This window comes from Burkholderia sp. 9779_493 (assembly GCF_015712215.1).
GTDB lineage: Bacteria > Pseudomonadota > Gammaproteobacteria > Burkholderiales > Burkholderiaceae > Burkholderia > Burkholderia cenocepacia.
Genome location: NZ_JACCQA010000008.1, coordinates 1 through 226116, shown reverse-complemented (window position 1 = coordinate 226116; position 226116 = coordinate 1). Strand labels below are relative to the sequence as shown.

General features: G+C 67.5%; 212 protein-coding genes, 2 tRNA genes, 2 pseudogenes and 3 riboswitches (1 of these 219 only partly in view). Of the genes and pseudogenes, 109 read left to right on the top strand and 107 right to left on the bottom strand.

Translation table 11 applies throughout. The features are described from left to right. From metF to flhD, 24 genes are all read right to left on the bottom strand, one after another. Nucleotides 1-468, bottom strand: partial view of a methylenetetrahydrofolate reductase [NAD(P)H] gene (gene metF, locus H0X95_RS11040; protein ID WP_058901980.1) — the 5' portion only. It extends 363 nt beyond the left edge of the window; 468 of the gene's 831 nt are visible here — the first part of the coding sequence; the start codon lies at nt 466-468; its stop codon lies beyond the left edge, outside the window. A gap of 30 nt (nt 469-498) precedes the next feature. After that, entirely contained in the window at nt 499-852 is a 354-nt protein-coding gene (locus tag H0X95_RS11035; protein WP_006477367.1) for a phage holin family protein, read from the bottom strand. 102 nt (nt 853-954) lie between these two features. After that, on the bottom strand, nt 955-2373 hold the full coding sequence (gene ahcY / locus H0X95_RS11030; protein ID WP_006484031.1) for an adenosylhomocysteinase: 1419 nt from the start codon (nt 2371-2373) through the stop codon (nt 955-957). A 32-nt stretch (nt 2374-2405) separates the two neighbouring features. Then, nucleotides 2406-2523: riboswitch (S-adenosyl-L-homocysteine riboswitch) on the bottom strand. Between the two features lie 101 nt (nt 2524-2624). Further along, nucleotides 2625-3359 carry an RNA polymerase sigma factor FliA gene (locus H0X95_RS11025; RefSeq protein WP_006484033.1) on the bottom strand — a complete coding sequence of 245 codons (735 nt, stop codon included), beginning with the start codon at nt 3357-3359 and terminating at the stop codon, nt 2625-2627. A 22-nt stretch (nt 3360-3381) separates the two neighbouring features. Further along, on the bottom strand, nt 3382-4200 hold the full coding sequence (locus tag H0X95_RS11020; protein ID WP_006491878.1) for a nucleotide-binding protein: 819 nt from the start codon (nt 4198-4200) through the stop codon (nt 3382-3384). Next, nucleotides 4193-5980, bottom strand: coding sequence for a flagellar biosynthesis protein FlhF (flhF, locus tag H0X95_RS11015; protein ID WP_059721083.1), 1788 nt, complete (start codon nt 5978-5980; stop codon nt 4193-4195). Before flhF ends, H0X95_RS11020 begins: the two co-directional genes overlap by 8 nt. Continuing rightward, on the bottom strand, nt 5977-8079 hold the full coding sequence (gene flhA, locus H0X95_RS11010) for a flagellar biosynthesis protein FlhA (protein WP_006485892.1): 2103 nt from the start codon (nt 8077-8079) through the stop codon (nt 5977-5979). The genes flhF and flhA overlap by 4 nt, the downstream gene beginning before the upstream one ends. Next, nucleotides 8076-9275, bottom strand: coding sequence for a flagellar biosynthesis protein FlhB (gene flhB, locus H0X95_RS11005; RefSeq protein ID WP_059721084.1), 1200 nt, complete (start codon nt 9273-9275; stop codon nt 8076-8078). The genes flhA and flhB overlap by 4 nt, the downstream gene beginning before the upstream one ends. Nucleotides 9276-9704: 429 nt before the next feature. Next, nucleotides 9705-10202, bottom strand: coding sequence for a VOC family protein (locus H0X95_RS11000; RefSeq protein WP_006485888.1), 498 nt, complete (start codon nt 10200-10202; stop codon nt 9705-9707). Nucleotides 10203-10366: 164 nt separating this feature from the next. After that, nucleotides 10367-11605, bottom strand: a complete 1239-nt coding sequence (locus H0X95_RS10995) for a DUF3443 family protein (RefSeq protein ID WP_006497451.1) — start codon at nt 11603-11605, stop codon at nt 10367-10369. Nucleotides 11606-11621: 16 nt separating this feature from the next. Next, the gene (locus tag H0X95_RS10990) at nt 11622-12125 is read right to left on the bottom strand and encodes a DUF2844 domain-containing protein (RefSeq protein WP_012492269.1); all 504 of its coding nucleotides are present in this window, start codon (nt 12123-12125) and stop codon (nt 11622-11624) included. Nucleotides 12126-12384: 259 nt separating this feature from the next. Beyond that, the gene (gene cheZ, locus H0X95_RS10985) at nt 12385-13116 is read right to left on the bottom strand and encodes a protein phosphatase CheZ (protein WP_006497453.1); all 732 of its coding nucleotides are present in this window, start codon (nt 13114-13116) and stop codon (nt 12385-12387) included. Between the two features lie 2 nt (nt 13117-13118). Continuing rightward, nucleotides 13119-13514: a chemotaxis response regulator CheY gene (gene cheY / locus H0X95_RS10980; protein ID WP_006485893.1), complete on the bottom strand. Its 396-nt coding sequence runs from the start codon at nt 13512-13514 to the stop codon at nt 13119-13121. Nucleotides 13515-13581: 67 nt separating this feature from the next. Continuing rightward, complete coding sequence (locus H0X95_RS10975; protein ID WP_012492268.1) at nt 13582-14673, bottom strand: protein-glutamate methylesterase/protein-glutamine glutaminase; 1092 nt, start codon at nt 14671-14673, stop codon at nt 13582-13584. After that, the gene (gene cheD, locus H0X95_RS10970; protein WP_059721086.1) at nt 14670-15428 is read right to left on the bottom strand and encodes a chemoreceptor glutamine deamidase CheD; all 759 of its coding nucleotides are present in this window, start codon (nt 15426-15428) and stop codon (nt 14670-14672) included. Before cheD ends, H0X95_RS10975 begins: the two co-directional genes overlap by 4 nt. Continuing rightward, nucleotides 15425-16417 carry a CheR family methyltransferase gene (locus tag H0X95_RS10965; protein ID WP_059721087.1) on the bottom strand — a complete coding sequence of 331 codons (993 nt, stop codon included), beginning with the start codon at nt 16415-16417 and terminating at the stop codon, nt 15425-15427. The genes cheD and H0X95_RS10965 overlap by 4 nt, the downstream gene beginning before the upstream one ends. A 3-nt stretch (nt 16418-16420) precedes the next feature. After that, nucleotides 16421-18379, bottom strand: coding sequence for a methyl-accepting chemotaxis protein (locus tag H0X95_RS10960; protein WP_059721088.1), 1959 nt, complete (start codon nt 18377-18379; stop codon nt 16421-16423). Nucleotides 18380-18416: 37 nt separating this feature from the next. Next, nucleotides 18417-18932 carry a chemotaxis protein CheW gene (gene cheW, locus H0X95_RS10955; RefSeq protein ID WP_006486165.1) on the bottom strand — a complete coding sequence of 172 codons (516 nt, stop codon included), beginning with the start codon at nt 18930-18932 and terminating at the stop codon, nt 18417-18419. A 47-nt stretch (nt 18933-18979) separates the two neighbouring features. Further along, nucleotides 18980-21241 carry a chemotaxis protein CheA gene (gene cheA / locus H0X95_RS10950; protein WP_059721089.1) on the bottom strand — a complete coding sequence of 754 codons (2262 nt, stop codon included), beginning with the start codon at nt 21239-21241 and terminating at the stop codon, nt 18980-18982. A gap of 33 nt (nt 21242-21274) precedes the next feature. Continuing rightward, nucleotides 21275-21652 (bottom strand): response regulator, encoded by a 378-nt coding sequence (locus tag H0X95_RS10945; protein WP_006482646.1) that lies wholly within the window; start codon nt 21650-21652, stop codon nt 21275-21277. A 24-nt stretch (nt 21653-21676) separates the two neighbouring features. Next, nucleotides 21677-22696 (bottom strand): flagellar motor protein MotB, encoded by a 1020-nt coding sequence (gene motB / locus H0X95_RS10940; RefSeq protein ID WP_006482647.1) that lies wholly within the window; start codon nt 22694-22696, stop codon nt 21677-21679. Between the two features lie 13 nt (nt 22697-22709). Next, a complete protein-coding gene (gene motA, locus H0X95_RS10935; protein WP_006482649.1) occupies nt 22710-23570 on the bottom strand; it encodes a flagellar motor stator protein MotA in 861 nt (286 codons plus the stop codon). A 180-nt stretch (nt 23571-23750) separates the two neighbouring features. After that, nucleotides 23751-24305: a flagellar transcriptional regulator FlhC gene (flhC, locus tag H0X95_RS10930; protein WP_006493184.1), complete on the bottom strand. Its 555-nt coding sequence runs from the start codon at nt 24303-24305 to the stop codon at nt 23751-23753. 92 nt (nt 24306-24397) lie between these two features. Then, complete coding sequence (gene flhD, locus H0X95_RS10925) at nt 24398-24718, bottom strand: flagellar transcriptional regulator FlhD (RefSeq protein ID WP_011350590.1); 321 nt, start codon at nt 24716-24718, stop codon at nt 24398-24400. 663 nt (nt 24719-25381) lie between these two features. Here flhD and H0X95_RS10920 point away from each other — a divergent pair. Further along, nucleotides 25382-26446 carry a glycosyltransferase family 4 protein gene (locus tag H0X95_RS10920; RefSeq protein ID WP_006489318.1) on the top strand — a complete coding sequence of 355 codons (1065 nt, stop codon included), beginning with the start codon at nt 25382-25384 and terminating at the stop codon, nt 26444-26446. A 103-nt stretch (nt 26447-26549) separates the two neighbouring features. Here H0X95_RS10920 and H0X95_RS10915 read toward each other — a convergent pair whose 3' ends face one another. Beyond that, the gene (locus H0X95_RS10915) at nt 26550-26846 is read right to left on the bottom strand and encodes an H-NS histone family protein (RefSeq protein WP_006489320.1); all 297 of its coding nucleotides are present in this window, start codon (nt 26844-26846) and stop codon (nt 26550-26552) included. A 299-nt stretch (nt 26847-27145) separates the two neighbouring features. On the opposite strand from H0X95_RS10915, the gene aqpZ reads away from it, so the two are divergent. After that, nucleotides 27146-27889, top strand: coding sequence for an aquaporin Z (gene aqpZ, locus H0X95_RS10910; protein WP_006489324.1), 744 nt, complete (start codon nt 27146-27148; stop codon nt 27887-27889). Between the two features lie 130 nt (nt 27890-28019). On the opposite strand, the gene H0X95_RS10905 is transcribed toward aqpZ, so the two are convergent. Together H0X95_RS10905 and H0X95_RS10900 are read right to left on the bottom strand one after the other, a co-directional pair. Next, nucleotides 28020-28844, bottom strand: a complete 825-nt coding sequence (locus tag H0X95_RS10905) for a Cof-type HAD-IIB family hydrolase (protein ID WP_059721090.1) — start codon at nt 28842-28844, stop codon at nt 28020-28022. Nucleotides 28845-29005: 161 nt separating this feature from the next. Further along, nucleotides 29006-29887: a BadF/BadG/BcrA/BcrD ATPase family protein gene (locus H0X95_RS10900; RefSeq protein ID WP_034201115.1), complete on the bottom strand. Its 882-nt coding sequence runs from the start codon at nt 29885-29887 to the stop codon at nt 29006-29008. A 141-nt stretch (nt 29888-30028) separates the two neighbouring features. On the opposite strand from H0X95_RS10900, the gene H0X95_RS10895 reads away from it, so the two are divergent. After that, nucleotides 30029-30631, top strand: coding sequence for a DNA-3-methyladenine glycosylase I (locus H0X95_RS10895; protein ID WP_034201116.1), 603 nt, complete (start codon nt 30029-30031; stop codon nt 30629-30631). A gap of 105 nt (nt 30632-30736) precedes the next feature. Here H0X95_RS10895 and H0X95_RS10890 read toward each other — a convergent pair whose 3' ends face one another. Then, the gene (locus H0X95_RS10890; RefSeq protein ID WP_059721091.1) at nt 30737-31972 is read right to left on the bottom strand and encodes a PepSY-associated TM helix domain-containing protein; all 1236 of its coding nucleotides are present in this window, start codon (nt 31970-31972) and stop codon (nt 30737-30739) included. Between the two features lie 228 nt (nt 31973-32200). Between H0X95_RS10890 and H0X95_RS10885 the strand changes: the two genes are divergently transcribed. Further along, on the top strand, nt 32201-34324 hold the full coding sequence (locus H0X95_RS10885; protein WP_059721092.1) for a TonB-dependent siderophore receptor: 2124 nt from the start codon (nt 32201-32203) through the stop codon (nt 34322-34324). A 166-nt stretch (nt 34325-34490) separates the two neighbouring features. Here the strand turns inward: H0X95_RS10885 and rpsU are convergent, their stop codons facing one another. Continuing rightward, on the bottom strand, nt 34491-34703 hold the full coding sequence (gene rpsU, locus H0X95_RS10880; RefSeq protein WP_006401410.1) for a 30S ribosomal protein S21: 213 nt from the start codon (nt 34701-34703) through the stop codon (nt 34491-34493). Nucleotides 34704-35233: 530 nt separating this feature from the next. Between rpsU and H0X95_RS10875 the strand changes: the two genes are divergently transcribed. From H0X95_RS10875 to H0X95_RS10840, 8 genes are all read left to right on the top strand, one after another. Then, nucleotides 35234-36388: a flagellin gene (locus H0X95_RS10875; protein ID WP_196446045.1), complete on the top strand. Its 1155-nt coding sequence runs from the start codon at nt 35234-35236 to the stop codon at nt 36386-36388. Between the two features lie 132 nt (nt 36389-36520). Continuing rightward, nucleotides 36521-38029 (top strand): flagellar filament capping protein FliD, encoded by a 1509-nt coding sequence (gene fliD / locus H0X95_RS10870; protein WP_006484094.1) that lies wholly within the window; start codon nt 36521-36523, stop codon nt 38027-38029. A gap of 25 nt (nt 38030-38054) precedes the next feature. Next, on the top strand, nt 38055-38354 hold the full coding sequence (locus H0X95_RS10865; RefSeq protein WP_059721094.1) for a flagellar protein FliT: 300 nt from the start codon (nt 38055-38057) through the stop codon (nt 38352-38354). A gap of 257 nt (nt 38355-38611) precedes the next feature. Continuing rightward, nucleotides 38612-40954 (top strand): tetratricopeptide repeat protein, encoded by a 2343-nt coding sequence (locus H0X95_RS10860; protein ID WP_059721095.1) that lies wholly within the window; start codon nt 38612-38614, stop codon nt 40952-40954. A gap of 24 nt (nt 40955-40978) precedes the next feature. After that, nucleotides 40979-42127 (top strand): DegT/DnrJ/EryC1/StrS family aminotransferase, encoded by a 1149-nt coding sequence (locus H0X95_RS10855; protein ID WP_059721096.1) that lies wholly within the window; start codon nt 40979-40981, stop codon nt 42125-42127. Further along, nucleotides 42124-42588: a GNAT family N-acetyltransferase gene (locus H0X95_RS10850; protein ID WP_059721097.1), complete on the top strand. Its 465-nt coding sequence runs from the start codon at nt 42124-42126 to the stop codon at nt 42586-42588. The genes H0X95_RS10855 and H0X95_RS10850 overlap by 4 nt, the downstream gene beginning before the upstream one ends. A 97-nt stretch (nt 42589-42685) precedes the next feature. Further along, nucleotides 42686-43507: a methyltransferase domain-containing protein gene (locus H0X95_RS10845; protein WP_059721098.1), complete on the top strand. Its 822-nt coding sequence runs from the start codon at nt 42686-42688 to the stop codon at nt 43505-43507. A 491-nt stretch (nt 43508-43998) separates the two neighbouring features. Further along, nucleotides 43999-44406 (top strand): hypothetical protein, encoded by a 408-nt coding sequence (locus tag H0X95_RS10840; RefSeq protein ID WP_059721099.1) that lies wholly within the window; start codon nt 43999-44001, stop codon nt 44404-44406. Between the two features lie 107 nt (nt 44407-44513). On the opposite strand, the gene H0X95_RS10835 is transcribed toward H0X95_RS10840, so the two are convergent. From H0X95_RS10835 to H0X95_RS10825, 3 genes are all read right to left on the bottom strand, one after another. Beyond that, the gene (locus H0X95_RS10835) at nt 44514-45266 is read right to left on the bottom strand and encodes a WbqC family protein (protein ID WP_059721100.1); all 753 of its coding nucleotides are present in this window, start codon (nt 45264-45266) and stop codon (nt 44514-44516) included. Between the two features lie 66 nt (nt 45267-45332). Further along, nucleotides 45333-47252, bottom strand: coding sequence for a tetratricopeptide repeat protein (locus H0X95_RS10830; RefSeq protein WP_059721101.1), 1920 nt, complete (start codon nt 47250-47252; stop codon nt 45333-45335). A 239-nt stretch (nt 47253-47491) separates the two neighbouring features. Further along, nucleotides 47492-49111, bottom strand: coding sequence for a TIGR04222 domain-containing membrane protein (locus H0X95_RS10825; RefSeq protein WP_059721102.1), 1620 nt, complete (start codon nt 49109-49111; stop codon nt 47492-47494). Nucleotides 49112-49673: 562 nt separating this feature from the next. Here H0X95_RS10825 and H0X95_RS10820 point away from each other — a divergent pair. From H0X95_RS10820 to H0X95_RS10730, 20 genes are all read left to right on the top strand, one after another. Next, complete coding sequence (locus H0X95_RS10820) at nt 49674-49880, top strand: tail protein X (protein WP_006484103.1); 207 nt, start codon at nt 49674-49676, stop codon at nt 49878-49880. Between the two features lie 16 nt (nt 49881-49896). Beyond that, nucleotides 49897-50241, top strand: a complete 345-nt coding sequence (locus tag H0X95_RS10815; RefSeq protein ID WP_006484093.1) for a putative holin — start codon at nt 49897-49899, stop codon at nt 50239-50241. A 1-nt stretch (nt 50242) separates the two neighbouring features. Further along, entirely contained in the window at nt 50243-50509 is a 267-nt protein-coding gene (locus H0X95_RS10810; RefSeq protein ID WP_006484102.1) for a phage holin family protein, read from the top strand. Nucleotides 50510-50511: 2 nt separating this feature from the next. Then, nucleotides 50512-51363: an N-acetylmuramidase domain-containing protein gene (locus H0X95_RS10805; protein ID WP_059721149.1), complete on the top strand. Its 852-nt coding sequence runs from the start codon at nt 50512-50514 to the stop codon at nt 51361-51363. Then, complete coding sequence (gene lysB, locus H0X95_RS10800; protein ID WP_059721103.1) at nt 51360-51800, top strand: Rz-like lysis system protein LysB; 441 nt, start codon at nt 51360-51362, stop codon at nt 51798-51800. The genes H0X95_RS10805 and lysB overlap by 4 nt, the downstream gene beginning before the upstream one ends. After that, nucleotides 51688-51924 (top strand): Rz1-like lysis system protein LysC, encoded by a 237-nt coding sequence (gene lysC / locus H0X95_RS35940; RefSeq protein ID WP_226245313.1) that lies wholly within the window; start codon nt 51688-51690, stop codon nt 51922-51924. The genes lysB and lysC overlap by 113 nt, the downstream gene beginning before the upstream one ends. Next, complete coding sequence (locus H0X95_RS10795; RefSeq protein ID WP_006484113.1) at nt 51917-52366, top strand: phage tail protein; 450 nt, start codon at nt 51917-51919, stop codon at nt 52364-52366. Before lysC ends, H0X95_RS10795 begins: the two co-directional genes overlap by 8 nt. A gap of 508 nt (nt 52367-52874) precedes the next feature. Then, nucleotides 52875-53561: a phage baseplate assembly protein V gene (locus tag H0X95_RS10790; RefSeq protein WP_059721104.1), complete on the top strand. Its 687-nt coding sequence runs from the start codon at nt 52875-52877 to the stop codon at nt 53559-53561. Beyond that, complete coding sequence (locus H0X95_RS10785; RefSeq protein ID WP_059721105.1) at nt 53558-53920, top strand: GPW/gp25 family protein; 363 nt, start codon at nt 53558-53560, stop codon at nt 53918-53920. The genes H0X95_RS10790 and H0X95_RS10785 overlap by 4 nt, the downstream gene beginning before the upstream one ends. After that, complete coding sequence (locus H0X95_RS10780) at nt 53917-54831, top strand: baseplate J/gp47 family protein (protein ID WP_006484106.1); 915 nt, start codon at nt 53917-53919, stop codon at nt 54829-54831. Before H0X95_RS10785 ends, H0X95_RS10780 begins: the two co-directional genes overlap by 4 nt. Further along, nucleotides 54824-55366 (top strand): phage tail protein I, encoded by a 543-nt coding sequence (locus tag H0X95_RS10775; RefSeq protein ID WP_006484097.1) that lies wholly within the window; start codon nt 54824-54826, stop codon nt 55364-55366. The genes H0X95_RS10780 and H0X95_RS10775 overlap by 8 nt, the downstream gene beginning before the upstream one ends. Before the next feature lie 6 nt (nt 55367-55372). Next, the gene (locus H0X95_RS10770; protein ID WP_059721106.1) at nt 55373-57943 is read left to right on the top strand and encodes a phage tail protein; all 2571 of its coding nucleotides are present in this window, start codon (nt 55373-55375) and stop codon (nt 57941-57943) included. Between the two features lie 16 nt (nt 57944-57959). Next, nucleotides 57960-58685: a tail fiber assembly protein gene (locus tag H0X95_RS10765; RefSeq protein WP_059721107.1), complete on the top strand. Its 726-nt coding sequence runs from the start codon at nt 57960-57962 to the stop codon at nt 58683-58685. Nucleotides 58686-58739: 54 nt separating this feature from the next. Then, entirely contained in the window at nt 58740-59912 is a 1173-nt protein-coding gene (locus tag H0X95_RS10760; protein WP_006484096.1) for a phage tail sheath protein, read from the top strand. A gap of 28 nt (nt 59913-59940) precedes the next feature. Beyond that, nucleotides 59941-60450 carry a phage major tail tube protein gene (locus tag H0X95_RS10755; RefSeq protein WP_006484101.1) on the top strand — a complete coding sequence of 170 codons (510 nt, stop codon included), beginning with the start codon at nt 59941-59943 and terminating at the stop codon, nt 60448-60450. A gap of 75 nt (nt 60451-60525) precedes the next feature. Beyond that, nucleotides 60526-60897, top strand: a complete 372-nt coding sequence (locus H0X95_RS10750) for a phage tail assembly protein (protein WP_006484110.1) — start codon at nt 60526-60528, stop codon at nt 60895-60897. 8 nt (nt 60898-60905) lie between these two features. Then, nucleotides 60906-61019 carry a GpE family phage tail protein gene (locus tag H0X95_RS10745; RefSeq protein WP_006484104.1) on the top strand — a complete coding sequence of 38 codons (114 nt, stop codon included), beginning with the start codon at nt 60906-60908 and terminating at the stop codon, nt 61017-61019. A gap of 15 nt (nt 61020-61034) precedes the next feature. After that, entirely contained in the window at nt 61035-63605 is a 2571-nt protein-coding gene (locus tag H0X95_RS10740) for a hypothetical protein (RefSeq protein WP_059721108.1), read from the top strand. Nucleotides 63606-63627: 22 nt separating this feature from the next. Next, a complete protein-coding gene (locus H0X95_RS10735) occupies nt 63628-64059 on the top strand; it encodes a phage tail protein (protein ID WP_034201134.1) in 432 nt (143 codons plus the stop codon). Next, nucleotides 64056-65126, top strand: a complete 1071-nt coding sequence (locus H0X95_RS10730; protein WP_006485451.1) for a phage late control D family protein — start codon at nt 64056-64058, stop codon at nt 65124-65126. The genes H0X95_RS10735 and H0X95_RS10730 overlap by 4 nt, the downstream gene beginning before the upstream one ends. 187 nt (nt 65127-65313) lie before the next feature. Here H0X95_RS10730 and H0X95_RS10725 read toward each other — a convergent pair whose 3' ends face one another. Together H0X95_RS10725 and H0X95_RS10720 are read right to left on the bottom strand one after the other, a co-directional pair. Beyond that, nucleotides 65314-65610, bottom strand: a complete 297-nt coding sequence (locus H0X95_RS10725) for a hypothetical protein (RefSeq protein ID WP_006485449.1) — start codon at nt 65608-65610, stop codon at nt 65314-65316. 317 nt (nt 65611-65927) lie between these two features. Beyond that, entirely contained in the window at nt 65928-66347 is a 420-nt protein-coding gene (locus H0X95_RS10720) for a hypothetical protein (RefSeq protein WP_059721150.1), read from the bottom strand. Between the two features lie 162 nt (nt 66348-66509). Here H0X95_RS10720 and H0X95_RS10715 point away from each other — a divergent pair, with 162 nt between their 5' ends. The 5 genes from H0X95_RS10715 to H0X95_RS10695 all read left to right on the top strand — a co-directional run bounded on the left by H0X95_RS10715 (nt 66510) and on the right by H0X95_RS10695 (nt 70706). Then, on the top strand, nt 66510-66725 hold the full coding sequence (locus H0X95_RS10715) for a hypothetical protein (protein WP_006485450.1): 216 nt from the start codon (nt 66510-66512) through the stop codon (nt 66723-66725). A 181-nt stretch (nt 66726-66906) separates the two neighbouring features. Next, nucleotides 66907-67155, top strand: a complete 249-nt coding sequence (locus H0X95_RS10710; RefSeq protein ID WP_059721110.1) for an ogr/Delta-like zinc finger family protein — start codon at nt 66907-66909, stop codon at nt 67153-67155. 127 nt (nt 67156-67282) lie between these two features. Beyond that, nucleotides 67283-67540, top strand: a complete 258-nt coding sequence (locus H0X95_RS10705; RefSeq protein WP_006496271.1) for a hypothetical protein — start codon at nt 67283-67285, stop codon at nt 67538-67540. A 5-nt stretch (nt 67541-67545) separates the two neighbouring features. Further along, on the top strand, nt 67546-70338 hold the full coding sequence (locus H0X95_RS10700; RefSeq protein ID WP_034201137.1) for a toprim domain-containing protein: 2793 nt from the start codon (nt 67546-67548) through the stop codon (nt 70336-70338). Continuing rightward, nucleotides 70335-70706: a hypothetical protein gene (locus H0X95_RS10695; protein ID WP_006496273.1), complete on the top strand. Its 372-nt coding sequence runs from the start codon at nt 70335-70337 to the stop codon at nt 70704-70706. Before H0X95_RS10700 ends, H0X95_RS10695 begins: the two co-directional genes overlap by 4 nt. A gap of 51 nt (nt 70707-70757) precedes the next feature. Here H0X95_RS10695 and H0X95_RS10690 read toward each other — a convergent pair whose 3' ends face one another. Then, nucleotides 70758-71030, bottom strand: coding sequence for a hypothetical protein (locus tag H0X95_RS10690; RefSeq protein ID WP_059721111.1), 273 nt, complete (start codon nt 71028-71030; stop codon nt 70758-70760). Between the two features lie 2 nt (nt 71031-71032). Between H0X95_RS10690 and H0X95_RS10685 the strand changes: the two genes are divergently transcribed. Continuing rightward, on the top strand, nt 71033-72109 hold the full coding sequence (locus tag H0X95_RS10685; RefSeq protein WP_059721112.1) for a tyrosine-type recombinase/integrase: 1077 nt from the start codon (nt 71033-71035) through the stop codon (nt 72107-72109). Between the two features lie 54 nt (nt 72110-72163). On the opposite strand, the gene H0X95_RS10680 is transcribed toward H0X95_RS10685, so the two are convergent. Continuing rightward, nucleotides 72164-72239, bottom strand: a tRNA-Arg gene (locus tag H0X95_RS10680). A 251-nt stretch (nt 72240-72490) separates the two neighbouring features. Here H0X95_RS10680 and H0X95_RS10675 point away from each other — a divergent pair. Then, nucleotides 72491-73378, top strand: a complete 888-nt coding sequence (locus H0X95_RS10675) for a c-type cytochrome (RefSeq protein WP_006496275.1) — start codon at nt 72491-72493, stop codon at nt 73376-73378. A gap of 106 nt (nt 73379-73484) precedes the next feature. Here the strand turns inward: H0X95_RS10675 and H0X95_RS10670 are convergent, their stop codons facing one another. Then, on the bottom strand, nt 73485-75572 hold the full coding sequence (locus H0X95_RS10670) for a UvrD-helicase domain-containing protein (protein ID WP_059721113.1): 2088 nt from the start codon (nt 75570-75572) through the stop codon (nt 73485-73487). Nucleotides 75573-75882: 310 nt separating this feature from the next. Here H0X95_RS10670 and H0X95_RS10665 point away from each other — a divergent pair, with 310 nt between their 5' ends. From H0X95_RS10665 to H0X95_RS10630, 8 genes are all read left to right on the top strand, one after another. Next, on the top strand, nt 75883-76590 hold the full coding sequence (locus H0X95_RS10665) for an SGNH/GDSL hydrolase family protein (protein ID WP_059721114.1): 708 nt from the start codon (nt 75883-75885) through the stop codon (nt 76588-76590). 294 nt (nt 76591-76884) lie between these two features. Further along, nucleotides 76885-77937 (top strand): oxidoreductase, encoded by a 1053-nt coding sequence (locus H0X95_RS10660; protein ID WP_006485682.1) that lies wholly within the window; start codon nt 76885-76887, stop codon nt 77935-77937. Nucleotides 77938-78140: 203 nt separating this feature from the next. Then, nucleotides 78141-78503, top strand: coding sequence for a hypothetical protein (locus H0X95_RS10655; protein ID WP_006485676.1), 363 nt, complete (start codon nt 78141-78143; stop codon nt 78501-78503). 110 nt (nt 78504-78613) lie between these two features. Further along, nucleotides 78614-78716, top strand: a riboswitch (glycine riboswitch). A gap of 34 nt (nt 78717-78750) precedes the next feature. Continuing rightward, nucleotides 78751-78884, top strand: a riboswitch (glycine riboswitch). Nucleotides 78885-78967: 83 nt separating this feature from the next. Continuing rightward, complete coding sequence (gene gcvT / locus H0X95_RS10650) at nt 78968-80086, top strand: glycine cleavage system aminomethyltransferase GcvT (protein ID WP_059721115.1); 1119 nt, start codon at nt 78968-78970, stop codon at nt 80084-80086. Between the two features lie 126 nt (nt 80087-80212). Next, nucleotides 80213-80593: a glycine cleavage system protein GcvH gene (gcvH, locus tag H0X95_RS10645; RefSeq protein WP_006485673.1), complete on the top strand. Its 381-nt coding sequence runs from the start codon at nt 80213-80215 to the stop codon at nt 80591-80593. Between the two features lie 58 nt (nt 80594-80651). Next, on the top strand, nt 80652-83579 hold the full coding sequence (gene gcvP, locus H0X95_RS10640; RefSeq protein ID WP_006485677.1) for an aminomethyl-transferring glycine dehydrogenase: 2928 nt from the start codon (nt 80652-80654) through the stop codon (nt 83577-83579). A 151-nt stretch (nt 83580-83730) separates the two neighbouring features. After that, nucleotides 83731-84873, top strand: a complete 1143-nt coding sequence (locus H0X95_RS10635) for an alginate lyase family protein (protein WP_006496280.1) — start codon at nt 83731-83733, stop codon at nt 84871-84873. A 30-nt stretch (nt 84874-84903) separates the two neighbouring features. Further along, the gene (locus H0X95_RS10630; RefSeq protein WP_006485681.1) at nt 84904-86292 is read left to right on the top strand and encodes an L-serine ammonia-lyase; all 1389 of its coding nucleotides are present in this window, start codon (nt 84904-84906) and stop codon (nt 86290-86292) included. A gap of 68 nt (nt 86293-86360) precedes the next feature. Here the strand turns inward: H0X95_RS10630 and H0X95_RS36275 are convergent. The 3 genes and pseudogenes from H0X95_RS36275 to H0X95_RS10620 all read right to left on the bottom strand — a co-directional run. After that, nucleotides 86361-86435 (bottom strand): annotated as a pseudogene (locus H0X95_RS36275) (VapC toxin family PIN domain ribonuclease); the annotation flags it as partial. A 15-nt stretch (nt 86436-86450) separates the two neighbouring features. After that, nucleotides 86451-86735: a type II toxin-antitoxin system RelE/ParE family toxin gene (locus H0X95_RS10625; protein WP_006485672.1), complete on the bottom strand. Its 285-nt coding sequence runs from the start codon at nt 86733-86735 to the stop codon at nt 86451-86453. After that, nucleotides 86732-87193 (bottom strand): antitoxin PaaA2 family protein, encoded by a 462-nt coding sequence (locus H0X95_RS10620; RefSeq protein ID WP_006485674.1) that lies wholly within the window; start codon nt 87191-87193, stop codon nt 86732-86734. The genes H0X95_RS10625 and H0X95_RS10620 overlap by 4 nt, the downstream gene beginning before the upstream one ends. A 279-nt stretch (nt 87194-87472) precedes the next feature. Between H0X95_RS10620 and H0X95_RS10615 the strand changes: the two genes are divergently transcribed. Both H0X95_RS10615 and H0X95_RS10610 read left to right on the top strand, forming a co-directional pair. Beyond that, nucleotides 87473-89176, top strand: coding sequence for a thiamine pyrophosphate-binding protein (locus tag H0X95_RS10615; RefSeq protein WP_059721116.1), 1704 nt, complete (start codon nt 87473-87475; stop codon nt 89174-89176). Then, a complete protein-coding gene (locus tag H0X95_RS10610) occupies nt 89173-90270 on the top strand; it encodes a glycosyltransferase family 9 protein (RefSeq protein WP_196446044.1) in 1098 nt (365 codons plus the stop codon). Before H0X95_RS10615 ends, H0X95_RS10610 begins: the two co-directional genes overlap by 4 nt. 94 nt (nt 90271-90364) lie before the next feature. Here the strand turns inward: H0X95_RS10610 and H0X95_RS10605 are convergent, their stop codons facing one another. From H0X95_RS10605 to exaC, 3 genes are all read right to left on the bottom strand, one after another. Beyond that, on the bottom strand, nt 90365-91381 hold the full coding sequence (locus tag H0X95_RS10605) for a helix-turn-helix domain-containing protein (protein ID WP_196446043.1): 1017 nt from the start codon (nt 91379-91381) through the stop codon (nt 90365-90367). A 205-nt stretch (nt 91382-91586) separates the two neighbouring features. Then, nucleotides 91587-92135 carry a hypothetical protein gene (locus tag H0X95_RS10600; protein ID WP_006489872.1) on the bottom strand — a complete coding sequence of 183 codons (549 nt, stop codon included), beginning with the start codon at nt 92133-92135 and terminating at the stop codon, nt 91587-91589. A 175-nt stretch (nt 92136-92310) separates the two neighbouring features. Beyond that, entirely contained in the window at nt 92311-93837 is a 1527-nt protein-coding gene (gene exaC, locus H0X95_RS10595) for an acetaldehyde dehydrogenase ExaC (protein WP_006489874.1), read from the bottom strand. 321 nt (nt 93838-94158) lie between these two features. Between exaC and H0X95_RS10590 the strand changes: the two genes are divergently transcribed. Then, nucleotides 94159-94587 carry a pyridoxamine 5'-phosphate oxidase family protein gene (locus H0X95_RS10590; RefSeq protein ID WP_059721151.1) on the top strand — a complete coding sequence of 143 codons (429 nt, stop codon included), beginning with the start codon at nt 94159-94161 and terminating at the stop codon, nt 94585-94587. 118 nt (nt 94588-94705) lie between these two features. Here H0X95_RS10590 and H0X95_RS10585 read toward each other — a convergent pair whose 3' ends face one another. Then, nucleotides 94706-96328 carry an MFS transporter gene (locus H0X95_RS10585; RefSeq protein ID WP_196446042.1) on the bottom strand — a complete coding sequence of 541 codons (1623 nt, stop codon included), beginning with the start codon at nt 96326-96328 and terminating at the stop codon, nt 94706-94708. A gap of 155 nt (nt 96329-96483) precedes the next feature. Here H0X95_RS10585 and H0X95_RS10580 point away from each other — a divergent pair, with 155 nt between their 5' ends. Next, nucleotides 96484-97368 (top strand): LysR family transcriptional regulator, encoded by an 885-nt coding sequence (locus H0X95_RS10580; RefSeq protein ID WP_012492249.1) that lies wholly within the window; start codon nt 96484-96486, stop codon nt 97366-97368. On the opposite strand, the gene eutC is transcribed toward H0X95_RS10580, so the two are convergent. The 4 genes from eutC to H0X95_RS10560 form a co-directional block, all read right to left on the bottom strand. After that, a complete protein-coding gene (gene eutC / locus H0X95_RS10575; RefSeq protein WP_059721119.1) occupies nt 97361-98158 on the bottom strand; it encodes an ethanolamine ammonia-lyase subunit EutC in 798 nt (265 codons plus the stop codon). The genes H0X95_RS10580 and eutC overlap by 8 nt on opposite strands. After that, nucleotides 98155-99552: an ethanolamine ammonia-lyase subunit EutB gene (locus H0X95_RS10570; RefSeq protein ID WP_006489528.1), complete on the bottom strand. Its 1398-nt coding sequence runs from the start codon at nt 99550-99552 to the stop codon at nt 98155-98157. The genes eutC and H0X95_RS10570 overlap by 4 nt, the downstream gene beginning before the upstream one ends. Before the next feature lie 139 nt (nt 99553-99691). Continuing rightward, a complete protein-coding gene (eat, locus tag H0X95_RS10565; protein WP_059721120.1) occupies nt 99692-101104 on the bottom strand; it encodes an ethanolamine permease in 1413 nt (470 codons plus the stop codon). 189 nt (nt 101105-101293) lie between these two features. Then, nucleotides 101294-102757, bottom strand: a complete 1464-nt coding sequence (locus tag H0X95_RS10560; protein ID WP_034201881.1) for a mechanosensitive ion channel — start codon at nt 102755-102757, stop codon at nt 101294-101296. A gap of 276 nt (nt 102758-103033) precedes the next feature. On the opposite strand from H0X95_RS10560, the gene H0X95_RS10555 reads away from it, so the two are divergent. Continuing rightward, a complete protein-coding gene (locus H0X95_RS10555) occupies nt 103034-103915 on the top strand; it encodes an AraC family transcriptional regulator (protein ID WP_059721152.1) in 882 nt (293 codons plus the stop codon). Nucleotides 103916-104073: 158 nt separating this feature from the next. Here the strand turns inward: H0X95_RS10555 and H0X95_RS10550 are convergent, their stop codons facing one another. Both H0X95_RS10550 and H0X95_RS10545 read right to left on the bottom strand, forming a co-directional pair. Further along, on the bottom strand, nt 104074-104451 hold the full coding sequence (locus tag H0X95_RS10550) for a zinc ribbon domain-containing protein (protein WP_034201152.1): 378 nt from the start codon (nt 104449-104451) through the stop codon (nt 104074-104076). A 10-nt stretch (nt 104452-104461) separates the two neighbouring features. Further along, nucleotides 104462-106798 carry a heavy metal translocating P-type ATPase gene (locus tag H0X95_RS10545; protein WP_330165497.1) on the bottom strand — a complete coding sequence of 779 codons (2337 nt, stop codon included), beginning with the start codon at nt 106796-106798 and terminating at the stop codon, nt 104462-104464. On the opposite strand from H0X95_RS10545, the gene H0X95_RS36270 reads away from it, so the two are divergent. The 3 genes from H0X95_RS36270 (at nt 106799) to H0X95_RS10535 (ending at nt 108177) form a co-directional block, all read left to right on the top strand. Next, on the top strand, nt 106799-107053 hold the full coding sequence (locus H0X95_RS36270; RefSeq protein WP_230204569.1) for a hypothetical protein: 255 nt from the start codon (nt 106799-106801) through the stop codon (nt 107051-107053). A gap of 51 nt (nt 107054-107104) precedes the next feature. Continuing rightward, entirely contained in the window at nt 107105-107536 is a 432-nt protein-coding gene (cadR, locus tag H0X95_RS10540; RefSeq protein ID WP_006490878.1) for a Cd(II)/Pb(II)-responsive transcriptional regulator, read from the top strand. A 68-nt stretch (nt 107537-107604) separates the two neighbouring features. Then, nucleotides 107605-108177, top strand: a complete 573-nt coding sequence (locus H0X95_RS10535) for a PadR family transcriptional regulator (RefSeq protein WP_006490876.1) — start codon at nt 107605-107607, stop codon at nt 108175-108177. Between the two features lie 45 nt (nt 108178-108222). Here H0X95_RS10535 and H0X95_RS10530 read toward each other — a convergent pair whose 3' ends face one another. The 4 genes from H0X95_RS10530 to H0X95_RS10515 form a co-directional block, all read right to left on the bottom strand. Then, nucleotides 108223-109653, bottom strand: a complete 1431-nt coding sequence (locus H0X95_RS10530; protein ID WP_196446040.1) for an FAD-binding oxidoreductase — start codon at nt 109651-109653, stop codon at nt 108223-108225. Nucleotides 109654-109668: 15 nt separating this feature from the next. Continuing rightward, on the bottom strand, nt 109669-110457 hold the full coding sequence (locus H0X95_RS10525) for an ABC transporter substrate-binding protein (protein WP_006488477.1): 789 nt from the start codon (nt 110455-110457) through the stop codon (nt 109669-109671). Nucleotides 110458-110505: 48 nt separating this feature from the next. Next, nucleotides 110506-111660, bottom strand: a complete 1155-nt coding sequence (locus H0X95_RS10520; RefSeq protein WP_006488473.1) for a pyridoxal phosphate-dependent aminotransferase — start codon at nt 111658-111660, stop codon at nt 110506-110508. A 211-nt stretch (nt 111661-111871) separates the two neighbouring features. After that, nucleotides 111872-112540 (bottom strand): TetR/AcrR family transcriptional regulator, encoded by a 669-nt coding sequence (locus H0X95_RS10515; RefSeq protein WP_006488476.1) that lies wholly within the window; start codon nt 112538-112540, stop codon nt 111872-111874. Between the two features lie 120 nt (nt 112541-112660). On the opposite strand from H0X95_RS10515, the gene H0X95_RS10510 reads away from it, so the two are divergent. From H0X95_RS10510 to H0X95_RS10485, 6 genes are all read left to right on the top strand, one after another. Then, complete coding sequence (locus H0X95_RS10510) at nt 112661-114313, top strand: acyl-CoA dehydrogenase family protein (protein ID WP_059721123.1); 1653 nt, start codon at nt 112661-112663, stop codon at nt 114311-114313. Between the two features lie 51 nt (nt 114314-114364). Further along, a complete protein-coding gene (locus H0X95_RS10505) occupies nt 114365-115873 on the top strand; it encodes a class I adenylate-forming enzyme family protein (RefSeq protein WP_059721124.1) in 1509 nt (502 codons plus the stop codon). Between the two features lie 256 nt (nt 115874-116129). Beyond that, the gene (locus tag H0X95_RS10500) at nt 116130-116789 is read left to right on the top strand and encodes a PAAR domain-containing protein (protein ID WP_034201158.1); all 660 of its coding nucleotides are present in this window, start codon (nt 116130-116132) and stop codon (nt 116787-116789) included. Between the two features lie 10 nt (nt 116790-116799). Beyond that, on the top strand, nt 116800-117333 hold the full coding sequence (locus tag H0X95_RS10495; protein ID WP_080403497.1) for a hypothetical protein: 534 nt from the start codon (nt 116800-116802) through the stop codon (nt 117331-117333). Nucleotides 117334-117461: 128 nt separating this feature from the next. Continuing rightward, on the top strand, nt 117462-118007 hold the full coding sequence (locus tag H0X95_RS10490) for a M35 family metallo-endopeptidase (protein WP_230878183.1): 546 nt from the start codon (nt 117462-117464) through the stop codon (nt 118005-118007). Next, entirely contained in the window at nt 117967-118410 is a 444-nt protein-coding gene (locus tag H0X95_RS10485; protein ID WP_230204571.1) for a hypothetical protein, read from the top strand. The genes H0X95_RS10490 and H0X95_RS10485 overlap by 41 nt, the downstream gene beginning before the upstream one ends. A 208-nt stretch (nt 118411-118618) precedes the next feature. Here the strand turns inward: H0X95_RS10485 and H0X95_RS10480 are convergent, their stop codons facing one another. The 4 genes from H0X95_RS10480 to hemE form a co-directional block, all read right to left on the bottom strand. Next, nucleotides 118619-119758: a branched-chain amino acid ABC transporter substrate-binding protein gene (locus H0X95_RS10480; RefSeq protein WP_006482201.1), complete on the bottom strand. Its 1140-nt coding sequence runs from the start codon at nt 119756-119758 to the stop codon at nt 118619-118621. A gap of 84 nt (nt 119759-119842) precedes the next feature. Next, nucleotides 119843-123775 (bottom strand): trifunctional transcriptional regulator/proline dehydrogenase/L-glutamate gamma-semialdehyde dehydrogenase, encoded by a 3933-nt coding sequence (putA, locus tag H0X95_RS10475; RefSeq protein WP_059721126.1) that lies wholly within the window; start codon nt 123773-123775, stop codon nt 119843-119845. Between the two features lie 380 nt (nt 123776-124155). Continuing rightward, nucleotides 124156-126417, bottom strand: coding sequence for a primosomal protein N' (locus H0X95_RS10470; protein ID WP_006496309.1), 2262 nt, complete (start codon nt 126415-126417; stop codon nt 124156-124158). Nucleotides 126418-126868: 451 nt separating this feature from the next. Next, entirely contained in the window at nt 126869-127963 is a 1095-nt protein-coding gene (gene hemE, locus H0X95_RS10465; protein ID WP_006482732.1) for a uroporphyrinogen decarboxylase, read from the bottom strand. A gap of 149 nt (nt 127964-128112) precedes the next feature. On the opposite strand from hemE, the gene H0X95_RS10460 reads away from it, so the two are divergent. Together H0X95_RS10460 and H0X95_RS10455 are read left to right on the top strand one after the other, a co-directional pair. Next, on the top strand, nt 128113-128925 hold the full coding sequence (locus tag H0X95_RS10460; protein WP_006482715.1) for a transporter substrate-binding domain-containing protein: 813 nt from the start codon (nt 128113-128115) through the stop codon (nt 128923-128925). A gap of 248 nt (nt 128926-129173) precedes the next feature. Beyond that, complete coding sequence (locus H0X95_RS10455) at nt 129174-129362, top strand: hypothetical protein (RefSeq protein WP_154317707.1); 189 nt, start codon at nt 129174-129176, stop codon at nt 129360-129362. 297 nt (nt 129363-129659) lie between these two features. On the opposite strand, the gene H0X95_RS10450 is transcribed toward H0X95_RS10455, so the two are convergent. The 25 genes from H0X95_RS10450 to H0X95_RS10330 form a co-directional block, all read right to left on the bottom strand. After that, on the bottom strand, nt 129660-131387 hold the full coding sequence (locus H0X95_RS10450) for an AMP-binding protein (RefSeq protein ID WP_006491418.1): 1728 nt from the start codon (nt 131385-131387) through the stop codon (nt 129660-129662). A gap of 282 nt (nt 131388-131669) precedes the next feature. Continuing rightward, nucleotides 131670-132095, bottom strand: a complete 426-nt coding sequence (locus H0X95_RS10445) for a F0F1 ATP synthase subunit epsilon (protein ID WP_006477288.1) — start codon at nt 132093-132095, stop codon at nt 131670-131672. A gap of 121 nt (nt 132096-132216) precedes the next feature. Then, nucleotides 132217-133611 (bottom strand): F0F1 ATP synthase subunit beta, encoded by a 1395-nt coding sequence (atpD, locus tag H0X95_RS10440; protein WP_006482710.1) that lies wholly within the window; start codon nt 133609-133611, stop codon nt 132217-132219. A 66-nt stretch (nt 133612-133677) separates the two neighbouring features. Then, complete coding sequence (gene atpG / locus H0X95_RS10435; RefSeq protein ID WP_006482709.1) at nt 133678-134553, bottom strand: F0F1 ATP synthase subunit gamma; 876 nt, start codon at nt 134551-134553, stop codon at nt 133678-133680. Nucleotides 134554-134671: 118 nt separating this feature from the next. Further along, nucleotides 134672-136213 (bottom strand): F0F1 ATP synthase subunit alpha, encoded by a 1542-nt coding sequence (gene atpA / locus H0X95_RS10430; protein WP_006482717.1) that lies wholly within the window; start codon nt 136211-136213, stop codon nt 134672-134674. Between the two features lie 44 nt (nt 136214-136257). After that, nucleotides 136258-136797: a F0F1 ATP synthase subunit delta gene (locus H0X95_RS10425; protein ID WP_006482713.1), complete on the bottom strand. Its 540-nt coding sequence runs from the start codon at nt 136795-136797 to the stop codon at nt 136258-136260. 2 nt (nt 136798-136799) lie between these two features. After that, nucleotides 136800-137270 carry a F0F1 ATP synthase subunit B gene (locus H0X95_RS10420; RefSeq protein WP_006477283.1) on the bottom strand — a complete coding sequence of 157 codons (471 nt, stop codon included), beginning with the start codon at nt 137268-137270 and terminating at the stop codon, nt 136800-136802. Nucleotides 137271-137399: 129 nt separating this feature from the next. After that, entirely contained in the window at nt 137400-137669 is a 270-nt protein-coding gene (gene atpE / locus H0X95_RS10415; RefSeq protein ID WP_006482730.1) for a F0F1 ATP synthase subunit C, read from the bottom strand. A 75-nt stretch (nt 137670-137744) separates the two neighbouring features. After that, nucleotides 137745-138596 (bottom strand): F0F1 ATP synthase subunit A, encoded by an 852-nt coding sequence (gene atpB, locus H0X95_RS10410; RefSeq protein ID WP_012492242.1) that lies wholly within the window; start codon nt 138594-138596, stop codon nt 137745-137747. Between the two features lie 109 nt (nt 138597-138705). Beyond that, entirely contained in the window at nt 138706-139230 is a 525-nt protein-coding gene (locus tag H0X95_RS10405) for an ATP synthase subunit I (protein ID WP_058902026.1), read from the bottom strand. Nucleotides 139231-139798: 568 nt separating this feature from the next. Beyond that, the gene (locus H0X95_RS10400) at nt 139799-140929 is read right to left on the bottom strand and encodes an SLC13 family permease (protein ID WP_034201163.1); all 1131 of its coding nucleotides are present in this window, start codon (nt 140927-140929) and stop codon (nt 139799-139801) included. Nucleotides 140930-140939: 10 nt separating this feature from the next. Next, on the bottom strand, nt 140940-141833 hold the full coding sequence (locus H0X95_RS10395) for a ParB/RepB/Spo0J family partition protein (RefSeq protein WP_006482728.1): 894 nt from the start codon (nt 141831-141833) through the stop codon (nt 140940-140942). 31 nt (nt 141834-141864) lie between these two features. Then, nucleotides 141865-142644, bottom strand: a complete 780-nt coding sequence (locus H0X95_RS10390; protein WP_006482737.1) for a ParA family protein — start codon at nt 142642-142644, stop codon at nt 141865-141867. Nucleotides 142645-142695: 51 nt separating this feature from the next. Then, the gene (rsmG, locus tag H0X95_RS10385; RefSeq protein ID WP_048988771.1) at nt 142696-143382 is read right to left on the bottom strand and encodes a 16S rRNA (guanine(527)-N(7))-methyltransferase RsmG; all 687 of its coding nucleotides are present in this window, start codon (nt 143380-143382) and stop codon (nt 142696-142698) included. Next, nucleotides 143379-145349 (bottom strand): tRNA uridine-5-carboxymethylaminomethyl(34) synthesis enzyme MnmG, encoded by a 1971-nt coding sequence (mnmG, locus tag H0X95_RS10380; protein ID WP_006482726.1) that lies wholly within the window; start codon nt 145347-145349, stop codon nt 143379-143381. Before mnmG ends, rsmG begins: the two co-directional genes overlap by 4 nt. A gap of 538 nt (nt 145350-145887) precedes the next feature. After that, entirely contained in the window at nt 145888-146643 is a 756-nt protein-coding gene (locus tag H0X95_RS10375) for an ABC transporter ATP-binding protein (RefSeq protein WP_059721127.1), read from the bottom strand. Beyond that, nucleotides 146643-148427 (bottom strand): branched-chain amino acid ABC transporter ATP-binding protein/permease, encoded by a 1785-nt coding sequence (locus H0X95_RS10370; protein WP_006491417.1) that lies wholly within the window; start codon nt 148425-148427, stop codon nt 146643-146645. The genes H0X95_RS10375 and H0X95_RS10370 overlap by 1 nt, the downstream gene beginning before the upstream one ends. Before the next feature lie 4 nt (nt 148428-148431). Continuing rightward, on the bottom strand, nt 148432-149487 hold the full coding sequence (locus H0X95_RS10365; protein WP_006496318.1) for a branched-chain amino acid ABC transporter permease: 1056 nt from the start codon (nt 149485-149487) through the stop codon (nt 148432-148434). A gap of 206 nt (nt 149488-149693) precedes the next feature. Continuing rightward, a complete protein-coding gene (locus H0X95_RS10360; RefSeq protein WP_006482734.1) occupies nt 149694-150851 on the bottom strand; it encodes an ABC transporter substrate-binding protein in 1158 nt (385 codons plus the stop codon). Nucleotides 150852-151932: 1081 nt separating this feature from the next. Next, the gene (locus H0X95_RS10355; protein WP_006482714.1) at nt 151933-152910 is read right to left on the bottom strand and encodes a branched-chain amino acid ABC transporter permease; all 978 of its coding nucleotides are present in this window, start codon (nt 152908-152910) and stop codon (nt 151933-151935) included. Beyond that, nucleotides 152910-153794: a branched-chain amino acid ABC transporter permease gene (locus H0X95_RS10350; RefSeq protein WP_058902033.1), complete on the bottom strand. Its 885-nt coding sequence runs from the start codon at nt 153792-153794 to the stop codon at nt 152910-152912. Before H0X95_RS10350 ends, H0X95_RS10355 begins: the two co-directional genes overlap by 1 nt. Before the next feature lie 132 nt (nt 153795-153926). Beyond that, entirely contained in the window at nt 153927-155126 is a 1200-nt protein-coding gene (locus tag H0X95_RS10345; protein WP_006482735.1) for an ABC transporter substrate-binding protein, read from the bottom strand. A 77-nt stretch (nt 155127-155203) separates the two neighbouring features. After that, a complete protein-coding gene (locus H0X95_RS10340) occupies nt 155204-155959 on the bottom strand; it encodes an ABC transporter ATP-binding protein (RefSeq protein WP_059721128.1) in 756 nt (251 codons plus the stop codon). Next, nucleotides 155956-156735: an ABC transporter ATP-binding protein gene (locus H0X95_RS10335; protein ID WP_006477266.1), complete on the bottom strand. Its 780-nt coding sequence runs from the start codon at nt 156733-156735 to the stop codon at nt 155956-155958. The genes H0X95_RS10340 and H0X95_RS10335 overlap by 4 nt, the downstream gene beginning before the upstream one ends. 438 nt (nt 156736-157173) lie before the next feature. After that, nucleotides 157174-158859 carry a GMC family oxidoreductase gene (locus H0X95_RS10330; protein ID WP_059721129.1) on the bottom strand — a complete coding sequence of 562 codons (1686 nt, stop codon included), beginning with the start codon at nt 158857-158859 and terminating at the stop codon, nt 157174-157176. 188 nt (nt 158860-159047) lie between these two features. Between H0X95_RS10330 and H0X95_RS10325 the strand changes: the two genes are divergently transcribed. Then, the gene (locus tag H0X95_RS10325) at nt 159048-159947 is read left to right on the top strand and encodes a LysR family transcriptional regulator (RefSeq protein WP_012492239.1); all 900 of its coding nucleotides are present in this window, start codon (nt 159048-159050) and stop codon (nt 159945-159947) included. A gap of 204 nt (nt 159948-160151) precedes the next feature. After that, the gene (locus H0X95_RS10320) at nt 160152-160685 is read left to right on the top strand and encodes a class IV adenylate cyclase (RefSeq protein WP_006482724.1); all 534 of its coding nucleotides are present in this window, start codon (nt 160152-160154) and stop codon (nt 160683-160685) included. A 38-nt stretch (nt 160686-160723) separates the two neighbouring features. Here the strand turns inward: H0X95_RS10320 and H0X95_RS10315 are convergent. Next, nucleotides 160724-161209: pseudogene (locus H0X95_RS10315) on the bottom strand (Lrp/AsnC family transcriptional regulator); the annotation flags it as partial. Nucleotides 161210-161348: 139 nt separating this feature from the next. Between H0X95_RS10315 and phhA the strand changes: the two are divergent. Beyond that, on the top strand, nt 161349-162242 hold the full coding sequence (phhA, locus tag H0X95_RS10310) for a phenylalanine 4-monooxygenase (protein WP_230878182.1): 894 nt from the start codon (nt 161349-161351) through the stop codon (nt 162240-162242). Between the two features lie 91 nt (nt 162243-162333). Beyond that, nucleotides 162334-162711, top strand: coding sequence for a 4a-hydroxytetrahydrobiopterin dehydratase (locus H0X95_RS10305; RefSeq protein WP_256097641.1), 378 nt, complete (start codon nt 162334-162336; stop codon nt 162709-162711). Nucleotides 162712-162803: 92 nt separating this feature from the next. Here the strand turns inward: H0X95_RS10305 and H0X95_RS10300 are convergent, their stop codons facing one another. After that, nucleotides 162804-163034 carry a DUF3717 domain-containing protein gene (locus H0X95_RS10300; protein WP_006401493.1) on the bottom strand — a complete coding sequence of 77 codons (231 nt, stop codon included), beginning with the start codon at nt 163032-163034 and terminating at the stop codon, nt 162804-162806. A gap of 122 nt (nt 163035-163156) precedes the next feature. Between H0X95_RS10300 and H0X95_RS10295 the strand changes: the two genes are divergently transcribed. Together H0X95_RS10295 and H0X95_RS10290 are read left to right on the top strand one after the other, a co-directional pair. Then, nucleotides 163157-163849, top strand: a complete 693-nt coding sequence (locus tag H0X95_RS10295; protein WP_006401494.1) for a response regulator — start codon at nt 163157-163159, stop codon at nt 163847-163849. 120 nt (nt 163850-163969) lie between these two features. Then, the gene (locus H0X95_RS10290; protein WP_012492237.1) at nt 163970-165454 is read left to right on the top strand and encodes a sensor histidine kinase; all 1485 of its coding nucleotides are present in this window, start codon (nt 163970-163972) and stop codon (nt 165452-165454) included. Nucleotides 165455-165607: 153 nt separating this feature from the next. Here H0X95_RS10290 and H0X95_RS10285 read toward each other — a convergent pair whose 3' ends face one another. The 7 genes from H0X95_RS10285 to mnmC form a co-directional block, all read right to left on the bottom strand. Continuing rightward, nucleotides 165608-166138 (bottom strand): SET domain-containing protein, encoded by a 531-nt coding sequence (locus H0X95_RS10285; RefSeq protein WP_006491632.1) that lies wholly within the window; start codon nt 166136-166138, stop codon nt 165608-165610. 177 nt (nt 166139-166315) lie between these two features. Beyond that, nucleotides 166316-167428, bottom strand: a complete 1113-nt coding sequence (locus H0X95_RS10280; RefSeq protein ID WP_006496328.1) for an NADH:flavin oxidoreductase/NADH oxidase — start codon at nt 167426-167428, stop codon at nt 166316-166318. Between the two features lie 206 nt (nt 167429-167634). After that, nucleotides 167635-168345 carry a glutamine amidotransferase gene (locus tag H0X95_RS10275; RefSeq protein ID WP_059721156.1) on the bottom strand — a complete coding sequence of 237 codons (711 nt, stop codon included), beginning with the start codon at nt 168343-168345 and terminating at the stop codon, nt 167635-167637. Nucleotides 168346-168373: 28 nt separating this feature from the next. Continuing rightward, entirely contained in the window at nt 168374-169012 is a 639-nt protein-coding gene (locus H0X95_RS10270) for a MarR family winged helix-turn-helix transcriptional regulator (RefSeq protein WP_006489994.1), read from the bottom strand. A 507-nt stretch (nt 169013-169519) separates the two neighbouring features. Beyond that, complete coding sequence (locus tag H0X95_RS10265; protein WP_059721130.1) at nt 169520-170635, bottom strand: YbdK family carboxylate-amine ligase; 1116 nt, start codon at nt 170633-170635, stop codon at nt 169520-169522. A gap of 14 nt (nt 170636-170649) precedes the next feature. Beyond that, nucleotides 170650-171864, bottom strand: coding sequence for a cation:proton antiporter (locus tag H0X95_RS10260; RefSeq protein ID WP_006490002.1), 1215 nt, complete (start codon nt 171862-171864; stop codon nt 170650-170652). 672 nt (nt 171865-172536) lie between these two features. Beyond that, nucleotides 172537-174468, bottom strand: a complete 1932-nt coding sequence (mnmC, locus tag H0X95_RS10255) for a bifunctional tRNA (5-methylaminomethyl-2-thiouridine)(34)-methyltransferase MnmD/FAD-dependent 5-carboxymethylaminomethyl-2-thiouridine(34) oxidoreductase MnmC (RefSeq protein ID WP_059721131.1) — start codon at nt 174466-174468, stop codon at nt 172537-172539. Nucleotides 174469-174856: 388 nt separating this feature from the next. Between mnmC and H0X95_RS10250 the strand changes: the two genes are divergently transcribed. Further along, nucleotides 174857-175135: an HU family DNA-binding protein gene (locus H0X95_RS10250; protein WP_006401505.1), complete on the top strand. Its 279-nt coding sequence runs from the start codon at nt 174857-174859 to the stop codon at nt 175133-175135. 129 nt (nt 175136-175264) lie between these two features. On the opposite strand, the gene H0X95_RS10245 is transcribed toward H0X95_RS10250, so the two are convergent. After that, entirely contained in the window at nt 175265-176575 is a 1311-nt protein-coding gene (locus H0X95_RS10245) for a GTP-binding protein (RefSeq protein ID WP_196446038.1), read from the bottom strand. Nucleotides 176576-176728: 153 nt separating this feature from the next. After that, nucleotides 176729-177205: a lytic transglycosylase domain-containing protein gene (locus tag H0X95_RS10240; protein WP_048988784.1), complete on the bottom strand. Its 477-nt coding sequence runs from the start codon at nt 177203-177205 to the stop codon at nt 176729-176731. Between the two features lie 368 nt (nt 177206-177573). Here H0X95_RS10240 and gspD point away from each other — a divergent pair, with 368 nt between their 5' ends. The 3 genes from gspD to gspF are packed head-to-tail and all read left to right on the top strand — an operon-like array spanning nt 177574 to nt 182625. Further along, nucleotides 177574-179907: a type II secretion system secretin GspD gene (gene gspD, locus H0X95_RS10235; RefSeq protein WP_012492992.1), complete on the top strand. Its 2334-nt coding sequence runs from the start codon at nt 177574-177576 to the stop codon at nt 179905-179907. Further along, on the top strand, nt 179904-181403 hold the full coding sequence (gspE, locus tag H0X95_RS10230; RefSeq protein WP_006490004.1) for a type II secretion system ATPase GspE: 1500 nt from the start codon (nt 179904-179906) through the stop codon (nt 181401-181403). The genes gspD and gspE overlap by 4 nt, the downstream gene beginning before the upstream one ends. A 4-nt stretch (nt 181404-181407) precedes the next feature. Beyond that, a complete protein-coding gene (gspF, locus tag H0X95_RS10225; protein ID WP_006477248.1) occupies nt 181408-182625 on the top strand; it encodes a type II secretion system inner membrane protein GspF in 1218 nt (405 codons plus the stop codon). A 37-nt stretch (nt 182626-182662) separates the two neighbouring features. Here the strand turns inward: gspF and H0X95_RS10220 are convergent, their stop codons facing one another. Further along, the gene (locus H0X95_RS10220) at nt 182663-183073 is read right to left on the bottom strand and encodes a type II secretion system protein N (RefSeq protein WP_059721132.1); all 411 of its coding nucleotides are present in this window, start codon (nt 183071-183073) and stop codon (nt 182663-182665) included. Nucleotides 183074-183248: 175 nt separating this feature from the next. On the opposite strand from H0X95_RS10220, the gene gspG reads away from it, so the two are divergent. From gspG to H0X95_RS10180, 8 genes are read left to right on the top strand one after another with little or no spacing between them, the layout of a single operon-like run. Next, on the top strand, nt 183249-183701 hold the full coding sequence (gspG, locus tag H0X95_RS10215) for a type II secretion system major pseudopilin GspG (RefSeq protein WP_012492990.1): 453 nt from the start codon (nt 183249-183251) through the stop codon (nt 183699-183701). Nucleotides 183702-183743: 42 nt separating this feature from the next. Further along, on the top strand, nt 183744-184313 hold the full coding sequence (locus H0X95_RS10210) for a GspH/FimT family pseudopilin (RefSeq protein WP_006491630.1): 570 nt from the start codon (nt 183744-183746) through the stop codon (nt 184311-184313). 2 nt (nt 184314-184315) lie between these two features. Then, on the top strand, nt 184316-184717 hold the full coding sequence (gene gspI / locus H0X95_RS10205) for a type II secretion system minor pseudopilin GspI (protein WP_012492988.1): 402 nt from the start codon (nt 184316-184318) through the stop codon (nt 184715-184717). Further along, complete coding sequence (locus H0X95_RS10200; protein WP_111442696.1) at nt 184695-185396, top strand: PulJ/GspJ family protein; 702 nt, start codon at nt 184695-184697, stop codon at nt 185394-185396. Before gspI ends, H0X95_RS10200 begins: the two co-directional genes overlap by 23 nt. Before the next feature lie 2 nt (nt 185397-185398). Then, complete coding sequence (gene gspK / locus H0X95_RS10195) at nt 185399-186505, top strand: type II secretion system minor pseudopilin GspK (protein ID WP_059721158.1); 1107 nt, start codon at nt 185399-185401, stop codon at nt 186503-186505. Between the two features lie 26 nt (nt 186506-186531). After that, nucleotides 186532-187905, top strand: coding sequence for a type II secretion system protein GspL (gspL, locus tag H0X95_RS10190; protein WP_059721133.1), 1374 nt, complete (start codon nt 186532-186534; stop codon nt 187903-187905). Further along, nucleotides 187902-188408, top strand: a complete 507-nt coding sequence (gene gspM / locus H0X95_RS10185; protein ID WP_006491282.1) for a type II secretion system protein GspM — start codon at nt 187902-187904, stop codon at nt 188406-188408. The genes gspL and gspM overlap by 4 nt, the downstream gene beginning before the upstream one ends. Nucleotides 188409-188444: 36 nt before the next feature. After that, nucleotides 188445-189233: a type II secretion system protein N gene (locus tag H0X95_RS10180; protein ID WP_006491283.1), complete on the top strand. Its 789-nt coding sequence runs from the start codon at nt 188445-188447 to the stop codon at nt 189231-189233. A 25-nt stretch (nt 189234-189258) separates the two neighbouring features. Here the strand turns inward: H0X95_RS10180 and H0X95_RS10175 are convergent, their stop codons facing one another. Next, nucleotides 189259-190824, bottom strand: a complete 1566-nt coding sequence (locus H0X95_RS10175; RefSeq protein ID WP_059721134.1) for an efflux transporter outer membrane subunit — start codon at nt 190822-190824, stop codon at nt 189259-189261. 283 nt (nt 190825-191107) lie between these two features. After that, nucleotides 191108-191392, bottom strand: a complete 285-nt coding sequence (locus H0X95_RS10170; protein ID WP_012492985.1) for a hypothetical protein — start codon at nt 191390-191392, stop codon at nt 191108-191110. Nucleotides 191393-191566: 174 nt separating this feature from the next. On the opposite strand from H0X95_RS10170, the gene H0X95_RS10165 reads away from it, so the two are divergent. The 3 genes from H0X95_RS10165 to H0X95_RS10155 all read left to right on the top strand — a co-directional run bounded on the left by H0X95_RS10165 (nt 191567) and on the right by H0X95_RS10155 (nt 194143). Beyond that, nucleotides 191567-192055 carry a MarR family winged helix-turn-helix transcriptional regulator gene (locus H0X95_RS10165; protein WP_059721135.1) on the top strand — a complete coding sequence of 163 codons (489 nt, stop codon included), beginning with the start codon at nt 191567-191569 and terminating at the stop codon, nt 192053-192055. A gap of 177 nt (nt 192056-192232) precedes the next feature. After that, a complete protein-coding gene (locus H0X95_RS10160) occupies nt 192233-193795 on the top strand; it encodes a DHA2 family efflux MFS transporter permease subunit (protein ID WP_006491289.1) in 1563 nt (520 codons plus the stop codon). Between the two features lie 96 nt (nt 193796-193891). Beyond that, nucleotides 193892-194143, top strand: a complete 252-nt coding sequence (locus H0X95_RS10155) for a type II toxin-antitoxin system Phd/YefM family antitoxin (protein WP_006495400.1) — start codon at nt 193892-193894, stop codon at nt 194141-194143. A gap of 30 nt (nt 194144-194173) precedes the next feature. Here the strand turns inward: H0X95_RS10155 and H0X95_RS10150 are convergent, their stop codons facing one another. Continuing rightward, nucleotides 194174-195100 carry a LysR family transcriptional regulator gene (locus H0X95_RS10150; RefSeq protein ID WP_006491270.1) on the bottom strand — a complete coding sequence of 309 codons (927 nt, stop codon included), beginning with the start codon at nt 195098-195100 and terminating at the stop codon, nt 194174-194176. A 141-nt stretch (nt 195101-195241) separates the two neighbouring features. On the opposite strand from H0X95_RS10150, the gene H0X95_RS10145 reads away from it, so the two are divergent. The 17 genes from H0X95_RS10145 (at nt 195242) to H0X95_RS10065 (ending at nt 213127) form a co-directional block, all read left to right on the top strand. Further along, nucleotides 195242-195715 carry a CidA/LrgA family protein gene (locus H0X95_RS10145; RefSeq protein ID WP_006491291.1) on the top strand — a complete coding sequence of 158 codons (474 nt, stop codon included), beginning with the start codon at nt 195242-195244 and terminating at the stop codon, nt 195713-195715. Between the two features lie 13 nt (nt 195716-195728). Further along, nucleotides 195729-196451 carry an LrgB family protein gene (locus H0X95_RS10140; RefSeq protein ID WP_006491274.1) on the top strand — a complete coding sequence of 241 codons (723 nt, stop codon included), beginning with the start codon at nt 195729-195731 and terminating at the stop codon, nt 196449-196451. A gap of 240 nt (nt 196452-196691) precedes the next feature. After that, nucleotides 196692-197192 (top strand): flagellar basal body-associated protein FliL, encoded by a 501-nt coding sequence (fliL, locus tag H0X95_RS10135; RefSeq protein WP_006491281.1) that lies wholly within the window; start codon nt 196692-196694, stop codon nt 197190-197192. 22 nt (nt 197193-197214) lie between these two features. Then, nucleotides 197215-198213: a flagellar motor switch protein FliM gene (gene fliM / locus H0X95_RS10130; RefSeq protein WP_006477232.1), complete on the top strand. Its 999-nt coding sequence runs from the start codon at nt 197215-197217 to the stop codon at nt 198211-198213. Then, nucleotides 198206-198694 carry a flagellar motor switch protein FliN gene (gene fliN / locus H0X95_RS10125; RefSeq protein WP_006491286.1) on the top strand — a complete coding sequence of 163 codons (489 nt, stop codon included), beginning with the start codon at nt 198206-198208 and terminating at the stop codon, nt 198692-198694. The genes fliM and fliN overlap by 8 nt, the downstream gene beginning before the upstream one ends. Next, complete coding sequence (gene fliO, locus H0X95_RS10120) at nt 198691-199266, top strand: flagellar biosynthetic protein FliO (RefSeq protein ID WP_059721136.1); 576 nt, start codon at nt 198691-198693, stop codon at nt 199264-199266. Before fliN ends, fliO begins: the two co-directional genes overlap by 4 nt. A 36-nt stretch (nt 199267-199302) precedes the next feature. Next, nucleotides 199303-200064, top strand: a complete 762-nt coding sequence (gene fliP, locus H0X95_RS10115; RefSeq protein ID WP_006491273.1) for a flagellar type III secretion system pore protein FliP — start codon at nt 199303-199305, stop codon at nt 200062-200064. A 19-nt stretch (nt 200065-200083) separates the two neighbouring features. Then, entirely contained in the window at nt 200084-200356 is a 273-nt protein-coding gene (gene fliQ, locus H0X95_RS10110) for a flagellar biosynthesis protein FliQ (RefSeq protein WP_006491272.1), read from the top strand. Between the two features lie 30 nt (nt 200357-200386). Next, nucleotides 200387-201169 (top strand): flagellar biosynthetic protein FliR, encoded by a 783-nt coding sequence (fliR, locus tag H0X95_RS10105; protein ID WP_006491278.1) that lies wholly within the window; start codon nt 200387-200389, stop codon nt 201167-201169. 184 nt (nt 201170-201353) lie between these two features. Then, entirely contained in the window at nt 201354-202358 is a 1005-nt protein-coding gene (locus H0X95_RS10100; RefSeq protein ID WP_006491288.1) for an ABC transporter substrate-binding protein, read from the top strand. Between the two features lie 110 nt (nt 202359-202468). Further along, nucleotides 202469-203266 (top strand): ABC transporter ATP-binding protein, encoded by a 798-nt coding sequence (locus H0X95_RS10095; protein ID WP_006491292.1) that lies wholly within the window; start codon nt 202469-202471, stop codon nt 203264-203266. Nucleotides 203267-203324: 58 nt separating this feature from the next. Further along, nucleotides 203325-204173: an ABC transporter permease gene (locus H0X95_RS10090; RefSeq protein ID WP_006491277.1), complete on the top strand. Its 849-nt coding sequence runs from the start codon at nt 203325-203327 to the stop codon at nt 204171-204173. Nucleotides 204174-204260: 87 nt separating this feature from the next. Next, nucleotides 204261-205628, top strand: coding sequence for a sensor histidine kinase (locus H0X95_RS10085; RefSeq protein WP_059721137.1), 1368 nt, complete (start codon nt 204261-204263; stop codon nt 205626-205628). A gap of 13 nt (nt 205629-205641) precedes the next feature. Beyond that, nucleotides 205642-206319 carry a response regulator gene (locus tag H0X95_RS10080; RefSeq protein WP_006491276.1) on the top strand — a complete coding sequence of 226 codons (678 nt, stop codon included), beginning with the start codon at nt 205642-205644 and terminating at the stop codon, nt 206317-206319. A gap of 282 nt (nt 206320-206601) precedes the next feature. Further along, a complete protein-coding gene (locus H0X95_RS10075; RefSeq protein WP_043204954.1) occupies nt 206602-207729 on the top strand; it encodes a porin in 1128 nt (375 codons plus the stop codon). Between the two features lie 347 nt (nt 207730-208076). Then, nucleotides 208077-210095 (top strand): site-specific DNA-methyltransferase, encoded by a 2019-nt coding sequence (locus H0X95_RS10070; RefSeq protein WP_034178472.1) that lies wholly within the window; start codon nt 208077-208079, stop codon nt 210093-210095. Beyond that, on the top strand, nt 210095-213127 hold the full coding sequence (locus tag H0X95_RS10065) for a type III restriction-modification system endonuclease (protein WP_059721138.1): 3033 nt from the start codon (nt 210095-210097) through the stop codon (nt 213125-213127). The genes H0X95_RS10070 and H0X95_RS10065 overlap by 1 nt, the downstream gene beginning before the upstream one ends. A gap of 267 nt (nt 213128-213394) precedes the next feature. Here H0X95_RS10065 and H0X95_RS10060 read toward each other — a convergent pair whose 3' ends face one another. From H0X95_RS10060 to egtB, 5 genes are all read right to left on the bottom strand, one after another. Beyond that, a complete protein-coding gene (locus H0X95_RS10060; protein ID WP_059721139.1) occupies nt 213395-213775 on the bottom strand; it encodes a hypothetical protein in 381 nt (126 codons plus the stop codon). 187 nt (nt 213776-213962) lie between these two features. Further along, nucleotides 213963-214217, bottom strand: a complete 255-nt coding sequence (locus tag H0X95_RS10055; protein WP_006487314.1) for a glycine zipper 2TM domain protein — start codon at nt 214215-214217, stop codon at nt 213963-213965. A gap of 53 nt (nt 214218-214270) precedes the next feature. Further along, nucleotides 214271-214573: a hypothetical protein gene (locus H0X95_RS10050; protein WP_006477218.1), complete on the bottom strand. Its 303-nt coding sequence runs from the start codon at nt 214571-214573 to the stop codon at nt 214271-214273. Between the two features lie 296 nt (nt 214574-214869). Beyond that, complete coding sequence (gene egtD, locus H0X95_RS10045; protein ID WP_059721141.1) at nt 214870-215883, bottom strand: L-histidine N(alpha)-methyltransferase; 1014 nt, start codon at nt 215881-215883, stop codon at nt 214870-214872. Further along, nucleotides 215867-217093 (bottom strand): ergothioneine biosynthesis protein EgtB, encoded by a 1227-nt coding sequence (egtB, locus tag H0X95_RS10040; RefSeq protein ID WP_196446037.1) that lies wholly within the window; start codon nt 217091-217093, stop codon nt 215867-215869. The genes egtD and egtB overlap by 17 nt, the downstream gene beginning before the upstream one ends. 581 nt (nt 217094-217674) lie before the next feature. Here egtB and H0X95_RS10035 point away from each other — a divergent pair. Beyond that, a complete protein-coding gene (locus tag H0X95_RS10035) occupies nt 217675-218151 on the top strand; it encodes a carboxymuconolactone decarboxylase family protein (protein ID WP_034201185.1) in 477 nt (158 codons plus the stop codon). Beyond that, entirely contained in the window at nt 218151-219032 is an 882-nt protein-coding gene (locus tag H0X95_RS10030; RefSeq protein ID WP_196446036.1) for a sigma-70 family RNA polymerase sigma factor, read from the top strand. The genes H0X95_RS10035 and H0X95_RS10030 overlap by 1 nt, the downstream gene beginning before the upstream one ends. Nucleotides 219033-219135: 103 nt before the next feature. Here the strand turns inward: H0X95_RS10030 and H0X95_RS10025 are convergent, their stop codons facing one another. Together H0X95_RS10025 and H0X95_RS10020 are read right to left on the bottom strand one after the other, a co-directional pair. Next, a complete protein-coding gene (locus H0X95_RS10025; protein WP_006495416.1) occupies nt 219136-219651 on the bottom strand; it encodes a DUF2628 domain-containing protein in 516 nt (171 codons plus the stop codon). Nucleotides 219652-219959: 308 nt separating this feature from the next. Beyond that, nucleotides 219960-220036, bottom strand: a tRNA-Val gene (locus H0X95_RS10020). Between the two features lie 480 nt (nt 220037-220516). Here H0X95_RS10020 and H0X95_RS10015 point away from each other — a divergent pair. From H0X95_RS10015 to H0X95_RS10000, 4 genes are all read left to right on the top strand, one after another. After that, nucleotides 220517-220885, top strand: a complete 369-nt coding sequence (locus tag H0X95_RS10015) for a hypothetical protein (RefSeq protein WP_230204572.1) — start codon at nt 220517-220519, stop codon at nt 220883-220885. A gap of 31 nt (nt 220886-220916) precedes the next feature. Then, on the top strand, nt 220917-221246 hold the full coding sequence (locus H0X95_RS10010; protein WP_059721143.1) for a hypothetical protein: 330 nt from the start codon (nt 220917-220919) through the stop codon (nt 221244-221246). Nucleotides 221247-221282: 36 nt separating this feature from the next. Then, nucleotides 221283-221510, top strand: a complete 228-nt coding sequence (locus H0X95_RS10005; RefSeq protein ID WP_230204573.1) for an Imm74 family immunity protein — start codon at nt 221283-221285, stop codon at nt 221508-221510. Nucleotides 221511-221705: 195 nt separating this feature from the next. Beyond that, the gene (locus tag H0X95_RS10000; protein WP_059721144.1) at nt 221706-222023 is read left to right on the top strand and encodes a hypothetical protein; all 318 of its coding nucleotides are present in this window, start codon (nt 221706-221708) and stop codon (nt 222021-222023) included. A gap of 586 nt (nt 222024-222609) precedes the next feature. Here the strand turns inward: H0X95_RS10000 and H0X95_RS09995 are convergent. Both H0X95_RS09995 and H0X95_RS09990 read right to left on the bottom strand, forming a co-directional pair. Then, a complete protein-coding gene (locus H0X95_RS09995; protein WP_059721145.1) occupies nt 222610-223368 on the bottom strand; it encodes an anti-sigma factor family protein in 759 nt (252 codons plus the stop codon). Continuing rightward, nucleotides 223365-223886, bottom strand: coding sequence for a sigma-70 family RNA polymerase sigma factor (locus tag H0X95_RS09990; protein WP_006487309.1), 522 nt, complete (start codon nt 223884-223886; stop codon nt 223365-223367). The genes H0X95_RS09995 and H0X95_RS09990 overlap by 4 nt, the downstream gene beginning before the upstream one ends. A gap of 158 nt (nt 223887-224044) precedes the next feature. Between H0X95_RS09990 and H0X95_RS09985 the strand changes: the two genes are divergently transcribed. Together H0X95_RS09985 and H0X95_RS09980 are read left to right on the top strand one after the other, a co-directional pair. Next, entirely contained in the window at nt 224045-225133 is a 1089-nt protein-coding gene (locus tag H0X95_RS09985) for a catalase family peroxidase (protein ID WP_059721146.1), read from the top strand. Beyond that, the gene (locus H0X95_RS09980; RefSeq protein WP_196446035.1) at nt 225130-225663 is read left to right on the top strand and encodes a cytochrome b; all 534 of its coding nucleotides are present in this window, start codon (nt 225130-225132) and stop codon (nt 225661-225663) included. Before H0X95_RS09985 ends, H0X95_RS09980 begins: the two co-directional genes overlap by 4 nt. Nucleotides 225664-226116: the final 453 nt, after the last annotated feature.

Here is a 226116-nt window from a genome sequence, read left to right as displayed (position 1 = left end):
CTTGCGCGCGAAATTCTCGAGATCGGCCTTCGGCGAGCGCGATTGCGGGTGGTACTCCGGGTAGCCGGCGACCTCGATGTGGAACCAGTCGCCATGCTCGGCGCGGATGAAGCTGACGAGCTCGGACGCATAGCGCAGTTCGCCAACCTCGCCCATCCCCGACGGCAGGTCGCCGCGCAGCGCGACGATGTGCCGGATGCCGTGCGAGCGGTACTGGTCGAGGATCGCGCGCAGGCTGTCGCGCGACGAGCCGATGCACGACAGGTGCGGCGCGGCTTCGAGGCCGTCCTTCTGCATGTCGAGCACGGTATCGAGCGTGCCCTGCTGCGTCGATCCACCGGCGCCGAACGTCACGGAGACGAATTTCGGCTTCAGCGGCAGCAGCTGCGCGCGCGTGGCGCGCAGCTTCTCGACGCCGTCCGCCGTCTTCGGCGGGAAGAATTCAAACGAGAGTTCGATCGGTTTCATGATTCGATGGGGTTGGGCCTGCGCCCGCCCTCAGCCGATGTCGCGCTGGCCGAAGATCAGGGCGGACAGCAGCCACGACACGATGCTGTACAGGATCGAACCGAAGAACGCGGACCAGAACCCCGACACCTCGAAGCCCTTCAGCAGCGACGACGCGAACCAGAAGCACAGCGCGTTCACGACGAGGATGAACACCCCGAGCGTGACGATCGTGACGGGCAGCGTCAGCAGGATCAGCACCGGCCGGATCACCGTGTTGATCAGCCCGAGCACCACCGCGATGATCAGCGCGGTGCCGAAGCTCTTGATGTGGATCGACGGCACGAGGTACGTGATGATCAGCAGCGCCAGCGCGTTGATGACCCAGGTGAGGATGACGCTCATGGAGTGCTCCGGTTCGGTTGTCGATCGGTACGATCGGTGAGCGCCGCCGCGCCGTGCGCCCGCGACGGGCGCGCACGGCACGGCGGCGGCCGCGCATCAGTATCAGTAGCGGTAGTGGTTCGGCTTGAACGGGCCGTCCTTCTGCACGCCGATGTACGCAGCCTGCTCGTCCGACAGCACCGACAGGTTCGCGCCGATGCGCGCGAGGTGCAGGCGCGCGACCTTTTCATCGAGATGCTTCGGCAGCACGTACACCTTGTTCTCGTACTGTTCGCCGCGCGTGAACAGCTCGATCTGCGCGAGCGTCTGGTTCGCGAACGAGTTCGACATCACGAACGACGGGTGGCCGGTCGCGCAGCCGAGGTTCACGAGGCGGCCTTCGGCCAGCAGGATCACGCGCTTGCCGTCCGGGAAGATGATGTGGTCGACCTGCGGCTTGATGTTTTCCCACTGGTACTGGCGCGTCGACGCGACATCGATTTCCGAGTCGAAGTGACCGATGTTGCAGACGATCGCGTTGTGGCGCATCGCCTTCATGTGATCGTGGTTGATCACGTGATAGTTGCCGGTCGCCGTCACGAAGATGTCGGCCTTGTCCGCCGCGTATTCCATCGTCACGACGCGGTAGCCTTCCATCGCCGCCTGCAGCGCGCAGATCGGATCGATTTCGGTGACCCACACGGTCGCGCCGAGGCCGCGCAGCGACTGCGCGCAGCCCTTGCCCACGTCGCCGTAGCCCGCGACGACCGCGACCTTGCCCGCGATCATCACGTCGGTCGCGCGCTTGATGCCGTCGACGAGCGACTCGCGGCAGCCGTACAGGTTGTCGAACTTCGACTTCGTGACCGAATCGTTCACGTTGAACGCCGGGAACGGCAGGCGGCCGTCCTTTTCCATCTGGTACAGGCGGTGCACGCCGGTCGTGGTTTCTTCGGTCACGCCCTTGATGTGCGCGAGGCGCTTCGAGTACCAGGTCGCGTCGACGTCGAGGTGCTTCGCGATCGACTTGTACAGCGCGACTTCTTCCTCGTTGGTCGGCTTCGCGATCACCGAACGGTCCTTCTCGGCCTTCGAGCCGAGGATCAGCAGCAGCGTTGCATCGCCGCCGTCGTCGAGGATCATGTTCGCGAATTCGCCGTTCGGCCATTCGAAGATGCGGTGCGAGAACTCCCAGTATTCGTCGAGCGATTCGCCCTTGAACGCGAACACCGGCGTGCCGGCTTCGACGATCGCGGCCGCCGCGTGATCCTGGGTCGAGAAGATGTTGCACGATGCCCAGCGCACGTCCGCGCCGAGCGCCTTCAGCGTCTCGATCAGCACGCCCGTCTGGATCGTCATGTGCAGCGAACCGGCAATGCGCGCGCCCTTCAGCGGCTGCTGCGCCTTGTATTCGTCGCGGATCTGCACGAGGCCCGGCATTTCGGTCTCGGCGATGTTGAGTTCCTTGCGGCCCCAGCCGGCCAGCGCCATGTCGGCGACGACGTAATCGGTGGATGCCTTGGAATCGATAATGGCGTTCATCACGCCCTCCTTTCTAAAAAGTTTCTAGATTGGTGACGTGAGCGCCGTTCAGGAAGCGGGGCCGGCGCGAAAAAATCGCCGCACGGCTGCTTGGTGAAGCTCTCCGAGCCTGGCGGACGCTGAGGGTCCGTCGCAACGCTCCTCGGAAAACGGAGGGGATTGTAGCAAATCGGCGCGCGGAATGCGCAAGGACCCGCACACGAGCGCGGCACGGGCGCGCGGCGCCGGCGCGCGCGGCCGTCGACAAGGGGTCAGGACTCGGCGCCGACCCACGCCTGTTCGCGCAGCCGCGCGCGCAGGCGCGCGACGGCCTGGCTGTGCAGCTGGCACACGCGCGATTCGCTCACTTCGAGCACCGCGCCGATCTCGCGCAGATTCAGACCCCGTTCGTAGTACAGCGACATCAGCAGCTTCTCGCGCTCCGGCAGCCGCTCGATCGCTTCGACGAGCGCCTCGCGCAGGTGCTCGTCGAGCAGCGCCGACAACGGATCGGCGTGATCGACGCGATAACGGTCGAGGAACGGCTCGTCGTCGGCCGCGCGGTCGAAATCCTCGTAGTAGATGAGCTGGCTGCCGTGCAGGTCCTGCAGCATCCCCTGGTATTCGTCGAGCGGCATGTTCAGGTGCTGCGCGATCTCGGTCTCGCTCGCCGAGCGGCCGAGGTGCTGCTCGACCTGGTGCACCGCGTGCTCGACCTCGCGCGACGTCTTGCGCAGGCTGCGCGGCAGCCAGTCGTTGCTGCGCAGCTCGTCGAGCATCGCGCCGCGGATGCGCTGCGTCGCATAGGTCTCGAACTGCGCGCCCTGGTCTTCCTTGTAGCGGCCGGCCGCGTCCATCAGGCCGATCATGCCGGCCTGGATCAGGTCGTCGAGATCGACGCTCGCCGGCATCTTCGCGACGAGTTGCAGCCCGAGGCGGCGCACGAGCGGCGCATATTGCGCGAGCACGTCGGCCTGGGACATCTTTCCTTGAGCGTTGTACATCATGGCTCTCTCCTTCGGGTGGCGCTCACGCGGCGTGTGCCGCGCCCGCCTCGTACGACGGCTTGCCGCCGGCGTGGACCGCCCGGCCCGCACCCGAACGCGGGCGCATCGGCCAGTACAACAGGTCGGCGGCAATCTGCCGGTAGTCGCGCGCGGCGGGCGACGACGGGAACGCGTCGACCACCGCATGCATCAGGTCGCGGGCGTGCTCGACGAGCGGATCGGCGCTCACGCAGCCCGCATCGGCGATCGACACGGTCAGGTAGCGGCTCGCGACGCCCGCGAGGTTGTCGAAGGCCGTCTTCGCGTCCGCGTGGCTGCCGACCTGATTGGTCAGCACGCGGAACTGCGCGAACGCGTGCGCGAAATGCAGCCGCTTCATGCACGCGTATGCCTCGGTGATCGCCTGCGCGGCGACCCGCGTGACGACCAGCACGTCGTGCGCTTCGCGCGCGAGCGCCGAGAACGAGCCGTCGGCGCCGAGCTGCGCGTCGACGAGCACGATGTCGGCCGGGCCGTCGATGAAGTCGCTCAGTTGCGCGTCGCTGTAGCCGGCGCGCGCGAGCCGCGCGGCGCCGCACAGGCCGAAGCCGGCCGCCACCCGCGTGCGTTCGCCGTCGCGCAGCCACGCGCCCGCGAGCGTCGCGCTGGCCGAGTGCACGTCGGCGCGCTCGTCGACGACGAGCACGTCCTTGCCGAGCGACGCGAGCGCCGCCGCGAGGTTCACCACGGTGGACGTGCAGCCGACGCCCGCCGGCCCGCCCGTCACCGCGACGATGCGCGACGCGCGCCCGGCCAGCAGGCGCCGCAGCCCTTCGGCCTGATCGATGATCCGTTTATCCAAATCGCACCTCGTGCAGCTCGGCGGTGGAACGTGCGGTCAGTGCGGAAAGCAGCGTCGGCATGTCCTCGTCTTGCGGCACGAAGGGCGAGCCGTCGCGCGGCACACAGAACGCGCTCTTCAGCAGGAATTTGGTCGACGCGACGTACAGGTTCTCCGGCACCTTCTGGCCGGTCGACACGTAGTGGACCGGCAGCTTGTAGCGGATCACCGTGTCGAGCACGCCGCCGAGGTGGGTCGCCTCGTCGAGCTTGGTGAGGATGCAGCCGGCCAGGTCGGGATGCTCGCCCGCGCTGCGGTACGCCTGCACGACTTCGTTCAGCGTGTCGCCGTGGCTCGTCGCGTTGAGCAGCAGCAGGCGCTGCACCGGTGCGTTCGCGCCGTGCAGCATCGCGATCTGGTCGGACACCGCGCGGTCGCGCTGGCTCATGCCGATCGTGTCGATCAGCACGATGTGCTTGTTGCGCAGCTCGGACAGCGCGAGCGCGAGGTCGCCCGCATCCTTCACCGCGTGCACCGGCACGCCGAGGATCTTGCCGAAGATGCGCAGTTGCTCGTGGCCGCCGATCCGGTAGCTGTCGGTGGTCAGCAGCGCGACCTTGCTCGCGCCGAAGCGCATCACGCAGCGCGCGGCCAGCTTCGCGGTGGTGGTCGTCTTGCCGACGCCCGTCGGCCCCATCAGCGCGAACACGCCGCCGCGCTCCATCAGCGCGTCCTCGCTGTCGAGCACCGGCAGGTTCGACGCAAGCACCGACTGCGCCCATTCCGCGGCCTGCCCGAAGGTCTGCGCACCGTCGCCGGACGGCAGGTTGTCGACCAGCATCCGCACCAGCTGCGCGGAGAAGCCGGCCGCGAACAGGTGCTTCGTCAGCGCGCCGTGAACGGCGCTGCGGCGCTGGCGGTCGTGCCACATCAGGCTGTCGAACTGCTCTTGCATCATCCCGCGCAGCTCGCCCAGCTCCTGCATCACCGTGTCGTTGACGATCCGCTCGAGGCGCGACTTCACCGCATCGGCCACCGCGGCGGCGGTGTCGGCGGACAGGCGCGTGCGTTCCGACGCCCTGCCGGCGTACGCGGCGCCCGTGTCGGATGCGCGCTTCGCGGCGGCCGTCGCGCCGGCGGCCGGCGACCCGGCGGCGGGCGATCCCGCGGCCGGCATCCGGCGTTCGGCGTCGCGGACGATGTCGCGCGCCCAGTCCGGCGGCGTCGCGCTGGCCGCGGGCGCGCTCGGCTGCGGCTCGACCGGCGCCTGCGCCCGGGCGATCAGCGCGTCGCGCTGCTGCGTGAGGCGCTTCGCGTGCTCGACCAGCCACGGTGCGGGTTCGGAAGGGGCGGCCGGCGATCCGGGCGCAGGCGTACCGGCGGCCGGCGCGGCGTTCGACGGCGCTGCCGCGGCGGGCGCGTCCGCATCGCTCGACGGAGGATGCGCATCCGCGTCGTGCGCGTCGGCGCTCGCGCCGAACACCGACGAGAACACGTCCGGCAGCCCGCCTTCGCCGGCCGCGTACGGATTGACGACCGGGCGCGGTGCGATGCCCGGGCGCGACACGATGCCCGGCACGGCGGCGGCCGGCACGGATTCCGGCACGCGCGACGTGGCGACGCGCGGACGCGCGGCCGGCGGCGCCACCGCGGCGAGATCCGAATCGGCGAGTGCAACGATTTCGACGCTGCCGTCATCGAGCGTGCGGTTCGACAGCACGACCGCGTCGGCGCCGAGCGCCTCGCGCACGAGACGAAGTGCGTCGCGGCTCGTTGCGCCGGTGAATTTGCGAATGTTCAAGCGGAACCCCCGATGACGTTAACGACTTTGATCGTGCGTGTGTCCGGCACTTCGGCATACGACAGCACTTTCAATTGCGGCAGGCTGCGGCGCAGGAAGCGCGCGAGCATCGCGCGCAGCGCGTGCTGCACCAGCAGCACCGGCGGCAGCCCGAGATTCTGTTGACGCAGCATCGCTTGCTGCGTGCCGGTCAGAAGGTTGTGCGCGAGGCCGGGTTCGAGGCCCGGGTTCGCGCCGGTGGCGAGCGCCTGCGACAGCACGCGCTCCAGGTTCGCGTCGAGGCCCATCACCTGCATTTCGCCGTTGCCCGGATACCACTGCTGCGTGATCGCGCGGCCGAGCGACAGGCGCACCGCGGCGGTGATCTCGAACGCGTCGCCGCGGCCCGCATGCTCGGACACGGCCTCGAGGATCGTGCGCATGTCGCGGATCGGCACGCCTTCCTCGAGCAGGTTCTGCAGCACCTTCTGCAGCGTGGTGAGCGAGATCGTCTTCGGCACGAGGTCCTCGACGAGCGACGGTGCATCCTTGCCGGTGCGTTCGACGAGCGCCTGCACTTCCTGGCGGCCGAGCAGCTCGGCCGCGTGCTGGACGACGAGATGGTTCAGGTGCGTCGCGACGACCGTGCTCGCGTCGACCACCGTGTAGCCGTACACCTGCGCCTGCTCGCGCAGCGCGACGTCGATCCACACGGCCGGCAGCCCGAACGCGGGGTCCTGCGTGACGGCGCCCGGCAGCGCGGCCGTCACCTGGCCCGGGTTGATCGCGAGCCACTGGCCCGGGAACACTTCGCCCGCGCCGATCTCGACGCCCTTCAGCGCGATCCGGTACGCGTTCGGCCGCAGCTCGAGGTTGTCGCGGATATGGATCACCGGCGGCAGGAAGCCGATTTCCTGCGCGAATTTCTTGCGGATGCTCTTGATGCGCTTGAGCAGCTCGCCGTCGCTGTTCTTGTCGACGAGCGGAATCAGCCGGTAGCCGACTTCGAGGCCGAGCGGGTCGATCAGCTGCACGTCGTCCCAGGTCGCTTCGTGGCTGTCGGCCGGCAGCACGGCGGGCGGTGCGATGTCGGTCACGTCGCCGGCCGCCTTGCGGGCCGCCGCGCGCCGGGTCTGCGTGCGCGCCAGCCAGATCGCGCCGCCGCCGAGCGCGAGGAACGCGAAGTGCGGCATCCCCGGGATCAGCCCCATCAGCACGATGATCGCGCCGGTGATCGTCAGCACGCGCGGGTTCGTGAACAGCTGGCCGGTGATCTGCGTGCCGATGTCCTCGTCGGTCGCGACGCGCGACACGATCACGCCGGCCGCGGTCGAGATCACGAGCGACGGGATCTGCGCGACGAGGCCGTCGCCGATCGTCAGCAGCGTGTAGTTGGTGCCGGCCGCGGCGAAGCTCATGTCGTGCTGGACCATCCCGACGATCAGCCCGCCGATCACGTTGATCGCCATGATAATCAGGCCGGCGATCGCGTCGCCGCGCACGAACTTCGACGCGCCGTCCATCGACCCGTAGAACTCGGCTTCCTGCGACACGGCGAGGCGGCGCTTGCGGGCCTGTTCCTCGTTGATGAGGCCGGCATTCAGGTCGGCGTCGATCGCCATCTGCTTGCCGGGCATCGCGTCGAGCGTGAAGCGCGCGGACACTTCGGCGATCCGCCCCGCCCCCTTCGTGATCACCATGAAGTTGATGATCATCAGGATCACGAACACGACGATGCCGACCGCGAAGTTGCCGCCCACGAGGAAGTGGCCGAACGCCTCGATCACCTGCCCGGCCGCGTCGGGCCCGGTGTGGCCTTCGAGCAGCACGACGCGGGTCGACGCGACGTTCAGCGACAGGCGCAGGAGCGTCGAGAACAGCAGCACGCTCGGGAACGCCGCGAAGTCGAGCGGCTTCATCGTGTACATGCTGACGAGCAGCACCATCACCGACAGCGCGATGTTGAACGTGAACAGCAGATCCAGCAGCATCGGCGGCAGCGGCAGGATCATCATCCCCAGGATCATGCAGATGAGGATCGGGCCCGCGAGCGCACGCAGGTTCGTGCCTGCCAGCAGGTTCGGGCGCTTCGCGAACAGGCCGGTGGTCGGGGTGCTCATGCCGCGGTCCCTCGTTTGCCGAGCGTGTCCTCGGCTTCTTCACGTTCATCGTCGGCGGCGACCGACGTGCCCTTGTCGAGTTCGGCCGGCACGTCGAGATCGACCGGCACCGCCGGGAACGCGCCGCCTTCCGAGCGGAAACGCTTGAGTTGGTACACCCATGCGAGCACTTCGGCGACCGCCGAGTACAGCGAACCGGGGATCTCGCGCTCGAGTTCGACGTTGTGATACAGCGCCCGCGCGAGCGGCGGCGCTTCGAGCAGCGGCACGTTGTGTTCGGCCGCGAGTTCGCGGATGCGCGCCGCGACGAGGTTCACGCCCTTCGCGACGACCTTCGGCGCGCGCATCTCGCCATCCGTGTATTGCAGCGCGACCGCGAAGTGCGTCGGGTTCGTGACGACCACGTCGGCCTTCGGCACGGCCGCCATCATCCGGCGGCGGGCGATCGCGCGCTGCTGCTGGCGAATGCGCCCCTTCACGTGCGGATCGCCTTCGTTCTCGCGATGCTCGCGCTTCACTTCTTCCTTCGTCATGCGCAACTTCTTGTTGTACTGCCAGAGTTGGTAAGGCACGTCGAGCCCGGCGACCACCAGCATCCCGGCGACCGTCGTGCCGCAGCACACGGCGACCAGATGCAGCGCATCGGGCAGCGCCGCGCCGAGCGGCTGGGTCGCGAGGCCGAGCAGTTCGTTCTTGCTGCGCCAGATCGCGATGCCGCCGATCCCGCCGACCACCAGCGTCTTCGCGATCGACATCCCGAGCTGGATCGGCCCCTGGATCGAGAAGATCCGGCCGAGGCCCGAAATCGGGTTCAGCCGGTCGAACTTCAGCTCGAACGTCTTTTGCGAAATCAGCCAGCCGCCGAGCGCCATCGGCGCGAGCAGCGCGGCGACGCCGGTGAGCGCGAGAAGCGGCAGCAGCGCGGCGAAGCCCTCGAGGCTCGCGCTGCCGGCCGCCGACAGCATCCGGTGGGTGTCGAACGCGGTCGCACGATCGAACGTGAACGCGCCGCGCAGCATCGCCTGCAGATGCGCGCCCGACGGGCCCGCGAGCAGCCATGCGCCGTAGAACCCCGCCGCGAGCAGTGCGAACGAAGCCAGTTCGCGCGAACGCGCGACCTGCCCCTCCTCGCGCGCCTTCTCGCGGCGCCTGGGAGTGGCGGCTTCGGTCTTGTCGAGATCGCTCTCGTCTGCCACGGGGCCTCCAGTCGGCTACGGCGGAATGCCGTTTTCCAGTGACACCGATTATTCATGGAGGCGTCAAACGCCGATCGGTCGAGCAAAGCCGGGAAAGGGGGGTATTTCGGGGAATCGGACGAGCCGCCGCGAACGCGGCCGGAGCGGGGGCGGAACGATGCGCGGCGCGGCGGAAAAACCGGCCGGCCGGCGCATGGGGGCGGCGGCGCTCGCAGGCGGGACGGCACCGGCTGAGTGCGAGGGGACGGTGAAACGACGGGCGGGAAAATGGGAAGAGGCGGGGAAAGCGGGCCCCGACGCAACGGCCCCCGGACGGGCCGATCGCCACGTCATGCTCGTCGCGAATACGTCGAGTCTTCGCTTCGTCGCAATCCTTGCGCCCGGCCCTTTCCGGGGCCAGCGCAAGCCCGTTATTGGCGTGAACAGGCCCTAGCCAGCCGCCGCCCGCTGCAGCGCGTCGAGATCGAGCTTCTTCATCGTCATCACCTGCGCCATCACGCGCTCGGCGCGGGCCGGGTCGCCCGTCATCAGCTCGGCCATCTGCACCGGCACGACCTGCCACGACACGCCGAAGCGGTCGCGCAGCCAGCCGCATTGCTGCGCGCGCTCGTCGCCGCCTTCGGACAGGCGCGCCCAGTAACGGTCGATCTCGTCCTGGTCGCGGCAGTTGACGACGAACGACACGGCCGGCGTCATCTGGAACACGGGGCCGCCGTTCAGCGCGACGAACGCCTGCCCGTCGAGCTCGAACGCCACGGTCATCACCGCGCCCTCGGCGTTGCCGGACGCGTGCGCGCCAGCCTTGCCGTAGCGCGCGACGTGCACGATGCGCGCGTTGTCGAACACCGATACGTAAAAAGCGGCCGCCGCCTCGGCGTCGCGGTCGAACCACAGGAACGGCGTGATGCGCTGGATACGCTGGGTCATGGCGCTGTCTCCTCGATGTCGTGCCGGCACCGGTGCCGGTCTTACATCGTAGCCGCTGCGCCGGCGCCTGGCGGCGCGCCGGCTCGTAGCGCGCGCACCGCACGCCGGATAAAAAAAGGGGGCGATCGCTCGCCCCCTTCGTTCCTGCGTCCGGCCGTGCCGCGTCAGAACGCGACGAACGGCTGCGCGCCGCCGCTCGCGGTCTTGTCCATCCCGAAGTAGATCGTCTTGCCGTAGAAGTGCGGCATGCCGATGTCGAGCCAGCTGGACGAGCCGAACGGGCCCGCGATGTCGTTGAACGCGAACGTCGACGGGTTCGAGAACAGCGAATCCGCGTTCGCGACCGGCATCGACACGGTACCCGACGCGCCGTTCTGGCCCCTCAGCGTGGCCGAGTACGAGGTCGTGGTCGCGGGGCAGTAGAACTCCGTGTTCCTCGAACAGACCGTCTGCGCCGAATCGTTGAAGAAATACGCGTTCGAGCCCGTATCGAAGAACGCGGTCACGTTGCGCCCCTGGAACGTCGCGCTGACGTCGCCGGTCGTGGTCGACGTCATCACCGTCTTGCCGCTCAGGTTCGGCAGGCCGAACGTCAGCGTGCCGGTTGCGCTCCCCTGCCCGCTGGACGAGATGTCGGGCATCTGCACGCTCACGCCGTCGCTGTTCGCGAACCGATGCACGGGGTTGGCCACCTGCTGCGCGAGCGGCACGAGCGCGACCGTGCAGCTTGCGTTGTCGCCGTTCGGGCACGCGTAGTAGTTGTTGCTCGTCGACGTCGACGTCGCGCAGGTCGTGCCGCAGTCGTACGGCGCCGGCCCGATGCCGAGGATCCCGTTCGCGCCGAGCGCGCCGGTCGAGTTGGCCGACGCGCCGCCGTTCGTGCACGAGCTCGGCACGTTGGTCGTGCCGAGGTCGCCGATGATCTGCACGGGCAGCGAGCTTGCCTGCTCGGTGCCGATCGACAGGTCGACGGTGCGCACCGAGCCCCACGTGTAGCTCGACACGAACTTGCCGCATTCGGCGACCGGCGCGCCGCCGCTCGTCACCTGCGGCAGGCTGTCGTGCACGCCCGCCACCGCGCTGCCGACGAGCCGCAGCCCGTAGGACGCGGTATCGACGAGCACGTTGTTGACGATCTGGCAGTTCGACGTGCCCGGCACGCAGACCTTCAAGCTGATGGTCGGGATGTTGATCACGTTCGCGGCGCCGGCGCCGACCGTGATGACGGCCGTGTTGCCGCTGTTGCCGTCGGACCCGCCCGAGCCGTTGCCGCCCGTATTGCCGCCGTTGCCCGCACTGCCGCCGCCGCCATCGCCGCCGCCGCATGCCGTCACGAGTACGGCCGTCGCGGCCAGGAGGCCCAGCACGCCGAGCCAGCGCTTGAATGTACGAGGAATGCTCAAGGTCGCTCTCCCGCTGTCACTGGATATCGGTGCCGGCCACGCCGGCAGGCAGCGCCGACGGCAGCCATGCCTGGCCGGAGAAGGCGCCCATGTGGCCGCCCGTCCGGATCACGAGGCCGCTCGTCTCGACGGCCACCGGCGCGCGCCAGCCGCGCGCCTGGTGCGCCGCCTGGACTCCGGCGGTGTACTGCGGGAAATAGCTGCCGAGCAGCGACGCGAGATCCGGCATCGTCGGCCCGCGCCATGCGAGGCCGAACACGCTGCCGGCGGCCGACGTGTATTCGTGGATGACGGTGCCCGATCCGAGCGTGATCTCGCGGACGGTATAGGCGGCCGTGCTCGTCTGCACGCCGTCCGCCGAGCGCATCGCGCGCTGCAGCGCCCGCACGGTGGCGGCCTGATCGTCCGCCGGCGGCGACATCGGTGCGCCGCCCAGTTCCGCATGTGCGTGGACGGCCCACAGCACACTCATTGCAGCCGTCGCGTGCGCGACGGTCCAGCCCAAGCGTTTCAGCTTCACGTTCCCCCCCAAGGGACTGGCTTCGTTGCCGACGGCGCCGCCGTCGGCCCCCGCCGCCTGCCAACTTATGAATCTTACGAATGACGCTACGTTGCTGCTGACGCGTAGTATGCCTGCGGAGTGTGGCCACGTGTCAATTCGACGCAGGATCACGCCGCGCGGCGCAACGGCGGCGGGAACGGGAAAACGCGGCGGGAACGGGGAATGCGCGCATCGGCCGCCCCCGCGGAAGGGGGCGCGCCGATGCGTGGCGACCAGGTCAGAAGCCGAGGCTGGCGAGCAGGTCGTCGACCTGCCCCTGGTCCTGGACGACGTCGGATTTGCCTTCCGGCGCGATCTGCGGGCCGTTCAGCAGCGATTCGGGGCTGCCGGTCGCGCTCATCTGCTCGGCCGCGAACGCGGCGGCGGTGGCCGCGAACTGCTCGCGCCGCTCCGGCGCGATGTTCTCGACGAGCACCGTGAGGAGCTGCTGCTCGATCAGGTAGACCATGTCCATGATCTTCTTGATCACCTGGCCGGTCAGATCCTGGAAATCCTGCGCGAGCATGATCTCGAGCAGCTGCGCGCGAGTCGCCGACGTCGACTCGGGCAGCGTGCGCAGGAACGTGCGCGTATCGTCCATCAGCTCGCGCACTTCCGCGTGCTCGATCGGCGCCGCGTACCACTGCGCCCAGCGCGCGTCGAGCGCCTCGGCCTCGTTCTGGATGCGCTCCTGCATCGGCTTCGCGATCTCGATCGCATTCAGCACGCGCACCGCGGCCTGCTCGGTCATCGTCGCGACGTAGCGCAGCCGGTCGCGCGCATCCGGCACGGCTTCCGCCGCGCGCTCGACGTGCTTGTCGAGCCCGAGCTCGCGCATCGAATCGCGCAGCGTGCGCGTGACGTGGCCGATGCGCGCGAGGATCCGGTCGCTCGCGTAATCGGCGCCTTCGGCATGGCCGTCGGCGTTGATCGCCGCGCCGGCGAGCGCCGCATGGATCGGCTCGTTCACGTTCAGCTCCCGGCCTTGGCCATCTTGTCGATGATCTTGTTCAGCTTCTCGTCGAGCGTCGCGGCCGTGAACGGTTTCACGACGTAGCCGCTCGCGCCGGCCTGCGCGGCCGCGATGATGTTCTCCTTCTTCGACTCGGCCGTGACCATCAGCACCGGCAGGTGCGTGAGCGTCGCGTCGGCGCGGATTTCCTTCAGCATCGCGAGGCCGTCGAGGTTCGGCATGTTCCAGTCCGAGATCACGAAGTCATAGCCGCCGCCGCGCAGCCGCGCGAGGCCGGCCAGGCCGTCCTCGGCCTCGTCGACGTTCGAATAGCCCAGTTCCTTGAGCAGGTTGCGGACGATCCGGCGCATCGTCGGGAAATCGTCCACCACCAGGATTTTCATGCTCTTGTCCATCGTCGTTCCTTTCCAGATTCGTTTCCGTCGGGACGCGTATCGTGGCACGCGCCCCGTGACATTCCATTCACACGCGCTGCACGCGGTCGCCCATCGTCGCCAGGCGCGCCATCACGCGGCGGCTCATGTCGGCGAGCGGCGCAATCTCGTCCGCGCCGCCGAGCGCGATCGCCTCGCGCGGCATCCCGAACACGATGCAGCTCGCTTCGTCCTGCGCGAACGTGTGGGCGCCCGCGCGTTTCATTTCCAGCAGGCCGGCCGCGCCGTCGCGGCCCATCCCGGTGAGGATCACGCCGATCGCGTTCTTGCCCGCATGCGTCGCCGCCGAGCGGAACAGCACGTCGACCGACGGGCGGTGCCGGTTCACCGGCGGCTCGTCCGACAGTTGCGCAATATAGTTCGCGCCGCTTCGCGCGAGCAACAGGTGTGCGTGGCCCGGCGCGATGTACGCATGGCCCGGCAGCACGCGTTCGCCGTGCTCGGCTTCCTTCACCGCGATCCGGCACAGGCCGTTCAATCGCTGCGCGAACGATTTCGTGAAGCCCGGCGGCATGTGCTGCGCGATCAGCACGGCCGGCGCATCCGGCGGCAGCGGCGTCAACACTTCGCGGATCGCCTCGGTGCCGCCCGTCGACGCGCCGATGATGATCAGCTTCTCGGTACTGACGAGCGGGTTGTTGATCATCGGCGCGGCCGCGGCGCTGTCCGCCGTGCGGGCGGCGGCCTGCGGCTGCGGCGCCTGGCGCACGCGCGCGCGCGACGCCGCGCGGATCTTGTCGGCGAGCTTTTCCGCGTAGTCGAGCATCCCGTCGCGAATCCCGACGCGCGGCTTCGTGACGAAATCCACCGCGCCGAGTTCGAGCGCGCGCAGCGTGATTTCCGAGCCGCGCTCGGTCAGCGACGACACCATCACGACCGGCATCGGCCGCAGGCGCATCAGCTTCTCGAGGAAGTCGAGCCCGTCCATGCGCGGCATTTCGACGTCGAGCGTGAGCACGTCGGGGTTGTGCTGCTTGATGAGCTCGCGCGCGACGAGCGGATCGGGCGCGGTCGCGACCACCGTCATGTCGGGCTGGCTGTTGATGATCTCGGTCATCAGGCTGCGGATCAGCGCCGAATCGTCGACGCACAATACTTTGATCTTCTGCACTGCGGTCATGCCTCCTGCTTTCTTGATAGGTTCGCCGCGTACGGGCTCCCTTGCGGGCCAGCCGTCCGCGCACCGCCGCTGCCGGCCGGCGCGGTGCCACGCGCGCCGAACAGCTCGATGCGCGGGCGCGCCGGTTGCGGCGCGGCAGGCCGCTTCGCGGCGAACAGCTCGACGTGCGCACGCGTGCGTGCGGTGCGGAGGCGATCGGCCTCGCGCGCGAGCGCGGCTTCGCGCTCGGTAACGCCCGGCACCTGCAGCCGCAGCTTCTTCACCATCGCGCGCCCGCTGTGCGGCATGAACGCGACCTTGCGCGGATGCACGCCCTGCAGGTCTTCCGCGGTGATGCGGATGCGCTCGAGCGCGAGATAGCGGCGCACGAAATCCGCGTTGCGATCGCCGATGTTGATCGTCGTCATCCCGGCCAGCACGGCCGCGCCGCCGAACACCTTCGCCTCGAAGCGCTCGCGGCGCCCGCCGGCCTTGATCAGCTCGTTGATCAGCACTTCCATCGCATATGCGCCGTAGCGCATCGATTCCGACGCGGCGGCGCCCGGATCGGCGCCGTCGTCCGGCAGCATGAAGTGGTTCATCCCGCCGATGCCCGCATACGGGTCGTGCAGGCACGCGGCGACACACGAGCCGAGCACGGTCATCAGCACCATGTCCTCGGACGTCGTGTAGAACTCGTTCGGCAACAGCTTCACGCCGGGGCGCTCGAAGTGGTTGTCGAAGTAGCGATTGGTCGCGATCGGCAGTGCGCTCATCCGCGCTCTCCATAGGCGGGCGCGCCGCCCGCGGCCCGCGCACGCACGGGCGACGACATCGCGGCCGCCGCGCTCGCCTGCGCGCCGCGCGACCGTGCGCCCTGAGCGGCGTCGCGCGTCAGTTCGTACACCGTCTGCCCGCGCAGCCGGAACGCCTGCGTCACGTACGTGAAATTCTCCGAATGGCCGGCGAACAGCAGGCCGCCCGGCTTCACGAGCGGCTCGAAGCGCGACAGCACCTGCCCCTGCGTCGGCTTGTCGAAATAGATCATCACGTTGCGGCAGAAGATCGCGTCGAACGGCTTGCCGATCCCGTAGTCGGCATCGGTCAGGTTCAGTTGCTCGAAGCGGATCATCGCGCGCAGCTCGGGGCGCACCTTCACGCGGCCGGCCTGTGCGCCCGTGCCCTTCAGGAAGAAGCGCTTGAGCCGCTCCGGCGACAGGTGCTTGACCTGGTCGTACGTATAGATGCCGGCTTCGGCCTTCGCGAGCACCTGCGTGTCGAGATCGGTCGCGAGGATCGACGCGCTGCGCGCCGCCGTTTCGCCGAGCGCCTCGATCAGCGTGATCGCGATCGAGTACGGCTCCTCGCCGGTGGACGCCGCCGAGCACCAGACCGACACCGGCGACGGCCGCCCCTTCACGAATTCCGACAGGATCGGGAAATGGTGCGACTCGCGGAAAAACGCGGTCAGGTTGGTCGTCAGCGCGTTGGTGAACGCTTCCCACTCGAGCGGATCGTCTTCCTGCTCGAGCAGGTCGAGGTAGTCGCGGAACGTGTCGAGGCCGCGCGCCCGCAGCCGTCGCGCGAGACGGCTGTAGGCCATGTCGCGCTTGTGCTCGGACAGCGAGATGCCCGCGCGTTGGTGGATCAGCGCGCGGATGCGTGCGAAATCCGCGCCGGTGAACGCGAAGTCGCGCCCCGGCTCGCCCGCGCGAGGCGAGGCATCCGGTGCATCGGGTCGAAACGGCGCGCGCGCGTGCTGCATGGCTTAGAAGGTCTCCCAGTCGTCGTCGGACGTGCCGGCGGCCGCCAGCGCCGGCTTCTCGCCGTTCAGCGCCGGGCGCACGAGCGCGGGTTTCGCGGCCGGCTTGTCCGTCGCTGCGGCCGTCTTCGCCAGACGCGGGCCGTAGCCGCCTGCGGCGGCGCCGCCGCGGGAAGCCGGTGCGTCCTTCTGCGTACGCGCAGTGGCGTCGGCCGCCCGCTTCGGTTCGTGGTCGGCGCTCGCGGCGGCCGCGCGCGACGCCGGCGCGGCACGCCGTGCCGCCGGCTGGGCCGCGGCCTGCGGCGCCGGCAGCGCGGCGACCGGCGCGTCGTGGCGCGCGTCCGACGGCAGCGCCGCCGGTTCATGGGCCGCCGGCCGCGCGACGCTGCGCGCCGGCGCGAGCACGATGCCGCCCGCGACGCGCCAGCCCGACACGATCGCCTTCATCTGGCGCGTCTGCTCCTCGAGCGACGCGGCCGCGGCGGCCGCCTGCTCGACGAGCGCCGCGTTCTGCTGCGTGACCGCATCCATCTGGCCGACCGCGCGGTTGACCTGCTCGATGCCGGTCGACTGCTCGTCGGACGCGGCGCTGATCTCGCCCATGATGTCGGTCACGCGGCGCACGGCCTGCACGATTTCTTCCATCGTCGCGCCGGCGCGCGCGACGAGCGCCGACCCGCTGTCGACCTTCTCGGCCGAATCGCCGATCAGCTGCTTGATTTCCTTCGCGGCGCTCGCGCTGCGCTGCGCGAGCGAGCGCACCTCGCCCGCGACCACCGCGAAGCCGCGGCCCTGCTCACCGGCCCGCGCCGCTTCGACGGCCGCGTTCAGCGCGAGGATGTTGGTCTGGAACGCGATGCCCTCGATCGTGCCGATGATGTCGACGACCTTGCCCGAGCTGGCCGCGATGTCCTGCATCGTCGATACGACCTGGCCGACCACGTCGCCGCCCTGCGTCGCGATGTCCGACGCGTTCACCGCGAGCTGGCTCGCCTGCCGCGCGTTTTCCGCGTTCTGCCGCACGGTGCCGGTCAGCTGCTCCATGCTCGACGCGGTTTCCTGCAGCGACGCGGCCTGCTCCTCGGTGCGCTGCGACAGGTCGATGTTGCCGGTCGCGATCTCGCGCGCGCCGACGTCGATCGATTCGGTGCCGCGATGCACGGCCTGCACCATCGTCGTGACGGCGTCCTGCATCCGCTTGATGCCGCCGAACAGGCGGCCGATCTCGTTGGTGCTGAACACGTTCACCGGCTGCGTGAGGTCGCCGCCGGCGATGCGCTCGAAGTGCGCGATCGCATCTTCCAGCGGCTTGACGATCAGCCCGCGCAGCGCGAAGCGGATCGCGATCACGACGACGAACGCGATCGCGATGCCGGCCGCGATCAGCGCGATCATCATCGAGATCTGCGACTGCGTCGCGGCCTGGCGTTCTTCCGCGCGCTTTTGCAGCGCGGCGATCACGGCTGCCGCCGTCTGGTCGAACGCGACGAACATCGGGCTGATCTTCGCGTCGGCGATCGCGTGGTACGCGGCCATGTCGCCCGCGCGTGCCGCGGCGAATTCCGGTTCGACGCCTTCCTTCATGATCGTCGTGTAACGCGCGGTGAGCTCGTCGACGAGCGCCTGCTCGACGCCGAGCTTCGGCGTCGACTGGAACGTCTGCCAGTTCTGGTTCGACTTCGCATACAGCTCCTGCGCGCGATCGAGCACCTTCGCCGCGTCGGCCGCATTGCCGGCTTCGGTCAGCGTACGAAAGCGATCGAGCGCGACGCGCGAGCGCAGCAGGTACGCGGCCGTGTCGTCCAGCGTGTGGATCGCCGGCAGGTCGACGTGCGCGATCTCGTCGAGCGAACGGCTCGCGTGATTCAGCGCGTAGAGGCCGAGCCCGCCGACCGCGGCGGCCAGGCACACGAGGATGAGTCCGACCGCCGTGAGCGTCGTGCGGATCGACCAGTTATGCAACATTGCAGATTCTCCCGAAATTGCTGCGCGCGCGGCGCGCTTACCCGCCGAGCGTCTCGATCAGCGCCATTTCACGGCTCGACATCAGCTTCTCGATGTCCATCAGGATCAGCATCCGGCCGTCGACCGTGCCGAGGCCCGTCAGGTACTCGGTCGTCAGCGTCGCGCCGAATTCCGGCGCCGGCATGATCTGGTCGGTCTGCAGCGTCAGCACGTCCGACACGCCGTCGACCACCATCCCGACCACGCGGTTCGACACGTTCAGGATGATCACGACGGTCTGGTGGTCGTACTCGACCCGGCCGAGGTGGAACTTGATCCGCATGTCGACGATCGGCACGATGATCCCGCGCAGGTTGATCACGCCCTTGATGAACTCCGGCGCGTTCGCGATGCGCGTGACGCTGTCGTAGCCGCGGATTTCCTGCACTTTCAGGATGTCGATCCCGTATTCCTCGTCGCCGAGCGTGAACACGAGGAATTCCTGGCCCGTCGCGTCGCCCTGTTCCGCGTCGCGGCGGCTGGTTGCCGCGTTCGCCGCGGCCGGATTGATCATTTGGACTTCAGCAGACACGTTTGCCCCCAATCGGTTGATGGCGAGAGTCAGAAGACGGCGAGCTCGGCGCCGGCACGGGCGCCGTGCGTCGCACGGGTTTCGCGGTTCAGCGCCGCGACGTCGACGATCAGCGCGACGCTGCCGTCGCCCAGGATGGTCGCCGCCGAGATGCCATGGACCTTGCGGTAGTTGGTTTCGAGGTTCTTCACGACCACCTGCTGCTGGCCGACCAGCTCGTCGATCAGCATCGCGAAGCGGCGCCCCTCGGTTTCCATGATCGTGACGATCCCCTGCGTCGGGTCGGTGCGCGCGTCCTCGACTGAGAACACCTCGTGCAGCGCGACCAGCGGCAGGTATTCACCGCGCACGCGCACCACGCGCTCGCCGTTGCCGACCGTGTAGATGTCGTCGTTCGACGGCTGCAGCGACTCCATCACGAAGTTCAGCGGCAGGATGAAGATCTCGCTGCCCACCTTCACCGACATCCCGTCGAGGATCGCCAGCGTGAGCGGCAGCACGATCCGCGTGGTCGTGCCGCGGCCGGCCAGCGACGTGATCTCGACGTGGCCGCCCATCGACTGGATGTTGCGCTTCACGACGTCCATGCCGACGCCGCGGCCCGACACGTCGGTCACCGTCTCGGCGGTCGAGAAGCCCGGCGCGAAGATCAGTTGCCAGACTTCGTCGTCGCTGATGTTCTCGGCGATCTGCATGCCCTGCTTCGCGGCCTTCGCGAGGATCCGCTCGCGGTTCAGGCCCGCGCCGTCGTCGCTCACCTCGATCACGATGTTGCCGCCGTGATGCGCGGCCGACAGCACGAGCTGGCCGACCGCGTCCTTGCCGGCGGCGACGCGCTTGTCGACGGTTTCGATGCCGTGGTCGAGGCTGTTGCGCACCAGGTGCGTGAGCGGATCGATGATCCGTTCGATCAGGCTCTTGTCGAGCTCGGTCGCCTGGCCGAACGTGACCAGTTCGACCTGCTTGCCCAGCTTGCCGGCGAGATCACGCACGAGCCGCGGGAAGCGGCTGAACACGTAGTCCATCGGCATCATGCGGATCGACATCACCGCTTCCTGCAGGTCGCGCGCGTTGCGCTCGAGCTGCGCCATCCCGTTGAACAGGCGGTCGTGCAGCGCCGGATCGAACGCGCTCGCCGTCTCGGCCAGCATCGCCTGCGTGATCACCAGTTCGCCGACGAGGTTGATCAGTTGGTCGACCTTCTCGACGCCGACGCGGATCGAGCTGCCTTCGGCGCCCGCCGCGGCCGCGGCGGCCGGGCGGGCGCGCTTGTCGTCGTGATGCGCGGCGGCCGGCGCCGCGTGCTCGGCGGGCTGCGGTTGCGCGTGCTGTTGCGACGGCGGCTGCGGCTGCGCGGCGGCTGCGGCCGCCGGCTCGGCCGGCGCCGAAGCAGCCGGCTGCGCGGCGGCGGCCTGCGGCGCGAACACCTCGACGCGCGCGGGCGGCGGGGCGGCGGCCGGTTCGGCGGCCACCGCGGCGGCCGCGTCCTGCGCGGCGGCCGGTGCCGCCTGCGCGGCCGGCGCCGTGCCGTGCGCGACGCGGATCTGGCTTTCGTCGATCACGAAGCAGCACACGGCGACGATGTCGTCCGACGGGACGTCCGATTCGACCCACAGCGACAGGTCCGCGCCCGCTTCCTCGCGACCGACGATCCGGCCGAGGTTGCCGAGTTCTTCGGTGAGCAGCGCCTGGTCCTTCGCATCGACGCCGACCAGCGTGATCTTCAGGTGCGGGCCGCCGGCGCCGGCGTCGGCTGCCGGATGCGCGGCCGCGACGGCCTGTTCGACCACGTGATCGGGCGCACGGTCGCCGGCAGCGGCGGGTTCGGCAGCCGGCGCGACGGCCGCGGCGGCGACCGGCGCAACCGGCGCGGCCTCGGCGGCGGCAGGCGCACCCGCGCCGCTTTCGGCCTTCAGCCGTTCGAGCTTCGCGCAGATCGCCGCGGCGGCGGCCGCGTCCGGTTCGGCGCTCGCGCGGTAGTCGACGAGCTGGTCGGACAGCACGTCCTTGGTTTCCAGGAACGCGTCGACCATGTCCTTGGTCAGCGTCAGCTCATGGTTGCGCGCGCGGTCGAGCAGCGATTCGAGGATGTGCGTCGTATCGGTCAGCGCGGAAAAGCCGAACGTCGCCGCGCCGCCCTTGATCGAGTGCGCGGCGCGGAAGATCGCCGCCAGATCCTCGGGATCGGGCGCATCGACGTCGAGGTTCAGCAGCAGCTGCTCCATCTGCGCGAGCAGCTCGTCGGCTTCGTCGAAAAAGGTCTGGTAGAACTGAGTGATGTCGAGAGTCATGCCCGGTCACCGGTTGAATTCGTCGCGTTCATGTCAGGAGGCAGCCGGTTCGGACAGCGTCGCGACCAGCTCGACCAGCACGCCCGGATCGATCGGCTTTTCGATCCAGCCGGTCGCGCCGGCGTCGCGTGCGGCGTCCTTGAAGGCATCGCTGCCCTCGGTCGTCAGGACGAGGATCGGCGTGTCCGCGTACGCGGTCAGCTTGCGCAGCGCCGCGATCACCTCGAGCCCGTTCTTGCGCGGCATGTTCTGGTCGGTCAGCACCAGGTCGTACGGCGCCGTCGCGGCCATGTCGAAGCCGGCTTCGCCGTCCGGCGCCACCGTCACGTCGTAGCCGGCCTGCGCAAGCGTGGCCTGCAGCAGCGCACGCATGGTCGCGGAGTCGTCGATGGCGAGAATGGTTCGGATCATGTCTGTCTCGGAATCTTGGAAACGTCAGGGTTTCGGCGCCACGGCGACGGCGCTCGCCACGACCGGACGCACCGCCGGCGTCGGGCCGCCGAGCTGCTGCGCGAGCAGCTTCGAACCGGCCGCGTCGGCGGACAACGTCGTCGTCGTCGCATCGTCGCGCATCAGCGCTTCTTCGGATTTGCGATTCAGCACGATCACGCTGATCCGGCGGTTTTCCGGATCGAGCGGATCGGCCTTGTTCAGGTTCTGCGTCGACGCGAGGCCCAGCACGCGCAGCACTTTCGCCTCGTCCATGCCGCCGGAGATCAGCTCGCGGCGCGACGCGTTCGCGCGGTCGGCCGACAGCTCCCAGTTGCTGTAGCCGCCCTCGCCGCCCGCGTACGGCACGGCGTCGGTGTGGCCCTGGACGATGATCCGGTTCGGCACGTCGTTCAGCGTCTTGCCGATCTCGCGCAGGATGTCGCGCATGTACGGCTCGACGCGATCGCTCGACATCGCGAACATCGGCCGCTTCTGCGTATCGACGATCTCGATGCGCAGCCCCATCAGCGTCGAATCGATGCGGATCTGCTGCTTGAACTGGCGCAGCGTCGGATTGGCCTCGATCGCGGCCATCAGCTTGATCTGCAGGTCGTGCAGGCGCGTCTGCTCGAGCCGGTCCTGCGCGCCCTGGGCCTGCGACCGGGAATTTTCGTCGCCCGCCTTCGCGAGGCGCTCGGCGAGCGAGGTCGTGCCGTCGGTGCGGCGCAGCGTGCCGGCGTCGACGCTCGACAGGTCGCGGCCGCCGCCGTTGATGATGCTCGAATCCTGCGAGCTGCGATCGCCGCTGCCGAGAATCGCGGCCTTCAGCGGCATGTTGAAGTATTCGGCGATCCCCTTCAGTTGCACCGGCGTGACCGAACTCAGCAGCCACATCAGCAGGAAGAACGCCATCATCGCGGTCATGAAGTCCGCGTACGCGAGCTTCCATGCGCCGCCGTGGTGGCCCTTCTTCGCCGGGGCCACCCGCTTGACGACGATCGCGCGATCCTTGCTCTTGCTCATCGGTCGCTCCGCGTCACTTCGCCTTCACGCGGCGCACGTGCTCTTCGAGCTCGGAGAACGACGGGCGCTCGGTCGAGAACAGCACCTTGCGGCCGAACTCGACCGCGATCGCCGGCGCATAGCCGTTCAGCGTCGCGAGGATCGTCACCTTGATGCACTGGAACATCTTGGTCGACTCGGCGACGCGTTGCTCCGCGAGGCTCGCGAGCGGCCCGATCAGCCCGTACGACAGCAGGATGCCGAGGAACGTGCCGACCAGCGCCTGCGCGATCATCGCGCCGAGCACCGCCGGCGGCTTGTCGGCCGAGGCCATCGTGTGCACGACGCCCATCACGGCCGCGACGATCCCGAACGCCGGCATCGCGTCGCCGACGCGCATCAGCGCGTGCGCCGGGCCTTCGCCTTCCGCGTGGTGCGTCTCGATCTCCTCGTCCATCAGGCTTTCGATCTCGAACGCGTTCATGTTGCCGCCCACCATCAGGCGCAGGTAGTCGGTCAGGAATTCGACGATGTGGTGATCGGCGAGGATCTTCGGGTATTGCGTGAAGATCGGGCTCTTTTGCGGATCGTCGATGTCGGCCTCGAGCGTCAGCGTGCCTTCCTTGCGTGCCTTCGCGAGCAGCACGTAAAGAAGCGCCATCAGCTCCATATAGACATCCTTCGTGTATTTCGAGCCCTTGAAGAGCGTCGGCAGCACGCGCAGCGTGGCCTTGATGGTCTTGCCGCCGTTGCCGAGGATGAACGCGCCGACGCCGGCGCCCGCGATCATCAGGATCTCGACGGGCTGGATCAAGGCGCCCAGATGCCCGCCTGCCAGCGCATAACCGCCGAAGACGGACAACAGCGTCACGAGTGTTCCCACGATAATCAGCACTGCCTGTCCCTCACGAAAGACCGGCGGGGAGACCGCCGTTAAACAGGTTTACGGCAGTCGGCAGGAAAACTTTCGCGGCCGCCCGGCGGCGGCCCGACGGTGTTTACCAGCAATGCGCAGACGATTCGTGCGGCCCCGGAGGCGCCGCTCACGCCCCGTCCGGCCCTGCCCGGCGGGCGCTCAGGCCACGGCGGCAGCCAGTTCGGCGCGCGCGGCGGCGGCCTTGCGGGTCTTGCCGGCGCGCGACGGCGGCTGGCACAGGCCGCACACGAAACCTTGATGCGGATCATGCGCATGCGCGACGAAATGGCCGCCGCAGCGCGTGCACGGGGTCATCTGCAGCATCCCCGAATCGAAGAAGCGCACCAGCGTCCATGCCCGCGTGAGGCTCAGCGCAGCCTCGTCGCCGGACAGGTTCACGTGCTCCAGATAGAGCCGGTACGCCTTCACGATCGACTGGATCGGCTCGCAGCGGCCGTGGTCCTGCATGAACCGGTAGATGTTGTAGAACAGCGACGAGTGGATGTTCGGCTGCCACGTCATGAACCAGTCGGTCGAGAACGGCAGCATCCCCTTCGGCGGCGACACGCCCTTCAGTTCCTTGTACAGCTTGATCAGACGGTCCCGCGACAGGCTCGTCTCCGCCTCCAGCAGCTGCAGCCGGGCGCCCAGTTCGATCAGTTCGATGGCGAGGGTGATTTCCTTCACCTCGATCACGACGCTTTTGCTTGCCATGGTGATAACCGTCCGCTTGACGTGATTCGAATGAATGGCCAATACGCCGCCGGCCGGCGCGACACGCCGGGACAGACGCAAGGCGGGATGGATCAGCGGACGCCTTCGACCTGCTGCCCGGCCATCAGGATGGCCGAGTGGGCGTGCGCGACGACGTCGCTGCGGCCCTTGTCGGCGAGCGACGACAGCAGCGCGTGATCATCGAAGCGGAAGCGGCACAGCATCTGGTTGGACGCGGCCAGCTTCACGGTCTGCGCGAGCGTGAGGTTGGCGAGCACGTCGGCGAGTTCCTGGGAAATGCCCATGCGGAACATACCCATCGCCTTGTCTTCCCGCAGCAGTCGTTGCGCGAGGAGGAGGTACGACAGGTTGACCTCTTTGATCTCACTGAGCATTTCGCTGGTAGCGCTCATGATTCCCCCGTTAAAGAGCTTTGCTTTGGCCATTCATGTTATGAAAACGTTTGCTCGGTCAGTGCGCACTGGACGCTCAGCCGGCTCGTTTATAGTCTTACAGGGCGAATTTTGGCCAAACGGCATTTATGCCGGTATCAGCGAAGTGGCGTATGCCGTGCAGGATTTGTCTGTAAACCGTGTAGGAATTTTTCCGACAAGGCGGATTGAAAGGGGATTCGAAAAAACGGGTTGCAACGCGGATTCGGTTGCGAGACGCCCGACGGCCGTCGCACCAGGCGTGGAAGGCTTGCCGGCAAGGCTGCCGGCAATCGGATCGGTAAAAATTATAGTGCTTTTTCACGATAGCGCAACAATAGTTGTGGCCATCTCGATTCACGATTCCGCGCCCTTTTTCTCGGGGTTTTTGCGTATTTCATCGTGTAACAAGCCTTAAGTGTTTGAAAAAACACTCGAACCCCTCAGGGCGATATCGATAATGGACTCCAATGGGCGGCGGCGCGAGCCGTGCCGGCCCGCCCCGCAGCTTGCCGTCCGGCGCTCCGCGCATCCGCCCAGGGCCCGGCCACGTACCGCCAACCGCGTGTGTCGGCAAGTTCCGCAACCTTGTACGGGATCCGCATCGGCGCCGTCGCGCCCATGGATCGACACAGGAGAACACCCATGCGAATTGCCCAGATCGCGCCGCTTTACGAAGCCGTCCCGCCGAAACTCTACGGCGGCACCGAGCGTGTCGTGTCCTACCTCACCGAGGCGCTCGTCGAACTCGGCCATGACGTGACGCTGTTCGCCAGCGGCGACTCCGTCACGTCGGCCCGTCTCGAGGCGGCCTGGCCGCGCGCACTGCGGCTCGACCCGTCGGTCCGCGATTCGATGGCGCCCCATATGCGGCTCCTCGAACAGGTCGCGCGGGTCGCGCACGAATTCGACGTGCTGCACTTCCACCTCGACTACCTGCCGTTCCCGCTGATGTCGCGCCTCGACACGCCGTACGTGACGACGCTGCACGGCCGCCTCGACCTGCCGGAACTGCAGCCCGTGTTCGACGCGTTCCCCGATTCGCCGGTCGTGTCGATCTCGAACAACCAGCGCAAGCCGCTGCCGCAGGCCGCGTGGGCCGGCACCGTGTACCACGGCCTGCCCGACACGCTGCTCACGCCGCAGCCGGACGTGAAGCCCGAATACCTCGCGTTCCTCGGCCGGATCTGTCCCGAAAAGCGTGTCGACACCGCGATCCGGATCGCCGCGCAAAGCGGGCTGCCGCTGAAGATCGCCGCGAAGGTCGACAAGGCCGACGCCGACTACTTCAAGGAAGTGATCGAGCCGCTGCTCGACCAGGCGCATGTCGAATTCATCGGCGAGATCAACGAAGCGCAAAAACCCGCGTTCCTGTCCGGCGCGAAGGCGCTGCTGTTCCCGATCGACTGGCCGGAGCCGTTCGGCCTGGTGATGATCGAGGCGATGGCCTGCGGCACGCCGGTCGTCGCGTTCAACCGCGGCTCGGTGCCGGAAGTGATCGAGGACGGCGTGACCGGCTTCATCGTCGAAGACGTGCAGGGCGCGGTCGGCGCGCTGCACCGGATCGACAGCCTGTCGCGCCCCGCGATCCGCGAACGTTTCGACACGCGTTTCAGCTCGAAGGCAATGGCGCGGCGTTACGTCGAAACTTACGAATCGCTTTGCGCGGCAACCAAGCAACCGGCATTGCGCCGGGTCGCGGGCGCCTGACACGGAAATCCGCGCCGAAATAGACCGTAAAATCCGCGCCGAAATCGGCGCGCAAAACAAAAGAGCCGCATCGTCGATGCGGCTCTTTCTATTGGGCTTTCGGTCACTCGATCAGGAAACGATCGCGGTTTTTGCCGACGATCCAATTCGGCGGCTTGCCACGCCCGCTCCAGGTTGCACCCGACTTCGGATCGCGGTATTTAGGCGGCAACGGCGCCTTCTTCGGCGGACGCCCGCGCCGTGCCCGTTCCGCGAAGCCCAGGTCCTGGGCCGTCAGGCCATATTCGGCAATCATTCGCTGGACATCGGCGATCACCGCTGCCACTTCCTGGCGGCGCACGTCGTCCGCCTGGGCCTGCAGATCGGCGATCTGCGCCTTGAGTTTCGCGTATTGAGACATTTTTCGACTCCCCTTTTCGATGATGCGGCCCCGGCGAATCCGGCCGGGACACCAACATCCGTTACGTCGTCTGCACTGCCGCCCTGCCCTTCGAAATTAATGCTGCCATCTTTAACCGAATCGTCTATATCGAGAATGCGGACTTATTCTAATAAAAGGCATTCGTCAGCCATTCAAATTTAACAATCGTTTACCCTCCCGGACCCGATTCATTTCCTATAATCCAGACCAATTCCGGACGACGAAATAAATCCGTTGCGTCGGCCGGGGTCTTCAACCCACTTGGACGAGGTCCTTACATGAATCTTTCTCAGCGTCTCGCTGCAGAGGTATTCGGCACGTTCTGGCTGGTGCTCGGCGGGTGCGGAAGCGCCGTGCTGGCCGCCGCCTTTCCGGGCCTCGGCATCGGCTTTGCCGGCGTCGCACTCGCCTTCGGCCTGACCGTGCTGACGATGGCATTCGCAATCGGCCACATCTCGGGTTGCCACCTGAATCCGGCGGTGAGCGTCGGCCTGACGGTTGCCGGCCGCTTCCCGGCACGCGACCTCGCGCCGTACATCGTCGCGCAGGTCGTCGGCGCCACGCTCGGCGCATTCGTGCTGTACCTGATCGCAACCGGCAAGCCGGGTTTCGACGTTGTCGGCAGCGGCTTTGCGACGAACGGCTTCGGCGATCGCTCGCCCGGCCACTACTCGCTCGCCGCGTCGTTCATCTGCGAAGTCGTGATGACGGGCTTCTTCCTGTTCGTGATCCTCGGTGCGACCGACAAGCGCGGGGTGCCCGCCGGCTTCGCGCCGATCGCGATCGGGCTGTGCCTGACGCTGATCCACCTGATCTCGATTCCGGTCACCAACACGTCGGTGAACCCGGCGCGCTCGACCGGCCCGGCGCTGTTCGTGGGCGGCGACGCGATCGGCCAGCTCTGGCTGTTCTGGGTCGCGCCGCTGATCGGCGCGGTACTCGCGGGGATCATCTACCCGCTGGTCGCCGGGCGTGACGACGCCGTCGACCTGCTGCCGGCATCCGCTCGCACAAGCGAATAAAACACTACGGGGTCAAGCGAGCAGAGCAGCGAGCCTCACGCTGTCGAAGAACATCGAGGCAGGCAATTTCGACGGGCGCCCCTGGCGCCCGTTTTTCATTTCCGCGCGGAACACGCGCCCGGGCGGGCGCTCAGGACGCGACGACGTCGTCTTCGAGCGAGAACAGCGTGCGCAGGTGGCGGGCGACGCCCGCGTCGAAGTTGTTGCCGATCCGGGGGATGTGCGGCAGCCGCGCGACCAGGTCGGGGTTCGCGTTGTTCATCATGAATGCATGGCCGGCGGTTTCGAGCAGGTCGATGTCGTTCATGTTGTCGCCGAACGCGATGCAATGACCGGTGTCGACGCCGAGCCGCGCGAGCACCGTGCGCAGCGCGCGGCCCTTCGACACGTTCGCGGTCATCACTTCGAGGCAGTCGGGCAGCGAGTACGTGACGTACAGCGTATCGCCGAACTGCACGCGCATCTGCTCGGCGACGACCGCCAGATCGGCCGGCTCGCCGATATACAGCACCTTCGCGATATCGGCGCCGTCGTGCGCGGCCATGTCGATCACCTCGTACCGGAAGCCCGAATCCTGGTGGAATTCGAGCAGGTGTGGCGCTTCGCGGTCGATCAGCCAGCCGTCGTTGGTAAACAGGTTGACGATCACGCGGCCGTGCGCGCCGACGACGTCCGGCTGCACGAGGCTGCGCACGATCGCTGCGTCGATGTCCTGCCCGTGGATCTTCGTGTCGTCCGGCGCATGCACGCGTGCGCCGTTCGACGTGATCAGGTACGGCCGGATGCCGAGCACGTCGCGAATGCCGGCGACGTCCGCATAGTGGCGCCCCGTGGCGATCACGAACTGCACGCCGTCGCGGTCGAGCCGGCGAACGGTGTCGATCGTGTACGGGTCGAGCTGGTGGTCGCTGTTCAGCAGCGTACCGTCGAGATCGGTGGCGATGACTTTGTACATGGGACGGGAGAGTGGCGCTCGGGGCACGGAGGAAGCGTCATTTTAACGTCGGGCCCGGCAGCGCGCCGGGCGGTTGCCGGGTGGTTGCCTCGCGGTTACCGGCCGGGCGCCGCCTGCGGCGCTGCTGCGATGCGGCATTCGCCGCGCGCGCTCCACTCGGCTTAGGCTCCCTCCGCCGCCCGCAACGCCTGGAGCGCGAGCCGCAGCGCACCATGCGCCGAATCGTCGAGCGGCGCGCGCAGCCGTGCGGCATGCCGCGCCGGCACGGCCGGCGCGAGCGCGTCCGCCAGCCCGCCGCACAGCGCGACCGGCAGCGCGTGCTGCGGATCGAGCGCGTCGATCATCTTGCCGATCTCGTCGCCAGCCTGCGCGATCAGCGCGCGCGCAACCGGATGCGTGCGGTGCGCGAACACGATCGGCGCGAGACGCGCGTAGATCGTCTGGTTCGCGTCGCACGACCACTGGACGAGCGCATCGCGATCGCGCGCGCCGGTTTCCGCGAGCAGCGCCGTGGCGAACGCGTCGCGCGGCACGCGGCCGTCGAGCGCCTGTTGCGCATACGCGAGCGCGCGCACGCCGAGCCATGCGCCGCTCGCCTCGTCGCCGGACGGAAAGCCGAAGCCGCCCGCGATCCGGCACGCGCCGGCCGCGTCGAGCGCCGCCGCGATGCTGCCGGTGCCGAGCGCGACGATGAGCCCCGGCGCGCCGCCGTGCGCGCCGACGACGGTCGTATACGCGTCGCTTTCGATCGCCAGCGCGCCGAGCGGCGCCTGCGCGCGGAATGCGGCGAGCCACGCTGCGTTGTTGACGCCGGCCAGCCCGCAGCCGAGCGCGCACTGCGACCAGTCGAACGCGAGACCGGCCTGCGTGAACGCGTCCGCGCACGCCGCGCCGATCGACGCCCATGCCCGCTCGATGCCGAGACCGAGCCCCGACGGGCCGCCGCGCCCCTGCGCCAGCTCGCGCCCGTCCCGGTCGGCCAGTACCGCGCGCGTGCCCGTGCCGCCGCCGTCGATGCCGATCGCAAAAAGTAATGCCGCCATGCTTCATCCCGCTGATTCGAACAGGCGCCAAGCTTAACCGGATCGGCGCCGCGCGCCCATCTGCCGTTCGGCCGGCTATCCCGCCAAAAGGGCTTCCGCTATGCTGGCGCGATCGAATCGACACTGAAAACGAGGCAGACGATGTCGCAGCGGTGCAACTGGGTGAAGACGGAAGCGGACGCTCACTATCACGATACCGAGTGGGGCGTGCCCTCGCACGACGATCGCCACCTGTTCGAAATGCTGATTCTGGAAGGCGCGCAGGCCGGGCTGTCGTGGTCGACGATCCTGAACAAGCGCGCGGGCTATCGCGAAGCGTTCGCCGATTTCGACGTCGATGCCGTCGCGCGCTTCACGCCCACGCGCATCGAGAAATTGCTGGAGAACCCGGGCATCGTGCGCAACCGTGCGAAGGTCGAATCGGCGGTGACCAACGCGCGCGCCGTGCAGCGCATCCGCGAAGAGCACGGGTCGCTCGCCGCGTTCCTGTGGTCGTTCGTCGGCGACACGCCGGTCCAGAACGCGTGGCAGTCGTACCGCGACGCGCCCGCCTCGACCGAGCAGTCCGACGCGCTCAGCAAGGCGCTGAAGGCGTACGGCTGCAAGTTCGTCGGCTCGACGATCTGCTATGCGCTGATGCAGGCAACCGGCATGGTCAACGATCACGAAGCCGGCTGCCCGTGCCACGCGCGATGCGCGGCGCTCGGCGGCAAGCAGCCGGCCCGCCGGCGCAAGGCGGGCTGACGGCGCGGGCGCACACCCGGCGCGGGTGCCGCGCCGCTGCCCGGCGGCGGTCGCGCCGTCCGCTTGCCGCCTGCTGCTTGCTGCTTGCTGCTTGCCCCGCGGTCCTTATCGCGCGGCGCGCGACGATGCCGGCACGGCCGGTCGCGCGCTCCGCGCAGCCCGCCCGCGTGCGCTGCGCTTCTTCACCCAGATGCACACACCCGTCACGCTCAGCATCGCGATCACGATGCCGAGCACGCTCACGGCGACACGTCCGGCGACACCGGCGATTCGCCCCGAGTGCAGCGGAAACTGCGCCTGCATGAACAGGTCGCCGGCCGAACCGCGGCCCGGCACCTGAGCCGCGACGGGCTTGCCGGTCACCGCATTCCAGTACAGCCACGCATTGCCGAGCCCGACGTCGCCATGGTCGTTGCCCGGCGTGAAGAATCCGACCGCATACGCGTTCATCCCCGGCGCGAACAGCAGCGCGCCCGGCGGCGCGGCGATCCCTGCGTCGCGGCCGGCCGAGCGCGCGATCTCGACGATCCGCTCGCGCGGCAGGATCTGGCTGCCCGGCGGGGCCGGCGGGAAATGCTCCGGATTCGTATACGGCGTTTCGGCAAGCGGCGACACCAGCGAGACCAGCGGGCGCACGACCGGAACGGCGAGGTTCATCGAGATCGATGTGATCGCAACGACGAGCAACAGCCCCCACACCCACACGCCGCCCGAGCGGTGCAGGTCGAACACGAGCGGGTAGCCGCCGCGCCGCACGCGGAACGCGAACGACTTGCGCCAGCTTTTCAGGTTCGGAAACGCCAGCACCAGCGCGATCAGGCTGTCGATCGCCCACACGATGCCGACGACGCCCATCACCCAGAACCCGAAGTTGACCCCGCCGTACACGGGCAGGAACAGCGAGTAATGCAGCCGGTAGATGAACGGCATCAGGTCGAGCCGCGCGAGCGACGGCGCGCCCCATTCGCGGCGGCCCTGCACCTCGCCGGTCGCGGGATCGACGGCGATCTGGCTGAAACCGAGTGCGTACGGCTGGCCGGTCGCCGGATCGGTACGCGGCATCACGCCCGCCTGCAGCGTGTGTCCCGGTTCGATCGCGAGCGGCAGATAAGTCACCTGCACGCGCGGATCGGCGGCCTCGATGCGCGCCGCGAGTTCGAGCGGCGCCAGCGGCGCCGCGCCGCTGCGCGCGGTGTAGAAATCCGGGTTCAGCACCGCGTCGAGCTCATGGTCCCACGCAATCAATGCGCCGGTGAGCCCCGCGACGAACAGGAACAGCGCGATGGCGAGCCCGAACCAGCGGTGCAGGCGCACGAGAAACGGTCGCAGGAACGCATTCATCGCGTGCGCAGCGAAAGGAAGGCGGGCCGGCACGAGCGGCGGCCCCGATTCGACGGGATGCAGTTCATTTGATGTCGAGCACCGCGCAACGGTCTCCCGGTCGGGCCGGCGAGGCCGGATGCCCTTGTACGCGGCATGGAATTGTTGCGCGGTTGGCGGGTTTTGATACGATGCGCGACATTTTAACGCAATGCGAATGATTCTTACTCGCATTTTTACTCGCTCGCCATGACCGTCTGCCTCGCCCGCCCGCCTGTCCGTCCACGCCGCGTGGCCGCCGCCCTCGCCTGCCTTGCCGCGTCGCTCGCGCATGCGGACGATTCGCCCGGCGACGCCGCGGTACTGCCCGCCCTCAACATCACGGCCGCGCATGATTCGCCGCAACACTTGACCGACACGATCTCGACGGGTGCGCTCGGCACCCGCCGCCAGCTCAACACGCCGTTCTCGACGACCATCGTCACGTCGGAAGAGCTCGAGGCCCGCCAGCCGTACAAGCTCGGCGACGTGTTCGCGAACGACGCGTCGGTGTCGGACAACAGCGGCGCCTACAGCGCCTGGGCCAGCTACATGACGGTGCGCGGCATGCAGCTCGACTGGCAGAACGGCTACAAGATCGACGGACTGCCGTTCGTCACGTACGGCATCACGATGCCGTACGAGCAGCTCGATCGCGTCGAACTGCTGAAGGGGCTCGGCGGCTTCCTGTATGGCTTCGTGACGCCGGGCGGCGTCGTCAATTACGTGACGAAGCAGCCGGGCGCCGAACCGGTGCGCAGCGTCGACATCGGCTACCGGAGCACCAACGTGTGGACCGAGCATGTCGATCTCGGCCAGCGCTTCGGTCCCGACCACATGTTCGGCGCGCGGCTGAATGCGACGCACGAGGAAGGCAAGACGTACAACGACGGCAACATCCGCCGCGACAGCGTGTCGCTCGCGCTGCAGGCGAACCTGACGCGCGACCTGTCCGTGTCGTTCGGCGCGCTGTACCAGGACCGCCGCACGACCGGCCAGACGCCGTCGATCTTCACCGGCAGCTATCCGGGCGGCGCGCTGCCCGCGACGATCAGCGGCGGATCGACGAACCTGGGCGGCAAGGACCAGTACCTGAACACGAACCTGCAGCTCTATACGGCCGGGCTGCAATACCAGCTCGCGCCCGACTGGCAGCTCGACGTCGCGTACAGCTACAGCAAGGCGACGCGCCGGCGTAACGAAAGCACGCTCTACCTGCAGGACGCGGCCGGCAACTACACCGACAGCCGCTACGTCGGCATGGAGGATCACCGCTTCAGCCAGTGGCGCGCGATGGTCGAGGGGAAGGTGCGCACGGGCCCGTTCAGCCACCAGATCGTGCTCGGCGCGTCGTGGCAGAAGCAGGCGAACGACTATTCGGCGAACAGCGTGTTCGTGCCGCTCGGCGCCGGCAACCTCTATGCGCCGAATCCGTACCGCTACGAGAGTCCGCACGGCTTCATCCAGTACCGCACGAGCGAGATCGTGCAGAAATCGCTGTTCGCGAGCGACACCGTGCAGTTGACCGAGCGCTGGTCGGTGCTGGCCGGCGTGCGCTACATGAACTACGCGCAGCGCGCGTTCCAGGCGAGTGGCGCCGAGGACCCCGGCTATCGCCAGAACGGCGTGGTGACGCCGACCTTCGCGGTGATGTTCAAGCTCGCGCCGACGACCACCGCGTACGCGAGCTACGCCGAGTCGCTCGAGCCCGGCAGCCGCGTGAACGATGTCTACGCGAACGCGGGCCAGGTGCTCAAGCCGCTGCGCAGCAAGCAGTACGAGCTGGGGATCAAGAGCGAGCGCGCGCGCTGGAGCGCGACGGCCGCGCTGTTCCGCATCGAGCGCAGCGCCGAATACGCGAACGCCGCGAACGTCTACGTGCAGGATGGCGAATCGATCATTCAGGGGATCGAGGTCGGCGCGCGCGCGAAATTCGGCGCGCACTGGAACGCGGGCGTCGACGCGATGCTGCTCGACGCGTGGTACGCGAACGGGATCGGCAACCACGGCAACCGCGTGGCCGGCGCGCCGCGCTTCGTGCTCGCCGGCGACCTCGGCTATGCGGTGCCGGGCGTGCCGGGGCTGACGCTCGGCGTCGACGCGAAATTCACCGGCGCGACGCCGCTGCGCGCGGCCGGCGGCCTCGACGCACCGGGCTTTCTCGTCGTCAACGCGGGCGCGCGTTACCTGACGCGAGTCGGACGGCACGACGTGACGCTGCGCGCATCGATCGACAACGTGTTGAACCGCCGTTACTGGGAATACCAGTACGCGGACTACGTGAAGCCGGGCGACCCGCGCACGGTGAGCCTGAGCGCGAAGATCGATTTCTGAACGCCGCGGCCGGCGGCCGCAACCCGCTGGCCGCTGGGTCTCGCCAGCTGGCGGGAACACCCGTGCCGCAATGGCCTCGGGATTTTCCCGGCCCGCCAAAGCAAAACGGCGGAGCGGCCTCTTTCGAGGCACACTCCGCCGTTTCGCGGCGAACCGTCAGACGCGCTTAGTGAAGCTTCTTCGGCAGCATCTGGCTGCGCAGGCGCTTGTGCAGGCGCTTGACGGCTGCTGCCTTCTTGCGCTTGCGGACTGCGGTCGGCTTTTCGTAAGACTGGCGCTCACGCAGTTCAGCGATCAGGCCATTTTTTTCGATAGCGCGACGAAAGCGGCGAATCGCCACTTCGAACGGCTCGTTTTCTTTCAGAAGAATCGTCGTCATGTCGTTCCTAAATTGCTTAAACGGTCAAAAACGTAGCGGCCAAGCGCCACGCACCGGCCATCCGAGCGTCCCCACAACAGGCGAAACGAGCGGAAATACGGCCTCGGAGGCCGGAAAAGAGAGGCGGAAAGCACCGCGAGTACGCTTCACAACCGCGTGCAGCGCCGCGTTTGACTGCCAGCAGACATGCCGAAACCGGCAAAGGCGTGACAGAAAATCTCAATTCAGCCCGCCATCATAGCAGGGAATCACAGACAAAACCACCCTTTTGTCGGTCGTGTGTGCACAGCGTCACGACTGAGTGCCGGAGCCTCATCGGGCCGGTTTCTGCCCCCGTTTAATCCGGCGCCGTGCCGGGCCGGTCCGAAATGACAAAGAAGGATAAAAAATCGGGCCGAATCTCCACGTGCCCCTCAAGTTTTGTTTTGGTGCGCCGAAATCCTGCTCTGAGGCGGCCAGCAATGAACGAGTGCTTCCGCCGACGCCAAAACGGCTTTCCAGGGCTTTCGGCTTATACAGGAGATTTTTCCATGCTCGGAATTAACAGCAACATCAACTCGCTGGTTGCACAGCAGAACCTCAACGGCTCGCAAAACGCCCTGTCCCAGGCCATCACGCGCCTGTCGTCGGGCAAGCGCATCAACAGCGCAGCGGACGACGCAGCAGGCCTCGCGATCTCGACCCGGATGCAGACCCAGATCAACGGTCTGAACCAGGGCGTGTCGAACGCCAACGACGGCGTGTCGATGATCCAGACGGCATCGAGCGCACTGTCGTCGCTGACGAACAGCCTGCAGCGTATCCGCCAGCTGGCCGTCCAGGCGTCGACGGGCACGATGTCCACGACCGACCAGGCCGCACTGCAACAGGAAGTTTCGCAGCAGATCCAGGAAGTGAACCGTATCGCGTCGCAAACGACGTACAACGGCACGAACATTCTCGACGGCTCGGCAGGCATCGTGTCGTTCCAGGTCGGCGCGAACGTCGGCCAGACGATTTCGCTGGACCTGAGCCAAAGCATGTCGGCCGCGAAGATCGGCGGCGGCCTGGTGCAGAAGGGCCAGACGGTCGGTACGGTGACGGGTCTGTCGCTCGACAACAACGGCGCGTACACCGGTTCGGGCGCAACGATCACCGCGATCAACGTGCTGTCCAACGGTAAGGGTGGCTACACGTTCACCGACCAGAACGGCGGCGCCATCTCGCAAACCGTTGCCCAGTCCGTGTTCGGCGCAAACGCAACCACCGGCACCGGCACGGCAGTCGGCAACCTGACGCTGCAGTCGGGCGCAACCGGCGCAGGTACGTCCGCGGCACAACAGACCGCAATCACCAACGCAATCGCTCAGATCAACGCCGTCAACAAGCCGGCTACCGTGTCGAACCTCGACATCAGCACGGTCAGCGGGGCGAACGTCGCGATGGTGTCGATCGACAACGCGCTGCAGACGGTGAACAACGTGCAGGCGGCACTCGGCGCGGCACAAAACCGCTTCACGGCAATCGCCACGGCGCAGCAGGCAGAATCGACCGACCTGTCGTCGGCACAGTCGCAGATCACCGACGCGAACTTCGCGCAGGAAACCGCGAACATGTCGAAGAACCAGGTGCTGCAGCAAGCAGGCATCTCGGTGCTCGCACAGGCGAACTCGCTGCCGCAGCAGGTCCTGAAGCTCCTGCAGTAATCGCGTAGCAACCGACGGCCGGGCCCCGCGTAACGCGCGGCCCGGCCGCAGTCACTTGGCGCGCGGGGCGTTGCTCCGCCGCCAGGTCTTCATCCAGAACTTCCCGGATCACCCGCCGCACGGAGCAACACGATGTCGACGATCAATCCCGCCGTCACCGCCGCCAACAACTCGGCCAACAGCGCGCTGCAGCAAGCCGCCCAATCGATCATCAGCGGTTCGACCGGCAACTCGTCGATGGACGTCAACTCGCTCGTGACGGCACTCGTCAATGCGAAAACCGCCGGCCAGGCCGCCGCGCTCAACGCGCAGCAAAGCAGCGACAACACCCAGATTTCCGCGTACGGCGCGCTGTCGGCCGCGCTGAGCGCACTGCAGGCCAGCCTCACCACGCTGTCGAACGGCTCGCTGCAGAACACCTTCACCGCGACCGCGAGCGGCACCGGCCTCACCGCGACCGCGGGTGCCGGCGCAGTAGCCGGCAGCTATTCGGTCGGCGTCACGCAGATCGCGACGTCGCAGTCGCTGTCGTCGGCCGCGTTCGGCGCGTCGACCGCGCTCGGCACCGGCACGATGACGCTGTCGCTCGGCAGCCAGTCGTTCACCGTCGACGTGAACGGCACCAACAACACGCTGTCCGGCATCGCCGCCGCGATCAATACCGCGACCGGCAACCCGGGCATCGTCGCATCGGTCGTCAACGGCAGCGACGGCGCGCACCTCGTGCTCAGCTCGACGCCGACCGGCGCGGCGAACACGATCGGCGTCGCGCTCAGCAACGTCGCCGGCGACAACGGCCTGTCCAGCCTCGGCGTCACGTCGACGCCCAGCACGACGGGCGGCCAGTCGACGATCACGTCCGCGAACGGCAGCGCCGCGTGGAAGCAGAGCACCGCCGCGCAGGACGCCGCGTTCACGATCAACGGAATCGCCGGCACCAGCGCGAGCAACACCGTGACGAGCGCGATCACCGGCGTCACGCTGAACCTGACCAGCGCCGCCGTCGGCGCCACGCAGCCGCAAACGTTGACGGTCGCGACCGACACGAAATCCCAGGCCGCCGCGATCAACAACTTCGCGACGCTCTACAACACGCTGGTCACGACGATGGGCTCGCTGTCGAGCTTCACGTCGGGAGCGTCGTCGCAAGGCCCGCTGCTCGGCGACTCGACGCTGAACACGATCAAGAACGCACTCGCATCGATCGTCGCGAGCGGCGTGAACAGCAACGGCTCGACGGTCAACCTCGCGTCGATCGGCGTCACGCTGCAGGCCGACGGCACGCTGAAGGTCGACAGCACGGCGCTCAACGGCGCACTGCAGAACAACCCGACGGGCGTCGCGTCCCTGTTCAACTCGAAGAACGGGATCGGCGAGCAGTTGACGACGAACATCACGAACTACACGAAGACGAACGGACTGATCGCCGCGCGCACGACCGCGCTCAGCAACGATCTGAAAAACGTCGCGCAGCAGCAGACGACGCTGTCCAACTACGCAGCCCAGCTGACGAGCCAGTACCAGGCGCAGTTCACCGCGCTCAACACGCTGATGGCGACGATGAACAGCAACTCGCAATACCTGACCCAGTTGTTCGGCGGCGCGAACAGCGCCGGCGCGATGTCGAACAACAAGGGCTGATCGCTGGCCGGACCGGAGAGCACCGATGGAACAGACCGAACTGATTGCGCAGATCGATGCGCTCACCGACGGGATCGAACATGCGGCCGCGATGGCTGACTGGGCCGAGGCCGTACGCCTCGTCGATGCGCGCTGGTCGCTCGTCGCACTGCTCTCGACCGACCAGCCGCCCGTCGGCATCGCGGCGATCCGCCGCATGCAGGCCAGCAACGACCGGATCTTCGCCGATGCGCAACGCGCGCAGCAGGAGCTGACCGACGAATACCAGGCGGCAATGAGCCGCGTGCAGGCCGTCGGCCAGTACCAGAGCATCGCGAACCGCTGATCCGCATCCGGCCGCGCGCCGCAATGCGCGCCGCCAACCCGACAACAAGAACTACACGCTGATGTGAGGGCGTGCTCGTTCGCCTCCCCGCCCGCCTTGTGCGGGCGTTTTTTTTGGGGTGTCGCCAGCCGCACCGCCCCTCCGTCGGCCGACCGGTCAATCGACCAAACTGACCGGGCTTTTCCCGTCACCTCGCGGCATCGGCGCGACGGCCCGCTACCCATAATGGTATCGACCGACTTTCCGCAGATTTCATCATGTTCTCGACCGAACTGCCCGCCACCGCCGCGCTCACGCCCGAACAGCAGCTTGCGCAGGACATCGCGCTCGTCATGGAGAACGCGCTCGAGCGCCAGCGCAGCGGTGCGTTCGACGACGCCCGGGCGCTGTACGAGGCCATCCTCGACGCGGTGCCCGCGCATGGCGATGCGCATTACAACCTCGCGGTGCTGATGGTCGATACGGGCCAGGCGACTGATGCGGTGCCGCATTTCGAAGCCGCCATCGGCGCGAACCCGGACAACGGCTACTACTGGGTCAGCTACATTCATGCGCTGCATCGCACCGGGCAAACGGCCGCCGCGTGGATCGCGGTCGAAATCGCGCAGCAGCGCGGCGTGCACGGCCCGGCGCTCGACGGGCTGATCGCGCAACTGGCGTCGCCCGAGGTCGTGCTCGCGACTGCCGCGGTTGCCCCGAGCGGCATCGACGCGGCGATCGTCCTGGAAACCGCGACCGGCCACGCAGGGAGGAGCGACTCCGGCAAGCCGGTCCGGCGTCCCAATCAGACGCTGCTGCAAAAGCACGCGGCGCTGTTCGACAAGAACAAGCACGCGGAAGCCACCGCGCTTGCGCGGCAACTGGTCGCCGACTACCCGCAAGACGGCGCATGCTGGCGCGCGCTGTCCGCATCGCTTCACCGGGAAGGCCGCTTCGCGGAGATGATCGAGGCCGGCTTTCGCACGATCGAATTGCTGCCGGACGAATTACTCGTGCGCATGCTGCTCGCCGATACGCTGCGGGTGATGAACCGTCTCGAGGAAGCCGACGAGCAGTGCACGCGCCTGATCCAGCTTCAGCCCGATCATCCGGAGGCCTTCCGGATTCGCGGTCTCGTGCTGTTCGCGCTGCGCCGCATGGATGAAGCGATCGCGGCCTGCCGACGTGCGGTCGAGCTTGCGCCCGGCGCCGCTGCACCGTGCGGCACGCTCGGCTTCGTGCTGCTCGAGCAGGGCGCCACGCAGGAAGCGATGGGCTGGCTGAAGCGCTCGATCGAAATCAACCCCACCGACAGCGTCACCCACAGCAGCATGCTGTTCTGTATCACGCACATCAGCGACTTCGATCCGCAGGCGCTCATTACAGAACACCGCAAGTTCGGCGAGCGCTACGGCAATCACAAGCGCAAGCGCGCGGCCGTGTTCTCGAACTCGCGGGACCCGGCGCGCAAGCTGCAGGTCGGCTTCGTGTCGGGCGACCTGTTCAGCCACGCGGTCGCGTCCTACGCGGTGCCCGTGATCGAGCATCTCGCCGCCGATCCCGGCATTGCGATGCACTTCTATCACAATCACTTCGAGGAAGATCACGTATCCGAGCGTTTCAAGGCCCACGCCACGACGTGGCGCACCGTCGCCGGCATGAGCGACACGGCCTTCCTCGAGCGTGTGCGCAACGATCGCATCGACATCGTGATCGACCTGTCGGGGCACACCGGTCGTAACCGGCTGGTCGCGCTGGCGCAGCGTGCGGCGCCCGTGCAGGCGTCGTGGATCGGCTATCCGGCCACGACGGGGCTTGCCGCGATGGACTACTTCATTGCGGATCGCTTTGTCGCGCCGCACGGCGAATTCGACGATCAGTTCGTCGAGCAGATCGTGCGGCTGCCGGCCATCTCGTCGTTCATGCCGCCGCCCAACTGCCCACCCGTCAACGTCTTGCCCGCGCTACGGAATGGCTATACGACGTACGGCAGCTTCAACCGCCTGAACAAACTCAGCCCCCACGTCATCGGCGTCTGGGCGCGCGTGCTGCATGCGGATCCGACCGCGCGCATGGCGCTCGGCGCAATCGGCAACGAAGGGGACCAGCGGGTGCTGACCGAATGGTTTGCCGCGGCCGGTATCGACGCCGGCCGTCTGTCGTTCCACCGGCGTTCGAACATTCCTGTCTACCTGCAACAGCATCATGGCGTCGACCTCTGTCTGGACACGTTTCCTTACACAGGTTCAACCACGACGCTAAATGCCCTATGGATGGGCGTGCCAACACTGACCATCGCTGGCGTGACGCTGGCCGGCCGGGGCAGCGCGAACTGGTTGATGCACGTAGGGCTCGACACATACATAGCGAAAAACGAGGACGAGTTCGTCGCCAAAGCGCTCGCTCTCGGCAAAGACACTGCGTCGCTTCAGGCGCTTCGCACCGGCCTGCGCGCGCGCTGTGCCGAGTCGGCCGCATTCCGCCCGGAAATCGTCGCGGCCGGACTGTCGTCGGCGCTGCGCACGATGTGGGCACGCTGGTGCGCGGGCGAGTCCGCGATCGCATTCGACACGCCGCTTTTCGACGATACGGCGATCGCACGGGCCACGACCGAGGCCTGACCTCCACGCAACAGAGGGACCACCATGACTGCCAGCCTGCCTGCGTCGTCCGTCGTACAACTGCCTCGCGACAGCATCTACGTCACGCAGCCGTACTTGCCGCCACTCGACGAATTCATACCGTACCTCCAGCAGATCTGGGACAGCCGGGTCCTCACCAACGGCGGCCCGTTTCACCAGCAATTCGAGCGCGCACTATGCGACTACCTCGACGTGCCTCACCTGTCGCTTTTCGCGAACGGTACGCTCGCACTCGTCACCGCGCTGCAGGCGCTTCGAATCACCGGCGAAGTGATCACGACGCCATACTCGTTCGTCGCGACGGCGCACTCGCTGCTGTGGAACGGCATCAAGCCCGTATTCGTCGACGTGGACCCCGATTCGCTGAATCTGGACCCTGCGAAGATCGAAGCCGCCATCACGCCGCAGACAAGCGCGATCATGCCGGTGCACTGCTATGGCCGACCGTGCGACGTCGAGGCGATCCAAAAAATCGCGGACAACTACAACCTGCGTGTCATTTATGACGCAGCACACGCGTTCGGCGTACACACGCCGACGGGCAGTCTGTTGCGGCACGGCGACCTGTCAATACTGAGTTTTCACGCGACCAAGGTATTCAATACCTTTGAAGGCGGCGCGATCATCTGTCCCGATGCGAAAACGAAGCAACGCATCGATCACCTGAAGAATTTCGGGTTCGTCGACGAAGTCACGGTCGTTGCGCCCGGCATCAACGGCAAGATGAGCGAGATCAACGCGGCGTTCGGATTGCTGCAGCTTCAGCATGTCGATGCGGCAATCGCGCGCCGTGCCCATATCGATGCCCTGTATCGCGAGCAGCTGAGCGGGTTGCGTGGACTGCGATGCCTCGAGCACGGCGACGGCGTACGACACAACTACTCGTACTTTCCGATTCTCGTCGACGACGAATATCCGGTCAGCCGCGACGCGCTCTACAGCAAGTTACGCGCACACGAAATTTATGTGCGCCGTTACTTCTACCCGCTCATCTCGGAATTTCCGATGTATCGCGGGCTGCCGTCGGCGCACAAGTCGCTGCTGCCAGCCGCCGCACACGCGTCCGAGCGCGTGCTGTGCCTTCCGATCTATCCAGCACTGCGCGACGAAGACGTCGAACGAATCGTGAAGATCATCAAGGGGCGCGCGTGACGTCGCCGGCAACCAGTGACCTGTCGCGGTCGTCCTCATGCCCCCCCAGCGCCATCGCATTCAGCGCGATTCGCGACCTGATCGAGCAGGAACAGGTGCGAAACGCGGACTTCATCCGTACCACGCTACCCGCTTATCTCGACAAGCTGGAGGCGCGCGCCGAGTTCGTCGCCGAAGCAGTGGACGGCATCTGCCACGGTTTCGTCGCTTTCTACTGTAACGACTACGCGACGCGAATACTGTACGTAACGCTGATCCTGGTAGCGCCGACGCATCGGCGGACCGGTCTTGGCGAACGCCTGCTCACCAGAACCTTCGAGCTGGCCCATGCACGAGGTTTCCTGCGATGCCGCCTCGAGGTGCATCCGGACAATCCCGGCGCCCGCGACTTTTACGCGCGGATGGGCTTCAAACCGATCGATGCGCGATCGGACGCCATCGTGCTCGAACGCACGTTGTGACATCGCTCAAACCCGTCGAAGCCCGGTGTCACTGAACACGGCCCCGCGACCACGCGGCCGCCTATCGCATCACTCAGCAGAAAGAGAGCGCGACAAAATGAAGTGCATGATTTGCGACGCCGACGGCGACTACTATTTCTCGAAGACCTATACCGAGCGACCTTTTTCCGACTTCATGAGTTCGATCGGCAAGGTCGACTATTACAAATGTCGGCAGTGCGGCTTCGTCTGGTCCGGCACACATCAATCGCTACCGGTGGAGAAATGGAGTGAACTGAATCGGCAGTTTCATCACTACATCGAAAATCCCGCCAACGAAACGAAGGGCAACCAGCCGCCGTACGCCGAACAGGCCATGATGCTGGCCCTGCTCGGAAAGAATGGTGTGATTCGCCTGGACAACATGGTCGACTATGCTGCCGGGTACGGTACGTTGAGTCATGTCCTCGCGAAGTACTACGATCTTGAACTGCCGATCTTCGATCTCTACGTGAAAAACGACGGCTCGGGGAGATATATCGATCCATCCAACCTTGGTCGCTACAAGACCGTGATCAATTCGGCGATGTTCGAGCACGTCCTGCGCCGCAGCGATCTCGATTTCGTGCATGACATGGTCGATCACGACGGTGCATTGGTCATCCACACGGTTGTCTGTGAACGCGTGCCGAACGACCCGGAATGGTTCTACTTGCGCCCCCCCGTCCATACCGCCTTTCATACCAATCGAAGCATGACCATCCTGATGGAGCAATGGGGCTATCGGGCATCGCTCTACTGTCCGCAGGCGAAGTGCTGGGTGCTGCTTCCCGACAAGTGTGCACATATCGGCGAAACGGTCGCATCCATCAATCGCGAACTCCAGACCACGTGGTTCCACTACAAGGAAGGATTCGTCGACTACTGGAAGGGATTCTAGATCCGCCTGCATGTGACGAAATGCATCGATGCCCCGTCCTTCACGTGAGCTGACAGGACGGCCCGCGCATACCGGCCAGCAATGCGTGGCCGCGAGTCGAATGCCGTTTCCGAAGCAGGTAACGCAGTCGACGTCGAATGGGGACCGACGCTCTCCGGTTTATCCGCGCAATGACGGGCAAAACCTAAATTCCGGGACAGACCTGCCGTTATAGCAAAAGTAAGCATGGCGCCATGCAACGAATGCCATTCCGAAAGGAATCGACGTTTGTGCATTTCGCCGACACTTACGCCACGGGCCTGAATCGCTGCCGGAGCGAGGCAACTGTATCGCGCGTCAATCAAGCATCGGGTGCGACGCATACCACCGGATTCCCCTTCTCCTATCGCGCGCCACGAAGTGCAATCCAGGCAAGAGAAACCGGTTTTCCGGTGCACGCTTGGTAACGCCAGGCACATACCAACTAATTGAATATTGAGAGAACTCGACTGATGCGTACCAAACTGATCGCCGCCGCGCTCGCGGCCATGGCTTCTTTGACATGCAGCGCAGCCACCAGTGTCGTGATCGATGCAAAAGCCAACTGCCTTTCCAGCTCCTTCGGGACCGTCTCCGGCGGCACGTCGGCGAAATTCAGGCTCGCAAAGGGCCAATACGCCGTCTCTCTTGTGTCGAACACAATGAGTTGCAGTGGCGGCTCACTGGAAAATGGCTGCAACATTGATACCGTGGTGATGCAAGGCGGCTACGGAAGTATCCGATGGGGCACCGCAGTCACGGCCAAACCGACCGTCATCCTGATGACCGGCGATCTCAACGATGTTTTCGCCTACGTCAGCGACGACTACTGCGGCGACAACGTCGGACAGGCGACGCTCCTGATTCAGCCGGTAAACTAAGCGCAATTTGCACGGTGCACGGAGTGCGCGTGCGTATCGCCCTACCTGCACAAGCAAGGCCAGCAGCTCGAACGGCCGCGTCCCCGACAGGACACGGCCGTGACCGGTCACTCCGATACCCGCTGCACTGCATCGGGCATCGCGACTCCATCCGCAGAGACTGCCCGAATCAAATCGTATTCCGTCAGCATGTCCCTCACTTCCATAACGGAGTTGAACATCAGCAGGTCCACGATCGACAGCCAGGGAACGAACGGCGCCCCGAATTGAACGTATTCGATCGGCTTCGACCGGAGAAACCGCAGATCGATGCCGCGCGCCGCAAAGTCCTCGTGCGAGTACAAATCAACACCGCCGATCGCATTGACATACGTCGTCGCCCCCAGCGACTCGCAGATCGCGAGTACGCGACTCTGCCCCTTCAATGACGGATCAACGTCGATCGACGACGACACATCGATACGCGTGTCGATGCCGAGCCGATCCACGACGACATCAATCGATCGCTTGATGAACCGGAACAGGTTCGGCTCATCTGCGTCGATCACGGCGCTCACGAGGTTGAATCCCTGCTCAAAGAACGGCGCACGAACATAGGCTCCCTTCAACTGGGCGGCAAGTTTCACGGGATCGTAATCGGACGACACCTCTCGATCACGAACATCGAGCGAATCGGCATCTCGTTTCAGCGGAATACTGAACAGCGCATCACTGCCGTTGAGCAGGAAGCGGTTCCGGTTGAACCAACCCTTCTTCGTGTACTTGATGTTGTCGTATACGACAAACCGGTCAACCGCTTCGATCAGTTGAAAGTAGCCGATATACGGCAGGAAATACGGTTGCATGATCGCGACTTTCATCGCCTCACCCCTGACGGACAAGCAGCACAAAAAATGGATGGCGAGCGGCGCGGCATGCCAGACAGGCTACGCATCGACGCATTCTCTGAAATGCGCCGCGCACGCCAGCCGCATACGCTCGATCACTCTGATCCAGGCTTCGCCGCGCCCGCGCCGGAACAACCGCACCGTGCCCGGATACCACGGCGAATCCTCACGGTCGTGCATCCATCGCCAGTCCACGTCCTGATTCGGAAGCAGCACCCAGCAGGGCTTGCCGAGCGATGCGGCCAGATGCGCGGTCGACGTGTCGACGCACACCACGAGATCGAGTTGTGCGACGATCGCGGCCGTATCGGCGAAATCGTCGAGTTCCGAGCCCAGGTGCAGCAACGGCAGCCCGCCCGGCGGCTGGCGCGCTTCGTCCTCGCCCTGCCCTTTCTGCAGACTCACGAAATTCACGCCCGGCACGCTCCACAGCGGCGTCAGCAATGCCAGTGACGGCAGCGAACGGTGCGCGTCGTTGTGATGCTTCGGATTGCCTTTCCACACGAGTCCGACGCGCGGGCCGGGCGGCAGCGCATCGAGGCGCGCGCCCCAGTGCGCGACGCGCGCCGGATCGGGTACGAACCGCACCGGTGGCGGGATCGTGTCGAGCGTCGTGCCCGCGTGCATTGGCGCGCTCAACAGACTCGTCCAGTAATCGAATTGCGCGGCCTGCGCGGTAGCCGCCTCGTGATCGAGCACCGCGTCGACGCCATCGACCGTCTCCATCAGCCGATGCAACGCCGGCTGGCACGCAAACACCACCCGCGCCGCCTGCCGCGCGCGAAATTCCGCGAAATAACGGCTGAACTGCAGCATGTCGCCGAGGCCGTCCTCCTGCCACACGAGCAGCGTCTTGCCGGCCAGCGGCTCGCCTTGCCACTGCGCGCACCGCAGTACCTCGCGGGTCCGGCGGTGCACGAACGTCGACTGCTCGTAGCGCGATTCGTAGCGGCGCCAGCCTTCCTCGAACCGACCGACGCCGAGCAGCAGCGTCGCCAGCCCGAAGCGCGCGTCGTCATAATCGGCACGCAGTTCGAGCGCGCGACGGTATGCGCGTTCGGCTTCGTCGAGTTGGCCCGCATGCGCCAAGGTCGTGCCGAGGTTGTAGTGCACCTCGGCCATCTGCGGCGCGAGTGCCAGCGCGTCGGTAAACGCGACGGCCGCTTCGTCGTGGCGGCCCTGCGCACGCAGGACGCAGCCGAGATTATTGTGCGCCTGCGGCAGGTCGGGCCGGCAGCGGATCGCGTCGCGATAGGCCGCTTCCGCTTCGGGCAGGCGATCGAGGTTCTGCAGCGCGACGCCGAGGTTGTAATGCGCTTCCGGATGATCGGGACACAATGCGATGGTCTGCCGGCTGGCCGCCTCCGCTTCCGGCAACCGCCGCATGTCGACGAGGATCGCGCCGAGATTCGCGTGCGCGAGTACGTGGTCGGCGCGAACCGCGATCGCGAGCCGGTACGCGAGTTCCGCCTCCGCCGGCCGGGCAAGGACGCGAAGCAGGTTGCCGAAATCGGTCAGCACGTCGGGCGACCGCGGCTCGATCGACAGGGCCTGCCCGAACGCCTGCTCGGCTTCGTCGAGCCGGCCGAGCGCTTCGAGCACCTTGCCGAGCCGGTGATGGTGCGACGCGCGCAACGGCGCGACGCAGGCAAGCTGCCGGCGCAGGATCACTTCGGCGTCGGGCAAGCGGCCCTGCGACATCAGCAGCGCGTGAAGGCCGTCGTAGGGGGGCTCGAACGCCGGCATCGCATCGATCGCGCGCCGCCACGAGGCTTCTGCGTCCGCCAGATGGTTCAGGCCGAGCGCGCAGACGGCCGCGACGTGCAGCGCCGCGACGTCCACCGCTGGCGCGTCGAGCTGCGGCGCGACAAGCGACAGTGCGTCGGCAAACTGTCCGTTCTGGCACAAGGTCGCGGCGTGTCGAACGCACGCGGAAACGTCGGAAGCTGGCGTCGTCATGGAGGGCTGGGCAAAGCGGCGGACAGTCATCGCGTCCGGCCGCCACGGCGGCAGCCCGGCATGCGCGACGCGTGTCGCGCCCGGGCGACCGTTTCGGCACGGAGAGCGTCGATTGACAGGTTACCGAAGCATGCACGCACGCGATGCGACGATCTGAGCCCATTCCATGCGGTTGTTCGGGCGATGGCCCCGTCACCCCGTGCGTGGCGGGGCCTCGCTGAACGACACCGGCCGTCCGCTCAGCTCGACGAACACCCGCCGCAACTGCTCGAACTGCACGAGCTGGAACTGCACGAACTCGACGAACTGCAGCTCGACGACGCGCCGCCGCCGTCGGACGAGTCGAACGAAGTGCCACCGCCCGCTTTCGCCGCGGCGACCGACGGCATCCGCGACGCGGCCAGCACCGGGCCTGCATACGCCGACCATACGGTACCGGCCAGCGCGCCTGCGCCAAACAGCGCTGCGGTCCACAGCAACGGATCCGGATCGTCACCTTGGGCGTCGCGTGTCCCGGACGCTCCCTGCGCGCTGCGTACGTGCCGCGCGTCGCGCGCAGCCCGCGGATCGTGCGCGTTCCTGCGCTCGAGCAACGCGGCGCGCCCGGCCGCCGTTGGGCCGCCGCGCCGGAAGCCGGTCAGCCTTCCAGCGACGATCCGGTACGCGATCGCGAACACCGCCATGCAGATGCACAGCAGCAGCACGGGCCGCCCGCGGCTCAAACCGACCGCAAGCTTCGCGGCGCCCGTGCCGAACACGAGCAGCGCGATCGCGCGCGCGGCCGTCCGGGACGCGCGCAACTCGCCGGGCGCCCAGAACCAGCCCTGCGCACGCATCCCGTCGACGACCTCCTGCGCATACCTCGCGAGCCGCTCGCGAAACACGCCGTAGCGCACGGTGCCGGACGGTTGCTCGTTGAGCCACGCGCAGTAGTCGTCGTACCGACCCGCGCGTTCCAGATCCGCGATCTTCACGTAGCTGCCTTGCAGGTGAACGCTCCACAGATCGACCGCGCCCGCATGCGCGAGCGACATCGTCACGACCTGCGCGACCCGTGCTTCGCCGCCGGTGAGATAGGCGACTTCGTCGGCGCTCAGCCCGGACGAAGCCTTGCGCGTGCGCCGGCCCCAGCGCCGGATGCGAAATTCGATGGCATGCAACGCGACGATCAACAACAACGCGACAACGCAGGCCGGAACGTAAAACGCGAGAAACTGCGGCCCGGTGTAGTCGAGCACGTCGAGATCCTGCGCCGATGCGCAGGTCGCGGCGACACTGGCGGCGGCCGCCGGCCACACGAGTTTCGGCAGACGGTCGCGCCACGCACGGCGCGGCGCCACGGCGACCATGCGCTCGGGCTGCTGCGTCTCGACCTCCGCCTCGCCCTCGACTGCCCGGTCGACGGGACGCGGCCAGATCGATGCCGGCGGCTCGCAGCCGAACAGCCGGCGATAGCTGTCGAGCGTGTCGCGATAGCGCTGCGCGTACACGGCGGCCTCGTCCGGCGCGCCGGTGCCGGGCATGTGGTGCAGCCGCGCGCGCAGCACGCCGGCGCAGAACACGTCCCAGTATTCGAGCGTGTATTGCAGATGGAAATGCCACGCGGCATCGACCGCGACCGACGGCGTGACCGGATGCCCGGCCACCTGCGCGAGAAACGCGAAGCGCTTGTATTCGTCGATCACGGCCAGCGCGTGGTCGTGCGACCAGCCTTCGGCGTCGGCGAGGCGCCGGCTGTACGGCAGCGGCGCGTCGGGATCGTCGGGGGAATACGCGTGCAGACGCGCGAGCAGCGCCTGCTGCGCATCGGTCAGCGGGCAGGCAGCGACTGCGGTCGAGGTAGACGGAATGGCAGCCATCGGGAGTCGGCGCGATGCGCGGACGGCCGCCGCGATCGACGCTTGGAGTGGTCGTTGTGGGCGATTCTCGCACACCGGCAAATGCGTCGGCACGCCCACGCAAAATCGCCGTGCGGCAATCGCGAGCGCATCCGGGATCGAACCAGCAACCCCTGCCTTCGGAGTTTTATCTGCGCGTGCCGAACCCTTGCCCCGCAAGGATCCGCCGGCATCTCCCGCGGCAAAACCAAGGTTGCACAAGATCACCCAAGCCCGCCCCGGTTCACCCAGGCTGCAATCTGGCTGCACGGCACGCACGGCCCCCACCCGTGACCCTCGGCACCCGTCCATGAAGCGTAAGGCGCGCCGCACGCCACGACACGCGCCGCGCTGCGTGTCCGCCCGGACCACGCACGCATCTCGTTGAACCCCGCCCCGCGAAGCTCGACCATGAGAGCCATCTTCACTGCCTCACGGCCCGAGACCTCGCCATGGCAAGCAGCACGACTTCGATACGCGTTCGCGGCACGCCGGCCGGCGCCGCCGCCGACCACCGGCCCCTTCGACATCGGCAGGCCCGGCCATGATCGCGCGCACCTTGCAGGGCGACACGGTGGACACGCTGTGCTGGCGCCACTACGGCCGGACCGACGGCACCGTCGAGACCGTGCTCGAAGCCAACACCGGACTCGCCAGCCTCGGCGTCGTGTTGCCCGCCGGCACGCCCGTCTACCTGCCGCCGTTCGATACCGTGACGAGCGCACGCCCGTTGCTGCAACTGTTTGACTGACCCTGGAATCGCCGTCATGGCCGAACCGAACCTCACTACCGCCGCGATGCTGTCCACCGCGATCGGCGTCGCCGGGCTCGCGCCCGGCATCGATGGCAACGCGCTGATCGGCGCATTCACCGGCGCGGCGCTCGTGGTCGTCACGTCGAAGGAGATCGGCGTGGCGCGGCGTGCGGCCTATCTGCTGATCTCGCTCGTGATGGGCTATCTCGCCGCGCCGGAAATCGTCGGCGCGACGCCGATCCACTCGACCGGCGTCGCCGCGTTCTTCGCGGCCGCGCTCGTGATCGCCGTCACGCTGCAGCTGATCGAGCGGATCAAGACGCTCGATCTCCTGGCGCTGTTCCGCAAAGGAGGGTGACGTGGCGTTCCCGTTCGCGCTGATCGCGCTCGCCGCCCACCTCGCCGTGCTCGTGCGCGTGCTCACCTATCGACGCAACGGCGCACGGCACCGGCGCCACGCATCATGGTTCGCGTGGATGCTCGTCGCCGTCACCGGCGGTGCGTCGATCGAGTGGCTGCTGCATACCGGCGCCGTCGGCTTCTTCGACGCGGCCACCGCGGTCTTCCTGGCGATGTTCGTCTGCGGCACGCGCGGCAACGTCGCGCGCCTCCTGAGGAGCGAATGACGATGAAAACCCGCCGCCTCGGCGATCACGGCGACGACGTGGGCCTGCTGCAACGCAGACTGATCCGCGCCGGCTATGCGGTGCAGATCACGCACCTCTATGACGCGGCGACCGAAGCCGCCGTCATCGCGCTGCAACGCAAGACCGGCCTCGTCGACGACGGTATCGCCGGCCCGAAGACCTATGCCGCGCTGGCCACCGGCCTGCGCGATCCGAAACACCTGGGGCTCGCCGATCTCGAGCGCGCCGCGCGCACGCTCGACGTGCCGCTCGCGTGCATTCGCGCGGTCAACGAAGTCGAGTCGCGCGGCGCCGGCTTCCTGCCCGACGGCCGGCCCGTCATCCTGTTCGAACGCCACGTATTCTGGAAGCGGCTCCAGGCGCGCGGGATCGATCCCGCGCCATTCGCGGCGCGGCAGCCGGACATCGTGTCGCGCACGCGCGGCGGCTATCGCGGCAGCGCCGCGGAATACGTGCGTCTCGCCACGGCCGAGTCGATCGATGCCGGCGCCGCGTGGGAATCCGCGAGCTGGGGCGCGTTCCAGGTGATGGGCTATCACTGGGAACGCCTCGGCTACGCGGGCATCGACGCATTCGTCGCGTGCATGGAAGACGGCGAAGCGCAGCACCTCGACGCGTTCGTGCGCTATATCGCGGCGGACGACACACTGCGCCGCGCACTCCGCGCACGCCAGTGGGCCGCATTCGCCCGCGCGTACAACGGGCCCGACTATGCGGCGAACCTGTACGACGTGAAGCTCGCACGCGCTTTCGACCGCTATGCGTCGCAAGCGGCTGCGGCGACACAGGCCGCATCCGGATCGCCCGACGCTACCGTCGCGTCCCGCGCATGAACGGACTCGCCGCGAAAATCATCGCGTGGATCGTCGCGCTCGCCACGTGCGCCGCCGTCGCGCTGTACGTGCATGGGCTGCGCGCCGAGCGCGCGACCGCGCAACGGCAACGCGTCGAGGCGCAACAGGCGCTCGCCGCGCGCGACGGCGTCATCGTGCGCCTGCGGCAGGACGCCGCCGAACGCGCGCAACAGCAGGCGCGGCTCGACCACGCGCAAACCGCCATCGCGTCGAAGCTCGACGCCATTCGATTTGAAAACCGGAGATTGACCGATGAAAACGCCGCGCTTCGCGCCTGGGCTGATACTCGCCTGCCTGACGACGTTGTCCGCCTGCAAGCCAGTCCCGCTCTCACCGGCGCCGGCGATTATGTCGAACACGTGCCAGACGGTGAAACCGTGCACGCTGCCGAGGCTCGCGCCGCGGACCAACGGTGAGCTCGACGGTGCGCTCACGCTCGTCAAGGCCGCGTGGGCGACGTGCGCGGCGACCGTCGACATGATCGCAGCGTGCCAGGCCGGCGCGGCCGCCCCCGACCACGGAGCCCATTCGCATGATTAAGCCGGACAGCCTGCGGCGCGCGCTTGCCGCCGCCATCCCGTCGATCGACGACGAACCCGGCGCGTTGACCGTGCTCGTCGAGCAAGGCTCGATCGCGACGACCGGCACGCTGACGCCATCGTTCGAATACCGGTACACGGCCCACGTCCTCGCGACCCACTTCTCCGGCGACACCGATCCGGTGTTCGTCGCCCTGATCGAATGGGTGCGCGCGAACCAGCCAGACCTCGTGACGAACCCCGCCGCACGCGCGAGCGGCATCACCTTCGAGGTCGGCATCCGCGACCAGGCCGCGGTCGACCTGTCGATCCGGCTGGCGCTGACGGAAAGCGTCGTCGTGACGACCGGCCCCGACGGCCGGCCGGTGATCACGCACGTCGACGACACACGGGTCGACCCGGCCGATACGCTGACCTGGGTCGCGCTGCCGCAGATCCGCTGAGCCGGGCGGGCATCGGCCCGCCTTCGCTCACGCCGCGGCATCGCGCCCGGCAACGGCTGCTCGTCGCAGCCACCCCTCTCGCCTCGGCCCGCCACCGCGAAGCCCCCCGCCGATCGCCCTCGCCGGGCATCCGGTCCCGTCTTCCCGTCGACTCGGCCATCGCCGACGACAGGCATCCTGACGACAGCCTCGCTGCATAACCTGCATCGACGGCCCGCACGACGTCTCTGCGGCACGCCCGTCCAGCCATTCACGCGGCATCCGTTCGCCCGTCGCCGCGGCGCAATTCACCGAGCGCCCGTCCCATCGCCCCGTCCCGACATCGATCGGCATCCACGCATTCAGACCGCGTGACGACGTCGCGCAGACGCACGACTCCATCCTCATGCGAACCGGTGCTGCGATTGTCGACGCACGACTCGATGCCGGCATCCGGCGCGCACTGTCCCCGCCGCGACGACACAGGCGATCGCTCGCGCCGCGCGCCCCCCGCCGGCACCATGGCTGCATGGACGCAAATGAAATTCAACGGCAGGCACGCAACGCAGTGCGCAAGGGCACGATCCTCGCGGTCGACCATGCGGCTGCGTTGTGCCGCGTCTCGGTCGGCGACGCCGATTCCGATGGCAGCGGACTGCAGACCAACTGGATTCCGTGGGTGGCCGGCACCGCCGGCGCGACCCGCGACTGGCTGCCGCCGACGCCCGGCGAACAGGTCGTGCTGCTCTGCCCGATGGGCGACCCGGCGCAGGGTGTCGCGCTGCGCGGCGTCTATTCGAACGCCGCGCCGGCACCGGCCTCGAGCCCGGATACCCATGCACGGGTCTATCCGGACGGCGCCCGCATCACGTACGACCATGCCGCGCATGCGCTCACGGTCGAGCTGCCGGCCGGCGCGACCGTGCGCGTCGTCGCGCCCGGGTCGGTCGTCGTGCAGACCCGGAACGCCACCGTGCAGGCCGAGCGCATCACGCTCGATGCACCGCAGACCACCTGCACCGGCGCGATGACCGTCAAGGGGCCGTTCGCGTTCGAAGCCGGCATGACCGGCACGGGCGGGGCCGGCGGCGGCGCCACGATGCAGATCGACGGCGCGGCCACCTTTACCCGCGAAGTGACCTCCCGGGGCATCAGCCTCCCGCATCACACGCATCGCGAACAAGGCGATGGACAACTCGTGAGCGAACCGCAATGAAAGGCATGAACGCGAACACCGGCCGCTCGATTTCGGGCCTGGACCATTTCTACCAGTCGATCGGCAAAATCGTGACGACGCCGCTCGCGTCGTGCGTGAAGCGCCGTACCTTCGGCTCCGAGCTGCCCGACCTGATCGACGCGCCGGGCAACGGCACGGTGCGCACGCGGCTGTATGCCGCCGTCGCCACGGCGCTGATGCGCTGGGAACCGCGCCTGACGCTGACCCGCGTCGTGCTCGCCGCGGACGACGCGGACGCGGCCGCCGGCTCGCTCTATCTCGACATCGAAGGCTGGACCGGCGAGAACGGCACGGCCGTGTCGACCCGCGTGCCGGTTGCGAACGGGAGCCCGGCATGAGCGTGACGCCGATCGACCTCTCCCAGCTGCCGTCGCCCGACATCGTCGAAACGCTCGACTACGAGACGCTGCTGGCCGCACGCAAGGCACGGCTCGTGTCGCTCTACCCGGCCGCCGAACAAGCCGAGATCGCCGCGACGCTCGCGCTCGAGTCGGAGCCGCTCGTGAAGCTGCTGCAGGAAAACGCGTACCGCGAGATCGTGCTGCGCCAGCGTGTGAACGACGCCGCGCGTGCGGTGATGCTCGCGTACGCGGTCGGCACCGACCTCGATCACCTCGCGGCGCTGTTCGGCATCCGCCGCCTGACGATCTCGCCTGCCGATCCGGCGCACGACCTCGCGGCCGTGATGGAAAGCGATGCCGACCTGCGCGCCCGCACCCAGCTCGCCCCGCAGAGTTTCTCGGTCGCCGGCCCCGAGGGTGCGTACGTCTCGCATGCACGCAATGCCGATGGCCGCGTGCTCGACGCGTCGGCGGTCAGCCCGGCCCCGTGCGAGGTGCTCGTCACGGTACTCGCCCGCGATGGCGACGGCACGGCGGCGCCGGCGTTGATCGATGCGGTGGCCGCCGCGCTGCAGGCCGACGACGTACGGCCGCTCACCGACAAGGTCACCGTACGCGGCGCGGAGATCCTGCGCTACCAGGTGCGCGCGCGGCTGGTGTTCTTCGCCGGCCCGGATCGCGCGGTGGCGCTCGCGCAGGCCAACCGGGCGATGAAGCAGTACACCGATTCCATGCACCGCCTCGGGATGGAAGTCACGCTCGACGGCATCTACGCGGCCGCCCGCGCGGCCGGCGTGCAGAAGGTGATCCTCGAAAGCCCGCTTGCCGGCCTGCCGGCGACGAAGCAGCAGGCGCCGTATTGCACCGGGATCGAGCTGATCGACGGCGGGGTGTACAGCAATGAATGACATCCTGCCGCCGAACGCGACGCGGCTCGAGCGCAGGCTCGCCGCGACGAACGCCCGTATCGACGACGTGCCGACGCCGCTCGCGACGCTGACGAACCCGGACACCATCCGGTCCGATCTGCTGCCGTGGCTCGCCTGGCACCTCGGGGTCGATGCGTGGAAGGACTACTGGCCGGAATACGTGAAGCGCGCCCGCGTCGGGCAGGCGATTCCGATCGCCCGCCGCAAGGGCACCGCGGCGTCGGTGCGCGAGGTCGTCGCGGCGTTCGGCGGAAACATCGTCCTGCGTGAATGGTTCGAGCAACAGCCGCCGGGCGCGCCCGGCACGTTCGACCTCGTGATGACGGTCAGCGGCCAGGAGGGCGAACCGCCGACCGCCGAATACGTGGCCGACATCCTCGCGGAGATCGATCGCACCAAACCCGTCCGCGCGCACTACACGTTCACGCAGGGCTTCGAGATGCGGGGCCGACAACCGATCGGCGCCGCCGCGCGCGTGGCGGCCTATCGCCGCGTCAACTTCACCGACTACTGATCGCACATGGCAACCCAGATCATCATCACCGACGCCGGCCGCGCGGCGCTCGTCGCCGCCGGCAACGGCGGCACGAACGCCCACCAGGTCGTGGAAATCGGCCTGGCGAACGCCCCGTTCGTCGCCGACAAGGGGCTCACCAAGCTGCCGAACGAGCTGAAGCGGATCAAGTCCTTCGGCGGCGCCAACGTCGCGCCGGACACGATCCACACGACGCTGAAGGACGACTCGACAGACCAGTATTCGCTGTACGGATTCGGCCTCTATCTCGACAACGGCGTGCTGCTGGCCGCGTACGGCCAGGCGACGCCGATCATGGAGAAATCGCCGGCCGCGTTGCTGCTGCTGTCGTCCGACATGCAGTTCGCGACGATCGACGCGACGCAGCTCGTGTTCGGCGACGCGTCGTTCCTGAATCCGCCGGCGACCACCGAGCGGCAGGGTGTGGTCGAGCTGGCGACGCAGGGGGAAGTCGACGCGGGCAGCGATGACACGCGCGCCATCACGCCGAAGACGGCCGCGTCGCGATACGCGGCGTTGACCGGCGCGAAGTTCACGGGGCCGGTCGTCACCGAATTCGATGCGGGTCCGGACACCGCACACGTGTCGATTCGCCCTCCGTCGGGCAAGAACGGCCGCGAAGGTCGCGTGCGTCTGCACGGCACGTTCAGCGGCGGCAACCCGGATACGGGATCGCGCCTGGTCGCAACGATCCGCTCCGGTTTCGACAACGGCGCCTGGGGCCGTGAATACGTCGATCTGTGGCTGAATCGCACGGCCAACGACGTCCAGTCCGATTCGTACCAGGCGCGCGCGCTGCGCATCGGTTACGGCGGCCGCGTGCTGGTGGGCGACGTCAAGAACGACGACGGGAATTCGCGGTTGCAGGTCGACGGCAACGCTCGCACATACGGCACGAGCATCTCGGGAGGCCCAGGCAGCGTCAAGGCCTGGGTTGCTGCCGACGAGACCAATGGCTATTTCCGCACGGCGGGCAACGCCAGCATCGGTTCCGAAAATGTCGACGGCTCCTGCGACATCCTCGCGGGTGGCGCAGCGCGCGTTCGCGTGCTGCCGTCTGGTCGCATGTTGATCGGGACGTCCGTTGACGACGGCCGCAACACAATCCAGGCCGCAGGAAGCGCCACGTTCAAGGGCGCGGTGACCTCGCGCGAAATGGACGCTAGCGGTGCGCATTTCCGCATGATCTTCGGCGACTACGGCGCCCTCTTGCGCAACGACGGCACAAACGTCTACTTCCTGTCGACCAAGAAAGGGGATCTGGAAGGCCAGTGGAATGATTTCCGCCCGTTCGCATGGTCGCTTGCCGACGGGACGGTCCGGATCAACGGCAACGGGGCAACGACCTACATCGGCGGCGAACTTTCCGTCGGAATGAATAATGCCGAAGCACACATCAGGCTCGGTTCCGCTGACGGATATATCTACGGCAACACCGAATCGGTCGGCTGGTGGGGAGGTAATACTGGCTCATTCCAGTATTTCAGGGGTGACCGCACTTTCCGGGTAGACGGCAAATCGGTATGGCACGCCGGCAACCTCCCCAATCCGATCCAGTCGACCGGCTTCGCGATGTCGTCCGGTGCTCAGATTCTCGCATCGGAAGGCACGCCATCAGCGCCCGGGATTTCGTTCATCAACGACGGCAAACCGGACACGGGCCTGTACCACGTCAACGACGGCTCATTCGGCGTGACGTGCAATTCGGTCCCGCAGATTTCGTTCACGCCTGGCGGGACCCTCTTCCAGACACCTGTGCAAGGCCCGACGCCCGCAGCGGGCGATCGTTCGAAGGCGCTCGCAACGACCGAATGGGTGTTGGCGGCCCTCTCGACGGCGGCTGTCGGACAGATCGTATTCGAGCCGCGCACGCTGGCACGCGCCGGCTTCCTGAAAGCGAACGGCACCCTCGTCAATCGCGCGGACTATCCGGCTCTGTGGGCCTATGCGCAGGCTAGCGGCACGCTGGTCTCGGACGATGAATGGAGCAAGGCGCGCTGGGGCTGCTTCTCCACCGGTGACGGTTCGACGACGTTCCGCCTCCCGGAACTGCGCGGCGAGTTCATCCGGTGCTGGGACGACGGCCGCAGTATCGACAAAGACCGCGCGATCGGCTCAGGGCAAGACAGTGCGAACCGATGGCACGGCCACGGCGCGAGCGCGAGCGAGGTCGGGGACCACGCGCACTCGGCATGGACCGATGCGCAGGGCTGGCACGGTCACGGTGTCAGCGATCCCGGACATAGCCACGGCGTGAACGACCCAGGGCACTCGCACGGTACAGACGTACCCCACGGCGGTGGCGGGGGAAATCAACGAGCAGTAGTCGGCCCCTTCGGTGTTGACGGCTTCTACAACACATACGGCGCCGGTACCGGAATTTGGCTGAGCGCCTCCGGAACCGGAATTGGCATCAACGGCGACGGCAACCACGGCCACAACGTCGGCATCGGGGGCGCCGGCCGCCACAGCCATGCCATCACTGTCAACGGTGACGGCAGCAACGAAGCACGGCCGCGCAACGTCGCGCTGCTCGCCATGATCCGCGCCTACTAACCCTGGATAACGAAACATGCTGATCCACCACTACAGTCAATCGACCGGCGAATACCTGAGCAGCGGCCAGCCCGACGCCGACCCGCGCAACCCCGAACGCTGGCTCGTGCCGGCATGGGCGACGCTCGACGCGCCGCCGCCGCGCACGCCGACGACCTGGCCGTTCTACCGCGACGACGCGTGGACCCTGTTGCCGGACTTCCGCGGCCGCCTTTGCTATCGCACCGATACCGGCGAAGCGGTCGAAATCGCCACCGCCGGCAAGACGCCCGACGAACTTGGTCTCACGACCGAACCGCGGCCGTCGCCGCGCCACGCGTGGATCGATGGCGCATGGGCCGTCCCGGCCGAGTTGCTCGAGCGCGAGAAACGCGACGCCGCGATGGCCGAGTTCGAACAGCGCCTGGAAACCGCGCGCAAGGCGAACGCCGGCAAGGCCGATGCGTACGCCGCGGGCTTGCTCGACGACGAAGGCGTCTACTACTTCAAGGCCTGGTCGGCCTACCAGATGGCGCTCGTCAAGGTCATCCAGGCGGACACGTTCCCGGATGCGATCGCGTGGCCCGCCACGCCGGCGCCCTACGTGCCGCCGCCGCCGACACCCGTGCCGCCTGCGCCGTCCGAGCCGTCCGAGCCGTCCGAGCCAATCGAGCCAATCGAGCCGCCCGCTCCGACCGAGCCATCGTCGCCGCCGGCCGACCCGGCCACACCTGCAGTTCCGGTCGCGGATAGCGCGGCCTGATCCGCCCGGGAATCCTCCCGTTTCTCTCACTTGACCACATAGGAGTCGCACACCATGCCGCAGGATTATCACCACGGCGTACGCGTCATCGAAATCAACGAAGGCAGCCGTCCGATCCGCACGGTGTCGACGGCCGTCGTCGGCATCGTCTGCACGGCATCCGACGCCGACGCCACCGCCTTCCCGCTCGACACGCCGGTCCTTCTGACCAACGTCGTTGCCGCGCTCGGCAAGGCCGGCACCAAGGGCACGCTGCGCCGCACGCTGGACGCGATCGGCCGGCAAACCAAGCCCGTCACGATCGTCGTGCGCGTCGCCGAAGGCAAGGACGCCGGCGAAACGGCGACCAACGTGATCGGCAGCGTCACCGCCGACGGCAAGTACACCGGCATGAAGGCGCTGCTCGGCGCGCAGGCACGCTTCGGCGTGAAGCCGCGCATCCTCGCGACGCCGGGCCTCGACACGCAACCGGTCGCCGCCGCGCTCGCATCGATCGCGCAATCGCTGCGCGCGTTCGCGTACGTGTCGGCCAACGGCTGCAAGACGAAGGAAGAAGCCGTCGCCTATCGCAAGCAGTTCAGCCAGCGCGAGCTGATGGTGGTCTGGCCGGACTTCCTCGCGTGGGACGACACGACCAACACGACCGTCGTCGTGCCGGCCACCGCGTATGCCGCCGGCCTGCGCGCGAAGATCGACAACGACACGGGCTGGCACAAGACGCTGTCGAACGTCGGCGTGAACGGCGTCACCGGCATCAGCGCCGACGTGTCGTGGGACCTGCAGGATCCGGCGACGGACGCGGGCTTCCTGAACGAACAGGACGTGACCACGCTCGTGAACCGCAACGGTTTCCGCTTCTGGGGTTCGCGCACGTGCTCGGACGATCCGCTGTTCGCGTTCGAGAACTACACGCGCACCGCGCAGGTCATCGCCGATTCGATCGCCGAAGCGCAGATGGCCATCATCGACGGCCCGCTCAACCCGTCGCTGCCGCGCGACATCATCGAGACGATCAACGCCAAGTTCCGCGAGTGGATCTCGCAGGGCTACCTGATCGGCGGCTCGGCCTGGTACGACCCGGAGCCGAACACGACCGACGTGCTGAAGTCCGGCAAGGCGTATCTCGACTACGAATACACGCCGGTTCCGCCGCTCGAAAACCTGATGCTGCGCCAGCGCATCACCGACCGTTATCTCGCCGATTTCGCCGCGCGCGTGAGCGCGTAACGACCGGCCTCACCAGGAGTCAAACACGATGGGTATGCCTCGCAAACTCAAGGGATTCAACCTGTTCCAGAACGGCGAGAACTTCGTCGGCCAGGTCGTCGAAGTCACGCTGCCGAAGCTCACGCGCAAGATGGAGGACTACCAGGGCGGCGGCATGAGCGGCCCGATCAAGGTCGACTTCGGGCAGGAGGGGATCCAGCTCGAATGGACCTGCGGCGGCTTCATGCGCTCCGTGCTCGGCCAGTACGCGATCACGAAGCACGACGGCGTGCTGCTGCGCTTCGCCGGCGGCTATCAAGCCGAGGATTCGACCAACGTGGACGCGATCGAGATCGTCATCCGCGGCCGTCACAGCGAAATCGACCCGGGCACCGCGAAGTCGAAGGAAGACACCGCGTTCAAGGTCACGACGGTGGCCAGCTACTACAAGCTGTCCGTGAACGGCCAGGACGTGATCGAAATCGACTTCGTCAACATGATCGAGAAGGTCAACGGCAACGACCTGTTCGCGGCGCTGCGCAACGCGATCGGCCTGTAACCGGCCATCCGGCCGGTGACGCCGGCCGGGGCCGCCTTCCCCTTCCTTCCGACTGATCACACGCACAGGACCACCATGAATCCGATCCAATCCGACGCCGCCGCGCCCGACCTGCAGGCCGATGCGGCCGCCATCGCGACACCCGCGCAGGACGATCCGGCGACGCATACGCTCGACACGCCGCTCGTGCGCGGCACCCAGACGATCACGTCGATCACGCTGCGCAAGCCCAAGTCGGGCGAGTTGCGCGGCGTATCGCTGTCCGACCTCGTCAGCCTCGACGTGGTCGCGCTGTCGAAAGTGCTGCCGCGCATCAGCTCGCCGATGCTGACCGAAGCCGACGTCGCCAGCATCGATCCAGCCGACCTCGTACAACTGGGGGGCATCTTCGCCGGTTTTTTGATGCCGAAGGCCGTGAAATCCCGACTGGCCTCCCAGACCGCGTAGAAGACCCGATGGCGGACATCGCGACGGTGTTCGGCTGGACACCGCCCGTGATGGACGCCTTCAGCCTGGCCGAGCTGATGGACTGGCGCGAACGCGCGCGAGTGCGTGCCGGCGCCCAATGAGCGAAACGATCGACGATGGACAACACCCTGAAACTGCGCGTCATGGTCGACATGATCGACAACATGACGAAGCCCCTGCAAATGATGCTGACCGGCAACAAGGGGCTGGCCGACTCGCTGCGCGCGACCCGCCGCGAGCTGGATGACATGGCGAAGACGCAGAAGCGCATCGGCGAGTTTCGCGACTTGCGCAGCGGTGTGGCGAAAACCGCGACCGAACTCAAATCAGCGAAGCTGCGTGCCGGGGAGCTGCGCGTCGCGCTGCGTGCGTCCGGCCCGCCGTCACGCCAGATGGTCGAGGACCTCGCCAAGCTCGAACGCACGGCCACGGATTTGACGGCCGCGCAAAGCCGGCAGGTCGCGCGCATCCGCGAACTGCGCACGCAGCTCGTCGGCGCGGGCATCGACACGCGCCGCCTCGACCTGCACGAATTCGCGCTGGCCACGAACAGCGCGCGACGCCAGGCGAAGATGACGGCCGACGTGCGCGCGTTCGACGACGCGCGCCGCAAGCGCGCCGAGGCCCGGCGCGCGAAGATCGACGCACTGAGCGGCGTCGGCAAGCAATGGGCGGAGCGCGGCAAGACGATCGCGGGCGCCGGCAAGAGCATGTTCGGCATGCTGTCCGAGCCGCTCGACGTCGCGAAGCAGGCCGAAAGCGAAACGCTGCGCCTGCGGGCGCAAGGCGCGTCGGCCGACGCCGTGACATTCGCGCGCGCGCAGCAGGTCGGCGGCCAGTCGGTCGTCGACAACCTGGCGCTGATGCGCGAATCGCTGGCGGCACTCGGCGGCGACGAGCAACGCGCGCGCGTCGTGATGCCGATGCTCGCGAACATGAAATCGGCGAACGAGGCGCTGTTCGGCAAGGACGACGCGAAGGCGAACGTCGACAAGTTCATGGCCATGCTGAAGGTGATCGACCTGCGCGGCGGCACGAAGAACGAAGCCGCGTTCGGCGCCGAAGCGAACATCGTGCAGAAGATGCAGACGGCGACCGGCGGCAAGGTCAGCGGCGACGAGTGGAACAGTTTCGCCGAATCGGGGGGCAGCGCGGCCAGGAAGTTGCGCACGGATGCGTTCTACTACCAGATGCAGCCGCTCATCGAGAAGCTCGGCGGCAAGGCGGCCGGCGAAGGCCTCGCCGCGCTGTCCGGCAGCCTCTTCGGCGGCAAGGTGACGGCGCCCGCCGCACGGCAGTTGACGGCGCTCGGCCTGGTCGATCCGAAGCGGGTCCTGCATGCGAGGAACGGCGCGATCCGCGGGCTCGGGCCGGGGGCGCTGGCGAGCAGCGACATGCTGCAGGCCTCGCCGCTCGAATGGCTCGAAAAGGTGCTGCTGCCGAAGCTCGCCGCGAAGGGCATCACCCAGCCCGACGAGGTGAAGGCCGCGCTGGCGAAACTGTTCCCCGACAAGGCCGCGGGCACGCTGCTCACGACGATGTACGAGCAACGCGAGCAGATCCACGACACCGAGAGGCAGAGCGCCGCCGCCGATGGCGTCACCGGGATGCGCGCGAAGGCCGCGGATTCGACCGCGGGGCGCGAGCTCGCCGTGCTCGCGCAGTTGCGCGACCTGAAGCTCGAGATCGGCGAGAAGATCACGCCGGTCTACAACGCGGCGCTGGACGTCACGGCCAGGATGCTCGAGAAGATCGTCCGGTTCGTGCGCGAACACGGCACGGCCACCCGGATCCTCGTCACGACCTTCGCGGCGCTGGGCGGCGCACTCGCCGTCGCCGGCACACTGGCGAGCGTCTTCGGCGGCCTGCTCGGTTCGGTCAACGTGCTGCGCTTCGCGACGTCGATGGTCGGTGCGTTCAGGCTCGTCGGGCAGGCGCTGCTGATGCTCGGCCGGCTGGCGATGGCGAATCCGCTGCTGGCCGTGATCGGGCTGATCGCGATGGCGGCCGTCTACGTCTGGCAGAACTGGGACACGCTCGGGCCGAAGTTCATCGCGCTGTGGGAAACGATCAAGGGCGCGTTCGGCGCGGCCAGCGACTGGATCACCGCGAAATGGGACGCCACCGTCGAGTGGGTGAAGACCTCGCTCGGCGGCATCGGCGACTGGTTCGGCGACATCGGCACGCGTTTCCAGGAAATCGGCGCGAGCATCGTGTCCGGCCTGGTCGACGGGATCACGAATCGCCTCGGCGCGCTGAAGGATACGGCCGGCAACCTGGGCAGCTCGACGCTCGGCTGGCTCAAGGAAAAGCTCGGCATGCAGGCGTCGCCCACGCCCGACAACGGGCCAGGCGGCGCCACCACCGGCACCCCGACCCGCATGACGCGCACCGCCGCCGCGCTCACGTCGGCCGCCGCGCTGGTCGGCCCGCCCGCGTTCGCGGCGAGCCCGGCGATCGCCGCCGCCGCGCCGCTCGAACGCTACAACCTGTCGCTCGACTATCGCCCGCCGCTCACGGCGCCGGCCGCCGTGGCAAGCGCCGCGCCCGCGGCCGGCCCCGTCACCATCAACATCGCGCCGCCGCCCGGTGCCGATGCGGCCGAAATCGCCCGCATGGTGCGCGCCGAGCTCGAACGCGCGGAACGCGCGAAGGCGTCGCGCACCGCGTCGCGCCTGTCCGATTGATTCCGCTGGAGGAAACCCGCCCATGATGATGTCGCTCGATCAGTTCGTTTTCAGCCTGGCGACCACGCCGTACCAGGAGCTCCAGCGTCAGCGCAACTGGAAGCATCGCACCAGCTCGCGCATCGGCGTGCGCGACGCGAGCCAGTTCACCGGCGCCGGCGACGACACGATCACCCTCACCGGCATCGTCGCGCCCGAGAACGGCATCGGCGAGATCGCGTCGATCGAGGCGCTCGCCCGCATGGGCGATGCCGGCGACGCGTACGTGCTCGTCGACGGCAACGGCAACGTGTACGGCGCGTACGTCATCGACAGCCTCAACGAAACGGCCACGTATCACACGAAGGAAGGCATCGCGCGCAAGATCGCGTTCACGCTGACGCTGAAGCGCGTCGACGACGGCGTGCTCGCCGAAGTGCAGCAGGACGACGACAGCGGAGCGGCAGAGCAATGAGCACGCAGGAACGCACGCCGGCCGACGCACCGGCCCGCGCGGGCCGCGTGCAGCCGCAGGCCGACTACCGCATCACGCTCGACGGCCGCGACCTGTCGCGCCTGATCGCGCCCAACCTCATCAGCCTGTCGCTGTCGGAATCGCGTGCGGACGAGGCCGACATGCTCGACCTGGTGCTCGACGACGCGCAAGGCACCTTCGCGATTCCGAAGCGCGGCGCGAGCATCAAGCTGTCGATCGGCTGGGTCGGCGAGCCGCTGGTCGACAAGGGGACGTTCACGGTCGACGAAGTCGAGCACAGCGGCGCACCGGACGTCATCACGATCCGCGCCCGCTCCGCATCGATGACGAACGACATGCACGAGCGCCGGGAGAAAAGCTGGCACCGGCAGACGATCGGCGCGATCGTGCGCACCATCGCCGCGCGCTACGGGCTCACGGCCGCCGTCGACGCGACGCTCGCCGCGACGCGGATCGACCACGTCGACCAGACGCAAGAGTCCGACATGTCGTTCCTGACACGCCTCGCGAAGCGTTACGACGCAGTGATGACCGTGAAGGACAAGCACCTGCTGTTCACGCCGATCGGCAGCGGCAAGACGGTCAGCGGCAAGCCGCTCGACGTGCTCGCCATCACGCGCGCGAGCGGCGACCAGCATCGCTATCACGTCGCGCAGCGCGACAGCTACACGTCGGTGCGCGCGCACTATCACTCGAACGGCAGCGCGCGCCGGCTCCCGGTTGTCGTCGGCGACGCCAAAGGCAAGAACGTCAAGGTGCTGCCCGAGGACTACGCGACCGAGGCCGAGGCGCGCGCGGCCGCGCAAGCCGAATATGCGCGCACGCAGCGCGGCGAGTCGACGCTGAGCTACACGCTCGCGCTCGGTCGGCCCGAGCTGTTTCCCGAGATGCCTGTCACCGTGACCGGGTTCAAGCCCGACATCGACGACACGCCGTGGCTCGTGAAGAAAGCGACGCATACGATCGGCGACGGCGGCTTCACGACCGCGCTCGAGCTCGAGGTGCGCGACGCGCCGAAGAAGACGCGTCGCACCGGCCAGCGCTGACCGGCAGGCTGCGTCGGCGACCGATGCGCAACCACGCCGCGACGCGCGATCGCAGGGCGTCGATCGCGGTGGCGAAGGCAGGATGTCGTGGGAGGGGAGTGAGGCCACGCGCGAGGGGGCGCGGCCCGGATTCGTTGCAGGGGCCGGAGCGAATGCCGGCCTGCGGGAGATCAGTGTGAGGGGCGGTTCAGCTCGATTGCTGACGCCCGCCGAGCGTCATGCGCAGGTCGCGCGCGTCGCCACATTGCTGCAACGTGGCGCGCGCATCGCGCAGATTGGCCATCGCCTGCAGCGCGGCCTCGAGCACCTGCCCGACCGACAGCATTGCGTTGTCGATCGCTGCGTGCGCATCGGCCCGCTCGTCGTCGGTCAGGTCCGAACGATATCGCGGCGGGCCCATCGTCGCTCCACGCGCGTCCGCGCGATGGTCGGCGTGCGCCGACGCGCCGATCGTCCCGTTGTCGTGCTTCCTGTTGGTGTCCATTTTTCCGGTCTCCGCAAACTCAGTCATCAACCGGGGGGCCGCCTGACACGACGGGGCGCCTCGGAACGCCCCGCCGCCAGCTCACCGGCTTTCAGAATGCTAAACCAATACTGTATGGATATACAGTGTTTCATCCGATTTTATCCGATGCCCTTGTGCGATGCGCCGAGCGCACCCGGGCAACATCGGAAAACGGGAACTGCGCTGCCCCGCCGTCGCACACGCAACGGTTCGAACCGGGCAGAGGGACGGCCGCGCGGGGTGTGTCGCATGCATGCGCGCCGGGTGATGGGGCGGGGCGCCACCCCGCGGATGCGTTACTTCTTCGGCTGCTTCGCCGCGCGTTCGGCCTTCAACCGTTCGATCTCGGCCATCGCGCGATCGACGTTCTCCGCCGTGCGCTGATCGAGCGCCGCGCGACGTTTCTCCGGCACACGCTTCGCGCGCCGCGGCGTCGCGGTCTGCACCATCGCGCCGGTGCTGATGCAGCTCGCGAGGAAGGCATGCAGCGACGCCCTGCCGGTGTCGTTGAGCTGCCGGTACATCGCGAGCACCTCGGCTTCGTCCGCGTCGCGGGCGCCGGCCTCCGGCGCCGCTTCGCCCGCGGCGAACCGCTCGCCGGTCAGCACGTAGCCGATATCGACGCCGATCTCGCGAACGGCCAGCAGATAAGCCGCGTCGGGAGCGCGCTCGTCCGACTCGTACGCCGACTGCGAGCGTCTCGCGACGCCGCCCACGGTCGCAAACTCGTCCTGGCTGAGCCCGATCCGCAAGCGCTCGTCCCGCAAGCGACTCCCGATTTGTGTCATAAATTACCCATTAACAATTGACGCGCCGTTTTTTGCTCATTAGACTAGCCTCACCGTAACGCAAGACTATCTCCGCAAAGTATACCGACCATGACTACTCCCAAAGGCCCACGCCGTTCGCCGCGCGGCACGATGTCGGACAAGCCCGTTTACGTGGGGCTCACGCCTGTCGAGCGCGGCGAGCTCGAGCAGCTTGCCGCGCAACGCAACCGCTCGATCTCGAGCATGGCGCGCGAACTGATCCGCCTCGGCGCCAGCCACCTGCGCGCGATCGCCGCGCCGCGCTCGCGCAGCGCGCGCCCGTGAGCCGGAGCGTCTTCATGTCCGCCGCTTTCGAACGCATCCGACCGTCCGGGCCCGCAGCATCGATTGTGAGCCGTGCGCGCGCCCGCAACCATTCGCCGATCGGCCAGGGCTGCACGCTGGCCACCGGCGCGACCCGCGACTGGCCCGGCCATCCGCAGTCTTTCGTCCGGAGTGAGCCCTCATGCGAATCCTGAACCGCTGCCCGCACTGCCGCACCCGCGCCACCGCGCGCAGCAGCCGTGAAATGTCGCTGACCTTCCGCGAGATCACGTTCCAGTGCTCGAATCCCGAGTGCGGCCACACGTACGTCGTCAACATGGAATTCGCGCGCACGCTGTCGCCGTCCGCGATCCCGAACCTGTCGTTGCAGCTGCCGCTCTCGCCGCACGTGCGCGAACGCCTCGCCCCGCAGCTCGAGCTGCCCGTCTGACGCCCTAACCCGTCACCCTCTCCCGTTTCCCTCGCATCGTGCCCGAGCGGCGCGAGGGATCGTTTTTGCCATTGAAAGGATTCCTCATGATCTCGAACCGAGCGAGCCATGGCCCGGAGGTGCTCACATGAACCGCTACGCCGAACCCGCACCGCACGACGTCGCGCTGCGCGCCGCCATCGCGGCCGCCGCCGACACGCTGCGCGGCGACCCCGCATCCGGCAGCGCCGCACGCCAGCCCGCGCTCGGCCCCTTCGTGTCGGCGCTCGCCGATCGCCTTGCGCTCGGCTTCCCGCAATCCGCCGCCGCGCTGCACGCGCTCGTCGCGCCGCCGGCCTGCGCCGGCGGTCCCGCACGGCACGCCCAACCTGAACCACAGCAATAACGAAGATGGCTTCGATCGACGAACTGAAACGACACATCGACCTGCACGATCTTGCGAGCCGTCTCGGCCTGAAGCGCGGCCGTGGCGGCGACCGTGCGCTCTATCACTCGCCGCAGCACGCGGACCGCAGCCCGTCATTGTCGATCTATGCGAACCACCCGAAGTACGGCACCGGCTGGCGCGACCACAGCGCCGATGCCGGGGGATCCTGCATCGATCTCGTGATCCATGCGCGCGGCGGCACCGTCGCCGACGCCGTCCGCTATCTCCACGACGCATACGGTCTCCCGTCCGAGCGGCCGGCGCCGCTCGAGCGCCGCGAGAAGTCGACCGTCGAATACATCGCCGATCGCTGCGTGGCCGAGCGCGAGCGCGTGCGCGACTACCTCGGCGGCCGCGGTATCGCCGCCGCCGCGATCGACGCGGCGCTCGCCGCGCGCACGCTCGGCTTCAATACGTGGACGAGCCCGAAGGTCGCCGCCGGCGAAGTCGGCCACGGCGGCCCCGCGGCCGCATTCGTCGTGCGCGCGCCGGGCGATGCGCGCGTCGTCGCGGTCGACATGCGCTACGTCGATCCCGCGCTCAACGGCGGGGTCAAGACGCAGACCCAGGGCGACAAGGCCGGTTATGCGTGGACCGCCGACGCACGCCGGCTCGAGCGCGCGAAACGCGTGGTGATCGTCGAGAGCGCGATCAACGCGCTGTCGATCGACACCTGCGCGCTGCCCGGCACGGCCGCGCTCGCGCTGCGCGGCCTCGCGAACGTCGAGCGCATCGACTTCGCGTTCCTGCGCGGCAAGCAGGTCACGATCTGCCTGGACAACGACGAACCGTTCGCCGACGGCCATCCGCGCGCCGGTCAGCGGCCAGGCCCGGAGGCCGCGTGGGCGCTCTACGAACGGCTGACGGCGCTCGACATCAGCGCCGTGCTGGTCGACCAGTCGGACTGGTTCGCGGATCTGGCGGACGGCGACACCGCGCGCAAGCCGATCAACGACGTGAACGACTACCTGCAGCTGCGCGGCCCGGCCGATCTGGCGCGTGCGCTCGACCAGCTCGAGCCGTGGCTGGTCGCCGGCCTGCCGGGCGACGCATCGCGGCGCGGCCGGCCGCGCCTGTTCCTGCCGCCGCACGACTTCGCGCAGTACTGGCGGTTTCGCGTGCGGCCGGATTTCACCAGCTACATCACCCGGATGGACCGCAACGAGGAATCGGGCGTCGACACGCCGGTGATGACCGACCTGTGCGGCTTTCGCATCGCCGGCATCAGCCGCGTGGCCGTCGCGAGCGCGACCTCGACGATGACGGGCGACGCCGACCAGGCGCCCACCGTCTACTTCGCGGTATCGGTGCAGGCGCCGCGGCACGGCGCACAACTGATCCGCCGCGTGATGCTCGACGATCAGCTGCACAACGTCGATCAGTGGGGCAAGTTCGGTCCGATCTGGGCGCCCGCGCCGTTCAAGCGGATGGTCAACATCCTCGAGCGCGGCGCCGACCTGGGCGCGCGCCGCGCGGCGAACTTCGTCGGGCTCGCCTGGCGCGACGGCCGGCTGATCGTCAACGAAGGCCCCGACTGCTATTTCACCGAAGCGGACAAGCAGTGTCCGTATCACAACCTGACGTTCCCGGGCGGCCCGGTGAGCGACGCGCGCCGCGTGATCGCGGCCTACCAGACGACGTTCCGGCAGAACGCCGCGACGATCCCGCTCGTCTGGGCGCTCGGCGGCCACCTGAAGGCGCTGCTCGGCTTCTGGCCGCACCTGACGATCCAGGCGAACAAGGGCGCGGGCAAGTCGACGCTGATCAAGCGGCTCGAGCGCTCGCTCGCGTTCACGATGTTCTCCGGGCAGTCGCTGCAGACCGAATTCCGGCTGCTGACCAGCATCAGTCACACGAGCCATCCGGTCGGCTGGGAAGAACTGTCGGCACGCCGGCAGGACGTGATCGACAAGGCGGTCGGGCTGCTGCAGGAGAACTATCAATACACGGTGACGCGGCGCGGCACCGACATGACCGAATACCTGCTGTGCGCGCCCGTGATGCTCGCCGGCGAGGACGTGCCGGTGCGCAGCCTGCTCGGCAAGCTGGTGCGCACGACGCTGACCGGCAAGCGCGGGCCGCTGCTGCCCGACGACCTGCCGCGCTTCCCGGTCCGGCAATGGCTCGAATTCCTGACCGGGCTCGACCGGCGCACGGCGCTGGATCAGTACGCGACGCTGCGCGACCAGGCGCTCGCCGGCTGCCGCGCAAGCGGCGAGGACGACGGCGCGCGGCGCATGGCCGCCAATTACGCGGCGCTCGGGCTGGCGTGGCGCTACCTGTGCGAATTCGCCGGAATGGATCCGGGCGAAGGCGAGTTCCCGCGCGATCTGCTCGCCGAGATGAACGGCCACGTCGCCGAAACGAGCGCCGACCGCGAACCGTGGGTCTGGATCATGGAAACGGTGCTGTCGGAAATCGACGGCGGCAACTACAAGCATCCGTACACGTTCGACACCGTCGACGGCGAGTTCTGCCTGCTGCTGCGCACCGGGCACGTGATGGATCACCTCGCCCACACGAGCGCGCTGCGCGACAAGTGGAACGGCCTGCCCGTGAAGTCCGACCGCGTGTTCAAGGCCCAGTTGAAGCATGCCGGCGTCGTGGTCGGCGAGAAGGAGGTCGAGCGCCGCATCTACATGCGCCGCGTGCCGTACCTGACGCCGGTGTCGCTCGAGCGCCTGGCCACCTTCGGCCTGCACGTATCGGTGCGCGAGGACCTGGCGACCGACGCGCTGCACGGAGGCCGCGCATGAGCCGCGATCGGGCCAACCGGCTGGAGCGTTCCGGACGTCGCGGGGAGCGGGCGGGCGACACGCGGGAGTCGTGGATTTCGCCGGTCGAGATGCGCAAGTCCTTGATTGTTGAGGAAAGTGCCGCCGCGCGTTGCACGAGGATCGCCACGAGTCGGGCCGCTTTTGCCACGGGTCCGGCTTGCCCGCAGGCCGCCATGCGCCTCTCTTCTTCTCTCTTCAAAGCATTGAAAGAAAAGAAGAAAGCGTACCGGGAAGCCGCAGCAGCCGGCCGCCGTCGCGCACCACGAGTCAGGCGCGCGCCGCCATCGGTCGCGCGCGGTAGCGCGACTTCACGCCATGGGTTCCACGCGGCCGCCACGTCTGAATGATGGCAACCCATGGCAAACAAAACTCTTGAATATCAACGTGTTATGCGCCCTTCACACGCGATCCACCATGCCATCAGTTGCGCTGCGTGCCCGCCCGGCGCGCGGCCTGCCGACGACGCGCCCCCCGCGACCGTCGACCTGTCCGGCGCAGCGGCCCTGCTCGGCGCGCACCCCGAAACGGTGCGCCTGAAGGCCCGCGCCGGCATGCTGCCCGGCCGCAAGGTCGGCAAGCGCTGGATCTTTTCCATCATGGCCCTGCAGCGCTACCTCGCCGGGGACTGGCTCCCGCAAGCCGCGCAGGCCGATCAGCACGAGGAAACCCACCCATGTCGCTCTACAAACGAAAAACCAGCCCGAACTGGCAATACAAGCTGTACCCCCCTGGCGGCGGAACGCCGGTACAGGGAAGCACTGGCACCCGCGACAAAGCGCAGGCCCAGGAATTCCACGACCGGCTGAAGGTCGACCTGTGGAACCAGGCGCGGCTCGGCACCCAGCCGCGCCATTCGTGGAACGACGCGGTCGTCCGCTATGTCGGCGAACGAGCGGGTCTCGCGAGTCTGGAGACTTCGAAGATCCATCTGCGCTGGCTCGACCGGCACCTGTCCGGCGTCGCGCTCGCCGACATCGACCGGAGCCGCATCGATGCGATCGCGCTCGCCAAGCGTCGGGAACCGCGCACGGTGCGCACGCGGCACGGCGTCGTCGCGACCAACCGGCCCGTCAGCGACGCCACGGTGCGCCGCGTGATCGGCGTGCTGAAGGCCGTGTTGAACGCGGCCGTCGAATGGGAATGGCTGGCTCGCGCGCCGGTCACGAAGCGCGCGAAGGTCGTCTCGAAACGCATCCGCTGGCTGACGCCGGCCGAGGCGGAGCGGCTGCTCGCCGAGCTGCCCGCGCACCTCGCGGACATGGCGCGCTTCAGTCTCGAAACCGGCTTGCGGCGCGCCAACGTGACCGGGCTGCAGTGGTCGCAGGTCGACCTCGCGCGGCGCGTCGCGTGGATTCACCCCGACCAGGCCAAGGCCAGGAAGGCGATCACGGTGCCGCTGTCGGATACCGCGATCGCCGTGCTGCAGCGCCAGCGCGCGAACCCGCGGGCGCCGGCATGCGCGGACAGCGTGTTCGTCTATCGCGGCAAGCCGGTCTACCAGACGGCCACGGCCGCCTGGGCCAAGGCGCTGCGGCGCGCCGGCCTGCACGATTTCCGCTGGCACGACCTGCGCCACACCTGGGCGAGCTGGCACGTGCAACGCGGCACGCCGCTGCAGGTGCTGAAGGAGCTGGGCGGCTGGGAGACGATGGAAATGGTGCAGCGGTACGCGCATCTGTCGGCCGCGCATCTGGCGCAATGGGTCGCGCCGCTGACGGCCGAGCCCGCGCCGATTCCGGCTGCAATTTAGCTGCAACGGTACTGCACGACGATGGGAGGAAACCGCTGAGAGCCTGATCAGGCTTGGCGCGCCCGGCTGGGATCGAACCAGCAACCCCTGCCTTCGGAGGGCAGTACTCTATCCATTGAGCTACGGGCGCGTGTGACAGTGAAGCGACCCCATATACAGGCCGCCCACGATTGGCAAGACGGCAAGGATACCCGGTTTCCCATGACGCGTCCACCTTGCCTGCCGAATCGCCGCCGGGCCGTGCTGCGTGCGGGTAAACACGCGCCATCGCGCCGCTCGCCGTGATGTAAACGTTCCGTCTATAATCGTCCGTGCTTCATTGGACTGCCATTTTGCCGTTGCACCGCGCTCACAATTCCTATTCATGGAGACGAGGCAAGCATGAGCGAAGCACCCCACGAATCTCCCGTCAAAACCCCCGGGCAGTTGATTGCCGTCATCATCGCGTCGTTCGCGATTCCGATCATCCTGATCGTCCTGTTCGCCAATTATGCGAACCATGCGTTCCGTTCCGGCGCCGGCACGGACGCGCTATCCGACGAGCAGGTCGCCGCACGGATCGCCCCGATCGCGAAGGTCGACGTGAAGGACGCCAACGCGCCCCGCACGTACAAGACCGGCGAGGAAGTCTACAAGGCCGTCTGCGTGACCTGCCACGGCACCGGCGCCGCCGGCGCGCCGAAGTTCGGCAACAAGGACGACTGGGCGCCGCGCATCTCGCAAGGCTTCGACACGCTGCTGAAGACGGCCCTCGCGGGCAAGGGCGCGATGCCGGCGCGCGGCGGCACGAGCCCCGACGACGTCAGCGACTATGAAATCGCCCGCGCGATCGTCTACATGGCGAACAACGACGGCGCGAACTTCCCCGAACCGGCTGCGCCGGCCGCCAACGCGGCGCAGCCCGCGAGCGGCGCGCCCGCGTCGGGCGCCGATGCGTCGAACGCGCAGGCCGCGGCCGCCATGGCCGCGATCGCCGCGATCCCGAAGGCCGGCGAAAAGCCCGCGGCCGCCCCGGCCGGCGCCGATGCGGCAACGGCCGGCAAGGCGCTGTACGCGTCGACCTGCCAGGCCTGCCACGCGGCCGGCGTGCTCGGCGCGCCGAAGTTCGGCAGCAAGGAAGACTGGGCGCCGCGCCTGAAGGACTCGATGGATACGGTCTACAACTACGCGCTGCACGGCAAGGGCGCGATGCCGCCGAAGGGCGGGTCGAACGCGTCGGATGCCGACGTGAAGGCGGCCGTCGACTACATGGTCAACGCGGCGAAGTAACGACGTCGCCCGGCCATCCGTCAAAAACCCCCGCGACGCACGCGCATCGCGGGGGTTTCTTTTTTGGGTTGCCGGTTCGCCGCGCCATCGTGTGCGCGGCGCCGCGTCACTTCTGCAGCAATGCCTTCAGGCTCGCGAGCCGGTCCTTCGGCGACATCGGCGCCTCTTCCGGCGTCGGCGGCGGCGCTTCGTCGAGCCCCATCTCCGGGATGAAGCGCGACGGTTCGCACACGACCGTCTCGCGCGCCCGCTTGCGCTTCTTGCACCAGTTCAGGTGCAGGCTGCGCTGCGCACGGGTGATCGCGACGTACATCAGCCGGCGCTCCTCCTCGATCCGCTCGTTGTCGATCGGGCCGTCGTCCTCGCTGCCGCCGCGGTGCGGCATGATGCCTTCCTCGACGCCGACCAGGAACACGTGCGGATACTCGAGCCCCTTCGACGCATGGACGGTCGACAGCCGCACGGCGTCCGGGTCCTCGTCCTTGCCCTCGAGCATCGACATCAGCGCGACGGTCTGGATCAGGCCGAGCAGGTTCTTGCCCGTGTCGGCGAGCCCGTCCGCGTTGTGGAAACCGTCGGCCTCGCCGTCGACGGCCCCCGTCTCGGGCTTCGTGCCCTTGCGCTTCAGCCATTCGAGGAATTCGAGCACGTTCTGCCACTTCGACTGCGCCTGCCGCTCGTCGAACGCGTCGTACAGGTACGCCTCGTAGTGGATCGCCTCCATCATGTCGTCGAGCACGACGGTCGCGGGCTCCTTGTCCGCGCGCTCGGTCAGGCGCTGGATGAAGTCGCAGAACATCCGCAGCGGTTCGACCTGGCGCGCCGACAGCCGCGCCTCGATCCCGCCCATGTACACGGCCTCGAACAGCGACACCTTCGCCTGCCCCGCGAACGAGCCGAGCGCTTCCAGCGTCGTGTTGCCGATGCCGCGGCGCGGCGTGGTGACCGCGCGGATGAACGCGGGATCGTCGTCGGCGTTCGCGATCAGCCGCAGGTACGCGCACAGATCCTTGATCTCGGCCTTGTCGAAGAACGACTGGCCGCCCGACAGCACGTACGGAATCCGCTCGCGCCGCAGCACCTGCTCGAAGATGCGCGCCTGGAAGTTGCCGCGGTACAGGATCGCGTAGTCGCGGAACTGCGCGCGCCGCTCGAACTTGTGCGCGGACAGCCGGAACACGACCGACTCGGCCTCGTGTTCCTCGTCGTTGCACGCCGTGACGGTGATCGAATCGCCCATCCCGTGCTCGGACCACAGCTTCTTCTCGAACAGCTTCGGGTTGTTCGCGATCACGTTGTTCGCGGCGGTCAGGATCCGCACCGTCGACCGGTAGTTCTGCTCGAGCTTGATCACGTGCAGCTTCGGAAAATCCTTGCCGAGCTGCGCGAGGTTCTCGAGCGTCGCGCCGCGCCAGCCGTAGATCGCCTGGTCGTCGTCGCCGACCGCCGTGAATGCGGCGCGCGGGCCCGCGAGCTGCTTCAGCAGCTCGTACTGGCACGCGTTGGTGTCCTGGTATTCGTCGATCAGCAGGTAGCGCAGCTTGTTCTGCCAGCGGTCGCGCACCTGCTCGTTCTTCGCGAACAGCTCGGCCGGCAGGCGGATCAGGTCGTCGAAGTCGACCGCCTGGTACGCGTGCAGCGTCGCCACGTAGTTGCGGTAGACCAGCGCGGCCTGGTGTTCGTCCTCGTTCGCCGCGATCGCCATCGCCTCGTCGGGCATGATCAGGCCGTTCTTCCACAGCGAAATGATGCTCTGGATCTTGCGGATCAGCCCCTTGTCGGTCGTGCCGAGCTGCTCCTGGATCATCCCGAAGCAGTCGTCCGAATCCATGATCGAGAACTGCGGCTTCAGGCCGACGTGCTCGGCTTCCTGGCGCAGGATCTGCACACCCAGCGAGTGGAACGTGCAGACGGTGAGCTGGTTGACGGGCACCTTGCGGCCTTCCTTGCCCGGCGTGGTCAGCGTCTTGCCTTCCAGCAGCTTCGATACACGCTCGCGCATTTCGGCGGCCGCCTTGTTCGTGAACGTGACGGCGGCGATGTGGCGCGGCTCGAAACCTTTCGCTTCGATCAGGTGCGCGATCTTCTGCGTGATCACGCGAGTCTTGCCGCTGCCCGCGCCGGCGAGCACGAGACACGGACCGTCGAGGTAGCGCACCGCTTCGTTCTGAGCGGGATTGAGGCCTGCTGACATGATGGCGGATGGTGTTGCGGGTTGACGGCGGAACGCCGGGAGGATGCCGTGCGCGGCAGGCTGGCGAAGCAGGCGGACACGCAGGCAGGACGCGCATGTTAACACGTCGGCGGCGGGTATTTCGGGCGCGCCGCCGGACGGGGCGCGCAGGCTTGCCGGGCGGGCGCCCGCCGTCCGTTCGGCGTTGTCGTGGCCGTCCGTTCGGCCAATCGGGCCCGGTCCGCGCCGTGATCGGACACAATACGCACTCCGCTGGCGCCACCCGCGCCGGCCCGCTTCAATGCGTTTCAACCACCGCCGGATCGACCTCATGGGATACCCGTTCGCCACCGCCGCCCTCGGCCCGCTGCTGTTCGCGCAAGGGCGCTACGTGCGCCGCGTCACGCCGCGGCTGCCCGAAGCGGCCGGGCCGCGCGACGGCTCAGTCGGCGACGGCCCGCCGCTGCGCGTGCTGGTGGTCGGCGATTCGGCCGCCGCGGGGGTCGGCGTCGCGACGCAGCACGACGCGCTCGCCGGGCAACTGGCGAGCGCGCTGGCGGCCACGCACCGAGTGCGCTGGAAACTGCTCGCGCGCACCGGCCTGACCACGCGCGAGCTCGTCGACTGGCTCGCCGCCGAGCCGACCGAGCCGTTCGACGTGGCCGTGACGTCGCTCGGCGTCAACGACGTGACGGGCGGCGTGCCGCCCGCACGCTGGCTCGCGCAGCAGACCGAGCTGGTGCGGCTGCTCGCCGCGCGTTTCCGGGTCCGGCACGCGATCCTGTCGGCGGTGCCGCCGATGGAGCGCTTCCCGGCGCTGCCGCAGCCGCTCGCGTGGTATCTGGGGCAGCGCGCGAAACGGCTCAACACGGCGCTCGCCGACTGGGCGGGCGCGCAGCCGCACTGCACGTTCCTGCGGGTCGACTTGCCGCTCGAACGGCACCTGATGGCCGCCGACGGCTTCCACCCCGGCGCAGCCGCGTGCGCGGTGTGGGCCGCGCAGGTTGCGGTTGCGGTGCGGCAGCGGATGGACGGATGATGCGGCACATGCCGAGGCCGGCTGGCCGCCCCGGCTCACCGGGCGGTGCGCCGGGTGCCGGGTGCCGGGTGCCGGGCGCCAAGAGCCAAGAGCCGGGTGCCGCGAGTTCGACAGTCGCACCGCGCGCCCCCGCTCCTGCGCAAAATGCCGGCATTCCTTGCGCAAGCGTCGCATCGCTCCGTGCATTTCGCCCGACGCGTCTGTGCAAGCGGCAGCGCCATGCCAAAATAGCCGGTCGTCTTCGCGCCGCTCCGGCGCGCCATCCTTTAGTTTCCTTCGCAGCCAGGAATTGCCATGTCGTCATTGCTCAGGATTGGTTTGATGGGTTTCGGTTTCGCCGGCGCGACGTTCCACGCGCCCGTGATCGCCACGAGCGGCCGCACTGAAGTCGCCGCGATCGCGACGGGCCAGGGGGAGCGCGCGCAGGCCGCGTATCCGGGCGCGCGCATCGTCCCCGACCTCGACACGCTGCTCGGCCTCGACGATATCGAATGCGTGGTGATCGCCACGCCGAACGACACCCATTTCGCGCTCGCGCGCCAGGTGCTCGAAGCCGGCCGCCACGTAGTGGTCGACAAGCCCGTCACGCTCACCGCCGACGAGGCGCTCGCGCTCGCGCGGCTCGCGAACGCGCGCAGCCGGCTGTTCGCGCCGTTCCACAACCGCCGCTGGGACGGCGATTTCCTCACCGTGCGCCGCATCGTCGAATCGGGCGAGCTCGGCCGCCTCACGTACTTCGCGTCGCACTTCGACCGCTTCCGGCCGACGCCGCGCACGCGCTGGCGCGAGGAGCCGGCCCGCGGCGGCGGCCTGCTGCTCGACCTCGGCCCGCACCTGATCGACCAGGCGCTCGCGCTGTTCGGCACGCCGGAAACGGTGAGCGCCACCGTCAAGACGCGCCGCGACCACGGTACGGCGCCCGATTTCGTGCACCTGCTGCTCGGCTATCCGGACAAGGACGTCGCGCTGCATGCGAGCGCGCTGTCGGCGATCGAACCCGCGCGCTTCACGCTGCACGGCACGCGCGGCAGCTACCAGAAGTTCGGGCTCGACACGCAGGAAGACCAGCTCAAGGCCGGCCTCACCGCGGACGACGTCGAATTCGGCGGCGGCAACCCGCCCGGCCTGCTGCGCGTGCTCGACGGCGACGTCGAGGTCGAGCGGCCGGTGCCGACGCTCGACGGCCAGTACGCGGAGTTCTACCGCGCGCTCGCCGCGTCGATCCGCGACGGCGCGCCGTTCCCCGTCACCGCGCAGGACGCGGTCGACGTGATGACGATCATCGAGCTCGCCGCGCAGAGCGAACACGACGGCCGCCGGGTGCCGTTCGTGCGCCGCCCGGTCTGACGCCGCCGGCCGGGTCGGTGCCGACCCGGCCGCCCTCCCGCGCCACACGCCCGCGGCAGCGCTGCCTCTTCCTCCCTGCGCCGCCCCGCCCGCTCGGCGCCGAACATTCCGTTACAAATGGTGCGGGAACGAAAGTCAGCGGTCGTTCGGTCTGACGCGTTTCTCAAAAAGTCGATCCGACACCCATCCGTCAGGAGAATGTGATGCAACGGTTGATTCGCGCAGCGGCATGCTGCGTCCTGGTTTCCTCGCTCGCGGCGTGTATCGTGCAGCCGCAGCGGCCGGCCCGGCAGGCGCCCCCGCCGCGACCGAATCCGCAGGTCGTGGCGAACGACCGCATGCAGGAGGTCCAGGGACGGATCGACAACCTGCATCGCCGGATCGACGCGCGCGTGAACGGCGGCTACTACCCGCCGCCCTATGGCGCGCAGCTGCACCATCGCCTCGACGTGATCCGCCAGGAAGCGAACGACATGTCGGCCCAGCACAACGGCGGCCTGTCCGGCGACGAGCAGCGCGTGCTGAACCAGGAACTCGACACGGCCGCGCGCGCGATCGGCGAGTAACGCGCCGGCACCTGCCGGCGCGGATGAAGCGGCGGCGCCGGCCGCCGCTTGTCGCGAAGCGACATTCTTTTGCTCAAATTGACAATGCCCACCTGCTCGCGTACAGTCGCCCGCACGCGTCGGGAGAGCGTGTGACCGGGTTGTTCCGACACCGGTTGCGCCGCCGAAGGGGCACACCCGCAAACTCTCAGGCAAAAGGACCGACCGCGTCGGGAAACCGCATCCGCGCACCGCGCGAGCAATACGTTTCCCGCACTCTGGAGAGCGGCAGTAGCCCGCAGCGCATTGGCTGCGCGGGCAGGCTGCCCACCGAAGGGGCGCGCGTTCGCCGGGCTTGGCCCGCAGCGCAATCTCTCAGGTATCGAGGACAGAGGGGCATGTACCGGATCGCGTGAGGCCATCGGCCGCGGCGGTCGGCACATGGCCGTTCTGATCCGCGCGCAAGCGCCTTGCCTGAGGCCTCGATGACTGCACTGAATCACACCCCGCTCAACGCCGCGCACCGCGCGCTCAATGCCCGCATGGTCGACTTCGGCGGCTGGGACATGCCCGTCAACTACGGCTCGCAGATCGAAGAACACGCTGCCGTGCGCACCGACGCCGGCATGTTCGACGTGTCGCACATGTGCGTCGTCGATTTCACCGGCAGCCGCGTGCGCGCGTTCTTCGAGCATGCGATCGCGAACAACGTCGGCAAGCTCAAGACGCCCGGCAAGGCACTCTACTCGTGCCTGCTCAACCCGCAGGGCGGCGTCATCGACGATCTGATCGTCTACTACTTCACCGAAGAATTCTTCCGCGTGGTCGTCAACGCCGGCACCGCCGAGAAAGACATCGCGTGGTTCAACCAGCTGAACGAGCAAGGCGGCTACGGCCTGACGATCGCGCCGCGCCGCGATTTCGCGATTGTCGCCGTCCAGGGTCCGAACGCCCGCGAAAAGGTCTGGGCGACGGTGCCTTCCGCCCGCGCCGCCACCAGCGAGCTCAAGCCGTTCAATGCCGCGCAGGTCGCCGGCACGCCGTTCGGCGATCTCACCATCGCCCGCACCGGCTATACCGGCGAAGACGGCTTCGAAGTGATCGTCCCGGCCGCGCACGTCGAAGTGCTGTGGAATGCGCTGCAGCAACACGGCGTGCGTCCGTGCGGGCTCGGCGCGCGCGACACGCTGCGCCTCGAGGCCGGCATGAACCTGTACGGCCAGGACATGGACGACACCGTCTCTCCGCTCGACGCGGGCCTCGCATGGACCGTCGACCTCGCCGCGCCGCGCGACTTCGTCGGCCGCGCCGCACTCGAAGCCAACGGCACGCGCGCCGCGTTCGTCGGCCTGATCCTGCAGAAGGAAAACGGCAAGGCGGGCGGCGTGCTGCGCGCGCACCAGAAGGTCGTCACGCCGCACGGCGAAGGCGAGATCACGAGCGGCACGTTCTCGCCGTCGATGCAGGAATCGATCGCGTTCGCGCGGGTGCCGGCGGCCGTCCAGATCGGCGACACCGTCCAGGTGCAAATTCGAGACAAGAATCTTCCCGCGCGCGTGGTAAAACTGCCGTTCGTGCGCAACGGCAAGGTCCTCGCTGCGTAACGACCGAGAAGCGGCCGCGGGGCCGCCTCCCGGCAAGCCGGGAGATGGCGCCCGGCGCAACCCTATCCGGCGTGCCATGGCGGCGCGCCAGCAGAACGAACACACCCTTTTATCCAGGAGCATCCGATGAGCAACGTCCCGGCCGAGCTGAAATACACCGACGAACACGAGTGGATCCGCACCGAGGCGGACGGCACGCTGACGGTCGGCATCACCGATCACGCGCAGAGCACGCTCGGCGACATCGTCTTCCTCGAGCTGCCCGAAGTCGGCAAGTCGGTGAACGCGGGCGACGCCGTCGGCGTCGTCGAATCGGTGAAGGCGGCCTCCGACATCTACTCGCCGGTGTCCGGCGAGATCGTCGCCATCAACGAAGCAGCCACCGATGCGCCGGAAGAAGTGAACGGCGATGCGTACGGCGTGTGGCTCTTCAAGATCAAGCTCGCGGCCGGCGCGTCGACCGACAAGCTGATCGACGCCGACGCCTACAGCAAGCTGATCGACTAATTCCCCTACCCGAACCGCGCGGCGCCGGCCTCGGCGCGCGCGGGACCAGAGTCACGCCATGAAGCTCGAACACCCGGACCGCCTGATGAACCGCACGCCCCTCTCGCTCGCCGCGCTCGAAACGCACGACGCGTTCGCCGAACGCCACATCGGCCCCGACGCCGCCAGCCAGCAGGCCATGCTCGACACGCTCGGCTTCGCGTCGCGCGCCGCCCTGATCGACGCCGTGATCCCGGCCTCGATCCGCCGCGCCGAAACGCTGCCGCTCGGCCCGTTCGCGCAGCCGAAGAGCGAGGCCGAAGCCCTCGCCGCGCTGCGTGCGCTCGCGGACAAGAACCAGGTGTTCCGCTCCTATATCGGCCAGGGTTATCACGACACGCACACGCCGGCCGTGATCCTGCGCAACGTGCTCGAAAACCCGGCGTGGTACACGGCCTACACGCCGTACCAGCCCGAAATTTCCCAGGGTCGCCTCGAGGCGCTCCTGAACTTCCAGCAGATGGTGGCCGACCTCACCGGCCTCGCGATCTCGAACGCGTCGCTGCTGGATGAAGCGACGGCCGCGGCCGAAGCGATGACGCTGCTGCAGCGTACCGGCAAGCCGAAGTCGAACGTGTTCTACGTGGCCGACGACGTGCTGCCGCAAACGCTCGAAGTGATCCGCACGCGCGCGCTGCCGATCGGCATCGAAGTCAAGACGGGCCCGGCGGCCGACGCCGCGCAGGCGAACGCGTTCGGCGTGCTGCTGCAATACCCGGGCGTGAACGGCGACGTGCGCGACTACCGCGCGCTCACCGAAGCGATCCACGCGGCCGGCGGCCACGTGGTCGTCGCGGCCGACCTGCTCGCGCTCACCGTGCTGACGCCGCCCGGCGAATGGGGCGCGGACGTCGCGGTCGGCAACACGCAGCGCTTCGGCGTGCCGATGGGCTTCGGCGGCCCGCACGCCGCTTACATGGCCGTGCGCGACGAATTCAAGCGCCAGATGCCGGGCCGCCTCGTCGGCGTGACGGTCGACGCGCAGGGCAAGCCCGCGCTGCGCCTCGCGCTGCAGACGCGCGAACAGCACATCCGCCGCGAAAAGGCGACGTCGAACGTGTGTACCGCACAGGCGCTGCTCGCGATCATGGCCAGCATGTACGCGGTCTACCACGGCCCGCACGGCCTGAAGACGATTGCGCTGCGCGTGAACCGCATCGCGGCGCTGTTCGCCGCCGGCGTGAAACAGCTCGGCTTCGCGACCGTCAACGACACGTTCTTCGACACGCTGACGATCGACACCGGCGCGCGCACCGCGCAGGTCCACGAATTCGCGAAGGCGAAGCGCATCAACCTGCGCCGCGTGAGCGCCACGCAAGTCGGCGTATCGGTCGACGAAACGACGACGCGCGACGACCTCGCCGACCTGCTCGACGTGTTCGCGCAGGCCGCGGGCGGCACCGCGCCGGCCGTCGATGCGCTGGACGCGGGCCTCGCCGGCGTCGCCGCGCTGCCGGCCGGCCTCGAGCGCACGAGCGCGTACCTGACGCACCACGTGTTCAACCGCCACCATTCCGAAACCGAAATGCTGCGCTACCTGCGCAGCCTGTCGGACAAGGATCTCGCGCTCGACCGCTCGATGATCCCGCTCGGCTCGTGCACGATGAAGCTGAACGCGACGTCGGAAATGCTGCCCGTCACGTGGCCCGAGTTCGGCCGGATCCACCCGTTCGCCCCGGCCGAGCAGACCGTCGGCTACCGCGAGATGATCGACCAGCTCGAGCAGATGCTCGTCGCGGCCACCGGCTACGCGGCCGTGTCGCTGCAGCCGAACGCGGGCTCGCAGGGCGAGTACGCGGGTCTCTTGATCATCCACGCGTACCACGCATCGCGCGGCGAAGGCCATCGCGACGTGTGCCTGATCCCGGCATCCGCGCACGGCACGAACCCGGCGTCCGCGCACATGGCCGGCATGAAGGTCGTGGTCGTCGCCTGCGACGCGCAGGGCAACGTCGACATCGCCGACCTGAAGGCGAAGGCCGAGCAGCACTCGAAGGACCTCGCGGCGATCATGATCACGTACCCGTCGACGCACGGCGTGTTCGAGCAGAACGTCCGCGAGATCTGCGAGATCGTCCATGCGCACGGCGGCCAGGTGTACGTCGACGGCGCGAACATGAACGCGATGGTCGGCCTGACCGCGCCGGGCCAGTTCGGCGGCGACGTGTCGCACCTGAACCTGCACAAGACCTTCTGCATCCCGCACGGCGGCGGCGGCCCGGGCGTCGGCCCGGTCGCGGTCGGCGCGCACCTTGCGAAGTTCCTGCCGAACCAGCGCTCGACCGGCTACGCACGCACGGAAGACGGCATCGGCGCGGTGTCGGCCGCGCCGTACGGCTCGGCGTCGATCCTGCCGATCTCGTGGATGTACATCGCGATGATGGGCGCGAAGAACCTGACCGCCGCGACGGAAACCGCGATCCTCAACGCGAACTACATCGCGAAGCGCCTCGCGCCGCATTACCCGGTGCTGTATTCGGGCCCGGGCGGGCTCGTCGCGCACGAGTGCATTCTCGACCTGCGTCCGATCAAGGAAACGAGCGGCATCAGCGTCGACGACGTCGCGAAGCGCCTGATGGACTATGGCTTCCACGCGCCGACGATGAGCTTCCCGGTGCCGGGCACGCTGATGGTCGAGCCGACCGAATCGGAATCGCAGGAAGAGCTCGACCGCTTCATCGCCGCGATGATCGCGATCCGCGAGGAAATCCGCGCGGTCGAGGAAGGCCGCGCCGATCGCGAGGACAACCCGCTGCGTCACGCACCGCACACGGCGGCCGTCGTCACCGCGAACGAATGGCCGCACGCGTACTCGCGCGAGCAGGCCGCGTACCCGGTCGCATCGCTCGGCACGAACAAGTACTGGCCGCCGGTCGGCCGTGCGGACAACGCGTACGGCGACCGCAACCTGTTCTGCTCGTGCGTGCCGATGTCGGACTACGCATAACGCGCGCCAGGCCCGGAGCCGACCAATGGTGACCGCACCGCACGCAACCCGGGGTTGCGTGCGGTTTTTGCGTTCGCCGGGCCGACCGGTTCACGTTCATCCGCCAATCCGGCTAACATCACACGCGATCCAGCCAATGAAGGAGTTCCGCATGGTGCGTCCGATGTTTCCGGGCCATGGTGCAACCGAGCGGCGGCCGCGCATCCGCGCAGGCCGCTACGTGCCGATGCTCGTCGCGTCGCTGTCGCTGGCCGCCGCCGGCCTCGGCGCCGCCGGCAGTGCGCGCGCGGCGATGAATTTCTGCGCGGCGCCGGCGCTGCAGACGAGCGAGACGACGCAGGCCGAGCCGGGCGTGCAGGCGCTGATCCGCAGCGTCGACGCACGCATCGGCGAGCAGCCGAAAGCGATGGCGCGCGTGCACACCGAGGGCACGCTGCCGCACGAAGGCATCTACGACCAGAGCGCGGCCGCGCTCAAGGACATGGACCTGATGCGCGACGCGGCGCTCGCGTGGCGCGTGACGAACGCGCCGCGCTACCTGCAACTCGTCGACCGCTTCCTGTCCGCGTGGGTCTCGACCTACCAGCCGAGCTTCAACCCGATCGACGAGACGCGCTTCGAGAGCCTGATCATTGCGTACGACATGACCGCGAGCGCGTTGCCGGTGAAAACGCGCAACGCGACGGCCGCGTTCATCGCGAAGCTCGGCGCCGGCTATGTCGCGCAGGTCGACGCGCAGAAGCGCCCGCTCACCGGCACCTGGCGCAACAACTGGCAGAGCCACCGGATCAAGCTGATCGCGCTGTCCGCATTCACGCTCGGCGACCGCAAGATGATGAACGCCGCGCAGCGGCTGTTCGTCGAGCATCTCGCCGACAACATCGGCCCCGACGGCAAGACCTGGGATTTCGAGGAACGCGACGCGCTGCATTACGCGGTCTACGATCTGCAGCCGCTGGTAACGGCCGCGCTCGCCGCGCGCCGTTTCAACCGCAACTGGCTGCGCGAGCGCGGCGCGAATGGCGCGACGCTCGCGGCCGCGCTCGACTGGCTCGTGCCGTATGCGCTCGGCGAGAAGACGCACGAGGAATTCGTGAATTCACCGGTGCCGTTCGACGCGAAGCGCCGCGAGGCCGGCTTGCCGGGTTACACGGGGCAGTGGGACCCGAAAAACGCCACCGAACTCTTTCATCTGGCCGCGCGGCTCGACGGGCGCTATGCCCGCGTCGCGCAGCAGCTTTCCCCAACGCCGCCCGCATGGCTCGCCGCGTGCCTGCCATTGCAGGCGCGCTAGCATCATTCTTATCGCAAGGCAGGTATCGAAATGGCAGTCAGCGTGTTTGACCTCTTCAAGATCGGCATCGGTCCGTCCAGTTCGCACACGGTCGGACCGATGCGCGCGGCGCTGATGTTCGTCCAGGGCCTCGAGCGCGACGGGCTGCTCGACGCGACGGCCCACGTGAAGGTCGAGCTGTACGGCTCGCTCGGCGCCACCGGCAAGGGCCACGGCACCGACCGCGGCGTGATGCTCGGCCTGCTCGGCGACGCGCCCGACACGGTCGATCCCGACACGATCGACGCGCGACTCGAAGACGTCCGCAAGACGAAGCAACTCGCGCTGCTCGGCACGCATCCGGTGCCGTTCGTGCTGAAGGACAACATCGCATTCTACCGCCAGGCGCTGCCCGAACATCCGAACGGGATGAAGCTGCGCGCGAGCGACGCGAACGGCGCGGTGCTGGTCGAGCGCACTTATCTGTCGGTCGGCGGCGGCTTCGTCGTGACGGCGGGCGCACCGAACACCAAGGTGCTGAGCGCGGCCGAGCAGATGACGCACCCGTTCCGCACCGGCGCGGAGCTGCTCGCGCTGACCGCGTCGACCGGCAAGTCGATCGCGCAACTGATGTGGGAAAACGAGCGCGCGTGGCACACCGAGGAAGAAACGCGCGACGGGCTGCTGAAGATCTGGGCCGTGATGCAGTCGTGCGTGTCGCGCGGCTGCGGGATCGGCAACCCGGACGCCGACGGCAACCTGCCCGGCCCGTTCCAGGTCAAGCGCCGCGCGCCGCAGCTGTACCGCACGCTGACGGGCAGCCCTGAGCGCGCGCTGCAGGACCCGCTGTCGATGATCGACTGGATCAACCTGTACGCGATCGCGGTCAACGAGGAAAACGCGGCCGGCGGCCGCGTCGTCACCGCGCCGACCAACGGCGCGGCCGGCATCATCCCGGCGGTGCTGCACTACTACACGCGCTTCACGCCCGGCGCGAACGAACAGGGCGTGATCGATTTCCTGCTGACGGCCGCCGCGATCGGCATCCTGTACAAGCTCAACGCGTCGATCTCCGGCGCGGAAGTCGGTTGCCAGGGCGAAGTGGGCGTCGCGTGCTCGATGGCCGCCGGCGCACTCGCGGCCGTGCTCGGCGGCACGCCGCAGCAGGTCGAGAACGCGGCCGAGATCGGGATGGAGCACAACCTCGGCCTGACCTGCGACCCGGTGGGCGGGATGGTGCAGATCCCGTGCATCGAACGCAACGCGATGGCGTCGGTGAAGGCCGTCAACGCGGCGCGCATGGCGCTGCGCGGTGACGGCTCGCACTACGTGTCGCTCGACTCCGTGATCAAGACGATGCGCGAGACGGGCGCCGACATGAAGACCAAGTACAAGGAAACGTCGCGCGGCGGGCTGGCGGTGAATATCGTCGAGTGCTGATGCTGGATCAGGCGGTCATGCGAGACGAATGAACGCTTGCATGACCGCCGGGTCCCGGCGTGCACACATCAATCGTTCAACCAGTTCTCGAGTCGCAATCCCGGGTAACTCGCGAGATCCCGCTCGTTGTTGGTCACCAGAACGGCGAATATCGCGCATTACGGCCATTGCCGTCGCGCATGCAGTACGCGGAGAATCTCCACGATGCCATCGGCCGGCCGGATTCGGTACACGAGCACATAGTTCGGCGCGATCACCAGCTCGCGTGTGCCGGCCACCCGCCCTTGCCGATACAACTCGGCGTGGGCCGGTAGCGCCACCGCCCTTTCTTCCAGCCGTTCGTCGAGTTCGACCGCAGCCAGCGGGTCGTCCTCGGCGATGTAGTCCATGATCGCGGCGCGATCCTCCAGCGCCTTCGGGTTCCAGTGCAGCGCCAGGGTCAAGAAACATCCCCACGCCTGCCCGCGAGCCGATCACGCAGTGCCGCACGGCGCGACGCGAAGTCGGCGCTGACTTCGGCGTCCGGAATCGACGCACGCGGGTCGTCCAGCGCCTGCTGCACCTGCTCCCGAAACCAGCGATCGTGGGCCGCCGCCTCGTGTGCCGCCTTCAACGCCACCGCCCGATCGGGCCGCGTCGCCCGGCCGGCCGCATCCGGATCGAAGGCCGACGCATCCACATCGAACCGGCTGATACCGATGTCACGCAGAAAGCCGACCAGCGTTTCAAATCGGCGAAACACCCGCACGTCGCCGCGCTTGGCCGACAGGAAACGCTCGTGCGCGCCGCAGCGGGCCGAGAGCGCCCAGCCGTTGCCGCAACCGACCACGCGGGCCGCACGCACCGCGCCGGCTTCGACCAGCTCCGTCAGCGTCTTTTGATCGATCGTTTCGGTCGTCATGGCAGTTCTTGCCCCCATTTTTTACTCACCCGTTGAAATTTTACTATTGAATGGCCTCCCGATTTATTGTTATTTGGTCGACCCGCTTTCACGCTGGAAGCAGCGTCCGGCTCAGTGTCCGTAGCCCTGACTTTCCGCCGTCGCGCCCACGCGCACAAGCTGGCCGATCAGCCAGCCGAAGCCGGGACCCGCACCGGACCACCCGACGTTCCGACACTTTTCAGCGCTCGGCCATCCGGCGTAAGCTGTACGTCCCGCTACCCAGGGAGACGGCAGCCCATGTCGCATTCCAAGGATCTCGAGCCGCGCACCACCACCGGTGCGCGACTGCTCGTCGATGCGTTGCTCGCCAATCACGTCGAACGCGTGTTCTGCGTGCCTGGCGAAAGTTTCCTCGCCGTGCTCGATGCGCTCGCGGACGACACCGCCCGCATCCAGACGGTCGTCTGCCGCCACGAGGCGGCCGCCGCGAACATGGCCGAAGCGGTCGGCAAGCTGACCGGCCGCCCGGGCATCGCGTTCGTCACGCGCGGGCCCGGCGCGACCCATGCGTCGATCGGCGTGCACACCGCGTTCCAGGATTCGACGCCGATGATCCTGTTCGTCGGCCAGTGCGCACGCGAACACCTCGACCGCGAAGCCTTCCAGGAAATCGACTACCGCCGGATGTTCGGCCAGATGGCGAAATGGGTCGCGCAGATCGACGACCCGCGCCGCATCCCCGAATACCTGAGCCATGCGTTCCACGTCGCGACGTCCGGCCGGCCCGGCCCGGTCGTGCTCGCGTTGCCGGAGGACGTGCTGTCCGACGCGTGCGCGCCGCAGCCCGTCGTGCCGGCCGCGAAACGCATCGCGGCGGCGCCGTCGGCCGCGCAGCTCGACGAGCTGCGCGAGCGGCTCGCGCGCGCGGAACGACCGTTCGCGATCGTCGGCGGCAGCGGCTGGACGCCGGACGCGTGCGCGAACCTGCGCACCTTCGTCGAACGCTGGCAATTGCCGGTCGCGTGCGCGTTCCGCTTCCAGGACACGATCGACAACGCGCACCCGAACTACGCGGGCGACGTCGGGCTCGGGATCAACCCCGCGCTCGCGAAACGCATCCGCGACGCCGACCTGCTGCTCGTGATCGGGCCGCGCCTCGGCGAAGCGACGACCGGCGGCTACACGCTGCTCGACATCCCGAAAACGCGCCAGACGCTGATCCACGTGCATCAGGGCGCGGACGAACTCGGCCGCGTGTACGCCGCCGACCTGCCGATCGTGTCGGGCATGCCCGAGATCGCCGCGCCGCTGGCCGCGCTCGAACCGCCGGAGCGGCCCGCGTGGGCCGGCGCGGCCGCCGACGCGCACCGCGCATACCGCGAATGGCATGCGCCGCTGCCGATGCCCGGCGACGTGCAGCTCGGCGACGTGATGGTGCAGTTGCGCGAGCGCCTGCCGCACGACGCGATCCTGACCAACGGCGCGGGCAACTATGCGATCTGGCTGCATCGCCACTTCGCGTACCGGCACTACCGTTCGCAGCTCGCGCCGACGAGCGGCGCGATGGGCTACGGGCTGCCGGCCGCGCTCGCCGCGAAGTCGCTGTATCCGCAGCGCGCCGTCGTCGCGCTCGCGGGCGACGGCTGCTTCATGATGGCCGGCAACGAGCTCGCGACCGCGATGCAATACGGGCTGAACATCGTCGCGATCGTCGTCAACAACGGTCATTTCGGCACGATCCGCATGCATCAGGAGCGTAACTACCCGGGCCGCGTGCACGGCACGGGGCTCACGAATCCGGATTTCGCCGCGTATGCGCGTGCGTTCGGCGCGCATGGCGAGACGGTCGAGCGCACCGCCGATTTCGCGCCCGCGCTCGAACGCGCGTTGACCTGCGGGCTGCCCGCGGTGATCGAGATCCGCATCCCGCAGGACGCCAGCACACCCGCCGCGACGCTCGAGCAGATCCGCGAGCAGGGCCGCCGCGCGCGCGGCGCATGACGTCGGGCGCCATGCACGCCACCCCGCCCGTCGCCGCGCTGTCGCACGACGACGCGCTGACCTGCCCCGGCACGCTGCTCGCGCCCGACGGCACGCTCGTCGCACCGTACGACCTCGAGCAGGGCGACGCGCGCGCCGCAGGCCATGTAGCGGCCGCGCCCGCGCTCGGCCTGCGGCACGCCGCGTCCCGACCGTTCCGGCTCGACTACGGCGCGGCGCGGCACGTGCACGTGATCAACGGAATGGGCGTCACGCTCGGCGATTCGGTGATCGGGATGACGGCCCTCGCCGCGTTGCGGGATGCCCATCCGGGCCTGCGCTTCACGCTGTACCGGCCGGCGCGCGCGCCGCGCTATGTCGATGCGCTGTACGCGCTCGCGGCCGACGTCGTCGCGCCGTCGCGCGCGCTGCCGTACCCCGCCGAAGCGCTGGCCACGGAGCCGCACTGCATCGACGTCGGCAATCACCTGTACTGGCCCGCGTTCGCGCGGCTGCCGATGATCGACTTTTTCCTCGACGCGCTCGGCGTCGATCCGGCCGCCGTGCCGTCCGCCGCGAAGCGCAACCGCTGGCTCGCGCGGCTGCCGTTGCCCGCACTGCCGGCCGAATGGCAGCGGCCGTACGTGCTGTTCTGCCCGAGTGCGAGCACCGCGGTGCGCAGCGTGCCGCCCGCGCTGCGCGTCGCGTTCGTGGATCGGCTCGCGCAGCGTTACGGATTGCCGGTAGTCGGCTTCGGTCCGCTCGCGCATCCGGCTTACGTGGATGTGAGCAGCGACGCGGCCGACACCGCGCGCTTCATCGCCTGGATCAAGGGCGCGAGCCTGCTGTTCGCGCCGGACACGGCGGCCCTGCATCTCGCCGACGGTTTCGACGTGCCGACGCTCGCATGCTTCACGACGATCGGCCCGGCGCTGCGCGTGCGCGACTATCCGCATTGCGTGCCCGTCACGCTCGACGTGCCGGCCGCATTGCACGGGCTGCATCGCAGCGAGCGGCCGGACGATCTGGCGGCGGTCGAAGCCGCTTACCGCGCAATCGACTGGGACGCGCTCGCGTGGCCCGCACCGCGCGACGTGACTGCACAGGCCATCTGAGCGAAGCCTGCGCAGCGGCGGGCGGAACGATCAAGCCAGTAGCGGCACGCCCACCGCGTCAGCACCACTGCCGCCCGCCTTCCCGCCAAGCCCCTCACGCGCGATCGCGCAGCGTCTCCGACGGCCGCTTGCCGAACAGGCGCCGGTAATCGGTCGCGAACTGGCTGAGATGCCAGAAACCCCACGCCTCCGCGACGTCCTGCACCGACCCCGCCGCGCGCCCGCACAGGTCGCGCCGCGCGCCGTTCAGCCGCAGCGTGCGCAGGTAGGTCGCGGGCGCCATGCCGAGCACGTCCTGGAAACAGTACTGCAGCGTGCGCCGGCTCACGTGCAGCTGCTCGCACAGCTCGGGCACGCCGACCGGGCGCGTGCGGTGCGCGAGCACGTAGTCGCGCGCCTGGTCGACGAGCCAGCGGCGCGTCGACGGCGCGCCGCCGCTGCCGTCGTCGGCCGGCTGCGCGCAGGCATCGAACAGCGCGGCCAGCACTTCGGCCTGCAGGTCGTCGCGCTGCGCATCGGGCAGCGGGCCGGCCATCGCCACCGCGCCGTCGAGCCGGCGGCCGAGCAGCGCGCACAGCCGCGCGAGCCGCGCATCGCCGACCTGCATCACGCGCTGCGTGAACAACCGCTCGTCGAGCGCGCGGCGCTCGACGTCCTCGGCATAGCGGCGCAGCACGTCGCCGCGCACGACGACGCCGTAGATCGAGAACTGCGCGGGCGTCACCAGTTCGAATTCGACGTTGCCGGGCCGGAATGCGAGCGCGCCGGGGCCGATGCGGCACGCATCGACGCGCGCCGAGCCGTCGCACACGAGCGGAATGCCGAACCAGTACGCATCGCCGCGCACTTCGCACGCCTGGCACAGCAGATGGCTGGTCGATTCGCGAAACAGCTTCATCGTGTCGAGCGGCAGCTCGGTCAGCGTGCCGACGAAGCGGCCGGCGGCGAGCTGGTCGTAGGTCTGCCGCCAGCCGATCAGGTTGCGCGCCTGCTCGTCCGCATCGTGCGCGACGCTGACGACGGCCTGCCCGGCGAACGCATCGTCGCCCTGCGCGCTGCGCCGCGTGTCTTCGGCGGTCGGTTCTTCCGTACTCACCACGTGTTGATCCATCGTGTCCTCCCTCACCTGCGCGGAACCCTGCGTGCCACGCAAGTCCCGTGCCGAACCGCACGGCCCGGCGAGCAACCCGCCATTCCATGCTGTCCGGCCGCCGCGCGCCATGCGGGCGCACCCGAAGGCGGCATGCCGCGCACGCCGCCGGTGCGATCCGCGCGGCGACCGCGCATGCGCGCCGCCGCCCGCGCCCGGATGCCGGCTACCGGGCCGGCTTCAGCCGCACGACCCGCGTGCCGCAATTGCCGTATGCGTGCGCGATCGCCAGCTCGACGATCGCGCTGCCCGCCGCCCACGGCGCCGCGTCCGCTTCCGGCAGATCGGCGCGCAGCGTGGCGCGACCGTTGATCCGGTAGCGCAGACCGCGCACGAAATCGACGAACAGCAATCCGACGCCCCTGCCGTCGCAGGCGGCCGCGTCGATCCGGCCGCCGTCGCCGCCATGCGCGGCGGGCAACGCGAACCGCAGCGTCTTCGTGTCGATCACGCGTACCACCGGCAGCAGATCGCCGTTCGCGTCGCGTCGGCTCTGCACGATGTCGCAGGTCATCGACGCACCCGCGCCGGATGCCATGCCGACGAACATGAACGGCTGCGATTCGACGAACTGCCGCACGCCGAGGCTCAGCCGCGTCGTCACGGCGTCGCTCATCCGCTCGGCTTCGTCGGCGACGCCGAAGCGGTGTTGCGCGTCGAGTTCGCCCGGATGAAATACCGGGTGACGGGGAAAGGATCGGGGCGGTTCTGCCATGCTGGGGGTCGTCGTATGCATCGGCGCGCCGTACCGCCGCGCATGCGCGGCGGTCGGCAGCGTGGCCGGCGCCGGCCGCCAACAACGCAGCCCGCGCCGACTGTCGAACAGGGAAATCGAACCGGGCGACGTACGGGGCCCAACCGGCCCCGACACGTCGCGCCGGCTTTGCCGATCAGAAGAACCCGAGCGCCTCGGCCTGGTAGCTGACCAGCAGGCACTTCGTCTGCTGATAGTTCGACAGCGCCATCTTGTGCGTCTCGCGGCCGATCCCCGACTGCTTGTAGCCGCCGAACGCCGCATGCGCGGGGTACAGGTGGTAGCAGTTGGTCCACACGCGGCCGGCCTCGACCTCGCGGCCCATCCGGTACGCACGCGTGCCGTTGCGCGTCCACACGCCGGCGCCGAGCCCGTAGAACGTGTCGTTCGCGAGTTCGATCGCTTCCTGCTCGTCCTTGAACGTCATCACCGACGCGACCGGCCCGAAGATCTCCTCCTGGAACACGCGCATCTTGTTGTTGCCGAGCAGCATCGTCGGCTTCACGTAGTAGCCCGTGCCGAGGTCGGCGGCCGGCGCCGCGCGCTCGCCGCCCGTCAGGCATTGCGCGCCTTCGCCGCGGCCGATGTCGATGTATGACAGGATCTTGTCGAGCTGCTGCTGCGACGCCTGCGCGCCGATCATCGTCTGCAGGTCGAGCGGGTGGCCGGACTTGATGCGCTCGACGCGCGCGACGGCCTTCTCGATGAAGCGTTCGTAGATCGATTCCTGGATCAGGATCCGCGACGGGCACGTGCACACCTCGCCCTGGTTCAGCGCGAACATCGCGAGCCCTTCGAGCGCCTTGTCGAGGAACGCGTCGTCCTGGTCGAGCACGTCGGCGAAGAAGATGTTCGGGCTCTTGCCGCCCAGCTCGACCGTCGACGGGATCAGGCTGTCGGCCGCCGCGCGCAGGATGTGCTTGCCGACCGGGGTCGAGCCCGTGAACGCGATCTTCGCGATCCGCTTGCTGGTCGCGAGCGCTTCGCCCGCTTCCTTGCCGAAGCCGTTCACGATGTTGATCGTGCCGGCCGGGAACAGGTCGCCGATCAGCTCCATCAGCACGAGCACCGACGCGGGCGTCTGCTCGGCCGGCTTCATCACCACGCAGCAGCCGGCCGCGAGCGCCGGCGCGAGCTTCCACGCGGCCATCAGCAGCGGGAAGTTCCACGGGATGATCTGGCCGACCACGCCGAGCGGCTCGTGGAAGTGATACGCGACGGTGTTGTCGTCGATTTCGGAGATGCCGCCTTCCTGCGCGCGGATGCAGCCCGCGAAGTAGCGGAAATGGTCGATCGCGAGCGGCAGGTCGGCCGCCATCGTCTCGCGCAGCGGCTTGCCGTTGTCGATCGTCTCGGCCACGGCCAGCAGCTTCAGGTTCTTTTCCATCCGGTCGGCGGCGGCGAGCAGCAGGTTCGCGCGCTCGGCGACGGACGTCTTGCCCCACTTGCGGCGCGCGGCATGCGCGGCGTCGAGCGCCAGCTCGATGTCGTCGGCGCCGGAGCGCGGGATGCGGCAAAACGGCTGGCCGTTGATCGGCGACACGTTCTCGAAATACTCGCCCTTCACGGGCGCCACCCACTTGCCGCCGATGTAGTTGTCGTATTGCTGACGGTACGGGTATTCGACGTCGAGGCCCAGTTGCTTCAGGTCAAACGGGTTCATACATGTCTCCTGTTCATCGTGCTTGTGTGAGTACAGCGCCGGTTGGAATGCGCTGGTCCCGTTTACGCAACATGCGTGCCAAACGGACCGGGGGCACGTCGATCGCGGCCGGCCCGTGTTCGCACCGTGCGGTGTTCACGCACGCAACACGGCGGGTGTACCGATTCTGAACACCGCGATTGCGCAGCGACGGGATCGCTGTTCGGAATTTCCACAGTGCGCGCAGGGGCGCTGCCCGTGGAGGCGCGCCGCCGCGCGTGGCATGTCGCTTGCGTGCGGATCACCGATCCCCACGCCACGGCGCACGCGCCGACCGACACCATGAACGATCGCGGCCCCCTGACCGACGACGCCATCGCATTCATCCGCGAGCAGGCTTTCCTGATCGTCGCGACCGCCGACGCGGCCGGTAACGCCGACTGTTCGTACCGTGGCCGCCAGCCGCGCGCCGACGGCTCGTTCACGCCGCTCGTCGATATCCCGGATCGCCGCACGCTGGTGCTGCCCGATTTCGCGGGCAACAATCTGCTCAACACGATCGGCAACCTGCTCGTGAATCCGGCCATCGCGCTGCTGTTCGTCGATTTCGTGCGCCAGACGACCTGGCTCGTGCAGGGCCGCGCGACGCTCGACGAGGATGCGCAAGCGCGCGCGCACCTGTGGCCGGACGCGTTGCGCTATCTGGTGATCGATGTGGAACGTGCGCAGGCGCGCGCGGATGCGGCGCTGCCGCCGCTCGTGCTGGCGTGATGCGCGACGGGTGACGCGCTGGCCAGCCGACCATGCGGGCACGGCGCCTGCATCGACCGAAATGCCGATGTGCCGATGTGCCGAAGTACCGACGCGTCGACGCGTCGCGATGCAACACTCACCGCCCGTGCGTCTCCGCGCAGGCCGGCTCGATCCGGCTGCGCGCCGACGCATCGGCGGGCGCGCGGCCGTCCGCATCGTCGCCCGTTTCATCGGCGGCCGGCCGCCGGCCGAGAAACCCGAACACCACCACCGCGCACAGCACGGTGACGACGGCCAGCCCCATCAGCAGCCGGTCGAACGCGTGCGTGTAGCTCGCGATCAACGCTGCCCGACCGACGCCCGGCAACGCGGCCGCCGCGCCCGCGAGATCGCCGGTCGCGAGCCGCGCGGCGGCCCGCAGCGTCGCATCCGGCGCATCGGCAGCACCGGCCGCCCCTGCCGCGTGCGCGAGCCCCGCTTGCGCGAGCGCGGCCAGTACCGCGCCGACGATCGCCAGCGCGATCCCCTCGCCGGCCACGCGCGTCGTGCTGAAAATGCCCGTCGCCATCCCCGCGCGCTCCTTCGGCACGACGCTCACCGACAGCCCGTCCATCAGCCCCCACGGCATGCCGGCGCCGACACCGATCGCGAGCATCGGCGCGATCGCCGCCGGCCCCGCGCCGCCGCGCAACGCGATTCCGAGCCACACGAGCCCGGCTGCCGCGACCAGCAGCCCGAGCCCTGAAATCACGCCGGCCGACAGCCAGCGCGTGAGCGTCGCCGCGACGAGCGGCACGACCAGCATCGGCGCGGAAATCGCGAGCATCAGCCAGCCGGCGTCGATCTCGCTGAAACCGTCGATGCCGATGAAGCGCAGCGGCAGCACGACGAGCAGCACGATGTAGCAGCAGCAGGTCGACACCGGCAGCACCTGCACGCCGACGAAGCGCGCGATGCGAAACAGCGACAGGTCGAGCATCGGCCGCGCGACGCGCGTCTCGATCGTCACGAACGCGCACGCGCCGAGCGCCGCGCCGGCCAGCAGCGCGATCACGAGCGGGCTCGACCAGCCGCGCGCGGGCGCCTCGATCACGCCGAACGTGAACAGCGTCAGCGCGGTCGTGAACGCCGCCGTGCCGGGCCAGTCGAGCCCGGTCGCGTGCGGATCGCGCGACTCGTGCATGCGCGGCAGCCCGAACGCGAGCGACAGCACGCCGGCCACCGCGCTCGTCACGAAGATCGCGCGCCAGCCGTAATGCCCGATCAAACCGCCGGCGAGCACCGGCCCGAACGCGAGTCCGATCCCGAACGTCGTGCCGAGCAGGCTGAACGCACGCGTGCGCGCCGCGCCGTCGAATTCCTGCGCGAGCGCGGCCGTGCCGCCGGCCAGCGCCGCGGCCGCCGAAAGCCCTTGCGCGGCGCGCAGCAAGTCGACCGCGAGCATCGACGGCGAGAACGCGAGCGCGACCGACATCAGCGTGAAGCCGCCGACGCCGATCGCGAACAGGCGCTTGCGGCCGAACTGGTCGGCCAGCGCGCCCGACGCCATCAGGAAGCTGCCGAACGCGAGCATGAACGCGTTGGTGATCCAGTTCATCGCGACCGGGCTGCCGTGCAGGTCGCGGCCGATCGCCGGCGTCGCGACCGCGCCGCCCGAAAACGACAGCGGCAGCGCGACGGCGGCCATGCAGACGGCGGCCAGCACCCACGCGCGCCGACGCGCCGCCAGGGCCGAAACGGCTGAAACAGGGTGATCCATCATCGCTCCTCGAAAAGCCGGCGCGGATGCGCCATCAGAGCGACAGACGATAAATCCGATTCAATCCGCGAAAAACCCCGCGAAGCTCCACATATAACGGACTAAAATTCCGTAATTCACCTGACAGCGTGCGTCGCTGCACGTCGTTCGATTCGATGGAAAATCTCACCGGCATCGTCGCGTTCGTCCGCGCCGCCGAAGCGCTGAGCTTCGTCGCGGCCGGCCGCGCGCTCGGCATCTCGGCGTCGGCGGTCGGCAAGACGATCGCGAAACTGGAGCAGTCGCTCGGCGTGCGGCTGTTCAATCGCACGACGCGGCGCGTGACGCTCACCGAAGAGGGTCGGCATTTCTACGAGCGTTGCCAGCGCATCCTCGAGGATTTCCGCGACGCGGAGGCGACCGTGACGGCGTCCGCGCAGCGCCCGCGCGGCAAGCTGCGCGTGAGCCTGCCGGTGATCGGCTACCGCTTCCTGCTGCCGGTGCTGCCCGAATTCCGGCAGCGCTACCCGGACGTCGAACTCGATCTCGATTTCAACGACCGGATGGTCGACGTGGTCGAAGGCGGCTTCGACGCGGTGATCCGCAGCGGCCCGCTGTCCGATTCGAGCCTGATGTCGCGGCGGCTCGGTCCGTTCGCGTTCGTGCTGTGCGCGACGCCCGCGTATCTCGCGCAAGCCGGCACGCCGCGCACGCCACGCGAGCTCGAAGCGCACGACTGCGTGCGCTACTGCTTTCCGACCACCGGCAAGCTGCAGGACTGGGCGCTCGCGGCCGACGACGGCACACCGCTGAAGCTGCGCACCGCGATGACCTGCAACAACATGGAGGCGCTGCGTGGCGCCGTACTCGCGGGGCTCGGCATCGGCTACATGCCCGACTTCCTCGCGCGCGACGCACTCGAACACGGTGCGCTCGTCACCGTGCTCGACGACTACCGGATCGCGCCGGGGCAGTTCTCGATCGTGTGGCCGTCGAGCCGGCAGTTGTCGCCGAAGCTGCGCGTGTTCGTCGATTTCCTGTGCGAGCGGCTGTTCAGGTAGTCACGCCGATCCGTTCCGCTTCCGCCGCCGGCAACAGCGAGTCGCTGTCGTCCTTCAGCCCGACGCCCGTCAGCCCGAGCCTGCGCGCATGCGTCATCAGGTAATGCAGCTTGTGCGCGGCGGCCGCGTGCGGCAGTCCTTCGGGCCGCACGTTGGAGATGCAGTTGCGCAGCGCGTCGTGACAGCCGACCTTCGGCGCCCACGTCAGATACACGCCGAGGCTGTCCGGCGAACTGAGCCCGGGCCGCTCGCCGATCAGCATCGCGACGACCTTCGCGCGCAACAGCTCGCCGATCTCGTCGCCGAGCGCGACGCGCGCCTGCGTCGCGACCACCACCGGGCCGATCCGCCAGCCATCCGCATCGAGCCGCGGCCGCACGGCCTGCAACAGCGGCAGCGCCTGCTTCGCGGCCGCGAACGCCGACAGCCCGTCGCCGACCACGAACACGACGTCGGGCGCCTCGTCGAGCGCCGCCCCGTAACCCGCCAGCAGCCCGCGGCTGTCGTCCGACAGCTTGCGGCCGAGATCGGGACGGCGCAGGTAATGGTCGCGGTCGGGCGCGGCGCTCTGCACGCGCAGCGTCGGCAGCATGCCGGCCGCCTCGATCTCGCGCCGCAGCGCATCCGCGTCGAGCGGCTGGTGCACCGCGTCGCGCGCCTGCGCATGCGACAGATTGAAGGCCAGCAGCGGCGCGGTCGGCAGGCTGTTGCCCGCGCGGCCGAGCGCGATCCGCGCGTTCGTGAACGACTTCAGCTGCGCCCAGGGGTTCTTTTCGACGGCGTCGCTCATGCGGACACCCCCATCCAGTCGTTCGCCCCCGCGAGCAGCGGCACGCGCGCCGTCGCGGCGCGCAGCGCGCCGTGCGCGTCGGCGATCTCCATCGTCTCCAGCCATTCCTCGAACTCGGGCGCGCGGCGCAGCCCGAGCACCTCGCGCACGTAGAGCTGGTCGTGGAACGACGTGCTCTGGTAGTTCAGCATCACGTCGTCCGCGCCCGGAATGCCCATGATGAAGTTGATGCCGGCCGCCCCCAGCAGCGTCAGCAGCGTGTCCATGTCGTCCTGGTCGGCTTCCGCGTGGTTCGTGTAGCAGATGTCGCAGCCCATCGGCACGCCGAGCAGCTTGCCGCAGAAGTGATCCTCGAGGCCCGCGCGGATGATCTGCTTGCCGTCGTACAGGTATTCGGGCCCGATGAAGCCGACCACGGTGTTCACGAGGAACGGCTCGAACTTGCGCGCGACCGCATACGCGCGCACTTCGCAGGTCTGCTGGTCGACGCCGAAATGCGCGTTCGCCGACAGCGCGCTGCCCTGGCCCGTCTCGAAGTACATCAGGTTGTTGCCGACCGTGCCGCGCTTCAGCGCCAGTGCGGCCTCGCGCGCCTCGCCGAGCAGCGCGAGCGAGATCCCGAAGCTGGCATTGGCCTTCTCGGTGCCCGCGATCGACTGGAACACGAGATCGACCGGCGCACCCTTCTCGATCGCCGCGATCGTGTTGGTCACGTGCGTGAGCACACACGACTGGGTCGGCACGCCGTAGCGCTCGCGGAAGCCGTCGATCATCGCGAGCAATTTCACGATCGCCGCGAGGCTGTCGGTGGCCGGGTTGATGCCGATCATCGCGTCGCCGCAGCCGTACATCAGCCCGTCGAGCATCGATGCGGCGATGCCCTTCACGTCGTCGGTCGGGTGATTCGGCTGCAGCCGCACCGACATCCGGCCGGCCAGCCCGACCGTGTTGCGAAAGCGCGTGACGACGCGGCGCTTCCTCGCGGCCGCGATCAGGTCCTGGTTGCGCATCAGCTTCGACACGGCCGCGACCATCTCGGGCGTGAGGCCGGGCGCGATCCGCTCGAGCGCCGCGCCGTCGGCCGCGGGCGACAGCAACCAGTTGCGGAAATCGCCGACGGTGAGGTGCGAGATGTCGGCGAACGCCTGCGCGTCGTGATCGTCGATGATGAGGCGCGTGACCTCGTCGTCTTCATACGGGATCACCGCTTCGTTCAGGAACGCCTTCAGCGGCACGCCCGCGAGCGCGATCTTCGCGGCGACGCGCTCCTCCTCGCTCGCCGCCGCGACGCCGGCGAGCTGGTCGCCGGAACGCAGCGGGCTCGCCTTCGCGAGCAGCGTCTTCAGGTCCGCGAAGCGGTACGTGCGCGGACCGATCGTCTCCGTATAGGACATCGTGCGAGTCTCCTTGTCCATCCCGGGGCCGGTTCACGCCCCCGATCAAAAGCCGACGGCGCGCCCGTTCGACGGGGCGCGCCGGGTGCCGTCAGGAACGGCCTTTCACTTTCATCTTCGCCTGCACCGTCGGCATCGCTCACTCCTCCAGCAGCGCGTCGCCGGGCGCGCTCGCGCGCTGCGCGCGGGTCGTGAGGAAGTACGCGTAACCGACCGCGAGGAAACCGACGAACACCAGCGCGACCAGCCCGTTGAAATACACCATCGTACCGAGGCAGACCAGCGCCGCGAGGATCGCGAATGCCGGGAAGATCGGATACAGCGGCGCGCGGAACGGTCGCTCCAGGTTCGGCTGCGAGCGGCGCAGCTTGAACAGCGCCGCCATGCTCACGATATACATCACGATCGCGCCGAACACCGACATCGTCACGATATTCGCGGTGAGCGTCTGCCCGCCGAACTGGATCAGCTCGTCGCTGTAGATCGCGGCGATCCCGACCACGCCGCCCGCGAGGATCGCGCGGTACGGCGTCTTGAAGCGCGGATGCACCTTCGCGAGCCATTCGGGCAGGTAGCCTTCGCGGGCCAGCGCGAAGATCTGGCGCGAATAGCCGAGGATGATCCCGTGGAACGACGCGACGAGCCCGAACAGCCCGAGCCACACGAGCATGTGCATCCAGCCGCTGTTCGCGCCGACGATGTACTTCATCGCCTGCGGCAGCGGATCGTTGATGTTCGCGAGCTTGGTCCAGTCGCCCGCGCCGCCGGCGAACACCATCACGCCGATCGCGAGCGCCACGAGGGTCAGGATCCCGGCCACGTACGCGATCGGAATCGAGCGCTTCGGGTTCTTCGCTTCCTCGGCGGCCATCGCGACGCCTTCGATCGCGAGAAAGAACCAGATCGCGAACGGAATCGCCGCGAACATCCCGTGGAACGCGCCCAGGCTGAAGTGATCGGCGCCCGACCAGCCGCCCTTCGTGAAATTGCTCCACGCGAAACCCGGCGACACGACGCCCATGAACACCAGCAGCTCGAAGATCGCGAGCAGCGTGACGACGAGCTCGAAGGTCGCCGCGATCTGCACGCCGACGATGTTCAGCGCCATGAACACGAGATACGCGCCCATCGCCGCGTGTTTCGGTTCGAGCCCCGGAAACTGCACGTGCAGGTACGCGCCGATCGCGAGCGCGATCGCGGGCGGCGCGAACACGAACTCGACGAGCGTCGCGGCGCCGGCCAGATAGCCGCCGGTCGGGCCGAACGCGCGGCGCGCATACGCGAACGGGCCGCCCGCATGCGGAATCGACGTCGTCAGCTCGGTGAAACTGAAGATGAAGGTGGTGTACATCGCCGCGACGAACAGCGCGGTGATCACGAAACCCAGCGTGCCGGCGCTCGCCCAGCCGTAGCTCCAGCCGAAGTATTCGCCGGAAATCACGAGGCCGACCGCGATGCCCCACAGTTGCCAGGTCCCGAGCGTCTGCTGCAGCGCGGGCTGGCCGGACAGCTTGGCGCCGGCGGCGGGCCGGCCATTCGACTCTGCTTTCATCGGACTCTCTCCTCAAAGGCGCCGGGCCTGCGGACCAGCGCGACTGAGAATCGATGCTAGAGAGTCATTAAACGACGTGTTATCGAAATTCGGCAAAGATCGCGGCTGACGTTTCGCTTGCGGAAACGCCGGCCGCGTCCGTTGCGACGTCGATCCGGGCCCGCGCGACGCAGGCCCGATCGTCCGTGCTTACTGGCCGCCGCCGCGCTGGTTGAACCAGCGGTCGAGCAGCTTGCCGGCCGCCTCGCGACCGCCGAGGCCGAACGACAGCGCAACGGCCACCGCGATCGCGCCGAGCACGAGACCGAACGCGAGCTGGACGATTTCGTTGGCGATGCCCATCGCGCGCAGCCCCATCGCGAACACGAGGCCGAGGATCGCGAATTGCGCGATGCGTGCGAACAGCACGCTGTGCTCGCGGTCGGCCTGCTCGATCACGCGGCGGGCAAGGCCCGCGAGCCACACGCCGATCACGAGGATCACGCCGCCCATCAGCACGTGGCCGCCGAATTCGATGAACAGCGTGACGACGTCGCGCACCTGCGAGAAACCGAGCCGGTTCGCGGCCTCGACCGACGCGAACAGCATCGCGAAAAACACGATCAGCCGCGCGACCAGCACCGACGGCTGCAGGATCCCGGAGAACACGCGCTCGACACCGAGCACGGCCGGCAGCCCGTCGACGCCGGCGGCTTCCAGCAGCTTCTGCGCGAGCGACGCGACGAAGCGGGCGAAGTAGAACGTGACCAGCACGATCACGATCGCCGCGACGATGTCCGGCACCGCGCCGAGGAACTGGTTCAGCATGTTGGTCGCGGGAATCGAGATCGCGTCGATCTTCAGCGCGTCGAGCGCGGAGATCAGCGTCGGCACGAACACGAACACGTAGACGATCGTGCCGACCAGGCTCGATACGCGCACCGGCGTCGGGCTGTCGATTCCCTGCGTGAGGCGGTCGGCGCCGGCCGCGACCAGCAGATTGGTCACGAGGCCGCGCAGCACGCGCGCGACGACCCAGCCGACGAAGCCGATCACCGCGGCCGCGAAAATGTTCGGCACGATCGCGAGCAGCTTGTCGACCATCCCCTGCACCGGCGACAGCAGCCCCGACAGCGCGAACGACGCGAGGATCGCCGGCAGGAACATCAGGATCACGAGCCAGAACAGCACGTCGCCGAGATAGCCGCTCATCGGCTGCATGCCGGCGCTTTCGGACAGCGTGGCGTCGACCTTGCTCGCCTTCAGCGCGCGGTTCGCGAGGCTGCGCAGCAGCGATGCGATCAGCCACGCGATCAGCGTCAGCGCCGCGCCGCCGATCAGGTTCGGCAGGTAGTTGACGATGTGCGTGACGAGCAGCGAGAACGGATTGGAGACCGCGTACAGGTTGAGCACGTTGAAGATGCCCACCGCGGTGACGAGCAGCACGAGCCAGAACAGGCCGCCGGCGATGATGCGTTCGACGCACGCGCCCTGGCCGGTGCTGTCGGTAATCCGCTGATCGACCTTCAGCGCGTTGAGCAGGCGCAACGCGCCGGCCCGCACCGCCACGGCGATCAGCCAGCCGATCACCAGGATGCCGATCGCGCCGGCGATCTTGGGCAGGTATCCGCCTAGCGTGGTCTGCAGCGACGTGATGAAGCTGGAAGCATCCATTTCTTCTTCTCCCGAAAACGTGGCGTTGCGATTGAACATCGACGAACTACCTGCGTACTTCGAAAAACGTGCGTTGCCGCCGGAGCAACTTACCTGAGAAAAATGACGCGTTCACCCGATTTCACCGTCTTTAACTTTAGTCATAGATCCCGGAGGGGCAAGACCCCATTTCGTCAAAATTAAAAAGGGATCGATGATTCGGGGTCCCGCATTTCCGCAAGATTTATCCATTCGGGCCGTGCTACCGTGGCGTCGGTGCTTGCCCCGGACACGTCGATGCCCCCCACCGAAACCAACCCCGAGCCGCCCGCGTGGGCCCGCTACGCGGCGAGCGTGGCGCGCGTTCACGCGTACATCAGCACGCATCTCGACGGCCCGCTCGACCTGAACCGGCTCGCCGAAGTCGCGTGCCTGTCGCCGTATCACTGGCAGCGCGTCTATCGCGCGCTGTACGGCGAGTCGATCGTGCTGACGGTGCGGCGGATGCGGATCGTGCGGGCGTCCGAGGATCTGGTCTGCACCACGCGGCCGCTCGACGAGATCGCGCGACGCGCCGGCTACGGGTCGACTCACGCGTTCGCACGGGCGTTTCGCGACGCGTACGGCGTGCTGCCCGCGCAGCACCGGCGCACCGGCAGCCACCGGCCGATTTATCCACTACAGCGAGGAGAGGAAGACATGTTCAAGCACGAGGTCGAGATCCGGCGCCAGCCGGCACTGCGCGGCTACGCGGTGGCGCACACCGGTGCGTATATGAAGGTGGGCGACGCGTTCGGGCGCATCGGCGCGTGGGCCGGGCAGCACGGACTAATCGGCCCGGGCGCGAAGATGATCGGGATCTTCTACGACGATCCGGACACGACGCCCGAAGCGCAGTTGCGCGCGAAGGCCTGCCTGATGCCGGCCGACGGCGCGCCGGACGTGGCGCCCGTGCCGCCGGTCGAGCGCGCGACGATCGCGGGCGGCGAATACGCGGTGCTGCTGCATACGGGGCCGTATGCGGACCTGAAGACGGCCTACCAGTGGCTCTACGGCGACTGGCTGCGTCATTCGGGCCGCGAAGCCGCCGACGCGCCGCCGTTCGAGCTGTACCTCAATACGCCGATGGACACGGCGCCGGCCGATCTGCGCACGGAAATTCACCTGCCGTTGCGCTGAGCGACGGGTGTGCCGCGCAGCCGTGTATCTTGACGAACCGCGACGATATTGCGGGTGCGACGATGTCCGGGACGACACCGGGCATGCCGGTGCGCCGGCGTTGAACGAAGCGCGCCGGCCCGTGCGTATGCGTAGCCGGCGCGAATTCGCGGAGATCCTTAAGCCGCCGGCGTCCCGCAGCCGGGGCAGAACCGCGCGTCGGCCGCCAGCGCCGCATGGCAGCGGCTGCAAGCCTTGCCGCGTTGCGCCGTGCCGCATTGCGCGCAGAAGCGTGCATCGGCTGCGTTGAGTGCGCCGCAACCGGCGCAGGCGAGCTGGCTCAGCGCCAGATTCCCGCCCCGACCACCGTTCGCCGCATCGGCCGGCGCCTGCCAGCCCCAGCCGTGGCGATCGCGGCCACGCGCATCGTGGCCGCCATGGCCGCCCTGGCGCGACCCGCCGTGATGCCCGCCACCGTGCCCCCCGTTTCCGCTATTGCCGTGCCCGCTGCCATGACCGCCGCCGTGGCCGCCGAGAATCCGTTTCAGAAAGCTCATCGTCCGCTCCTCAACGCTGGGCCCGGGCGCCGCCGAACGCCCCGGAGGACGACAGCAGCCGCAAGCCGTTGGCCACGACGATCAGGCTCGCGCCCGCATCGGCGAAGACCGCCATCCACATCGTGCCGAGCCCCGCGACCGTGAGACCGAGGAACACGACCTTCACGCCGAGCGCGAAGCCGATGTTCTGCACCAGCACGCGATGCGTCGCGCGCGACAGCCGCACGAACGCGGGAATCTTGCGCAGGTCGTCGTCCATCAGCGCGACGTCGGCCGTCTCGATCGCCGTGTCGGTGCCCATCGCGCCCATCGCGAAGCCGATGTCGGCGCGCGCGAGCGCCGGCGCATCGTTGATCCCGTCGCCGACCATCCCGACCGCACCCGCGCCGCCCGCCGACAGTTCCTCGACCGCCGCGAGCTTGTCTTCCGGCAACTGGTTGCCGCGCGCGTCGTCGATGCCGGCCTGCTGCGCAATCGCCTGCGCGGTATGCGGGTTGTCGCCCGTCAGCATCGCGGTGCGGATGCCGAGCGCATGCAGATCGGCGATCGCGTCGCGGCTCGTGTCCTTGATCGTGTCGGCCACCGCGAAGAGGCCGAGCACGCGCGTTTCGTCGACCAGCACGACGACGCTCTTGCCCTGCCGCTCCAGCGCGTCGAGCTTCGCCTCGAGCGCCGTCGAGCAGCGTTCGAGTTCCTCGACGAGCCGATGGTTGCCGAGCCAGTAGCGCGTGCCGTCGATCGTGCCGCGCACACCGCGCCCGACGATCGCTTCGAAGTCCTGCACGTCGGCGAATGCCGTCGTGCCGGCGTCGCGCGCCGCGGCGGCGATCGCCTGCGACACCGGGTGGTCGGAGCGCGCCGCGAGGCTCGCGCCGAGGTGCCGCACGCGCGCCGCATCGGCGTCGTCCGCATGCACGTCGAAGTCGGTCTGCGCCGGCTTGCCGTGCGTGATCGTGCCGGTCTTGTCGAGCGCGAGCCACGCGAGCTTGCGCCCTTCTTCCAGATAGACGCCGCCCTTCACGAGAATCCCGCGCCGCGCGGCGGCCGCGAGCCCCGACACGATCGTCACCGGCGTCGAGATCACCAGCGCGCACGGGCACGCGATCACGAGCAGCACCAGCGCGCGGTAGATCCAGTCGTGCCACGCGCCGCCCATCACGAGCGGCGGCACCACCGCGACCAGTAGCGCGACCGCGAACACGATCGGCGTGTAGACGCGGGCGAACTGGTCGACGAAGCGCTGCGTCGGCGCCTTCGCGCCCTGCGCTTCCTCGACCGCGTGGATGATCCGCGCGAGCGTCGAGTTCGCCGCGACGGCCGTGACGCGGTAGTCGAACGAACCCGATTCGTTGATCGTGCCCGCGTACACGGCGTCGCCGCTCGCCTTTTCGACGGGCAGGCTCTCGCCGGTGATCGGTGCCTGGTTGACCGTCGAGCGGCCCGCGACGACTTCGCCGTCCAGCCCGATCCGTTCGCCCGGCTTCACGCGCACGACCGCGCCGAGCGCGACCTGCGCGGCCTCGATCGTGCGCCACGCGCCGTCGGCCTGCTGCACGGTCGCGGTGTCCGGCGCGAGCTGCATCAGCCCCTGGATCGCGTTGCGCGCGCGGTCGAGCGACTTCGCCTCGATCAGTTCCGCGATCGTGAACAGCACCATCACCATCGCGGCTTCCGGCCACTGGCCGATCGCCATCGCGCCCGTCACCGCGATGCTCATCAGCGCGTTGATGTTCAGGTTGCCGTTGCGGATCGCGATCCAGCCCTTCTTGTACGTGGTGAGCCCGCATGCGAGCACCGCGGCGAGCGCGAGCGCCGCCGACAGCCACACCGGCAGCCCGGCCCAGGTCGCGCCTTCGGACGCGATCGCGGCGACGCCGGCGAGCGCGAGCGGCCACCACGGCTTCGCCGGCGCGTCGGCGACGCGCGCCGCCGGGGCGCCGGCCGTGGCGGCCGTGGCGGCCTCCGGCGTCATCCCGAGCGTGCGGATCGCGCTTTCGATCGCCGGCTGCGCGCCGGGCGCGTGCTCGACGGTCAGCATCCGCTGCATCAGGTTGAATTCGAGCGCCGACACTTCGCTCATCCCGCCGAGCTTCTTGCGAATCAGCGTTTCCTCGGTCGGGCAGTCCATCTGCATGATCCGGAACGCGGAGCGCACGTGGCCCGACGCGGTCGCCCGCGCGACCGGCAGCGGCGCGAGCGTCAGCGCGGCGGGCGCGCAGCAGTCGCCGGCCGCGTGGTCGTGGTCGTGGTCGTGGTCGTGGTCGTGGTCGTGGTCGTGGTCGTGGTCGTGGTCGTGGCCGGCATGGTCATGCGCGGCATGGTCGTGCGAACACGTCGCGCCGTGCACATGCTGGTCGTCGCCCGCATGGCCGTGATCGTGGTCATGACCGGCCTTGCCATGCGCGGCGTGATCGTGCCCATGATCGTGGTCATGGCCGTGCGCGCGCTCGCCGGCCGCCGGCGCCGCGTCGGCAATAGTCGCCGTCTGCGTGTCGCGCGCCTCGGCGCAGCACGCATCGGCGCCGCCGGTATGACGGTGTCGTGGGTCGTGGGGATGCTTGGCGTCGGTCATGACAACCTCCTTTGTGGCTTGACGGTGTAGAGTTAACACCCTGAAGCCACTACAAGGTCAACCCTTACACGGGAGAAAGGCATGAAGATTGGCGAACTGGCCAAAGCGGCCCGCTGCACGCCCGAGACGATCCGTTTCTACGAGAAAGAGGGTCTGATGCCGGACGCGGAGCGCACCGATTCGAACTACCGCAACTACACCGACGTGCACGTCGAACGGCTGCGCTTCATCCGCAACTGCCGCGCGCTCGACATGGCGCACGACGAGATCCGCGCGTTGCTGCGACTCACCGACACGCCGGCCGACCGCTGCGATTCGATCAATTCGCTGCTCGACGATCACATCGGACACGTCGATGCGCGCCTCGCGGAACTCACGCAGTTGCGCGACCAGCTCACCGAATTGCGGCGCCAGTGCGTCGGCGAGCATTCGGTCGAGGATTGCGGGATCGTGCATGGCCTCGCGACGATGGAAACCGTCGCGCCGGCCGCGAAGCGCTCGCACCTGGGCTGAAACGCTTGTCAAATCTGATAGTCTGATCGAGAATAGTTATATTATTACTAGATATACTTTAACTATTCATGTCTACGAGCCGCCCGTCCCCGCTCGCGCTGGCCGTCCTCGCGACGCTCACCGAAACGCCGATGCATCCGTACGGGATGCTGCAGCAACTGAAGGCCCGCGGATACGACGAAGTCGTCAACGTGCGGCAACGCACGAGCCTCTACCAGACGATCGACCGGCTGCTGCGCGACGGGCTGATCGCCGTGCACGACACCGAGCGCGACGGCGCGTTTCCTGAGCGCACGCTGTATGCGCTGACCGAAGCCGGGCACACGGCCGGGCAGGCGTGGCTGCACGCGCTGCTCGCGGAGCCCGCGCGCGAATTTCCGGCATTCGGCGCCGGCCTCGCGTTCCTGCCGCTGCTCGATGCCGAGGACGCACGCCACCAGCTCGAGTTGCGCATCGCCCGGCTCGACGCCGAACGCGAGCGGCTGGAAGCGCTGCGCGCGACCGCGCAGGCCGATCAGGTGCCGCGCCTGTTCCTGCTGCAGAACGAGCATGCGCTCGTGCTGCTCAATGCGGAGCTCGACTGGGCGCGCAGCGTCGTCGAGCACCTGAAGATCGGCGCGCTGCGCTGGGTGGACGGCTGACGCGTCGCGCCGCCCGATGCGGGTCGGCAACGGGCGGCGGCCGCGTCAAAGGACCTTGCCCGGATTGAGGATGCCGCGCGGGTCCAGCGCGGCCTTCAGGCGTCGCATCAGCCCGATTTCCGCGTCGCTGCGCGTGTGCGCGAGATAAGGACGCTTGAGCACGCCGATCCCGTGCTCGGCCGACACCGAACCGCCCATGTCCCGCACCACCGCATACACGCAGAGATCGAGCGCATCGGCGTCCGCGTCGGTCATCGCGGCCAGCGACACGCCGATATGCACGTTGCCGTCGCCGACATGGCCGAAGAACAGGCACGTGAGCGCCGGCCAGCGCGTCCGCAACGCCGCCTCGCAGCACTCGGCGAACGCGCCGAGTTCGCCGGTCGGCAAACTCACGTCGAAGTTGACGAGATGGGGCAGCGCATCGATCGCGAGGCCTTCGCGCAGCGTCCACAAATCGCGCGCCTGCCGCTCGGAAGTCGCGAGTACCGCATCGTCGACGAGCGCTGCATCGAACCCCGCGGTGAGCGCCGTTTCGAGCGCATGATGCGCATCGCCGCCCGGCGCGCTCGTCGCGCATTCGATCAACACCACGAAACCGCCGTCGCCGACGAACGGCGCCGACACACCGGGCGTATGCCGCGCGACGTAGTCGTAGAACGCCGGCCACATCGCCTCGAAGCTGACGACTTCCGGCAGCGTGCGCACGCGGTTCCACAGCGCGACCACCGCGTCGTAGTCGCGCACGCGGCAGAGCGCCGTGGCCGGCGCCGCGAGCAACGGATGCAGCCGCAGCACCGCGCGCGTGACGACGCCGAGCGTCCCTTCGCTGCCGATGAACAGCTGCTTCAGGTCGTAGCCCGCGTTGTTCTTCAGCATCCGGTTCATCGACGACACGACCGTGCCGTCCGCGAGCACCGCTTCGAGCCCCAGCACCTGCTCGCGCATCATTCCGTAGCGGATCGCACGCGTGCCGCCCGCGTTGGTCGCGAGCATGCCGCCGATCTGGCACGAGCCGCGCGCGCCGAGATCGACGCCGAACGTGAAGCCCGCCGCTTCCGCGGCGTCCTGCACGGTCTGCAGCGGCGTGCCCGCGCGCACGGTGATCGTGCCGGCCGCCGCGTCGAGCGCCTCGATGCCCGCGAAGCGCTCCATCGACAGCACGACCTCGCCGCCCAGCGCGACCGCCCCGCGCGCGAGCCCGGTCAGCCCGCCTTGCGGCACGACCGGCTGGCCGAGCCGCATGCACAGCGCGAGCGCGCGAGACACGTCGTCGACGCTGCGCGGGCGCACCAGCGCACGCGGCCGCACACCGGCCGGCTCGTTGTACGCCGTGAAGTAACGTGGATCGATATCGGCCGCGCGCGTGACGAGCGCGTCGCCCAGTTCGGCGGCGAGCACCGCATCGACGGCGTCGTCCGGCAACGGCCTGCCGTCCGGTGCGCGGCCCGCGACGGTCGGGTTCGGGGTCGGCATCGTGCGCGGCCCCGCTTACTTCGTCGAGATGTCGATATCGCCGAAATACTTGAGGCCGAGCGACTTCACCGTGCCGTCCGCCTTCAGCTTGTCGATCGCCGCGTCGAGCTTCGCCTTCAGCGCATCGTCGCCCTTGCGCAGGCCGAACGCGATGCCGCTGCCGAGGATCTTGTCGTCGTGCACCGGCTGGCCGACGAACGAGAAGCCCTTGCCGTCCGGGCGCGACAGGAAGCCGCGCTGGCCGGACGGCGCGAGCACGAGCGTCGCGTCGAGGCGGCCCGCGACCAGATCCGCATACGCCTGGTTCTGGTCCTGGTACGCGACGATCGCGACGCCGGCCGGCTCCCAGTGCGCCTTCGCGAAGGTTTCCTGGATCGACGCCTGCAGCACGCCCACGCGCTTGCCCTTCAGCGATTCGGGCGTCGGCAGCAGCCCGCTGCCGGTACGCGCGATCAGCTGGGTCGGCACGCGATAGATGATCGTCGTGAAGTCGATCGCCTGGCGCCGCTGCTCGGTCGCGTTCATCGCCGAGTTGATCGCGTCGAACTTGCGGCCCTTCAGCGCCGGGATCAGCCCGTCGAACGACGTCTCGACCCATTTGCACGACAGCTTCGCCGTCTGGCAGACGGCGTTGCCGACGTCGATGTCGAAGCCCTGCAGGTCACCGTTCGGCGCCTTCGATTCGAACGGCGGATATTGCGCTTCGAGGCCGAAGCGCAGCGTCGGCGCATCGGCGAGCGCCGCGCCGGAGCCGATGGCGCACGCGAGTGCGAACGCGAGTTTCAGGGTGGCCGTGTGTTTCATCGTGATCTCCTGTGTCTGGTCGATGCGACGTGCCCGTCGCCGGTTGTCTTACAGCGAACGCAGCCGCCGCGCGCCTTCGACCAGCGTCGCGTCGTCCTTCGAAAAACTGAGCCGGATCACGCCGGCGTCGGTGCCGTCGGTATAGAACGCCGACAGCGGAATCGTCGCGACGCGCGCGTCGCGGATCAGGCGCAGCACGAAATCGCCGTCGCTTTCGTCCGAGAAGTGGCGAAAGCGCGCGAGCATGAAGAACGAGCCTTCGCTCGGCAGCAGCTCGAAACGCGAATCGGCCAGCTCGCGCGCGAGCAGGTCGCGCTTGGCCTGGTAGAACGCCGACAGGCCGAGATAGCTGTCCGGCCGCGCGAGGATTTCCGCGAACGCGACCTGCATCGGCGTGTCGGCCGAAAACACCATGAACTGGTGCACCTTGCGGATCTCGTCCATCAGCTCGGCCGGCGCGAGGCAATGGCCGACCCGCCAGCCGGTCACGTGGAACGACTTGCCGAACGACGACACGATCACGCTGCGCTCGGCCAGCTCGCGATGGCGCGCGACGCTTTGGTGCTGCGCGCCGTCGAACACGACGTGTTCGTACACTTCGTCGGACAGCACCACGATGCCCGTGTCGCGCGTGAGCCGCGCGAGGCGTTCGAGATCGTCGGCGGAGAACACCGTTGCGGTCGGGTTGTGCGGCGTGTTGACGATGATCATCCGCGTGCGCGGCGTGATGGCCGCGGCCACCTCGTCCCAGTCCACGCGGAAATGCTCGGGCGACAGCTTGATCGCGACCGGCGTCGCGCCCTGCAGCCGCACGATCGGCGCGTAGCTGTCGAACGACGGCTCGAAGTAGATCACCTCGTCGCCCGGATGCACGAGCGCGCTGATCGCCGCGTAAAGCCCCTCGCTCGCGCTCGCGATCACCGTGATCTCGGTCGCCGGGTCGTAGCGCGCGCCGTACAGCGCCTCGGTCTTCTCGGCGAGCCGCTCGCGCAGCGCGATCACGCCGGCCATCGGCGCGTACTGGTTGTGACCGTCGCGCATCGCACGCGCGACGCCTTCGACGAGCGCCGGATCGGGCGCGAAATTCGGTGCGCCCTGCGACAGGTTCAGCGCGTTGTGTTGAGCGGCCAGTTGGCCGATCACCGTGAAGATCGTCGTCCCGACGTCGGGCAGTTTCGAACGGGGCGCGGTGGCGCTTCGCATGACTTCTCCTCCTGATGTCCTTCGGGCGGGCCGCGCGGCATGTGCGGGCCTGCATCCGCCGCATGATTTAGCCCGAGCCAATATCGACGGACAATCGAAAGTTCGTCATGGCGGCCATGCATTTTTCTCATGGCTCTCGGTGAGAAGCCCCTGGCGGGAAGGCTGGCCTGGGCACCCGATATGCAAATCAGGCATTTCCCCTACGGCAACGCTACGCGTGCGCCGCCGCGAGGTACGCGAGCAGCACGGCCCGCAGTTCGCGGCGTTGCGCGGCGAAATCGAGCGCGGGCCCGAGCGTCAGCAGCGCCTGCGACAGCCCGCCGTAGCAGATCGTGTGAGCCATCCGCGCGAGCCCGTCGAGCCGCGCGGCCGGCGGCGGATCGGCCGCGTGGGCAAGCGCGTCGCGCCACAGCGCGACATAGGCGTCGTAATGCCGGCGATACGCGGCCAGCGGCGACACCTGGCGCTCCAGCACGAACAGCGCGCCCCACAGCGCCGCGTCGGCGGCGATCGTCTCGACCTGAAGATCGACCAGCGCGGCGGCAAGTTCGGCCCGCGGCGCACCGCGCAGCCGCTGCACGGCGTCGCGCAGCCGGTCGGCCAGCGCCAGCACGCGGCGGTGGATGCAGAGCGCCGCGAGGCTCTGCTTGTCGCCGAAATACTCGTAGAAGGTGCCGATGCTGACGCCCGCGACGGCCGCGATCTCGCGGATCGTCGCCTTCGCGTAGCCGCGTTCGAGCAAAAGCTGAACGAACGCCTGCTGCAGCGCGTCGGAACTCGCCTGCGCGCGCGACTGGCGCGGCCGGCGACGCAACGCGGGCGCGGGTTGCGCCGCCGGCGAGCCGGGCGGCGCCGGAACCTGAACATGTCGCGGCGGCATATTTGCTACTCTGAATTCAACAGGGAATACGTTTTACCGGAAGCCGGAACCCGCGCCGAAGCGCGCGCCGTGCGGCATCACGCCGGCTGACCGCGAAGCCTGAGACCGGAGACAACCGCGATGACCGACTCGACCCACGCCGTCACGAACCAGTTCGACGAACTCGTCGACTATAACCTCTTCGCGACGGATCTCGCGCTGCGCGACGCGCTCGCCCGGGCGGGCGCCGACTGGGCCGTGCCGCAGCTCGATGCGTACGGTGCGCGGCTCGGCAGCGCCGACACCGCGCGACTCGCCGACGAAGCGAACCGCCACACGCCGGAGCTGAACACGTTCGACCGGCGCGGCCGGCGCATCGACCGCGTCGACTTCCACCCTGCGTGGCACGCGCTGCTCGGCCAGTATCGCCACGAAGGCTTCGTGTCGCTCGCATTCCGCGATGCACGCCGCGGCCGCTGGGCCGCGACGGCCGCCGGCTTCTACCTGCACGGCCAGATCGAGGCCGGCACGCTGTGCCCCGCGACGATGACGCAGGCCGCGATCCCCGTGCTGCAGAAGGAGCCGGCGCTGTGGGACCTGCTGCGCGACAAGCTCTACAGCGACGACTACGATCCGCGCGACGTGCCGGTCGCCGACAAGCGCGCGATCTGGTTCGGCATGGGCATGACCGAGAAACAGGGCGGCTCCGACGTGCGGGCGAACACCACGCTCGCGACGCCGGTCGGCGCGGGCGGGCGCGGCGGCGAATACCGGCTGCGCGGCCACAAGTGGTTCTTCTCCGCGCCGATGTGCGACGCGCACCTCGTCGTCGCGCGCACCGAGGCCGGCAGCCCGTCGTGCTTCTACGTGCCGCGCTGGCGCCCGGACGGCACGAAGAACGCGGTCGAGATCCAGCGGCTGAAGAACAAGGTCGGCAACCGCAGCAATTCGAGCAGCGAGATCGAGCTGAACGACGCGTGGGGCATCATGCTCGGCGACGAAGGCCGCGGCATTCCCACCATCATCGAGATGGCCACCTACACGCGGCTGAACTGCGTGCTCGGCAGCGCGGCGATGCTGCGCCAGGGCGTCGTGCAGGCGATCGCGTACACGCGCCAGCGCCATGCGTTCGGCCGCGCGCTCGCCGAGCAGCCGCTGATGCGCACCGTGCTCGCCGATCTCGCGCTGGAGAGCGAGGCGGCGCTGTCGCTCGCGATGCGGCTCGCCGACGCGTTCGAACGCGACGACTCGCCGCGCGAACGCGCATGGAAGCGGATCGTCACGCCCGCCGCGAAATTCTGGGTCTGCAAGCGCGCGGTCGAGCTGACCGGCGAGGTGATGGAAGTGTTCGGCGGCAACGGCTACGTCGACGACGGCCCGATCGCGCGCCTGTTCCGCGAGGCGCCCGTCAACTCGATCTGGGAAGGCTCGGGCAACGTGATGTGCCTCGACGTGCTGCGCGCCGTATCGCGCGAGCCCGACGCGACCGCCGCGCTGTTCGACGAACTGGCCGACCTCGGCGCGGGCGAACCGCGCATCCGCGCGGCGCTCGACGGATTGCGCGCGATGCTCGCCGCCCCGGCCGACACGCTCGAAGCGTCGGGCCGCGTGTTCGCGCAGCGGCTCGCGCTCGTCGCGCAGGCGTGCCTGCTGCGCCGCGATGCGCCGGCGGCCGTCGCCGACGCGTTCGTCGCGACGCGGCTCGCCGCGCCCGACTGGGGCCGCATCGCGGGCGGCTTCGATCCGCACGCGATCGACGTCGCCGCGCTGCTGCAGCGCGCGTACCCGGCCTGACGCCGGCCCGTTCACCCGAACGCGCGTTCGTTCGCCCGCCCCGGAGCCTCGATGAACCTCGTCGCCGCCCTCGACCGCGCCGCCCGTGCGACGCCCGACAAGCCGTTTCTCGTCAGCGAATCCGCGACGATCACGTATGCGGCCGCGCGCGCGCGTTCGCACCGCGCGGCGGCCGTGCTGAGCGCGCTCGGCGTCGCGGCCGGCGACCGCGTCGCCGCGATGTGCTTCAACACGCCGGCCTTCGTCGACCTGATGTTCGGTGCGTGGCGGCTCGGCGCGGCGTTCGTGCCGATCAACCACAAGCTGCAGGCGCCGGAAGTCGACTACGTGCTCGAGCACAGCGGCAGCACCGCGCTGCTGTTCGACGTGGCGCTCGCGCCGGTGGTCGAGCGCCTCGTGCATCCGGCGCGGCGGCTCGTGACCGAGGGCGAGCTCGACGGCGTGCCGAACTTCGACACGATGTGCGCGACGATGGACGGCCTCGCGGGCATCGAGCCGGCCGATGACGACATCGCGCAGATTCTCTACACGTCCGGCACGACCGGCCGTCCGAAGGGTTGCGTGCACAGCCATCGCACGGTGACGCTCGCGGCGACGCAGGCGGCGCTCGCCATCGGGATCGGCCGCAACGAACGCACGCTGATGGCGATGCCGATCTGGCATTCGTCGCCGCTGAACAACTGGTTCGGCGGCACGCTGGTCGCGGGCGGCACCGTCGTGCTGCTGCGCGAATACCATCCGCTGCGCTTCCTGCAGACCGTCGAGCGCGAGCGCGTGACGCTGTATTTCGGCGCGCCGGTGTCGTACACGCTGCCGCTCGACACGATCGACGGCTTCGCGGCATTCGACCTGTCGAGCGTGCGCGCGTGGCTGTACGGCGGCGGCCCGATCGGCGCCGCGCAGGCCGAACGGCTCGCGCAAGCGTATCGCAGCCACGCGTTCTTCCAGGTGTACGGGATGACGGAAACGGGGCCGGCCGGCACGACGCTGTATCCGGACGAGCAGATCGCGAAGGCCGGTTCCATCGGCCGCCAGGGCGGCCCGGGCGTCGACCTGCGGGTCGTGCGAATGGACGGCGTCGATGCGCGGCCGGGCGAGACCGGCGAGATCTGGCTGAAGGCCGGCAGCATGATGCTCGGCTATCTCGACGACGCGGGCGCGACGCGCGCCGCGTTCGCGCCGGAAGGCTGGTACCGCACCGGCGACGTCGCGCGGATCGATCAGGAGGGCTACCTGTTCATCGTCGACCGGCTGAAGGACATGATCGTCACCGGCGGCGAGAACGTCTATTCGAAGGAAGTGGAGGACGTGCTCGGCGCGCATCCGGACATCGCCGAGGCGGCCGTCGTCGGCGTCCCGCATCCGGACTGGGGCGAGACGGTCGTCGCGCACGTCGTGATGCGGGCGAATGCGGCACCCGATGCGGATGCGCTGCGCACGTTCTGCGGCGAGCGGCTTGCCGCGTACAAGATCCCGCGCGAGTTCACGTTCGCGCAGGCGCTGCCGCGCACGCCGACCGGCAAGTTGCAGAAGTTTCTGCTGCGGGTGCGGGGGGACTGAGTATCCGGGATTGAGTCGGCGCACTTGTAAACCGCGCCCTCATACTCCAGTGCGAACCCGAAAGCGGGATACGGCATTGTTGCTTATCCGAGGTACCTGACCCAACGCGTTCGCGCACGCGCCCAATGCACCAGGCGGAACGGAACAAGTAATAGACGTTATCCGCTCTGAATCATATTCGTCCGATTGATCGACGTTTCGTATCTGGAATAGCGTCTCTAGGCAGCCATTCCATTTACTGAAACAGGGAAGCCGGATGAAAAACGAACTCAACGCACCGACTCATCTTTTCGCCACCGTTGGCGCACTCACAGAACGCGGAGGACGCGTCACCACCGCAACCAGCGGCCTGACCCTGGCTGGATTGGAAGTCGCTTGCGTCGGCGACGTAGTGACTTATGACGACGGCAGCGAGGCCCCGATTATCGACGGCGCGGGAAGCAACCATAGCAGAGGCAAGCCGTTCGCGTTGGTCGGTAGCCGGTTGAGCAACGGTGACCGCATTACCGAAACTCTGCGTACCTCGTGGGGCATTCACGTGCGGGATGGGCAACGCGTTGCGGGCCTATTCGACCCGGCCTATGTACCACCGCCCGCGCCGCCTGCTTACAGATTGGCGGTACGTGGTGCGACAACAGCGCGTGGCGGTGCATTGCGCGAGCCGTCCGGCACTTGGGAAGTAGCGCCGCACTTGGGCAAGGCTGGCACGGTGGGCGACCTGATCCACTATCCGGACGGTTCAACCGCACGCATTACGAGTGGTCTGGGTTTGGCCGACGGGCCCGACTTCGCGCCACTGGCATTCGTTGGCAGCGAACTCGATAACGGCGACACGATCACCGATAGCCCCGAGCGACAAGGCATCGCGTCGTCCGTCGTATTTAGCGTCGTCACCCGCTCGTCCGTGCCCCGCTGAGGTAGCGCCCATGATTCGCTACTTTCTTGCCAAAGGCGACCGCGCCAGGGAAGCGGTGATTGTCGAAGGCCTCGACACTGTGACCTGTTCCGATCCGCCGCCGAGGGTTCATATCGCCACGCTGGATTTGAAGACCTACTGTTCGACCTGCAAGCGTGAAGGGTACATCGCACCGCAAGGGCCGCGCTGGCCAGGTACCGGCCCGAACGGCAAACAATGGGCATTGAGCGGAGATATCAATGTCTGCGGATGCAACCCACCGCCGGTCTTCTACGCTGAACGCGGCATGCGAATGACTTTTACCGCAGGAGAGACTGCGACGCTGACTGGGCGCCAACCTGATGCAGCCAAGCGGTCATTTGTCGTACACGACGAGCAATTCACCTTGCTCGATGACTCCCGCCGCCCGCTCGCGAACATCCGCTACCGAATCGTTACCGACGCCGGGCAAATTTTCACGGGCACCACGGACACGGCCGGGCAAACACATCGAATCGCCACCGACGCCTCGGCAACGTTGAAAATCTATACGATGGAACATTGAAAAAATGAAAGATTTTGATGTGAATGACGGCGGAGAATGGTTCCTCGTACACTCAGGTGCAGCCACCAATACCAATCCCGGGTCGATGGGTGGAGGTGACGATCAATACCGAGAGAATATGTCACAACATGACAAACAAGGAATTCCGGGAAATGGTATTGAGTAAACGCGATCGAGCCGTTTCCCTCATCGACAAAAGAATCATGGATTTGCAGCGCTGGTCCAACGCCGATAAGGCACGCGTATTACAGTGGTTCGGCAGAACTGACGAAGGCACTCGCACAACACTATTAACAGGCCTGACTGCAATCGTCCGCGTGCTAAAGACACTCACGGGATACAATTTCACGCGATGGGATAGCGAGCGATTCAAACATATTGGATGCGTTCCAAATCCAAACAAATCGGGAGTCGCGGCATCAGTATGTTCGCCGGATACCGCAACTCATACGATCGCAATACATCCCGATTTTTGTACAATGCGAGACTTCTCATGGGAAAAAGATTCCATAGTTTCCACTTTGATTCATGAGGCGAGTCATTTTGATGACACAATGGGAACCAGGGATCATAGATATTTCATTGAGGAATGTCTGACGTTTGGAGCCGAGAATCCGAACCAAGCAATCAACAATGCCGACAGTATTGCAGGATACGTCATTTACAATTCTTAAGTTTATTCTTTGCCTAGGCCTTCTCACTTCCAGCCCGGTATTCGCCTGCATCGCCAGCGAGAATCTCGACATCTACTTTTCGAGAGATAGCTCGCACATATCGAACGCCGAAATCGTCCGCATTGCAAAATGGACAATCGACCAAAAACTCAATTACGCGAATCACCTGACCAAGGAAACAACGCTGATCAGCGGCCATGCCGAGGAAAGTGAACCGGAAGCACTGGCCCTTGCGCAATCAAGATTGCAAACCGCGTATGCGCTGCTGGAGCAACTCGGTTTTTTACGCGGAACCATCAAGAAGAGCGCCCGCGTCTATTCGCATGGCGACGTCGACAATGGGCGGCGTGTGGAAATTTCCTTCCTGCCCGATTGCCCTAACAAGTGCTGCGACGGCAAGTAACGTCATCCGGCCGCCATCACGGTGATGCGGTATCGACGTCCGCATGCGGCGCCCCTGTTGCACCACTGCCGGCAAGACTCCTATGTCCTGTCGGCCGTGTCCCACCAAAGAAAAAGCCACCGGCCCCATCGGGTCCGGTGGCTTTTTCGCATGAGGCGCGGGGCGACGCGTTACACCGCCGCCCGCGCGTCACATCACATCAAGCTGCTTACTTGCCGCCGATGCTCTTCAGCGGCTTCCACTCGCCCTTCTCGACCTTGTACATCGTGATGCCGCCGTTCTTCAGGTCGCCCTTCGCGTCATACGCGACGTGCGTCGACGTGACGCCGGCCATGTCGGTCTTCGCGAGCACCGGCAGGTACTTCGCCGGATCGGTCGAATCGGCCTTCTTCATCGCGTTCAGCATCGCCATCGCGCCGTCGTACGCGTACGGCGAGTACGTCTGCACGTCTTCGCCGAAACGCTTCTTGTACTTGTCGGCGTAGGTCTTGCCGCCCGGCATTTCTTCCAGCGGGAGGCCGGCCAGCGAAGCGATCGTGCCGTCGGCCGCGTTGCCCGCGATCTTCAGGAACGTCGGCGTCTTCACCATTTCGCCGCTCATCAGCGGTGCGTTGAAGCCCAGCGCCTTCATCTGCTTGACCATCGGCGCTGCCTGCGAATCCGCGCCGCCGTAGTAGACGAGGTCCGGCTTCGCCGCCTTCAGCTTCGTGAGAATCGCCTTGAAGTCGACGGCCTTGTCGTTCGTGAATTCGCGGTCGACGATCGTCGCGCCGCCGGCCTTCGCGGCCTTCTCGAACTGGTCGGCGAGACCCTGGCCGTAGGCCGTGCGGTCGTCGACGATCGCGATCTTCTTCATGCCGAGATCCTTCGACGCGAACGTGCCGGCCACCGAGCCCTGCTGCGTGTCGGACGTCATCATGCGGAAGGTCGTCTTGTAGCCTTGCTGCGTGTATTCCGGCGCCGTCGCCATCGCGATTTCCGGAATGCCCGCGTTCGCGTAGATACGCGAAGCCGGAATCGTCGTGCCCGAGTTGAAGTGGCCGAGCATGCCCTTGATGCCGTCGTCGACCAGCTTCTGCGCGACCGTCGTGCCCGTACGCGGGTCAGCCTGGTCGTCCTGCGTGCTCAGCACGAACTTCACCGGCTTGCCGCCGATCTTCGGGTTCGTCGCGTTGAAGTCTTCCAGCGCGAGCACGATCCCGTTCTGCATATCCTTGCCGTAGTGCGCCTGCGCGCCCGTCATCGGCCCTGCGTAACCGATCTTCACGTCATCCGCATGGGCCGTCCCCGCCAGCGACATGACCGCGACGAACGTCGCGCCTGCCACCTTTTTCATCGTGTGTTGCATAGCATCTCCTTGGTACCAGGGTAAATGGAGCGGCTTCGGGATCGCCTTGCCGCTTCCTTTGTTTGATCCGAACGGCAAGGATGATCAGCCGATCGTCATCAAATTCGCATTGCCGCCCGCCGCGGCCGTGTTCACGCTCACCGAGCGTTCCGTCAACAGCCGCTCGAGCGCGTAGTCTTCCGCGTCGCCGTTCTCGAACGCGCCCGCCGACACGCCCTGCACCGACACGATCGGGCCCGGCCGCTGCGCGACGTCCTTCACGAGCGTCTGCAGTTCGTCGCTGTCGCCTTCGAACAGCACCGCGTCGAACGGCGCGTCGGCCTGCTTGCGCACCGCCGCGTGCGCCTTCAGCGACGCCGGCAGCGCGGCGACCAGCGCCTCGCCCGCCGCGCCGGCGAACAGTGCGCGGTTGCCGGTCGCGAGCACCGCCGCGAACTGCGCACGCGCGCCGCCCGGCGTGGCCGCGACGCACAGCACCGTGCCGCGCGGGCCGAGTGTATACGTGTTTCGCTCGCCCGTCGGCCCGGTCAGCACCGCGGTCGCGCCGGCCGGCACCTGTGCGAGGTAGCCGTCGCAACGCGCGGCCAGCGCCGGCTCGCGCTGCTCGATCAGCCAGTCGCGCAGCATCGTGAGCGCCGCAGCCGGATTGCCGCGCGCATCGCTTTCGGTCGCGCCGTCCGCCACCAGCGACTGCGCGAGCGCGCGCGGCAGGCCCGACGGACGCGTCGCGAGCAGGCGCTGCAGGTACAGCGCGCCACCGGCCTTCGGGCCCGTGCCCGACAGCCCTTCGCCGCCGAACGGCTGCACGCCGACCACCGCGCCGATCACGTTGCGGTTCACGTAGATGTTGCCCACGTGCGCATTCGAGATCACGTGCGCGATCGTCTCGTCGATCCGCGTGTGGATGCCGAGCGTCAGCCCGTAGCCGGTCGCGCGGATCTGCTCGAGCAGCTTGTCGAGCTGGCTGCGGCGGTAGCGCACCACGTGCAGCACGGGGCCGAACACTTCGCGCTTCAACTCGTCGATGCTGCCGATCTCGATCAGCGTCGGCGGCACGAACGTGCCGTGCGCGCATGCGTCGGGCATCGGCAGTTGCGTGACCGTGTGGCCCTTGTCCTTCATCGCCGCGACGTGCGTGTCGATCGTCTGCTTCGCCTCGGCGTCGATCACCGGGCCGACGTCGGTCGACAGCCGGTCCGGGTTGCCGAGCGCCAGCTCGTGCATCGCGCCCTTCAACATCGTCAGCGTGCGGTCCGCGACGTCGTCCTGCAGACACAGAACGCGCAGCGCCGAACACCGTTGACCGGCCGAGTCGAACGACGACTGCATCACGTCCGCGACGACCTGCTCCGCGAGCGCCGACGAATCGACGATCATCGCGTTCTGGCCGCCCGTTTCCGCGATCAGCGGAATCGGCTTGCCGTCCGGGTCGAGGCGCGCGGACAGCGTCTTGTTGATCAGGCGTGCGACTTCGGTCGAACCGGTGAACATCACCGCACGCGTGCGCGCATCGGCGACCAGCGCCGCACCGACGGTCTCGCCGGTGCCCGGCAGCAGTTGCACCGCGCCGGCCGGCACGCCGGCCTCGCGCAGCAGGCGCACGGCTTGCGCGGCGATCAGCGGCGTCTGTTCGGCCGGCTTCGCGAGCACCGTGTTGCCGGCGGCGAGCGCCGCGGCGACCTGGCCCATGAAGATCGCGAGCGGGAAGTTCCACGGGCTGATACAGACCACGGGGCCGAGCGGGCGGTGCGTGTCGTTCGAGAACTCGCCGCGGATCTGCGCCGCGTAGTAGCGCAGGAAGTCGACCGCTTCGCGGATCTCGGCGATCGCGTTCGGCAGCGACTTGCCGGCTTCGCGCACGATCAGGCCCATCAGCGTGTGCATCTGCGCTTCGAGCAGGTCGGCGGCGCGCACCAGGCAATCGGCGCGCGCGTCGACCGGCGTCGCCTGCCAGATCGGCGCGGCGGCCACCGCGTGCGCGAGCGCCGCGCTCACGTGTTCGGACGTCGCTTCGCTGACCGTGCCGACCACGTCGCGCTGGTCGGCCGGGTTGCGCACGTCGCGCGCCGGCGCATTGGCGAGCGCGTCGTCGGCGAGCATCGGCGCCGCGCGCCACGGGTGGTGCGCGCTCGCGAGCAGCGCGGACGACAGCGACGCGAGACGGTGTTCGTTCGACAGGTCGAGGCCCATCGAGTTGGGACGCTCGTCGCCATACAGGTTGCGCGGCAGCGGGATCTTCGCGTGCGGCGCGCCGAGCGGCACGACCTTCGACGCTTCGTCGACCGGATCGGCAACGAGCTCCTTCACCGACACGGTCTTATCGGCGATGCGGTTCACGAACGATGTGTTCGCGCCGTTTTCCAGCAGACGGCGCACGAGGTACGCGAGCAGCGTCTCGTGCGTGCCGACCGGCGCGTACACGCGGCACGGGCGGTTCAGCTTGTCGCGACCGGTGACTTCCTCGTACAGCGGCTCGCCCATCCCGTGCAGGCACTGGAATTCGTACTGGCCCGGGTAGTAGTTCTGGCCCGCGAGTTGATAGATCGCGGCCAGCGTGTACGCGTTGTGCGTCGCGAACTGCGGGTACACGGCGTCCGGCGCGGCGAGCAGCTTCTTCGCGCACGCGAGGTACGACACGTCGGTGTAGATCTTGCGCGTGTAGACCGGATAGCCTTCGAGGCCGTCGACCTGCGCCCGCTTGATCTCGGTATCCCAGTACGCGCCCTTCACGAGGCGGATCATCAGGCGATGACGGCTGCGGCGCGCGAGATCGATCAGGTAGTCGATCACGAACGGGCAGCGCTTCTGGTAGCCCTGCACGACGAAACCGATGCCGTTCCAGCCGGCGAGCTCCGGATCGAAGCACAGCGCCTCGAGCAGGTCGAGCGACAGTTCGAGACGGTCGGCTTCTTCCGCGTCGATGTTCAAGCCGATGTCGTAGCGGCGCGCGAGCAGCGCGAGCGCGCGCACGCGCGGCAGCAGCTCGCTCATCGTGCGGTCCTGCTGCGAGCGCGAGTAGCGCGCATGCAGCGCCGACAGCTTGATCGAGATGCCCGGGCCTTCGTAGATGCCGCGGCCGCCGGCCGCCTTGCCGATCGCGTGGATCGCCTGTTCGTACGACGCGTAGTAGCGCTGCGCGTCCTCTTCGGTGGTCGCCGCTTCGCCGAGCATGTCGTACGAGTAGCGGAAGCCGCGCGCTTCGTACTTGCGGCTGTTCGCGAGCGCTTCGGAAATCGTTTCGCCGGTGACGAACTGCTCGCCCATCAGGCGCATCGCCATGTCGACGCCCTTGCGGATCAGCGGCTCGCCGCCGCGGCCGATCAGGCGCGTGAGCGCCGACGACAGGCCCGCTTCGCTGTTGGTCGTCACGAGCTTGCCGGTGATCATCAGCCCCCAGGTCGCCGCGTTCACGAACAGCGACGGCGCATGGCCGACGTGCGAGCGCCAGTCGCCCTTGCTGATCTTGTCGCGGATCAGCGCGTCGCGCGTCGCGCGATCCGGAATGCGCAGCAGCGCCTCGGCGAGGCACATCAGCGCGACGCCTTCCTGGCTCGACAGCGAGAACTCGTGGATCAGCCCTTCGACGCCGCCGCCCGAGCTCTTCTCGCGCAGCGCCTCGACCAGCTTCGTCGCGAGCGCCTGCACGTCCGCCTGCAGGTTCGCGGGCAAGCGCGCCTGGCCGAGCAGGAACGGCACGCACTCCGGTTCCGGACGGCGGTACGCGGCCGTGATCGCCGCGCGCAGCACCGATTGCGGCTGCACGTTCTGCGCGAACTCGAGAAACGGATGCGGCGAGTTGTCGTCGTCGCCGTCCGCGGCCTGACCGTCGGCGAGCTCCGTCACGCCGCTGTGGCCCGACAGCTCGGGCGGCAACTGGCCGTGCTCGATCCGCTCGAGATACGCGAAGATCGCCTGCTTGATCAGCCAGTGGGGAGTGCGCTCGAGACGCGCGGCGGCGTCCTTGAGGCGCGAGCGGAGAAGGTCGTCGACTTTGACGCCGAGAGTCGTGCTTGCCATGGTGGGTTCGTGCGCCGGTGCGAGCCCGGCAATGTGGTGTAAGAGGATGCGCGAAATCCTACGGCACGCAATAAAAAGGTGCAACCAAATTGCGAGATAGGTTGCACCCATAAGTTAGTCAATATAATCAGTCACTTACGCGGTTGCAACCTAGGGGTTGCCCGTGGTCGGAGGATCGGTGTTTTCCCTGATCGGGCCGGTTCGACACGCGCGTGCAACCTTCCGTATGCGCGCAAGCGGCCGAAAACCGGTAGCACTGCATGGTGTGACGCGGACCGATGCCGGCGGCGGGCAAGCAACGGGAGACAGTTCGGCGCGCCGGGCGGCTGGGGCTTCGCGGCATTCGGCAACGCGCCGTGGCAGGCGCCGCGCGGCGCCGCTCAGATATCCAGCGGATCGACCTCGACGCTCCACCGCAGCACGCCCTTCAGCGCGCGCAGCGCCGGCTGCCATGCACGCAGCGCATGCTGCAGCGCCGCCCGCGACGCGCTTTCGAGCAGCAATTGCGCGCGATGGACGTTCGCGACCTTGACGATCGTCATCGGCACCGCGTCGTAGACGGTCACGCGATCCGCGCCGGGCAGCCCCGGCAACGCGGCCGCGGCCTGCAGCAGGAACGCGAGCGCCGCGTCGAGCGTGCGCCCTTCGGCGCGCAGCAGCGCCTGGTAGACGAACGGCGGCAGGTGCGCGTCGCGCCGCTCGGCGAGCGTCGAATTCGCGAAGCCTACGTAGTCCTGCCGCCCGAGCGCGTGATACAGCGCGTGACGCGGGTAGCGCGTCTGCACCATCACCTCGCCCGGCAGCCCGGCGCGCCCCGCGCGGCCGCTCACCTGCATCAGCTGCGCGAACAGCCGCTCGCTCGCGCGGAAGTCGTGCGAGAACAGCGCGGTGTCGGCATTGAGCACGCCGACGAGCGACACGCGCTGGAAGTCGTGCCCTTTCGCGATCATCTGCGTGCCGACCAGGATGTCGACCTCGCCCGCGTGCACGTCGGAAAAAAGCGCCTGCGCGCTGCCCTTGCGGCGCGTGCTGTCCGCATCGATCCGCAGGATCCGCGCGCCCGGCACCGCTTCGGCGAGCGCCTCCTCGATGCGCTGCGTGCCGCGCCCGAGCGGCGCGATGTCGACGTTCCCGCACTCAGGGCACGAGCGCGGAATGCGCGCTTCCCAGCCGCAGTGATGGCAGCGCAGTGCGTGCTCGGGCTTGTGCAGCACGACGTACGCGCTGCAGCGCGGGCAACCGGCCACCCAGCCGCACGCGTCGCACGCGAGCTGCGGCGCGTAACCGCGCCGGTTCAGGAACACGAGGCTCTGTTCGCCGCGTTCGAGCCGCGCCTTCAGCGCCGCGACGAGCGGCCCGGACAGCCCGCCCATCGACGCGCGCCCGCGCCGCCGCTCCTCTTCGAGATCGATCAGCCGCACGGTCGGCAGCGTCGCGTCGGCCACCGCGCGGCGCGACAGCGTGAGACGCGTGTAGCGGCCCTGCTCGGCCTGCCACCAGCTTTCGAGCGACGGCGTCGCCGAGCCGAGCACGACCGTGATGCCGAGCTGCTTCGCGCGCCACACGGCCAGGTCGCGCGCCGAATAGCGCAGTCCTTCCTGCTGCTTGTACGCGGGCTCGTGCTCCTCGTCGACGACGATCAGCGCGAGCGTCGGCATCGACGCGAGCACCGCGAGCCGCGTGCCGAGCACGATCCGCGCGCGGCCGGTGTGCGCGGCGAGCCAGTTGCGCGCCCGTTCGCCTTCGGCGAGCCCGCTGTGCAGCGTGACGATCGCGTCGTCGGCGAGCGCACCCGCGAAGCGCGCGCGAAACGCGGCCTCGAACTGCGGCGTCAGGTTGATTTCGGGCACGAGCACGAGCGCCTGCGCGTCCGGCCGCGCGTCGAGCAGCGACGCGAGCGCATGCAGATAGACCTCGGTCTTGCCGCTGCCCGTCACGCCGTGCAGCAGGAACGGCGCGAAACCGTGCGCCGCGCGGATCGCGTCCAGCGCCTCGGCCTGCTGGTCCGTCAACGCCGGCGGCACAGTTCGTCCACCGTTTGTCGACAGGTTATCCACAGGTTTGGCCACAGGCGTATCGGCCCAGCCGATCTCCTCGACGTCGACCCAGCCGCGCGCCGCCCAGTCGTCGAGTGTCGCGGCCGCCTTCGGATGGAGCGCGCGCGCGTCGGGCAGCGTCAGCGAGCCGGTGTCGACGAGTGCCTGCGCGAGCCGGCGCAGCGCGGCGCCGCGCGCGGGCAACGCGTCGGGCAGCGCCGCGCGGCCGGCTTCGGTCGGCTGGTAGCGCACTTCCGGCGCGAGCAGCCGCCCCCAGCGCCCGGCGTCGCGCAACGCCTGCGGCAGCGCCGGCAACGCGACCTCGCCGCGCCCGCGCTGATAGTAATCGGCGGCGAACGACACGAGCGCGAGCCAGTCCGGCGACAGCGGCGGCAGGTCGGCGCAGATCGCGTCGACCGCGCGCAACCGCGACGGCGGCACATCGGTGTGAGTGGTGACTTCGCAGACGAGGCCGACGGCCTGCCGCTTGCCGAACGGCACCTGCACGAGCGTCCCGGGCACCGGCGCCGGCTGCGCGTCGCAGCGGTAGTCGAACAGCGTGGCGAGCGGATGATCGAGCGCGACGCGCAGGTAGGTGCCGCTCATTGCGGCGCTCCGGCGGCAGCAGCACGCGAAGTACGGACGGCTTGCATCCGCGCCCGCATCGCGACGGCGAACTTAAAGTAAAACTTCAGATTCGGCGCTAAGTTTTGGATTCGCATTAGGAATCGCCGTATACCCTGCCCAGCCTGTGGATAACTTTGTTGAGAACTCGCCTCTCAACGGCCGCAACGCGCGCGGGGCCGTGCTTTGCGCTGTTTTTCGCTGCTTGCTGCGGTGCCCCGCGAAGCCTTATTCCATAAGGCTGCTATTCAAATTACCGAACCATAGCGAGACAAATTGACCGATACGGGGCTCTACCGCGCTGCAACGTGGAAAATGTGTATAAGTCAAGTCTTGACAAGCACCGAATCGGCAGCGGGAGCGGGGTTGCGCCCTGTTTAGTTTCAGCAACGAAACGCTGTCATCCTGCAGTGCAGCATGACAGCGCTTGCGTTCAGCCCGCTGCTCCGCTACGGATCGCGCGGCTGTGGGTATGCACTTCGTCGACGAGTTCGGCGACGTGATCGGGCGACGTGAATTGCGAAATGCCGTGCCCGAGGTTGAACACGTGGCCCGGATGGTTGCCGTAGCTGTCGAGCACCGCGCGCGCCTGTTCGCGCACCGCGGCCGGCGGCGCGAACAGGATCGTCGGGTCGAGGTTGCCCTGCAACGCCACGCGCCCCGCGACGCGCTCACGCGCGGCGCCGAGGTTGACCGTCCAGTCGAGCCCGACCGCGTCGACGCCGGTCGCCGCGATCTCCTCGAGCCACAGCCCGCCGCCCTTCGTGAACGTGATCACCGGCACGCGCTCGCCATCGTGCTCGCGCTTGAGCTGCGACACCACGCGGCGGATATAGTCGAGCGAGAAGCGCTGATACGCGCCGTCGGCCAGCGCACCGCCCCACGTATCGAAGATCATCACGGCCTGCGCGCCCGCTTCGATCTGCGCGTTCAGGTACGCGGCCACCGCCTGCGCGTTCACGTCGAGGATCCGGTGCATCAGATCCGGGCGCGAATACGCCATCGACTTCACCGTGCGGAAATCGTCCGAGCCGCCGCCTTCGACCATGTAGCACGCGAGCGTCCACGGGCTGCCCGAAAAGCCGATCAGCGGCACGCGCTGACGGCCCTGAGCGTCGGTGAGCGCGCGGCGAATCTCGCGCACGGCGCCCGTCACGTAGCCGAGCGTCGCCTCGATGTCCGGCACCGCGAGCTTCGCAACGTCGGCCTCGGTGCGCACCGGATGCGCGAACTTCGGCCCTTCGCCGACCTGGAAGTCGAGGCCGAGCCCCATCGCGTCGGGAATCGTCAGGATGTCCGAGAACAGGATCGCGGCGTCGAGCGGGAAGCGCTCGAGCGGCTGCAGCGTCACCTCGGTCGCGTAGTCGGGATTCTTCGCGAGGCCGAGGAAGCTGCCGGCGCGCGCGCGCGTCGCGTTGTATTCGGGCAGGTAGCGGCCGGCCTGGCGCATCAGCCAGATCGGCGTGTAGTCGGTCGGCTCGCGCAGAAGCGCACGCAGGAAGGTGTCGTTGAGCAGGTTATGGGCCACGGTAGGAGCGACGATGCGAAGGCAAAGCGGCATTTTACCGGACAGCCGCGCTCGGGCTGCGCATGCCGATGCGATGGCGGCCATATGACGCGCGCGATGGCTCCGTTATGATCGGACGCTCATATCGAACCGAACGAAGGAGGAGACCGATGAAGACATTCGCCACGCTTGCCACGCTCGCTGCTGCCGCCGCGTTTTGCTGCGCCGCCGCGCACGCGCAGAGTACGGCCACTGCGGCGCCTGCGAGCGCCGCTACCGCCGGCTCGCGGCTCGACGACGTGCTCGCGCGCGGCGCGCTGCGCGTGTGCACGACGGGCGACTACAAGCCGTATTCGTACTATCGCGCGGACGGCCGCTTCGAGGGCATCGACATCGACATGGCCGAATCGCTCGCGAAATCGCTCGGCGTGAAGACCGACTACGTGAAGACGAGCTGGTCGAACCTCACCAACGACTTCGTCGCGAAATGCGACATCGCGGTGGGCGGCGTGTCGACGACGCTCGAGCGCCAGAAGCGCGTGTTCTTCACGCAGCCGTACGTGGTCGACGGCAAGACGCCGATCGTGCGCTGCGCGGATGCCGACAAATACCAGACCGTCGCGCAGATCGACCGGCCCGAGACCCGTGTGATCGTCAATCCGGGCGGCACCAACGAACGGTTCGCGAAGCAGTTCTTCACGCACGCGAACCTGACCGTCTATCCGGACAACGTGACGATCTTCAAGCAGATCCTCGCGGGCAAGGCCGACGTGATGGTGACGGATGCGTCCGAGACGCTGCTGCAGCAAAAGCTGAATCCGGGCCTGTGCTCGGTGCATCCGGACAAGCCGTTCCAGTTCGGCGAGAAGGCGTACATGGTGCCGCGCGGCGACGTCGTGTTCCAGCAGTACGTCGACCAGTGGCTGCATCTCGCGCGCTCGACCGGCGAGTACCAGGCCATTTCGGACAAGTGGCTGAAGTAGGCGGCCCGCGCCGCGGCGGCCGATAACGGGCACCGACCCCGCGGCCGCCGGGGTGCCGACATCTCGCCGGAAGCGGCGGCCGCCCGGCCGCCGTTACACCTTCCGTCCGAGCCGCCGCCCTTCGCCATCGGCTCAAAACCCGCCGATTGGCCGAACGGCCGACTTCCGCGCATTCCGATCACGTTTCAAAATCTTTCTGACGAATGAATCGTCATGCGCGGTATCGGTCGCGCCGTGCACTTTCTCGCGTGAAAATCGGCAATTCATCGCGCCCGATACGCGTGAAAAACGCATCGCGCGCACACCCTGAAAACGCGATGGAAAATATGGGTAAAAATGACCTTTTTCAGGACCCCGAAAACAGCAAAAAATCCCGGAAAGCCTTATCTGGCGGGCGTTACAACCTGAAACACTTTGTTACCGCGACGGGTCATTAATTCGCCCACAATGGCCTCAACGGTTTCAACACGGATGCGGTCTCGTGTGCCAAGTGTGAGCGGACGCGAAGCGCTGCGAGCCAGTCGGTCACGTACCGAAGCCCTTCCGGGGGGCATCCCTGTTGGAGTCGTTTCCGGCCCCCCGCCGGACTCGGTTTCATCTTTGGTCTCCTCGCGCTAACCCCGTAGCGTGTGGTTTTTAGCGGGCTAATAAGCCCGCTTTTTTTCGTCCATCGAAAACGTAACGGCCTGCACAGGCCGCCACGTTTTTCCCGCATTTTCCGGCATCGTCCCGCTTCAAGCGGTCTTCTGCACGTCGAGCTTCAGCTCCTCGATCATCCGGTCGCGCATCACGAACTTCTGCACCTTGCCCGTCACCGTCATCGGCAGCTCGTCGACGAAGCGGATATAGCGCGGGATCTTGTAGTGCGCGATCTGCCCGTTGCAGAACGCGCGCACGTCGTCCTCGGTCATCTGCTCGTCCGCGCGCAGCACGATCCACGCGCACAGCTCCTCGCCGTACTTCGCATCGGGCACGCCGAACACCTGCGCGCTCTGGATCTTCGGATGCCGGAACAGGAATTCCTCGATTTCGCGCGGATAGACGTTCTCGCCGCCGCGAATCACCATGTCCTTCAGGCGGCCGACGATGTTGCAGTAACCGTCCGCATCGAGCGTCGCGAGGTCGCCGGTATGCATCCAGCCGTCGACCAGCACCTCGCGCGTCTTCGCGTCGTCGTCCCAGTAGCCGAGCATCACCGAATAGCCCTTCGTGCACAGCTCGCCCGTCGCGCCGACCGGCACGATGTCGCCGCTCGGATCGACGATCTTCACTTCGAGATGCGGCTGGATGCGGCCGACCGTCGTCGTGCGCTTCTCCAGCGGATCGTCGGTCGAGCTCTGGAACGACACGGGGCTCGTCTCCGTCATCCCGTACGCGATCGTGATTTCAGAAAGGTGCATCTGCGACACGACGCGCTTCATCGTCTCGATCGGGCACGGCGAGCCGGCCATGATCCCGGTGCGCAGCGTCGACAGGTCGAATTTCGCGAATTCCGGATGGTCGAGCTCGGCGATGAACATCGTCGGCACGCCATGCAGCGCGGTGCAACGTTCTTCGGCCACCGCCGCGAGCGTCGCGACCGGATCGAACGCTTCGCCGGGGAATACCATCGCGGCGCCCTTCGACACGCACGCGAGCACGGCCAGCACCATCCCGAAGCAGTGATAGAGCGGCACCGGGATGCAGAGCGAATCCTGTTCGGTGAAACGCATCGCCATCGCGATCGAGCGCGCGTTGTTGACGACGTTGCGGTGCGTGAGCGTCGCGCCCTTCGGGCTGCCGGTCGTGCCGCTCGTGAACTGGATGTTGATCGGATCGTTGGCCGAGAGCGTCGCGCCGATCGCATCGAGCAGCGCCGGATCGACGGCCCGGCGGCCACGCGCCATCACGTCCGCGAAGCGGAACATGCCGGCAGGCGCCACCTCGCCCATCGACACGATCGTGCGCAGGCTCGGCACGCGCGCCGCATGCAGGTCGCCCGGCGTCGCGGTCGCGAGCTCCGGCGCGATGGTCTGCAGCATCTCGACGTACGCGGAGCTCTTGAAGCGCTCGGCCGCGATCACGGCCTTGCAGCCGACCTTGTTCAGCGCGTATTCGAGTTCCGACAGCCGGTAGGCCGGATTGATGTTGACGAGCACCGCGCCGATCCGCGCGGTCGCGAATTGCGTGAGCAGCCATTCGCTGCGGTTCGGCGACCAGATGCCGACGCAGTCGCCCTTCACGATCCCGAGCGCGGCGAGCCCTGCCGCCAGCACGTCGATCTCGTTCGCGAACTCGCGCCAGGTCCAGCGCACCTGCTGCTCGCGGAACACGACGGCCGGGCGGTCGGGAAAGCGGCCGGCCGTGTCGAGCAGGAACCGGCCGATCGTCGCTTCGGATAGCGGCACGTCGGTTGCACCACGCACGTACGACAAGCCGTTCTCGGGCGCGATCAGCGCGCCCACGCCAAGGTCTGCTGCCATGAATGTCTCCGTCCTTTGGGTCTGATCGGCCCGCGCGCGTGCTGCGCGCCTCCGCCGCAACGCTCGCGACGGGCGGCCTCACCGCGGATGATGCCGCGCTCCGCTGACGGTACTCTGACATCAAATCGCGGCGGACGGATGAAATAGCACGATCGGACGCAATGATCCGGCCCGAAAAACGCAGACGAAATGCGGGCGAAACACGGAGGAAGCGTGGACGAAGCCCAGACGAAAAAAAAGCAGCCCGAAGGCTGCTTTCTTTCGCGGGATACGCGGCGCGGCTCAGTGCCGGCTGCGGATCTTCGCCAGACGCTGGATCGCCTCGAGCTGCGCCATCGCGGTCGCGAGCTCGGATTGCGCTTTCGCGAGGTCGAGATCCGACTTCGCGTTCTGCAGCGTTTCCTCGGCACGCTTGCGCGCTTCCTCGGCTTTCGCCGCGTCGAGGTCCTTGCCGCGGATCGCGGTATCGGCGAGCACCGTCACGGCGCCCGGCTGCACTTCGAGAATGCCGCCCGCGACGAACACGAATTCGTCGTTGCCGCCCTCGACCTCGATGCGCACCGCACCCGGACGAATCCGGGTAATGAGCGGCGTGTGACCCGGCAGAATGCCCAGCTCACCCGTTTCGCCCGGCAGCGCGACGAATTTCGCCTCGCCCGAGAAGATCTGCTCTTCCGCGCTGACGACGTCTACTTTGATGGTTGCCATATCGACTCCAATCTCATCCACGGGTTGAGCGTATTGCGGCCGGCGCAGGCGGCCGGAATACAAGTCATTGCTGACTCATTGCTCCGGCCGGCGCTCGCCGGCTTGCGACTCACTCAAGCCCTTACTGGATCTTCTTGGCCTTTTCGAAGGCTTCGTCGATCGTGCCGACCATGTAGAACGCCTGTTCCGGCAGGTGGTCGCACTCGCCGTCGACGATCATCTTGAAGCCGCGGATCGTTTCCTTCAGCGGCACGTACTTGCCCGGCGAGCCCGTGAACACTTCAGCGACGTGGAACGGCTGCGACAGGAAACGCTGGATCTTACGCGCACGGGCGACCGACAGCTTGTCTTCCGGCGACAGTTCGTCCATGCCCAGAATCGCGATGATGTCGCGCAGTTCCTTGTAGCGCTGCAGCGTCTGCTGAACGCGACGGGTGATCGAGTAGTGCTCTTCACCGATCACGTTCGGGTCAATCTGGCGCGACGTCGAGTCGAGCGGGTCGACCGCCGGGTAGATACCCAGCGAAGCGATGTCACGCGACAGAACGACGGTTGCGTCCAGGTGGCCGAAGGTCGTCGCCGGCGACGGGTCGGTCAAGTCGTCCGCAGGGACGTACACGGCCTGGACCGACGTAATCGAGCCCTTCTTGGTCGACGTGATGCGCTCTTGCAGCTTGCCCATTTCTTCAGCCAGCGTCGGCTGATAGCCCACTGCCGACGGCATACGGCCGAGCAGTGCCGACACTTCGGTACCGGCCAGCGTGAAACGGTAGATGTTGTCGACGAAGAACAGCACGTCGAGGCCTTCGTCACGGAAGTGCTCGGCCATCGTCAGGCCGGTCAGCGCGACGCGCAGACGGTTGCCCGGCGGCTCGTTCATCTGGCCGTACACCAGCGCGACCTTGTCGAGAACGTTCGAGTCCTTCATTTCGTGGTAGAAGTCGTTCCCTTCACGGGTACGCTCGCCCACGCCCGCGAACACGGAGTAACCGCCGTGTTCCTTCGCGATGTTGTTGATGAGCTCCATCATGTTGACGGTCTTGCCCACGCCTGCACCACCGAACAGGCCAACCTTGCCGCCCTTTGCGAACGGGCAGATCAGGTCGATGACCTTGATACCCGTTTCGAGCAGTTCGGTCGACGGCGACAGTTCGTCGAACGCCGGTGCCTTCTGGTGGATCGAACGCGTCACGTCGCTGTCGATCGGGCCGGCTTCGTCGATCGGACGGCCGAGCACGTCCATGATTCGGCCGAGGGTCGGCTTGCCGACCGGCACCGAGATCGGCTTCGCCGTGTTCTTCACGGTCAGGCCGCGGCGCAGGCCGTCGGATGCACCCAGACAAATGGTACGGACCACGCCGTCACCCAGCTGCTGCTGGACTTCGAGCGTCAGTTCCGAGCCATCGAGAATGAGCGCGTCGTAGATCTTCGGCATGCTGTCGCGCGGGAATTCCACGTCGATAACGGCGCCGATGCACTGTACGATCTTGCCTTCTACCAAAGCAGCAGTACTCATCGCTTTTCCTTTAAATACCTGATTCTTTACTCGCGCAAAGGCGCAGTTGTCGTCCCGGGCGCGCGCTTAAACAGCGGCTGCGCCGCCGACGATCTCCGACAGTTCTTTCGTGATCGCGGCCTGACGGCTCTTGTTGTACACGAGCTGCAGTTCGCTGATCACCGTCTTCGCGTTGTCGGACGCGGCCTTCATCGCGACCATGCGCGCCGATTGCTCGGACGCCATGTTTTCCGCGACGGCCTGGTACACCAGCGCCTCGACGTAACGCACGAGCAGTTCGTCGACGACTGCCTGCGCGTCCGGCTCGTAGATGTAGTCCCACGACGTCGCCGGCGTACCGTCATCGGCTTCGAAGTGGTCCGACGACAGCGGCAGCAGCTGCTCGATCACGGCTTCCTGCTTCATCGTGTTGACGAAGCGCGTGTAAGCGATATAAACCGCCGACAGCTTGCCTTCCGAGTACAGATCGAGCTGCGTCTTCACGGCGCCGATCAGCTTGTCCAGGTGCGGGGTGTCGCCGAGGTGCACGACCTGCGACATCACCTTCGCGCCGAAGCGGTTCAGGAACCCGAGGCCCTTGCCGCCGATCGCGGTGGCTTCGACCTTCTGGCCCTTCTCTTCCAGCTCCTTGAACTTCTGCACCGTCGCACGCAGCACGTTGGTGTTCAGACCACCGCACAGACCCTTGTCCGTCGTGACGAGGATGATGCCGGCCGTCTGCGCGCCGTCGTTCGCCACCATGAACGGGTGACGGTACTCGGGGTTCGCACGGCTCATGTGCGCGGCGATGGCACGGACCTTGTCCGCATACGGACGAGCGGCGCGCATGCGTTCCTGCGCGCGACGCATCTTCGATGCAGCCACCATCTCCATCGCCTTCGTGATCTTGCGCGTGTTCTGCACGCTCTTGATCTTGCCGCGAATTTCCTTCATTCCAGCCATAGCTTGCTCCTTTGCGCCCCGAGTTAGCGCTTTAGCGCTTTACTCGGGGCTCATGCATCGCTCACCGAAGCGGCGCGGGTGCTCGGCACCCGCGCGGCCTCAGTGTGTCACTCGCGGATCAATAGGCACCGGACTTCTTGAAGGCTTCGATCGCCGAGCGCAGTGCGCCTTCGTCGTCCTTCGAGAGATCCTTGGTGTCTTCGATGCGCTTGATGAGGTCAGCGTGGCTGGTCTTCAGGTTGTCGCGCAGGCCCTTCTCGAACGACAGCACTTGCTTGACGTCGAGGTCGTCGAGGTAGCCGTTGTTCGCGGCGTACAGCGACACGGCCAGTTCCCAGACCTGCAGCGGCTGGTACTGCGGCTGCTTCAGCAGTTCCGTCACGCGGCGGCCGCGCTCGAGCTGCTTGCGGGTCGCTTCGTCGAGGTCCGATGCGAACTGCGCGAATGCGGCCAGTTCACGGTACTGCGCGAGGTCGGTACGGATACCGCCCGACAGCTTCTTCACGACCTTCGTCTGAGCAGCGCCACCGACGCGCGACACCGACACGCCGGCGTTGATTGCCGGGCGGATGCCTGCGTTGAACAGATCGGTTTCCAGGAAGATCTGGCCGTCGGTAATCGAGATCACGTTCGTCGGAACGAACGCGGTCACGTCGCCAGCCTGCGTTTCGATGACCGGCAGTGCCGTCAGCGAACCGCTCTTGCCCTTCACTTCGCCGTTCGTGAACTTCTCGACGTACTCTTCCGACACGCGAGCCGCACGCTCCAGCAGACGCGAGTGCAGATAGAACACGTCGCCCGGGTACGCTTCACGGCCCGGCGGACGGCGCAGCAGCAGCGAGATCTGACGGTATGCCCAAGCCTGCTTGGTCAAGTCGTCATAGATGATCAGCGCGTCTTGGCCACGGTCGCGGAAGTATTCGCCCATCGTGCAGCCGGCGTACGGCGCCAGGTACTGCATGGCAGCCGAATCCGATGCCGAAGCGGCGACGACGATCGTGTATTCCATCGCGCCCGTTTCTTCGAGCTTGCGAACCACGTTCATGATCGACGAAGCCTTCTGGCCGATCGCGACGTAGATACAGATCAGGTCCTTGCCCTTCTGGTTGATGATCGCGTCGAGCGCCACCGCGGTCTTGCCGCACTGACGGTCGCCGATGATCAGCTCACGCTGGCCACGGCCGATCGGCACCATCGCGTCGATCGACTTGATGCCCGTCTGCACCGGCTGCGACACCGACTTGCGCCAGATCACGCCCGGGGCGATCTTTTCGATCGCGTCGGTCAGCTTCGCGTTGACCGGGCCCTTGCCGTCGATCGGGTTGCCGAGCGCGTCGACCACGCGGCCGACGAGTTCCGGACCCACCGGGACTTCCAGAATGCGGCCCGTCGTCTTGACGATGTCGCCTTCCGAGATGTGTTCGTATTCGCCGAGAATCACCGCGCCGACCGAGTCGCGCTCAAGGTTCAGCGCGAGACCGAACGTGTTGCCCGGAAACTCGAGCATTTCGCCCTGCATCACGTCCGACAGGCCGTGGATACGCACGATACCGTCGGTCACGGAGATCACGGTGCCCTGGTTGCGAACGTCTGCGCTCGCTTCAAGGCCCTGGATCCGGCTCTTGATCAGCTCGCTGATCTCAGAGGGATTGAGTTGCATTATTCGCTCCTGATAGTCAATTCTGTTGCGTGCCGGCGTGGCGCTCAGGCGGTCAAGGCAGCCTGCATCGATGCGAGGCGCGCGCGAACCGAGGTGTCGAGCACTTCGTCGCCGACCGTCACGCGCACGCCGCCGATCAGCGACGAATCGACTTCGACCGTCGGTTTCAGCTTGCGCTTGAACTTGCGTTCGAGGCCCGAGACGAGACTGTCGAGATCCGCGCCGTTCAGCGGGAACGCGCTCACGATCTCGGCGTCGGCTGCGCCTTCACGTTCGTTCTTGAGCGCCTCGAACTGCTCGGCAATTTCCGGCAGCAGCGCGATGCGATGATTGTCGACCAGCATCTGCACGAAGTTCTTCGCTTCGGCGCCGGCCGCGAGCGGCGACTTGGCCGCAGCAAGCAGCAACTCGGCTACTTGCGTGCGCGTCACCTTCGGGCTCGACGCGACCGACAGCACTTCCGGCAGACGCGCAACCTGGGCCAGCTCTTGCACGAGCGTGGACCAGGCGGCGATGTCACCGCCCTCGGCCACGCGGAACAGCGCTTCTGCGTAAGGGCGGGCGATGGTTGCAAGTTCGGCCATGATCAGAGCTCGGCTTTCAGTTGATTCAGCAGTTGGGCGTGGGCCGTTTGATCGACTTCGCGCTTCAGGATCTGCTCGGCGCCCTTCACGGCCAGCGCGGCGACTTCGCCACGCAGCGCTTCGCGCGCCTTCACGATTTGCTGTTCTGCTTCCGCCTTCGCCTGGGCGACGATGCGGGCGGCTTCAGCCTGGGCGTTGGCCTTGATTTCCTCGGCGACCGCCTGGGCACGCTTTTCAGCGTCGGCGATGCGCTGCTGGCCGTCGTTGCGGGCCTGCGCGAGTTCCTGGTCCACGCGCTTGTGCGCTGCGTCGAGTTCCGCCTTGCCCTTCTCCGCGGCGGCGAGGCCGTCGGCGATCTTCTTCGAACGTTCGTCGAGGGCGTTGATCAACGGCGGCCACACGAATTTCATCGTGAACCACGCGAGGACCAGGAACACGACCATTTGCGCAAACAGAGTTGCGTTGAGATTCACGGTGTTTCCTTATCTGCTATTCCGGAAAAATGAAACGGTAAGGCGCTCATCGAGTTGCATTCGATCAGCGCCCCAAGTCTCCGTTCCGCCCTGCGCCGGCTCACGCCGGACGCATATTTCCGAGGAACCTTAGCCTGCGAGCTTCGACAGGAGCGGGTTCGCGAACGCGAACAGCATTGCGACACCAACGCCGATCAGGAATGCAGCGTCGATCAGACCAGCCAGCAGGAACATCTTCGTTTGCAGCGGGTTGATGAGTTCCGGCTGACGTGCGCAGGCTTCGATGTACTTGCCACCCATCAGCGCGATACCGATACAGGCGCCGATTGCACCCAGGCCGATGATGATGCCGATACCGATGGCGGTCAGACCCTGGATGTTGGCGATGTAAGCTTGCATGATCACTCCTTTGTGAAAAGACTTGGAACTGGGATTTAAAAAACTAAAACGGAAACTCTTTCTTGCACGCCGCGCTTAGTGCTTGTCGTGCGCCTGGCCGAGATACACCAGCGTCAGCATCATGAAAATGAATGCCTGCAACAGAACAATCAGGATGTGGAAGATTGCCCAGACGCTACCCGCGATCACATGACCAACGAAGCCGAGGAACGTTGCGTCGCCACCGAAGCTCCACATGCTGCCGAGCAGGGCGATCAACAGGAACAACAGCTCACCCGCGTACATGTTGCCGAACAGCCGCATACCGAGCGAGACGGTCTTCGCGAGATATTCGACAATGTTGAGCGCGAGGTTCGGGATCCACAGCAGCGGGTGCGCGCCGAACGGTGCCGACAGCAGCTCGTGCACGAAGCCGCCCGCGCCCTTGATCTTGATGCTGTAGTAGATCATCAGGACGAACACGCCGAGCGCGATGCCGAGCGTGCCGTTCAGGTCGGCCGTCGGGACGATGCGATGGTGGGAAATCACGTCCGACAGACCGAGCAGGCCGATCACGCGGCCCGGCAGGTCGACCGGGAGGAAGTCGAGGGAGTTCATCAGCGCAACCCACACGAACACCGTGAGGGCGAGCGGCGCGATGAAGGTGCGATTGCCGTGGACGATGGCCTTCGACTGGTCTTCGACCATTTCGACGAGCATCTCGATCGCGCACTGGAAACGGCCCGGCACGCCCGACGTCGCCTTGCGGGCGGCCAGACGCAGCAGGACGATCGTCACGATGCCGCATACGATCGACCAGAACAGCGTGTCGAGATTCCAGACGTGAATGTCGAAAATCGACGTCTGATGCGAGGTGGAGAAATTCTGCAAGTGGTGCGCAATGTACTCGGACGGATCCGGACCGCGCGTGCCTTCGCTAGCTGCCATATCGTTAATGCCACCCAAATTGTCGAAAATCGTTTTGCCCGTTCCGCAACACGCTATTGCGGGAACGGGCCGGTGCGGTTCGTTGTCGAAACCGCACGCTGCTTGTTCCTTACCGCCAGGCCAGCGCGATCCAGTACGTCTTCAGCACGACGAGGTACGTGACGAGGAACGGCACCCAGTGCACGCCGGCCCAGCCGAACGCCACCGCGGTGAACATCCCGATCGTCAGAGCCAGCTTCAGGGCTTCGCCCATCACCCAGCTCATCACGGTGGCCGAGCCACCTGCCTTCAGTCGTGCCACGAATACCGCACTGGGCACCCAGCCGATCGCTCCGCCCAGAAACGCGGATTGCGCAGCGGCGCCCGGCGACTTCGAAAACAGCCACCACGCCAGCGTTGCAACCAGGGACAGGACCACTTGCGCGAACACCACCTTGTAGGGGGTCACGCGCGAGGGCTTGCTCACGTTCGGACCGAACAGCCTTTCGGCCTCTGCCCGTGTAAGCGGAACGATGTTGTTATCTTGCTGCTCGACATCCCAGTCATCGTCGGATTCACGCTGCGCGCCGGCCGCCGAAGCGGTGCGTTGCGTGCGCTGATCATCGTGCCTGTCGTCCGGCGCCTGACCCGCCATCGCAATCTTCCGCTGAAATCCTTGAACCCGGCCCCAAGCTTTCTGAAAGCTTTCAGGGGTGCCTAGCTAACAAATCCGGGCGATTGTAAGCGATAGTTGCAAGTGATTCAAGGCTTTAGACGCGACAAAAACCTGCATAAAACGACGCCTCATGATGTGAAAAAACACCCGATTCGACGACGTACGATGACAGTTGTAAGGTCGGTTTTTTGCACCGGTATTTCTTGTGCGAAAAAGTCCGGTGACGGCGGAAATGACGGGGAAACGACGCCCGCTGCGGGCCAGCAGGAAGCGGCGCGATCGCCGCCAGGCATCCGCTGCCATGGAGTCGTCGGGAACGACTCGGCGCGACACGCCGGAACACGCAAGACGCCGCAATCAAGCCATCGCGCCGGCGCGAGAAACTCGACCGGTTGCTCGCGCATCGATTCGTCCAATCAGTTGTCGCGCCGCCACAGAAGTTCGACTGTGGGCCGCAGCACTTATCAACAATCCTTGATCACTGCGGACGCTGTGCGCCCCGTCCGCCGCCCGAACGGCACACCTGTGCGGCGCGCATCGGCCTCGCTCAACCGTGCATGAGCAACCACGCGCCGAGCGCCGCGCTCACCAGCGCGAACGGAATCGAAACGAGGTGGAACGGCAGCCACATGCGCGGCTCCTTCGCGAGACGCACCGCGATCAGGTTCGCGAGCGAGCCGATCGCGAAACCGAAGCCGCCGACCGATACGCCGAATGCCAGCGCGCGCCAGTCGTGCGTGAACTCCGACAGCAGAATCGCGGCCGGCACGTTGCTGATCACCTGCGACAGCGCCGCGCCGGCGGCGTAGACGCGCAGCGGCGAATCGAGTTGCGCATGCGCGACCGCATCGTGCACGACGGGCAGCGCAGCCGCGCTGCGCAACACGACGAACATCAGCACGAAGATCAGCAGCAGCAGCCAGTCGATCTTCAGGACTGCGTCACGTTTGACGGCGAGCAGCACGATCGCGACACCGACGAGGCCGGGCAGCGGATGGTGCGCATCGGCGAGCAGCACGAACGCGGCGAACAGCACCGCCGCGATCAACGCGTGCATGCGTTGGACGGGAAAGGACGCGGCGTCGCCGGACAGGTCGAGCGGCTTCGCGCGAAACATCAATGCGGTCAGCACGAGCAGCAGCGCCATCAGCGCGAGCGCGAGCGGCCCGAGCGTGACCACGAAACGGCCGAACGACACGCCGCTCAATTGCCACAGGAACAGATTCTGGGGATTGCCGAGCGGGGTCGCGACGGACCCGGCGTTGACGGCCAGCGCGACGACGATCACGAGCCGCCGGAACGGCAGCGGTGTCAGCGCGCGCAGCGACACCATCAACGGTACGACGACGAACAGCGCGACGTCGTTGGTGAGCCACATCGACAGCACGGCGGCGAAGCCGACAAGCAGCATCGCGAGCCCTCGCTCGGAATGCACGTGATGCACGATGCGATGCGCGAGCCACATCAGGCAGCCGGACAACTCGAGCGCCTTGGTCAGCATCAGCAGGCCCGCGAGCGTCGCGACCGTCTGCCAGTCGACGCGGTCGGCCAGTACCGAAAATGGTTGCGGACGCACCCATTGCAGCACGATCAGGCCAAGCGCCAGCACCGACAGTACCGGTTCCTGCGCGAGCCAGCCGAGCCACCGGCGCGGCGCCGGTGCGCCCGTTTGCTCCATGGGTTGCCCGTTACTCTTCGGTCGCGACGTTGCCGCGCAGGCGCGCGAGAATGCCCTCGAGCGCGTCGAGGTTGCCGAAGTCGATCAACACCTGCCCGCGCCCGCGGCGGCCCAGCTTGATCTTCACCGTCGACGCGAGCAGGTCTGACAACTCCTCTTCGAGACGACGTGTATCGCGGCCGCCGTCGTCCTTCGCACGCGCCTTCACGGCCGGCGCTTCCTTCGTCGTATGTGCGACGAGCTTCTCGGTCTCGCGCACCGACATGCGCTTGTTGACGACCTGATGCGCGAGCGTGATCTGCGTGGCCGCGTCGACCGCGAGCAGCGCGCGTGCGTGCCCCATGTCGAGATCGCCGGCCAGCAGCATCGTCTGCACGGGTGACGCGAGGTTCAGCAGGCGCAGCAGGTTCGACACCGCGCTGCGCGAACGGCCGACCGATTCGGCAGCCTGTTCGTGCGTGAAACCGAACTCGTCGAGCAGGCGCTGGATGCCGTGCGCCTCTTCGAGCGGATTCAGGTCCTCGCGCTGAATGTTCTCGATCAGCGCCATCGCGGCGGCGGCCTGATCGGATACGTCTTTCACGAGCACCGGCACTTCATCGAGGCCGGCCAGGCGCGCCGCGCGGAAACGCCGCTCGCCCGCGATGATCTCGTATTTGTCTGACGAAATGGGCCGTACCAGGATCGGCTGCATCACGCCCTGCGCGCGAATGCTGGCCGCGAGCTCCTGCAGGCTGCCTTCGTCCATCCGCGTACGCGGCTGGTACTTGCCGGCTTGCAGCTTGCCGAGCGCGAGCGTGTTCGGTGCGCCTTCGATCTTCACCGCTTCGGTGATATCGGCACTGCCGCCGAGCAGCGCTTCGAGGCCACGTCCCAAGCCCTTCTTCTTTGGTACCGCGTTCATGTCTTTCTTCCTCGCTTCGCTCATGTCCGGATCACGACACCTCGAACGCGCGCACGCGTTCGATCATCTCGGCACCGAACTGGATATACGCCTGCGCACCGCGCGAGCTGCGATCGAACACGACGCCCGGCAACCCGTAACTCGGCGCTTCCGCCAGACGCACGTTGCGCGGAATCACCGCGTCGAACACCTTGTCGCCGAAGTGCGCTTTCAGTTGATCGGAGACTTGCTGCTGCAGCGTGATGCGCGGATCGAACATCACGCGCAGCAGGCCGATGATCTTCAGGTCGCGATTCATGTTCGCGTGGACCTGCTTGATCGTATTGACGAGGTCCGACAGCCCTTCCAGCGCGAAGTACTCGCACTGCATCGGGATCACGACGCCGTGCGCCGCGCACAGGCCGTTCAGCGTCAGCAGCGACAGCGTCGGCGGGCAATCGATCAGCACGAAATCGTAGTCGTCGGCCACGCGCTCGAGCGCGGCCTTCAGCCGGCGCTCGCGATTGTCGATGCTGATCAGCTCGATCTCGGCGCCGGACAGCTCGCGGTTCGCGGGAAGCACGTCGTAGGTGACGCCTTCCGGACGCACGCGCGCGTCGGTCACCGACACGCCATCGACCAGCACTTCGTACACGGTCGCTTCGCAGGCGGCCTTGTCGATCCCGCTGCCCATCGTCGCGTTGCCCTGCGGGTCGAGATCGATCAACAGGACTCGTTGCTCCTGCGCTGCAAGGCTTGCGGCGAGATTGACCGATGTCGTCGTCTTGCCGACGCCCCCCTTCTGGTTCGCAACGCAGAAGATCTTTGCCATCGTTGGTGTGTTCCCTTTACCTTCAAACAAACGGCGCGCTACCGCGCGCCTTCAATTCGCGTCGTCGACGGCCACTTCGAACAGATGCCGCTCCGCATCGAGCATCGGCACCGCCAGCCGGATCGTCTGCTTGACGTGGCTGCCTTCCGGCAACCGCGCAATCTCGTCGTCCGGGTGAACGCCCTTCATCGCCCAGATCGAACCACCCGGCGCGACCAGATGTCGAGCAAGTTTAACGAAGTCGGATAGATCCGCGAAAGCGCGGGATACGATCATGTCGAATTTTTCCGGCACTTCGACACCCGGCTGCAGCGATTCGACCCGCCCGGTGACCACCGACAGGTTCGCCAGCTTCAGCTCCGCGCGCATCTGCGTCTGGAAGGCAGACTTCTTCTGCACGATATCGTTCAGCGTGACCTGCCAGCCCGGCTCGACGATCGCCAGCACGATACCGGGCAGCCCGCCGCCCGAGCCGACGTCGAGCACGCGCGCCGACGTACGACCACGCAGATGCGGGACGATGGAAAGCGAATCGAGGATGTGCTGGATCAGCATCTGCTTCGGGTCGCGGATCGCGGTCAGGTTGTAGACCGCGTTCCACTTGCCGAGCAGCGCGACGTAGTCGAGCAGCTGGTTGCGTTGCGCATCCGTCAGCGTGAGGTCGAGCGCCGCCGTGCCTTCGACGAGCATCTGTTCCAGTACGTCCCGATTAACCGCCGGCGCGCGACGCGCCGTCATTGTTGCGTCGGGACGGTACCGCCCCCCTGCTCCGCGGCCTCTGCGGCCGTGCCGTTGCGGCGGCCCAGGCCGCGCCGCTTCAGGTGCACCATCAGCAGCGAGATGGCCGCCGGCGTGACGCCCGAGATACGCGACGCTTGCCCGATCGTTTCCGGCCGGAACTCGTTGAGCTTCTGGCTCACCTCGAACGACAGGCCGCGGACTTCACGGTAATCGATACCGTCCGGCAGGCGCGTGTTCTCGTTCGCATCGTTGCGCTCGATTTCGGACGCCTGGCGCTCGATATAGCCCTGATACTTGATGCCGATCTCGACCTGTTCCTTGATCTGTTCGAGCAGCACCGGATCGTCCGTCAGCGGCTCCGCGGGGCCGCACTCGCCGCCCTTCAGTCCGCATACGCCGTCGTAGCTCACACCCGGGCGGCGCAGCAGCTCGGCGAGGCTGTATTCGTGATCGATCGCCTTGCCGAGCAACGCGGTCGCCTCTTCTGCCGGCAGCGTCTTCGGCGTGACCCAGGTCGACTTCAGGCGTTCGGTTTCACGTGAAACAGCGTCGCGTTTCCGGCTGAAGGCGTCCCAGCGCGCGTCGTCGACCAGCCCCAGTTCGCGGCCGATTTCGGTCAAGCGCATGTCGGCATTATCTTCGCGCAGGCTCAGGCGATACTCGGCGCGACTCGTGAACATCCGGTACGGCTCGGCCACACCGCGCGTAACGAGATCGTCGACCAGCACGCCCAGATAGGCCTGGTCGCGCCGCGGGCACCATGCCTCCTTCTCCTGCACGTAACGGCCTGCATTGAGGCCGGCCAGCAGACCCTGCGCGGCCGCCTCTTCGTAGCCGGTCGTGCCGTTGATCTGGCCCGCAAAAAACAGCCCGTTGATCGCCTTCGTCTCGAGCGACGCCTTCAGCGCGCGCGGGTCGAAGTAGTCATACTCGATCGCGTAGCCGGGACGCAGGATGTGCGCGTTCTCGAGGCCGCGCATCGAATGCACGAGCTCGAGCTGGACATCGAACGGCAGGCTCGTCGAGATCCCGTTCGGGTAGAACTCGTTGGTCGTCAGCCCTTCCGGTTCCAGGAAGATCTGGTGCGATTCCTTCGATGCAAACCGGTGGATCTTGTCCTCGATCGACGGGCAATAGCGCGGCCCGACACCTTCGATCACGCCTGTATACATAGGCGAACGGTCGAGACCGCCGCGAATGATGTCGTGCGTGCGCTCGTTCGTATGCGTGACCCAGCACGGCAGCTGCTGCGGATGCTGCTCCGCGCGGCCCAGGAACGAGAACACGGGGATCGGATCGAGGTCGCCCGGCTGCTCGTCGAGCTTCGAGAAGTCGATCGTGCGCCCGTCGATACGCGGCGGCGTACCGGTCTTCAGGCGGCCCTGCGGCAGCTTCAGCTCCTTCAGGCGCGACGACAGCGACACGGCCGCCGGATCACCCGCGCGGCCGCCCGTGTAGTTGTTCAGGCCGACGTGGATCTTGCCGTCGAGGAACGTACCGGCCGTCAGCACGACCGCGCGCGCGCGAAAGCGGATGCCGATCTGCGTGACGGCGCCGACCACGCGGTCGCCTTCGACCATCAGGTCGTCGACGGCCTGTTGGAACAGCCATAGGTTCGGCTGATTTTCGAGCCGATGGCGGATTGCGGCCTTGTACAGGATGCGATCCGCCTGTGCGCGGGTCGCGCGTACGGCCGGGCCCTTCGATGAATTGAGGATCCGGAACTGAATACCGCTTTCATCCGTCGCGGCAGCCATTGCGCCGCCCAGTGCGTCGACTTCCTTGACCAGATGGCCCTTGCCAATGCCGCCGATCGACGGATTGCAGCTCATCTGCCCAAGCGTTTCGATGTTGTGGGTCAGCAGCAGTGTCTTTGCGCCCATGCGGGCGGACGCCAGCGCGGCTTCCGTGCCGGCATGACCGCCACCGACGACGATGACGTCAAATTCTGTGGGAAAAAGCATGGTGGATTCCGTACGCAGAGCTGCGCACGAACCTATCAGAGAAATGTATGGGCCGAATTATAGCGGGTTCGCTTTTCACCCGAAGGCCGTCCGAATGGTAGGGTCTGTGCATTTCGGCGATTTTTGGCTGAGGACCGGTGAAATGCCTTGGTAGGCGTACTTCGGCGATGCCTACGAGCGATTCAACGCACATCGTCGTGCCTGTGCAAAAGCTCTGGTTGATAGTCGCGTCAGCATGTGTGGAACTCGTTAACTGGCCAATGCCTGTGGACCAGCGCAACACGCCAGACCCGAATCCTGTGCCCATCACCACACAGTATTTCTGTCGGCCGTCCCCGTGCTTATCCACCGAAGCGCGCCGCATCATCGGCCTGTGGAACAAGTGAGCGCAGCACCGCACAGAGCTTCCCACTATTCCGGCGCGACTTATCCGCCGGGCCAGAATCGTCGACGCATCGAAACCCGGCCCAGCTTCAAAACAAAAACGGCGTGTTTCACGTGAAACACGCCGCCCGTTTCCTGCCCACCGAGCCGACAATCAAGCCGTCTTCTTCGCCAGCCCGAGGTACGTTTCGATCACACGCGGATTCTGCGCGAGTTCGGCCGCCGGCCCTTCCAGCGCAAACTCGCCCGTCTCCAGCACATAACCGTAATCGGAGATCTGCAGCGCCGCCCGTGCGTTCTGCTCGATCAGCAGCGTCGCCACGCCGGTGCCGCGCAACGCGCTGATGATATGAAAGATCTCTTTCACGATCAGCGGCGCCAGCCCGAGGCTCGGCTCGTCGAGCATCAGCAGATCGGGTTTGCCCATCAGCGCACGGCCGACCGCCAGCATCTGCCGCTCGCCACCGGACAGCGTGCCGGCCGCCTGCCGGCGCCGCTCCTTCAGCCGCGGGAACAGCGCGAACACGTGATCGAGCTGATCGAGGAAGTTCGCTTCTCCCGCCTGCTTGCGCCGATATGCGCCCAATACGAGGTTGTCCTCGACCGTCATCGTGCTGAACAGCTCGCGTTTCTCCGGTACGAGGCACATCCCGCGTGCGACGCGCTGCTCGACGGGCAATGCGCCGACGTCGTGGCCGCGATACACGACCGCGCCGGACGCGTGCCCCGTTACCGGCAGCGCCCCCATGATCGCGTTCAGCAGCGTCGACTTACCGGCGCCGTTCGGGCCGATCACGCTGACGATCTGTCCCGCCCCGACCTTGATGGCCGCGCCGTGCAGCGCCTCCACCTTTCCGTACCGCACCGCCAATCCGCGTACTTCAAGAATCGGCATCGTCGTGTCCGCCATCACTCCACCCCGCCCAGATACGCTTCGAGTACGGCCGGGTCCTGCTGCACATCCTGCGGCAGCCCTTCCGCGATCCGCGTGCCGAATTCCATTACCACCAGCCGGTCGGTGAGGTTCATCACGAAATCCATGTCGTGTTCCACGAGCAACACACTCATCCCTTCGGCCTTCAGCCGCCGCAGCAGGTCGGCGAGTTGCTGCTTCTCCTGGTAACGCAGCCCGGCGGCCGGCTCGTCGAGCAGCAGCAACGTCGGATCGCAGCACAGCGCCCGCGCGATTTCGAGGATCCGCTGCTGGCCGAGCGCGAGGCTGCCCGCTTCGTCGTACATGTGCTTTTCCAGCCCGACGCGGCGGATCTGGCGCGCGGCTTCGGCCAGCAACTGCGCTTCCTCGTGCGCATTGAGCCGCGCGATGCTGCGCCACACGCCCGTGTGGCCACGCAGATGGGCGCCGATCGCGACGTTCTCGAGCACCGTCATCGCCGGCAGCAGCTTCACGTGCTGGAACGTGCGGCCGATGCCGCGGCGGACGATCTGACGCGACGTCAGCCCGTCGATGCGTTCGCCACGGAACGTGATCGCTCCGCCGGTCGGCTTCAGCACGCCGGTCACGAGGTTGAACGTGGTCGACTTGCCTGCGCCGTTCGGGCCGATCAGCCCGATGATCTGCCCCGCTTTCACGTCGAAGCTGACGTCGTTGACGGCCACCAGCCCGCCGAACTGCTTGCGTGCGTTGTCGACGACGAGCAGCGGCTCGCCGGCCACGGGCTTCGCGCGCTGTGGCAGCGGGTCGGCCTGCTCCGGCACATGCGCGCGCGGCCCGCGCGGGAACAGCTTCGCGACGAACGGCCATACGCCCTGGCGCGCGTACTGCAGCAGCAGCACCATCAGCACGCCGAACACGATGATCTCGAAGTTGCCTTCCGAACCGAGCAGCTTCGGCAGCAGTGTCTGCAGATAGTCCTGCAGCACGGTCAGGATCGCGGCGCCGAGCACCGCGCCCCACACGTGCGACACGCCGCCCACCACGGCCATGAACAGGAATTCGATCCCGTGGTTCAGGCCGAACGGAGTCGGGTTCACCGCGCGCTGCAGATGCGCGTACAGAAAGCCCGATACGGCAGCGAGCACGGCCGCGTAGACGAAGATCACGACGCGCATCCACGCGGTGTTCACGCCCATCGCCTCGGCCATCACGCCGCCGCCGCGCAGCGCGCGGATCGCGCGACCCGGACGGCTGTTCAGCAGGTTCTGCACCGACACGATCGCGGCCAGCACCACGGCCCAGATCAGGAAATACAGGCTGCGACCGCTTTCGAGCTCGATGCCGAACAGGTTCAGCGCCGGAATCCCGTTGATCCCGTCGTACTTGCCGAGCAGTTCGAGGTTGCCGAACAGGTAGAACAGCGCGAGTCCCCACGCGATCGTGCCGAGCGGCAGGAAGTGCCCGGACAGCCGCATCGTCACGGCGCCCAGCACGAGCGCGACCAGCGCCGTCAGCACGACGCCGACGATCAGCGCGAGCCACGGCGACACGCCGTACCGCGTCGTCAGGAACGCGGTCGCATACGCGCCAATGCCGACGAACGCGGCCTGCCCGAAGCTCGTCATCCCGCCGACGCCCGTCAGCAGCACGAGCCCGATCGCGACGATCGCATACAGGCCGATGTAGTTCAGCAGCGTGATCCAGTACTCGGGCACCTGCAGCGCGCCGGGCAGCACCGGCAGCGCGAACAGCACCACGAGAAACACCCAGAAGGTCTTGTTGCGTACCATCGTCTTCATCGCGTCACTCCTCTTCCTCTTCCGCATGCGGCGTCACGAAGCTCCGCCACAGCAGCACCGGAATGATCAGCGTGAACACGATCACCTCCTTGTATGCGCTCGCCCAGAACGACGAATAGGATTCGAGCACGCCGACCAGCAGCGAGCCGGCGGCCGCGAGCGGATAGCTGACGAGCCCGCCGATGATCGCGCCGACGAAGCCCTTCAGGCCGATCAGGAAGCCCGAGTCGTAGTAGATCGTCGTCAGCGGACCGACGAGGATCCCGGACAGCACGCCGAGCCCCGCCGCGAACGTGAATGCAAGCCGCCCCGCTTCGGTGGTGCCGATGCCGACGAGCCGCGCCCCGAGCCGGTTCACCGACGTCGCGCGCAGCGCCTTGCCCGCGATCGTGCGGCCGAAGTACACGTAGAGCGCACCGATCAACACGAGCGCCGTGACGACGACGAGGATGCTCTGCACCGACACCGTCATGCTGCCGATCGCGAGCGACGCGTCCGAGAACGCGTTGGTGCGCGAGCCTTCCGCGCCGAACATCACGAGGCCGAGACCGACCATCGCGAAATGGACGGCGACCGACACGATCAGCAGCAGCAGCGTCGTGCCTTCGGCGATCGGCTGGTACACGAGCCGGTAGACGAACGGCCCCATCGGCACGACGATCGCGAGCGTCAGTGCGATCTGCGCGAGCATCGGCATCGGTTGCGCGGCAAAGCTGCGCGTGATCGCGAACACCGCGAGCGGCAGCAGGATGTAGCGGCTGGCGAGCGTCGCGAGCGTGCGGCCGAGCTGATGGCGGCGTTCGCGATGCCGGATCAGGCCACCGACTTCGAGCAGGAAGCACGCGATGCCCATCACGAACAGCAGCCAGCAGGTGGCGGGGAATTTCTGCGCCTGCAACGCGGCCAGCGTCAGCGCACCGTAGGCGACGAACTCGCCCTGGGGAATGAAGATCACCCGCGTGACGGAAAACACCAGGACGAGCGCCAGCGACAACAATGCATAAATGGCGCCGGTCGTGATGCCGTCTTGCGCGAGGATCGCCGCAATCGAGAGATCCATACGTTTCGTGTATCGAGAGAAGGCTGCGGAGAAACGAAAGGCGGAAACGGCCGGGATGCGCGCGACGCGATCGGCACGTCGCGCGCCATGCGGCGGGCCCCGGTGGTTCCAGGCGACACGGGTGCGGCCGTCAGGCACGCTACCCTGCCGACGGCACACGCGGCGCCGTTCGCGCCGCGCACGCCGGTTTCACGTGATGCTTGCGCTTACTCGGCCTGCAGCTTCCACTTGCCGTCGACGATCTGCACCATCACGCGCGCACGCGTGTCGAAGCCGTTGTGATCGGTCGCCGTCATGTTGATCACGCCGTGCGACACGGGCAGATCCTTCACGCTTTCGAGCGACGCGCGCAGTGCTTCGCGGAACGCCTCGGTGCCCGGCTGGCCCTTCTTCAGCGCTTCCGGGATCGCCCGCTGCAGCAGCAGGCCCGCATCCCACGCATGACCGCCGAACGTCGACAGCGAACCCGCGCCGTAGGCCTTCTCGTACGCGGCCTTGTAGCCGAGCGCCGGCTTCTTCACCGGGTTCGAATCGGGCAGCTGGTCGGTCACGAGCACGGGGCCGGCCGGCAGGATCTCGCCTTCGCAATCCTTGCCGCACACGCGCAGGAAATCGTTGTTGGCGACACCGTGCGTCTGGTACACCTTGCCCTTGTAGCCGCGCTCCTTCAGCGTCTTGGCCGGCAGCGCCGCCGGCGTGCCGGAGCCCGCGATCAGCACCGCATCCGGGTTCGAGCCCAGCAGCTTCAGCACCTGCCCCATCACCGACGCGTCGGTCCGGTTGTAGCGCTCGTTCGATACGAGCTTCAGCCCGTTCTTCGCGGCCGCCGCGTCGAACGTCTTGTACCAGCTGTCGCCGTACGCGTCGGCGAAACCGATGAAGCCGACCGTCTTCACGCCGTGCTTCGCCATGTAACCGGCGATCGCGTCGGCCATCAGCTGGTCGTTCTGCGGCACCTTGAACATCCACGCGCGCTTCGCGTCCATCGGCGCGATGATCTGCGCGCTCGCCGCGAGCGAGATCGTCGGCGTCTTGCCCTGCGACACGGGGTCGAGCATCGCGAGCGAGTTCGGCGTGACCGACGAGCCGATGATCGCGTCGACGTGGTCCTCGTCGATCAGCTTGCGCACGTTCTGCACCGCGCGGCTCGTGTCGGAGGCGTCGTCCAGCACGATGTACTGCACGCTCTTGCCCGCGATTTCCTTCGGCAGCAGCGCGATCGTGTTCTTTTCCGGAATCCCGAGCGAAGCGGCCGGGCCGGTGGCCGACAGCGTCACGCCGATCTTGACCTGCGCCGACGCCGTAGCCGCCGCACACACGAGGCCCGCGGCAAGCAGGGCCTCCATCCATCGATTCATCTTCATTTACGTTGTCTCCAAACGCTGCTCGAAAAAACCACGGGTCACTCGGGCGGCTCCCGGTCCCCAAAAACAAGTTAATAAATTAACTATCTCGTCCTGCCCCGCCAATGCTCGTTTTCCCGTGACACGCCGGGCGCGCGCCGCATGCCGGCCCAAACGATCGTTCGACCGTCACGATGCGCAGCGGGGGTGTCGTCAGGATGAAGAAAGCGAAGAAATGCGCGAGCGCGCGAGTGATCGTTGCGGCTGCATCGATGATCGGCGCGCAGCTCGAACCGGCCTGCTGCGGCCAGGCCCGCGACGGGTGAAACATCGAAAAACCGGCCGCTCATGCGAATACGGACGCAAACGCGGATGTCGATGCGAGCGCAACGACCCGCGAGGGCGCGGGAACGCGCATACGGGCCGCGGAACGGCTCGGGAATGCCGCGATGACCCACCGCGCACCCCATGACGAACGGACGGCGCCTGCCGCCTCTCCTGCCCCGATCCACCGTGCTGCGCTGCTCATCCAACCGTACTCCCTCTTCTGCATTGTGCTTGTAGGAGAACTGCCGACCATTTTCCCGACCGCACGGTCGGCGAAAGCCGAGTGTAACGGACGCATTTCGCGCACGCCAACCGGGTAAGCCCGAAGCGCCTGTGCAGGACTGCGCAGCGTCTACGAACGAATCGCCGGAAACGGAAAACGGGGAACGCGCGAAGCGCGGAAAAGACGCGGTGCGAACGCAAACGCGGGAAGTGGCCGTCACGCGGGCCGATGCACCATCGAAGGAATCCGTGCACGCAAATGAAAAAGCGCTGTTGGATTCCGTCCAACAGCGCTTTGGGGTCCGGGCACTTTGTGCCTCGATTGTCTCCTCGTTCTCCACCTGCAAATTCGTTTCGCGGTGCATCAGAACTAAGGTGAATCTTAAAGAGGCTTAAGCACCACGACAACTTAGCATTTACCCCTATGGTGCATCGCCGCACGAAAATGGGGCACCAGCCTGCCGCGCGGCGCCGGCCGGAGCCTGCTGCGACGCCCTTCCCGGGCGTGCCGGATGGTGCTTCGCATCAACGCGCGGCAACGCGCACCGCATGCTCATGACGAGGCCCTGAGCGGCTTGACCCGCGCGACCATCTCGCCGACGATCCCGCGCCGGAATGCCAGCACGCACGCGATGAAGATCAGCCCGGTGACGATCGTCGCCGATTCGCCGAGCGAATGGAACCACGCGACGCCCGTCGTCGACGCGAGCCATTCGCCGATGTCGCCGAGCCGGTCTTCCAGCGCCACGATCAGCGCGGCGCCCAGCAGCGGCCCGAACAGCGTGCCCATTCCGCCGACCAGCGTCATCAGCACGACGAGGCCCGACATCGTCCAGTACGCGTCCGACAGCGTCTCGAAGCCGAGCACCAGCACCTTCAGCGAGCCGGCCAGCCCCGCGAGCCCGGCCGACAGGATGAACGCGAGCAGCTTGAAGCGGTCGGTGTCGTAGCCGAGCGAGATCGCGCGCGCCTCGTTCTCCTTGATGGCGACGAGCACCTGGCCGAACGGCGAATGCACGACCCGCACGATGAACGCGCACGCGGCCACGACCACCACCAGCACGACGTAGTACAGCGCGACGTCGTTCGACAGGTCGAGCAGCCCGAACAGGCGGCCGCGCGGCACGCCCTGCAGGCCGTCCTCGCCGTGCGTGAACGGCGCCTGCAGATAGATGAAGTAGACCATCTGCGCGAACGCGAGCGTGATCATCGCGAAGTAGATGCCCTGCCGGCGAATCGCGAACAGCCCGACGACGAGCCCGAGCAGCGTCGCGGCGACGGTGCCGACCAGCACGCCGAGCTCCGGCGTGAAACCGAGCGTCTGCATCGAGTAGCCGGTCGCATAGCCGGCCGTCGCGAGGAACATCGCATGGCCGAACGACAGCAGCCCCGTATAGCCGATCAGCAGGTTGAACGCGGCCGCGAACAGCGCGAACGCGAGCACCTTCATCACGAACACCGGATACGCGCCGATGAACGGCGCGGCGAGCAGTGCGGCGAGCAGCACGCCGTAGAGCACTTTTCTCTGCATCATTTTTCCTTGCCGAAGAGGCCCGCCGGGCGGAACAGCAGCACGATCGCCATGATCACGAACACGACGGTGGCCGACGCTTCGGGATAGAACACGCGCGTGAAGCCCTCGATCACGCCGAGCAGCAGGCCCGTGACGATCGAGCCGAGGATCGAGCCCATCCCGCCGATCACGACCACCGCGAACACGGTGATGATCATCGGCTGGCCCATCAGCGGCGACACCTGGATCACCGGCGCGGCCAGCACGCCCGCGAACGCGGCGAGCGCGACGCCGAAGCCGTAGGTGAGCGTGATCATCATCGGCACGTTCACGCCGAACGCCTCGACGAGCTTCGGGTTCTCGGTGCCCGCGCGCAGGTACGCGCCGAGCCGCGTCTTCTCGATCACGAACCACGTCGCGAGGCACACCGCGAGCGACGCGACGACGACCCAGGCGCGATAGTTCGGCAGGAACATGAAGCCGAGGTTGGTCGCGCCGGACAGCTGCGACGGCACGTCGTACGGCTGGCCCGACGATCCGTAGATCGACCGGAACACGCCTTCGACGACCAGCGTGAGGCCGAACGTGAGCAGCAGCCCGTACAGGTGATCGAGCTTGTACAGCCAGCGCAGCATCGAGCGCTCGATCGCGATCCCGAACGCGCCGACAATCAGCGGCGCCAGCGCGAGCATCGCCCAGTACGGCAGCCCGAAATACGACAGGCCCATCCACGCGAGCATCGCGCCCAGCATGAACAGCGCGCCGTGCGCGAAGTTGATCACGTTGAGCAGCCCGAAGATCACCGCGAGCCCGAGGCTCAGGATCGCGTAGAACGAGCCGTTGACGAGCCCGAGCAGCAACTGGCTCAGCATCGCCGGCAACGGAATGCCAAAGATTTCCATCGACTTAGCCGTCAGAATGAGTTTCGTTGCGTGCGCAACCTTACGGCCGTTGCGCGCGCGAGCGGCGCAGCAGGCACGTCGCTGCGGCCGCCGCCGCGCGGCGCGCGACTCGCGCGCGCCGCTACGCAGCGCTTACTTCCACAACGCGCAGCGCGTTTCCTGCTTGGTGCCGAACGCCTGTTCGCCCGGAATCGTCGCGAGCACCTTGTAGTAGTCCCACGGCTCCTTCGATTCAGACGGCTTCTTCACTTCCATCAGGTACATGTCGTGGATCATGCTGCCGTCCTGGCGGATGTAGCCCTTCGCGTAGAAGTCGCTGATCTTGATCTTCTTCAGCTCGGCCATCACCTTGTCGGAGTCGGTCGTCCCGGCGGCCTGCACGGCCTTCAGGTACGTCGTCACCGACGAGTAGTCGGCCGCCTGCAGGCTCGACGGCATCTTCTTCATCTTGCCGAAGTAGCGCTGCGCCCACTGGCGCGACGCCGCGTCGCGGTTCCAGTACCAGCTGTCGGTCAGCACGAGACCCTGCGTCGTCTCGAGGCCGAGGCTGTGCACGTCGTCGATGAACATCAGCAGCGCGGCGAGCTTCATCGTCTTCGTGATGCCGAATTCCTTCGCGGCCTTGATCGAGTTGATCGTGTCGCCGCCCGCGTTCGCGAGGCCGAGAATCTGTGCCTTCGACGATTGCGCCTGCAGCAGGAACGACGAGAAATCCGATGCGGACAGCGGATGACGCACCGCGCCGAGCACCTGCCCGCCGTTCGCCTTCACGACGTCCGACGTGTTCTTCTCGAGCGCCTTGCCGAACGCGTAGTCGGCCGTCAGGAAGAACCAGCTCTTGCCACCCTGCTTCACCACCGCCGACCCGGTGCCCTTCGCGAGCGCCATCGTGTCGTACGCGTAGTGGACCGTGTACGGCGTGCACTGCTCGTTGGTCAGCGTGTCGGCGCCCGCGCCGATGTTGATGTAGACCTTCTTCTTCTCGGCCGCGACCTGGTTCATCGACAGCGCGGTGGCCGAGTTCGTGCCGCCGACCAGCAGGTCGAGGCCGCCGCGGTCCATCCATTCGCGCGCCTTCGATGCGGCGATGTCGGCCTTGTTCTGGTGATCGGCATAGACGACCTCGATCGGCTTGCCGAGCACCTTGCCGCCGAAGTCCGCGACCGCCATGCGGATCGCCTCGAGACCGCCCTGCCCGTCGATATCCGCGTAAAGCCCCGACATGTCGGTGATGAAGCCGATCTTCACGGTATCCGCCGCGTGGGCGGCGCCGGCGGTGAACGCGGCGGTCGCGAGCGCGAGACAGGCCTGTGCGAGGGTCTTCATTTTCATTGACGTCTCCTGTTGTTCTGATGCGTTGTGGTTGTTCGAGGGCCGCCACGGCCAGCGGCAAGGGAATCGGAGCGGCGTCACACCCCGAGCAGGTCGTGCAGCGTCGGCATCTTGCCTTCCAGTTCGGACGCGCGGAAATGCTCGACGATGCTGCCGTGCTCCATCACGTAGAAGCGGTCGGCAAGCGGCGCGGCGAAGCGGAAATTCTGTTCGACCATCACGATCGTGTAGCCGCGCGCCTTCAGCGCGACGATCATCCGCGCGAGCGCCTGCACGATCACCGGCGCGAGGCCCTCGGAAATCTCGTCGAGCAGCAGCAGGTTCGCGCCGGTGCGCAAGATCCGCGCGACCGCGAGCATCTGCTGCTCGCCACCGGACAGCCGCGTGCCCTGGCTCTGCCGGCGCGACGCGAGGTTCGGGAACATCGCGTAGATCTCGTCGAGCGACATCGCGTGTTCGCGCGGCCCGATCAGCGGCGGCAGCATCAGGTTCTCCTCGCACGACAGGCTCGCGAAGATCCCGCGCTCCTCCGGGCAGTAACCGATGCCGTAATGCGCGATGCGGTGCGTCGCGAGGCCGATCGTCTCGTGGCCGGCAACCTTGATCGACCCGCTGCGGCGGCCCGTGAGGCCCATGATCGCGCGCAGCGTCGTCGTGCGGCCCGCGCCGTTGCGGCCGAGCAGCGTGACGACCTCGCCGCGATGCACCGTCAGGTCGACACCGTGCAAGATGTGGGATTCCCCGTACCAGGCCTCGAGGCCCGTGATCTCCAGCGCAGGCGTACCGCTCTCGACGCCGCTCAATTCGCGTTCCTCCCGTTCGCTGTGCTTCATGCGTGCGCCCCCGCGAGCGCCGCGTCGGCGCTGCCCATGTAGGCCTCGATGACGAGCGGATTCTTCGACACTTCCGCATACGAGCCTTCGGCCAGCACCTCGCCGCGTTGCAGGACGGTGATCGTGTCGGAGATTCCCGCGATCACGTTCATGTTGTGCTCCACCATCAGGATCGTGCGCCCGCTCGCGACCTTCTTGATCAACGCGGTCACGCGGTCGACGTCCTCATGGCCCATCCCCTGCGTCGGCTCGTCGAGCAGCATCAGTTCGGGCTCCATTGCGAGCGTCGTCGCGATCTCGAGCGCGCGCTTGCGGCCGTAGGCCAGCTCGACGGTCGGCACGTGCGCGAAATCGGTGAGGCCGACCTGCGTGAGCAGGTCCATCGCGCGATCGTCGAGCCGCTTCAGCGTGCGCTCGCTGCGCCAGAAATGAAATTCGGTGCCGAGCGCGCGTTGCAGGCCGATGCGCACGTTCTGCAGCGCGGTGAGGTGCGGGAACACGGCCGAGATCTGGAACGAGCGGATGATGCCGCGCCGCGCGACCTGCGCGGGCCGCTCGTCGGTGATGTCGATGCCGTTGAAGACGATCTGGCCGGCCGTCGGCGTCAGAAATTTGGTGAGGAGGTTGAAACAGGTGGTCTTGCCCGCGCCGTTCGGCCCGATCAATGCGTGGATCGCACCGCGCCGCACACGCAGGTTGACGCCGTTCACGGCGGTGAAGCCCCTGAATTCCTTCGTCAGTCCGCGTGTTTCCAGAATCGTGTCGCCGAGAATCATGTTCCCTTCCGTACGAAGTCAGGCGAAGCACCGGGATGCCTGGCGCAGGCGGCCGCGAACAGGTCAGCGGATCAGCGGGCTGCCCCCGGGCGCCGTGGTACGCCTCGAGGGTTGGTCTCCCGCGCCGACGCGTATGCACATTACAGAACATTGTCGCGCCGTTGGTGCAGTGCAATCATCGGGATTTGCACTTATAGGGCTGGCCGCCATATCGGCCGCGACTGCGTGCGGTTTTGCACCGCGCTTTTTTGACACGTGCATCATCACGCGTTGACCTGCTGCGGGATCCGGCACGCGCGCGCTCGACGAAAAAAAGCCGCGCGACGACGCGGCTTGCAGGGATCTTGCCGTTCGAACGGACGCGACGGCAGCTTGTTTCGCATAGCGAATCAGCGGGCGTCCGCATGACTGCCCGCTGGCATGCGTGTCAGCGGGTCGTCACGCAGCCGTCACCGCGGCCTCGGTTCGCACCGCCGTCGCTTCGCGCGCCGCGCGGCGGTCGGCACGAATCATGTCGCTCGCGCGCTCGGCGATCATCAACGTCGGCGAATTGGTGTTGCCCGATGTGATGAACGGCATCACCGACGCATCGACGATCCGCAACCCGGCGATGCCGCGCACGCGCAGCCGGCTGTCGACCACCGCGCGTGCGTCGTCCGCGCGCCCCATCCGGCACGTGCCGACCGGGTGGAAGATCGTCGTGCCCACCGCGCCGGCCGCGTCGACCAGTTCGGCCTCGGTCCGGTACTGCGGGCCCGGCAGGATTTCCTCGGGGCGATAACGCGCAAGCGCCGGTGCGGACGCGATCCGGCGCGTGAGGCGCAGCGCGTTCGCGGCGACGTGCCGATCGTGGTCGGTCGACAGATAGTTCGGCGCGATCGCCGGTGCGCTGCCCGGATCGGCGCTCGTCACGTGCACGCTGCCGCGCGACGTCGGCCGCAAATGGCAAACCGACGCCGTAAAGGCGTTGAAGCGGTGCAGCGGTTCGCCAAAGCGTTCGAGCGACAGCGGCTGCACGTGATACTGGAGATCGGGGCGCGTGAGTGCGGGATCGTCCGGATCCGATTTCGCGAATGCGCCCAACTGCGACGGCGCCATCGACATCGGCCCGCGCTGCAGCAGCGCATATTCGGCGCCGATCATCAGCTTGCCCCACCAGTGCGCGGACAGCGTATTGAGCGTACGCACGCCGTCGACGCGAAACGCCATGCGCAATTGCAGGTGATCCTGCAGGTTTTCGCCGACGCCGGGCAGATCCTGCACGACGCCGATGCCGAGCGCCTGCAGCCGCCGGCCATCGCCGATGCCCGACAGTTCGAGCAGTTGCGGCGAATTCACCGCGCCCGACGTCAGCAGCACTTCCGCTCGCGCGCGCGCGACGTAATCGGTGCCGCCGCCGTGATACTCGACGCCGACCGCGCGCCGACCGTCGAAAATCACGCGCTGCGCATGCGCGCCAGTGATCACGGTCAGGTTCGGGCGCGCCATCGCCGGCCGCAGGAACCCCTTCGACGTATTCCAGCGCACGCCGCGCTTCTGGTTCACTTCGAAGTAGCCGACCCCGGCATTGTCGCCGCGGTTGAAATCGTCGGTCGCGGGAATGCCCGTCTGCTGCGCGGCCTGCGCGAACGATTCGAGGATCTCCCAGCGCAGCCGCTGTTTCTCGACGCGCCAGTACCCGCCCGCGCCGTGCGCGTCGCTCGCGCCCGCATGGTGATCCTCGCTGCGCTTGAAGATCGGCAGCACGCTGTCCCACGACCAGCCGGCGTCGCCGGTTTCCTGCGCCCAGTGATCGTAGTCCTCGCGCTGGCCGCGCATGTAGATCATCCCGTTGATCGACGAGCAGCCGCCGAGCACGCGGCCGCGCGGATACGACAGCGCGCGGCCGTTGAGCGCCGCTTCGGGCTGCGTCTTGTACAGCCAGTCGGTGCGCGGGTTGCCGATGCAGTACAGATAGCCGACCGGGATATGAATCCAGTGGTAGTCGTCCTTGCCGCCCGCTTCCAGCAGCAGCACGCTGATGTCGGGATCCTCGGTCAGGCGGTTCGCGAGCACGCAGCCCGCGGTGCCCGCGCCGACGATCACGTAGTCGAATTCGCCCTCGAGCGTGCGTTGAGTACTCACGGCGTGTCCCCTTCTGCTTGTTGTGCGCCGCGCGGCGCGATGCCGCGCGCATGTTCAGCATAGTGCGTCGTGTCGCGCGCCGCGCTCAAGGCCGCGCGCCGCGACCCGATGAAGCGTACTCCCGCGCGCGGCCGCCGATCCAATGAGTTATGCTGAACTGCGTTATAAGCCGCGCTCATATCACAACGATGGATCTCACCCTGCTCCGCGCGTTCGCGACGGTCGCGCGCGAAGGCAACCTGACGCGCGCCGCCGCGCAGCTGCACCTGACGCAGCCGGCCGTCAGCCTGCAGATCAAGCATCTGCAGGAAACGCTCGGCGTCGCGCTGTTCACACGCACGTCGCGCGGGCTCGCGCTCACGCGCGACGGCCAGACGCTGCTGCCGCATGCGGAACGGGCGCTGGCCGCGGCCGCCGACGTGCAGCGCGCCGCCGCCGCACTGCGGCACGAGGTGCGCGGCCGGCTGCGGATCGGCACGATCCTCGATCCGGGGTTCCTGCGGCTCGGCGGCTTCCTGCGTGCGCTGGTCGAGACCCATCCGCAGATCGAGACCGCGCTGCGGCACGGGATGTCGGGCTGGGTGATCGAACAGGTGCGTGCGCGGGCGCTCGACGTCGGCTACTACATCGGCCGTCCCGAAGAGGACTCGCCGCGCGACGAAGCGCTGTTCCACACCGTCACGCTGACGCGCTTCGAATATCGCGTCCTGGCGCCCGCCGGCTGGAAGGAGCGCGTGCAGCGCGCGCACGACTGGCGGGCGCTCGCCGCGCTGCCGTGGATCTGGACGCCGCCGGCGTCCGCGCACCACCGGCTGCTGTCGCGGCGTTTCGCGGACGCCGGCGCGCAGCCGGTGAAGGTCGCCGAGGTCGACCAGGAGCAGTCGATGCTCGATCTCGTCAAATCGGGGATCGGGTTGACGCTCGCACGCGATTCGACCGCGCTGGCCGAAGCGCACGCGCATGCGCTGACGATCGTCGAGCACGTGACGGTGCCGACCGAACTGACGTTCGTGACGCTCGCCGAGCGGCGCGACGAGCCGGCGATCGCGGCCGCGTTGCGGCTGATCGAAGCGCAGTGGGCGATATGAGCATTGCTGATGTCGATGCGGCCGATTGCGCATCGGGTATCGGTGCGTGATGCATCCCGCGGATCGCCGTCGCGGGCCGAATCACCGCCTCGCCCGCCCCGCGTCGTGTCGCCGCGCCCCCGCCCGCTCGTCACGCCACCATCGCAGGCTTTTTGCTAGATTGTGCGTTCGCACACCGCGAGACCCCGATTGAAGGAGACCCGCATGGCCCGCAACATCGAGATCAAAGCCCGCGCCCGCGAATTCGACCGGCTGCGCGAACAGGCGGCTCAACTCGCGACCGAAGCGCCGTTGTTCTACCGCCAGCAGGATTTCTTCTACGACGTGCCGCGCGGCCGGCTGAAGCTGCGCCGCTTCGAGGACGGCACGCCGGCCGAGCTGATCTTCTACCAGCGCGACGACCGCGACGGCCCGAAGGCGTCGTACTACACGCGCAGCCCGGTGACGAACCCCGACGCGATGCATTCGCTGCTCGCGACCGCGCTGACTACGCGCGGAATCGTGACGAAGGAGCGGCACGTGTACCTCGCGGGCCGCACGCGCATCCATCTCGACCGCGTCGACGGGCTCGGCGATTTCATCGAACTCGAAGTCGTGCTCGGCCCGGACGACGACGAAGCCGGCGGCGAAGCGGAAGCGCACGAGGTATTCGCGAAGCTCGGCGTGGCGCAGGAGGATCTCGTCGCGGTCGCGTACGTCGATCTGCTGAACGCCGACGCCCAGCCCGAAACGGCCTGATCCGGCCCCGCTGAAGGCGCGCCGCGCGTGCCGCCTTCAGCGCCGGCGCCGGGCGCCAGGTGCGCGAGCGGCAGCGCGCCGTTGCGCTTGAAGGTCGTCAGCACGATGTTCGAGCGCACGCTGTCGACGCCCGGCACCCGCATCAGCTTCTTCATCACGAACTGCGACAGCGCGTTGAGATCCGGCGCGACGATCCGCAGCAGATAGTCGGCATCGCCCACCACCGCATGGCATTCGAGCACTTCGGGCAGCACGTCGATCTGCTGCTGGAACTGCTCGATGATCGAATCGCCGTGATGCTTGAGCTTCAGGCTCGTGAACGCGGTCACGCCGAGCCCGAGCTTTTCGGGGCGCAGCATCACGCGGTAGCCTTCGATCACGCCGGCCGCCTCGAGCCGCTGCAGCCGCCGGCCGATCTGCGACGGCGACAGCGGCACCTCCTCACCCAGCTGCTGATGCGTCGCGCGACCGAAGCGCTGCAGCACGTCCAGCAGCGCGAGGTCGAAGTGATCGAGTTCCAGCATGAGATTTCTCCGCATTGATTCGTGTTTTGATGCGTGATTATCGCATCATTCGGCAAATCAACGCCAACTATGCGCCCAATCCGCGCGCAGCCCGCTCTACACTTGCATGGTCCCAACCCACAGCGTGCAGAGCCTGATCATGTCCACCGTCGTCACCGCGAAACTGCAGGAGCAGTTCGATGCGGGCCTCGAAACCCGCGCCGATTTCACCATCGACCAGCCGCTGCACTGCTACGGCCAGGTCGACCACGCGGTGTGGAAGCAGCTCTATGCGCGCCAGTCGGCCTTGCTGCGCGGCCGCGCGTGCGACGCGTTCGTCGCCGGACTCGGCAAGATCGAGCTGCCGGCCGATCACGTGCCGTCGTTCGCCGACGTGAATCGCCAGCTGAAGCCCGCGACCGGCTGGGAAATCGTCGCGGTACCGGGCCTCGTGCCCGACCGCGTGTTCTTCGAGCACCTCGCGAACCGGCGTTTCCCCGTCACCTGGTGGATGCGTCGCCCCGACCAGCTCGACTACCTGCAGGAACCCGACTGCTTCCACGACCTGTTCGGCCACGTGCCGCTGCTGATCGACCCGGTGTTCGCCGACTACATGCAGGCGTACGGCCGCACCGCGCTCGCGGTCGCCGACGACGAAGCGGCGCTGGCGCGGCTCGCGCGCCTCTATTGGTATACGGTGGAATTCGGGCTGATCCGCGACCCGCGCGGGACCGACGGGCTGTCGATCTACGGCGCCGGGATCGTGTCGAGCAAGGGCGAAAGCCTGTACAGCCTGGAAAGCGCGGCGCCGAACCGCCTCGGGTTCGATCTCGAGCGCGTGATGCGCACGAAGTACCGGATCGACACGTTCCAGAAGACCTACTTCGTGATCGACGATTTCGCGCAACTGTTCGCGCTCGCCGACGTCGACGGCCGCGCGCTGGCCGACCGGCTCGCGGCGCTGCCCGAATTCGCGGCCGGCGCGGTGCTCGACACCGACCGCGTGCTGCATCGCGGCACGGGCGAAGGCTGGCCCGACGACGCCGACGCGTGATGCACCGGGCGCCGCGACACCGCGGCGCCGACCGCCCGCGGCCAGCGGCCCGTCGCCGCCAACCCGTCGCCCTTTCCGCAACTATGAAACAATGAACGATGCCGGCCTCGCCGCGCGGTGCAGCCGCGTGCGGGCGCCGTTACCGAACGAGAGGTGCAAGATGATCCACAAGCTCACATCCGAAGAACGCAAGACCCGGCTCGAAGGCCTGCCGCACTGGACCGCCGTACCGGGCCGCGACGCGATTCAGCGCCGCCTGCGCTTCGCCGATTTCAACGAGGCATTCGGCTTCATGACGCGCGTCGCGATCAAGGCGCAGGAGATGAACCACCATCCGGAATGGTTCAACGTGTACAACCGTGTCGACGTCACGCTGTCGACCCACGATGCCGACGGCCTCACCGAACGCGACATCGAACTCGCGCGTTTCATCGACGGCGCCGCGACGCACGCGCAACCCGGCGCCTGAGTCCCGCCTCTACCGCCGCGCGTCTTTCGGTGCGCGGCGCGTCAACTTTTCATTTCGATGAACGTTTTCTAGGATGTACTCAGCGAAAGCCTTCAGCTTTCCAAGCCATCCTTAAGGCGCACGTAAGTCTCGTACGCTTTCCGTGCCTTGGGGTCCAAACCTTCCAGTTGCAGCGCGCTTTCGCGCTGTACAATCAGCAGCGCATACGGCTTGGAAAGCGCGCTGGCCTCTTCGCAGAGTTTGAGTTCGTCGCCGCTCGACGGCGAGCGGGCGCGCCAGAAATTGATCGCGGCTTCTAGGTCGTGGATCGAAATATCGGACATGATTGGATCTAATCGTTCGCTGGCCGCCATGCTTGATGTCAGGCGAGGCGGCGCCCCTGTGGAAACGGCGTCGTGCTGTCCGCGTGCCTGAACCGCCAACCCATTGTACTTGAGCGAACTTCATGCGACTCCTTCTGATCGAAGACGACCGCCCCATCGCACGCGGTATCCAGAGCAGCCTCGAGCAGGCTGGCTTCACCGTCGACATGGTGCATGACGGCATCTTTGCCGAACAGGCGCTGGCACAGAACCGCCACGAACTCGTGATTCTCGACCTCGGCCTGCCGGGCATCGACGGAATGACGCTGCTCACGCGCTTCCGGCAGACCAACCGCCACACGCCCGTGATCGTGCTGACCGCGCGCGACGAGCTGAACGACCGGATCCAGGGCCTGAACTCCGGCGCCGACGACTACATGCTCAAGCCGTTCGAGCCGGCCGAGCTCGAAGCGCGCATCCGCGCGGTGATGCGCCGCAGCGGCCCGCACAGCGACATGCCGCGTCCGGAAGTGTCGCTCGGCGGCGTCCGCCTGTCGGGCGTCGACCGCCGCATCTTCAACGACGACAAGCCGCTCGAACTATCGCCGCGCGAATTCGCGGTGCTCGAAATGCTGCTGCTGCGTCACGGCCGCGTCGTCAGCAAGGCGCAGTTGCAGGATCACCTCACGCACTTCGGCGGCGATCTCGGCGACACCGCGATCGAAGTCTACGTGCACCGCGTGCGCAAGAAACTCGAGCAGTGCCGGGTCGAAATCGTCACCGTGCGCGGCTTCGGCTACCTGCTGCAGGAAATCCGCCAGACGGCGAGCGTCTGAGCGACGCCGCGCGCCGGCCGGCCGCGTGCCGCGGCGCGCCTGTGTGCGGCTTGCGCGTCGCCGCCCGGCGCACGACCGCGCCGCTCCCCGTGAGCGGCGCTCATCCATTTACCCGTCGAAATGTCTCCTGATCCGGCTGTGACCACCAGCCTGCGCCGCTCGCTGCTCCGGCGCCTCGCCGCCCCGCTGTCGATGCTCGCGCTGATGAGCGGCCTGATCGCCTACTGGCTCGCGTGGCAGTACACGCAGCACGTGATCGACCGCTCGCTCGCCGATCTCGCGACCGCCATCTCCAAACAGATCCAGATCGCCGGCCCCGACGCGCCGTTCACGGTGCCGCCGCTCGCGCAGGCGATGTTCTCCGATCCGGCCGAAGCGCTGATCTACCGGATCAGCGACGGCGAACAGGAACTCGCCGGCGATCCGAAACTGCCGCTGCAGGGCATCAACGTGCGCCGCATGCACCATGCGTACGTGTTCGAGGCCGAGTACGACAATCGCGCGGTGCGGGTCGCGCAGGTGCGCGTCGACGACGTCGAGGGCGGCAAGCCGATGGTCGTCGAAGTCGCGCAGCCGGTGCGGCACCGCTACCGGATCGCGGCCGAATTCCTCGTCGCGATCATGATGCCGCTGCTCCTGCTGCTGCTCGCGGGCTGGGGGATCGTGTGGCGCGTCGTGAACCAGCAGCTCGGCCCGCTCACGCATCTCGCGGATTCGCTGAACCGGCAGACCCACACGTCGCTGGAGCCGGTCGACGAAACCGACGTGCCGCTGGAGATCCGGCCGCTGACGAGCGCGATGAACGCGCTGCTCGGCCGTCTGAAGACCGCGCTCGACGCGCAGCGCAAGTTCATCGCCGACGCCGCGCACCAGTTGCGCACGCCGCTCACCGCGGTGAAGCTGCATGCCGAGCAGGCGGCCGTCGCGCGCGACCCGCACCAGACCTTCGCCGCGGTACGCGAGCTGCGCGCGGCCGCCGACCGCGCGGTGCGGCTGTCCAATCAGCTGCTGTCGCTCGCGCGTGCCGAGCCGGGCGAACAGGCCGCGCGCTTCGTCGACGTCGACCTCGCGGCGATGGCGTTCGAGACGGGCGCTGAATGGGTACCGCGCGCGCTCGCGTCGCATGTCGACCTCGGCTTCCAGCGCAGCGACGACCCGGGCGACGACGAGAAGCTGATCGTGCGCGGCAACCCGGTGCTGCTGCGCGAGGTGATCGCGAACCTGCTCGACAATGCGCTGAAGTACGTGCCGCTCGCGCGGCCGGACGGCGCGCGGATCACGGTGAACGTCGCGCGTGCCGCGCTCGAGGGCAACCAGCCGGCCGCCGAGATCGTCGTCGAGGACAACGGCCCCGGCGTGCCCGCGAACCAGCAGGCCGACCTGTTCAAGCGCTTCTTCCGTGGCGACGCGCAAAGCGGCAATGGCGTCGAGACGGGCGCCGGGCTCGGGCTCGCGATCGTGCACGACATCATCGCGATGCACGGCGGCACCGTGTCGTACGAGGATGCACCGGAAGGCGGCTCGCGCTTCGTCGTGCGGGTGCCGCTCGCCGCGCGTACGGAGAAGCCGGCCAGCGAAACGCCGGCCGCGGCGCCGACGCACTGAGCGGCGCGATGTTCGGCAGGCAACCGCGTGCCCGTCGACCGGGCAGCCCGCCGGAACAGGAACGGAAAGACGGAAAGCGAATGACGGGCCGCCATGATGCGGCAACCGTCGGCTGAAACGACAGCGACAGCGCGCGATGCGCTGCCGCCTGCATCACTTCTTGTGCTTCTTGTCCTTCGAACCGGACGCCGACTTGCCGTCCTTCTTGTCCTTCTTCTTTTTCTTCTTCCCGCCTTCGTCGGACGTCGCGAGCAACGTGCCGCGGCACGACTCCGCACCGCAGTGGCACGCGTATTCGCGCTTGAGCTTCTTCGTCAGCTTCGCGTCGATCACGAGGCCGTAGTCGTAGAACAGCTCCTCTTCCGGTTCAATGTCGCGCAGCGCGTGGATGTACACACGGCCTTTGACTTCCTCGGCTTCGCAGTTCGGCGCGCACGAATGGTTGATCCAGCGCGCGCTGTTGCCGTCGATCTTGCCGTCGATCACGCCGCCTTCGTCCAGTGCGAAGTAGAACGTATGGTTCGGCTCGCTCGGGTCGTGCGGATGACGGCGCAGCGCTTCCTTCCACGAGATTCGCTCGCCCTTGTATTCCACTACGCGCTCGCCGGCCTTGATCGGCGCCACGGCGAACACGCCCTTGCCGTGTACTCCCGAGCGGCGCACCGCGATCCTGCGTGAACTCATCGAACCAATCCTTGTGAAGACGACCTGAAGGGAAGCAGCCGCGATCGCGGCCGGGCGCCGCGCAAAACGAAAACGCGGCACCGGTTGGTGCCGCGTCGGGGCATGCGGCGAATCACCCGCATCCTACACGTTCAAGATTGCTTCGTTCAACATCGCGCGCAATATTGCGCGATGTCCTCAGCGCTGGCCGAATGCGACGTCGCCGAACAGCGCCTTGTGCTCGCGCGGCTGCGAGCGCCAGTATTGCGGCGGCGCCGTCACCTGCGCGCCGAGCTCGGCCGCCGCGTGCCACGGCCAGCGCGGGTCGTACAGCATCGCGCGCGCCATCGCGACGAAATCGGCATCGCCGGCCTCGATCAGCCGGTTCGCGTGCGCGGGCTCGTTGATCAGCCCGACCGCGATCGTCGGCATGCCGACCGCGCGCTTCACGGCCTGCGCGAACGGCACCTGGTAGCCGGGCGACAGCGGAATCTTCTGCAGCGGCGACACGCCGCCGGACGACACGTCGATCCAGTCGCAGCCGCGGCGCTTCAGTTCGTGCGCGAACGCGATCGTATCGTCGAGCTCCCAGCCGCCTTCGACCCAGTCGGTCGCGGACACGCGCACGCCGACCGGCCGGTCTTCCGGAAACGCCGCGCGCACGATCTCGAAGATCTCGAGCGGAAACCGCATCCGGTTGTCGCGCGAGCCGCCGTATTCGTCGGTGCGCTGATTCGCGAGTGGCGACAGGAACTGATGCAGCAGGTAGCCGTGCGCCGCGTGTACTTCGATCGCATCGATGCCGAGCCGCGCGGCACGCTTCGCCGACGCCGCGAAGGCTTCGCGGATGCGGTTCAGGCCCGCGGCATCGAGCGCGAGGGGCGGCGTCTCGCCGTCCTTGTGCGGCACGGCCGACGGTCCATGCGGCAACCAGCCGCCATCGGCGACCGGCACGAGCTGGCCGCCCTCCCAGGGCGCCGCGCTCGACGCCTTGCGCCCCGCATGCGACAACTGCATCGCGATACGGACCGGCGAATGCTTGCGGATCGCGGCGAGCACCGGCTTCAGCGCGGCTTCGGTCACGTCGTCCCACAGGCCGAGGTCGCCATGCGTGATGCGCCCGTCGGGTTCCACCGCGGTCGCCTCGATGCACAGCAGCCCCGCGCCCGACAGCGCGAGATGGCCGAGGTGAATCATGTGCCAGTCGGTCGCTTCGCCGCGTTCGGCCGAGTACTGGCACATCGGGGAAATCACGATCCGGTTCGGAAGGGTCACGCCGCGCAGCGTGAACGGAGAAAACAGCGCAGTCATGGAAGCCGCTCGTCAGGAAAGGGGAAGAGCGGACGAGCGTAGCACGCACGCCTGAAGCGTGCAGATGGCGCGATCGGCAGTAAGCGGATGGTCAGGTACGGCCGGCCGCCGGCAGTACGCGGAATGCGCGGTGTACGGCGAGGCGCCGGCCCGCAACGGATGCGGGTCGGGCCGAACCTGTGCAGCGGGCGGAGCCGCCCGCGACGTCAGAGCCCGACGCTGCCGAGCCACTCCGCGAACATGCGCCGTGCGGCCGCCTCGAGCACGGGCCCGTGCTGCGCGGTATCGGCACGCAGCTGGCGCGCGTCGACGCCGGGCGTCGCGGCGATTTCGCCGGCGTTCGCGATCAGCCACGGTTCGAAGCGATCGGTGCGGATCTCGGGATGACATTGCAGCGCCAGCACGTGCTGCCCCCAGGCGAAGGCCTGGTGGCGGCAGGCCGGCGTCGACGCGAGATGGATCGCACCGCCCGGCAGGTCGAACGTATCGCCATGCCAGTGCAGCATCGACGTCGTCGCGCCATCGAGATGGCGCAGCGGCGATGCACGGCCGGCGTCGGTGAGCGTCAGCGGCGCCCAGCCGAGTTCGTGCTGCGCGGCCGGATAGACGCGTGCGCCGAGTGCCCGCGCGATGAACTGCGCGCCGAGGCAGATACCGAGGATCGGCAATCCCGCGTCGATACGCTGGCGCACGAGCGCCAGCAGCGGCGCGATCGTCGGATACTGCGCATCGTCGTACACGCTGAGCGGCCCGCCGAGCACGACCAACAGCGACGGCTCGCGCACGTCGAGCACCTCGACCCGCGACGATCCGACATCGACATAGCGCACCCGTCGACCGCGTTCGCCGAGCACCTGCTCGAAGCTCCCGAGATCCTCGAAATGCACGTGGCGGATCGCCACGACTTCAGCGTTCATCATCGGCCTCCCGGTCGATCGACGGACGTCAGCCTGCGAAAATCTTCCAGGTCTTCTTCTGCGTCGCCGCGTCGGCTTCTTCCTGCACCGAGCAGTCGAGACGCAGATCGCTGTCGGACATCGCGATGTCGAGCGCCGCGCAGTGATGCACGGTCTTCTTCGACGGCTTGCCCGGCTGGAAATGCGTGCACGTGAGGCACATGCGCTGCGGCGGCGTCGCACCGGCCACTTGCAGCTCGCGCAGCGTCTTCAGCAGCGCGCGATACAGCGTGCCCTGCTCGTCCGCGCCGAGCTTGCCGACCGCTTTCGTCAGGAATTCAGGCCACTGCAGTGCCTTCTTCGCGGCCGTGCGGCCACGCGCCGACAGGCGCACGGCCAGCGCGCGGCCGTCGTCCAGCGCACGGCGCTTCTCGACGAGCCCCTTCGTCTCGAGCGTGCTGACCGCATCGCTCGTGGTGGCCGCGGTGAGCTGCGTCTCGCGCGCGATCTCGCCGAGCCGCATCGGGCCCTTGCGCTGCAGCAGCAGCACGAGAATCTCGCCCTGCGTCGGCGTGAGGCCAGCGCCTTCCGCCCAATCCCATGCCTCGCTCCGCATGGCCGTGCTCAACCGCAGCAAGCTGTGGGTCACACGTCCCGCAGCCTGGTTCCCGTAAACGCCTTCGCTCATAGTCTTTTCGCTTTGCCGCCGCCCGGATTGCCGAGCAGCCGTAGTGTGGAGATCGAATGTCTATCTCAAAACAGACACACTCTCTCGAGTGCGTCAGCACGGCCGTCGCGAGGCACACGCGGCGGTCGCGTTCGCGGCGACCGGAGAGACACGCGTCGTTCCGGTGTCCGCAAAGCCGACATTCTAAGCGAGAGCGGAAAATCGCACAGCTAAGTTATCCCCTGCATTCTGTGGAAAATCACTGGATAACCGTCATTTTTCGTTGTGCGCGCAATGTCGCGCGCCCACAAAACGGGGCGCGCCGGCATTGTCCTGTTCGAATCGGCCATCGGCCGCATGGTAATGGTCCACCGGGTTATCCCGCCTGCAGAGCGTTGACTTTGCAGTGGAATATCGGGTTATCCACAGATTTTGAGGACGCCTGGCAACGATTTCGGCGGGACACGGCGCCGAGCGCCGTTCAGCGAATCCCGGTTCGGTCGATCCTGCAATCTGCAAAACATTTTTTCACTCACGCCAACGTAAGCACTGCTGCCGGACCGTCTCGTTCAGCGATTTTTCCTGTTTGAAAACGGTTCTCAACCACGATGCGTCGTTCACGCGCGCCTTCGCGAGCGCACCGATTTCGTCGAGCGCCGCGCGCGAGCCCAGCTCGGCTGCATGCGGCGCGATCCGGTCAAGCGTGTCGAGGATGTCTTCCGCGATCGTGCGGCGCTCCCCCGTCTGAGGATTCACGCAGGTGCCTTCGAGCCCGAAGCGGCACGCTTCGAAACGGTTGAACGTGTAGACCAGGTAGTCGTCCTCCGACAGCTTCAGCGGCCGGTCGGTCAGCAGGTAACGCGCGAGCGTCTGGATGTAGCAGGCGATCGCCGCGGCGCGATCGACCGACAGCGGCGTGTCCATCACGCGCACCTCGATCGTGCCGTAGCCGGGCTTCGGCCGGATGTCCCAGTAGAAGTCCTTCATCGAGTTGACGACGCCCGTGTTCACCATCTTCGTGAAGTACTCCTCGAAGCTGTCCCAGGTGAGCACGAACGGCGCGCGGCCCGACAGCGGGAACGCGAAGACCGAATTCAGGCGTGCCGAATGGAAGCCCGTGTCGACGTTCTGCACGAACGGCGACGACGCGGACAGCGCGATGAAGTGCGGAATGAAGCGCGACATCGAGTGCAGCAGGAACAGCGCGCTGTCGGGATCGGGACAGCCGATGTGCACGTGCTGGCCGAACACGGTGAACTGTTTCGCGAGATAGCCGTACAGCTCGGAGATGTACTGGAAGCGCGGCGCATCGTAGATCTGCCGGTCGCTCCATTGCTGGAACGCATGCGTGCCGCCGCCGGCCAGCCCGACGTTGAGCTGGTCGGCCGCCTTCACGAGCACGTCGCGGATCGCATGCAGCTCGCTGACGGCCTGCTCGTGCGAATGGCAGATGCCGGTCGACAGCTCGATCATGCTTTCGGTGATTTCCGGCGTGATGTTGCCCGGAAAGGTCTCGCCCTGGATCAGGCGCATCAGATCGGATGCCGCTTTGGTCAGGTCGTAGTTGTGCGTGTTGACGACCTGGATCTCCAGTTCGACGCCGAACGTGAACGGTTCGGAATTGACGAAGGTTTCGAGTGCCATGGCAGGTTCCGGAATCAGTTGCCGTCGCTGCGTTCGCCGACCGCCGACAGGCAGCGATAGACGACGAACGGGCTGACGAGCTGCAGGATCACGATCGAGCACATCACGATCGCGCGCAGGTGCGGGTCGAAATTCGGATAAAGCTGGTAGGTATCGTCGACGAGCAGGTACGACAGCGCGGACATCGGCGTGAGCGCGATGCCGAGCGCGACGCCCTGCTTCATCCCGAGGCCGCTCGGCTTCGCGAACGCGACGACGCCGGCCAGCTTCGCGACGAGCCGCGTGACGATCAGCACGATCGCGAGCAGCCCGCCGAGCGCGATGTCGCCCCACGTGAACGACGTGAGCGTCAGCACGAACAGCACCACCGTCAGCAGCCAGCCGGCCGTGCCGAAATGCTCGGGCCACAGTTGCGGCCGTGCTTCGAGGTTCTTCACGATGATGCCGGCGAGCAGCAGCGTGAGCAGCGTCGACAGCTTCAGCGCCTGCGCGACGGCGATCGCCAGCATCACGAGCCCGAACAGCGCGACGAACGAATGCTCGTCGCGCATCGTCGCGGTCATGTGACGGAACAGGTAATTGCACGAACGCGCGACGAGATACGCGACGATGAACGAACCGGCGAGCAGGTAGAGCGGCTGCAGGATCGTCGCGAACACGTTGCCGTACGCTTCCTGGTGCAGCCAGCTCGTGACGAGCTTGGTCAGCACGATCGCATACACGCTGTTGAGCGCGGTGAGCGTGATCAGGCGTTGCGATACCTGCCCTTCCGCGCGCAGTTCGGTCTTGAGCTGGATCACCATCGACGGCGACGTCGCGATCGCGATCGCCGACAGCACCAGCGCGACCATGCCCGATACACCGAGCGCGAGCATCACGAACAGCACGAGCACGAAGGTCAGCGTGGCTTCCGCGAGACTCGACGCGACGAGCCACGGATTGCGCCGGATCCAGCGCAGGTCGAGGCGGCTGCCGAGTTCGAACAGCAGCAGGCCGAGCGCGACGTCCATCAGCAGCCGCGAGGTTTCGTCGGTGCTCGCGTCGATCACGCCGAATCCGAACGAACCGGCGATCAGGCCGATCACGGCATAGCCGGTGATGCGCGGCAGGCGCCACGCGCGATAGCACAGCTCGCCGCACAGGCCGGCTGCGAACAGCGCGAGCCCGGCCCAGAACACGGCATCCGGCGTAAGCGGCCAGTTGGGCAGGAATGAGAACGCCGACTTCATCGTGGTGACTTCTCCTTTGGAAGCAACCGCCAGCGACGCGGGGTCAAGCGACAGGAATGGATGCGCGCCGGCTGGGTATCGCCCCGAATGTGATTGTTGTGCTCGACGACGGCGGTACATGGGGTCCGCCTGTTCCACCACAGGGCGGAACGTCGTTCAGGTTGCCGATCTGGATTGTCGGCCTGGTGTGTGAACGGACTGCGCAGTCTCGAGGATTCTGATTCGAAATCGTGCCGACCGTTCCATTGAAGCATGTTCGGCGCCTGGCCGAACGAACGCGAAGGAAACCGATTGTGCCACAGCTTTTTCGCTCCGGAACCGATTGAATCGACTCGCGGCGCTGTGCGGCACCGCAGGTCTTTGGTTTCAAAGGTTTACTTGTATATATACGTAGTAGAAGTTAACAAAGGACGCACAGTTCTGTGGATAACTCCGGTTTACGCTGGCAGATCAAGGTGTTGGCGAAACCATAACCGGTTGCACAGGCTGTTCGTGCACAGACATTTGAGTTGAGCAACTTTCGGGCCGCTGCACAGCTGTGCCGAGTTGCCCAGTTTACGTCCACTGTGATTGCACACGAAGTGCGCGCGGATTCCGCGCGGTTATCCACAGCATCGCGTGGATAACCTTGCGCGGAAAAATCGGGAAACTGTGACGCAGGCGTGCGACCGGTCAGCCGGTCGAACCGACGCGGCGGGCGCGCAGTGCGCGGATCAGGAAGCGGGCGGGATCGATCGCGTCGGCGAGCTCGCGCTCGAGCGGCCAGGGTTCGCCTTCGAGTTGCGACGCGATCAGTTCGGCGCCGAGCGCCGCCCACACGAGCCCGCGCGAACCGAAGCCGAATGCACCGTAGAGGCCCGGCATGCGCGGCAGGTCGCGCGCCTGCGCACCGCCCAGCGCGCGTGCGTTCGCAACGGCCTGCGCTTCGTCGGCGAGCGGGCCGACGAGCGGCAGGCGATCGCCGACGACCCAGCGGAACGCCACGCGGCCGCGCAGCGTGGCGGGCTCCGGCCACTCGCCGATCAGGCCCGGCAGCAGGCGCCGCACGCGCTCGAGGTTTTCGGCGTGGCCGGCCGCGCGCATCGCGGGATCGGTGTCGTCCGGCTCGAAGGTGGCGCCGATCAGCAGCGTGCCGTCGTCGAGCGGGATCGCGTAGCCGTCGCCGATCGCCGGGCACGGCAGCGGCGCCGTCGTGCCCGGCGGCAGCAGCGTGAGCTGGCCGCGCACCGGTTGCAGCGCGACGTGCTGCAATCCGGCAAGGCGCGCGGCGTCGCCCGCGTTCGCGAGCACGACGACGGGCGCGTCGGCCAGCGTGGCGCCCGTCTCGTCGAGCGCATGCCAGATGTCGTCCCGCCGCTCGAGCCGCGCGACGCGGGTGGACGCAAGCAGGCGCACACGCTCGCCGGCCGCCGTGCATTGCGCGGCGCACAGCCCGGCCGGCCAGACGGCGCCGCCGTGCGGAAACAGCAGCCCGCCATGCGCGACCGGCAGGTTCAGGTGCGCACGCGCGGCATCGGCGTCGAGCAGCGTCACGTAGTCGGACGGCGCACCGAAGGCATCGAACGCGTCGCGCATCCGCGCGAAATCGTCGGCCGATTCGGCGAGATGGATCATCCCCCGCGTGCTGCGTGCGAAGGCATGGCCCGCACGTTCGAGGGCTCGCCAGCGTGCGATCGCGTGCAGGAAGCCGCCGCGCGTGAGCCGGCTCGCGACGTTGTCGTCGCGCGTCATCAACGGATGGAAAACGCCGGCCGGATTGCCCGACGCGTCGCGCGCGATTCGTTCGTGCCGCTCGATCAACGTGACGTCCCAGCCGCGCGCGGCCAGACGTTCGACCACCGCGCAGCCCGCGAGGCCCGCGCCGATCACGATCGCGCGGCGTACTGCAACGGGCAATGCATGCGGCGGTTCGTGCCGGCGCGCGCGCCAGCGTGGCGCATATTCGCCGACGAGACGACCGTCGACTTCGCGGAACGTGAAACCTGTCTCGCCGAGCGCGTGTTTCACGGCATCGGACGTTGCATGCGTCGCAAACGTTGCGTGCTCGCCGGCCATTTTTGCGAGCGCGCGAATTCCGTCGCTCGACGCCGCGGCGCCATCGAGAAAAAATGCATCGGCGCGCGCGACGAGCTTCTTCGACAGCTCGATCGCATCGCCGAACGCGAGCGTGAGCACCACGCGCCCTGCGTCGAATTCGAGCCGGTGCAGGCCCGGCACCAGCATCGGCCATGCATCGATCAATGCGTCGACGTCTGCCGATATGGTTGTGTCTGCAACCATATGCGACACCGCGCGGCGCAGGTCGTCGCGCGACAACGGGTGCGGTTCGACCGCGACGACGTGCAGCCGTTCGCAGCGCTCAGGATCGCCGCGCCACGCGGCCCATGCGGCGAGGAAGCCGGCGCCCGCGCCGAATCCCGTCGTGACGATTGTGAACGTTCGGCGGCGCTGCCAGCGCGCGGGCAGCCCGTTGCCCGCGACGAACGCGCGATGCGCGTGCGCGAGCGTGCCGGATGCGCCGCGATGGAGCTTGCCGAACTCGGGCGAAACGAGCGTGCCGTCGTCGCAAAGCGCGAGCGTGGCGGAAACAAGTCGGTCGGGCATGCGAAACAAAAAACGTGGCAGCCAAGCCTGGCAAGGGATTGCGGGAGACCGTCCGACGGGCCGTTGGGAAAAGCCAACGGGGCGACGGTCGGGCGGACCGCGCTGCGTATCCTGTCCGGTTGGCGCAGGTCAAAAAACGGGCAATCGACGATTCATTCGGCGAAATACCGATGAAAATCTTTGAAACCCTTGTCGTTATTGGGTTTGCGCTGCGCTATCATAGCAACGCCGTACCGCGGGGTGGCCGCCGGCAAGCCGGAGGGCGCGTCGCGCGGGCCAGGATTCGGCGCTGTGTCGTCGGAGTCTGACTCTCGACGGCACGGTTCGCGCACGTATAATCGGCGCGTTCGCGCTGTTCGTGTCAACCTAACCTGATAAAGGAACCTTAATGAACAAACAGGAACTGATCGACGCCGTCGCCGCCCAAACGGGCGCCAGCAAGGCTCAAACCGGCGAAACGCTGGACACGCTGCTCGAAGTCATCAAGAAGGCCGTGTCGAAGGGTGATGCGGTTCAGCTGATCGGCTTCGGCAGCTTCGGTTCGGGCAAGCGCGCAGCACGTACGGGCCGCAACCCGAAGACGGGCGAAACCATCAAGATCCCGGCAGCCAAGACGGTCAAGTTCACGGCTGGCAAGGCGTTCAAGGACGCCGTCAACAAGCGTTAAACCCGCGCCTGTTCCAGGAAAAACCCGCCTCTCGGCGGGTTTTTTGTTGGGCGCGCGCGGCATTTTCGCCACAGTTCGCGCCGCTCTTGCAAAAGTTAACGGTTACTTTTACAAGCCGTTACCAAGCGATCATGCGTGCACGATCTGCGTGTCGCCGTGATCGTCGTCGTGCGAATCGACATCCCACGCCGGGAACGGATCGTCGAACGCCGCCCATCCGGCCGCGCCGAGCGCGAACTCCGCATCGGTCAGCAGGCACGCATCGAGTTTCGCGCGCCACGCGTCGGCGTCGAGCGCGATGCCGATCAGCACGAGTTCCTGCCGGCGATCGCCGACCGTGCGATCGTCGAGATCGCCCAGCCATTCCGTGCGGATTTCGGCGAGCAACTCGTCGTCGTCCGGCCATTCCGCGCGATCCTGCGCCGCCCACCACAAGCCTGCCGGGCCATGCCGGCACACGCCGCCCGCCTGCGATAGCGAGCCCGCGATGTCGTTGCGCGTCGCGAGCCAGAAGAAACCCTTGCTGCGCAGCACGCCCGGCCACTCCTGATGCAGCAGCGCCCAGAGTCGTGCCGGGTGAAACGGCCGGCGCGCGCGGTAAACAAAATTGCCGATTCCGAATTCGTCGGCTTCGCCGTGCACGTGCGCATGATGGTCGTCATGGCAGTCGGGGTCGTCGCAATGCGTGTGATCGTGATCGAGCGACGCGAGCCAGCCCGGCGCGTTCGCGGCTTCGTCGAAATCGAAGCGGCCGGTGTTCAGCACTTCGTCGAGCGGCACGTTGCCGAACGTCGACACGACCTGGTGCGCGCGCGGATTGAGGTGCGCGAGGATGTGCTGCAGGCGCGCGAGATCGTCCGCGCCGACGAGGTCGGCCTTGTTGATCACCAGCACGTCGCAGAATTCGATCTGCTCGATCAGCAGTTCGACGAGCGTGCGGTCGTCGTCTTCCGACGCGGCGATGCCGCGCGTCGCGAGCGCGTCGTCGGAGCCGTAGTCGCGCAGGAAGTTGTACGCGTCGACCACGGTGACGAGCGTGTCGAGCCGCGCGATGGACGACAGCGACGCGCCGTCGTCGTCGACGAACGTGAAGGTTTCGGCGATCGGCATCGGCTCCGCGATACCGGTCGATTCGATCATGATCGCGTCGAAGCGGCCTTCGGATGCAAGGTTGCGGATCTCGACGAGCAGATCGTCGCGCAGTGTGCAGCAGATGCAGCCGTTCGACATTTCGACGAGGCGTTCCTCGACGTGCGACAGCGCCTGTGCATCGCGCACGAGCGACGCGTCGATGTTGACCGCCGCGAGATCGTTGACGATCACCGCGACTTTCAGGCCGGCGCGGTTCGCGAGGACGTGGTTGAGCAGCGTGGTCTTGCCGGCGCCGAGGAAACCGGACAGCACGGTGACGGGCAACGGCTGTTTCATTGCCGGATTCATGATGATATGCACCAACGGAAAAGATGAAAAAGCGGCCGCGGCGCCCTGCCGGGGCGCGATCGGCCCGCGCACGGGCCAAACGGCGGCGTCAGCCCGCATTGTGCATCAAACGCGCGCGGCCGGCCCGGCGCCGGCCGGTGACGCGGCGCAGAATCACTGAGCGGCTTGAGCGGCTTGCGTGGTCTGCGCGGGCGGCAGCAGCTTCCATTGCGTCAGGATGCCGGCGATCTGCCGCGCGTACTTGTCGCGTAGCGACGGCGTTTCCGAATGATAGGCGCCGACTGCCTGCCACGTGTTGCCGTAGCGATTCATCTTCTGCTTGAGATGCCACGCGGCGATGTACACGTTCTTGCACGGCTCCATCAGCGTGTCGCGGCCGATCCCGTAGCGCGACAGCGTCGGCAGGTGGATCGAATTGATCTGCATCAGGCCGTAGTCGACCGAGCCGTTGGTGTTCTTGTTCAGCGCGCCGGGCCGGTTGCGCGACTCCTGCCACGCGATCGCGCGCAGGATCAGCGGATTGACCTGCTGATATTTGGCCGCTTCGTCGAAACAATCGGCGCGTGCGTTGCCGCTGGCGAACCACGCGCCGGCGGCGATCAACGCGATCGAAGCGAACCGTCTGTTCATCGTGCGGAAGCGAAAAGGAATTGCGCGAAGCTCGGGAAAACCCGTGCCTGTTATTAGTGCGACGAGAAACGCGCCGCCCGTATCATACCGGCAGACCGTCAGATTGCGACAGGCAGGAATACGGCAGCCCGGTTATACCGCATTTCCGTGTCGGATCATCGCGAAAACAAGGGAGAGGGCCGGCATGCGGAGGGCGACGCGGATCCTTACATATTGCATACGGTTCGCCGGACACATGTCGTATGTGAGACAGTCCTCGGATCAATGTGATATTTCGGACATGAAAAACTGCTAATGTCGCCTCTTTCGGACTTGGATCCCAGCACTACCGCCGGAAGTGGCCTGAGCCGGCATCGACCCATTCATCCATGACAAGAAATCGCTTCGTTATGCGGCGTGTTGCCACGACCCTGCTCGTGGCCGGCATCATCGTCTCGCAGGCCGCCTACGCTCAGGTCACGCTCAATTTCGTGAATGCGGATATCGACCAGGTCGCGAAAGCGATCGGCGCCGCGACCGGCAAGACCATCATCGTCGACCCCCGCGTGAAGGGGCAGCTCAATCTCGTGGCCGAACGGCCGGTGCCGGAAGACCAGGCGTTGAAGACGCTGCAGTCGGCGCTGCGCATGCAGGGCTTTGCGCTCGTGCAGGATCACGGCGTGCTGAAGGTCGTGCCGGAAGCCGACGCGAAGTTGCAGGGCGTGCCGACCTACGTCGGCAATGCGCCGCAGGCGCGTGGCGACCAGGTGATCACGCAGGTGTTCGAGCTGCACAACGAATCGGCGAACAACCTGCTGCCGGTGCTGCGGCCGCTGATCTCGCCGAACAACACGGTGACGGCCTACCCGGCGAACAACACGATCGTCGTGACCGACTATGCGGACAACGTGCGCCGCATCGCGCAGATCATCTCGGGCATCGACAGCGCCGCGGGCGCGCAGGTGCAGGTCGTGACGCTGCGCAACGCGAACGCGATCGACCTCGCCGCGCAGATGCAGAAGATGCTCGACCCGGGTGCGATCGGCAACAGCGACGCGACGCTGAAGGTGTCGGTCACGGCCGACCCGCGCACCAACTCGCTGCTGCTGCGCGCATCGAACGGATCGCGCCTCGCGGCCGCGAAACGTCTCGCGCTGCAGCTCGACGCGCCGAGCGCGGTGCCCGGCAACATGCACGTCGTGCCGCTGCGCAACGCCGATGCGGTGAAGCTCGCGAAGACGCTGCGCGGGATGCTCGGCAAGGGCGGCAACGACAGCGGCTCGTCGGCGTCGTCCAACGATGCGAACAGCTTCAACCAGAACGGCGGTTCGTCGGCGAGCGGCAACTTCTCGACCGGCACGTCGGGCACCCCGCCGCTGCCGTCGGGCGGCCTGGGCGGCTCGTCGTCGTCGTCCTACGGCAGCGGTTCTTCGTCCAGCGGCGGAATCGGCAGCGGCGGCCTGCTGGGCGGCGACAAGGACAAGAGCGGTGACGACAACCAGCCAGGCGGGATGATCCAGGCCGACTCGGCCACCAACTCGCTGATCATCACCGCGTCCGATCCGGTTTACCGGAACCTGCGCTCGGTGATCGACCAGCTCGACGCGCGGCGCGCGCAGGTCTATATCGAAGCGCTGATCGTCGAGCTGAACTCGACGACGCAGGGGCAACTCGGTATCCAGTGGCAGGTCGCGAGCGGCCAGTTCCTCGGCGGCACGAACCTGGCCGCGGCGGCCGGCAACGTCGCGGGCAACAGCATCATCAACCTCACGACCGGCACCGCGGGCAGTACCGGCGCCGGCCTCGCGGCCAACCTTTCGGGGCTGAACCAGGGGCTCAACATCGGCTGGCTGCACAACATGTTCGGCGTGCAGGGCCTCGGCGCGCTGCTGCAGTATTTCTCGGGCGTGAGCGACGCGAACGTGCTGTCGACGCCGAACCTGATCACGCTCGACAACGAGGAAGCGAAGATCGTCGTCGGCCAGAACGTGCCGATCGCGACCGGTTCGTACTCGAACCTGACGAGCGGCACCACGAGCAATGCGTTCAACACGTACGATCGTCGCGACGTCGGCCTGACGCTGCACGTGAAGCCGCAGATCACCGACGGCGGGATCCTGAAGCTGCAGCTCTATACGGAGGATTCGGCGGTCGTCAGCGGCACCACCAGCGCGCAGACCGGCCCGACCTTCACGAAGCGCTCGATCCAGTCGACGATCCTGGCCGACAACGGCGAGATCATCGTGCTCGGCGGCCTGATGCAGGACAACTACGCGGTGTCGAACAGCAAGGTGCCGCTGCTCGGCGACATCCCGTGGATCGGCCAGCTGTTCCGTTCGGAATCGAAGCAGCGGCAGAAGACGAACCTGATGGTGTTCCTGCGCCCGGTGATCATTTCCGATCGCAGCACCGCGCAGGAAGTCACGGCCAACCGCTACGACTACATCCAGGGTGTGACGGGCGCGTACAAGTCGGACAACAACGTGATCCGCGACAAGGACGATCCGGTCGTCCCGCCGATGCCGATCGGTCCGAGCCAGGGCGGCACGCCGGCCGGCAACCTGTTCGATCTCGACAAGATGCGTCGCCAGCAGTTGCAGCGCCAGGTCGCGCCGGTGCCGGCCCAGCCGTTGCCGGAAGCCACGCCCGCGCAGCCGCAGGGCGTGCCGCAGCAGGCGGTGCCGGCCCAGCCGCTGACCACCGCACCGGGAGCCTCGCAGTGAGCGACGTGCTCGCGTCTTCCGCCCACGACGGCGCGCCGGGCGAACGCCAGCCGCCATCGCCGCTCGCCGCGCGCCTGCTGCCGTACGGCTTCGCGAAGAGCGGCCAGGTGCTGATCGCGCATCAGCTCGACGACACGCTGGAGGTATGGATCAGCGAACGCACGAGCGACGCCGCGCTCGCGGAGATCGCGCGCAACTTCGGCTCGATCGCCGTGCATCGCGTGCCGGCCGACGAGCTCGCGCAGGCGATCAACCAGGCCTACGCGCGCCAGGACGGCAGCGCCGCGCAGGTGGTCGGCGAGGTCGAAGGCGAAGTCGACCTGTCGCGGCTGATGCAGGACATCCCCGAAGTCGAGGATCTGCTCGAATCGGAAGACGACGCGCCGATCATCCGGATGATCAACGCGCTGCTCACGCAAGCGGCGCGCGAACAGGCGTCGGACATTCACATCGAGCCGTTCGAGAATGCGTCGGTCGTGCGCTTTCGCGTCGACGGCACGCTGCGCGACGTCGTGCGCCCGAAGAAGGCGCTGCACGGCGCGCTGATCTCGCGGATCAAGATCATGGCGCAGCTCGACATCGCGGAGAAGCGCCTGCCGCAGGACGGCCGCATCACGCTGCGCGTCGGCGGCCGGCCGGTCGACGTGCGGGTGTCGACGCTGCCGACCGGGCACGGCGAGCGCGCGGTGCTGCGTCTGCTCGAAAAGGATGCGCAGCGCCTGAACCTCGAAGCGCTCGGGATGGGCCGCGACACGCTCGTCCAGTTCGACAAGCTGATCGGCCGCCCGCACGGCATCGTGCTCGTCACCGGCCCGACCGGTTCGGGCAAGACGACTACGCTGTACGCGTCGATGTCGCGGCTCGAAACCGCGACGACCAACATCATGACCGTCGAGGACCCGATCGAATACGACCTGTCCGGCATCGGCCAGACGCAGGTGAACGAGCGAATCGGGATGACCTTTGCCCGCGCGCTGCGCTCGATCCTGCGCCAGGACCCGGACGTGATCATGATCGGCGAAATCCGCGACCTCGAAACCGCGCAGATCGCGGTGCAGGCGTCGCTGACGGGCCACCTCGTGCTCGCGACGCTGCACACGAACGACGCGGCGTCCGCCGTCACGCGCCTGACCGACATGGGCGTCGAGCCGTACCTGCTCGCGTCGTCGCTGCTCGGCGTGCTCGCGCAGCGCCTCGTGCGCCAGCTCTGCCCGGTCTGCAAGGAAGAGCGCCATGAGGACGGCCGTACCGTGTGGCATCCGGTCGGCTGCGCGAAGTGCGGACATTCCGGTTATGCGGGCCGGCGCGGTGTGTACGAGCTGCTGGTGATCGACGATTCGATTCGCTCGCTGATCCACCGCAACGCGGCCGATGCCGAGATCCTGGCTGCCGGCCGCGCGGAAGGCATGCGCACGCTGCGCGACGACGCCGAGCGCTGGCTCGCGTCCGGCGCGACGTCGCTCGAGGAAGTGCTGCGCGTGACGGGAGGCGCATAGCGCGATGCCGGCATTCCGTTTCGAAGCAATCGATGCGGCGGGACGCGCGCAGAAAGGCGTGATCGATGCCGACAGCGCGCGCGCCGCGCGCGGCCAGCTGCGCACGCAGGGGCTCACGCCGCTCGTCGTCGAGCCGGCCGCGAGCGCGACGCGCGGCGCGCGTTCGCAGCGGCTCGCGTTCGGCCGCAAGCTGTCGCAGCGCGAACAGGCGATCCTCACGCGCCAGCTCGCGAGCCTGCTGATCGCCGGGCTGCCGCTCGACGAGGCGCTCGGCGTGCTGACCGAGCAGGCCGAGCGCGACTACATCCGCGAACTGATGGCCGCGATCCGCGCGGAAGTGCTCGGCGGCCATTCGCTCGCGAATGCGCTCGGCCAGCATCCGCGCGATTTTCCGGAAATCTATCGCGCGCTGGTCGCGGCCGGCGAGCACACCGGCAAGCTCGGCATCGTGCTGTCGCGCCTGGCCGACTACATCGAGCAGAGCAATGCGCTCAAGCAGAAGATCCTGCTGGCGTTCACGTATCCGGGCATCGTCACGCTGATCGCATTCGGCATCGTCACGTTCCTGCTGAGCTACGTCGTGCCGCAGGTCGTCAACGTGTTCGCGAGCACGAAGCAGCAGTTGCCGATCCTCACGGTCGTGATGATGGCGCTGTCGGAATTCGTGCGGCACTGGTGGTGGGCGATCCTGATCGCGGTCGCGCTCATCGTGTGGTTCGTGAAGGCGACGCTGTCGCGCGCCGGGCCCCGGCTCGCGTTCGATCGCTGGGTGCTGACCGCGCCGCTCGCGGGCAAGCTCGTGCGCGGCTACAACACGGTGCGTTTCGCGAGCACGCTCGGCATTCTCACCGCGGCCGGCGTGCCGATCCTGCGCGCGTTGCAGGCGGCCGGCGAGACGCTGTCGAACCGCGCGATGCGCGCGAACATTGACGATGCGATCGTGCGCGTGCGCGAAGGCTCGGCGCTGTCGCGCGCGCTGAACAACGTGAAGACGTTTCCGCCGGTGCTCGTGCACCTGATTCGTTCGGGCGAGGCGACGGGCGACGTGACGACGATGCTGGATCGCGCGGCCGAAGGCGAAGCGCGCGAGCTGGAGCGCCGCACGATGTTCCTGACGAGCCTGCTGGAGCCGCTGCTGATCCTCGCGATGGGCGGCATCGTGCTCGTGATCGTGCTGGCCGTGATGCTGCCGATCATCGAGCTGAACAACATGGTGCAGTGACGGAGCGGCCCGATTCCGCTTGCCGGGCCGCCGCCGTTCAGCGCATGTAGATCGCGGGGGACGGCGTGTTCGCCGGGAGCTGGATTTCGGCGCGGGCGCCGTTGCGGTCGACGATGATCGAGCGCGGGCGCACTTCGGCGAGCTTCGCGCCGGACGTGACGTCCGCGCCGAGCGACACGGCGTGCGGCGGTTCGCCGCCGACGCTGACGATCGCGGCGCCGCCGTGGTCGAGCGCGAGAATGCCGAACAGGTGGATGTCCTGGACGGGATTCTTGTCGAGCTGACCGCCGAAGAGCGCGGCGGCGTCCTCGGTGCGGATCGGCAGCCGCGCGGCGGCGGCGGGCAGCGGCGCTTCGCGAGCGGACAGCGTGACGACCCAGTAGGTGGCCGTCGCGCACAAACCCGCGAAGAGGGCGAGGGAAAGGATCCGGATCGAGAGCGCGTTCATGCGCGCTATTGTACGGATGTATATGAAATTTGCGTTGGGTGAAAGCCCTCGGCGATGCGCGCCTTACAATGCGTGCTCCGCGCCCGCCGGTCCGGAAGGTTGCCGTCAGGCAATCGTCCGGTGCGCCGGGTGCGTCACTCAATCGACGACATTTTTTGGAAAGAGGTAGTCAGTCATGCAAACGTGGATCACTCGCCGCAACGCGGCCGTGCGTCGTCAGCGCGGTTTCACGCTGATCGAGATCATGGTGGTGGTCGCGATCCTCGGGATCCTCGCGGCGCTGATCGTGCCGAAGATCATGAGCCGCCCGGACGAGGCGCGCCGCATCGCCGCGAAGCAGGACATCGGCACGATCATGCAGGCGCTCAAGCTGTATCGTCTCGACAACGGCCGCTATCCGACCCAGGAGCAGGGCCTGAACGCGCTGATCCAGAAGCCGACCAACGATCCGATCCCGAACAACTGGAAGGACGGCGGCTATCTCGAGCGCCTGCCGAACGATCCGTGGGGCAACGGGTACAAGTACCTGAACCCGGGCGTGCACGGCGAGATCGACGTGTTCAGCTACGGCGCCGACGGCAAGGAAGGCGGCGAAAGCAACGACTCCGACATCGGCTCGTGGCAATAAGCCGGCGCTGATCGCCGCGACGCTTCATTCCCGTTCTTCTTCATGCTCGCCATTCGCACGACCTCCCGCTGCGGCCGCGATTGCCGTGTGCGTCGCGGTGCGGTGCCGTCCGCACCGGCAGGTGCCGATGGCGGCTCGATGAAGCACCGCGCGGCGCGGCGTCGCGCGCGCGGGTTCACGCTGCTCGAAATGCTGGTCGTGCTCGTGATCGCGGGGCTGCTGGTGTCGCTCGCGTCGCTGTCGCTGACGCGCAATCCGCGCACCGACCTGCGCGAGGAAGCGCAGCGCATCGCGCTGCTGTTCGAGACGGCCGGCGACGAAGCGCAGGTGCGTGCGCGGCCGATCGCATGGCAGCCGACCGCGCACGGCTTCCAGTTCGACGTGAGCTCGCCCGACGGCTGGCGCACGCTGCGTGACGACCTGCTGCGCCCGCGCGACTGGGATGGCGGCGTCACCGGCGCGGACATCGATTACCCGGGGTCGGATACGCGCGCGAGCCGAGTCGTGTTCGGCACCGAGAGCATCGACACGCCCGTGCGCGTGACGCTGCATTCGGCCGCCGGCAGCGCGACGATCGTCGGCACCGGCAACGGCCGCTACGAGGTGCAATGACGATGCGTCGTCGCCTGCCCTTCCCCGTTTCTTCATCCCGCGGCTTCACGATGATCGAGGTGCTGGTCGCGCTCGCGATCATCGCGGTCGCGCTCGCCGCGTCGATCCGTGCGGTCGGCACGATGGCGACCAATGCGTCCGACCTGCATCGCCGGCTGCTCGCCGGCTGGAGCGCAGACAACGCGCTCGCGCAGCTGCGGCTCACGCATGCGTGGCCGGAAGTCGGCGAGCAGAGTTTCGACTGCTCGCAAGGCAACGTGCAGCTGGTCTGCACGCAGCGCGTGAGCACCACGCCGAACCCGGTGTTCCGGCGCGTGCGGATTTCGGTGAGCATGCCTGGCCGCGCCGGCGTGCTCGCGCAGATGGTGACGGTGGTCGCGAATGAAACCAGCCGTCCGCTCTGACGCGCCGATGCGCCGCCCGTCCGCCCGCCCGGCGCGCCTCGCCACCCGCGGCTTCACGCTGATCGAGCTGATGATCGCGATCGCGATCCTCGCGGTGGTCGCGATCCTCGCGTGGCGCGGGCTCGACCAGATCATGCGCGGTCGCGACAAGGTCGCGGCCGCGATGGAAGACGAGCGCGTGTTCGCGCAGATGTTCGACCAGATGCGCATCGACGCGCGGCTCGCCGCGACCGACGACGAAGCCGGCCAGCCGGCGATCGGCGTCGCCGGCAATACGCTGCAGATCGTGCGCGAACTCGACGTGCCGGGCGTCGCGCCGCGGCTGCAGGTGGTTCGCTACCGGATCGCCGGCGGGCGCGTCGTGCGCTATGCGTCGCCGCCGATCGACGACACGAACCGGCTGCGCACCATGCTGAAGGACAGCAGCGTCGAAGGCTGGAGCTGGGTCGCGCTGATGGGCGGCGTCGGCGCGATCGACGCGAAGCTGTACGTGCCGCGCGTGGGCTGGACCACCAACCTGCAGACGGCCGACGAAGCGCTCGCGCAGAACAACGACGCGCTCAAGGTGCCGCAGATCGGCAACGCGCCGCCGGCGCGCGCGGTGACCGGGCTGCAGGTCAGCATCGGCGCGACGTCGCTGCGCGTGCCGGTCACGCGCATCTTCCTCGTCGGGGAATGACGATGCGTGCGCGCCCACTCCACCGAATGCCTGCCCGCCGCCAGCGCGGCGCCGCGATCATCACCGCGCTGCTCGTGGTCGCGCTGTCGGCGATCCTCGTGTCGGGGATGCTGTGGCGCCAGCAGGTGCAGATCCGCCGGATCGAAAACCAGCGCGTGATCGCGCAGGCGCAGTGGGTCGCGCGCGGCGCGCTCGACTGGACCCGGATGATCCTGCGCTCCGAAGGCGATACGGCGCCCGGCATCACGTATCTCGGCGGGATCTGGGGCGTGCCGATCGCGAAGACCAAGCTGTCGGATTTCCTCGGCCGAATCGGCGCGCCCAACGACACCGACGCCGAAGACACCTACCTGTCCGGCTCGATCGAGGACGCGCAGGCGAAGTTCAACCTGCGCAACCTCGTGTCGTCGCCGGCGCCCGGCGTGCTGCAACTGAACGTCACGCAGATGCAGGCGTTCCAGCGCCTGCTGACGACGCTTGGCTACGACAGCGCGTTCGCGAAGCGCATCGCGCTGCAGGTGCGCGCGGGCCTGCTGCATTCGGCCACGCGGTTCCAGATGCCGAACCTGCCCGGCGGCGGCACCGCGGCAAACGCCGCGACCGCGCCGGTGACGAGCGGCGACATGCAGGGCAGCGGCTTCACCGACGATCCCGGGATGGCCGGCGGCGACCGCGGGCCCGCGCCGCTGATGATGACGCGCGTCGACAGCCTGCTCGACGTCAACGGCGTGACGCCCGAGATGGTCGCGCGGCTGCGCCCGTTCGTCACCGTGCTGCCGACTACCACGCCCGTGAACATGAACACCGCGTCGGCCGAAGTGATCGCGGCGCTGATACCGGGGATGAGCGTGTCGTCCGCGCAGGCGCTCGTGTCGCGCCGCGAGACGGTGTTTTTCCGGAACGTCGGCGACGTGCAGCTCGCGCTGCGCGGCGCCGGCGCGCCGCCGAACGTGACGATCGACTCGAGCCTCGTCGACGTCAATTCGAGCTATTTCATCGTGCATGGCCGGATCCAGCACGAACGCGCGGAGGTCGACCGCACCTCGCTCGTGTATCGTGATCCGACCACGCACTCGACGCGGGTCGTGCGCATCCGCGACCAGCTATAACGACGCCAATCGGGAGAGGAGCTCTTGTGAGCACGTTGATTGTTTCTTTGCCGCCGCGCGAGCCTGCCGTGCCGTTGCAGGAATGGCAGTGGCCCGAGCTGCCGTTCACGCTCGTCGACAAGGCCGGCCAGGTGCAGCGCGCGGGCCGCGCCGCGCTCGCGCTGCTGCCGCGCGCGAACGCGACGGTGCTGATCGTCGCCGCGCGCGACGTGCTGCTGCTGGCCGCGACCGTGCCGCCGCTGAAGGGGCCGAAGCTGCGCCAGGCGCTGCCCAACATCGTCGAGGATCAGCTGATCCAGGACCCGCTCGGCTGCCACATCGCGCTCGATCCGGCCGCGCTGCCCGACGGGCGCCGCGTGCTGGCCGTCGTCGATCGCGCGTGGTTCCGCACGATCTGCGACGCGTTCACCGCGGCCGGTCACCGGCACCTGAGCGCGGTCCCCGCGACCCGCTGCCTGCCGGCGCCGCGCGCGTCGGCCCACGCGGCCTCCGCCGTGCCGGCCGACGGCGAGGCGACCGACGCCGCCGCGCTCGTCGCGGACGTCACCGAGCCGCCTGCCCGCCCGGCGACCGTCGCCGCGGTGCTCGGGCTCGCGACGGCGGTCGAACCGGTGCTCGTCGAAGCCGGCGCGCTGCCGGCGGCGGCCGGTGCGCCGCGCCTCGAGCTGGCGGTCGCGCGCGGCGCGCTCGGCGAAGGCTTCGCGGCGCCCGCGTCGCGCGCGGCCGGCACGCTGGCCGCGCTCGCGGGCGGCGGCGACGTCGAACTGTACGAACTCGGCGAGCCGGGCGCGGAGCCGCGGCTCGCGTCGGTCGGCCGCACCGACGCGCCGCTGCTGCCGGGCGCCGCGCCGCTGTCGTTCGACACGTTCGCGCGCCGGGCGCTGACCGAGCCATTCGATCTGTGCCAGTTCGAGTTCGAGTCGCAGCCGTGGCGCTTCGACCGCGCGACGGTGAAGCGCCTGCGTGTGCCGATCGCGCTGGCCGCGGCGACGCTCGGCGTCGCGGTGATCGGGATGAACCTGCACTGGTGGAAGCTGTCGCGCGAGCGCGATGCGCTGTCCGCGCAGATCACCGAGACGCTCTTGTCCGCGTTCCCGAAGACGACCACCGTGCTCGATCCGCCCGCGCAGATGCAGCGCCAGCTCGACCAGCTTCGGCTCGCGGCCGGCGAGCTGTCGCCGAACGATTTCCTCGCGTTGTCGAGCGGCTTGTCGCGTTCGATGGGCGCGCTGCCGCTGAACGGCATCGCGTCGCTCGACTATCACGACCGGCGGCTCGACGTCGGCTTCAAGCCGGAGGTCAAGGTCGATCCCGATTTCACGCAGCGCCTCGCGCGTAACGGACTGTCCGGCGAAGTCGACAGCAACACGGGCAAATGGACGATCCGGAGCCGCTCATGAAAACCGAACAACTGAACCAGACGCTGGCCCAGTTCTGGGGCGAGCGCACGCCGCGCGAGAAGACGCTGCTCGGCTGGGGCGGCGCCGTGCTGGCGGTCGCGATCGCGTATTCGGTGCTGTGGTCGCCCGCGCAGGAAGGCCGTGCGCGGATCCAGCGCGAGCTGCCGACGATGCGTCACGAACTCGCGCAGATGACCGCGCAGGCGAACGAGGCGAAGTCGCTGGCCGCCGCCGCGCAGGGTGTCGCGCCGACCGGCCTCGCGCTGAAGGATGCGCTGACCGCGTCGCTGTCCGATCACGGGCTGCAGGGCGCGCAGGTGCAGATCGTCGGCAACGGCGTGCAGATCCAGATGAAGAACGTGTCGTTCCCGGCATGGACGCAGTGGCTCGACGATGCGCGCCGGCAGTTCAAGGTGCAGGTCGGCGAGGCGCATGCGACGGCGCTGAAGGAAGACGGCCAGGTGGACCTGACGGCCGTGATGCAACCTTCCGTCCAGAAATAGATGACGGCTGTGGATGACGCAAACGAAGGCCGGCCGATGCGGCCGTGGGTGAGACGGCTCGTCGCCGTGTTGCCGTGGGTGCTGGCAGGCGGTCTGGCGACGGCGGTGACGCTCGTCGCGCTCGCGCCGGCCGCGTGGATCGCGCCGCAGTTCGCGCGGGCGACCGGCGGCCACGTGAATCTCGTCGATCCGGACGGGTCGCTGTGGCACGGCTCGGGCACGCTGATGCTCGCGCCGGGCGCGGACCAGAGCGCGGCGACGCTGCTGCCGGGCCGGGTCGAATGGACCACGCGCTTCTGGCCGCTGCTGACCGGGCGCGTGCAGATGCGCATGCGGCAGACGGAAGCGATGCCCGACGCGGTCACGCTCGATGCGACGTGGCGCGGCGCGGTGCTGTCGGCGGGCACGATGGCCGTGCCTGCGTCGCTGCTCACGGGGCTCGGCACGCCGTTCAACACGCTCGACCTGCAGGGCGACGTGCGGCTCGGCTGGAGCGACTGGCGGCTGATCGGCAACAACGCGTTCGGCCAGCTGACGGTGACGATCGATTCGATGAGTTCGCGCGTGTCGCGCGTGAAGCCGCTCGGTTCGTACCGTGCGGTATTGCAGGCGAAGGGCGCGGGCGCCGATCTCGACCTGTCGACGACGCAGGGCCCGCTGTTCCTCGACGGGCACGGCAGCTTCGGCCCCGGCCAGGGTTCGTTCCGCGGCACCGCGCACGCGGCGCCCGAGCAGCAGGCGAACCTCGCCGGGCTGCTGAACCTGCTCGGCCACCCGATCGGCAACAACCAGGTGTCGTTGATCTTCGGCGACGCGCAGCGCTGAACGCGCGCGTCGCCCGCTTCCCTTTCTACTTCTGCGCGAGCGGCGCGGCGACCGACGGTGCGGTGGCCGCGGGCACGGCCGCACCGGACGCCGGCACAGGCGCCGCCATGTCGCCGTTCTCGCGCGCCATCTCCGATACGTTCCAGCCGCCGCCGAGCGCCTTCACGAGCCCGACCGACGACACCATCCGCTGCCCGGCGATCGTCGCGAGCTTCTGCTGCGCGGTGAACGCGGTGGTCTGCGCGGTCAGCACGTTCAGGTACGCGACCGTGCCGGCCTTGTACTGGTTCGTGACGATCGCGAGCGCGTGCTCGGCGCTGTCGACGGCCTGCCGCTGCACGTCGATTTCCTGCGCGAGGATGCGCTGCGACGCGAGGTTGTCCTCGACGTCCTGGAACGCGGTGAGCACCGCGAGCCGATAGGCGGCGACGTCCTGGTCGTAGGTCGCGCGCGCCGCATCGGTCTGCGCGGCGCGCAGACCCGCGTCGAACAGCGTGGCCGCGAGCTGCGGGCCGACCGTCCAGAAGCGCGCCGGCAGCGTGAACAGCTGCGACCACACCGAGCTCTCGAAGCCGCCGGTGGCCGACAGCGTGAGCGTCGGGAAGAACGCGGCGATCGCGACGCCGATCTGCTCGTTCGCGGCCGCGGCGCGGCGCTCGGCCGCCGCGATGTCGGGCCGGCGCTCGAGGATCGCGGACGGCACGTCGACCGGCGTGATCGGCGGCTCGGCCGCGAGCGGGCTCGGCGGCAGCGAGAAGGTCGACGCCGGCTCGCCGATCAGCGTCGCGATCGCATGCTCGTATTGCGCGCGGGCGACGCCGTTGTCGATCTGCGCGGCCTGCGCGCTCTGCAGCTGCGTCTGCGCCTGGATCACGTCGGCGCGCGCGGCGACGCCCTGCGCGTACTGGTTCTGCGTGAGCTGCAGCGACCGTTGGTACGACTTCACGGTGTCGTCGAGCAGCTTCTGCAGCGCATCGGACGTGCGCAACTGGAAGTAGGTCTGCGCGAGCAGCGCCTGCTGCGACAGCCGCGCGTTCGCGAGATCGGCCGCGGCGGCCGCTTCGCCGGCGCGCTGCGCGCTGACGGTGCGGCTCACCTTGCCCCACAGGTCGGGTTCCCAGCTGGCGTCGAGGCCGACGCTGTAGCTGTTGTTGATCGACCCGGTCGACCCGCTGCCGAAATTCGACGACGAACCCGACGACAGCGACGTGCGCGGCGTCCGCGCGCGCGAGCCCGATGCGGTCAGCCCGACGGTCGGGAAATACGCGGCGCGCGCCTCGGTGACGAGCGCGCGCGCCTGCCGGTAGGCGGCCGCCGATTGCGCGATGGTCTGGTTCGACGCGTTGAGCTTGCCGATCAGCGCATCGAGCTGCGGATCGTTGTAGACCGTCCACCACGGGCCGCGGTCGGCGCGATCGGCGGGCTGCGCGACTTTCCAGCCGGCCGGCGCTTCCTTGAAGGCGGCGGGGATCGACGTGTCGGGCCGGTGATAGTCGGGCCCGACGGCGCAGCCGGCGAGCAGCACGGCCGTCGCGATGGCGACGGCGGCGCTCAGCGGGCGAACGGCGCGCGGGAGGGGGGCGTACGGCATGGTGGTTTTCCTGTCTGGGCGTGACGGCCGGCGAGCGGCGCCGCGCGATGCGGTCGTCATGCCGCTGGCGGACAAATGGTAACTGACGGCGGGAAAGCTGCGCAGCCCTAAGGGTACGGTGGGCGACAGCCCGAATGTGTTACCGGCGCGGCCGGCCGGTTTACCGGCCATTACGGCCGGCTTGCGGGAAAACGGCGTGCGAACGGGCGTACGACACCGGCCGCGCGTGACGCGGCCGGCGATCAGACAGGATCGTGCGGAGAGCGGCGGGAGCGGTGCAGCGTCAGTGGCAGCGCACGGGCACCGGGACGGGTTCGGCGGCGGCCCGCCATGTCGACGGCTCCGTCACGGCCGGCTGGCTCGTACGGCGGGCGCCGCCCTTCGCGTTGCGCTGCCGGCGATGATCGAACCATGCGAACCCGAGCGCCGCGAGCGAGCCGCCAGGCACGACCAGCATCGTCACGTACAGCGCGATCTTCCAGCCGCGGTGCGGCCCGGAGAACACATGATGAGCGGTATCGGTCAGGTTGCGGCGCAGCGCGCCGGCGGCATTTTTCAGGAACAGCATCGCGAACATCCTCGGGTGCCCGGCAGCGCGGGCCAATCGGTCAGAACATAGTCTCCGGCAGTGCAACATGCACGTCGTAACTGGTTGACTCAAATAATATTGACTAAGCAATCATTTTTCAAGATACTGGGCGCGTTTTAACCCGAAACGCACTATTGCTGCGCGCGCAATCGTATGACCGGCGGCCTCTACGATCCCGAGAACATCGCGCTGGAAACGAGCCTCGGCTATTACCTGTCGAAGGCGAAGCAGGCGCTCGTCGAGCGGATGGATCGCGCGCTCGAGCCGCTCGACCTCACCGCGCAGCAGATCGGCGTGATCCTGCTGCTGTCGCGCGGCTACGCGCGCACGCCGTTCGAACTGTCCCGCAAGATGTCGTACGACAGCGGCTCGATGACGCGCATGCTCGACCGGCTCGAACGCAAGGGGCTGGTCGCACGCGCGCGCAGCGAGCAGGACCGCCGGATGATCGAGCTGACGCTGACCGAGCGCGGCCTCGAAGCCGCCCGCGCGCTGCCGTCGCTGGTCGCGACCGCGCTCAACGCGCAACTGGAGGGCTTTTCGGCCGACGAACTGGCGACGCTCACCGGCCTGCTGCAGCGTTTCATCGCCAACGGGCCCGGCTCGACCGGCTGCCCGAAGCCCGACGAACCCGACTGCTGATGTGCGCGGAGCCCTCATGGCTAGGTTAAGCATTCGCTTATTTCTCTGTCTGGGCAGAAGATGACGAGGCACGCGCTCCGCTTTTTCCCTTTTTCATTCCACCCGGCCGGGCCGCGCTGCGTCGCGCGCCCGTGCGTTGTGCCGGCGCGTCGCGCGCGCCGCGTCTAGGAGATTCCGATGTCCGCCACCACGGCATCCGCCCCCTCCCCCGCCGCCGAACCCGCACCGCTGACCGGCGGCGCACTCGCGCTGCTGACCGTCGGGCTCGCGCTCGGCACCTTCATGGAAGTGCTCGACACGTCGATCGCGAACGTCGCGGTGCCGACCATCTCGGGTAGCCTCGGCGTCGCGACGAGCGAAGGCACGTGGGTGATTTCGTCGTACTCGGTCGCGTCCGCGATCGCGGTGCCGCTCACCGGCTGGCTCGCGCGCCGGGTCGGCGAGGTGCGCCTCTTCACGCTGTCGGTGCTCGCGTTCACGATCGCGTCGGCGCTCTGCGGCCTCGCGACCAACTTCGAGACGCTGATCGCGTTCCGGCTGCTGCAAGGCCTCGTGTCGGGGCCGATGGTGCCGCTGTCGCAGACGATCCTGATGCGCAGCTACCCGCCCGCGAAACGCGGGCTCGCGCTCGGGCTATGGGCGATGACGGTGATCGTCGCGCCGATCTTCGGCCCGTTGCTGGGCGGCTGGATCAGCGACAACTACACGTGGCCGTGGATCTTCTACATCAACCTGCCGATCGGCGTGTTCTCGGCGACCTGCGCGTACTTCCTGCTGCGCGGCCGCGAAACGAAGACGTCGAAGCAGCGGATCGACGCGATCGGCCTCGCGCTGCTCGTGATCGGCGTGTCGTGCCTGCAGATGATGCTCGACCTCGGCAAGGACCGCGACTGGTTCAACTCGTCGTTCATCGTCGCGCTCGCGCTGATCGCCGTCGTGTCGCTCGCGTTCATGCTCGTGTGGGAGGCGACCGAGAAGGAGCCGGTGGTCGACCTGTCGCTGTTCAAGGACCGCAACTTCGCGCTCGGCGCGCTGATCATCTCGTTCGGCTTCATGGCGTTCTTCGGCTCGGTCGTGATCTTCCCGCTGTGGCTGCAGACGGTGATGGGCTACACGGCCGGCAAGGCGGGCCTCGCGACCGCGCCGGTCGGGCTGCTCGCGCTGGTGCTGTCGCCGCTGATCGGCCGCAACATGCACCGGCTCGACCTGCGGATGGTCGCGAGCTTCGCGTTCATCGTGTTCGCGGGCGTGTCGCTGTGGAACGCGACGTTTACGCTCGACGTGCCGTTCAACCACGTGATCCTGCCGCGGCTCGTGCAGGGCATCGGCGTCGCGTGCTTCTTCGTGCCGATGACGACGATCACGCTGTCGAGCATCTCCGACGAGCGGCTCGCGAGCGCGTCGGGGCTGTCGAACTTCCTGCGCACGCTGTCCGGCGCGATCGGCACCGCGGCCAGCTCGACGTTCTGGGAGAACGACGCGATCTACCATCATGCGCGGCTGTCGGAATCGGTGAGCGTCTACGCGCAGAACACGACCGACTATCAGGGCGCGCTCGCGCAGCTCGGCATCGTCGGGCAGACGGCCAATGCGCAACTCAACCAGCTCGTCACGCAGCAGGGCTTCATGATGGCGACCAACGACTTCTTCCATCTGTCGGCGGGCGTGTTCATCGCGCTCGCGGCGCTCGTGTGGATCACGAAGCCCAAGAAGGGCGCGGGGCCGGCGATGGGGCATTGAGGCGGTCGCGTTCGGGTTCCCGGCACGCCGCCCATGCGGCGTCCGCCACATAGATAAAGAGCTAAGCTGGCCGACCCGGACTCGCGGAACAGTGAAATGCCGACTTATGACCTACGTGATGCGACAAGGAACCTGTCGCTTTTGATCGATGACGCAATTCGTTCTGGTGAACCGTTCGTCATCGAGAACGACGGCAAGCCGCTGGTCAAAGTCGTGCCGATTGCCTCGGCACCGACGCTTGCTCCGGTATCGCGGGTCGGATTCATGAAGGGGCAGATTCGGGTCCCCGAGGATTTCGATGCGTTGCACGCCGACACGATTCGAAACAGATTCGACGGCACTGAATGAAATCAGCGTGCCGAACGTCTCGTCCTTGCCTCACTCCCGCGCCCGCAAGCCCCCGAACGCGAGATCGTCGGCCGGCGCGAGCGGCAGCGTCGCCCGCGCGACGTCGAGCCAGGCGCGCGCCGCATGCGACAGATAGCCCTTCTTCAGCCAGCCGAGCGCGATCGCCCACGTGATTTCCGGCTCGACGATCGGCCGGCACGTGAACTGCCCCGCGTCGAGCCGCCGGCAATACGGCTCGGGCAGCAGCGCGATGCCGACGCCCGCATGCACGAGCGCGGCCATGAAATCCCAGTGACCGCTGCGGCTCACGATCGACGGCGTGAAGCCGGCCTGCCGGCACGCATCGAGCACCGCGTCGTGCAGCGCGAGGCTTTCCGCATAGAACACGAACGATTCGCGCGCGAGATCCGCGAGCGGCACGGCCGCGTGGTCCTCCCAGCGCGACTCGCGCGGCGCGACGAGCCACAGCGGCGCGCGCACCATCGGCAGCCGCTCGAACGTGCCGGGATCGACCGGCTCCAGCAGCCCGCCGAGCTCCAGCTCGCCCGACGTCAGCGCGGCCTCGATCATCCGCGCGCCCTGCTCGAACAGCTTCAGCTCGATGTTCGGGTAGCGCTGCTTGTACGCGGCGATGATCGGCGTGAACAGCGAACCGCCGAGCGGCGGAATGCCGATCGTCAGCTCGCCGCGTCCGAGCGTGCCGAGATCGTTCAGCTCCGATTGCAGCTGCGCCTGCGCGGCCAGCACGTCCTGGCCGCGCTGGAACACGATCCGCCCGGCGTCGGTCAGCACCATCTGCCGGCCGTCGCGCAGCAGCAGCGGCGAACCGATCTCGTCTTCCAGCGCCTTCACCATCTTGCTGATGGTCGGCTGCGTGACGAACAGCTTGTCGGCCGCCGCGGTGAAGCTCTGCTGACGAACCACCTCGACGAAGTACCGCAGTGCGCGCAATTCCATCGATCACTCCCCAGATTGGTGCGGCTGAATGCAAGCGAATTCCGAATTGGAATGACAAGGATAGAGACAAGTCATTTTATTTATGGTTAGGGGAAACCCTATACTTGCTCCATTGACAGAAACATCTGTATGGAGCCCGCCATGAACAAGCCGACCGCCACTGCCGCCGCCCGCCCCGCTGCTTCGGGCAGCCTCGCGCACACGGGCCGGATCGTGCTGCAGGCCGCCGCGCTCGGCGTGCTGTGGATGGCGGTCGACTGGGCCGTGCGCAAGGTCGGGCTGCCGATTCCGTCCGGCGTGATCGGCCTCGCGGTGCTGCTCGTGCTGCTGTTCTCGGGTCGCGTCGCGCCGGCGTGGGTGAAGGACGGCGCGAACTGGCTGCTGTCCGACATGCTGCTGTTCTTCGTGCCGGCCGCCGTCGCGGCCGTGCAGTACGGCGGGCTGTTCCGCGAGGACGGCTGGCGCATCGCGCTGGTGATGCTCGCCGGCACCGCGTTCGTGATGGTCGCGGTGGCCGTCGCGGTCGATCTCGCCGCGAAGCTCGAACGCCGGCTCGCCGCGCAGCGCGTGTTCGCGGAACGCCGCCGCGCGCGCCTGAGCGCCATCGCGCACTGAGCCGGAGCCGTTCATGCTCGCCGCGCTATCGAACCTGCCCGCCGACCGGGTGAATACCGCGATCTCCGTCGGCTGCTTCGTGCTGACCGTCGTGCTGTATTTCGCGTCGAAGCGGCTCTATGCGTACAAGAAGACGCTGCTGTTCTCGCCGCTCGTGTTCGTGCCGGGCGTGCTGGTGCTGCTGGTGCTGCTGACCGGCATCCCGTATTCGGTCTATTTCCGCGACACGCGCTGGCTGATGTGGCTGCTCGGCCCGGCGACGATCGCGTTCGCGGTGCCGATCTACGACTATCGCGACCTGATCCGTCGCCACTGGCTGTCGCTGTCGGTCGGCGTCGCGGTCGGGATCGCGGCGGGCGTATGCGGGTCGCTGCTGCTCGCGAAGCTGCTGCACCTGTCGCCCGAGCTGCAGCGCTCGCTGATGACGCGCTCGGTGTCGACGCCGTTCGCGCTCGCCGTGTCCGACAAGATCCATGCGCCGAAGGACCTCACGGCCCTGTTCGTGATCGCGACCGGCATCTGCGGGATGCTGCTCGGCGAACTCGTGCTGGCGCTCGTGCCGATGCGCACGCGGCTCGCGCGCGGCGCGCTGTTCGGCGCGGCCGCCCACGGCGTGGGCACCGCGAAGGCGCGCGAGATCGGCAGCGAGGAAGGCGTCGTGTCGAGCCTGACGATGATGATCGCGGGCGTCGCGATGGTGCTGATCGCGCCGCTGCTCACGCTGCTGCCGATCTGACGACGGATGCGCGGGCGGGCGCCGCTCGCCGCCCTGCCGCGTTCCTCGCCTGACGGTCTGTTCCCGCCGGCCGCACTCCGCTCCTCCCCGGGGATCGTTTCCCCGCCGTTCCTGCCCTGCATCGAGCCGCGCCGGCCGACAATCGGCTGAGATAGCCGCAATTCCCCCCTCTTTTCCGCCCATCGGCCTCGGCCCGGATGCCGAACAATGCATGCTACGAGACATCACGCACGCATTCACATGGCCACGACCGCAAACCCGACCGCCGACAAGCCGGCGTCGTCCGGCAAGTTCAAGCGCATCGCGCTCATCGCCGTCATCGCGCTGGGCGCGGCTGCCGCCGCCGCCGGCGGCATGTACGTGTTCCTGGGCAAGGCAGGCGTCGGCCACGCGAGCGCGCCCGCCGAGCCGGCGCCGCTGGCCGCGCCGGTGTTCTTCCCGCTCGACCCGCTGACCGTGAACCTGCAGTCCGACGACGGCGCGCAGCACTACCTGCGCGTCGGCCTGTCGCTGAAGCTCACCGACCCGAAGGCGCAGGAGCAACTGACCGCGCGGATGCCGGAAATCCGCAGCCGGATCCTGCTCGCGCTGTCGAACAAGCATCCCGAGGAACTTGCGACGCCGGACGGCAAACGTTCGCTCGCGACGGAGCTGCGGGAGCTGATCGAGCAGCCGACGCAGCCGGGCAACCAGCGCGCGAAGGTCGACGACGTCCTGTTCACCGAGTTCGTCGTCCAGTAACGCGGCCGCGAAAGGAGCGCGTATGGGTCACCAGGAGTTCATGTCCCAGGAGGAGGTCGATGCCCTCCTCAAGGGCGTCACGGGCGAAACCGATGCAGTCGACGAGCAGCGCGACACATCGGGCGTCCGCCCCTACAACATCGCGACGCAGGAGCGAATCGTCCGCGGCCGGATGCCCGGCCTCGAGATCATCAACGACCGCTTCGCGCGCCTGTTGCGGATCGGCATCTTCAACTTCATGCGGCGTACGGCGGAAATCTCCGTCAGCCAGGTGAAGGTGCAGAAGTACAGCGAATTCACCCGCAACCTGCCGATCCCGACCAACCTGAACCTGGTGCACGTGAAACCGCTGCGCGGCACGTCGCTGTTCGTGTTCGACCCGAACCTCGTGTTCTTCGTCGTCGACAACCTGTTCGGCGGCGACGGGCGCTTCCACACGCGCGTCGAGGGCCGCGACTTCACGGCCACCGAGCAGCGGATCATCGGCAAGCTGCTGAACCTCGTGTTCGAGCACTACACGACCGCGTGGAAGAGCGTGCGGCCGCTGCAGTTCGAATTCGTGCGCTCGGAGATGCACACGCAGTTCGCGAACGTCGCGACGCCGAACGAGATCGTGATCGTCACGCAGTTCTCGATCGAGTTCGGGCCGACGGGCGGCACGCTGCACATCTGCATGCCGTACTCGATGATCGAGCCGATCCGCGACGTGCTCAGCTCGCCGATCCAGGGCGAGGCGCTCGAAGTCGACCGCCGCTGGGTGCGCGTGCTGTCGCAGCAGGTGCAGGCCGCCGAGGTCGAGCTGACCGCGAATCTCGCCGAGATCTCGTCGACGTTCGAGAAGATCCTGAACCTGCGCGCGGGCGACGTGCTGCCGCTCGAGATCGAGGACACGATCACCGCGAAGGTCGACGGCGTGCCGGTGATGGAATGCGGCTACGGAATTTTCAATGGTCAATATGCGTTGCGCGTGCAGAAGATGATCGGCGCGAGCGATTCGATGAAGGAAGGTGGATATGAGTGAGCTGAACCAGACGCCCGACGACGACATGCAGGCGATGGCCGATGCAGCGCTCGCGGCGTCGGCCGCCGACGCGCAGGCGCCGGCCGCGGCCGACGAGGATCCGGGCATGGACGACTGGGCGGCCGCGCTCGCCGAGCAGAACCAGCAGCCGGTGGCGGCCGGGGCGACGGGCGCCGGCGTGTTCCAGCCCCTGTCGAAGGCCGCGGCGAGCTCGACGCACAACGACATCGAGATGATCCTCGACATCCCGGTCAAGATGACCGTGGAGCTCGGCCGCACGAAGATCGCGATCCGCAACCTGCTGCAGCTCGCGCAGGGGTCGGTCGTCGAGCTCGACGGCATGGCCGGCGAGCCGATGGACGTGCTCGTGAACGGCTGCCTGATCGCGCAGGGCGAAGTCGTGGTGGTCAACGACAAGTTCGGCATTCGCCTCACCGACATCATCACGCCGGCCGAACGTATCCGGAAGCTGAATCGATGAACGTCGTCAAGCCCGGCCAGCGCGTGTGCCGCGCGATGGCGGCGACGGTGCTTGCCGTCGTCGCGTCGCTCGTGTGCGCGCCGGCCGGCGCCGCGGACATGAACGCGGTGAACCACCCCGGTTCGATCGCGTCGAGCGTGACGGTCGGCTCGGCCGCGCCGTCGCTCGGCATCGGCGCGGTGCTGCAGACGCTCGTCGGGCTCGCGGTCGTGATCGGCCTCGTGTTCGCGTGCGCGTGGCTCGCGCGCCGCTTCGGCTTCCAGCCCGCGCGGCGCGGCGGCCCGCTCAAGGTCGTGTCGAGCGTCGGGCTCGGCGCGAAGGAAAGCGCGACGATCGTCGAGATCGGCGATACCTGGCTCGTGCTCGGCGTCGCGCCGGGCAACGTGCGCCTGCTGCATACGCTGCCGGCCGCCTCGGTGGCGGCCACCGCGACCGCGGGGTCGGTTCCAGCCGACGCGTCCGCCGGCGGCCATGCGCCCGACGCCGGCCTGCCCGGCACGTTCGGCTCGCGGTTTCGCGACGCGCTCGCGGGCGAAGCCGTGAAACGCCTCGGTCGCGGCAAGGACCGTTGACATGGCGCCGCGCCCTCTTCCAGTCTCCGCATTCCGATGAAACACGCATTCCTGCGTCACGCGGCGCGCGTCGCGCCCGTGCTGATCCTCTGTCTCGCCCCTGCGCTCGCGTATGCGCAGGCGAACGGCCTGCCCGCGTTCAACGCGAGCCCGGGGCCGCACGGCGGCACCACCTATTCGCTGAGCGTGCAGACGATGCTGCTGCTCACGATGCTGTCGTTCCTGCCGGCGATGCTGCTGATGATGACGAGCTTCACGCGCATCATCATCGTGCTGTCGCTGCTGCGCCAGGCGCTCGGCACCGCGACGACGCCGCCGAACCAGGTGCTCGTCGGCCTCGCGATGTTCCTCACCTTCTTCGTAATGTCGCCGGTGCTCGACCGCGCGTACAACGACGGCTACAAGCCGTTCTCCGACGGCTCGATGCCGATGGAGCAGGCCGTGCAGCGCGGCGTCGCGCCGTTCAAGACCTTCATGCTGAAGCAGACCCGCGAGACCGACCTCGCGCTGTTCGCGAAAATCTCGAAGGCCGCGCCGATGCAGGGCCCCGACGACGTGCCGCTGTCGCTGCTGGTGCCCGCGTTCGTCACGAGCGAGCTGAAGACCGGTTTCCAGATCGGCTTCACGGTGTTCATCCCGTTCCTGATCATCGACATGGTCGTCGCGAGCGTGCTGATGTCGATGGGGATGATGATGGTGTCGCCGTCCACCGTGTCGCTGCCGTTCAAGCTGATGCTGTTCGTGCTGGTCGACGGCTGGCAGCTGCTGATCGGCTCGCTCGCGCAGAGCTTCACGTAAGCCGCGGAGGAATCACGCGATGACGCCCGAACAAGTGATGACGCTCGCGCATCAGGCGATGATGGTCGGCCTGCTGCTCGCGGCCCCGCTGCTGCTGGTCGCGCTCGCGGTCGGCCTCGTCGTGAGCCTGTTCCAGGCCGCGACGCAGATCAACGAAGCGACGTTGTCGTTCATCCCGAAGCTGCTCGCGGTCGCCGCGACGCTCGTGATCGCCGGCCCGTGGATGCTGACGACGATGCTCGACTACCTGCGGCAGACGCTGCTGCACGTCGCGACACTCGGCGTCGGCTGAGCCGCGCGCCGGCAGCCCCGTTCCGCGACGATGTTCTCGGTTACCTACGCGCAGCTCAACGGCTGGCTCACGGCGTTCCTGTGGCCGTTCGTGCGAATGCTCGCGCTCGTCGCGACGGCGCCCGTCGTCGGCCACGCGGCGGTGCCGGTGCGCGTGAAGATCGGCCTGGCCGCGTTCATGGCGCTGGTCGTCGCGCCGACGCTCGGCGCGATGCCGGACGTCACCGTGTTCTCCGCGCCGGGCATCTGGATCCTCGTCACGCAATTCCTGATCGGCGTCGCGATGGGCTTCACGATGCAGCTCGTGTTCGCGGCCGTCGAGGCGGCCGGCGACTTCATCGGGCTGTCGATGGGCCTCGGCTTCGCGACCTTCTTCGATCCGCACACGAGCGGCGCGACACCCGTGATGGGCCGTTTCCTGAACGCGGTCGCGATGCTCGCGTTCCTCGCGGTGGACGGCCACCTGCAGATGTTCGCGGCGCTCGCCGCGTCGTTCCAGTCGCTGCCGGTGTCGGGCGACCTGCTGCACGCGCCGGGCTGGCGCACGCTCGCCACCTTCGGCGCGGTCGTGTTCGAGATGGGGCTGCTGCTCGCGCTGCCGGTGGTCGCGGCGCTGCTGATCGCGAACCTCGCGCTCGGCATCCTGAACCGCGCGGCGCCGCAGATCGGCGTATTCCAGGTCGGCTTTCCGGTGACGATGCTCGTCGGGCTGTTGCTCGTGCAACTGATGGTGCCGAACCTGGTGCCGTTCGTGTCGCACCTGTTCGACATGGGGCTCGATGCGATGGGGCGGGTGTTGCTCGGCTGGCGCTAGACGCCCCGCGGTCCCCTGTCGACCCGCTTCGGCGCCGGTCGCCCCCATTCCGCCCCCGTTGCTGGAAAACCCCTAAACGAACCGCCGACCCGCGAAAGGTTGCGGAAGGTTTCGCCTCCCTATACTCGTGATGACGATGCAGCAAGCATCGCGCCATACGAATACAACGAAGGAGACGACCCCGATGCGACCCATCCTGCGCACCCTCGCCGTTGCAGCCAGCCTGAGCTGCGCGCTCGCCGCTCATCCCGCGTTCGCCGACGACGGCGGCAAGATCACGATCATGGTCGGCGGGATCGCGAAGCTGATCTACCTGCCCGCGCGGCTCACGCAGGAGCTCGGCAACTTCAAGGCCGAAGGGCTCGACGTCGAGCTGCTGTCGCAGCCGGCCGGCGTCGACGCCGAGAACGAGCTGCTCGCGGGCGCCGTGCAAGGCGTCGTCGGCTTCTACGATCACACCATCGACCTGCAGAGCAAGGGCAAGGACGTGAAGGCGATCGCCGTGTTCGGCCAGGTGCCGGGCGAAGTCGAGATGGTCTCGACCAAGGCCGCGCCGACCTTCAAGTCGATGGCCGACGCGAAGGGCAAGACGCTCGGCGTGACGGGTCTCGGCTCGTCGACGAGCTTCCTCACCCAATACCTTGCGCTGCAGCACGGCGTGCCGTCGACGCAGTACACGATGCTGCCGGTCGGCGCCGACGCGAGCTTCATCGCCGCGATCAAGCAGGGCCGCATCGACGCCGGGATGACGACCGAGCCGACGGTGTCCGCGCTCGAGAAGATGGGCGACGCGAAGGTGCTGGTCGACCTGCGCACGCTGGACGGCACGCGCGCCGCGCTCGGCGGCACCTACCCGGCCGCGAGCCTGTACGTGCAGTCGGCGTGGGCCGATGCGCACAAGGCGGAGGCGACCAAGCTCGCGCACGCGTTCGCGAAGACGATGCAGTTCATCCACACGCACAGCGCCGAGGAAATCGCCGCGAAGATGCCGGCCGACTACCAGAAGGACAAGGCGCTGTACGTGGCCGCGCTGAAGGCGTCGCTGCCGATGTACACGGCCGACGGCAAGATGCCGGCCGACGGCCCGGCGACCGTGCTGAAGGTGCTGTCGGCGTTCAATCCGTCGGTGAAGGGCAAGCACATCGACCTGGCGCGCACCTATACGAACGATTTCGTGAACGCGAAGTAAGCCGCGACGCCGGCGGCGGCGATCCCGCCGCCGCGCGTTCCCCGTTCCGGCCCGGTTGACCGGCCCGGCGCCGCCACTGCGACGCCCTCCTCACCCGCAGGATCGATGCGATGAATCAGGCAGTCTCCCCGAGCACACCGGCGATCGAGTTTCGCAATGTGTCGTGCCGCTTCATTTCGCCGGAAGGCAAGGCCACCGTCGCGTTGCGCGACTTCAGCATGAGCGTCGCGCGCGGCGAATTCATCGCGATCGTCGGCCCGACCGGCTGCGGCAAGTCGACCACGCTGAACCTGATCACCGGGCTGCTCAAGCCCGTGTCGGGCGAAGTCCGCGTGATGGGCCGCCCGGTCGACGGGATCGACCCGCGCATCGGCTTCGTGTTCCAGGCCGACGCCGTGTTCCCGTGGCGCAACGTGATCGACAACGTCGCGGCCGGCCCGCTGTTTCGCGGCCGCTCGAAGGACGTCGCGTACGCGCAGGCCGAGGAGTGGATCCGCAAGGTCGGCCTCGACAAGTTCACCAAACACTACCCGCACCAGCTCTCCGGCGGGATGAGAAAGCGCGTCGCGCTCGCGCAGACCTTCATCAACCAGCCGGAGATCCTGCTGATGGACGAGCCGTTCTCCGCGCTCGACATGCAGACCCGCACGCTGATGCAGGACGAGCTGCTGCAGCTGTGGTCCGCGAACAAGGGGTCGGTCGTGTTCGTCACGCACGATCTCGAGGAAGCGATCGCGCTCGCCGACCGCGTGTTCGTGCTGACCGCCCGCCCCGCGACGCTCAAGCGCGTGTATGAAATCGACCTGCCGCGCCCGCGCGTCATGTCGGAAGTGCGCTACGACGCACGCTTCATCGAAATTTCCAAGGACATCTGGCACGACCTGCGCGAAGAAGTGCAGATCGGCTGACGCATACGCCGCACGACAAGCACCGGCAAGAAACAGCAAGGACAGGAGCATGACCGACATGACGCTTCCCACCACCGCCCTTCCGGCGACCACGCTCGAGGACGACGAGCGCGCCGCGCAACGCCGGCTGCGCCGCCGGCGCACGCTGATCGTCACGCTGCGGATCGCCGTACTCGTGATCGTGCTGGGCGGGTGGGAACTCGCCGCCCGGCTGAAATGGATCGATCCGTTCTTCTTCTCGATGCCGTCGCTGATCTTCGCGCAGATCCAGGACTGGTTCGTGAACGGCACGTCGCAGGGTCCGCTGCTCACGCAGGTGTGGGTCACGCTCGAGGAAACCGCGATCGGCTTCCTGATCGGCTCGGTGGCCGGCGTGATCTGCGGGATCGTGCTCGGCCGCAACAAGCTGATGGCCGACGTGTTCGGCCTGTACATCCAGATCGCGAACTCGATTCCGCGCGTCGTGCTCGGCTCGGTGTTCGTGATCGCGCTCGGCCTCGGGATGGCGTCGAAGATCGCGCTGGCCGTCGTGATGGTGTTCTTCGTCGTGTTCGGCAACGCGTTCCAGGGCGTGCGCGAAGCGGATCGCTACCTGATCGCGAACGCGCAGATCCTCGGCGCGTCGCGCCGGCAGATCACCACGTCGGTCGTGATCCCGTCCGCGCTCTCCTGGATTCTCGCGAGCCTGCACGTGAGCTTCGGCTTCGCGCTGGTCGGTGCGGTGGTCGGCGAATTCCTGGGTTCCAAGCAGGGGATCGGGCTGTTAATCTCCACCGCCCAGGGCGCGTTCAACGCGAGCGGCGTGTTCGCGGCGATGATCGTGCTGGCCGTGGTCGCGCTGGCCGCCGACTACCTGCTGACGCGGATCGAGAAGCGGCTGCTGAAGTGGCGCCCCGCGGCGTTCTGAGCGCCGCCCGCCGGCGCCTGACATGACACCCCGACCGCGCCGGCGACCCCGGCGCGGTTCGGCATTTCCGGGAAGGAGCGCAACAGAATGGCGCACAGCCTGCGCGGACGACTGCTGTGGTGGCTGCTGCTGCCGCTCGCGGTATTCGTGCTGATCGCCGGCGCGATGTCGTACGACACCGCGCGGACCACGGCCGCGCTCGTGCAGGACAGCGCGCTCGTCGCGTCCGCGCGCACGATCGGCGAGGACGTCGAATGGCGCAACGGCCGGCCGGCGGCCGACGTGCCGCCCGCCGCGCTGGAGATCTTCGAATCGCCGTCGGGCGACTCGGTGTTCTACAAGGTGATCGACGGCCACGAGCGCCTGCTCGCCGGCAATCCTGCGCTCGACCTGCCCGCGCGGCACGGCATCGAGCCGACGCTGTACGACACGTCGCTCGACGGCGTGCCGCTGCGCGCGGTGGCCTACGACCGCCAGCTGTACGACGAGGGGCAGGTCGAGACGGTCACCGTGGTCGTCGCGAAGACGACGCGTTCGTACGGCGCGATGGTCGCGACGATCTGGCGGCCGCAGCTCGTGCGCCTGTCGCTGATGCTGGTGCTCGCGGTGGTGCTCGTCTATCTCGGCCTCACCTTCGAGCTGCGCCCTCTGATGAAGCTGAAGGACGACGTGGCCGACCGCGGGCCGATGGAACTCGAGCCGATCCGCCCGGAGCGGCTGCAATACGAACTGCGGCCGATCGTCGACGCGATCAACCAGTGCATCGCGCGCCTGAACACGCACACGGCCACGCAGCGCCGCTTCATCGCGGATGCCGCGCACCAGCTGCGCACGCCGATCGCGGTGCTCGACACGCAGATCCAGTACGCGCAGCAGCGCGGCAACGACGATCGTGAACTCGCGTCGGTGCTCGACAGCATGCAGCGCAGCAGCCGCAAGATGGCCGACGTGACCGACAAGCTGCTGCTGCTCGCGCACGCGGAAGCGACGCCGTCGACGCTCCTGACCCAGCGCGTCGACCTGGCCGCGGTGGTGTCGAGCGTGCTGGAGGAGACGATCGTGCTCGCGCAGCGGCGCGACATCGACCTCGGCGCGGATCTCGGCGAGCGGCTCGACGTCGCGGGCAGCGACAGCCTGCTCACCGCGCTGGTGATGAACCTCGTCGACAACGCGGTGCGCTACACCCAGCCGGGCGGCTGCGTGACGGTCTGCGCGCGGCGCGACGGCGAGGCGATCGTGCTCGACGTGGTCGACGACGGCCCCGGCATCCCGGCCGAAGCGCGACCGCACGTATTCAAGCGGTTCTACCGCGTGTCGGCCGACACCGACGGCTCGGGCCTCGGGCTCGCGATCGTCCGCGAGATCGCGCAGGCGCACGGCGGCAGCGTGTCGCTCGCGCCGGGGCCCGGCAATCGCGGGATCGTCGTGACCGTGCGGTTGCCCGCTTTCGATTGAAGAGAACGCCGTCATGAAACTTTTGCTGGTCGAAGACAACGCCGAGCTCGCGCACTGGATCGTGAACCTGCTGCGCGGCGAGGATTTCGCGGTCGACTGCGTCGGCGACGGCGAACGGGCCGACACGGTGCTCAAGACCGAACGCTACGACGCGGTGCTGCTCGACATGCGCCTGCCCGGCATCAGCGGCAAGGAAGTGCTCGCACGGCTGCGGCGCCGCAATGACAACGTGCCGGTGCTGATGCTGACCGCGCACGGCTCGGTCGACGACAAGGTCGACTGCTTCGGCGCGGGCGCCGACGATTACGTCGTGAAGCCGTTCGAGTCGCGCGAGCTGGTGGCGCGCATCCGTGCGCTGATCCGCCGGCAGGCCGGCGTCGGCACGACCCAGCTCGTGTGCGGCGACCTCGTCTATGCGTTCGGCACGCGCGAATTCCGCTGTGGCGACGCGGTGCTCGCGCTGCGCCGCCGCGAGCACGCGATCCTCGAAACGCTGATGTTGCAGCAGAACAAGACGGTGTCGAAGGCGCGACTGATGGACAGCGTGTTCGCGCTCGACGACGAGCCCAGCGCCGACGCGATCGACATCTACATCCACCGGCTGCGCAAGCATCTCGCCGGCAGCACGGCCGAGATCATCACGCTGCGCGGGCTCGGCTACATCCTGCGCATGAAGAGCGCGCACGATTGACGCGGCGCGCTTCCCGCCTTCCGCACATCAATTCGTAGCGCGAATCATCATCGAAGCCTGCCCGACGTCCGGCAGAACCGCTTCCGCACGCGTGCCCGATCCGTGATGGCTGCGCGTTCGGTGTTTTCACCGATCCGATTCTTTCCGCCGGGAAAGCGCCGTGAAGGATTGCCCCCTCTACGATGCTATGCGTCGGCCCGCTCGCTGTGGCCGGCAAGAGTCGGCATACATTACGTACTGCCAACGACCGGATTTCAATGCGGCAGCTCGGAGGAGACGATCTTGAAACGAAAAACCCTTGCCCTTTCCATCGCGGCGGCGGGCCTGTGCGCCGGCCACGCGCATGCGCAGTCGAGCGTGCAGCTCTACGGCCTGATGGACCTGAGCTTTCCGACCTACCGGACCCATGCCGATGCGAACGGCAAGCACGTGATCGGGATGGGCAACGAAGGCGAACCGTGGTTCAGCGGCAGCCGCTGGGGCCTGAAAGGCGCTGAAGACATCGGCGGCGGCACGAAGATCATCTTCCGCCTGGAAAGCGAATTCGTGGTCGCGAACGGCCAGATGGAAGACGAAGGCCAGATCTTCGACCGCGACGCGTGGGTCGGCGTCGAGGACGAGCGCTTCGGCAAGCTGACGGCCGGCTTCCAGAACACGATCGCGCGCGATGCGGCGACGATCTACGGCGACGCGTACGGCTCCGCGAAGCTGTCGACCGAGGAAGGCGGCTGGACCAACTCGAACAACTTCAAGCAGATGATCTTCTACGCGGCCGGCCCGACCGGCACGCGCTACAACAACGGCGTCGCGTGGAAGAAGCTGTTCAGCAACGGCATCTTCGCGAGCGCCGGCTACCAGTTCAGCAACTCGACGTCGTTCGCGACCGGCTCCGCGTACCAGGCCGCGCTCGGCTACAACGGCGGGCCGTTCGCCGTGTCGGGCTTCTACAACCACGTGAACCACAACGGCTTCCGGAACCAGACGTTCTCTGTCGGCGGCAACTACACGTTCGACATCGTGCGCCTGAATGCCGGCTACTTCCGCTACAACGGCGACCAGGGCCCGCTCGGCCAGCGCCACGACGATTCGTGGACGGTGTCGATGAAGATCGCGCCGAAGGGCGCGCTCGACTACGAGCTCGGCTACCAGCAGATGCGCATCAAGAACGCCGCGAACAACGCGGACGGCTTCACGCCGAACGCCAACCTCGGCGCGTTCAGCCTGACCAACGGCGTCGCCAACGGTTTCAAGGAGACGATCTACGGGTCGGTGTTCTATCACCTGAGCAAGCGCACCGAGGTGTACCTGGCCGGCGACTACATGAAGCTGCACGGCGGCTACACGGTGTCGTCGACGTTCGGCGCGAAGAACCAGCTCGAACTGACGTCGGGCATCCGCACGCGCTTCTGACCCGAGGCAGTCATCCGGGCGGGGCCCGCCGGGCCCTGCCGCACCCTCCATCCGGGATTCTCCATGCGGGCACGCCGGCGCTTTGCGCCGACCGTGCCCTTTTTTTCGTCCTGTTTCAGCCTTTGCGCGGCGCCGTCGCGCGCCCGCCGGCCGCCCCGCGCGACAACCGGCCCGAACCCGCTCGCGGCCCGTCCGGCGGGCGATCGCGGCCGATGCGCACGCGCCCGGCCCACATCGGCGCTTGACCTGCGCCGACCGACTCGCTAGCGTTTCGGGTTTGCCCGGGCGGCCGTTGCCGCCGGTGCCGTGAGCGCGCCCGACGTCCTGGCGCGCGCGGCCGGGTTCCGATGGAAAAGACGATGCAGAAACTCGATGCGGCCAGCCCGCAGGCGATGTCGACGGATTTCACCGCCGACAACGTCGCGCGCCTGAAGGCGCTGTTCCCCGAACTCGTGACCGAAGGCCCGCACGGCGCGTCGGTCGACGTCGACGTGCTGAAGGCGCTGGTCGGCGAGCGCACGGTCGGCGACGCCGACGAGCGCTACGGCTTCCACTGGCACGGCAAGCGCGCCGCGCGCCAGGCCGCGCTCACGCCGTCGACGGGCACGCTGCGGCCCTGCCCCGACGACAGCGTCGCGTGGGACGACACGCGCCATCTGGTGATCGAGGGCGACAACCTCGACGTGATGAAGCTGCTGCACAAGAGCTACGCCGGCAAGGTGAAGCTCGTCTACATCGATCCGCCGTACAACACCGGTAGCGATTTCGTCTATCCGGACGACTTCAGCGACAGCATCCGCCACTACCTGGCGATGACGGGCCAGACCGAAGCCGGCGTGAAGCGCAGCACCAACACCGAGGCGAACGGCCGGTTCCACACCGACTGGCTGAACATGATGTATCCGCGCCTGAAGCTCGCGCACGCGCTGCTGTCCGACGAAGGGCTGATCGCGGTGCACATCGACGAGCACGAAGTGCATGCGCTGGTGCTGATGCTGCGCGAGATCTTCGGCGAGGAAAACGAGCTCGGCGTGGCCGTGTGGGACAAGCGCAACCCGAAGGGCGACGCGCGCGGCGTCGCGTACCAGCACGAATCGCTGGTGCTGTTCGCGCGCAACGCCGAGACGCTGCTCGAACGGGCGCCGCTCAAGCGCCCGAAGCGCAACGCGCAGCGCATGCTCGACGCCGCGCACGACGCGGTGTACCGCAGCGGCAACCCGAAGGACGCGCAGAAGGCGTACCGCGCGTGGATGAAGGCGCAGACCAACTTGTCCGGCGGCGAGGTGATGTACGACCGGCTGTCGGCGGAAGGCCGCGTGTACCGCCTCGTGTCGATGGCCTGGCCGAACAAGAAGAAGGCGCCAGAAGAATATTTCACGCCGCTGATCCACCCGGTCACCGGCAAGCCGTGCGCGATGCCGGCGCGCGGCTGGCGCAACCCGCCGGCGACGATGCAGGCGCTGCTCGAACGCGGCCAGATCGAATTCGGCCCGGATGAAACCACGCAGCCGCAGCGGATCTACTACCTCGACGAGAACATGTACGAGAACGTGCCGTCGGTGCTGCCGTTCGCCGGCTCCGACGACGCGCTGCTGAAGACGCTCGGCATCCCGTTCGACCTGCCGAAGCCGGTCGACTTCGCGGCGGCCGTGATCGGCTGGTGCACGCGCGGCGACGACATCGTGCTCGACTGCTTCGCCGGCTCCGGCTCGACCGGCCACGCAGTCATGCAGGTGAACGCGACCGACGGCGGCGCGCGCCGCTACATCCTGGTGCAGCTGCCCGAGGCGCTCGACCGCCGCGACAAGACGCAGACGGCCGCCGCCGATTTCTGCGCGAAGCTGAAAAAGCCGCTGACGCTCGCGGAAATCACGAAGGAACGCCTGCGCCGCGCCGCGCAGCAGGTCGCGCGCGACTATCCGGAAAGCTATGGCGACCTCGGCTTTCGCGTGTACCGGCTCGACACGACCAACGTGATCGAGTGGGACCCGCGCCGCGACGACTTCGACCATGCGCTCTTCGCGTCCGTCGAACACGTGAAGACCGGGCGCACCGAGGACGACCTGCTCGCCGAGCTGACGCTCAAGCTCGGCCTCGATCTGTGCACGCCGGTCGAGCATCACCAGGTGGCCGGCAAGACGGTGCACCTGATCGGGCGCGCGATCGTCGCGTGCTTCGATGCGCGCCTGTCGCGCGACGACGCGGGCCCGCTCGCCGACGGCATCGTCGACCTGCTCGACGCCACCGGCGCGTCGCGCGACGTCACGTGCCTGTTCCGCGACAGCGGCTTCGTCGACGACGTCGCGAAGCTCAATCTCGCCGCGCTGCTCGAACAGCACGGCGTGAAGCGCGTGCGGAGCCTGTGATGCGGCTGCATTTCGAAGCGGATCTCGACTACCAGCGCGAGGCGATCGACGCCGTGTGCGACCTGTTTCGCGGCCAGGAATCGTATCGCGGCGACTTCAGCGTGCTCGCGAACGCCGCGCCCGGCACGACGGCCGCCGCGCAAGGCTCGCTCGGCTTCGCGGTGTCGGAGCAAGGCGTCGGCAACCGGCTGTCGCTGACCGACGACGCGCTCGCGCGCAATCTCGCCGACGTGCAGCTGCGCGGCGGGCTGCCGCCGTCCGGCCTGCCCGGCTCGCGCGACTTCACCGTCGAGATGGAGACCGGCACCGGCAAGACCTACGTGTACCTGCGCACGATCTTCGAGCTGAACCGCCGCTACGGCTTCACGAAATTCGTGATCGTCGTGCCGTCGATCGCGATCAAGGAAGGCGTGCACAAGACGCTCGCGATCACCGAGGATCACTTCCGCGCGCTGTACGCGGGCGTGCCGTACGACTACTTCCTGTACGACTCCGCGAAGCTCGGCCAGGTGCGCCACTTCGCGGCGAGCGCGGCGATCCAGATCATGGTGATGACGGTCGCCGCGATCAACAAGAAAGAGATCAACAACCTCTACAAGGACAGCGAGAAGACCGGCGGCGAGAAGCCGATCGACCTGATCCGCGCGACGCGGCCGATCGTGATCGTCGACGAGCCGCAAAGCGTCGACGGCGGCCTCGAAGGGCGCGGGCGCGAAGCGCTCGCCGCGATGGCGCCGCTCTGCACGCTGCGCTATTCGGCCACCCACGTCGACCGTCACCACATGGTGTACCGGCTCGATGCGGTCGACGCGTACGAGCGCAAGCTCGTCAAGCAGATCGAGATCGCGTCGGCGATCGTCGAGGATGCGCACAACAAGCCGTACGTGCGGCTCGTCGGCGTGTCGAACCGGCGCGGCGCGATCAGCGCGCGCGTCGAGCTCGACGTCGCGACCGCGGCCGGCGTGAAGCGCCAGATCGTGTCGGCCACCGACGGCGACGATCTCGAGCGCCTGACCAAGCGCGCGCTGTATGCGGGGTTGCGGATCGGCGAGGTGCATGCGGTCAAGGGCGCCGAATACGTCGAGCTGCGCCATCCGGAAGGCGAGGCGTTCCTGTCGCTCGGCGAGGCGTTCGGCGACATCGACACGCTCGCCGTGCAGCGCGAGATGATCCGCCGCACGATCCGCGAGCATCTCGACAAGGAGCTGCGTCTGGCCGAGCGCGGCGTGAAGGTGCTGTCGCTGTTCTTCGTCGACTCGGTCGAGCGCTATCGCCGCTACGACGAGAACGGCATGCCCGTGAAGGGCGACTACGCGCTGATCTTCGAAGAGGAATACGCACGCGCGGCCCGCGTGCCGGCCTACCGTGCGCTGTTCGACGGCGTCGACATCGCCCTCGAGGTCGAGCGTGCGCACAACGGCTACTTCTCGATCGACCGCAAGGGCGGCTGGACCGACACGAGCGAAAGCAGCGCGGCGGCCCGCGAGAACGCGGAGCGCGCATACGGCCTGATCATGCGCGAGAAGGAAGCGCTGCTGTCGTTCGACACGCCGCTGAAGTTCATCTTCTCGCACTCGGCGCTGAAGGAAGGCTGGGACAACCCGAACGTGTTCCAGATCTGCACGCTGCGCGACATCCAGACCGAACGCGAGCGCCGCCAGACGCTCGGCCGCGGGCTGCGCCTCGCGGTCGACCAGGACGGCGAACGCGTGCGCGACCCGGGCGTGAACACGCTCACCGTGATCGCGACCGAGCGCTACGAGTCGTTCGCGGAAAACCTGCAGAAGGAAATCGAGGCCGATACGGGCATCCGCTTCGGGATCGTCGAGCAACACCAGTTCGCGGCGCTGCCCGTGCAGGAAGACGACGGCCCCGCGCATGCGCTCGGCATCGAGCTGTCGCGCGTGCTGTGGAACCATCTGCACGAGCAGGGCTACGTCGACGCGCAGGGCAAGGTGCTCGACCGGCTGAAGGATGCGCTGCGCCAGAGCGCGCTCGTGCTGCCGGACGCGTTCGAGCGGCTGCGCGCGCCGATCGTCGCGACGCTGCGCAAGCTGTCCGGCCGCTTCGCGGTGCGCAACGCCGACGAGCGCCGCGCGATCGCGTTGCGGCGCGATGCGTCGGGCAAGGCCGTCGTGTTCGGCGAGGATTTCCGCGCGCTGTGGGATCGCATTCGCCATCGCACCGTGTACCGCGTCGAGTTCGACAACGCGAAGCTGGTGCGCGACTGCACGGCCGCGTTGCGCGACGCGCCGGACATCGCACGAGCGCGGCTGCAATGGCGCAAGGCCGAGATCGACATCGGCAAGGCCGGCATCGAGGCGATCGAGGTGGCCGGCGCCGGCACCGTGCTGCTCGACGAAGGCGAATTGCCGCTGCCCGACCTGCTCACCGAGCTGCAGGATCGCACGCAGCTCACGCGTCGCTCGCTCGCGACGATCCTCGCCGACAGCGGCCGGCTCGACGATTTCCGCGTGAATCCGCAGCAGTTCATCGCGGTCGCGGCCGATGCGATCAACCGCTGCAAGCGGCTCGCGCTCGTCGCGGGCATCGCGTACCGCAAGCTCGGCGAGCGCCACGTGCATGCGCTCGAATCGTTCGAGAGCGAGGCGCTGACCGGCTACCTGCGCAACCTGCGGCCGGACGCGCGCAAGTCGATCCACGAAGCGGTGGTGTGCGAGACGGACGCGGAGCGCGCGTTCGCCGATGCGCTCGAAGCGCACGACGGCGTGAAGCTGTACGCGAAGCTGCCTGCATGGTTCCGCGTGCAGACGCCGCTCGGCAGCTATCACCCGGACTGGGCCGTGCTCGCGGAACAGGATGGCGGCGAGCGGCTGTACTTCGTCGTCGATACGCCGAATGCCGACGGCCACGTGCCGAGCGAGCACGAGCGCGCGAAGCTCGCGTGCGGCGACGCGCATTTCCGCGCGCTGGTCGATGGCGACGACGCGGCGCGCTTCGTGCGCGTCGGGCGGGCGGATGCGTTGTTCGAATCGGCCTCCGGTGCGCCGCCGGCGGGCGGCGGGCGGTAAGACGAAGGGCGGCGACGAGCCGCCCTTTTTTTTCGGCGTGGCTCGGCTTTTATCGATCGTGCCGGGTGCCCGCGTGTCGCCTGTTGCTCCGGCCGGTTTTCATCCTGTCATTCGCGTGAAAGCAATCCGTATTCTCGCGGGCGGGCGCGGCGGTTACGGCTGGTTGCAAATCGGGTCGGCACGGTGTTTCCGGTCGCCAGCCACGTTGCGTTTTCACCATGAAAAAAGGGCGCCGAAGCGCCCTTCTCCTGCATTCGCTGGCCGTGCTTACAGCGTGCGGCCGAATGCGTTGCGATGCGAATGATGCGTGGACGTCGACGCATGGGCGGTATGGCCATGCGCGTGCGAGTGACCGCGGCCCGGCTGCGTGCCGGCGCGATCGGCGATCGTGTCGGAACGGTCGGCCGCGCGCGCGAGGCCCTTGTCGCGGTCACCCGCGTGCATGCCGTTCGAGTTGCTCAGCGCCTGGCCGCTCATGTGGCCGCCGGACATGCCGCCCGCATTGCCGCCCGAGCCGCCTGCGCCATGACCGCCGCCGTTGCCCCCGCCCCCGCCACCGCCATTGCCGCCGGCCGCCGCATGCGCGGACACTGAGCCGAGCGCGAGCAGCGCGGCCGTCAGGACGGACAGATATCGTTGCTGTTTCATCTGGTGCTCCCTGGAGCGCGTTTGTGTGACTGCATTTTATGAACGCGCGACATTCGCGCCACACGACGTTGTAAATGATCGTAACGACGCGTGCGGCACGCATTCGTCGTATCAATTCGGTATGCGCATGAACGCCGGAACGAAGCACCGGAGCGACGCCACGGCATCGCCCCGGCAACGAGGTCGCTTACTGCGCCGGCTGCATGCCCTGCACGGCGGCCTTGTGCTGCGCGGCCTGCTCTTGCGCCTGCTTCTTCGCCATGTGATGGCCGACGATACAGCCGCCGACCGCGCCAACCACCGCGTGGTGTCCCGCGTAGTGGCCGGCCACCCCGCCGACCACCGCGCCCTTCATGCAGCCCGCCGCGTGCGCGCTGCCGATCGTTGCGAGCGCAACGACTGCGGCGGTTGCATACCGTCCGATGTACCGGATGGGATTCATGTGATCACTCTCCTCAGGTCGTCGTGATCAGTGCGCTCGTGAGCCGGTCGCGCTCAGTCCCAACGGCCGCGCCAGCCGCCACCGTCACGCCAGGCGCGCTCGCGCCACTCGTGCTCGCGCCATTCACGGCGGCGCCACTCGTGTTCACGCCACTGACGCGCACGCCAGTCGTCATCGCGATAGCCGACCGGCGCGTACATCACCGGCGGCGGCGGCGCGACGTAGACCGGCGCCGGCGCCGTGTAGACGCCCGGCACGCCGATGCCGACCGACAGGTCGACGTGGGCCGATGCGACGCCCGAGGCTGCCAGCGCCGCTACACCGAGAACTGCACCGAGAATCAGTTTCTTGCTCATCTCGCGACTCCCTGCACGTGTCGTGCTTCATGTGAATACGGTTCGGAGTCTAGGCACCGGACGCTGACACAGGTGAAACGGGTATGCGAGACAGGTAACGGACGTTTACGGGTACCCGCAAAGCCTTGCGGGACAAGGAAGAGGCGGCGTTCCACACCCCGTTGCAACGATGCATCGGGTCGGTAAAAAGGGGAATTTTCGGCACGAAACCGGGCAACGGGATCGAACCCGCCGGTGGGCATCGCGAGCGAACCGCCCTCACCTTCGCGGCGCGAGCGGTTCGCAGCAGCGCTGCGTTACGCGCGGATATCGTCGACGCTGCGCAGCCAGTGGACGCTGAACAGGTGGTCCGTGTCGGTCCACACGGTATCGGGTTCGAACCCGGCGCGGCGCGCCATCGCATGAAAGCCGTCGATCGTGAACTTGTGCGAATTCTCCGTATGGATGCGTTCGCCGGCTTCGAAGCGGAACGTATGGCCGCGCACGTGCACGGTCTGCGCGACGTCGCTGATCAGATGCATCTCGATGCGCTGCCGCCCGCGATCGTAGAACGCGCAGTGCGAGAACGCGTCGACGTCGAAGTCCGCGCCGAGCTCCGCGTTCGCGCGCACCAGCAGGTTCAGGTTGAACTGCGCGGTCACGCCCTGCGCGTCGTTGTACGCGTGATGCAGCGTACGCTCGTCCTTCACGAGATCGGCGCCGACCAGCAGGCCGCCGCCGCGCAGCAGCCGCGCCGCGTCGCGCAGGAACGTGTCGGCCTCTTCCGGCGAGAAGTTGCCGATCGTCGAGCCGGGAAAGAAGCCGATGCGCCGCCGCGGCGTCTCGGTCAGCGCGGCCAGTTGCTCGGCCTTCGTGTAGTCGGCCGCGAGCGGCGCGACGTCGAGCCACGGATAGGCCGCCCGCAGCCGCGCGGCCGCGCCGTGCAGGTAATCGGCGGAGATGTCGACCGGCACGTAGCGCGCCGGTGCGTTCGCGTAATTGTTCGCGAACGCGTCGAGCAGCACGCGGATCTTCTCGAGCGAACCCGCGCCGAATTCGACGATGTCCGCATGCGGGCCGACGCGCCGCACGATCTCGGCCGCGCGATCGCGCAGGATGCCGAGCTCGGTGCGCGTCGGGTAGTACTCGGGCAGTTCGCAGATGCGGTCGAACAGCGCGGAGCCGGCCGCATCGTAGAAGTATTTCGGCGGGATGCTGCGCGGCGTGCGCGACAGTCCGTCGATCAGGTCGCGCTCGAACGCGCTCGGCCGCGAATCGCGGGCGGGTTGCAGGCCACCGCTCGTGGCCGTCAGGTCAGACGTCTCGCGCAAGTCGCACTCCCGTGAATTGCCAGCGTGCCGCCGGCGGAAAGAAATTGCGGTACGTCGGCCGTTCGTGCCCGGGCGGCGTCGCGATGCTGCTGCCGCGCAGGACCTGCTGGCCGACCATGAACTTGCCGTTGTATTCGGCCGCGACCCCGGCGAGCGGCCGAAAGCCCGGATACGGCTCGTAGGACGACCGCGTCCACTGCCACACGTGGCCGAGCATCTGCCGGATGCCGTCGGCCGCGAACGCGGTTTCCCATTCGAATTCGGTCGGCAGCCGCGCGCCGGCCCATTCCGCATACGCGGCCGCTTCGTAGAAGCTCACGTGGCACACCGGCGCGTCGGGTGCGAGCGGCTCGACGCCGTGCAGGCCGAAGGTGCGCCGCACGCGCGTGGCGGCCGCATCGTCGTCGTCCGGCATCCAGTACGCGGGCCCTTGCCACCCTTCCCGCTGCACCGTCGCCCAGCCGTCGGACAGCCAGAATTCGGGGCGCGTATAACCGCCATCGGCGACGAACGCCGCGAATTCCGCGTTCGTCACGAGGCGGTTGGCGATCTCGTACGGCCGCACGAGCGCGGTGTGACGCGGCCGTTCGTTGTCGAACGAGAACGCGTCGCCATCGTGGCCGATCTCGACGAGCCCGCCGCGCTGGTGCAGCCAGCGCAACGGGCCGGCGTCGCCCGCGGCGAGCGCGCATCCGGCTTCGTCGCCCGTGCGCGGCCGGAATGCCGGCCGCAACGGGTTGCACGAGAACGCATGGAGCATGTCGGTGACGATCAGCTCCTGATGCTGCTGCTCGTGATGCAGGCCGAGCACGAGCTCGGGTGCGATCGCGTCGAGCAGCGCCGCATCGGCGCCGGCCAGCGCGCGCAGCATCGCATCGTCGACGTATTGCCGATATGCATGCACCTCGTCGAGCGACGGACGCGTGAGCAGCCCGCGCTGCGGCCGCGGATGGCGCGGGCCGAGCGCTTCGTAATAGGAATTGAAGAGGAACTGGAATGCGTCCTCGAACGGCGCGTAGCCGGGCACGCGGCGCATCAGCACGACGGTTTCGAAGAACCAGGTCGTATGCGCGAGGTGCCATTTCGTCGGACTCGCGTCCGGCATCGACTGCACGGCCTGGTCTTCGGCGGACAGCGTCGCGGTCAGCGCGACGCTATGGGCGCGCACGTCCTGGTAACGGCGCTGAAGCTGGGATGCAAGAAGGCTCATCGGTTTACCGTCCACGTCGCGATTCGCTGCGTTGCGTTGCCGGAAAAGGGAAAGCCTTGCGCTCGAATGCGCGCGGCTGACGTGCGACCTGCTGCTGCGTCGTCGGGCAGCCGGCGCGCGCGCCGGGCCGCGGATGCGGCGTCACTTCGTCTGCCCGTGCAGAACAGTATGGTCCAGAAATGTGAACGTCGCGAATCGGATTTCGGGTGAAACGAACAAGAAAGAAAAATGAAAGCATTCGTGATGTCGGCATCGCCTGGGCAACGGACCGTCGGCGCCGGTCGCGACGGGGCTCGGCCGGCGGACGCAATACCCATGCCCGCGGCTGCGCACTCCTGACGCCCGGTGACAACCGCACGGCGGGCGTGAAAGGTCGATGGCGCGCGTTCGTCGGAAGCGTCGCGTCATGCGGACGCTTCGGCGGTCGATATCGCGTCCTTCGGCGCCCTGCTCAACGGCTCATCGGCCCTTCGCTTGCCGCTGCCCGCTTCGGCGGTCCAAAAAATTTTTTGCATCGATGTCACACACGCGGAGGGCTCGCTCGTCATATCAGCGGAACCCACACGAAAGGAGAAGGAACCATGACTGCGAAACTCAATCCGTTTGCCGCCGCCCCCGCGCTGATGAAGAGCTGGATGACCGTGTCGGTCGCCGCGGCCGGGAGCCTCGAGCCGACGCTGATCGAGCTGGTCAAGATCCGCGCGTCGCAGATCAACGCGTGCGCGAACTGCCTTAACATGCACACCGTCGAGGCGCGTGAGCAAGGCGAGACCGAGCAGCGCATCTACCTGCTGTCCGCGTGGCGCGACGCGCCCTGCTACACCGACCGCGAGCGCGCGGCGCTCGGCTGGACCGACGCGCTCACGCGGCTGTCGGAGGGCCATGCAGCGCACGAAGCGGCCTACGCGGCGCTGAACGACCATTTCAGCGAGGAAGAACAGGTGAAACTCACGGTGATGATCAACGTGATCAACGGCTGGAACCGGCTCGCCGTCGGCTTCGGGTTGTGGGTCGACCCGGCCGACGCGAAAGCCGCCGCCGCGAAGATGGTGGCCTGATGCCGAGCCTCGACCTGGCTCGCGGCCGCGCCGAACAACAGGCCGACGCGGCGGCGAGCTTCGATCCGCTGCGTCGCACGCTGATCCGCGTCGCGTACCGGATGCTCGGCTCCGTCGCGGATGCCGAGGACATGGTGCAGGAGGCGTTCATCCGCTGGATGGACGTCGACCGTACCGAGGTGCGCGTGCCCGAGGCGTTCCTGCGCCGCATGGTGATGCGCATGTGCCTCGACCAGCTGAAGTCCGCGCGACACCAGCGCGAGACCTATATCGGCCCGTGGCTGCCCGAGCCGGTCGTCGAGGAAGACGAACCGGACGACGTCACGCTGCCGCTGCTGCTCGCGCTCGAACGGCTCTCGCCGCTCGAACGCGCGGCGTTTCTGCTGCACGACGTGTTCGGCCTCGAATTCGACGAAGTGGCCACGACGATCCAGCGCGACCCGGCCGCGTGCCGGCAGCTCGCCGCGCGGGCCCGCACGCACGTGCGCGACGCGCGGCCGCGTTTTCATGTCGAGAAGCAGCGCGGGATCGAACTGGCCGAAGCGTTCTTCGCGGCGTCACGCAGCGGCGACATGCGTGCGCTCGGCGCGATGCTCGCCGAGGACGTGAGCCTGCATTCCGACGGCGGCGGCAAGCGCGCGGCGGCCGGCAAGCCGGTGTTCGGCTTCGAGCGCGTGATGCGGGTGCATGCGTATCTGGCCGAGCTGTTCGCGACGCATGCGTCGACGCTCGTGCGGGCCGGGTTCATCAACGGGCTGCCGGGCTTCGTCACGCGGGAAGCCGACGGCGAGCTGCAGACGACTGCGCTGGAGATCGACGACGGCAAGATCGTCGCGATCTATGTCGTGCGGAATCCTGACAAATTGAAGCATCTGCACTGAAGGCGGCGCGCGCATGCGCCGTGTGCGATGTGCCATATGAACGCATGGCGCCAGCGCCGCCCTCTTCTTTCTGCCCTGCGTTGCCGGTTGCCGGCTACCGCGATCAGTACATCGCGCCTCCGGCGTTGCCCATCATGAACAGCAGTACGCCGAGCAGCGGCGTCGCGACGGCGAAACCGGCCGCCGCCAGCCAGTTCGTGCCGCCTTGCGCCTCGAGCAGCGCGAGAAACGATTCGCGGGACGTCGCGTTCGGGCGCAGTTTTTCGATCCTGCGTTCGACGTGCCGCTTGTAGAGGCCGTTCCCGTACCAGCCGAGCGACACCGCGATCGCGATCGTGGCCGGGTCGAGCACACTCGATTCGAAGTATCCCGGGAAGTACAGCAATTCCACCAGCGTGATGCCGAGCGTGACGGCGAGCACGGTGGCCGCCTGCCAGTACATGCATCGGTACGCCAACCAGACCGGGCCGAGAAAGCACGCGGCCCAGTTCCACGACTGCCGGCTCTTGCGCGAGTCGGCGATCGCCCATTTTCGTTCGAACCAGGCGGCGTTCTTGCCGACGTAAGCGACGATTTCGTCGTTGCTCGCAGGCGATGCAGCGGTCGAGACCTCGGACATGATCGTGTGCTCTCAGTCGCGCGGAACGCGCGTCGTTGTTCTGATGCGGTGGAAATCGGGTGACGGGCGAAGTCGCCGCGTCGATGCGCAGACGATTCTACGCGCCGTGCAGCGGCCGTTGTGTGGCAGATCGGGATGTCGAAGAGAGCACGCGATGCCGCGGTTCCGGCAACGCATCGGGGCTTCGCGCGTCGTTTCGGACCGGAAAAGAAAAACGCCACGCGAAGTTGCCGCGTGGCGTTTGTATGTTTGGCGAGCCGCGTTGCCTGTAGGCAAGTTGTGCTGCCGGACCCCTTCATTTTGTTCGTTGGTAGGCTCGATTGGATTCGAACCAACGACCCCCACCATGTCAAGGTGGTGCTCTAACCAACTGAGCTACGAGCCTAAGAAGCCGCGAATTATAGAGAGGGTTTCGGGGGAGCACAAGCCCCTTCGTGAAAATTTTTTGAATCGACGTGTGCGGTCGGCTGATGATCGATGTTGCCTCGCGATGCCGCGAGCGTGAGCTTCACCTGTTCGCATCACAGCAAAACGCGTCGATGTGATGCGGTGTTATCCACATTGCCCTCTGGATAACCGTCCGGGAAGTCTCTGGATTCACAGTGGAACGATTGAGGATATGTCGGCGAGTCTGTGAATCGACGAAAAGTTGTTCTGTGCTGCCGCGCGCTGTTCACGTCGCGCACCCAGGGTTATGCATTTCGCTTCGCGTTGAAAATTCAGTGCGTTACGGAGGTTATCCACTGTGGGGCACAGCGTTTGTTAACTATCACTACGTATATATACGAACCCTGTTAACACCTTTGGATAAGCACAGTCCGGCGACTGTGATCCACTCAGGACATGCACTGCGTGCAGCGGCTGGATGAACGAAGCGGAACGCTGTGAAGTGCTCGAGCGATACGTGAGCCGTCATGTCTGTAGAATCGCCAGCATCCAGGATGCAAAGGCTCGGCGAACGGGCTCACGGCAAATGACCGATGCTTCATCGCCCCGTCTCCAGGCACTCGATATCGATACGATCGTACGCAGGATGCAGCACCATCCAGGCGACATCGTGTTCGAGCGACGCGTGTCGATACCGGAAGCCGAGGTCCTGTGTTGCCGCTACGAGGGCGAGCGATTCAACGTGAAGTTCGATCTCGACTACGGCATGTTTGTCGAGCGTGTTGGCATGCTGTCCGCCGAGGACGTCGCGAAGATCGTTGGATGGCTCACGAAGGAGGCAGGGTGATCACGGCAGACGATACGGGGCGAAGCGATCGATGAAGGCACCTGTCAATGAGATGCTGGTGACGGATATCGCAGGCCGCGTTGCGGTCGTCGTGACCGAGCTGACAGCTGCCGCCGATGTGCTGAAGCAGTTGGGCATCGCTCGACAATCCGATCGCTGGGAACGCGCGATCGAAGATGACCATGACCGCCAGGCGCTCGTAGCCGCGCTCATCGATCTCGATGCGCTGTTCTCCGCGGGCCGTGACTGGAGCCCGCAGGCACTCGTCGAGTATTACCGGGAGATCGGTGTCGTTCGAAGTGTTTACCGTTCGGTTGCATGGCGCGGGCCGTCGCAATACGTGGTCGAACGACATGACTGAATCACGCGAGGCAACGCGATGACGTACACGGTCCCGATGGTGTCGCGCGGCGAAATCGTGCTGTCCGACGGAAACCGTACCGTGCGGGTGCCTGGCGAGGCATTGTCATCCGGCGTGGACAACGGTCCCGCATTCGTCGTCTATGTCGATTCGATGAAGTACGTCGAGCCCCAAGGCGATGGCGAGACGATCGATAACGCCACGCGCGAGGCCGTGATCTCGGCGATCACCGACTATTTTTTTGTCGCGACGTACAACGGTTGATTTCGAATCCTGAGCCAGTCACGAAACCGAGGAAAGAGCAGGGTGATGCGAGCGGCGCTTGCAAAGGGAGCAGGTAACGGGACCGATCATGTGCCGTCCGCACGGACACGATAACGGGATCACGATATCCGCGGGCATTGCCGCGCGCATCCGGCAGCGCGGGCAGTTTTCGCCCGGTGATATTCGCAGAACACGATGAGCACGTTGAATTTCGGCACGGTCGACCAGTGTTCGGTCACGCTCAACACAGCGACGCTGCTGGGCCTGAAGGCTACCTACGAAGACTTTGCGGCGACCGGGCAGGATCTGCATAACTTCGAGATCTGCATCACGGATAAAAGGGCATCCACGGTGGACTCCGTGCCAGATGACGATGTCGCCACCATCACGTTCGTGGCAAAGCTGATTCCGGGTATGCGCGGACTGGGCAATGCAAACCGGCTCGGGAAGTCGATCCACTACGTCATCGCGCCGGAAACCGGCGAGATTCTCGGGAGAGTCGGGACGAAGTGACCCGACGCGCGAGCGGCGGTGTGTGGATAACCGGCGCACGATCCAGTTGAAACCCTGTGCATCCGAGCGGTGAGCGTCCTGGTTTCGATGGGCTCGTCGGCCTGAATGCATTGCCCGGCAAGGCTTTGCCGACCATGAAAGAGGGCAGCGAACGAATCGCCGGCGACGTCCGGATGTCGAATGCCGTGTGGATATCGTTGACTCGAAGCCACTCGAAACCGGCTGCATTCAACGGGTGAGCGTAGTCGAACCCGGCGAAGACGATCGGTCAATTACCCGGGTTGTGGATATCGATGCCCAAAACAACGAGAAACGCCGTGCATGCCAAAGGTGAGCGAACCCATCGAAGTCAGCACGCAGCACCATCAGGAGAGGTGTGGATATCCCGTTCCGCGGCGACTCGAAACCCTGTGATTTTAAAGGTGAGGATGCCAGCGAGGTTTCGGTGTGAATAACAGTTCGAGCAAGTCAGTCGAAACGCTGTGCATTCGAGTGGTGAGCACGCACCGGTGCAAGCCGGCCAAGCCGCGCCAAAAAGGCGCTGGCGGCCATTACCGACCGCCAGCCGGACGCGCATCCTGCCGCTTCAAGTCTGCTGATCGAGCGCCTGCACGACCGCCTTTTCCCCGAGACTCCCGGCCGGCCCGACCACCGCATAGTTGAGCCCGTTCACGGATCCATACCGCGCCAGCAGCGCGCCATCCACGCGTTGTCCAGCGGTTAGCAGCCGATGTTCCGATTCCGCGGGCCGGAGATAGAAGCTCAGCGTCCGCCCCGCGTCATCCTGATAGAGCACCATCGCGGCGGTGGCCCCGCTGTCCGTCGTGAACAACCGCCCACCAATCGGCCTGAATCCCGCCGCGCTCAAATCCGGCAGCTTCGCCGACGCCCCCACGCGCCGGGTGAGCCAGCCCTGCAAATCACCCGCACCGGTCGGCCGGTAATCGACCTTGGCGGTCCGATCGACGACCATCATCTGATAAGCCTTGACCGCATCGCTCATCGGCGCGATGGGTGGCGGCGCGTTCCACCCGCGCGCCTGCCATCCGCCGAACGTCCCGAGCCCGACGCAGAACACGAACGAGGCCGCCATCGCGAACCGCATCCTCGAGCGTTCGGCTCGCCGGCCGCGAATCGCCGCCGGATCGAGCGCGGGATTATCGGCCGGCATCCGCACGCTCTCCAGCGCGGCCCGCAACCGCTGCGCGTCCTGCTGCCATTGCTTCACCTGTTCCGCACGCGCCGGATGCAGCGCGAGATAGCGCTCGACCGCGGCACGCGCATCGTCGTCGAGCTGGCCGTCGACATAGGCCTGAAGGTCGTGTTCGTTCGGAGGCGTGTTCATTTCTTCATCAGCCGCAAGGAAGGAGCAGGAAGTTCGCCGTCGCTGAGCTGGCGCAGTGCCTGGCGCGCGCGGGAGAGCCGCGACATCACCGTGCCGATCGGCACCTCGAGCAGGTCGGCGGCTTCCTGATAGGTGAAGCCCTCGACCGCGATGAGCAACAGCAGGCTGCGCTGCTCGTCCGAGAGCCGGCCGAATGCTTCGAGCGTCGCGCGCGCCGCGAATTCGCGTTCGGCGGACGGCCAGTGCGCTTCGTCGTCGTCGCGGATGCGGCCGAGCAGCCAGCTGTAGCGCTTCGCGCTGCGTTTGCCGTCGAGAAATTGCCGGTACAGGATCGTGAAGAGCCAGCTGCGCAACGACGCGTCGTCGCGACGGCTCGTCCAGCGCGACAGCGCGCGCTCGAGCGTCGACTGGACGAGATCGTCGGCCGCGTGGACGTCGCGCGCCAGCCAGAGCGCGAAGCGTCGCAGCCGGGGGATGAGTTCGCGCAATGCTTCGTCGTCGAGGGCGTTGGAGGGCATGGCCGGGCCGGTTGCCGAAAGGGTCGTGGATGCCGCGTAGGACGCCGGCCGGCATCGATTATTCCCTCCAGCATACGAAAAAACTTTTCGTGGAATAAAGCGGCGCGGGCGGCGTCCTACGCGCGTTCGACAATGATCTGACGATCGGGAGTGCATTGATGAAGCAATCTTCCTCTTCTTCGCCGCAGCGCGAGCCCGGGCGCGGGTGGTGGCGCTGGGCCGTGATCGGCGGCGCGGTGGCCGGCGTGGCCGCGGCGTTCGGGTATGCCGGCGGCTGGCTCGCGCCGGCGCGTCTGACCCCGCACCGGCTCGTCGACGCGCTGCAGACCAACAGCGGCATCCATCCCGGCTACCGGCGCAATCACGCGAAGGGCGTGTGCGTGACCGGCTACTTCGAAGGCAACGGCGCCGCGAGCGCGTATTCGGTCGCGCCGTTCTTCAAGCCGGTGCGCACGCCGGTGGTCGGGCGCTTCGCGCTGCCGGGCGGAAATCCGTACGCGCCGGACAGCAGCGTGCCGATCCGCAGCCTCGCATTGAAGCTCACCGCGCCGGACGGCGAGCAATGGCGGACCGGGATGAACGCGATGCCGGTGTTTCCGGTCGCGACGCCGCAGGCGTTCTACGAGCAGACGCTCGCGACCCGCCCCGATCCGAAGACGGGCAAGCCGGATCCGGCGAAGGTGAAGGCGTTCTTCGGCGCGCACCCGGAAGCGGGCGCGTTCCTGAAGTGGGTGAAGGGTGCGAAGCCGAGCGCGAGCTACGTCACCGAAAGCTATTACGGGCTGAACGCGTTCTATTTCGTCGACGCGGCCGGCAAGCGCCAGGCGGTGCGGTGGCGCGTCGTGCCGGAGCAGACGGCCGGCGCCGGCGACGTCGCGACGGCCGCGGATCCGAACGTGCTGCAGCAGGACGTGGCGCAGCGCATCGCGGCCGGTGCGCAGAAGTGGAAGCTGCTGGTCACGCTGGCGGAGCCCGGCGACCCGGTGGACGACGCGACGAAGGTCTGGCCCGCGCAGCGCACGACGATCGACGCGGGCACGCTCGTGCTCGACCGCGTGGAGGCGCAGGACAGCGGCCCGTGCCGCGACGTGAATTACGACCCGACGGTGCTGCCGCAGGGGATCCAGGTGTCGGGCGATCCGCTGCTGGCCGCGCGCTCGGCCGCGTATGCGGATTCGTATCTGCGGCGCACGAGTGAAGAGGCCGGCGTGGCAGGCGCGGCGCGACTGAGCGGGGAGGGACGATGATGAAGGCTTCGACGACGTTTAGTGTGCCGGCGCGGGTGCTGCATTGGGTGATGGCCGCGATGGTTCTCGCGATGCTGTTCATCGGGGTGGGGATGGTGGCGTCCGTTTCCGAACGGCACGCGATCCTGGTGGCGATTCACAAGCCGCTCGGTGTGGCGGTACTGGTGCTGGTGTGTGTGCGGATCGTGGTGCGGATGCTGTCGAAGCCGCCGGCGTTGCCCGACGATCTGCCGTGGTGGCAGAAGGTGGCCGCGCACGGGTCGCATCTCGTGCTGTACGCGCTGATGGTGGCGATGCCGCTGATCGGCGGGGCGATGCTGTCGGCGGGCGGGTATCCGGTGACGCTGGGCGGCGGCGTGCAACTGCCGGCGCTGGTGTCGGCCGATCCGGTGACGTTCGCGTGGCTCCGGGTCGCGCATCGCGTGCTGGCCTATCTGTTCTTCCTGACGTTCCTCGCGCACTTTGCCGCGGCGCTGTATCACGGGCTGATTCGGCGGGATGGCGTGGTGAGGGCGATGGTGGGGCGGTAATCGACGGAAGGTTGGGTGCGATACGGCGGGGCTGTTCAAGGGCGACCGAGGCTGGGCCTGCCGTGCCGCCTATATAGGGGCACTGGGAAGGCTCATCGGTCCCCGCCATAGCACGTCAAAAATATTTCACAAAAGGGGTTGCGGAGACCGGGGCGGATGCATAGAATCACGCCTCTTTCGCGCTAACGGAAACGCAGCGCGGGGGAAGAAGAGGGAAGCGGTGCTGTTGAAGTCGGTTTTATCGATTCCAGTGCACGTGAAATTAAACCGCAGTCGTCGCAGCGAAATAGTTAAAAAAGTTGTTGACGAGTCTTAAAAAACGGTTGATAATCTCGCTTCTCTGCTGCTGAAAACGCAGCGCTGCTGAGGGGTTCAAGATCCCTCGCAGACATGCTCTTTAAAAATTAACAGCCGATAAGTGTGGGCGCTTGATGGCAGCGAGCTGATCCTCGG

Excerpts from the sequence above, each read along its gene's own strand:
- H0X95_RS10755 (WP_006484101.1), top strand. The coding sequence starts at position 59,941 with ATGGGTATGCCTCGCAAACTCAAGGGATTCAACCTGTTCCAGAACGGC.
- H0X95_RS10275 (WP_059721156.1), bottom strand. The coding sequence starts at position 168,345 with ATGAACGCTGAAGTCGTGGCGATCCGCCACGTGCATTTCGAGGATCTC.
- H0X95_RS10515 (WP_006488476.1), bottom strand. The coding sequence starts at position 112,540 with ATGCCGCCGCGACATGTTCAGGTTCCGGCGCCGCCCGGCTCGCCGGCG.
- H0X95_RS10675 (WP_006496275.1), top strand. The coding sequence starts at position 72,491 with ATGAGCGAAGCACCCCACGAATCTCCCGTCAAAACCCCCGGGCAGTTG.
- H0X95_RS10715 (WP_006485450.1), top strand. The coding sequence starts at position 66,510 with ATGACTACTCCCAAAGGCCCACGCCGTTCGCCGCGCGGCACGATGTCG.
- H0X95_RS10095 (WP_006491292.1), top strand. The coding sequence starts at position 202,469 with ATGAATCAGGCAGTCTCCCCGAGCACACCGGCGATCGAGTTTCGCAAT.
- H0X95_RS10210 (WP_006491630.1), top strand. The coding sequence starts at position 183,744 with ATGCTCGCCATTCGCACGACCTCCCGCTGCGGCCGCGATTGCCGTGTG.
- H0X95_RS09980 (WP_196446035.1), top strand. The coding sequence starts at position 225,130 with ATGATGAAGGCTTCGACGACGTTTAGTGTGCCGGCGCGGGTGCTGCAT.
- H0X95_RS10790 (WP_059721104.1), top strand. The coding sequence starts at position 52,875 with ATGGACGCAAATGAAATTCAACGGCAGGCACGCAACGCAGTGCGCAAG.
- H0X95_RS10160 (WP_006491289.1), top strand. The coding sequence starts at position 192,233 with ATGTCCGCCACCACGGCATCCGCCCCCTCCCCCGCCGCCGAACCCGCA.
- H0X95_RS10070 (WP_034178472.1), top strand. The coding sequence starts at position 208,077 with ATGGAAAAGACGATGCAGAAACTCGATGCGGCCAGCCCGCAGGCGATG.
- cheY (WP_006485893.1), bottom strand. The coding sequence starts at position 13,514 with ATGGACAAGAGCATGAAAATCCTGGTGGTGGACGATTTCCCGACGATG.
- H0X95_RS10710 (WP_059721110.1), top strand. The coding sequence starts at position 66,907 with ATGCGAATCCTGAACCGCTGCCCGCACTGCCGCACCCGCGCCACCGCG.
- H0X95_RS10975 (WP_012492268.1), bottom strand. The coding sequence starts at position 14,673 with ATGACCGCAGTGCAGAAGATCAAAGTATTGTGCGTCGACGATTCGGCG.
- H0X95_RS10855 (WP_059721096.1), top strand. The coding sequence starts at position 40,979 with ATGACTGCCAGCCTGCCTGCGTCGTCCGTCGTACAACTGCCTCGCGAC.
- fliN (WP_006491286.1), top strand. The coding sequence starts at position 198,206 with ATGAGTGAGCTGAACCAGACGCCCGACGACGACATGCAGGCGATGGCC.
- H0X95_RS10875 (WP_196446045.1), top strand. The coding sequence starts at position 35,234 with ATGCTCGGAATTAACAGCAACATCAACTCGCTGGTTGCACAGCAGAAC.
- H0X95_RS10065 (WP_059721138.1), top strand. The coding sequence starts at position 210,095 with ATGCGGCTGCATTTCGAAGCGGATCTCGACTACCAGCGCGAGGCGATC.
- H0X95_RS10570 (WP_006489528.1), bottom strand. The coding sequence starts at position 99,552 with ATGTCCTATACGGAGACGATCGGTCCGCGCACGTACCGCTTCGCGGAC.
- H0X95_RS10775 (WP_006484097.1), top strand. The coding sequence starts at position 54,824 with ATGAATGACATCCTGCCGCCGAACGCGACGCGGCTCGAGCGCAGGCTC.
- H0X95_RS10890 (WP_059721091.1), bottom strand. The coding sequence starts at position 31,972 with ATGAATGCGTTCCTGCGACCGTTTCTCGTGCGCCTGCACCGCTGGTTC.
- H0X95_RS10260 (WP_006490002.1), bottom strand. The coding sequence starts at position 171,864 with ATGAAGTCGGCGTTCTCATTCCTGCCCAACTGGCCGCTTACGCCGGAT.
- H0X95_RS10365 (WP_006496318.1), bottom strand. The coding sequence starts at position 149,487 with ATGGATCTCTCGATTGCGGCGATCCTCGCGCAAGACGGCATCACGACC.
- H0X95_RS10425 (WP_006482713.1), bottom strand. The coding sequence starts at position 136,797 with ATGGCCGAACTTGCAACCATCGCCCGCCCTTACGCAGAAGCGCTGTTC.
- H0X95_RS10745 (WP_006484104.1), top strand. The coding sequence starts at position 60,906 with ATGGCGGACATCGCGACGGTGTTCGGCTGGACACCGCCCGTGATGGAC.
- H0X95_RS10860 (WP_059721095.1), top strand. The coding sequence starts at position 38,612 with ATGTTCTCGACCGAACTGCCCGCCACCGCCGCGCTCACGCCCGAACAG.
- H0X95_RS10015 (WP_230204572.1), top strand. The coding sequence starts at position 220,517 with ATGAACGAAGCGGAACGCTGTGAAGTGCTCGAGCGATACGTGAGCCGT.
- H0X95_RS10535 (WP_006490876.1), top strand. The coding sequence starts at position 107,605 with ATGTCTACGAGCCGCCCGTCCCCGCTCGCGCTGGCCGTCCTCGCGACG.
- H0X95_RS10460 (WP_006482715.1), top strand. The coding sequence starts at position 128,113 with ATGAAGACATTCGCCACGCTTGCCACGCTCGCTGCTGCCGCCGCGTTT.
- aqpZ (WP_006489324.1), top strand. The coding sequence starts at position 27,146 with ATGAATCTTTCTCAGCGTCTCGCTGCAGAGGTATTCGGCACGTTCTGG.
- H0X95_RS10815 (WP_006484093.1), top strand. The coding sequence starts at position 49,897 with ATGGCCGAACCGAACCTCACTACCGCCGCGATGCTGTCCACCGCGATC.
- flhA (WP_006485892.1), bottom strand. The coding sequence starts at position 8,079 with ATGAGCACCCCGACCACCGGCCTGTTCGCGAAGCGCCCGAACCTGCTG.
- H0X95_RS10695 (WP_006496273.1), top strand. The coding sequence starts at position 70,335 with ATGAGCCGCGATCGGGCCAACCGGCTGGAGCGTTCCGGACGTCGCGGG.
- H0X95_RS10080 (WP_006491276.1), top strand. The coding sequence starts at position 205,642 with ATGAAACTTTTGCTGGTCGAAGACAACGCCGAGCTCGCGCACTGGATC.
- H0X95_RS10445 (WP_006477288.1), bottom strand. The coding sequence starts at position 132,095 with ATGGCAACCATCAAAGTAGACGTCGTCAGCGCGGAAGAGCAGATCTTC.
- fliM (WP_006477232.1), top strand. The coding sequence starts at position 197,215 with ATGGGTCACCAGGAGTTCATGTCCCAGGAGGAGGTCGATGCCCTCCTC.
- H0X95_RS10670 (WP_059721113.1), bottom strand. The coding sequence starts at position 75,572 with ATGTCAGCAGGCCTCAATCCCGCTCAGAACGAAGCGGTGCGCTACCTC.
- H0X95_RS10770 (WP_059721106.1), top strand. The coding sequence starts at position 55,373 with ATGGCAACCCAGATCATCATCACCGACGCCGGCCGCGCGGCGCTCGTC.
- H0X95_RS10550 (WP_034201152.1), bottom strand. The coding sequence starts at position 104,451 with ATGAGCTTTCTGAAACGGATTCTCGGCGGCCACGGCGGCGGTCATGGC.
- H0X95_RS10050 (WP_006477218.1), bottom strand. The coding sequence starts at position 214,573 with ATGAGCAAGAAACTGATTCTCGGTGCAGTTCTCGGTGTAGCGGCGCTG.
- H0X95_RS10960 (WP_059721088.1), bottom strand. The coding sequence starts at position 18,379 with ATGTTGCATAACTGGTCGATCCGCACGACGCTCACGGCGGTCGGACTC.
- H0X95_RS10510 (WP_059721123.1), top strand. The coding sequence starts at position 112,661 with ATGACCGACTCGACCCACGCCGTCACGAACCAGTTCGACGAACTCGTC.
- egtB (WP_196446037.1), bottom strand. The coding sequence starts at position 217,093 with ATGAGCCTTCTTGCATCCCAGCTTCAGCGCCGTTACCAGGACGTGCGC.
- H0X95_RS10355 (WP_006482714.1), bottom strand. The coding sequence starts at position 152,910 with ATGCAGAGAAAAGTGCTCTACGGCGTGCTGCTCGCCGCACTGCTCGCC.
- flhC (WP_006493184.1), bottom strand. The coding sequence starts at position 24,305 with ATGGCAAGCAAAAGCGTCGTGATCGAGGTGAAGGAAATCACCCTCGCC.
- H0X95_RS10390 (WP_006482737.1), bottom strand. The coding sequence starts at position 142,644 with ATGGCAAAGATCTTCTGCGTTGCGAACCAGAAGGGGGGCGTCGGCAAG.
- eutC (WP_059721119.1), bottom strand. The coding sequence starts at position 98,158 with ATGAGCGACGCCGTCGAAAAGAACCCCTGGGCGCAGCTGAAGTCGTTC.
- H0X95_RS10485 (WP_230204571.1), top strand. The coding sequence starts at position 117,967 with ATGCCGACAGTATTGCAGGATACGTCATTTACAATTCTTAAGTTTATT.
- H0X95_RS10865 (WP_059721094.1), top strand. The coding sequence starts at position 38,055 with ATGGAACAGACCGAACTGATTGCGCAGATCGATGCGCTCACCGACGGG.
- ahcY (WP_006484031.1), bottom strand. The coding sequence starts at position 2,373 with ATGAACGCCATTATCGATTCCAAGGCATCCACCGATTACGTCGTCGCC.
- gcvT (WP_059721115.1), top strand. The coding sequence starts at position 78,968 with ATGACTGCACTGAATCACACCCCGCTCAACGCCGCGCACCGCGCGCTC.
- H0X95_RS10620 (WP_006485674.1), bottom strand. The coding sequence starts at position 87,193 with ATGACGACCGAAACGATCGATCAAAAGACGCTGACGGAGCTGGTCGAA.
- H0X95_RS10740 (WP_059721108.1), top strand. The coding sequence starts at position 61,035 with ATGGACAACACCCTGAAACTGCGCGTCATGGTCGACATGATCGACAAC.
- flhD (WP_011350590.1), bottom strand. The coding sequence starts at position 24,718 with ATGAGCGCTACCAGCGAAATGCTCAGTGAGATCAAAGAGGTCAACCTG.
- H0X95_RS10395 (WP_006482728.1), bottom strand. The coding sequence starts at position 141,833 with ATGAACGCGGTACCAAAGAAGAAGGGCTTGGGACGTGGCCTCGAAGCG.
- cheW (WP_006486165.1), bottom strand. The coding sequence starts at position 18,932 with ATGATCAATCCGGCCGCGGCGAACGCGGCAACCAGCCGCCGCGACGCG.
- H0X95_RS10555 (WP_059721152.1), top strand. The coding sequence starts at position 103,034 with ATGCCCCCCACCGAAACCAACCCCGAGCCGCCCGCGTGGGCCCGCTAC.
- H0X95_RS10400 (WP_034201163.1), bottom strand. The coding sequence starts at position 140,929 with ATGGAGCAAACGGGCGCACCGGCGCCGCGCCGGTGGCTCGGCTGGCTC.
- rpsU (WP_006401410.1), bottom strand. The coding sequence starts at position 34,703 with ATGACGACGATTCTTCTGAAAGAAAACGAGCCGTTCGAAGTGGCGATT.
- H0X95_RS10610 (WP_196446044.1), top strand. The coding sequence starts at position 89,173 with ATGACGTCGGGCGCCATGCACGCCACCCCGCCCGTCGCCGCGCTGTCG.
- H0X95_RS10265 (WP_059721130.1), bottom strand. The coding sequence starts at position 170,635 with ATGGCACTCGAAACCTTCGTCAATTCCGAACCGTTCACGTTCGGCGTC.
- H0X95_RS10320 (WP_006482724.1), top strand. The coding sequence starts at position 160,152 with ATGGCCCGCAACATCGAGATCAAAGCCCGCGCCCGCGAATTCGACCGG.
- H0X95_RS10885 (WP_059721092.1), top strand. The coding sequence starts at position 32,201 with ATGACCGTCTGCCTCGCCCGCCCGCCTGTCCGTCCACGCCGCGTGGCC.
- cadR (WP_006490878.1), top strand. The coding sequence starts at position 107,105 with ATGAAGATTGGCGAACTGGCCAAAGCGGCCCGCTGCACGCCCGAGACG.
- H0X95_RS09995 (WP_059721145.1), bottom strand. The coding sequence starts at position 223,368 with ATGAACACGCCTCCGAACGAACACGACCTTCAGGCCTATGTCGACGGC.
- gspI (WP_012492988.1), top strand. The coding sequence starts at position 184,316 with ATGCGTCGTCGCCTGCCCTTCCCCGTTTCTTCATCCCGCGGCTTCACG.
- H0X95_RS10900 (WP_034201115.1), bottom strand. The coding sequence starts at position 29,887 with ATGGCGGCATTACTTTTTGCGATCGGCATCGACGGCGGCGGCACGGGC.
- H0X95_RS10750 (WP_006484110.1), top strand. The coding sequence starts at position 60,526 with ATGAATCCGATCCAATCCGACGCCGCCGCGCCCGACCTGCAGGCCGAT.
- H0X95_RS10615 (WP_059721116.1), top strand. The coding sequence starts at position 87,473 with ATGTCGCATTCCAAGGATCTCGAGCCGCGCACCACCACCGGTGCGCGA.
- H0X95_RS10600 (WP_006489872.1), bottom strand. The coding sequence starts at position 92,135 with ATGGCAGAACCGCCCCGATCCTTTCCCCGTCACCCGGTATTTCATCCG.
- H0X95_RS10895 (WP_034201116.1), top strand. The coding sequence starts at position 30,029 with ATGTCGCAGCGGTGCAACTGGGTGAAGACGGAAGCGGACGCTCACTAT.
- H0X95_RS10140 (WP_006491274.1), top strand. The coding sequence starts at position 195,729 with ATGCTCGCCGCGCTATCGAACCTGCCCGCCGACCGGGTGAATACCGCG.
- H0X95_RS10240 (WP_048988784.1), bottom strand. The coding sequence starts at position 177,205 with ATGAACAGACGGTTCGCTTCGATCGCGTTGATCGCCGCCGGCGCGTGG.
- H0X95_RS10835 (WP_059721100.1), bottom strand. The coding sequence starts at position 45,266 with ATGAAAGTCGCGATCATGCAACCGTATTTCCTGCCGTATATCGGCTAC.
- H0X95_RS10175 (WP_059721134.1), bottom strand. The coding sequence starts at position 190,824 with ATGCCGTACGCCCCCCTCCCGCGCGCCGTTCGCCCGCTGAGCGCCGCC.
- H0X95_RS10055 (WP_006487314.1), bottom strand. The coding sequence starts at position 214,217 with ATGAATCCCATCCGGTACATCGGACGGTATGCAACCGCCGCAGTCGTT.
- H0X95_RS10965 (WP_059721087.1), bottom strand. The coding sequence starts at position 16,417 with ATGCAGCACGCGCGCGCGCCGTTTCGACCCGATGCACCGGATGCCTCG.
- H0X95_RS10450 (WP_006491418.1), bottom strand. The coding sequence starts at position 131,387 with ATGGCAGCAGACCTTGGCGTGGGCGCGCTGATCGCGCCCGAGAACGGC.
- H0X95_RS10765 (WP_059721107.1), top strand. The coding sequence starts at position 57,960 with ATGCTGATCCACCACTACAGTCAATCGACCGGCGAATACCTGAGCAGC.
- eat (WP_059721120.1), bottom strand. The coding sequence starts at position 101,104 with ATGAAAGCAGAGTCGAATGGCCGGCCCGCCGCCGGCGCCAAGCTGTCC.
- H0X95_RS10180 (WP_006491283.1), top strand. The coding sequence starts at position 188,445 with ATGCGGCCGTGGGTGAGACGGCTCGTCGCCGTGTTGCCGTGGGTGCTG.
- H0X95_RS10335 (WP_006477266.1), bottom strand. The coding sequence starts at position 156,735 with ATGATTCTCGGCGACACGATTCTGGAAACACGCGGACTGACGAAGGAA.
- H0X95_RS10375 (WP_059721127.1), bottom strand. The coding sequence starts at position 146,643 with ATGGCGGACACGACGATGCCGATTCTTGAAGTACGCGGATTGGCGGTG.
- H0X95_RS10030 (WP_196446036.1), top strand. The coding sequence starts at position 218,151 with ATGCCGAGCCTCGACCTGGCTCGCGGCCGCGCCGAACAACAGGCCGAC.
- H0X95_RS10805 (WP_059721149.1), top strand. The coding sequence starts at position 50,512 with ATGAAAACCCGCCGCCTCGGCGATCACGGCGACGACGTGGGCCTGCTG.
- H0X95_RS09985 (WP_059721146.1), top strand. The coding sequence starts at position 224,045 with ATGAAGCAATCTTCCTCTTCTTCGCCGCAGCGCGAGCCCGGGCGCGGG.
- H0X95_RS10010 (WP_059721143.1), top strand. The coding sequence starts at position 220,917 with ATGAAGGCACCTGTCAATGAGATGCTGGTGACGGATATCGCAGGCCGC.
- H0X95_RS10370 (WP_006491417.1), bottom strand. The coding sequence starts at position 148,427 with ATGAAGACGATGGTACGCAACAAGACCTTCTGGGTGTTTCTCGTGGTG.
- H0X95_RS10100 (WP_006491288.1), top strand. The coding sequence starts at position 201,354 with ATGCGACCCATCCTGCGCACCCTCGCCGTTGCAGCCAGCCTGAGCTGC.
- H0X95_RS10295 (WP_006401494.1), top strand. The coding sequence starts at position 163,157 with ATGCGACTCCTTCTGATCGAAGACGACCGCCCCATCGCACGCGGTATC.
- H0X95_RS10325 (WP_012492239.1), top strand. The coding sequence starts at position 159,048 with ATGGATCTCACCCTGCTCCGCGCGTTCGCGACGGTCGCGCGCGAAGGC.
- H0X95_RS10660 (WP_006485682.1), top strand. The coding sequence starts at position 76,885 with ATGTCGTCATTGCTCAGGATTGGTTTGATGGGTTTCGGTTTCGCCGGC.
- H0X95_RS11035 (WP_006477367.1), bottom strand. The coding sequence starts at position 852 with ATGAGCGTCATCCTCACCTGGGTCATCAACGCGCTGGCGCTGCTGATC.
- fliP (WP_006491273.1), top strand. The coding sequence starts at position 199,303 with ATGAAACACGCATTCCTGCGTCACGCGGCGCGCGTCGCGCCCGTGCTG.
- H0X95_RS10700 (WP_034201137.1), top strand. The coding sequence starts at position 67,546 with ATGGCTTCGATCGACGAACTGAAACGACACATCGACCTGCACGATCTT.
- H0X95_RS10245 (WP_196446038.1), bottom strand. The coding sequence starts at position 176,575 with ATGAATCCGGCAATGAAACAGCCGTTGCCCGTCACCGTGCTGTCCGGT.
- H0X95_RS10580 (WP_012492249.1), top strand. The coding sequence starts at position 96,484 with ATGGAAAATCTCACCGGCATCGTCGCGTTCGTCCGCGCCGCCGAAGCG.
- atpE (WP_006482730.1), bottom strand. The coding sequence starts at position 137,669 with ATGCAAGCTTACATCGCCAACATCCAGGGTCTGACCGCCATCGGTATC.
- H0X95_RS10630 (WP_006485681.1), top strand. The coding sequence starts at position 84,904 with ATGGCAGTCAGCGTGTTTGACCTCTTCAAGATCGGCATCGGTCCGTCC.
- H0X95_RS10530 (WP_196446040.1), bottom strand. The coding sequence starts at position 109,653 with ATGCCGACCCCGAACCCGACCGTCGCGGGCCGCGCACCGGACGGCAGG.
- H0X95_RS10060 (WP_059721139.1), bottom strand. The coding sequence starts at position 213,775 with ATGAAACAGCAACGATATCTGTCCGTCCTGACGGCCGCGCTGCTCGCG.
- mnmG (WP_006482726.1), bottom strand. The coding sequence starts at position 145,349 with ATGCTTTTTCCCACAGAATTTGACGTCATCGTCGTCGGTGGCGGTCAT.
- gspG (WP_012492990.1), top strand. The coding sequence starts at position 183,249 with ATGCAAACGTGGATCACTCGCCGCAACGCGGCCGTGCGTCGTCAGCGC.
- H0X95_RS10490 (WP_230878183.1), top strand. The coding sequence starts at position 117,462 with ATGACAAACAAGGAATTCCGGGAAATGGTATTGAGTAAACGCGATCGA.
- mnmC (WP_059721131.1), bottom strand. The coding sequence starts at position 174,468 with ATGCCCGACCGACTTGTTTCCGCCACGCTCGCGCTTTGCGACGACGGC.
- H0X95_RS10590 (WP_059721151.1), top strand. The coding sequence starts at position 94,159 with ATGAACGATCGCGGCCCCCTGACCGACGACGCCATCGCATTCATCCGC.
- exaC (WP_006489874.1), bottom strand. The coding sequence starts at position 93,837 with ATGAACCCGTTTGACCTGAAGCAACTGGGCCTCGACGTCGAATACCCG.
- gcvH (WP_006485673.1), top strand. The coding sequence starts at position 80,213 with ATGAGCAACGTCCCGGCCGAGCTGAAATACACCGACGAACACGAGTGG.
- lysB (WP_059721103.1), top strand. The coding sequence starts at position 51,360 with ATGAACGGACTCGCCGCGAAAATCATCGCGTGGATCGTCGCGCTCGCC.
- rsmG (WP_048988771.1), bottom strand. The coding sequence starts at position 143,382 with ATGACGGCGCGTCGCGCGCCGGCGGTTAATCGGGACGTACTGGAACAG.
- atpB (WP_012492242.1), bottom strand. The coding sequence starts at position 138,596 with ATGGCAGCTAGCGAAGGCACGCGCGGTCCGGATCCGTCCGAGTACATT.
- H0X95_RS10480 (WP_006482201.1), bottom strand. The coding sequence starts at position 119,758 with ATGCAACACACGATGAAAAAGGTGGCAGGCGCGACGTTCGTCGCGGTC.
- H0X95_RS10520 (WP_006488473.1), bottom strand. The coding sequence starts at position 111,660 with ATGCGAAGCGCCACCGCGCCCCGTTCGAAACTGCCCGACGTCGGGACG.
- H0X95_RS10945 (WP_006482646.1), bottom strand. The coding sequence starts at position 21,652 with ATGATCCGAACCATTCTCGCCATCGACGACTCCGCGACCATGCGTGCG.
- H0X95_RS10795 (WP_006484113.1), top strand. The coding sequence starts at position 51,917 with ATGATTAAGCCGGACAGCCTGCGGCGCGCGCTTGCCGCCGCCATCCCG.
- H0X95_RS10170 (WP_012492985.1), bottom strand. The coding sequence starts at position 191,392 with ATGCTGTTCCTGAAAAATGCCGCCGGCGCGCTGCGCCGCAACCTGACC.
- H0X95_RS10005 (WP_230204573.1), top strand. The coding sequence starts at position 221,283 with ATGGTGTCGCGCGGCGAAATCGTGCTGTCCGACGGAAACCGTACCGTG.
- H0X95_RS10920 (WP_006489318.1), top strand. The coding sequence starts at position 25,382 with ATGCGAATTGCCCAGATCGCGCCGCTTTACGAAGCCGTCCCGCCGAAA.
- H0X95_RS10685 (WP_059721112.1), top strand. The coding sequence starts at position 71,033 with ATGTCGCTCTACAAACGAAAAACCAGCCCGAACTGGCAATACAAGCTG.
- H0X95_RS10820 (WP_006484103.1), top strand. The coding sequence starts at position 49,674 with ATGATCGCGCGCACCTTGCAGGGCGACACGGTGGACACGCTGTGCTGG.
- H0X95_RS10305 (WP_256097641.1), top strand. The coding sequence starts at position 162,334 with ATGAACGATGCCGGCCTCGCCGCGCGGTGCAGCCGCGTGCGGGCGCCG.
- H0X95_RS10585 (WP_196446042.1), bottom strand. The coding sequence starts at position 96,328 with ATGGATCACCCTGTTTCAGCCGTTTCGGCCCTGGCGGCGCGTCGGCGC.
- H0X95_RS10635 (WP_006496280.1), top strand. The coding sequence starts at position 83,731 with ATGGTGCGTCCGATGTTTCCGGGCCATGGTGCAACCGAGCGGCGGCCG.
- H0X95_RS10345 (WP_006482735.1), bottom strand. The coding sequence starts at position 155,126 with ATGAAAATGAAGACCCTCGCACAGGCCTGTCTCGCGCTCGCGACCGCC.
- gspD (WP_012492992.1), top strand. The coding sequence starts at position 177,574 with ATGACAAGAAATCGCTTCGTTATGCGGCGTGTTGCCACGACCCTGCTC.
- fliO (WP_059721136.1), top strand. The coding sequence starts at position 198,691 with ATGAACGTCGTCAAGCCCGGCCAGCGCGTGTGCCGCGCGATGGCGGCG.
- H0X95_RS10560 (WP_034201881.1), bottom strand. The coding sequence starts at position 102,757 with ATGGATGCTTCCAGCTTCATCACGTCGCTGCAGACCACGCTAGGCGGA.
- H0X95_RS10200 (WP_111442696.1), top strand. The coding sequence starts at position 184,695 with ATGAAACCAGCCGTCCGCTCTGACGCGCCGATGCGCCGCCCGTCCGCC.
- H0X95_RS10525 (WP_006488477.1), bottom strand. The coding sequence starts at position 110,457 with ATGAAACACACGGCCACCCTGAAACTCGCGTTCGCACTCGCGTGCGCC.
- H0X95_RS10825 (WP_059721102.1), bottom strand. The coding sequence starts at position 49,111 with ATGGCTGCCATTCCGTCTACCTCGACCGCAGTCGCTGCCTGCCCGCTG.
- H0X95_RS10780 (WP_006484106.1), top strand. The coding sequence starts at position 53,917 with ATGAGCGTGACGCCGATCGACCTCTCCCAGCTGCCGTCGCCCGACATC.
- gspF (WP_006477248.1), top strand. The coding sequence starts at position 181,408 with ATGCCGGCATTCCGTTTCGAAGCAATCGATGCGGCGGGACGCGCGCAG.
- motB (WP_006482647.1), bottom strand. The coding sequence starts at position 22,696 with ATGAGCAAGAGCAAGGATCGCGCGATCGTCGTCAAGCGGGTGGCCCCG.
- H0X95_RS10505 (WP_059721124.1), top strand. The coding sequence starts at position 114,365 with ATGAACCTCGTCGCCGCCCTCGACCGCGCCGCCCGTGCGACGCCCGAC.
- H0X95_RS10270 (WP_006489994.1), bottom strand. The coding sequence starts at position 169,012 with ATGAGCGAAGGCGTTTACGGGAACCAGGCTGCGGGACGTGTGACCCAC.
- fliL (WP_006491281.1), top strand. The coding sequence starts at position 196,692 with ATGGCCACGACCGCAAACCCGACCGCCGACAAGCCGGCGTCGTCCGGC.
- H0X95_RS10025 (WP_006495416.1), bottom strand. The coding sequence starts at position 219,651 with ATGTCCGAGGTCTCGACCGCTGCATCGCCTGCGAGCAACGACGAAATC.
- H0X95_RS10290 (WP_012492237.1), top strand. The coding sequence starts at position 163,970 with ATGTCTCCTGATCCGGCTGTGACCACCAGCCTGCGCCGCTCGCTGCTC.
- H0X95_RS10165 (WP_059721135.1), top strand. The coding sequence starts at position 191,567 with ATGACCGGCGGCCTCTACGATCCCGAGAACATCGCGCTGGAAACGAGC.
- H0X95_RS10905 (WP_059721090.1), bottom strand. The coding sequence starts at position 28,844 with ATGTACAAAGTCATCGCCACCGATCTCGACGGTACGCTGCTGAACAGC.
- fliR (WP_006491278.1), top strand. The coding sequence starts at position 200,387 with ATGTTCTCGGTTACCTACGCGCAGCTCAACGGCTGGCTCACGGCGTTC.
- H0X95_RS10280 (WP_006496328.1), bottom strand. The coding sequence starts at position 167,428 with ATGACTGCGCTGTTTTCTCCGTTCACGCTGCGCGGCGTGACCCTTCCG.
- H0X95_RS10725 (WP_006485449.1), bottom strand. The coding sequence starts at position 65,610 with ATGGACACCAACAGGAAGCACGACAACGGGACGATCGGCGCGTCGGCG.
- H0X95_RS10155 (WP_006495400.1), top strand. The coding sequence starts at position 193,892 with ATGCCGACTTATGACCTACGTGATGCGACAAGGAACCTGTCGCTTTTG.
- atpA (WP_006482717.1), bottom strand. The coding sequence starts at position 136,213 with ATGCAACTCAATCCCTCTGAGATCAGCGAGCTGATCAAGAGCCGGATC.
- H0X95_RS10000 (WP_059721144.1), top strand. The coding sequence starts at position 221,706 with ATGAGCACGTTGAATTTCGGCACGGTCGACCAGTGTTCGGTCACGCTC.
- H0X95_RS10405 (WP_058902026.1), bottom strand. The coding sequence starts at position 139,230 with ATGGCGGGTCAGGCGCCGGACGACAGGCACGATGATCAGCGCACGCAA.
- H0X95_RS10705 (WP_006496271.1), top strand. The coding sequence starts at position 67,283 with ATGAACCGCTACGCCGAACCCGCACCGCACGACGTCGCGCTGCGCGCC.
- phhA (WP_230878182.1), top strand. The coding sequence starts at position 161,349 with ATGTCCACCGTCGTCACCGCGAAACTGCAGGAGCAGTTCGATGCGGGC.
- H0X95_RS10760 (WP_006484096.1), top strand. The coding sequence starts at position 58,740 with ATGCCGCAGGATTATCACCACGGCGTACGCGTCATCGAAATCAACGAA.
- H0X95_RS10150 (WP_006491270.1), bottom strand. The coding sequence starts at position 195,100 with ATGGAATTGCGCGCACTGCGGTACTTCGTCGAGGTGGTTCGTCAGCAG.
- H0X95_RS10500 (WP_034201158.1), top strand. The coding sequence starts at position 116,130 with ATGAAAAACGAACTCAACGCACCGACTCATCTTTTCGCCACCGTTGGC.
- H0X95_RS10655 (WP_006485676.1), top strand. The coding sequence starts at position 78,141 with ATGCAACGGTTGATTCGCGCAGCGGCATGCTGCGTCCTGGTTTCCTCG.
- H0X95_RS10845 (WP_059721098.1), top strand. The coding sequence starts at position 42,686 with ATGAAGTGCATGATTTGCGACGCCGACGGCGACTACTATTTCTCGAAG.
- H0X95_RS10340 (WP_059721128.1), bottom strand. The coding sequence starts at position 155,959 with ATGAAGCACAGCGAACGGGAGGAACGCGAATTGAGCGGCGTCGAGAGC.
- H0X95_RS10730 (WP_006485451.1), top strand. The coding sequence starts at position 64,056 with ATGAGCACGCAGGAACGCACGCCGGCCGACGCACCGGCCCGCGCGGGC.
- H0X95_RS11000 (WP_006485888.1), bottom strand. The coding sequence starts at position 10,202 with ATGACCCAGCGTATCCAGCGCATCACGCCGTTCCTGTGGTTCGACCGC.
- H0X95_RS10605 (WP_196446043.1), bottom strand. The coding sequence starts at position 91,381 with ATGGATCAACACGTGGTGAGTACGGAAGAACCGACCGCCGAAGACACG.
- H0X95_RS10830 (WP_059721101.1), bottom strand. The coding sequence starts at position 47,252 with ATGACGACGCCAGCTTCCGACGTTTCCGCGTGCGTTCGACACGCCGCG.
- H0X95_RS10785 (WP_059721105.1), top strand. The coding sequence starts at position 53,558 with ATGAAAGGCATGAACGCGAACACCGGCCGCTCGATTTCGGGCCTGGAC.
- H0X95_RS11025 (WP_006484033.1), bottom strand. The coding sequence starts at position 3,359 with ATGATGTACAACGCTCAAGGAAAGATGTCCCAGGCCGACGTGCTCGCG.
- H0X95_RS10220 (WP_059721132.1), bottom strand. The coding sequence starts at position 183,073 with ATGAACGCGCTCTCGATCCGGATCCTTTCCCTCGCCCTCTTCGCGGGT.
- fliD (WP_006484094.1), top strand. The coding sequence starts at position 36,521 with ATGTCGACGATCAATCCCGCCGTCACCGCCGCCAACAACTCGGCCAAC.
- atpG (WP_006482709.1), bottom strand. The coding sequence starts at position 134,553 with ATGGCTGGAATGAAGGAAATTCGCGGCAAGATCAAGAGCGTGCAGAAC.
- H0X95_RS10840 (WP_059721099.1), top strand. The coding sequence starts at position 43,999 with ATGCGTACCAAACTGATCGCCGCCGCGCTCGCGGCCATGGCTTCTTTG.
- atpD (WP_006482710.1), bottom strand. The coding sequence starts at position 133,611 with ATGAGTACTGCTGCTTTGGTAGAAGGCAAGATCGTACAGTGCATCGGC.
- gcvP (WP_006485677.1), top strand. The coding sequence starts at position 80,652 with ATGAAGCTCGAACACCCGGACCGCCTGATGAACCGCACGCCCCTCTCG.
- H0X95_RS36270 (WP_230204569.1), top strand. The coding sequence starts at position 106,799 with ATGCTGGTCGTCGCCCGCATGGCCGTGATCGTGGTCATGACCGGCCTT.
- gspM (WP_006491282.1), top strand. The coding sequence starts at position 187,902 with ATGAAAACCGAACAACTGAACCAGACGCTGGCCCAGTTCTGGGGCGAG.
- cheA (WP_059721089.1), bottom strand. The coding sequence starts at position 21,241 with ATGACTCTCGACATCACTCAGTTCTACCAGACCTTTTTCGACGAAGCC.
- H0X95_RS10090 (WP_006491277.1), top strand. The coding sequence starts at position 203,325 with ATGACGCTTCCCACCACCGCCCTTCCGGCGACCACGCTCGAGGACGAC.
- H0X95_RS10350 (WP_058902033.1), bottom strand. The coding sequence starts at position 153,794 with ATGGAAATCTTTGGCATTCCGTTGCCGGCGATGCTGAGCCAGTTGCTG.
- H0X95_RS10285 (WP_006491632.1), bottom strand. The coding sequence starts at position 166,138 with ATGAGTTCACGCAGGATCGCGGTGCGCCGCTCGGGAGTACACGGCAAG.
- H0X95_RS10145 (WP_006491291.1), top strand. The coding sequence starts at position 195,242 with ATGAACAAGCCGACCGCCACTGCCGCCGCCCGCCCCGCTGCTTCGGGC.
- H0X95_RS10360 (WP_006482734.1), bottom strand. The coding sequence starts at position 150,851 with ATGAAGATGAATCGATGGATGGAGGCCCTGCTTGCCGCGGGCCTCGTG.
- H0X95_RS09990 (WP_006487309.1), bottom strand. The coding sequence starts at position 223,886 with ATGCCCTCCAACGCCCTCGACGACGAAGCATTGCGCGAACTCATCCCC.
- H0X95_RS10495 (WP_080403497.1), top strand. The coding sequence starts at position 116,800 with ATGATTCGCTACTTTCTTGCCAAAGGCGACCGCGCCAGGGAAGCGGTG.
- H0X95_RS10665 (WP_059721114.1), top strand. The coding sequence starts at position 75,883 with ATGGGATACCCGTTCGCCACCGCCGCCCTCGGCCCGCTGCTGTTCGCG.
- H0X95_RS10735 (WP_034201134.1), top strand. The coding sequence starts at position 63,628 with ATGATGATGTCGCTCGATCAGTTCGTTTTCAGCCTGGCGACCACGCCG.
- cheD (WP_059721086.1), bottom strand. The coding sequence starts at position 15,428 with ATGAGCGCACTGCCGATCGCGACCAATCGCTACTTCGACAACCACTTC.
- fliQ (WP_006491272.1), top strand. The coding sequence starts at position 200,084 with ATGACGCCCGAACAAGTGATGACGCTCGCGCATCAGGCGATGATGGTC.
- H0X95_RS10300 (WP_006401493.1), bottom strand. The coding sequence starts at position 163,034 with ATGTCCGATATTTCGATCCACGACCTAGAAGCCGCGATCAATTTCTGG.
- putA (WP_059721126.1), bottom strand. The coding sequence starts at position 123,775 with ATGGCAAGCACGACTCTCGGCGTCAAAGTCGACGACCTTCTCCGCTCG.
- H0X95_RS10915 (WP_006489320.1), bottom strand. The coding sequence starts at position 26,846 with ATGTCTCAATACGCGAAACTCAAGGCGCAGATCGCCGATCTGCAGGCC.
- H0X95_RS10470 (WP_006496309.1), bottom strand. The coding sequence starts at position 126,417 with ATGAGCGGCACCTACCTGCGCGTCGCGCTCGATCATCCGCTCGCCACG.
- H0X95_RS10250 (WP_006401505.1), top strand. The coding sequence starts at position 174,857 with ATGAACAAACAGGAACTGATCGACGCCGTCGCCGCCCAAACGGGCGCC.
- H0X95_RS10035 (WP_034201185.1), top strand. The coding sequence starts at position 217,675 with ATGACTGCGAAACTCAATCCGTTTGCCGCCGCCCCCGCGCTGATGAAG.
- gspK (WP_059721158.1), top strand. The coding sequence starts at position 185,399 with ATGCGTGCGCGCCCACTCCACCGAATGCCTGCCCGCCGCCAGCGCGGC.
- H0X95_RS10085 (WP_059721137.1), top strand. The coding sequence starts at position 204,261 with ATGGCGCACAGCCTGCGCGGACGACTGCTGTGGTGGCTGCTGCTGCCG.